Consider the following 230,686-nt stretch of genomic DNA (forward strand, 5'->3'; position numbering starts at 1 on the left):
CAGAGGGTTCCAGCCGTCGATGAACGCCCGGATCTTGGTGTTGAGGTCCTTGACGGAGGTGAAGACACCACGCCGGATCGCTTGGCGCTCGACGATGCCGAACCAGGCTTCGACGAGGTTCATCCACGAGGCGTGGGTCGGGGTGAAATGCGCGATGATCCGGGGATGCTTCGCGAGCCATGCCCGCACATCGGCGTGTTTGTGGGCGGCGTAGTTGTCCATCACCAGATGCAACTCGACCGGCTCGCCGGCGGCGTCGACGACATCCTTGTAGGTGCGGTCGATCTGTTTGAGGAACGCCAAGAACTCCTGATGCCGGTGTTTCGGTTTCAATGCGGCGGTGACCGTGCCGGTGGCGATGTCCAACGCGGCGAACAAGGTGGTGGTGGCGTGCCGGTAGTAGTCGTGGGAGCAGCGTTCGACCTGTCCGGGTTGGGTCGGAAGGATCGGCACCGTCCGGTCCAACGCCTGGATCTGGGATTTCTCGTCGACACACAGCACGATCGCGTTCTGCGGCGGGTGCAGATACAACCCGCAGATGTCGGTGACTTTCCCGACCAACTCCGGGTCGGTGGAAAACCGGAACGACTCCGCCCTGAAAGGTTTGATCCCGTACGCTCGCCACACCCGGGCGACCGAGGCGTCGGAGATCCCCAGCCTCGACGCCAACAGCCGCGTCGACCAGTGCGTCACGCCGAGACGTTTCGGGGGGTGGGGTCAAGGTCGCCACGATGATCGCATCCCGGTCGAGGCTGCGGGGACGACCCGACCGCTCCCGATCCGCGAGACCAGTCAGGCCGCGGTCGAGATATCGGTTGCGCCACGCGATCACCGTCGTCGGGGACGCATCGACCAACTCGGCGATCCGCCGGTTCGCCACTCGGAGATCTGCGCCATCCCGAACGAGCGGTGGATCGCCGAACGCGAACTGCTGCAACCACTCCCATCACTTCGATTGCAGATCGGCGCCTCGTCGGTGCTGCGCAAGGTCGACCGCCTGTCCTGTATCAGGTACGGGTCGGCCCGCTACTCGGTGCCGACTCGACTGATCGGCACCACGGTGACGGTGGTCGTCGACCACGATGCGATCATCCTGCTGGAGCCGGCGACAGGGGTGGTTGTGGCCGAACATGAACTCGTCGCCCCCGGCGGGACCTCGATCCTCGACGAGCACTACGACGGACCGCGCCCGGCGCCCAGCCGCGGGCCGCGGCCGAAGACCACGGTAGAAAAGCAGTTCTGCGACCTCGGTGCCGATGCACAGGCGTTCCTGGTCGGTGCTGCGGCGATCGGCAACACCCGCCTCGGTTCGGAGTTGGAGATCCTGCTCGCCCTGGGCGCGGCCCACGGTGAGGCGGCGTTGGTCGCCGCGTTGCACCGGGCGGTGGCGTTTCGCCGGTTCCGGGCCGCCGACGTGCGTTCCATCCTGGCCGCCGGCATCGGCACACCGCAGCCCCGCCCGGCCGGGGACGCCCTGATCTTGGATCTGCCGGTGGCCCCGACCCGGTCCCTGGACGCCTACCGGATTACCCCGGCCGTTGCCGATGGTGAGGTGATCCCGTGACCAAGACCCCACCCATCACCGACGTCGAACCTGTTGCACCACCGTCGGTTCCGCCACTGGCCGCCGATCTGGACGCTGGATTGCGGCGGTTGAAACTCGCCGCGGTGCGACGCACCGCACCCGAAGTCCTGATCACCGCCAAGACCCAACGCTGGACCCCCGAGGAAGTCCTGCGCACGCTGGTTGAGACGGAGTTGGCGGCACGGGACGCTTCCAACATCGTCAACCGCCTCAAGGCCGCCGCGTTCCCCGTGCCCAAGACACTGGAGTCCTTCGATGTGGGCGCGTCCTCGATCCCGCCGAAGACCTTCGAGTACCTGTCGAGCCTGGAATGGATACGAGCCCAACAGAATCTGGCGATCATCGGACCCGCCGGCACCGGCAAGTCCCACACCCTGATCGCGTTGGGGACAGCGGCGATCCACGCCGGGCACAAGGTCCGCTACTTCACCGCCGCCGACCTCGTGGAGACACTTTACCGAGGCTTGGCCGACAACACCGCCGGCAAGATCATCGAATCCCTGCTGCGGGTCGACCTGATCATCCTCGACGAACTCGGCTTCGCCCCCTTGGATGACACCGGCACCCAGTTGTTGTTCCGGCTCGTCGCCGGCGCCTACGAACGCCGATCGTTAGCCATCGGCTCGCACTGGCCCTTCGAGCAGTGGGGCCGCTTCCTGCCCGAGCAGACCACCGCCGTCAGCATCCTCGACCGGCTCCTGCACCACGCCACCGTCGTTATCACCGACGGTGATTCCTACCGCATGAAAGACGCCCAACACCGGAAGGAGCAGCCCACACCAACCTAGGAACTACCGCACGGGGTGGATACTTTCAGCTGGCCACCAGCGGATACTTCAACCTGGCCATTGACAGGGCTTTCGGGGTCAGAGCAGCTTTCGGGTGGGATACGAAGGCCTCCTGGTTGGTGAAGCGGTTCCTTGTACAGCTCCACTTCACAACCGGAGGCCTTCACGCCTGTCGGATCGACACACCACCCGATCGAGAACAACGTCCCTGGTCATTACAGCTAGATGGTGGCGCACCGCTCGTCCGCGATCCCGGGCGACGAGCACGTTGAAGCAGGCCGCCGTCCTCTCGTCGGGGATGCCGTCCGACGACAACATCAGTTCGTAGTCGGGCGCACCTCGCTTGCCGGACGCACCCCACGTACTGCCCTGGTCGTCGTGCCCGGTGTGGTCGATCAGAACGACGCTGCTGCCCCAGCCGCAGCCGGTCGAGCAAGACCAACACCGTGTTCGCATCGCTCGTGCCGTTGTCGTCACCTCCACCGACGACGGGCTGCACCGCCAGAAATGCGTTCGAGATCGGCTACCACGTCGCGCTCGCGGTCTGCGTCGCCGGCCTCCCGGTCGCCGTCTTGCTCTCAGCGCACGCGTTCAGGCAGCGCCCCGCACCCGCAGGAGCAGAGACCGAGAAGGAGATGATCCTGTGAGCCACTCCAAGGTAGCCCTGGCTCCACAAGCCGGACTACGTACCCACCTGGTACCCACGCAGGAGCCGCCTTCAGATACAAGAAAACCCGCAGTTCCCTGCGGGTTTTCGTTGCTCCCCCAACTGGACTTGAACCAGTAACCCTTCGATTAACAGTCGAATGCTCTGCCAATTGAGCTATGGGGGACTGCTGTGACCTCCGAGCCGGGTGGCTCGGCGACCGAGGACAGACTCTAGCGTACCGACCCACCCCGGTACCAATCGCCTCGTCGGCGACCGCATCGGGCAGTATGGGGAACCTGCGAAGCCACGCGGAAGGGAATCGTCGATGATCGGGTTTGTCGCCGGGTTGGCGGCCGGGTACGTGCTGGGCACCAAGGCCGGCCGTGCGAGGTACGAGCAGATCAGTAGGGCCACGAAGGCGGTGGCGACCAGTCCGGTCACCCGCAAGGCGGTCCATGCGGGTCGACAGAAGGTGGCGGACGTCATCAGCACCAAGCCGAAACTCGAACCGGTGCGGGTGGTCGACCGCTCCGCCGATCAGGACGAGGACACCACCGTCCTGGTGCCGCACGACAAGCTCTGATCGCGGCTCACCGGGCCCGCCCGGCCGCGCGGGCCGACCGAATCAGCGCGATTCGGCGGTGGAGCCGGTCGCGCGCTCGAGCAGGCTGCGGCGGTACTGCTCGAGGGCGACCAGATCGCCGAAGAGGGCGTGGAACTCGTCCGGGTGATCGGCCTGACTCATCCGCTGCATCCGCGACTTGAGGTCGGCGACCTGTCGGCCCACCCAGACCTCCTGCAACCGCGCCAGGACGCTGCCGACGTACCGTTCGACCCCGGCCTCGACGGTCGGTAGCGGTTCGACGGCCAGTTCGGTGAGCAACCGGTGCAGCCGCCGATCCGGCAGCGCCTTGTTGACCGCGTCGACCCATTCGGCGCCGCCGAGGCCCGCCGCGGTGCCGCCGGCCGCGGCGATCGCCGTGCGGATCGCCCCGTAGGTCGCCTCGCTGAAGCTGTCGTCGGGCAACGAATCGAAGACCGCGCCCGCGATCGCCGGATACTGCAGGGCGGCCTTGAGCGAATCGCGCTGCGGCCACAGCGCGGGGTCGGCCCGATCCGGCAGCACGACCTCCCCGTCACCGGTCTCCGGCACCGCTCCCCGCGGCTGTTCGCGTCGCCGAGTCTGCTGCTGAGGAGCGGCGGTCCCGGCACGTTCACGGGCGGCCTCCTCGCGCACCCGGCGCAGCACCATCGGCTCGTCGGCCCACCCGACCCAACCGGACAGCCGGGTCGCGTAGTTCTCCCGCAGCGCCCGGTCCCGGATGCGCGCCACCACCGGCACCGCCCGGCGCAGCGCCTCGACCTGCCCCTCCGCAGTGTCGAGATCGCAGTCGTCGACGATCGAACGAATCGCGAACTCGAACATCGGCACCCGGCGCGCCACCAGGTCGCGCACCGAGGCGTCGCCGGACTTCTGACGCAGCTCGCAGGGGTCCATACCGTCCGGCGCGATCGCGACAAACGTTTGCCCCGAGATCTTCTGGTCCCCCTCGAACGCCTTGAGGGCGGCGGCGCGTCCGGCGTCGTCACCGTCGAAGGTGTAGATGATCTCGCCGCGCCAGAACTTGTCGTCGAGCAGCAGCCGTCGCAGCATCGCCAGATGCTGCTCACCGAAGGCGGTTCCGCAGGCTGCAACGGCGGTCGGCACCCCGGCCGCCTGCATCGCCATCACGTCGGTATAACCCTCCACCACGACGGCCTGGTGCGCCTTGGCGATATCCCGCTTCGCTTGATCGAGCCCGAAGAGCACTTCGGACTTCTTGTACAACAACGTTTCCGGGGTGTTGACGTACTTGCCGGGCATCGTGTCGTCGTCGAACAGTTTGCGGGCGCCGAAGCCGATCGTGTCGCCGGATAGGTTGCGGATCGGCCAGAGCAGGCGGCGATGGAAGCGGTCGATCGGGCCGCGCCGACCCTGCCGGGCCAGGCCGGCCGCCTCGAGTTCGGCGAATTCGAAACCCTTGCCGATCAGATGCTTCGTCAGGGTGTCCCAGCCGGCGGGCGCGTACCCGCAGCCGAACTGTTCGGCGTCCTTGGCGGTGAATCCCCGCTCGGTCAGATAGTCGCGGGCGGTCGCCGCCTCCGGCGTGCCCAACCGTTCGGCGTAGAACGCGGCCGCCGCGGCATTGGCGGCCACCAGCCGGGCGCGGGTACCTCGGTCGCGCTGGACGGAGGTGCCGCCGCCCTCGTAGTTGATCGTGTAGCCGATGCGGTCGGCGAGCTGCTCGACCGCTTCGACGAAGGTCAGGTGGTCGATCTTCTGCAGGAAGGTGAAGACGTCGCCACCCTCGTGGCAGCCGAAGCAGTGGAAGGTGCCGTGGGTGGGGCGCACGTTGAACGACGGGGACTTCTCGTCGTGGAACGGGCAGAGGCCCAGCATGCCCCCGGCTCGCGGGGCGCGCAGCGCCACGTAGTCGCCGACGACCTCCTCGATGCGCACCCGTTCGCGGATCGCCGCGATATCGCGTTCGGGAATTCGACCAGGCACCGGACGAGTCTAGGTCCGATTCCGAAGCAGCATGTCTTCGAGGCGGCTCTCGGTGAGCGAGGCGATCTGGTCGACGACCACCCGGACCCGTTCGGGATCGGTCTCGGCGGCGTCGAAACGGTCCCGGAAGAACCGGTTCAACAGGTTCGGATCGGCCACCAGCAGGTTCGCCGCCTCGGCGATGCGCACCCGCTGCCGGTTCTGGTTGTCGAGGTGGTCCTGCTCACTCATCACGTATTGCAGGGCGACGGTCTTGAGGTAGATCACCTCGGCGCGCAGTTCGTCGGGTACCCGCAGGTCGGTGGTGTAGCGCCCGGCGACATAGGGGGCGGTGGCAGCGATCGCCGCAGAGGTGAATCGGCCGACCAGTTCACTGGTCAGCCGGGTCAACGAGGCGAGCATCCGCAGCGAACCGTTGTCGGTATAAAGGTCCCGCAGCGCCGGCAGCCGCATCAGCCGTTGGCCGGCCTCCTCGAGCAGATTGATGTCGAGCCCGGTCTCGTCGTTGCCCAGATAGGCAATCGCCTTCTGTTCCAACGGATCGCGCAGCTTCACGGGTTGGATGCGCCCGGCCGCGATCCCGTCCTCGACGTCGTGTACCGAGTAGGCGACATCGTCGGACCAGTCCATGATCTGCGCCTCGATGCACTGCCGACCGGCCGGCGCGTCGAGGCGCACCCAGTCGTAGACCTCCTGATCGGCCAGGTAGGCGCCGTACTTGCCGCGACGCGGATGCGCGGCCGTCCACGGATACTTCATCACCGCGTCCAGCGCGGCTCGGGTCAGATTGAGGCCGCGGCTGTGCCCGTCGGCGTCGATCACCTTCGGTTCCAGACCGGCCAGGATGCGCAGATTCTGCGCATTGCCCTCGAAGCCACCGGCATCCACCGCGAAGTCGTTGAGCGCCCGTTCGCCGTTGTGCCCATAGGGCGGATGGCCGATATCGTGCGCGAGCCCCGCCAGGTCGACCAGGTCGGCGTCGAACCCGAGGCGCTCCCCGATCGACCGGCCGATCTGCGCGACCTCCAGGGAGTGCGTCAGCCGGGTGCGCGGGGTGTCGCCGTCGCGCGGCCCGACGACCTGCGTCTTGTCCGCCAGCCTCCGCAGCGCGGCCGAGTGCAGCACTCGGGCCCGATCACGGGCAAACGGTGGCCGGTCCGGCGACTCGCCGGTCAGGCCGCCCGTCTTGGGCGGTTCGTCGAACATCCGCTCGTACTCGGCGGGCCCGTAGACGTCACCGCGAATCGACGCCGGCGGCACGATTTCGCGGTCCGCGGGCGCCGGGGTCACTGCTCCGCCGTATAGGACAGCTGGTCGGCGCTGGAATGGGTGGCCTGGTACCAGAGCAGCGCGAAGGTCTCCCGGATGATCCCGTGCAATTGCGACTCGCGGGTGTAGACGGCCGGGCCGGTGCGGGTGGGCGCGGTCCAGGCGTTCAGTCCGGCGTCGCGAGCCATCGTGCGGGCGCGCAAGCTATGCCACGGGTCGCTGACCACCACCACATCGGTCGTGCCCTGGCCGATCAGATAGTCGGCGATCGAGTCGATGCTGCCGAGCGTGTCCGAGCCGGTCTCCAGGGCGACGATCGAGTCCCCGGGGATGCCCTGGTCCATCAGATAGGCCTTGCCGGATGCGGCCTCGGTATAGAGGTCGCCCTCCTGCTTGCCGCCGACGGTGACGATCGTCGGGGCGATACCGGCGTTGTAGAGGGCGGCGGCCTGGTCGAGTCGCGCGGCGAAGACCGAGGAGGGCACGCCCGTGTACTGCGCGGCGCCGAGCACGGCGATCGCATTGGCGTGATCGAGATCGGTGATGCGAGCGACCTGCCACACCCGGAAGGCGGTACCGCCGACCAGGAGGATTGCCATCACCACTACCCCGACCAGCAACCGGGCTGTCCATCGGCCGACCACTCTCACACGTCGATTCTGCCCCGGGTATCTTTCGTGGCATGCCAGCCGCGCGCCGTTTCGCCCGCTTGTTGATCGTTCTGTCGCTGGCCGCCCTGGGCTGTCTTCTCGGGATCGGCGCGTCGACGGCCGAGGCGCCGATGCGCGTCCCGCAGCCGATCACCGATGACGCCGGGGTGCTGAGCAGCGCCGATGAGGCGCGCATCCAGGAGGCGACCGACTCCCTCTTCAATGATCACGGCCTGCAGCTGTGGGTGGTCTACGTCAACACCTTCAACGGCATCGGGTACGAGAGCTGGATCAACCAGACCGCCGACAACAGCGATTTCGGCCCCAACGACGCGCTGCTCGCCGTCGCCGTCCAGGACCGCGCCTACGGGCTGTGGGTCTCGCCGGAGAACACCTCGGTATCCGACAGCGACTTCGCGTCGATCGAGACCAACTCGGTGGAGCCGGCCTTGCGCAACGGCGACTGGGCCGGCGCCGCGGTGGCCGCCGCCGACGGGTTCTCCAACGCTTACGCCGGGATCAACCCGGCGATCCTGATCGGCGTCGGCGGCGTTGCGGTCGCCGGTGCGGGTGGCCTGGTGGTCCGATCGCGGATCAAGCGCAAGCGGGCGCTCAACCGTGGCGTCGACGACGCGCGGGAGATCGACCCGACCGACACCGCCCGCCTGGCGAAGCTGCCGATCGAGGTCCTCGACGAGCGCGCCAAGGAGATCCTGGTCGAAACCGACAACGCCATCCTCAACTCCGCGGACGAATTGCAGTTGGCGGTCGACGAATTGGGGCAGGTCGGAGCGGCCGGCTTCTCCGCCGCGATGGACCGCGCCAAGGCGGCATCGGCGCGCGCCTTCCAGATCCGCCAGCAACTGGAGGACTCGATCCCCGAGACGCCGCAGCAGCGCCGGGACATGCTGATCGACATCATCAAGTCCTGCGGCACCGCGGACCGGGAGCTCGACGCCGAGGTCGAGAAGTTCGATCAGACCCGCAACCTGCTCATCGAGGCACCGTCCCGGTTGGATGCGCTCACCCAACAGCAGATCGCGATCATCGCGCGGCTGCCCGAGTCGCAGCGGATCCTGGACAGCCTGCGTGCGAAGTACCCGGCGTCGGTCCTCGATCCGGTCGACGACAATATCGACCTCGCGCGGCACGACGCCGAGTTGGCCGAGCAGAACATCGACGCCGGCCGCAAGGCAGTCGTCCTTCCGGCCGGGCAGCAGGGGCCGGTGGTCGACGCGATCCGTACCGCGGAGGCTGCCCTGGGCCAGGCCACCGCGCTGCTCGATGCGGTCGACCACGCCGATGCGGCCATCGCCGCGGCCATCGCAAACCTCCCCAGCGCGCTGGCGGATCTGCGCACCGATATCGACAAGGTCGGCAGCGTCCGCGAGCACGCGAGCCAGGAGCTGTTGGGCGCCCAGCAGAACGCCCGCGAGGCCCTGGCCGCGGCCGAGGCGAACGGCTCGACCGACCCGTTGGGCAGCGCGCAGCGGGTGGCGCAGTCCGACGCCGAGCTGGGTCGGCTGCTCGCCGCGGCGATCGACGAGAAGGACCGCTTCGATCGCGCCTCGCAGCGGGCGATCGTCGGCATCCAGCAGGCCCAGTCGGCGATCACGGCCGCCAACGACTTCATCACCACCCGCCGCGGGGGTATCGGCGCCGAGGCCCGCACCAACCTGGCCGAGGCCCAGCGGCAGCTCGGCGTCGCCCAGCAGCAACTCCAGCAGTCCCCCGAGGCCGCCGAACAGTCCGCGGCCGCCGCGGCCCGGCTGGCGTCGAGCGCGATCGCCCGCGCCAAGTCGGACGTGGCGACCTTCGAGTCCCGCAACCGCCCGACCGGCGGCGGATCGGGCTTCAACGCGGGCGTGCTGGCCGGTGTGCTCGTCGAGGGCATGATCCGGGGCTCGGCCGGCGGCAGCCGCGGGCGCAGCGGCGGCTTCGGCGGCGGCTTCGGTGGGGGTGGCGGCGGTCATCGCGGCCCCTCCTTCGGTGGCTCCGGCAGCTCCGGCCGCGTCCGCGGCGGACGCTTCTGATCACCCGACCTGCGCGCACCCTGCTGCTGCGCCCGGCGCTGCCGGACACGCCGCGGTGGCCTCGCCACAGACCATGCGTCACCGCGCCGCCGCGACAACTATCTCCTCGGACCCCCCGATTCCGTACCTGTTGTGGCTGTCTCCTAGGAGTCGGTCCCCGATGCGTCCCACCCCAGGCGATCGCGCAGTCGCGCGGTGGCCCGCCCGAAGATCGCCCCCTTGCCGGGGATGAAGTCGGAGGGCGTGAGGCGCCGCCCGAGCCGGCCCTCCAGGCAGCCGATGCACAGATGGCCGACGCGATCGGGCACGACGCTCAACCACAGGTCGTCGTGCACCATGAAGTACTCGTCGATCTCCAACATGTTGGTGCGGCAGTCCAGGCACCGCCAGTCCGTGACCTCGAGGACCATCTCGTAGACGACGGTCGTTCCGTCCCGGTGGTGCAGCCGGCGTATCCAGGTCGACCCCGATACCCGCGCCAGGTCCCCGGCGATCTCGCGGACCCGCGCGTCGATGATCTGCTCGATCTCCAGGCGCCCGGACACCGGCCCGGCGGTGTGCTCGATGTCGTCACCGTCCGGGGAGACAACCGTGCGGTGCAGCCCCCACTGCACGGTGACCTCCGGAACCCCGATCTCGTACTCGTACTCGTCCGCGGTGATCAGCGACATACCCAGATGGTGGCACGGGCGGGCGCTCAGGTCCGCGCATCGACCGGCCGACCGATCGGCGTGAGCGGCCGACCGGTAACCGTCGAGGAGTAGGCGACGCTGGTGGTGACGCTGCCGAGCGCCCCGATGCGGCCGGAGACCTGTTCGAGGTGGCGCATCGACGTCGCGACCACCTTCATGACGAAGCAGTCGTCGCCGGTGACGTGGTGCGCCTCGATCACCTCGGGCGTCTCGTCGAGCACGCGGTGCAGGGGGCCGTAACTGCTGCTCGGATAGCGCAGGCGCAGGAACGCGGTGATCGTGTACCCGAGTTTCTCCGGGTCGATCCGGGCCCCGTAGCCGGTGATCACGCCGGTCTCCTCGAGCCGCCGGATCCGCTCGGCGGTGGCGCTGTGGGACATCGAGATGCGCCGCGCGACCTCCGCGATCGAGGCGCGGCCGTCCCGCTGCAGTTCGAGGATGATCGCGGCGTCGACCGGGTCGATTCCCGCTGGGTCACTGACGGTCATATGCCGATACTGCCGCGATGCTCCCGCCGATGGCGCATCGATGCCGGGATTTGTCGGTTCACGGGCCGCCGCACCGTCGATACCGTCGTCGCATGACTTCGCACGAGCCCCTCTCGCCCGCCGATCGGGTGCGCCACTTCCGCCATCGACTGACCATGGAGACCGACCCCTCCGACGTCTTCGCCGCGCAGCGGGCCGGCGATCGGTTCGTCCTGGTCGACTCCCGCTCGGAACAGGCGTGGCGTCAGGGGCGCATCGTCGGGGCGCTGCACCTGCCGACCGCGCAGATCGCCGACCGCGCCACCCGGGAGATCCCGACGGATGTTCCTGTAGTCACCTACTGTTGGGGTCCCGGCTGCAACGGCTCGACGCGGGCCGCGCTGGAGTTCGCTCTCCTGGGCTACACCGTGCGGGAGATGATCGGCGGCTACGAGTACTGGGTGCGGGAGGGGTTGCCCACCACCTCCGATGCGGGACGGGTACGAACGACCGTCGATCCGTTGACGGCGCCCGCCCGGACCCGCCCCGCCGCCGACGACTAGAAACCCGCACACCCCTCGACCCCGGCTTTGGGGAGCCTCCTAGCCACCGGGTGGCTGGAGAACTCCCCAAGCCGAAGAGGTGTCGGTCAGGCTCCGACGAGCCGCTCGGCGAGGTAGCCGACGACGCGGTCCAGGCCGACGCGCTCCTGCGCCATGCTGTCGCGCTCGCGGATGGTGACCGCCTGGTCCTCGAGGGTGTCGAAGTCGACGGTGATGCAGAACGGGGTGCCGACCTCGTCCTGGCGGCGGTAGCGACGGCCGATCGCGCCGGCGTCGTCGTACTCGATGTTCCACAGACCGCGCAGCTGGGCGGCGAGATCCTTGGCCTTCGGGGTGAGGTCGGCGTGCCGGCTCAGCGGCAGCACCGCGGCCTTGATCGGCGCGAGGCGCGGGTCGAGGCGCAGCACGGTGCGCTTGTCGACGCCGCCCTTGGCGTTGGGGGCCTCGTCCTCGTGGTACGAGTCGACCAGGAAGGCCATCAGCGAGCGGGTCAGACCGGCCGCCGGCTCGATGACGTACGGGGTGTACCGGGTCTCGGTGGCCTGGTCGTAGTAGCTCAGGTCGACCTTGGAGTGCTCGGCGTGGGTGCTCAGGTCGAAGTCGGTGCGGTTGGCGACGCCCTCGAGCTCACCCCACTCGCTGCCGGCGAAGAAGAAGCGGTACTCGATGTCGACGGTGCGCTTCGAGTAGTGCGACAGCTTCTCCTTCGGGTGCTCGTAGAGGCGCAGGTTGTCGCGGTCGATACCGAGGTCGACGTACCACTGCAGGCGGGTGTCGATCCAGTACTGGTGCCACTGCTCGTCGTCGCCCGGCTTGACGAAGAACTCCATCTCCATCTGCTCGAACTCGCGGGTGCGGAAGATGAAGTTGCCGGGGGTGATCTCGTTGCGGAAGCTCTTGCCGATCTGGCCGATGCCGAAGGGCGGCTTCTTGCGCGAGGTGGTCAGCACATTGGCGAAGTTGACGAAGATGCCCTGCGCGGTCTCGGGGCGCAGGTAGTGCAGCCCGTCCTCCGACTCGACCGGCCCGAGGTAGGTCTTGAGCATCATGTTGAAGTCGCGCGGCTCGGTCCACTGCCCCTTGGTGCCGCAGTCGGGGCAGACGATCTCGTCCATCGATACCGCGTCCGGATCATCGAGGCCGTGCTTCTCCGCGTACGCCTCCTGCAGGTGGTCCTGCCGGTGGCGCTTGTGACAGTTGAGGCACTCGACCAGCGGGTCGTTGAACACGCCGACGTGGCCGGACGCGACCCAGACCTGGCGGGGCAGGATCACCGACGAGTCGAGGCCGACGACGTCCTCGCGGCCGGTGACCATCGAACGCCACCACTGCCGCTTGATGTTCTCCTTGAGCTCCACACCCAGTGGCCCGTAGTCCCACGCGGAGCGGGTACCGCCGTAGATCTCGCCGCTCGGGTACACCAACCCCCTGCGCTTCGCGAGATTCGCGACGGCGTCGATCTTGGACTTCGGAGCCACGGATACCACTTTCCTTGTGCCGGACCCGGCGGCGAACCGGGGAACGTTGAGTGCAGAAGCAACCCGACGAGCCTAACGGCCCGCCCGGAGGTCCCGGCCGGCGGATGGGCCGGCGCGGCGGAACATATCGCTTGACACGCATATATCCCCGCCACATAATGGAAACGGTTTTCATTCAAGGGGTGAGCGGTGACCAAAGCGGCACGAGCGACCGATCCGGCCAAGGAGACGGCCGGCGAGCAGCCACACGGGGACGAGTCGGTCTTCCCGGCGCCGCCGGAACCGGTACCTCCCAAGGAGACCCTCGAAGCCGCCGGCGAACTGTTGCGCGCCCTCGCCGCGCCGGTCCGCATCAATATCGTTCTGCAGCTGCGTCGCTCGGAGCGGTGCGTGCACGAGCTGGTCGGCATCCTCGACATCACCCAGCCGCTGGTCAGTCAGCATCTGCGCGTACTCAAGTCCGCGGGTGTGGTGCGCGGTGAGCGGGTCGGACGCGAGGTGCTCTATCGCCTGGTGGACGACCATCTGGTACACATCGTCGTCGACGCGATCGCACATGCGGAAGAGAATGCCGCGAACCACGGTGGGGAGAATCGATGAGCGAAGGGAACGGCCTGCCCGGTCGAGCCCGACGTTCCACCAAGCAGCGCGCGGCGATCGTCGGCCTGCTCGAGGAGATCGACGAGTTTCGTTCGGCCCAGGATCTGCACGAGAAGCTGCGCTCCCGCGGTGAGGGCATCGGCCTGACCACCGTCTACCGCGCCCTGCAGGCGCTGGCCGATGAGCACGCGGTCGACGTGGTGCGCACCGACAGCGGCGAGTCGATGTACCGGCGCTGTTCCACCGGGCACCACCATCACCTGCTCTGTCGCGAATGCGGCAAGGCGATCGAGGTCGCGGGACCGGCGGTCGAGCGGTGGGCGGCGGCGATCGCCGCGGAGCACGACTTCACCGACGTCACCCACACGATCGAGATCTTCGGTACCTGTGCCGACTGTCGCTGACCGGCGACCTTCGCTCGCCGCAGATCAGGGAATCAGCCCGACCCGCGACCTCTCGACCTCGGTGAGCGCCAGCACCAGCATCGTGGTCAACGCGTCGTCGCCCAGTCCCGTGGCCGGAAACGTATAGCGCAGCACGACATCGAGCGTGCGCCCCTCACCGATCGCGGACACCGAACCGAACTGGCAGGCCGCGTTGCGCTCGGCGACCCGCCGATGCAGCGTCGCGGAGGTATTGCGATCCCAGGCCAGCACCGCGGTGAGCGTCAGCACGTCGAGCCCCTCGGCCAGGGTGGTCGCCCGCACCGAACACAGGGACCCGGCATAGGAGAAGCCGAACGAGCCATCGTCGTTGAGCGTCGTCGGCACGTACAGTTCGATCCCCTGCGCCGCCCGCCGCTGCAACTCCTCGGCCGCCGTATCGTCGCTCATCGCACTCCCCCGAATCGTCGATCGCGCTTGGCGTACTCGAGGCACGCGTCCCACAGATCCCGGCGATCGAAGTCGGGAAACAGCTTGTCCTGGAACACCATCTCCGCGTAAGCGGACTGCCAGATCAGAAAGTTCGACGTGCGCAGCTCACCGGAGGGGCGCAGGAACAGATCGACGTCCGGCATATCCGGCTCGTCGAGATACTTGGCGATCGTCGCCTCGCTGATCCGGTCCGGGTCGAGTTCGCCGCGTGCGGCACGCTGGGCGATCTGCTTTGCGGCGTCGGCGATCTCGGCACGGCCACCGTAGTTGACGCACATGGTCAGCGTCATCACGGTGTTATCCCGGGTCAACTCCTCGGCGATCTCGAGCTCGCGAATCACGCTGCGCCACAGGCGCGGTCGGCGACCGGCCCACCGCACCCGGACGCCCATCTCGTGCATCTCGTCGCGGCGGCGCCGGATGACGTCGCGGTTGAAGCCCATCAGGAAGCGCACCTCGTCGGGGCTGCGCCGCCAGTTCTCGGTGGAGAAGGCGTACGCCGAGAGCCACTTCACGCCGATCTCGATCGCGCCGCAGACCGAGTCCATCAGCACCGCTTCGCCACGCTCGTGTCCGGCGGTTCGCGGCAGTCCGCGTTCCTGCGCCCACCGACCGTTGCCGTCCATCACCAGGGCGACGTGGTTGGGAACGAACTGTGCGGGGATCGCGGGCGGGGTGGCCCCGGACGGGTGCGGGTCCGGCGGACGGACCGTGCGGCCGGTCGCGTCCACCGACGCGGCCCTACGCGGATCGGGCGCCACTGCCCGGCTCTCTCGGTGACTCACCTGCGACATCCTGCCCGATTCCGGAAGACGGCCCGCGATCGGTCGACCGGTCGATCAGCGGCAGCGTCTTGAGGCGGCGCTCCAGATGCCACTGGACGTAGGCGGAGATCAAGCCGGATGTCTCCGATCGAACGGCGGACACCGACGCGAGCGCGCCGTCCCAATCCCCGCGGTGCAGCGCCTCCATCAGGTCGAGCACGCCGATCTTCGGGGTGGCCGCGCCCGAGGGGCGGCAGTGGGTGCAGACCGAACCGCCGGCGGCGATGTGGAAGGCGCGGTGCGGACCGGGCGCGGCGCAGCGGGCGCATTCGCCGATCGACGGGGCCCACCCCGCGAAACCCATCGCCCGCAGCAGATAGGCGTCGAGGATCAGTTCGTTCGGCCGGGCCTGCTCGGCGATCGCGCGCAGCGCACCGACGGTCAGTCCGTGCAGTCGCACCGCCGGCGCCCGCTCCTCACCCGCGAGGCGCTCCGCGGTCTCGGCGATCGCGCAGGCGGTGGTGTACGCGCCGTAGTCGGCGACGATCGCGCCGGAGAGGGACTCGAGCGACTGGACCTGCATGATGATGTCGAGGCTGCGACCGGGGTGCAGTTGAACGTCGACGTGGGAGAACAGTTCGAGCTTGCCGCCGAACTTCGACCGGGTGCGCCGCACCCCCTTGGCGACCGCCCGTACCAGGCCGCCGTTGCGGGTGAGCAGGGTGACGATCAGATCGGCCTCGCCCAGCTTGTGGCGACGCAGCACCACTGCGGTATCCCGGTACGGCCTCACCGATCCAGTGTCCCACCCCGGCCCGACGCGACCGCATCGGCACGCTCGGCCCGCCTCCGGAACTCGACAGGTCACCAGGCCACTCCTGTCCTCGGTCGGCACGCCGAGCGTCACCAGGTCACGCCTTCGGCCTCGGCTTCGGCGAGGGCCGCATTCATCGTGATCCGGAAGCTGACACGGATACGGTCGACATCGACCTGCACCTGCGCGTCGCGGATGCGCGGTGCCGTGCACTCGACAAGGCCGGTGCCCCGCAGGACCGGACAGTCGTAGCCGGTCAGCGGCACCGCGTCCGAGGCGACGGACAGCCCGAGCGCCCGCTGGGTATCGCGCGCCAGCAGCGTCAGCGCGGTGTCGGCCGGGTACTCCTCGGGCGGTGTCGATGCCGGATGAGGTACCCATTCGGCGACGGCGAGCCCGGTCGAGTCGACCACCCACCCTCCGTCGACGGTGCTGTTCGTCAGGGTGGTGGTGCCGCCGCCGTGATAGCGAATTCCGGGCGGGCGATCGCGTTCCACCTCGACGCTCATGCTGTAGTGCGCGAACCCGTAGGCTCCGCCGGCGTCCCGACCGCGGCAGGTCCAGGTGCTGTTGACCTCGGGCGTCTCGCAGTGGACGACCAGTCCCGGCCGACCTTCGTCGCCCGCGAGCAGACGGGTGGCGTCCTCCTGCGCCTCGGCAACGGTCGGCGCCTGCGGTCTTCCGGCGATCGCGACCATCGCGATGATCGCCGCCGGGACGAGGAAGACCGCGAGGAAGGCGACGAGTCGCCACCGCCGCGCTCGACCGGTAGTGGCCATCTCCGCCTCCCCGCTGCGTCCCGACCTCGCATACGGTAGCCGGCGGCTGGTCCACGGATCGCGCGCCCGAAAGCGTGCACAAACCCGACGCCACAGCGACGCCGAGGAGATAATCTCCGCGGCGAGCCTGTGGGGTGCGGTTTGTGGACGCCGCCCGATCGAGCGCACCGCCGGCGGCCGGCGACTGCGTAGCGTGGAGGCGGTGAGCCTGCCGCTGCATGAACCGATCGCCGCGCGCCCCCGGCTGCGCGGGGTGATCCACCAGTACTCGGCGGTTGTCGCGGTGATCGCGGGCATCGCGCTGGTGGTGGGGGCCGCGATCCTGCGGGGTCCGATGGCCGCGGTCGCCTGCGCGGTCTACGCGATCGCCATCTTCGGGCTCTTCGCCGTCAGCGCGAGCTACCACCGCATCACCTGGCGATCGGCACAGACCCGCAAGCGCATGAAGCGCGCCGATCACTCGATGATCTTCGCCTTCATCGCCGGAACCTATACGCCGTTCTGCGCGCTGGCCCTGCCGTCACCCCAACGCTGGTGGGTGCTCGGCGTGGTGTGGGCCGGCGCGATCGCCGGGATCGTCATGAAGATGGCCTGGCCGGACGCGCCGCGGTGGCTCGGGGTGGCGCTGTACATCGCGCTCGGCTGGGTGATCGTGGTGGTGGCGCCCACCCTGGTCGCATCGGCGGGGCTGCCGGTGCTGCTCCTGCTCGCGGCGGGCGGGGTGCTCTACAGCGTCGGCGGGATCTGTTACGCGCTGCGCCGTCCCGATCCGTGGCCGTCCACCTTCGGCTATCACGAGGTCTTCCACGCGGCGACGGCCGTGGCCGCGCTGCTGCACTACATCGCCGCCTGGTTGGTGGTCACCGCCTGAACCGACACTCCCCGCGGCACCCGGACCGACCGGACCGAGCGCCGCGGGACGAGAGTCATTCGTCGAGGCGAGTCATTCGTCGAGACGATGCTCTTCCTCGCGCTCGAGGCGATCGCGCTGCTCCTGGCGATCCTTTTCCTTCTCCTCGATCTCCTGCTCGCGGGTGTTCTTGTTCGACATCGTGCGACTCCTCCCGATCGGAACCGATAACCCCATCGATACTAGAAGCCCAAGCGCCCCAATTGCTTCGGATCGCGCTGCCAATCCTTGGCCACCTTGACGCGCAGGTCGAGGTAGATGCGGGTGCCCAGCAGGCGCTCGATCTGGGCGCGGGCGTTGGTGCCGACCTCCTTGAGGCGGGCCCCCTTGCGGCCGATCACGATCGCCTTCTGGCTGTCCCGTTCGACGTAGAGGATCGCGTGGACGTCGAGGAAGTCGTCGCGGCCCTCGCGCTCCTCGACCTCCTCGATCACCACCGCCAGCGAATGGGGCAGTTCGTCGCGGACCCCTTCGAGCGCGGCCTCGCGGATCAGCTCGGCCATCAGGGTTTCCTCGGGCTCGTCCGTCAACTCCCCATCGGGGTAGAAGGCGGGCCCCTCGGGCAGCAACGAGACCAGCACCTTGGTGACGACCTCGAGCTGCTCACCGGAGGTCGCCGATACCGGCACCACCTCGCTGTCGGGCCCGAGGAAGGACGAGACCGCCAACAACTGTTGGGCGACCGCGTCGCGGCCGACCTTGTCGATCTTGGTGACCAGGCCGACGATCGGGGTGCGGCCGGCGTTCTGGCGCACCTGCTCGAGGATCCACCGGTCGCCGGGGCCGATCTTCTCGTCGGCCGGGAAGCACATGCCGATCACGTCGACCTCGGCGTAGGTATCGCGGACCAGCTCGTTGAGCCGCTGCCCGAGCAGGGTGCGCGGGCGGTGCAGACCGGGGGTGTCGACCAGGACGATCTGGTAGTCGTCGCCGTGCAGGATGCCGCGGATCGTATGCCGGGTGGTCTGCGGTCGCGACGAGGTGATCGCGATCTTCTCGCCGACCAGCGCATTGGTCAGCGTCGACTTGCCGGTATTGGGCCGCCCGACGAAGCAGACGAAACCGGAGCGGAATTCCTCGTTCCCCGAACGACCGTCACTTGCCACTGGGTACCCGCTCCTCGTCGTTTTCCGCGTCGTCGTCGACCGGTTCCTCGCGTGCCGCCCGCACCGTCGTCACCCGGATGCGGCCGCGAGGATCCCGGCCGCCCTCCGCGGTCAGCCGCAGTCCGTGCGCGTGCACGACCGCCCCCGGCAACGGGATCCGGCCGAGTTCACTGGCGAGCAGGCCGGAGACGGTGTCGACGTCCTCCTCCTCGATCTCGAGGTCGAACAGTTCACCGAGTTCGTCGAGCGGCAGCCGCGCGGAGACCCGGTAGATGCCGTCGTCGAGTTCCCGGATCGGCGCGACCTCCGCCTGGTCGTATTCGTCGGCGATCTCCCCGACGATCTCCTCGAGGACATCCTCGATGGTGACCAGGCCGGCGGTGCCGCCGTATTCGTCGACCAGGATCGCCATGTGGTTGCGGTCGCGCTGCATCTCGTCGAGCAGCTCGTCGAGCGCCTTGGAGTCCGGTACGAAGACCGCCTCGCGCATCACGGAGCCGACCGGGCCGGCGACACCTTCGCGGGAGGCGTGGTCGACCAGGTCGCGCAGGTAGACCACACCGAGCACGTCGTCGACGTTCTCGCCGATCACCGGGATGCGGGAATGCCCGCTGCGCACCGCCAGCGAGGTCGCCTGGGCGACGTTCTTGTCCGACTCGATCCACACCATCTCGGTGCGCGGCACCATCACCTCGCGCGCCTGGGTATCGCCGAGTTCGAAGACCGACTGGATCATGCGGCGTTCCTCGTCGTCGACGACACCGCGTTCACCGGCCAGGTCGACGACCTCGCGCAGTTCGATCTCCGAGGCGAAGGGGCCGTTGCGGAAGCCGCGGCCGGGGGTGATCGCGTTGCCGACCAGGATCAGCAGCTGCCCGACGGGCGCCAACAGCACGCCGACCACCCGCAGGATCGGCGCGGAGGCCAGCGCCAGCGAGTAGGCGTGCTGGCGGCCGAGGGTGCGCGGTCCGACGCCGATGACGACGTAGTCGACGATCACCATGATCACCGCCGCGATCAGCAGCGGCTGCGGGACCGGTAGATCCTTCAGGCCCGCCACCAGCAGGACGGTCGCCGAGACGGCGCACAGGATGCGCAGCAGCACCGCGAGGTTGACGTACTTGGCCCGCTCCGAGAGCACCCGCAGCAGGCTTTGGGCGCCCGGCCGCTCCGATCGCGCCATGTCCTCGACGCGGGCGATCGATGCGGTGTTGAGGGCGGCGTCCAGGGCTGCGAAGAGCCCGCCGATCGGAACGAGAACGACCGCGACGGCGATCTGGGACCAGTCGTTCACCGACTGCGGCCGGCGTCGGGACCGGAATCGTCCAGGAACCCGATGCTGCCGAGGACCCGCTCGTCCCGGGCTGCGACCGCGGCGTCGCGGCGGTGCTGCCGATCGCGTTCGTACCAGCCCTCGAGCAGCCGGGCCTGCAGCGCGAACATCTCTTTTTCCTCGTCCGGCTCGGCGTGGTCGAAGCCGAGCAGGTGCAGGACCCCGTGCACGGTGAGCAGGGCGAGTTCGTGTTCGAGCGAATGCCCGGCCTTCTGCGCCTGCTCGGCGGCAAAGGGCGGGCACAGCACGATGTCACCCAGCATCTCCGGGCCCGGTTCCGCGGAATCCGGTCGACCGCCGGGCTCGAGCTCGTCCATCGGGAAGGACATCACATCGGTCGGGCCGGGCAGGTCCATCCACTGCTGGTGCAGGTCGGCCATCGTCGGCGAGTCGACCAGCACCATCGACAGCTCGGCCGCCGGGTGCACGTCCATCGCTCCGAGCGCGAACGTCGCGACCGAGACGAGGTCCTCGAGCGAGACCTCGACGCCCGACTCGTTGGCGATATCGATACTCACCGGCCGGCCTTTCGGCGCCGGTCGGCGCGGTTGCCCGCGGTATCGGCGTCGTGCCGCGCGTAGGCGTCGACGATCTCGGTGACCAGGCGGTGGCGCACCACGTCCGACGAATCGAGCATCGAGAAGTGGATGTCGTCGATCCCGGTCAGGATCTCCGACGCCGCCCGCAGACCCGAGTTGGTATGCCCGGGCAGGTCGACCTGCGTGATGTCACCGGTGACGACGACCTTGGAGCCGAAGCCGAGTCGGGTGAGGAACATCTTCATCTGCTCGGGCGTGGTGTTCTGCGCCTCGTCGAGGATGATGAACGCGTCGTTGAGGGTGCGACCGCGCATGTACGCCAGCGGGGCGACCTCGATCACGCCCGCCTGCATCAACTTCGGGATCGCCTCGGGATCCATCATGTCGTGCAGCGCGTCGTGCAGCGGCCGCAGGTAGGGGTCGATCTTGTCGTGCAGGGTGCCGGGCAGGAAGCCCAACCGCTCGCCCGCCTCGACGGCGGGACGGGTCAGGATGATGCGGCTGACCTTCTTGCCCTGCAGCGCCTGCACCGCCTTGGCCATCGCCAGATAGGTCTTGCCGGTGCCGGCGGGACCCATCCCGAAGACGATGGTGTGCGCGTCGATCGCGTCGACGTAGCGCTTCTGGTTGAGCGTCTTCGGCCGGATCGTCTTGCCGCGCCGGGACAGGATGTCGAGGCTGAGCACCTCGGCGGGCGACTGTCCGCTGTCCTGCGTCAGCATGCCGATCGATCGGCGGACGGCGTCCGGGGTGAGCTGCTGCCCACGCCGGACCAGCGTGATCAATTCGTCGAGGACGCGTTCGGCCAGGGCCACATCGGCCGAGGATCCGGTGAGGGTGACAACGTCACCGCGGACATGGATGTCCGCGGCGAGCGCGTCCTCGAGGACGCGCAGGTTGCCATCGGTGGAACCCAGGAGGGCGGGAACGGCCGCGGAGGGCAATTCCACCACGGACCGCACCGAGGATTCTCCGGTCGCGGCGGTGCCGGACGGGCCGGATGAGCTGCGGGCGGAGGAACTGGAGCGAAACTGACTGAGGTCCGTCACGTGGCGGTCGATGCCTGCTTTCCGTACGACTGTGGGGCGCGAAGTTCTGCGTATGCCGACCGTTTCCCGGTCGTGAGCATTCTAACGTGATCGCCCCGGTCGGCATTCCCATTAATCGCGCGCCCCGCCGCCCGGTCGGCGCCCGCCCGATGGCCGCACCGTCCCGGCTAGGCTGACCGGGTGCTGACCGCCATCGTTCTCATCTCCGCCGAGGTCGACCGGATCCCCGAGGTTGCCGAAGCCGTCACCGCGATCGACGGGGTCACCGAGGTCTACTCGGTGACCGGGGATACCGACCTGATCGCCATGATCCGGGTCCGCGAATACGACCAGTTCCACGAGGTCATCGCCGGGAAGGTCAACAAGGTCGACGGCGTCCTGGACACCTACACCCACATCGCCTTCCGCGCGTATTCGAAGCACGACCTCGAATCGGCGTTCAACCTCGGCCTGGACTGACCGCCGGTAGCGACGTTCAGTCGTTCGGCCCGGGCACCGGTAGCGCCGCCGGGGTCCACCGGTCGGTGAGCACCCCGATCGCGCCGAGGGCGACCGCCGCCGCCGTCGAGGTGCGCAGCACGGTCGGCCCGAGCACGGTCGCGACCGCTCCCGCAGCGGTGAACTGCTCGATCTCCTGATCGGACAATCCACCCTCCGGCCCGATGATCAGCACGATCTTCTCGCGCTCGCGCAGGTCCAGGCCGGCAAGCGGGGTTGCGCCGGATTCGTGCAGCGCCAGGGCCGCCCCACCGCCGGCGACCACCCGCCCGATCAGCGCGCTCACCTCGGCGGTGCTGTGCAGATCGGCGACCTGCGGGACGCGCAGACGCCGGGACTGCTTCGCCGCGGCCGTCGCCACCGCCTGCCAGCGAGCCACACCCTTGGCGGCCTTGCCGGTATCCCAGCGGGACACCGACCGACCCGCCTGCCAGGGCACGATCGCGTCGGCGCCCGCCTCGGTGGCCAGGTCGACCGCCAGTTCGGAGCGTTCCGACTTCGGCAGGCCCTGTACGACGGTCACCCGCGGCAGCCGCTGCTCTTCGACGAATCGGTCGAGGACCCGGAAGTCCAGACTGCCCTTGTCGACGGCGGTCACCTCCGCCGCGACGCCGCTCCCGTGCCCGTCGGCGACGATCAGCCGCTCGCCGATGCGCAGCCGGCGCACCGTGGCGGCATGCTTGCCCTCCGGCCCCGCCAACGTGCCGATCCCGCCGACCGGCGGTAACTCATCGGCGTAGAAGACCGAATCCACGACGTCGGATCAGCGGGTGAACGCGTCACGCAGGCGCGAGAACAAGCCGCTATTGCCGGAACCGGCGGTCACGACCTCGGAGACGTCCCGACCGTTGTGCTCCCGCAACTGCTCGAGCAGCTTGTGCGATGCGGAGTCCAGCCGGGAGGGCACGACAACATCGACGTGCGCCCGCAGGTCGCCACGCGCTCCCGATCGCAGCTTGGGCATGCCCTGGCCGCGCATCAGCAGTTCGGCGCCGGGCTGGGTACCGGGCTCGATCGTGATGTCCTTGGGTCCCTCGAGGATCGACTCCACCGACAGGGTGGTACCGAGCGCGGCGTCGTACATCGGCACGCGGACGGTGCAGTGCAGATCGTCGCCGTCGCGGACGAAGACCTCGTGCGGCTTCTCGACCACCTCGGCGTAGATATCGCCGGCGGGGCCACCGCCCGGGCCGACCTCACCCTGCGCGGCGAGCCGGATGCGCATACCGCTGCCGACACCGGCCGGGATCTTGATCGCGATATCGCGACGGGCGCGCACCCGACCGTCGCCACCACACTTGCGGCAGGGATCGGTGATCACCTCGCCGACACCACTGCAGGTGGGGCACGGCCGGGAGGTCATCACCTGGCCGAGGAAGGAACGCTGGACCGACTGGATCTCGCCGGCGCCGTTACAGGTGGAGCAGCGCTGCGGCTTGGAGTCGCCGTTGGTGCCCGCGCCGGTGCACACATCGCACAGCACCGCGGTATCGACCGTGACGTGCTTGGTGACGCCGGCGGCACACTCCTCGAGGGTCAGCGCGGTGCGCAGCAACGAGTCGGAACCCGGCTGCACCCGGCTGCGCGGTCCGCGCGAACCGGCGGCCGCTCCCCCACCGAAGAAGGCTTCGAAGACGTCGCCCAGACCGCCGAAGCCGGCACCGAAGCCGGCGTCCCGGCCGCCACCGGCGCCGGAGAGCGGATCGCCACCGAGATCGACGATGCGCCGTTTCTCCGGGTCGGACAGCACCTCGTAGGCGGCCGAGACCTCCTTGAAGCGCGCCTGCGCCTCGGGGTCCGGATTGACGTCCGGATGCAATTCCCGCGCCAGCTTTCGGTAGGCGCGCTTGATCTCCGGATCGGACGCCTTCCGGTCCACGCCGAGAATGCCGTAGTAGTCCCGTGCCACCTTCGTGTCTCTCGTTCTCATTCGTCGAAATCTGTGGCGTCGAGCTTCGTGATCGCCGCACGCCAATCGGTCCCGATACGCCACGACCGGGTGGAGTGCGCAACTCCGCCGCGCGATCCGCGGCGGTACGCCGGCGCCCGCCCAGGCACGCCGTGCCGGCGGCTACCGTGCCGCCAATACCTCGCCTATGTATCGCGCAACGGCGGCAACCGAGGCAATTGTTCCCGGATAGTCCATCCGAGTCGGGCCGAGCACGCCCATCGCCCCCAGTTTGTTCCCCGAAGAACCGTACCCGGTCGATATCACCGTCGCCGCGCGCATCTGCTCGACCTCGGTTTCCCCACCGATCTTGACCGTCACCTGCCCGGTCTCGACCGAGGCGAGCAGGCGCAACATCACCACCTGCTCCTCGAGCGCTTCGAGGACCGAGCGCAGCGAGCCGGGGAAGGCCGCATGGCCGGAGAAGTCGGCGGCGTTGTTGGTCAGATTCGCCGTGCCGCCGAGCAGCAGACGCTCCTCGGGATGCTCGACGAGCGTCTCGATCAGTACCGTCGCCGAGCGGATGACCGCCTCGCGGACATCGGTCGGCGCGGCGTCCGCCAATTCGGAGACCGCGACCGAGGCCTGGGCCAACGGCTTGCCGGTCAACGCGTTGCCGAGCAGTTCGCGCAGCCGGGCGACACCGTCGTCGTCGAGAATGTCGCCGAGTTCGACGATGCGCTGATCGACGCGGCCGGTATCGGTGATCAACACCAACAGCAGCTTGGCCGGGGTCAGCGAGACCACCTCGATATGCCGCACCCGCGAGGCCGACAGCGTCGGATACTGCACGATCGCGACCTGCCGGGTCAGCTGGGCGAGCAGGCGCACCCCGCGGCGCAGCACGTCATCGAGGTCGACGCCGGACTCGAGGAATTCGAGGATCACCCGACGTTCCGCGGACGACAGCGGCTTGATCTCGTCGATGCGGTCGACGAAGAGGCGATACCCCTTGTCGGTGGGAACACGTCCCGAACTGGTGTGCGGCTGGGCGATATAGCCCTCGGCCTCGAGGACCGCCATATCGTTGCGCACCGTCGCACTCGACACACCGAGGTTGTGCCGGTCGACGAGCGACTTCGACCCCACCGGTTCCTTGGTGGCCACAAAGTCGGCGACGATGGCTCGCAGAATCGCGAAACGCCGCTCATCCGTGGTCGACATCGCAGCTGCCCTCCTTCCGGTCGTCCCCCATTCGCACCCACTGCGGGGCTAACCGAATCGCCCCATTCTAGTCCGGTGGGCCCGCGGACCGCCGCAACCGAGCGCGGGAGGTGCCCCACGCCGGCCGGCGGTGGGGGCCGGCACCGGCCGAACGGCGGTGTGGCGGTTCGCCGACCGGCCGGCTGCGGCGTGGCCTAAAGTGCCGATCGTCACGCCTTGCCGATGAGGCGCCACGCACTACCGATGACGGCGTTTACGCCCTGCCGACGTAGGCGTCACGCCCGGCCGATGAAGGGAAGTACACGATGGCGAAGGTCATCTCGACCTTGTTCATCTCCGCCGACGGTGTCGCCGAGATCGATCCGGAGTGGCACTTTCCGTTCTACGACGACAACATGGGCCGCTGCGTCGACGAGGACTACTCCGCCGCCGACGTCCTGCTGCTCGGTCGGATCACCTACGACAGTTTCGCGGGCGCCTGGCCGGATCGCGAGGAGGCCGGCGGCGAGGACGCCCCGTTCGCGAAGCGGCTGGGCGAACTGCGCAAGATCGTCGCGACCCGCGCGGCCGATCCGGAGCTCGCCTGGCGCAACTGCGAGGCGACCGACGACCTGGTCGCCACGGTGACCGCCCTGCGCGCCGACCCGAACGGCCCCGACGTCCTGGTTCCCGGCTCGATCTCCGTCGTCCAGCAGTTGCTGGCCGCCGGGCTGATCGACGAACTGCGGCTGCTGGTCCACCCGGTCGCAGCGCGCACCGGCCGGCGCCTCTTCGACGAGGGCGATACCCCGTACTTCCTGTCGTTGACCGCCTCGGAGGTCTTCCCGACCGGCGTCGTCCGCCTGATCTACGCCCCGACCGCCCCGCCGGCTCCGGTCGGCTACGCGGACGTCACCGACAAGCTCCCCGACGGCGACTGAGGACCGGCCGCGCGGGTCATGCCACGGTCGGGAACTTGCGCACCTCCGGAATCCCGGAGGCGCGTTCGGCGGCCAGATCGAAGGCCGACTGCATCGCCAACCAGGCTCGAGCGGTGCCGACCCCGGCCGCCTCGAGGCGGACAGCCAGGTTCGGGCTGATCCCGGCGTGCCCGTGCAGCACCCTGCTCAGAGTGACGCGGGAAACTCCGAGCATGTCGGCGGCGTCGGTGACGCTCAGCCGCAGATCGGCCAAAACGTCCTCCCGAAGGATCTCCCCCGGATGTACCGGATTCTTCATCGTCATATCTCCACCCAGCGCTAGTGATAATCCCGATAGTCGACGAGTTCGACATCCCCACCGGTGAACCGGAAGGTCACGCGCCAGTTGCCGTTCACCCATATCGACCAGTGCCCGGCCAGGTCCCCTTTGAGGGGGTGCATACGAAACGAGGGTATCGCCAGGTCATCCGGCACTTGGGCGACATCGAGAGCGGTCAGGATGCGCAGCAGCTTCGGAACGTGCGCCGCCTGAACTCCCTTCTTGGAACCGTCACGGTAGAGGCGCTCCAGGCCCTTGTGTCGGAATCCGACTATCACCGAACGAGCGTATAGCGTAGCGCTACGCGATACAAGCGATCGGTGTGCTGCAGATCGGATCCGGCTCGGCCGGCAGAGTTACCGCCATGCCTCTCGCACTGAGCATGATCACCGTCGACACCCGGGACGCATTGCCGCTGGCGCGGTGGTGGGCCGAGCAGATCGGCGGCACGATCGTCGCGGAGAACGACGGCTGGTACGTGGTGGTGGCGCTGACGAACGGTCTGCGACTGTCCTTTCAGAAGGTCGACGATCCGACGCCGGGGAAGAACCGGCTGCACCTCGATATGACCTCGGACGATCTGGACGCGGATATCGCGCGGCTGCTCGAGGTCGGCGCCACGAAGGTCGCCGACTACGAGATGTACGGCGGCCGGTGGGCGACGTTGGCCGACCCCGACGGCAACCAGTTCTGCGTCGCCGAAGGCTGACGCCGACTACCCCAGCACGTCCCGCACGACCCCGTCGGCGAGGTAGCGGCCGCGGTCGGTCAGGGTGAAACCGTCGTCGGTGCGCACCAACAGACCGGAGGCGACCACCTGCTCGGCGCGGTCGAGTTCGTCGGAGTCGAGCAGGTCGACGGGCAGGCCGCTGCGCAACCGGGCGGCGAGCATCACCGCCTCGATATGCCGCTCGGAGGCGGTGAGCACCTCGTGTCCGGCGATCGGCAAGTCCCCCTGCGCGAGGGTCTGCGCGTAGCGGGCGGGGTGCTTGACGTTCCACCAGCGCACCCCGTCGAGGTGGCCGTGCGCGCCGGGGCCGGCGCCCCACCAATTGCCGCCGGCCCAGTAGCCGAGGTTGTGCCGACATTCGGCGTCCGCATCGGTGGCCCAGTTGGACACTTCGTACCAGTGCAGTCCGGCCGTTTCGAGCACCTTGTCGACCCGGGCGTAGCGGTCGGCGAGGACGTCGTCGTCGGGGGCGGGCAGTTCGCCGCGCCGCACCCGGCGGGCCAGCGCCGTGCCGTCCTCGACGATCAGCGAGTACGCCGAGACGTGGTCGACCCCGGCGGCCAGCACCGCGTCGAGCGAGCGGTCGAGGTCCTCGAGCCGCTCCCCCGGCGTGCCGTAGATCAGGTCGAGATTGACATGCTCGAAGCCGGCCGCCTTGGCTTCCGCAGCCGCGGCGGCGGCGCGGCCGGGCGTATGGGTGCGGTCGAGGATCTTCAGCACGTGCTCGGCGGCGGACTGCATGCCCAGTGATACCCGGGTGTAGCCGGCCGCGCGGATGCCGTCGAAGAACGCGGCGGAGGTCGACTCGGGGTTCGCCTCGGTCGTGACCTCCGCGTCGGGCCGCAGCCCGAAGCTCTCGCGCACCGCGTCGAGCACCTCGGTCAGGCCGGTCGCGCCGAGCAGCGAGGGGGTGCCGCCGCCGATGAAGACGGTGTCCGCCGCGGGGGCCTCGCCGAGCCGCCCGGCGACCTCGTCGACCGCCAACTGCAGTTCGGAGCGCATCGCGGCCATCCACGATTCCGGTGAGGCCGAGCTGCCGAGTTCGCCGGCGGTATAGGTGTTGAAGTCGCAGTATCCGCACCGTGTCGCGCAGAACGGTACGTGGATGTAGACGCCGAACGGCGCCGTTCCGGATGGCGTGGACGGCGCGGGTTCATCGGGTACCGGAAGCCGCACGACTACCATTCTGGCGCCCCGCCCTGGCAAATCGCGCGCGGGATGGCACAATGGGGCCCATGCCTGCAGCCGGAGTTCGCTTGGTGGCGCGTCGCCACATCGATCTCCTGCGTACCTGCAGCTGTCGCTGCTGTCGGTAGTTCGGAACCAGCGCCTGCCCCGGATGGGTTCGAACGGTTCCCGAGCCCGGAGCGGCGTCCTTCACCTCAACTGCTCCAGGTCCCTCGCGGAATCGGCTCGGCTCGCCCCGGATCGGGCACCAGCCCCGAGCGGAACGGCTCTGAATCGACGAGCCGGTCGCTCACGAGTACACGGAGCGTATCTTGACCGACGACCGAACGGTGTCGCAGACCGAGGCGAATGGGACCTCTCCCGCCGCCTCCGACGCGCGCGCCGATCGCGCGCTCCGATCCGAGGCCGCCGCGGAACGCCGCCGGCACGCCAAGGCCCGTAGCGCGGCCCCCGCCGCCGGCGAGGCTCCCGCCCGTACCCGCACCGCTGCCCGCCCGCCGAAGCGCCGCGCCGAAGGACAGTGGAAGCTCGGCTACCGCGAGCCGCTGAACGCCAATGAGCAGGCCAAGAAGGACGACAACCCGCTCAACGTCAAGGCGCGCATCCTCAACATCTACTCGAAGAACGGCTTCGACTCGATCGACAAGGGCGATCTGCGCGGCCGGATGCGCTGGTACGGGCTCTACACCCAGCGCAAGCAGGAGTACGACGGCACCTACACCCACGACGACAACATCGACCTGCTCGAGGACAGCCACTTCATGATGCGGGTGCGCTGCGACGGCGGCGCCCTGAATCTGGCCCAGCTGCGCACGATCGCCGGCGTCTCGCAGGAGTTCGCCCGCGATACCGCGGACCTGTCCGATCGGGAGAACGTCCAGTACCACTGGATCCGCATCGAGGACGTGCCGGAGATCTGGCGCCGCTTCGACGAGGTGGGGCTGTACACCACCGAGGCCTGCGGCGACACCCCGCGCGTGGTGCTCGGCTCGCCGCTGGCCGGGCTGCACCCCGACGAGGTGCTCGACCCGACGTCGGCGATCGACGAGATCGTCCGCCGCTATGTCGGCGACCCGCAGTACTCGAACCTGCCGCGCAAGTTCAAGACCGCGATCTCCGGCCTGCCCGACGTGGTGCACGAGATCAACGATGTCGCGTTCATCGGCGTCGAGCATCCCGAGCACGGTCCGGGCCTGGACGTCTACGTCGGCGGCGGCCTGTCGACCAACCCGATGTTCGCGCAGCGCCTCGGCGTGTGGGTGCCGCTCGACGAGGTGCCCGACGTCTGGGAGGGCATCGTCACGATCTTCCGGGACTACGGCTACCGGCGGCTGCGGGCCAAGGCGCGGCTGAAGTTCCTGGTCAAGGACTGGGGTATCGAAAAGTTCCGCCAGGTGCTCGAGGACGAGTACCTCAAGCGCAAGCTGATCGACGGCCCGGCTGCGGCGATCCCGACGCGCCCGATCGATCACGTCGGCGTTCAGAAACTGACCAATGGGCTCAACTCCGTGGGTGTCGCGCCGATCGCCGGGCGCGTCTCCGGCACGATCCTCGCCGGGGTCGCGGACGCCGCGCAGCGCGCCGGCTCCGACCGGGTGCGGTTCACCCCCTATCAGAAGCTGATCATTCTGGACGTTCCGGACGAGGCTGTCGACGGTGTGATCGCCGACCTCGACGCTCTCGGCCTGCCCGCCCAGCCGTCGCAGTGGCGACGGAATCTCATGGCGTGCAGCGGTTTGGAGTTCTGCAAGCTCGCCTTCACCGAAACGCGCAAGCGCAGCCAGGATCTCGTCCCCGAACTCGAGGGTCGCCTGGCGGATCTCAACGCCCAGTTGGACGTTCCGATCACCGTGAACATCAACGGCTGCCCCAACTCCTGCGCGCGATCCCAGATCGCCGACATCGGGTTCAAGGGACAGTTGGTATCCGACGACGACGGGAATCAAGTCGAGGGCTTCCAGGTTCACCTGGGTGGCAGCCTCGGTCTGGACTCCGCGTTCGGTCGAAAGCTTCGTCAGCACAAGGTGACAAGCGCCGAGGTGGGTCCGTACATCGAGCGGGTCGTACGGAACTTCATCAAGCAGCGCGACGCCGGAGAACGATTCGCCCAGTGGGCGTCCCGGGCCGACGACGCAGATCTCACGTGAGAGGACGTCAACAGTGACCACCACGGAGCGTTCGGCAGGAGACTTACGACGGCTCGCCGAGCAGGGCGCCGCCGAACTGGATCAGGCGTCGGCGACCGACATCCTGCGTTGGGTCGACGACAATTTCGGTCCGGACGGCTGGGTTGTCTCGTCGAGCATGCAGGACGCCGTACTCGTCGACGTGGCGACGCGGGTGCGCGAGGACGTCAACGTGATGTTCATCGACACCGGCTACCACTTCCCCGAGACGATCGGCACCCGCGACGCGGTCGCGACCGTCTACCCGCATATCCGTCTGCTGAACGCCCAGCCGCCCACCACGGTCGCCGAGCAGGACCGCCTCGAGGGCAAGGATCTGTTCGCCCGCGACCCGAACCGCTGCTGCGCGATCCGCAAGGTCGCCCCGATGCGCGAGACCCTGGGCAAGTTCGACGCCTGGGTCACCGGGCTGCGTCGCGCCGAGGCGGCCACCCGCGCAAATGCCCCGGCGGTGGCGTTCAACGAGAAGTTCGGCGTGGTCAAGATCAACCCGTTGGTCACCTGGACCGACGAGCAGACCGACCGCTACATCGCGCAGAACGCGATCCTGATCAATCCGTTGATCGAGGACGGCTATCCCTCGATCGGCTGCCGCACCTGCACGGTCAAGCCCGCTCCCGGCGCGGATCCGCGCAGCGGGCGCTGGGCCGGCACCGGCAAGGTCGAATGCGGCCTGCACGGCTGATCTGCTTCACCACCACCTCTCACACAAGGACACTTCACCTATGACGAGCACCCTCGCCGATGGATCGTTCACGCGCGTCGACGAACTGCGCGCCCTCGAAGCGGAATCGGTCCACATCATCCGCGAGGTCGCGGCCGAGTTGGAACGCCCGGTCCTGCTGTTCTCGGCCGGCAAGGATTCGATCGTGCTGCTGCGGCTGGCGGAGAAGGCGTTCCGGCCCGCCGGCGTGCCGTTCCCGGTGATGCACGTCGACACCGGCCACAACTTCCCCGAGGTCATCGACTTCCGCGATCGTCGGCTGGCCGAGGGTGGCCACCAGCTGATCGTCGCGTCGGTGCAGGAGTCGATCGACACCGGCCGCTCGCGCGAGGACGCTCCGAACGCGTCGCGCAACCGGCTGCAGACCCGCACCCTGCTCGACGCGCTGGAGGCGGGGAAGTTCGACGCCGCGTTCGGTGGTGCGCGCCGCGACGAGGAGCGCGCCCGCGCCAAGGAGCGCGTGCTGAGCTTCCGCGACGAGTTCGGTCAGTGGGATCCGCGCGCCCAGCGCCCGGAGCCGTGGACGCTGTACAACGGCCGCATCAAGCGCGGCGAGCAGGTGCGCGTCTTCCCGCTGAGCAACTGGACCGAGCTGGACATCTGGCGGTACATCGAGCTCGAGAACCTCGAGCTGCCGTCGATCTACTTCGCGCACGAGCGGGACGTCTTCGAACGCGACGGGATCCTGCTGGCGGTCTCCGAGTACACCCAGCCGCGTGACGGTGAGGTGGTCAATCGCGAGTGGGTGCGCTACCGCACGGTCGGTGACCTGACGATCACCGGTGCGGTGCGCTCGACGGCCACCGATATCGCCGGGGTCATCACCGAGATCTCCGCGGCGACGGTCTCCGAGCGCGGCGAGACCCGCGCCGACGACCGCACCTCGGTGGCGGCGATGGAGGATCGCAAGCGCGAGGGCTACTTCTGATCGGGTCCCGAATGTCCGGCGCCGGCGATGTGATGTGATCTAGACCATGGCCACGATCACCTTCGACGATGTCACCCGACTGTTCTCGTCGTCGTCGCGACCGGCGGTCGACGCGCTGAATCTGCATATCGAGGACGGCGAGTTCCTGGTGCTGGTCGGCCCCTCGGGCTGTGGCAAGTCGACGTCGCTGCGCATGCTGGCGGGTCTCGAGCCGGTCGACTCCGGGCGCATCCTGATCGACGATCAGGACGTCACCGGGGTCGACCCGAAGGACCGCGATATCGCGATGGTCTTTCAGAACTACGCGCTCTACCCGCATATGACCGTCGCGGAGAATATGGGCTTCGCGCTGCGGCTGGCCGGTACCGACAAGGCGCAGATCGCCGAGCGGGTCGCGAAGGCCGCCGAGATCCTCGACCTGAGCCCGTACCTCGACCGCAAGCCGAAGGCGCTGTCCGGCGGTCAGCGGCAGCGCGTCGCGATGGGACGGGCGATCGTGCGGCAGCCGCGCGTGTTCCTGATGGACGAGCCGCTGAGCAACCTCGACGCGAAGCTGCGGGTGCAGACCCGCACCCAGATCGCGCAGTTGCAGCGGCGCCTGGGCACCACCACCGTCTACGTCACGCACGACCAGGTCGAGGCGATGACGATGGGCGATCGGGTCGCGGTGCTGTCCGACGGGGTGTTGCAGCAGTGCGCGTCGCCGCGCGAGCTGTACCGCAGCCCCGCGAACGCCTTTGTCGCCGGCTTCATCGGGTCGCCGTCGATGAATCTGCTGACCCTGCCGATCGAACCGGAGAACGTGATCGCCGTCGGTCCGCAGTGGCTGCGGGTGCCGGTCGATCGTCTCGCCGATCCCCCGCATGGAGACAGCCGGCGCCGCGAGGTGCAGTTGGGGATTCGCCCGGAGCACATCGAGGTCGGCGTGGCCGACGGTGTTCCGGTCGATGTCGACGTCGTCGAGGAGCTGGGCGCCGAGGCCTTTGTCTACGGCCGCGCCCACCTGGCCAATGGCGCCCACCCGATCGTGGCGCGCGTCGACTGGCGCCATCCCCCGGAAAAGGGCGCCCGCGTCCACATCGCGGTCGACATGGAGCACGCCTTCCTCTTCGACCCGACAGACGGAACCCGGCTGCGGTAGACGCGTCTTGCTATCCCGCCTCCAAGAGGCGTCGATACACGGACGGAAGCAACTCGCCGAGCAGCTTCTGTGCAAGGTCCGGGTTGTTGAGGATCTGAATGGAGAGGTCTGTCGACGATCCCATCGCGGCCATCACCGCGTCGACGAACGCGATGTCGACGTCCGGGCTGGCGGAGAACTGGGCCAGCGAGTTGTTCTTGGCCTGCTGCTGCAGGGTTGGTGACTCCTCGAGCCGGTCCCGAATGTGGGTGACGACGTTGCGGACACTCGAATCCGGGTGATCCCCGGCGAACAGGTCGTTGATCTTCTCGATGACCACGTCCAGCGCTACCAGCTCCGGATCCTGTACTGCGCCGGTACCGGCATCCTTCGACGGCTGCAGCTGCACACCAGCGGTGAGGTGACCGTGCTTCTGCGCCTGCTCGTGGTGGCCGATGTAGTCGATGGTCACCGCGGACAGATCGATGGGGATCTGCTGTTCGCCGCCGGTGAGCTGCGGTACGAGCAGCTTCAAATAGATGGCGAGCTTCTCGAGCCACGGGTTTTGGTAGTCGAACAGCTGGGAGAGGAACTCGTATTGCCGCACATACGTGCCGGCGTCCTTGCGGAACATCTGCAACTCGTCGACAGCCAGCGAATCAGAAGCCTCGACGGCAACCTTCATCCTGACGGTGTATCGCTCCGCGGCCGGCGCGATCCACTTCTCCAGGGCGCTATTGCCCTTCTTAGCGAGGTAATCGTCAACCAGTCCGTCGACTTCGGAGGCTTCGTAGATGCCGACACCTGCAAGCTTCTGCGCGGTGTCGTGGACGATGTTCGGATCGCTGATATCGGCGAGGGTGGTGGCTTCGTAGTACGGAGAGAACGCATCGACGATCTCGGTGACCTCGTTTGAGAAGTCCAATACAAACGTCTGGTCCTTGAGGGGCGGGAAGGTGCGATTCAGCCGGGAGAGAGTCTGGACTGCTTGGACGCCGCCGAGCTTCTTGTCGACGTACATCGCCACCAGCTTCGGCTGATCGAATCCGGTCTGGAACTTGTTGGCCACCAGCATCACCTGAAACTCGTTGGTGGCGAACGCGTCGCGCAGGTCACGACCCTTCAGCCCAGGGTTCATGGTGGTCTCGGTAAACGGCTCATCCGTTCCGGAATCGGGGTCCTTGACCTCCCCGGAGAAGGCGACCAGAGCAGCGATGTCGGTGTAACCACGGTCGGCGACATAGCGGTCGAAGGCAAGCTTGTACCGGGCGGCCGCCTTTCGTGAGGATGTGACCACCATCGCCTTCGCCTGCCCGTCCAGCCGCGGGGCGACGTTCACCCGGAAGTGCTCGACGATGATGGCGACCTTCTGCGCGATGTTTGTCGGGTGCAGCCGCACCCAGTTCAACACCGTCTTCACCGCCGCCGACTTGTCCACCAGATCCCCATCGACCCCGGCCATTCCGCCGGACGGGATGGAGACAGTGCCTTCGGAGGTGTCGCTGGTGGCATAGGTCGTGCCGTTGTGGGTGAGACGGAACGCGGTCTTGTACGGGGTGTAGTTGCGGAGCACGTCGAGGATGAAGCCCTCGTCGATGGCCTGCTGCATCGAATACAGGTGGAACGGCAGCGGGGTGCCGTCCGGACCGGGGCGGCCGAACAGTTGCAGGGTGGTGGCCTTCGGAGTGGCGGTGAACGCGAAGAAGGAGATATTCGTGGCCTCCGCGCGCGCCTTTGTCTCCGCCGCGAGGATGTCCTCCGAGGACACGGGGGCACCCTCGGCCACCTCGGCCAGTTCCTTCTGGGAGAGGACTTCCTTGAGTTTGTTGGACGCGCCACCGGTCTGCGAAGAATGCGCCTCGTCGGCGACGATCGCAAAACTGCGACCCTGCAACGATTCCCGATCCGCGATCGCAGTCAGCGCAAAGGGGAACGTCTGGATGGTGACGATGATGATGTGTGTGCCCGACTCCAACGCATCCGCCAATTCGGACGACTTCGAGCCGGATAGTCCGTCGATGTGGGCGACGACGCCGGTGGTGCGGTTGATCTGGTGGATCGCCTCCTGTAATTGCGCGTCGAGCACTGTGCGGTCGGTGACCACGATGACCGAGGAGAACACCTTCTCGTCCGCGTCGTTGTAGAGCGTGGCGAGGCGCTGCGCGAGCCAGGAGATCGAGTTCGTCTTCCCCGATCCGGCGGAGTGCTGGATCAAGTACTTGTGTCCGGGTCCTTCCGTACGGGCGGCGTCGACGAGTTTCGTGACGACCTCCCACTGATGGAACCGCGGGAACAGCAGAGTTTCCTTGCGGGTCTTCTTCCCCGTTTCGGGGTTCGTGGATTCGACCACCTCCAGGTGGAGGAACCGGTCAAGGATCTCGAGCCAGGTGTCGCGCTGCAGGATCGTTTCCCACAGGTACGAGGAAGCGGTCCCGTTCGGGTTGGTCGGGTTGCCGGCATGGTGATCGTTGCCGCGGTTGAACGGCAAGAACACCGTGGCAGGCCCGGCGAGCCGGGTGCTCATGTGTACTTCCTTGTTGGACAGCGCGAAGTGCACCAGGGCGCGGCCACCGAACGTAAGCAGTGGCTCGCCCTTCGGCAACCGGTCCTGTTTGTACTGCGCGATCGCGTTCTGGACAGGCTGGTTAAAGTCACTCTTGAGTTCGGCGGTGGCGACCGGGATACCGTTGACAAAGAACACCAGATCAATAGCCTTCTTGGCGTTCGTGGTCGAGTAGTGCACCTGCCGCATCACCCGCAACCGCACCGCCGAGTATCTCGCCGCCGTGGTGGCGTTGAGCCCGGAACTCGGTTTGAACTGACACATCGAGAACGTGGCGTTGAGATCGCTGAATCCGCGCCGCAGCACCGAGAGCGTGCCACCGTCGGCCTTGAGGTCAGCCGACAACCTCTTGAGGAGCCGTTGCAGCAAAGCATCTTTCGCTTTCTGCTGCACTGCCGCTGCGGCGTCGGGCCTGACGCGCTTCGCCCATTCGACTGGCTGCGTGTCTGCCAGCCATGCGAAGACGTCTTCCGGGAACAGCGCTAGTTCGCGGTCGTATCCGGTGTCGTTCGGTGAATACAGCCAGCCATGGGCGGCAAGATGCTTGCAGATCTCACCTTCGAGGACTGATTCGTGATGCTGGGTCATGATCAGGCCGCCCCTCGCACGTCAATCTTTCCCGTCACAGCATCCGTAATGAGCGTGGAACGGTACTCGCGCAGGATCGTAATTATCTCACCAGCCTTAGAAATCAAGGCGTCAATTCTGACGCAGACAACGTCGAGATGGTCCGAAATTCTCTGCTGTTCCTCTGGGGAGGGGTGAGGCCATTCGAGATTTGCCAGTTTCTCAGCGGTAAAGTGCGGAATGGTAGCTTTGCCGCATAGAATCGAAACGTGACCGCAGTTGTTCGCAGCCTGGATGAGGTAGCTGACGAACCGAATATCGTCGCGGTCCAAGGGTCTAATACGGTTCAGCGACTTCTGGAAACCCCAGCCCGGAAGGTCTCGTTGGACGACGACACAACGACCGTACGTGGCACCACCTTCGACTACCAACAGGTCACCTCGCTGCACTGAGAGAACGGAAAGCTCACTTGGAGAAAACCAACACTCCATGGGATCTGCAGTGTCAACTGTCAGATCCACCGTAAGACTTCCGGCCTTCAAGTGCGGACAAAGCACGTCAGTTGGAGAAGATCGGACACCTTGATACATCTTACCGAGCACGACGGAGAATCCGTGCTTGATCCTGCCGAGTGTCCAGGCGGTCGGGACGCTTCCGACCCAATCGACCCCCGAGTCCTTCATCTCGACATTCGGGTCGAGGCCCTTCGTGACGGCCTGGGTGATCGTGGCGGCACGGTCCTCGCGCAGGGTGGCGATGAGTTGCTCCTGCTTGGCGATCAGCGCATCGATCTTGGCGGTCTCGCGGTCGAGGAAGCGCACAATCGATCGTTGCTCATCGGCGGGCGGAACAGCGAGAGTTATCTGCTTCATTGCCGAATATCTGGTCGACCACAGGTCAGCCACGATGCCACTACCGAATCGGTAATACTCATCCTGAAATGCTCTACTCCGGAGCAAGTAATGGACGAATCCTACTTCGATATGTCTGGGCTCAAGAACCGTCGAGATCACCGAAACACTTCCATCACGGTCCGCGACTCCGGCCGACCCCTTTCGATCGGACCTGCTATTGATGACAAAGTCACCCGCCATGACAAGCTTGCGATTCTCCGGGTTATCGGTCTTCGCCGCGGTTTCTAGCTGCGGAACAATCCCAGCCATCGTCACCGACAACGGCAGATAATCGGTGTCACTAACTGTGGTCTTACGTTCGGTGAAGTGAAACCCGAGCGGACGGAGCTTCCAATGAGCCGGAGCGTTCCCGATCCATTGTGTTCCAGTGTCACGGCACAAGCCGTAAGCTGCCCAATTCATACGCCCACCTCCGCGAGCATTTCCTGAATCTCACTGACGAGGCCGCGGAGATCCTTCTGTATTTCTTCCAAGGGACGGGGCGGGGTGTAGCGATAGAAGTGACGGGTGAAAGGGATTTCGTAGCCCACTCTGGTCTTGTCGTGATCGATCCACGCATCCGGCACGTGTGGGAGGACCTCGCGAGCGAAGTAGGCTTCGATGTCCTCGGACAAGGGGACGTTCTCGGTGTCGCGTAGCGCCGAGTCGCCCTCCGGTTTGCCCTTGGTGGTGACGACGTCGGCAGCAGGATCATGCTGCCCAACCGTGCTCCAGATCGCCTTCACCACAGGGGCGGCAGGCTTTGCGATACCGGCAGTCTTGAGAGCTGCCTTGAGGTCGACAACAAACTTGTCGCGGTTGGACCACGACCGACCAACAAGATCGGACAGAGCCTTTCGGATCGAGTCCTGCTCGACCTCGGGAAGTTTGGTGAGCGCCTTGGCGCCGAGTACCTGCTCGACAGTGTCGTCATGAACGCGGAAAGCCAGTTGCAAGGGACGTTCAACGGTGATGGTGCGGTAGCCGAAGGCTTCGTTGGCGAATACCTTCGACAAGTCCTGCTCATCAGGGTTGTCGTCGTGACGGAATTCGTCGTACAACTGACAGATCAATGTGATGTCGGTCGGGCGGAGTTCTTTACGCTTGGAACCCAGGGACTTTCGCATCTTGCCGAACATGTCGACGGCGTTGATCAGTTGAACCTTGCCCTTGCGCTGCTCGGTCTTCTTGTTGTCGAGGATCCAGATGTAGGTGGAGATGCCGGTGTTGTAGAACATGTCGGTCGGCAGGGCGATGATCGCGTCGAGCAGATCGTTCTCGATGATCCACTGCCGAATGTTCGACTCGCCGGAGCCGGCCCCGCCGGTGAACAGCGGTGATCCGTTCAAGACGATCGCCAGGCGGGAGCCCTTGTCCTCGGGGCTGCGAACAGGGCGCATCTTCTTGATCAGGTGCAGCAGGAACAGCAGGGAGCCGTCGGAAACGCGGGGTAGGCCGGGGCCGAAACGGCCGGCGTGGCCCAGTTGGTCGTGCTCGTCAGTGACCTTCTTCTGCTGGGTTTTCCACTCGACGCCGAACGGCGGGTTGGACAGCAGGAAGTCGAAGTGCTCACCGGAGAAGCCGTCGTCGGCGAGGGTGTCACCGAGGTAGATGTTGTCGACATCCTGGCCCTTGATGACCATGTCCGACTTACACATCGCGTAGGAACGCGCGTTGATCTCCTGTCCGTACAACACCGGCGTCGCCTCGTGGTTCATCTCCACAAGGTGGTCGTATGCGGTCGACAACATGCCGCCGGTACCGGCGGCAGGGTCGTAGATGGTGCGCACGATCCCGGGTGCCGTCAGCTCAAGGTCTTTGTCCGCGTACAGCAAGTCGACCATCAGGGCGATGACCTCACGGGGTGTGAAGTGGTCACCGGCTTGAGCATTGTTGGATTCGGCAAACTTCCGGATGAGCTCTTCGAAGATGTAGCCCATGTCGTGCCCACTTACCCGGTCCGGGTGCAGGTCGACATTTGCGAATTCCTTGACGATCAGGAAAAGGCGGTCCTTCTTCTCCAGTTCGACGATCAGGGTCGGCAAGGCGTAGCCGTCGAAGACGTCGCGAATGTTTGCGGAGAAGCCTTCGATGTAGTCGATCAGGTTGTCGGCGAGACCGGCCGGGTCGGCGGCGAGCTTGCCGAAGTCCCACACCGAGGTGTTGAAGAATGGCAGCCGGAACTTCGACCTGAGCACCACAAACGGGTCGATCCCGAGTCCCTGCGTCTTCTTGTACTCGGCAAGAACCTCAGCCTTCCGCGGGGCGAGGATCGCATCAAGGCGCCGCAGGATCGTGAAGGGCAGGATCACATCGCCGTACTGATTCGGCTGGTAGGGGCCGCGAAGCAGGTTCGCGATGTTCCAGATCAGACTGGCGTTGGTGGTGGCCATTCGCAGAGGTCCTTTGTGCTCGATAGAGGCTATTGAAGTTACCGACCGATCCCGACCAACCCGTGGTGGGTAGTTCGGCGCGTCCGGCGGCGGGTACAAACGTTGGGTCACACCGAGGCGTTGAGCGGCGCAGCGAACCGCACCACATCCAGAAGAGCGGCCGCGACCGAGTTCGCGGCGTCGGCGACGTGCTGGGCTCGGGTTTCCAGGACCTTGACCTGGTCGAGCGCGGCGACGATGGCTTCTTGCTCAGCGACCGGTACTACCGGGATCTCGAGATCCTTGATGTCGGCGCGCGGAGCGGCCGTTCCCCGGAGGAAGCGGGTGTTCCAGTCGCCGGCCAGGCAGTGCGCGACATATTCGTGATGCAACCGGTCGGGGTCGACGCGCAGCCGATGCACCCCGGTGGCACATAGATTCCCGCCCCGGTGGTCAACCACCGCTCGAATCGTGTGCACCGTGGCGACCAGGATGTCGCCGGGATGGGTCAGGTCGGTGCCCTCGCGGGTGCTTCTGATCTCGGGGATTTCGGGCATGGGGACACGAAGATCTCCGACCGTGATGACTCGGGGAGCACTGTCGGTCCGCCCTCCCCCGGGCCGCGCCCGCCCCGGTTCGAGCGTCGCGATTCCCTGGCGCACGAGATCCTGCACCGTCAGAACGGCAGCGGTGGACACGACATCGGGTATAGCCGGGGACGACGCCCCGCCGGCAATGTCGTTCAATGCGTCCCGCAGCGCGGATTGGGAGGCGGCGAGCTTCCGGACTAGCTGCTCCGGTTCGACACCGACAGACTTCACCCATTTCCGGGGATCCAGGTCGGCATCCAGGCCGATGATGTCGGCAATCGAAACTTCCGCATGCGGTGGCTCGTCAAGCGCATCCTGCTTGCGACCCGCAAGCCAGTCGTCGACCCTATCCTCGGGATCAGGTGACGCCGATCCGTCGACAAACAACACCTTCCCCGGCCTGACCGAGGCTCCCGGCCTGCATAGCACCCACAGCACCAACGGAATCGAGGTATGCGGGAGCATCTTTCCCGGCAGTCCGACGATCGCCTCGATGCAGCCATCACGCAGCAGACCCGAACGGATGGCTGCAGCGGGGCCGGACTTGAACGCCGGACCCAGAGGCGTGATCACGTACGCCCGCCCCTCCGAGGCGAGATGGGCTACCGCGTGTTGGATCCAGGCGAACTCGGATGCCTTCGACGGAGCGATGCCATAGGCCCATCGTGGGTCGGCACGGTCGTACCGCCAACTCAGACCGAATGGCGGCTCGACAACAATGACATCGGCGAGCAACCCTGGGACGGGATCGGCTTCCAGGACGTCCACGCTGCCGATGTCAACGGACACTCCATGCAAATAGCACCGTTGCCGAGCGAATCGTGCGGCAGTCGGATCGATTTCGTGGCCAACAACTCTCACATCCCCACCGCGTCGCGACGAGAGGCCGATCAGGGCTTCCCCGATGCCACACGCGGGATCGTATAGAACACCCTGTGCGCCCGAAGCCGCCCTGACCAACAGCGCGGAAGTGCGAGACCCGACAAAACCGGAGTCGCCACCGGACCGAACCTGTGCGGACACGACCCGGGCAAGGAATCGGTCACCGACGCTCGCGAGATCCCCCGGGTCGATCCGGTCGATGATGTCGACCAGGCGTCCGAACACCCCGACACTGCGCCTGCCGGGATGCGCCCAATTCTCGAACTCATCACGGACCTCGGACCGGGACACCAGTTGAGACCAGCGCTCATCCGTATCCTCGAATTCGCCGACGACCGTATCGAACTCCTCGAAATCATCGACGGCAGCGGCGGCGCGAAGCCGGTCCCACCCTCGATAGCCGTCGGCAGTTTCCGCAGAGAGCTTCCGAACGCACAGCAGCGAGAGCAATACGGCTGCCATCCTCTCGATACGAGTGCTGCCGTCAAGGGCATTGAAGAGCCCGAAGACGTCGATATCAGCGGTGGCGCGGGCCGGCTCGTAACCGCGACCACGTAACCACGCGCTGACTTCGGCGCGGTCGAACAGCGGCTTGGCTTCGGTGCCACCGGCAGGTTCCGGAAAGCCCTGCGAGCGCTTGCGCCAGTTGCTGACCGCCGCCCGCGAGACACCTGCCAGCTCGGCGATATCGCTTGGCGCAACAAGTCCGTCACGGATGATTTCCGTAGTCACCGCCACCTCCATGCCCGTGTATCGGATTCACAGCATGCAGCAGCGATGTTCGCGAGTCAACCTGTGAATCGAATTCACATCGAGTCTGCTGCTACTCGTCTCCCGCCGCCCCGAGCAAGAGACGCCCGACAGCGACGGCAGCATCTCTCGAATCATCGGCGCCGTCGAGCCGCTCCAGGACGCTGTCGATTCGACCGGTCAGCGGACCGGCCTCGAGGTCGTCCAGGTAGCGCTGCGCGGCTCGGGTGAAGAACTCGGATCGACTTATTCCGAGTTCGCTCGCGGTCCGCGAGACACGGTCGAAAGTGTCGTCCGGACTGAAATAGCCGTCTTCATACGCCCGAGTATCACTCGGCATACCGTGCCTCGGTGGGGACGGGCAGACGCAGAACGGGGCGCGGCTGGGTAGCCGCGCCCCGTTCGATCGAATTGCCGGTCAGGCCGGAACGATCTCCGGGGTGTGCGTCGCGCGCACGTAGACGGTGTCCTCCGGGCTCAGCTGCAGAGCCGCCGCGTCGCCGCGGGTGATCTGTGCGGTGAACCGCTCGTCGCTGGCCGACGCGACCAGCTCGACCCGCACCTCGAAGCCCAGGTGCACGACCCGCTCGACGGTGGCGCGGAAGACGCCGTTGTTGTCGGCGCCGATCAGGGCCGCCTCGATGGTCGGCTCGACCGTGGTCTCGGTCAGCGTCGACACTCCGCCGTTGGACGACGGGGTGAGCGGCTCGGCGATCCGGGCGAGTTCCGGGGTGCGGCCCAGGCGCAGATCGTGCGGGCGCACCAGCACACCGTTGAGGCGCGCGACCTCACCGAGGAAGGTCATCACGAACTCGTTGGCCGGCCGATCGTAGAGGTCGTCCGGGCTGCCGACCTGCTCGATGCGTCCCTTGTTGAGCACGGCGATCCGGTCGGCGACGTCGAGCGCCTCCTGCTGGTCGTGGGTGACCAGCACCGTGGTGACGTGCACCTCCTCGTGCAGCCGGCGCAGCCAGGTACGCAGGTCCGCGCGCACCTTGGCGTCCAGGGCGCCGAAGGGCTCGTCGAGCAGCAGCACCTTCGGGTCGACGGCCAGCGCCCGGGCCAGCGCCATGCGCTGTCGCTGACCACCGGAAAGCTGGCTGGGGTAGCGGTTCTGGAAGCCCGCCAGACCGACGATCTCGAGCAGTTCGTCGACCTTCTTCGTGATCTCCGCCTTCGGCCGTTTGCGGATCGACAGACCGAAGCCGACGTTCTCGCGCACGGTCATGTGCTTGAACGCGGCGTAGTGCTGGAAGACGAAGCCGATATCGCGCTGCTGCGGCGTCAGCGAGCTGACGTCGCGACCACCGATGATCACCGTGCCCGAGTCGATCGACTCGAGGCCCGCGATCGACCGCAGCAGGGTCGACTTCCCCGAACCCGACGGCCCGAGCAGGGCGGTCAGCGAGCCGGCCGGGATCTCCAGACTGACATCGTCGAGTGCGGCGAAATCGCCGTAGTGCTTATTGGCGTTGCGGACCGTGATCTCGACACCTTCGAAGTCGAGATCGGTATTCGACAGGTCGGGGTTCGTCAGATCGGTGTTCGACAGCTCCGGTGTACTCATTCGTTTGTCCTCTTTCGATCCAGAACGGTCATCAACAGCAGCACCAGCACCGCTACCGCCATCAGGAGGGTGGACGCCGCGTAGGCTCCGGCCGCGTTGAAGTCCTCGTAGCGGCTGTGCACCAACAGCGTCAGGGTCTGCGAGATACCCGGCAGGTTCGTCGAGACCATGATCACCGCGCCGAACTCGCCGAGCGAGCGGGCGACGGTCAACACCACGCCGTAGGTCAGACCCCAGCGGATCGCCGGCAGGGTGATCCGCCAGAAGGTCTGCCAATTGGAGGCGCCGAGGGTTGCGGCCGCCTCCTCCTGTTCGGTGCCGATCTCGTGCAGCACCGGCTCGACCTCGCGCACCACGAACGGCAGCGTCACGAAGATCGTCGCGAGCACCATGCCGGGCAGGGCGAAGATGATCGGGAAACCGGCGCGATCGATGAAGCCGAACCAACCGGACGCGCCCCACAGCAGGATGAGCGAGACACCGACGATGACCGGCGAGACCGCGAACGGCAGGTCGACCACCGCTTCGAGGGCCCGCTTGCCACGGAACTTGCCGCGGGCGAGGGCGATCGCGGTGAAGATGCCGAAGACGACGTTCACCGGCACGACGATCGCCACGATCAGCAGCGACAGGTTGAGCGCCGAAATCGCCGCCGGGGTGGTGATCAGCGAGAAGAACGCGCCGATCCCGTTCTCGAACGAGCGATAGAGAATCGCGGCGAGCGGGAAGACCACCAGCACGAACAGGTAGGCCAAGGCGATGAAGCGCAGCGTCAGCCGCGCCCGAGTGGAGACGATCATTCGGCACGCTCCTCACGCCGCGCGAACCGGTTTCCGATGACCCGCAGGATCACCAGCACGACGAACGCCAAGGCCAGCAGCACCACCGACAACGCCGCGGCGTCGACCGGCTGGTCGACCTCGATCCGCTCGCGGATCAACTGCGAAGCGACCTGCGTATTGCCCGGGATGTTGCCGCCGATCAGCACGACCGAGCCGAACTCGCCGATCGCGCGAGCGAAGGCAAGACCGGCGCCGGACAGGATCGCCGGCAACAGGGCGGGCAGGACGACCCGGCGGAAGATGACTGCGTTGTTGGCGCCGAGGGAGGCCGCGGCCTCCTCGACGTCGCGTTCGAGTTCGATCAGCACGGGCTGAACGGCACGCACCACGAACGGCAGCGTCACGAAGGCGAGGGCGAGAATGACGCCCCACTTGGTGGCCGACAGGGTCAGACCGATCGGGCTGCCCGGCCCGTAGAGCGACAGCAGCACCAACGACGCGACGATGGTCGGCAGGGCGAAGGGCAGGTCGATCAGGCCGTTGACGAACGCCTTGCCGGGGAACTCGTCACGCACAAGAACCCAGGCGATGATCGTGCCGAGAATGACGTTGACGCCGGCGGCGACGAAGGAAACCAGCAGGGTGACCTCGAACGTCGCGATCGCGCGCGGGGTGGTCACGGCGGAGAAGAAGCCGCCGATGCCGTTGTCGAAGGACTTCGTCAGCACCGCCGCCAACGGCAGCAGCACGATGATCGACAACCACAGTGTCGCGGTACCGAGGGTCAGGGGGCTGACCCCGCCCCGGCGGGGCCGCTTGCGCGGCCCCGCCGGAGGTGCGGAGGTGACGGTTGCCATCGTGATCAGCCCGCGGCTTCGGTGTAAATCGCGGTGATCTCGCCGCTGTCACCGAACAACTCGGAGTCGACAGTCTCCCAACCGCCCAGGTCGTCGATGGTCCACAACTGCTCCGGCTCCGGGAACTGATCGCGGAACTTGTCGAGCACGGCGGGATCGACCGGACGGAAGCCGGCCTCGGCCCAGACCGTCTGCCCCTCCTCGGTGTAGAGGAAATCGTTCAAACGCTGCGCGGCCTCGAGATTCGAGCTGTTGTTGATCACCGCGACCGGGTTGTCGATACGGAAGGTCGACGGCGGGTTGATGAACTCGATCGGCTGGTTGTCGCGCTCGAGCAGCAGCGCCTCGTTCTCATAGCTGAGCAGCACGTCGCCCTGGCCCTGCAGGAAGGCCTCGGTGGCGGCACGTCCCGACTCCGGCTGGATCGGGAAGTGATCGACCAGATTGCGGACGTAGTCGAGGCCCGCCTGGCGGTCCTGTCCACCGTTGCTCTTGGCTGCGTAGGGAGCCAGCAGGTTCCACTTCGCGGACCCGGAGCTCAGCGGGTTCGGGCTGATGACGGTGACGTCGTCGCGCAGCAGGTCATCCCAATCGTTGATGTTCTTCGGGTTGCCCTCGCGGACGACCAGCGACACCAGCGATCCGAACGGAACACCGTTGTAGGCGTTCTGGTTCCAGTCGGCGTCGACCCGACCGGCCGTCACCAGCCGGGTGATGTCCGGCTCGACGGAGAAGTTGACCAGGTCGGCCGGCGCGCCGTCGGCGACCTTGCGGGACTGGTTGCCGGAGGCGCCGTAGTCGGCGTTGAACGACAGGTCCTCACCGTTCTCGGACGCCTCGAAGGCGGGAACGATCTGGTCCCAGCCGGGCTTCGGTACCGCGTAGGCGATCAGGGTCAGCGGCACACCGGCGCCACTCGACGAGCCGGAGCCGTCCACCGAGTCGCTCGAGCCACCGGCACATGCGGACGCCACCATGGCAGCGGTTGCCGCCATCGCCATCAGCGCCAGACGCGTCCGCTGTCGTCGTGCTCGAAATTGCATGAAGGTACCTCTCCTCGATCACCCGGGAATGGGCGCTGACGGTGCTGCCCACCGCCGCCTCGCATCGGAACGCACAAACCCGACATCGGCCGGGAACATACGGACATGGCGAAGCGAACGGCGGCGCAAAGCACCGTCCCATTGCGGGGCGTTCGAGGGAACAATTCGACGCAGCCTGCGCGAAACCTTGCGGAGCAGGCGAAAGGGGTCAGCGGGAGAAGAACCACACCACGGCGATGACCACCAGCAGCCCTACCAATATCAGTGATACACGAGAACGCGTCATCGGTGGTCCTCCACGGTCGAACCGGAGTGGACCGGGGCCGCGGCGTCATCGCGCCCGGCTCCGATCGCGAGCCCGACCAATCGGTCGAGCCCGGCCGCGGCGAGCCCGGCGAGCGGCACGAGTACCCCGAGGGTCAACGCCACCTGGGGGACGAAGGGCAGACCGGCGACCCACAACTCCACGCCGTCCCACCACTGGGCAATGCCTGACACCCGTGCCAGCCTAGACCGCCCCGCCGACGGGTCGACGATCGCGGTCCGCCCCGAATGCTGGACGCGCCCGGGCCGCCCGTCGATGATGATCGGATGACCACCGCATCGGCCGAGGGCGACGACGCCGCCGACGACACGGGTGACGACGCCGCGGACGCGCCGCTGCCGGCCGGATTCTCCGCCTTCCCCGCCATCGGCGAGTACGCCTTCCTGTCGGACTGCGAGACGACCTGCCTGATCGCCCCGGACGGCGCGGTCGAGTGGATGTGCATCCCCCGTCCGGATTCGCCGAGCATCTTCGGCGCGATCCTCGATCGATCTGCCGGCAGCTTCCGGGTGGGACCGTACGGCCAGAGCGTTCCGGTCGCCCGCCGCTATCTGCCGGGCGGATTGATCGTCGAGACGACGTGGCAGACCTCGACCGGCTGGTTGATCGTGCGCGATGCGCTGGTGATGGGGCCCTGGCACAACGTCGAGCAACGCTCGCGTACCCACCGGCGGGCGCCGTCGGATTGGGACGCCCAGCATTGCCTGCTGCGCACGATCAAATGTGTGAGCGGCGTCGTCGAATTCGAGATGACCTGCGAACCCGCCTTCGACTATGGGCGCCGCCGCACCGTCTGGGAGTACACCGGTTCGGTCTACGAGCGCGCGACCGCACGTCCGGCCGATGCGACGACCGCCCCGGAAGCCTCGGAGATCGGGGACCCGGCCGGGACCGCCGAGTTGACGGTGACGACGAACCTGCGGCTCGGGATCGACGGGCGCACCGTGCGGGCCCGCACCCGGATGAGCGAGGGTGACAACGCCTTCGTTGCGCTGTCGTGGTCGCCGCTGCCCGCGCCGAGCACCTTCGAGGAGGCCGCCGACCGGATGTGGCGGACGACCGAGTACTGGCGTGAGTGGATCACGATCGGCCAGTTCCCCGACCATCCGTGGCGTGATTATCTGCAGCGCAGCGCCCTGACGCTCAAGGGGCTGACCTACGCGCCGACCGGCGCCCTGATGGCTGCGGCGACGACGTCGCTGCCGGAGGTGATCGGCGGGGAGCGCAATTGGGACTACCGCTATGCCTGGGTGCGGGATTCGACCTTCGCGCTCTGGGCGCTGTACACCCTGGGCCTCGACCGGGAGGCCAACGACTTCTTCGCCTTCATCGCCGACGTCTGTACCGCGCCGGACGGAAGCGCGATTCCATTGCAGGTCATGTACGGAGTCGGTGGGGAACGCACCCTCGACGAGCACGAGCTGACCAATCTGACCGGCTACGAGGACTCCCAACCGGTCCGGGTGGGCAACGACGCCTATCGCCAGCAGCAGCACGATATCTGGGGCGCGATGCTCGACTCGGTCTATCTGCACGCCCGGTCGCGGCAGCAGGCGACCGAGTCGCTCTGGCCGCTGCTGGAACGGCAGGTCGAGGAGGCGATCGCACATTGGCGCGAGCCGGATCGCGGGATCTGGGAGGTGCGCGGCGAACCGAAGCACTTCGTGTCGTCGAAGGTGATGTGCTGGGTCGCTCTCGATCGCGGGACGAAGCTGGCGGTGATGCACGGGGAACCCAAGTACGCCCAGCGCTGGGAGGCGATCGCCGACGAGATCAAGGCCGACGTCCTGGCGCACGGGGTCGATTCCCGTGGGGTGTTCACCCAGTACTACGGCGGCACCACGTTGGACGCGTCGACGCTGCTGCTGCCGTTGATGCGATTCCTGCCTGCCGATGATCCGCGCATCGTCGCCACGGTGAACGCGATTCAGAACGAGTTGACCGTGGACGGGTTGGTGCTGCGGTATCGCACCGATACGACCGATGACGGGCTGACGGGGTCCGAGGGCACCTTCATGATCTGCTCGTTCTGGCTGGTATCGGCGTTGGTGGAGATCGGCGAATTCGATCGGGCCCATCGGCTGTGCGAACGGTTGTTGTCGTTCGCGAGCCCGTTGAAGCTGTACGCGGAGGAGTTCTCCCCCGAGACCGGACGCCAGTTGGGGAACTTTCCGCAGGCGTTCACCCATCTGGCGTTGATCAATGCGGTGGTGCACGTGATCCGCGCGGAGTCGGATCGTCATCACGGCACCTTCCGCCCCGCTCACCGAGCGACCTGACCGGGTCCGAATCATCCTGTGGACAACCCGGACTCTCGGGTGGATCTGTGGATAACGTGATTGACATCTTCGCGTCGATCTGAGTCGCCGTCTCGAATTGCGTTGCCGCACGCGGTTACTCGACGGAACCTGTCGGTGGTGTCGACTATCGTTCGGGTCATGGATATCGGGGAGATCGACGAGGAGTTCGACACCATCGAACGCTGCCTCGGCGTGCTCGCGTCCGGATCGCCCGACCGGACCACCGAATCCGAGTGGCTGCACATGGTCGACCGGTACGAGAAACTCACCCGCCTGGCCTTCGCCGCCCAACGCCTCCCCCTGGCCCGACTCGCCGAAGCCGGACCCGAAGCCTTCGGCGGGGAGAGACTCAAAGCGGTGATCGCCAACCGGCTACGCCTCACACCCGCCCAAGCGGGACACCGACTCGACCACACCGCCGACCTCACACCACGGCTGTCGTTCACCGGCCAGGACCTACCACCGGTGCTGGCACACACCGCCCAAGCGGAACAGCACGGCCTGATCGGGCGCGAACACATCACCGTGATCCGCGAGTTCTTCCACCATCTGCCCGCTGATGTCGACCACCGGCACCGCGACAACGCCGAGAAACGCCTCACCGACCTGTCGCTGACCATGCGCCCCGACGAGGTCAAAGCCACCGCGAAACGCATCGCCGCACACCTCAACCCCGATGGGGAGTTCACCGAACGGGACCGGGCCCGCAAGCGTTCCTTCCGGATGGGCGCGCAGGGTGTGGACAAGATGCGCACCGGATCGTTCTGCGTCACCCCCGAAGTCGGCGCCTACCTGGAAACGATCTTCGCGAAACTCGCCGCCCCCGGCATGTGCAACCCCGACGACGGTAGGGCGTCGACGATCGACGGTGTCCCCGACCCGGACGCCGCGCGGCGGGACCAACGCACACCCGCGCAACGCTGCCACGACGCCCTGGCCGCGATCTGCCGAGACGCCCTCGCCTCCGACCGGCTCGGATCACACCGCGGCCTGCCGGTCACCATCATCGCGACCGCCACCGTGCACGACCTCCAGCAGCAAGCCGGGATAGCTACCACCGCCGGCGGATCACTCCTGCCGATCCGCGACCTGATCACCATGGCCGGACGCACCCGGCACTACCTGGCGATCTTCGACGACCACGACAGTCGCCCGCTCTACCTCGGCCGAGCGAAACGACTCGCCACCACCGACCAACGACTACTCCTGTGCGCGACCGACCGCGGCTGCACCTTCCCCGGCTGCTCGATGCCCGCCTCGATGTCCGACGTCCACCACCTGCGTGAATGGGCCGACGGCGGCACCACCGACATCACCAACCTCACCCTGGTCTGCCCCACCCATCATCAACTCGCCGGGTCCGGCCCCCACCGGTGGCGAACCACGAAAAGCTCTGGCGGGCGCACCCGTTGGACACCACCGCGTCACCTCGACCCGAACTGCAAGCCCCGCACGAACAGCTACCACCACCCCGAGCAACCGCTCTCCGAATCGCCCACTCGGCCACCGTGAGTGGTCGTCATCACAGTGGGATGACGCCGCCGTGAACCGGGATCCGCCCTCCCGGCGGCTCGGCATGGGAGATGTCGCCGTACATGAAGGTGTTCTCACGTCCAGATCATCGCCGTTTCATGTTCGTGGCGGAGGGTATGGAAGAACCACCCGCGGACGCGAAAGGAATCGGCCATGCCGACGCGAATCGTCCTGTTCTCCCACGACTCGGTTGGGCTCGGGCACGTCAAGCGCAACCTGGCGATCGCACACGCGCTCGGCCGACACCTGCCGCGGCTCACCGGGAATCCGGTTGCCGGACTGTTGATCACCGGCGAATCCGATGCCACCGATTTCGACCGCCCCGCCGGGTGGGACTGGTTGGTGGTGCCGGGCATCACCCGCACCGGTGACGGCTACGCGCCGCGGCATCTGCCGATGGGGATGAGCCGCGTCGCCGCTCTGCGCGGCACGCTGGTGCGCGCCGCCCTCGAATCGTTTGCGCCCGACCTGGTGATCATCGATCGGCACGCGCTGGGGGTGCGCCGCGAATTGGAGTCGGCCCTGACCCAGCTGCGCGTCACCAACCCCGGCTGCCGGGTGGTGCTCGGACTGCGCGAGGTGCTCGACGCACCCGAGGCGGCCGAACTGGAGTGGCAGCGCATCGGCGGGGTCCGCACGATCACCTCGCTATTCGACGCGATCTGGGTCTACGGCGACCGCGGCGTGCACGACCCGGTCGCGTCCGGGGAGATCCCCGCCGAACTGTCCCATCTGGTCGAGTACACCGGCTACCTCGCGCACGGCAGGCCCGAGCGAGCCGAACCGGTCTGCTCGGAGCCGTTCGTGTTGACCATGGTCGGCGGCGGCAGCGACGGCTACGACCTCGCCCGGGCGGCGGCCGCCGCGCCGATCCCCGACGGCTACCGCCACCTGGTGGTCACCGGCCGGCAGATGCGGCAGGGTGACCAGGACAAGGTCGCGGCCGCCGCAGCGCCGGGCACCGAGGTAGTCGAGTGGGTCGATCAGGCGCTCTCGCTCGCCCGCCGTGCCGCCGCGGTCGTGTGCATGGGCGGCTACAACACGATCAGCGAAATCATGACGACCACCACCCCGGCGCTGGTCGTACCGCGCTGCGTGCGCCGCCAGGAGCAGCGCATCCGCGCGGCCACTCTCGCCCGGCGATCGGCGATCGACACCCTGCCGACCCAACAGGCCCAGCCCGCGACCATCGGCGAATGGATCGCCCGCCGGGTCGGGGATCGTGTGGCCCGCAACGGGATCGACCTCGGCGGATTGGCCCGGGTACCCGAGCTCGCCGCCGGCCTGCTCGAACGTCCGGACGACGTCACCGACACCACGATGGGAGCGGCTCATGTCGTCTGATGCGCCGATCGGCTACGTCCTGAAGATGTACCCGCGGTTCTCGGAGACCTTCATCGTCTCCGAGATCCTCGCCCGCGAACAGCGCGGCGAGCGGTTGGTGATCTTCTCGTTGCGCCCACCGATCGATCCGCGCTTCCACCGGGAGCTCGCCCGGGTGAACGCGCCGGTCATCTATGTGGAACGGCCGACGAAGCCGAGCACCTTCTGGGCGGTGATCACCGCGGCGATGCAGGTCGACGGCCTCGCCGAAGGGGTAGCCACCGCGCTGCCGGAGCTCTCCCGCGCCGCCGCCGACGACGCGATCCAGGCGGTCGCGCTGGCGCGGCTGGCCCACGAGTACGGCGTCGGACACCTGCACGCACACTTCGGGTCGCTGCCCACCACGGTCGCGCGCCTGTGCGCGCGCATCCTGGCGCTGCCCTATTCGTTCACCGCGCACGCGAAGGACATCTTCCACGAGGACGTCGACGAGCGGGATCTGGCGGTCAAGGTCGCCGACGCCCACCACGTCGTCACCGTCAGCGACTACAACTTCACCCACCTGAGCGAGCGGTTCCCCGACGCCGCACATCGGCTGCGCCGCATCTACAACGGTCTCGAACTCGACCGCTTCCCCTATCGCGGGCCACTCCCCCGGCGCGGCGCGCTGCGGATCGCCGCCGTGGGCCGACTCGTCGAGAAGAAGGGCTTCGACCTGCTGGTCGCCGCGATCGCCGCCGTACGCGATCGCGGTATCCGCGTCGAGGCCCGCATCGCCGGCGGCGGCGCTCTGGAGACGCCGCTGCGGGAACTGATTCGCAGCCTGAACCTCGACGACCGGGTGCGACTGCTCGGCCCGGTCCCCCAGCACGACATCGTCCAATTGCTCGCCGACAGCGACGCCTTCGTCGCGCCCTGCGTGGTAGGCGCGGACGGCAACGCCGACGGCCTGCCGACGGTGATCCTCGAGGCGATGGCGACCGGCACCTACTGCATCGCCTCCGATGTCACCGGCATCCCCGAGGTGATCCGCAGCGGTGAGACCGGCACCCTGGTGCGCTCGGGTGATCTCGACGATCTGATCGCCGCCCTCGTCGAGGTGGCGGACCCGGCGTTCGACCGCGAATCGCCGACGGTGCTGGCGCGGGCGCTGATCGAGGAACGCTTCGACTCCCGAACCCAGGCGGACGCGCTGCGCTCCTGCCTGCGGGATATCGGCCCGGCCGCCGCCCCGTGCGTCGAGCGGGTGTCGGCATGACCCGGGTGGCGTACTTCTGCACCGACCCGGGGATCCCCGTCTTCGGCACCAAGGGCGCGTCGGTACACGTCCAGGAGATCGTGCGGGCGATGCGCGCGCGGGGGTGGGCGGTGACGGTCTACTGCGTGCGTCGCGGCGACGAGGTCCCCGACGATCTGCGCGATCTGCCGGTGGTGACGATCCCGGTGCCGAAGGGGCCGGCCGCCGCCCGGGAGGTCGCGATCACCGACACGTCGATCGTCTTGGCGCAGCGGGCCATTCGGGACGGTTTCGATCTCGCCTACGAGAGGTACGCCCTCTTCGGTGCGGCGACACCGATCGTGGCGCGCACCGGCCGACCGGTGATGGTCGAGGTCAACTCGCCGCTGATCGACGAACAGCGCCGCTACCGGGAACTGGTCGACGACGCCCGCGCGGTCGAGACGACGATCGCCTGCCTACGGGCGGCCACCGTGGTCACCGCGGTGTCGGAACCGGTGCGCGACTGGGTGATCGGGCTGATCGGGGCGCATGCCGCGGTGCGGGTGGTGCCGAACGGGGTGAACACCGACCGCGTCGTCCCGGTCGAGCGCCGCGCGCGATCGACGGTCACGGTGGGATTTGTCGGCACCCTCAAGCCGTGGCACGGCACCGAGGTGTTGATCGACGCGTTCGGTCGGCTCGATCCGGCGATCGGCCGGCGGCGCCTGCTGATCTGCGGTGACGGCCCGCAGCGCGACGCGCTGACCGCACGCGCCGCTCGACTGCCCGCGACCGTCGAATTCACCGGAGCGGTGCCGCCGGAACGCATCCCGGGGGTGTTGGCGCGGATGGATATCGCGGTGGCGCCGTATCCGCCCGCCGCGGCCGGTGGGCACTACTTCTCCCCGTTGAAGATCTACGAGTACTTCGCCGCCGGGCTGCCGGTGGTCGCCTCGGCGATCGGGCAGATCCCGGAGGTGATCGACCCGGGCCGCACCGGCCTGCTGGTCGAACCGGGCGACCCTGACACCCTGGCCGCGGCGCTCGACCGGCTGATCGCCGACCCGGGCCTACGGGACCGGCTGGGGCGGGCGGCCCGAACCGCGGCCGAACGCGACCACACCTGGCGGCGCGCCCTCGACGCGATCGTCGACGACATCGCGATCCGAGCCTCCGAACGAGAGGTCATCCGGTGACCGCGACCACGCCGACCGCCCCGGACGGCCGGACACCGGCCGACCCCAACCCGATACCGGTCAACCCCACATCCGCCGGCCCGACACCCGACGGTCCGGCACCGGTCGGCGCCCGGGCTCCGGGCCCGACCACGCCGGCCGCTTCCCGAAAACGCAGCAACCCCAACCGGATCGAGCCGACCGCGCTGCGCCGCTCGCTGCGGATGATCCGGCCACACCTGGGCGAACACCGCTTCCTGGCTCTCGGTGGGCTCGTGGCGCTGCTGGCCGATGTGGCGCTGCGGGTGCTCGAACCGTGGCCGCTCAAGTACGTGATCGACGCGGTCACCGCGTCATTGGGCGCCCGCATCACCGCCGACACCGGCATCCCCGAGGCGACCGCCGGCTTCCTGGCGCTGTGCGCCCTGGCGTTGGTGGTGATCACCGCCGCCCGCGCGGTCACCAACTATCTGAGCACCGTCGCGTTCGCCTTCGTCGGCTCCCGGGTCGCCACCGCCCTGCGCGCGCGGGTCTTCGCACACGTCCAGCAGCTGTCCTTGCGGTACCACTCGACCGCGTCGACCGGCGATACCGTGCAACGCCTGGTCGGCGATATCGCCCGACTGCAGGAGGTCGCCGTCACCGCCGGGCTGCCGCTGGTCGGCAATGTCCTGACGCTGATCGTGCTGAGCCTGGTGATGATCTGGCTCGACCCGCTGCTGACCGTGGTGGTCGCCGCCGCCGCGATCGCCTACCAGGTGGTGTCGCGGATCAAGGCCCCGCAGATCACCACGGCCAGCCGCCGCACCCGCAAGGGCGAGGGCACCCTGGCCGGCACCGCCGCGGAATCGCTCTCGGCGATGCGCGTCGTGCAGGCCTACAACCTCGAGTCGACCCTCGCCGCCGGCTTCGCCAAGGGCAACGACGTCGCCCTCAAGGACGGCATCAAGGCCCGCCGGCTGGCCGCCGGGCTCGAGCGCAGCACCGACGTGATCGTCGGCATCGCGACCGCGGTGGTGATGGCGCTCGGCGGCTGGCGGGTCGTTCAGGGCGGCATGACGCCGGGCGACCTGGTGCTGTTCATGATGTACCTGAAGATCGCGATGAAGCCGCTGCGCGATATGGCCAAGTACACCGGCCGCATCGCCCGCGCGAGCGCCTCCGGGGAGCGGGTGGCCGACCTGCTCGACCAGCGGGTGGAGATCACCGACGCCCCCGGCGCGGTCGACCTGCCGCGGGTGACCGGTGATATCCGCATCGAGCGGTTGATCGCCCTCGACGGGCACCGCCGGCCGCTGTTCCGTCGGCTCGACCTGCACATCCCCGCCGGTCAGAACGTCTGTCTGCTCGGGCCATCCGGAGCCGGCAAGTCGACCCTGGCGAGCCATCTGCTGCGGCTGGTCGAACCGGCGTCCGGACAGATTCTGATCGACGGGCACGATCTGCGGACGGTGACGCTGGCGAGCCTGCGCGCGCAGGTGTCGATCCTGCTGCAGGAGTCGATCCTGTTCGCCACCTCGATCCGCGAGAACATTCGCTACGGAGACCTGCGCGCCGACGACGCGGCGATCGAACGGGCCGCCCGGCTGGCCGGGGCGCACGACTTCATCGCGGCGCTTCCCGACGGCTACGACACCGTGCTCGGCGCCCGCGGCGACACGGTCTCCGGCGGTCAACGGCAACGGCTGGCGATCGCCCGTGCGCTGCTGCGGGACGCACCGATCGTCGTGCTCGACGAGGCGACCACCGGCCTCGATCCGGCCACCCGCGCCGCGGTGCAGGAGTCGATCAGCCGGCTGACCCGCGGGCGCACCACCCTCACGATCACCCACGACGCGCACGCGGTCAGCGAATGCCACCGGGTCCTGTGGATCGAGGATGGCGCGATCGTCGAGGACGGCTCCCCCGGCGCGCTGCTGGCCGATCCCGGTAGCCGGCTGTCGGCCTGGATGCGCGATCAATCACCGAACGGAAAGGTCATCGGATGAGCGTCGATGCCGGGACGAGCGCCGATCGGGCGATCGTCGACACCGAACCTCGACTGCCGGGGATCGATCGGGTGCTGCTGCCCGATCGGCTGAGCGAACTGTTCGGATTCCCCGCCCGGGTGACCCGGCTGCGCTACAAGCCCGGCACCAGTCTGGTCGCCGCCTGGCGGCGCGCCGACGTCGAGCAGCACCGGTTCGGCGACGTCGGGTGGATAGGGGTCTTCGCCGATCCGGTCAAGCTCGACAAGGCCCGCCGGCATGCCGCCCGCTGCGGCGCCCGGGTCGACGGTTTCGCCGGGTTCCCCGGCATGGTGGCCGGCGACCTGTGGTCCGACCGCCCCCTCGGCACGACCCTGCACCGGCTGCGTACCGGCTACGCGCCGCTGTTCGCCGACGCCACGGTGGTGCGGCACAACCCGCTGCGCCGGCTGGTGGTGCACAGCCGCACGGCGACGGGGGCGTTGGCGATCAAGGTGTCCACCCATACCCCGCACGTGGCGTTGTCGGTGTCGCGGTCGTTGGCGGCGGCCGGTCACCCGGTGCTGCCGATCGACGAGATCCCCGGCTGCCCCGGCGCCACGTCGGCCTCCTGGTGGGGCGCCGGGACGTTGGGCGCGCAACCATCCGCGCCGGCGGCGTTCGCCGCGGGTGATGCCCTCGCCCGGGTCCATCGGCACGAGACCTACCGGGCGATGCCGGCCCCGGACGCCGATCTGCTGCGGGCCCGGCTGCGGCCCGGCGCGGAGGCGGTCGCGGCGGTACTCCCGGACCTCGGACCGGCGGCATTCGAGGTCGCCGACAGTATCGCGACGGCGGTGGCGGCGCTCGAATCGAGCGCGGCGTCCGCGCGTCTGCACGGCGACTTCTCGGCCGACCAGGTGCTGGTGAGCGGTTCGACGATCCGGTTGATCGACTTCGACCGCACCGCCGTCGGCCCGGTGGAGCGCGACCTGGGCTCCTTCGCCGCGGCCGGGCTGCTCACCGGCCGCCCGGAGACCACCGATCATCTGCTGCGCGGCTACCGCGCCGCCGGTGGCACCGTCGACGCCGACCGGTTACGCATCTGGACCGCCCGTGGCCTGTTCGATCGCGCCGTCGAACCGTTCCGCACGCACCATCCCGGCTGGTCCGCCCGGGTCGAGGAGACGATCGAGACCGCTCGCGACGTCCTGCGGGGCACCCGGTGACCGGGGACGCGCCGCCGCTGCCGGCGTCGCGGCAGGGCACGTCGGGGGCACCGGCAGTACCGAGTGCGCCGAGCGGGCCGGGTGCTCCCGCAGTGTCGGGTGCGCAGGGAGGGTCGTGGGAACCGGCGCCCGGAGCGTCGGGGGTGCCGGCCGGGATCGACCATGCCGGAACGATGTGGGAGATCACCCGCAGTTGGCCGAACGGCGATCACGACATCTTCGAGGCCCGCGGCCCACGGTCATCCGGCGTGATCGCCGGTACGTGGTCGCCGACCGCCGGCGCCCGGGTGGTGCCCGCCGAGGCGGACCACCGCCTGCCCGGTCTGGCGCGCCCGACCGGTGGCACGCTGATCTCCCATCGGCTCGGCAAGCGGGCGGTGCTGCGCTCGGCGGACGGCACCGAGTACACCAAGGTGGTGCGGCCCGGTCGCGCCCGGGCGATCCTGACCGGGATCAGCCGCTTCTCCCCCGTCGGCGATGCCCTGCGCACCCCCCGCGTGCTCGCCGCCTTCGGCGATTCGGTGGTGTTGGCGACGCTGCCCGGCCGCACCCTGCACGACCTCGCCCCCGCCACGGCCGCCCGCCCGCAGGTGTGGGCGCGGCACTGGCGGTACTGGTCGGATCAATGGTCGGGTGCGGTCCTCGAGGCCGCGGCCCGCAGCGTTTCCGCGACGGACGTGCCGGCGCACACCGGCGCCGACGAGGCGCGCATCGTCACCGAGTGGATCGACCGCGCCGCGCGCTTCCTGCCGGCCGACGAGCTGTCGGAACTGCGGCGGATCGGAGCGGCGATCGGCGACCGCCTCACCGAACCCCGCCGGCCGGTGATCCATCGGATCGGCCATCGGGATCTGCACGACAAGCAGATCCTGCTCGACGAGATCGGGGCGGTCGGCGTCCTCGACGTCGACACCGCCGCGCGGATCGAGCCGGAACTCGACCCGGCGAACCTCGCCGCTCACACGGTGCTGCGGCATGCGCAGGGGCATTACGCGCACGAGCAGGCGGCGATCGCCCGCGCCGAGATCCTCGGCTGCGCGGAGCGGATCGGCTGCGACTTCGTACGGCTGCGGCTCTACGAGCAGGCCGCGCTGCTGCGGCTGGGCTGCCTGTATCTGTTCCGGCCGCGGTGGCACACCACCGCCCGGTCGCTGCTGGCGGGTTTCACCATCGACCTGCGTTAGGTCTTCACTCCGGGCATGTTCACCGGGGCCAGGTTCGCCCCGGCTCCGTTAGACCCCTCCGTTCACCACTGCGGGGTCGGCGCCGCTCGCGCCGAGCGCTGCGCCTCGGCCTCGGCTTCGGCCGACTGCGCGAAGACCGCAGCGACCAGCAGGGCCGAGCCGACCCCCACCGCGGCGCCACCGACGGTGTCGGTCAACCAGTGCGCGCCGAGCAGCACACGGGTGAACGCCATCAACAGCACCCACCCGATGCCGATCAGCGCCACCCACAGTCGCGGCAGCAGCACGACGGCGGCGGTCGCGAGGGTCGCGGCGTTGGCGACGTGCCCGGACGGGAAGGACCCGTAGTCGGACTCGATGATCATCTGCCCCGGCCGATCCCGACCGAGCAGATGCTTGAGCAGTTGCACGGCCGTCGCGGAGAAGATCTGCGCGAGCACCACGTAGAGCGCCGCGACCGGGCGACGACGGACGAGCAGAACCGTGGCGACGATGATGCAGATCGCGACCCCGGACACCCACACCCCGCCGATCGTGTCGACGGCGAAGGACACCATCAGCATGTCGGGTTCCCGCTCCGCGGCCAGTTCGGCCACGGTGTGCACGTCGAGCGTCAGCGGATCGTTCACCCGAGCGAGGGTGATCCAGGCGCCCAGCACGGTGGCCAGCGCGATCAGCAGCGACCCCCACAGAGCGGGACGCAGCGACGGGCGCCAGGAACGTTCGACGGGCATCGTTCCATTTTGCCGCAATAGCGGCGGTTTCGAATGTCCTACTTCTTCGGTTTGTCCGATGCTGCGTCCGACGACAGCGCGGCGACGAAGGCCTCCTGCGGGACGTCGACCCGACCGATGGTCTTCATCCGCTTCTTGCCCTCCTTCTGCTTCTCGAGCAGCTTGCGCTTACGGGAGATGTCACCGCCGTAGCACTTCGCCAGCACGTCCTTGCGGATCGCGCGGATGTTCTCGCGCGCGATGATCCGCGCGCCGATCGCCGCCTGGATCGGTACCTCGAATTGCTGGCGCGGGATCAGTTCCTTGAGCTTGGTGGTCATCTTGTTGCCGTAGGTCGAGGCCGCGTCCTTGTGCACGATCGCGCTGAACGCGTCGACGGCCTCACCCTGCAACAGGATGTCCACCTTGACCAGGTCGGCTTCCTGCTCGCCGGCCTCCTCGTAATCGAGGGAGGCGTAGCCGCGGGTGCGCGATTTGAGCGAGTCGAAGAAGTCGAAGATGATCTCCGCCATCGGCAGGGTGTAACGCATCTCGACCCGGGTCTCCGAGAGGTAGTCCATGCCGCCGAGTTCGCCGCGGCGGCTCTGGCACAGCTCCATGATCGCGCCGATGTACTCGCTCGGCGAGATGATCGTGCACTTGACGATCGGCTCGAAGACCGCGCGGGACTTGCCGTCGGGCCAGTGCGACGGGTTGGTGACGATCACCTCGGAGCCGTCGTCGAGCACCACCCGGTAGACGACGTTCGGGGCCGTGGAGATCAGGTCGAGGCCGAATTCGCGTTCGAGGCGCTCGCGGGTGATCTCCATGTGCAGCAGCCCGAGGAAGCCGCAGCGGAAACCGAAGCCCAGGGCGACCGAGGTCTCGGGCTCGAAGGTCAGCGCTGCGTCGTTGAGCTGGAGCTTCTCGAGCGCGTCGCGCAGGTTCGGGTAGTCCGACCCGTCGACCGGGTACATGCCGGAGTAGACCATCGGGCGCGGTTCGCGGTAACCGGTCAGCGGCTCGATCGCCCCGTTGCGCGCGCTGGTCACCGTGTCGCCGACCTTCGACTGGCGCACGTCCTTCACGCCGGTGATCAGGTAGCCGACCTCGCCGACGCCGAGCCCGGCGGTCGGCTTGGGTTCGGGTGAGACGATGCCGACCTCGAGCAGCTCGTGGGTGGCGCCGGTCGACATCATCCGGATCTTCTCGCGCGGGACGATCCGGCCGTCGACGACGCGGACATAGGTGACGACGCCGCGGTAGGTGTCGTAGACCGAGTCGAAGATCATCGCGCGCGCCGGCGCGTCCGCCTCGCCCTTCGGCGGCGGAATCTTCTCGACGACGGCGTCGAGAAGTTCGGCGACGCCGACGCCCGTCTTGCCGGATACCCGCAGCACGTCGCTCGGCTCGCAGCCCACGATGTGCGCCAGTTCGGCGGCGTACCGTTCCGGGTCGGCGGCGGGCAGGTCGATCTTGTTGAGGACCGGGATGACCTCGAGGTTCCGGTCGAGCGCCAGGTACAGGTTCGCCAGGGTCTGCGCCTCGATGCCCTGGGCGGCGTCGACCAGCAGCACCGCACCCTCGCACGCCTCGAGCGCACGGGAGACCTCGTAGGTGAAGTCGACGTGGCCGGGCGTGTCGATCAGGTGCAGGACGATCTCCTCGCCGTTCACCTTCCACGGCAGCCGCACGTTCTGCGCCTTGATCGTGATGCCGCGCTCGCGCTCGATGTCCATCCGGTCGAGGTACTGCGCCCGCATCGAGCGGTCGTCGACAACGCCGGTCAGCTGCAGCATCCGGTCGGCCAGGGTCGATTTGCCGTGGTCGATATGCGCGATGATGCAGAAGTTCCTGATCCGTGCGGGATCGGTGAAGGTGGTGTCGGCGAAACTGCTGATGTCGGTTCTCCGTACTCGGTGTGTCCGGGCCCTGTCGGACCGGCCCTGACAGACAGGTCCTGGACAGAAAGGATATCCGGCCCGTCCACGTCGGGGCCCGGGTGCCGCCGGCAGCGACGTCCGGCCAGGGCGATCAGCCGACCGCCTGGGGGTTGCGCACCCTCAGTTGCCGGGCGGTGACCAGCTCGTGCACGAACTGCATCTTGCCGAGCACCGGCGGTGGCAGCACGAACGGATACAGATCCGAGTGGCCCATCGACCGGTTGACCATGTTGAGCGTCCAGGTCAACGGCAGCCACTGGTTGAGGATGTAGCGGAAACCCGCGGGACCGGGGATCGGCCGGTCGAGGGTGACCCCGGCGGGCGCCGTTCCGAAGGCGGCGGCGGTGTCGAGGGTGTCGCGGATGTGCAGGTAGTGCGCAAATGTCTCCGCCCAGTCCTCGGCCGGGTGCATCGTGGCGTAGGAGGACACGTAGTCGTCCTGCCAGCCCTCGGGGGCGCCGCCGGAGTAGTGCCGGTCGAGCGCATCGGAGTAGCTGGTGTCCGGGTCGCCGAAGAGCTCCTCGAACCGCTGCCGTTCGGCGCCCCGGGAGGCGAGCACCAGGTAGTAGTAGTGGCCGATCTCGTGCCGGAAGTGGCCGAGCATCGTGCGGTAGGGCTCGGCCATCGACACCCGCAACTGCTCGCGGTGGACGTCGTCGCCCTCGGCCAGGTCGATGGTGATCACCCCGTTGGCATGGCCGGTGATCACCCGGTGGTGTTCCGAGGACAGCAGGTCGAAGCACAGACCGCCGGTCGGGTCCTCGTCACGCCCGACGATCGGTAGGCCGAGTTCGTCGAGTTGGACGACCAGGCGTCGCTTGGCCGACTCGGCCTTGCCGAATTCACGCAGACCGATCAGGTCGTCGTTGTTCGGTCGGGTGCGGGTCAACCGGCAGGACAGGCAGAGTCCGCCGGGCGCGTCGATCGGCGCCAACCAATTGCAGCGGGCGATCGACAGGTTGTTGCAGACCCGCGCCGGCCGTCCACCGTCGTCGGTGGCGCCGGTCGAGTCGACGGGCCGGAATGCCCGCCGCGGCAGGTCGAACCCGATCGCGCTGCCGCAACGCAGGCAGACCGAGTTCTCGAAGGCGAGCCGGTTCCCACAGCTCGGACACAGAAAGTCCCTCATGTCGGTCCATTGTCCCCCAACCGATGACCCGTTATCGGTCGGCCCGGCGGACGTTGTGCCCGACAGCGCGAACGCGCGGCACCGCGGAGGTCGTAGGCTGAATCGGTGGCGACCGATTGGCGAGCATTGGGAAACGAGCTGGGGAGGCTGGCGCTACGCCACGGCCCGAAGGTGATCGCCGCCGTGCAAACGGCGGTTCGATCCCGGCAGGCGAGTACTGCGATCGGAAGCCCGGGCACGCCGGTCCGCCCCTCGACCACGGCCTCCGAACCGACCGCACAGCGCGCCCGGCGGGTTCTCTACAGCCCGGACCTCGACGGACGGGCGGATCCGGGCGAGGTCGTCTGGACGTGGGTGGTCTACGAGGACGATCCGAGCCAGGGCAAGGACCGACCGGTGTTGGTGGTGGGGCGCGAGGGCGTCACCCTGCTCGGCCTGATGCTGTCGAGCCAGAACCACGACAACGACACCGGCTGGATCTCGGTCGGCTCCGGCCCCTGGGACGCCAAACGCCGCCCGAGTTGGGTGCGCACCGACCGGGTGCTCGACGTACCGGAGGACGGCATTCGCCGGGAGGGCGCGATCATGCCGTCGGCGACCTTCCAACGCATCGCCGAGGTGCTGCGCAGCGACTACGGCTGGAACTGAGGTGACCGCCGATACCGGTCGGTCGGCGGCTTCCGCGCGGCACGCCCGCGGCACCGAATCGCTGCGCTCGGGTATCGCGCCGTTCCACGTGATGGACATGATGCGGGCCGCCGCGGTGCGTGCCCGCACCTACGGGGATCTGGTGTCGATGACGGCGGGTCAGCCGGGCTCCCCCGCGCCCGCGCCGGTGCTGGCGGCCGCGCACCACGCCTTGGACACCCACGTCCTCGGCTACACCGAGACCTTCGGGATCGCGCCGCTGCGCGAGGCGATCGCGACGTATCACACCGAGCGGCACGGGATCGTCGTCGACGCCGAGGATGTTGTGGTGACCACCGGCTCCTCGGGCGGCTTCCAACTGATCTTCATGGCCGCCTTCGATGTCGGGGACACGGTCGCGGTCGCCCGGCCCGGCTACCCCGCGTACCGCAATACCCTGCAGGCTTTGGGCTGCGAGGTGATCGAACTCGACTGCGGCGCCGCCGACCGGTACCAGCCGACGGTCGCGATGCTCGAGGCGCTGCCGGAGCCGCCCGCCGGGCTGATCATCGCCAGTCCCGCGAATCCGACCGGCACGATCATCGACCCGACCGTGCTGCGGGATATCGCCCGTTGGTGCGCCAAGCACGACACCCTGCTGATCTCCGACGAGATCTACCACGGCATCGAGTTCGGTACCGGCCCGGTCACCTCGAGCGCCTGGCAGACCTCCCGCGAATCGGTGGTCGTCGGCTCGGTGTCGAAGTACTTCAGCATGACCGGCTGGCGCCTGGGCTGGCTGCTCGCTCCGGAGTACCTGCGCGAGCCATTGCAGCGGCTGGCGGGCAACCTGACGATCTGTCCGCCGGCGATCTCCCAGTACGCGGCGATCCACGCCTTCGACCGGGCCTCGATCGAGGAACTCGACGGCCACGTGCACCGCTACGGGGTCAACCGCCGCATCCTCCTCGACGGGCTGGCGGCGCTGGGAATCACCGACATCGCGCCCGCCGACGGCGCCTTCTACGCCTACGCCGACATCGGTCACCTGACCGACGACACCACCGCCTGGTGTCATCACATCCTCGATCGGATCGGTGTCGCGATCGCGCCCGGCATCGACTTCGATACCGCCCGGGGGCTGCGGACGGTGCGGCTGTCGTTTGCCGGGGTCCCCGCCGATATCGACGAAGCTCTCGCCCGGTTGGGACAGTATCTGCGGGACTGACCGTCCGTTCCGGGATCGTTTTTCGGCAACCTGGTCCGTTAGTGCGGGAAAGATCACACCCATCCGCTTGGTAGGACCGCGGTCCCGGTCCATGATACCGTCCAGTCCGAATTGGCGTCGGCTATGACGCCTCGCACGGACGAATACCGGGGCGGCCGCATCTCGACCGCTTCCGGTTGGTGCGACGGGTGTATGCGGGGGGATACATGCCGGACGTCTCTATTGTTGTGCCACTGCGAAGTTCGCCACCGAATACGGAGACATCGACCGCGACGAAGCGGCCGATCGTCATCGATCCGGTCGATCGGCGGGGTCGGGCAGTGCGCATCGCCACCGGAGCCGCGATCGTCACCGTGGTTGTGCTGATCGCCTGGCTGCGGCCGGGCGCGTGGGTGGCCCTGGTGGTTCTGCTGCTCGGGGCGGCATTGGCGCGGGTCGCCGGTTGGTCGGGCCGCAACCTGCGGTTGGTGGCGATCGCGCCCGCGGTCGCGGTCGCCGCGATCGACTATCTGGCCTGGCGGACGACGGTGCTGTCCTGGGCGGGATGGTTCATCGGCATTCCGCTGCTGCTGGCCGAGGCACACGCCGCCCTGCACGCCATGGGCCTGCAGCTGACGATGTGGCCGTCGCGGATGCGTCCACCGCGCCGCGACACCGATCCGACCCGGCGGCCGATCGTCGTCTTCGTCCCGACCGTCGACGAGGGACCGGCGATCCTCGGGCAGACCCTCCGCGGCGTCCTGCTCGCCCGCGATACGTTCCTGCGCCGTTATCCGTACGCGCGGATCGAGGTGGTCGTCTGCAACGACGGCGGCGTCGCGGGCGCGGACTGCAGCGACGAGGTGATCGAGCTGACCGACCGCCTCGGCGTCACCTGCATCACCCGAACGGTCGGCGGCGGCGCGAAGGCCGGAAATATCGAGAACGCCCGGCAGTTGGTGGGGGCCACCGGCGACGCATTGGTCGTCATCTTCGACGCCGACCAGATCCCGACCGCCGACTTCCTGACCGCGACGGTGCCGTGGTTCACCGATACCTCGATCGGCTGGGTGCAGACCGGGCAGTACTACCGCAATCGTGGCAACCCGGTCACCCGATGGGCGGACGACCAGCAGTCGCTGTTCTACCGGCTGCTCTGCCCGGCCAAGGCCACCCGCAGCTCGGCGTTCATCTGCGGGACCAATGTGGTGGTCAGCGCCCGGGCTCTCGATGAGATCGGCGGCTTGCCAAGGGATTCCGTCACAGAGGATTTCGCGGCGTCCGTACTGCTGGCGCCGCGGTGGAAATGCGTCTTCCTGCGCGGCATCTATGCCGCCGGCCTCGGGCCGATGGACTTCCCCGCCTATCTCAAGCAGCAGGAACGGTGGGCGCGTGGCACATTGACGGTGCTGCGCCGCTACGGGCGACGGCTGGTCGCCCCCGGCAGCGGACTGTCCGCCGACCAGCGGGTGCAGTACGCGCTCGCGATGACCCACTACCTGTCCGGGCTGCGCGACACGATCTTCGTGATCGCTCCGATCCTGTTCATCCTCACCGGGATCAGCGGGGTCCAGGGCGCGACCACCGGGCAATTCTTCGAACACTTCGTGCCCTATTACGCGCTGACGATGTTCGCGTTCTGGCATGCCGCCGCCGGGGCCACCAGCTGGCGGTCGGTGGCGATCGGATTCGCCTCGGCGCCCGCGCTGGTCTCGGCGACCCGGGCGACCATCACCGGGCGGACCGCCCGCTTCACGATCACCCCGAAGACGCGCGGCGGCGCCGGCTCGCTGCGGGTGGCCGCGCCCTATGCGATCGGCCTGGCCCTGTGCCTGGTGGCGATCACCGTCGCGGTGGTCGAAAGCCGCGGTCCCGCGGTCTATCTGGCCGCGGCGTGGACCTGCTACCTGGCCGTTCTGTTCGGGGTGACCCTCGGTCTGATCGCCGCGGATGCCCGCGCCGGGCGGGCGTCGTCGGGCGCTCTGACCGCGATTCCGATCCTGCGCAGCGAGACCTCCGGTCGCCTGCGGCCCCGTCGCGAGATGCGTTGGGGTTCGCGCTTCTTCCTGGTGGGTATCGCGGCGGCGGCCCTGGTGTCCTGGTTCACCATCGGTACGGCGGCCGGGGACCGCTCGGCGCCGCCCGCGGCCGCCGCCTCCGCGGATGCCCTGCGCGCCATCGGTGGTGCTGTACGGGCCGGAGTCAGCGGGGCCGACGAGGCACGGGTCGCGCAGTTGGCGACCACGACGTTCCCGAATGGGGCGGTCGCGGGCCGATCCTTCGAGATCGCCGATCGCTTCGACCCCGACTGGGCGCAGCGAGTGGTCGCCGGCGGCGGTACGCCGTGGATCACCCTGCTGTTCAGCACATCCGGCCGCCCCGGTCTCGATTCCTCGCTGACCGCGATCGATAACGGTATCCACGATCAAGCGGTGCGGCGGTGGGCCGAGGAGATCGCCGCCTTCGGCGCCCCGGTGTATCTGACCGTCCTTCCGCTGGTCGACCGCGACTTCGTGGCGAGTTCGGCGGTGGCCCGCGGTGGGATCCCGGCCGACACCGCCCCCGCCTGGCGGCATATCCGGGAGATTTTCGACGCCACCGGCGCCCACAACGCGGCGTGGGTGTGGAGCCCTGCCGATCCGGTGCACGACGGTGCCTACGCCCCGGATCCCGACCTGATCGACGTGGTGGCCCTGACCTGGTACGCCTATCCCGGCACCGCTTGGGTCGACCCCGCCGCCGAGCTGTCGGCGGTCGCCGGTCGCCATCCCGACACTCCCCTGATCCTGGAGATCAGCGCGCCACCGAGCCAAATCTGCACGCCCACCGTCGATACCGGCGTCGGATGTGTGCGGATGGCATCGGCGTTCACCGATCGAGCCCAGTGGCTCGCCGCGGTGCGCCTGGCGGTCGCCGGGCGCGCCGACGTGGCGGCGGTGGTCTATCACGACGGCGGGCCGTTCATCGATCCGACCGATCCGAGGGCGCTGCCGTGGCGGATGCCCGACCCGGCGCAGTGGTTGCCGATGTCCGCCGGGCAGGTCCGATGACCGCGGCGCTGCCTGCCCCGCGCGGCACCGAACTCGCCCGCGCCTACCTGCCGGCCGAACCGGGCGGGCCGGCCGAGGGGGTGCGCCGACTGCTGGGCCGCCACGCCCCGCTGCGGGAGGTGCGTCGGCGCGGGCCCCTGCTCTGTGTGCTCGGACTGCAGGCGGTGCTGACCCTGCTCCCGCGCAATACCGCCTTCCAGGACGAGGCCCTGTATCTCTATGCGGGACATCGCCTGATCGATCTGATCCGCCACGGGACGCCGACCTACGAGGTCTACTCGGTGTACTTCTCCGGCGCCCCCGGCCTCTATCCGGTCGCCGCCGCGGCGGTCGACTCGGTCGGCGGGCTGACCGCGGCGCGCGGCCTGTCGCTGCTGTTCGCCCTGGCGACCACCGCGCTGCTGTACGGGACGACCCGGCACCTCTTCGACCGCCGGTCGGCGGTGGTCGCCGCCGCGATCTTCGCGGTGACCGAGCCGATCCTGTTCATCGGGAATCTCGCGACCTACGACGCCGCGGCGCTGATGTTCTGCGCTCTGGCGGCCTGGCTGGTGGTCCGGCGGCCGGGTGCGTTTCTGCCGGCGCTGCCGGCGGCCGGGGCATTGGCGATCGCCTTCTTCCTGAAATACGCAGCAGCGCTGTACTTCCCGCCGGTGGCGGCGATCTGCTTGCTGGTCGCGGTGCCGGTGGTCGGCCCGCTGCGTGCGTTCCTGCGCGCCGCGCTGCTGACCGCGGCCACGGCGGCGCCGATCGGGGCGATCCTGTACGGCTACTCCCCCTTGTGGACCGGGCTGCGGGTGACGACCACCGAGCGCGAACCTGGCTCCGATCCCGCCGCCGACGTGCTGGTCGGCGCGGCACAGTTGGTCGGCCTGCCGGTGCTGATCGCCGCGATCGGCGGGGTGCTGTACGCGACGGGCCGGGTGCACCTCGGCCGCCCGCTGCCCGCGGCGCCGATCCGCACCCTGCTGGCTCTAGCCCTGATCGCGACGGCCTGCGCCGCCCCGATCCAACAGGCGACGATGCACACCGCGGTCTCCCTGCACAAGCACGTCGGCTTCGGACTGTGGTTCGCCGCACCGCTGGCCGGCCTGGCGCTGTCCGGCCTGCTGCGCGCCCCGACCTTCCGCGGCCTCGCGGCGGTCCTGGCGATCTGCGTCGCGGTCGCGGGTACCGGAATCGCGCAGGCGGGTGAACGATTCCGGGATTGGCCGAACAGCACGGAGATGGTGGAGGCGCTGCGGATGCAGGCGCGGCCGATCACCGGACGTTACCTGGTCGAGGAGAGCGAGGTACCCCGCTACTACCTGCGCGACCTGGTCGAGCCGTACCAGTGGACCGGTATGTACACGTTCCTGTACACCGACGCCCGAGGCAACGATCTGAGCGGACTGCCCGCCTATCGGGCGGCGTTGTCGGAGCGATACTTCGACGTGGTGGTGCTGCGGTACGGCCCCAGCGCGCAGCTCGCCCGGCAACTCGACGACCTGCTGGCCCCCGAAGGAGGCTACGAACTGGCCGCCGAGTTCGACGCCACCAACCGCTACGGGCCGGGCACCTGGTTCGTCTGGGTGCGCCGCTGATGGATCAGATGGCGAGCAGCGCGCTGACCGGCGTCGGGGCCAGACGATCGCGGCCCTGCAATTCGGTCAACTCGATCGCGACGGTGATGCCGACGACCTCGACGTCGGCCATCTTCAGCAATTCCTTCGTCGCCCACAGGGTTCCGCCGGTCGCGAGCACGTCGTCGACCACCAGCGCCTTGCGGCCGCGCAGGTCGAGTTCGAGCGGGATCTCGAGGGTGCCGCTGCCGTATTCGAGGGTGTACGAGCAGGACCGCACCGGCGGAGGCAGCTTGCCGCTCTTGCGGACCGCGAGCACGCCGGTATCCATGACCGCCGCCGCGGCCGCACCGAACAGGAAGCCGCGCGCATCGACGCCGGCGACGAGGTCGACATCACCCGGCGCGGACTCGGCGATCGCGTCGACGATGGCCCGGAAGGTGGTGGCATCCGCCAGAGTGGGCGTCAGGTCGGCGAAACGTATTCCCGGGCTGGGGAAATCGTCGACCCAACGGGTGTGATCGGTGATGGCGGCCGCCGCCGCGGTTACCGACATGGCAGGTACGTTCCTTTCGACGGGTGGCCCGACGACGGCGTCCGGGCCGCGCCAATTCTGTCACGCGGCCCGGGGTTCGGCAGGGTGTCGGTTCTCACCGCGCTCCCCGGCGAGCGGTCAGGGAATGATGCCGGAGCCCAGCACGCGGCGCACCGCATCGGCGTCGCCGGTGATCGTCACCCGCGGGTCGTCCGGGGCGATCCGTCCCCACATCAGCGGCTGGAGCACCGACGCGGGGCCGCTGACCTCGGCCACCGATCGCTCCCCGATGAGGCGGCTGTGGTCGCCCGCGATGAAGGTCACCCCGGCGTCGATCGCCTCGATGCGGCCGAGCCGAACCTGACGGGGGTAGAAGACGTCGGCGATCTCGAGAATTCCGTCGATCGCCGCGGTCTCGTCCGGCAACGGCCACGGGTCCCCCGCGGCGGCGGCGAGGTCGATGCGGTGGATCGCGACCTCGTGGGCCTGGCGGGTGAACCAGAATCGGGCGACCCGTGGCTTGGGGCCGAAATGCCAGACGGGGGTCTCGGGGTCGGTGACTCGCAACAGGTCGGCCAAGGCCCCGGCCTGCTCGGCGTACCACCCGCTCAATGCGGCGGCGTCGGTCTTCTCGGGCGGGGTGAAGGCGCCGTCGGGGGTGCCTTCCCGGATCGCGTGGCCGACCCACTGGTGGACCTCGCCGAGATGCAGGATCAGATCGGTCACGGTCCATCCCGGGCAGGTCGGCACCGGGGCGGCGACGTCGACATCGACAAGCCGATCGGCGATCGCTGCGGTATCGCGCTCGTACCGCGCGAGCCCTTCCGGCGGGGTCAGCACGGACGGTGTGGAGGTCATGGCCCCATCCTCGGGCGTCGGCATCGCCCTGTCGACCACGTTTCCGCCCGGTTTCCGCCCGCGCTCGTGCGGCAATTCAGGGACACCATGTCCGACCTTCGAGACATCGGCGGTGGCGCTCCGGCAGACTGACGTTTATGACAGAGCCGGACGAGGGACGTCCCGCCCAGCCGCCCGCACCGCAGCGCGGCGCCGGACCCGCGTCGACGGGTCGTCCGGACACCGGGGGCCGACCCGATGTGTGGTCCGATCCGCGGACGGACGCCCGCCCGGAGTGGGACGCGGGGTCGGACGCCCTGTCGGAGGAGGAGACCCCGGCCTACGGCCGACCGGCGGTGCCCGACGACCGCCGGATCGAGCAGGCGCCCCCGTTGCCGCATCTGCCGGCGACCATCGGGCAGTGGGATCGCATCCAGCCGCCCGCACCCACCTACGAGCGGGCCCCGCTGCCGCAGGCCCCTCAGCCCGGCTACGACCCGCGCTCGACCGGCCCGTCCGCGCCGCCGCCGGACACCGGTTGGGGCGAGATCATCGACGACCCGATCGCCGAGGCGACCCGGCACGAATATGCCGCCCGGTCGGAACTGTTGCGCACCCTCGACGTGGTGCGCGGCCGGCTCTCGGCGATGCGGCTGCCGCTCGACGGCGCCCGGGTCGACGAGTTCCGTCACCTGCGCGAAGCGACGGTCAACCAACTCGACGACTATCTGCTCCCCCGCCTGCGCGCCGAGGGCGCCCCGCTGCTGGTGGTGGTCGGCGGCTCGACCGGGGCGGGCAAGTCGACCCTGGTCAACTCGATCCTCGGTGCCCCGCTGACCCGGCCGGGGGTGCTGCGCCCGACCACCCGCTCCCCAGTCCTGGTGCACAACACCGGCGACGCGCCCTGGTTCGGCCCGGAACGGGTGCTGCCGAATCTGCCGCGCATCCACGCCAAGATCGTCAACCCGGCATTCGGGACGCCCGAGCCGCCGAAGCCGGATGCACCGGAGGATGTGCGCAGCCTGCGGTTGGTGCCCTTCGCCGGGATGCCCGCCGGGCTCGCGCTGCTCGACGCCCCCGATATCGATTCGGTGGAGCGGGCGAACCGGGAGTTGGCCGCGCAGTTGTTGGCCGCGGCGGACCTGTGGCTGTTCGTCACCACCGCCGCCCGCTACGCCGACGCGGTGCCCTGGGATCTGCTGACCGCCGCGGCGAAGCGGCACGCGCAGATCGCGCTGGTCCTCGACCGGATCGACCTGGGCGCGGACGCGGTGGTCGCCGATCTGCAGCGGATGATGCACGAGAACGGCCTCGGCGACTCGCCGCTGTTCGTCGTTCCCGAATCGCCGCTCGACGCCGAGGGGATGCTGCCCGAACGGGCGGTCGCGGAGGTCTCCGGCTGGCTGACCGACCTGGGTGGCAACTCCTCGGCCCGCGACGAGCTGGCCACCGCGACCCGCGACGGGATGATCGCCGACCTGGTCGGCCGCCTCGACGCGTTGTCCGCGGCGGGCGACGAGCAGATCGCCGCCCTCGACCGGTTGAAGGCGATCGTGGCGGTCGCCTACCGCGACGCGCACCGGCAGATGGCCGAGGCGACCACCGACGGGGCGATGCTGCGCGGCGAGGTGCTCGGCCGTTGGCAGGACTTCGTCGGCGCGGGCGACCTGATGCGCTCGATCGAGGAGGGCATCGGCAAGGTCCGCGACCGGATCGGCTCCTTCCTCAAGGGCAAGCCGGCCGGTGCGGTCGAAGTGGAGACCGCGATCGCGCACGGGCTCGAGGCCGTCGCGCTCGACGCGGTCGAGACCGCCCGCGAACGGGTGATCGCCGGGTGGCGGGCCGACCCCGCGGGCTCGGCGGTCCTGGTCGACAACACGCTGCCCTTCGCCGCGACCGGCGGAACCGCCGAGCTGCGGGCGCTGATCACCGGCCAGATCCGGGGCTGGCAGCAGGACGTGCTGGCCCTGGTGCGCGAGCAGGGTGAGGACCGGCGGGGGCTCGCCCGGGCGGCGTCGTTCGGCGTCAACGGGCTGGGCGTCTCGCTGATGGTCCTGGTCTTCGCGGGCACCGGTGGCCTGTCGGGCGCGGAGATCGGCATCGCCGGTGGCACCGCGGTGATCGCGCAGAAGCTGCTGGAGGCGACCTTCGGCGACGACGCGGTGCGCCGGCTGACCAAACAGGCACAGGAACGCCTGGAACAACGCCTCGATGTGCTGCTCGATACCGACTCGCGGGTCGCGATGACCCGACTCGACGCGATGGCGATCACCCCCGGCGACGGCGAGGCGCTGCGCCGCGCGGCGGCCGATGTGGTCGGTGCGGCGCGGGCCGAACGTGCCGCCCGCCCCGCCCGGGCGATCTCCCGCGGTCCCGACCCGTTGGCGCTCGGCCAGAGCCTTCGCGGCGCGCAATTGCGCGGGGTGCCGATCGAGGCCGCCGAAGCCCGGACCGCGCTGCCCGCCGGCGAGCGGATCGCGGACGAGGCGGCTCGGGAGCAGAAGCCGGGGTTCTGGAAGCGGCTCTTCGGCGCCCGCCCGGAGCCGCAACCGCAAGACCCCGCAGCCCGCCCGCGACCGGATGCGGAGGGACGCGGATGAGTCCCCGACGTTCCGGTCCGAGCCTGGCCGAACGCGCCGAAGCCCTGCAGGAGGCGATCCGGCTCGGCGCCGGGCGGCTGCCGCAGACCGCGCTGGCACCGGCGCGGGCGATCGTCGAACGCGCCGCGCAGCGGGCCGCGCTCTCCGGCGAGCACACCGTCGTCGCGCTGGCCGGGGCGACCGGCGCGGGCAAGTCGTCGGTCTTCAACGCCATCGCCGGCAGCGAGATCACCCGCACCGGGGTGCAGCGGCCGACGACGTCGAACGCGCTGGCGGTGGTGGTCGGCGGCGGGGGCGGTGACGTGCTCGACTGGTTGTCGATCCACGAGCGGCACCGCCTCGAGCCGAACAATCGGCTGGCCGACGGGCTGATCCTGCTCGACCTGCCCGACCACGACTCGGTGGTCGCCGATCACCGCATCCGGGCCGACTACCTCACCGAACGCGCCGACCTGCTCATCTGGGTGACCAACCCGCAGAAGTACGCCGACGCGATCCTGCACGACCGCTACCTGCGCCCGCTCGCCGGGCACAACGCGGTGGTGCTGCTGGTGCTCAACCAGATCGATCGCCTGAGCCCCGCCGAGGCGCAGTCCTGCGTCGCCGACCTGCGGTCGTTGGCGGCCAAGGACGGGCTGACCGACGTCACCGTGCTCGGCGTCTCCGCGCATACCGGCGCCGGGATGGATCAGCTGCGGTCGGTGATCGCGGACGCGGTGCGCCGGCGGGAGGCGGCGACCGCCCGGCTGATCGCCGATGTGCGCCACTCCGCCCGCGATCTGCTCGACGCGACCGTGCCGTCGTCCGATGTGCCGAGCGGCAAGGTCCGCGAGGCGGCGGCCAAGGCGCAGTCGCAGTTGATCGACGCCCTGGAGACCGCCGCCGGGATCCCGCTGGTGGTCGACGCGGTGCGCGGGTCGTCCGAGCGGGACGCGATCGCCGCGACCGGCTGGCCGCCGACGCGGTGGGTCAACAAGCTGCGCGCCGACCCGCTGCGCCGGATCGGTCTGCGCGGGCTCGGGATGTCCGGCAAACGTCACAGCGAGGCGCAGGCCGAGTTGGTGCGCACCTCCCTGCCGTCGGCGTCGCCCGCGGCGCGGTCCGCGGTCGCCGGGGCCGCGCGGCGCTACGTGTCGGTGGCGACGGCCGAGTTGCCCGAGCCGTGGGGTGAGCAGGCCCGGGCGATGGCGGTGGTGCGGGCCCGCGATCTGTCGGACGACCTGGACGTGGCGATCGCAGGGACCGCGATCGAGGCGAGCCGGGTGCCGATCTGGCAGCAGCTGGTCGGGTTCCTGCAGTGGGCGCTGATCGCGCTGGTGGTCGTCGGGTTCACCTGGTTGGCGATCCTCTTCGGCTTCGCCTACCTGCAGATGCCGGAGCCGCCGACCCCGATGCTCGGCCAGTTCCCGTTGCCGACGGTGCTGCTGGCCGGCGGGGTCTTCGCCGGGTTGGTGCTCGCCCTGCTGTCGCGGCTGCTCGCGATCCTGGGCGCCTCGCGCCGCGCCTCGGCGGCGCGGACGCGGCTGCGTGAGAGCGTCGAGCGGGTGGCCCGGGAGAAGTTGACCGCCCCGATCGAGGCGGAGACCGCCGCCCTGCACACCATCCGCGAGCGCGCCGAGGTCGCCGCGTCGGAGACCAAGGGCCGCCTGAGCCTGGTCTGAGCCCGCCTACCTACGTCACCGCTCCGCCGACACCACCGCCAAGCGCGCCCCGGCACTCCGCCACCCCCCACACCGCTGGCCGCGTTGGGGAGTTCTGCATCCACCGGGTGGACGCAGAACTCCCCGAACCCGGCTGCGGCTCAGCCGGAGATGATGCGCAGGCCGGTGGCCAGCAGCGGCGCGACCGAAGCGCCGACCCGGTCGGGGGCCTCGGCGTCGGCGCTGCGCCCGGCGCCCTCGGCGGTCCGGCGGCGATGGTCGATGCCGGCGGCGATGATCGCCAGCTTGAAGTACCCCAGCGCCAGGTAGAACGGCCAGCCGACGAGGTCCCGACCGGACCGGGCCGCGTAGCGCTGAGCGATGTCGTCGGCGGACGGCAGCGCCGGGGAGGTCCACGCGGCGGCCAGGCCGAGGACGTCGTCGAAGTCCGGGTCGCGGTAGACGCACATCAACGCCACGTCGCTGAGCGGGTCGCCGAGGGTGGACAGCTCCCAGTCGACCACCGCCAGGATCGTGGTCGGCTCGTCGTGGTCGACCATGACGTTGTCGATGCGGTAGTCGCCGTGCACGATCGAGGTGCCCTGCTGCTCGGGCAGCGCCTCGACGAGGCGGTCGTGCAGGGTGGAGACGTCGTTGTCGCGGGTGTCGTCGTCGAAGCGGACGTGCTGCCACTGCGATCCCCAGCGCCGCACCTGGCGGGCGAGGTAGCCCTCGGGTCGACCGAAGTCGCCCAGGCCCACCGCGGCGGGATCGACCGCATGCAGATCCGACAGGGTGGTGACCAGCGCGTCGATCGTCGGCGACACCTGCGCGGCCGGTACCCCGGCGAGGTCGTCGGCGGTGCGGATCACCCGGCCGTCGACGTATGCCACCATCGCGAACGGAGCGCCCAGGACCGTGCCCTCGGCGTCGACCGTCACCGTCGGGGCGACCGGAACGGCCGTGGACCCCAGCGCGTCGACCACCCGGTATTCGCGGGCGACGTCGTGCGCGGACGGGGTCAGCCCGGACAGCGGCGGACGGCGCAGCACCCAGCGGGAGGCGTCGTCGGCGACCAGGAAGGTCAGGTTCGACCGTCCCCCGGACAGCAGCCGGCCGGTCAGCTCGCCGCTGCGGGCGACGCCGATCTCGCGCAGATGCGCGTCGAGCGCGGGCAGGTCGAGGCCCGCGAGATCGGTCGAGGTCGGTGGGGTCGCGGCGGTCATCGAACCATCTCCGGCTCCGGCGTCGCGACGAGGGCGGCGTTGCCGGCGCCGGACTCGGCCGCGGCCCGCCGCGACGCGCTGAGCGCCCGCTTGGCGATCGAGAAGCGGTGCACCTCGGAGGGGCCGTCGTAGATCCGGAAGGGCCGCACCTCGCGCATCAGCCGCGCCAGCGGCAGGTCGTAGGACACGCCGAGCCCGCCACACATCTGTGCCGAGCGGTCGACGATGCGGCCGATCGCCTCGGAGCCGAAGGTCTTCGCGATCGACGTCGAGGTCCCGGCGTGACCGCCGAGTTCGAGTTCGGCGCAGGCGGTCATCAGCAGCGCCCGGGTGGCGGCGATGTCGATCTCGTTGTCGGCGACCAACTGGTGCACCATGCCCAGCTCGGCCAGCGAGGAGCCGAAGGCGCTGCGGTTGTTCACGTAGTTCAGGGCGATGTCGTGGGCACGGCGGGCGGCGCCGAGCCAGCGCATCACGTGGGTCATCCGGGCCGGGCCGAGGCGCACCTGGGCGCCCGCGAAGCCGGCGTCGACACCGCCGAGCACCGCGTCCTCACCGACGATCAGGTCCTCGAAGCGCACCTCGCAGTGGCCGCCGATCATCGCGCGGTCGAGGGTCTCGATATGCCGTCCCACGGTGATGCCGGGGCTGTCGGCGGGGGCGAGGAACATCGTGGCTCCGCCGGGATCGCCGGGTTCACCCGAGGTGCGGGCCATGATGATGAAAAAGTCGGCACCGTCCGCGCCGGTGATGAAGTGCTTGTCGCCGGTGATGCGCCAGGTATCGCCCTCGCGTACGGCAGCGGTCCGCAGGGCGCGCGGGTCGGCGCCCGCGCCGGGGCTCGGTTCGGTCATCGCGAACGCCGAGCGCACGTGGCCGGTCGCGAGCGGCGCGAGGTAGTGGGCGCGCTGCTGCGGGGTGGCCAGCTTGTCGAGCATGTGGGTATTGCCCTCGTCGGGGGCGGCGATGTTCAGCGCGACCGGGCCGAACAGCGAGTAGCCGGCCTCCTCGAACAGCGGCGCGTGCTGGGTGATCGGCAGCCCGAGTCCGCCGTACTCGATCGGGGCGTGCGGCGCGAAGATGCCGGCGGCCTTCGCCTTGTCCTGCAGTTCGACGCGCAGCTTGTCGCCACCGGCGGCGACGATGTCACCCCCGGAGGCGTCCTCGACGGGCAACACCTCCTCCCGGATGAACGTGCGGGTCCGCTCGATCAGATCGGCCAGCGCGGCAGCGTCGATTGCGGTCGGTACGGACATCGGACCTCCGGGGCAAATGTGGATCCGGTAACCGGGATCGGCCACCGACCGAGCGATCGCTCGGTTCGTTCACGATGACATGATGCGGGTCGAGCGTCAATGCTGCGACGGCCATCGGGGCGGGGTTCGGGCGAGAGGTGACGCTGCGGCACCCGGCGCGGGCCGCACCGATCCGGGTCGGATCGGATGCCGCATCCGGACACCGACGGGTCATGACGGTCGGTATCCGACGAGGCGCCGGGCCAGCTCCGCGTAGCGCGGAACGAGTTCGTCGACCGACATCGCTCCGCCCGGGCGATACCAGGAGGCCACCGCGACACACATGGTGACAGCCGCTCGGGCCGCGTCGAGGGGGTACTCCGCGGCGAAGACCCCGGCGTTCGCCCCGTCGACGACGATCGTGTCGACCTGCCGCTGTTGGCGATCGCGTTGGTCGATATGGCGGGCGCGGGCCTCCGGTTCGAGACTGCGCAGCTCGCTCGACGTCACGAAGGCCTGGTTGCGCCGGTGCATATGGAAGCGCAACAACGACTCGATCACCGCGTCGTAGCGCGCGAGCGGTTCGTCGCCGGCCTCGCGTTCGGCCGCGAAGGAACGGGACAACAGCTCGTCCATCGACGCGTCGACGATGCCCGCCAGGAGCGCTTGTTTGGACGGGTAGTGGTGGTAGAGCCCGGGCACGGACAATCCCGCACGGCCGGCGACCTGTCGGATCGTGGTGCCGTGATAGCCCTGCTCGGCGAAGACCTCGAGCGCGGCCGCCAGCGACGCGGGCAGGGCGGAGCCGTCGTAGTGCCGCCACTGCCCGGTCGAAGCCGCGTGCTCGATGATGTCGACGGGATCGGCCATGCTCATCAGGCTAGACACCCGAAGGACCATCGCGCGGTCGGATCGCCCATCCCGGACACCATCGCTGCCGGGTCGTCGACTCGACCGAACGACAACGGCCGCCGCATCCGAGGATGCGGCGGCCGCGCCGTGACGAGTTCGCTCGATCAGAGCTCGATCTGCTGCCGCCCGAAAACGCCGCGGTAGACGAAGGCACCGATGATGCCGCCGATAATCGGGAAGACGATGAACACCCACACCTGCGCGAGCGCCCCGTCCTGGTACGGCGCGACGGCGAGGCTGCGCGCCGGGTTGACCGAGGTGCCGTCGACCGGGATGGCCAGGATGTGGATCGCGGCCAGCGTGAAGCCGATCGCGACACCCGCGAAGGGCACCTCCGACAGCTGATCGGTCGAGCTCAGCACGACGAACACCAGCACGGCCGTCAGGATGACCTCGATGACGATCACCGCGCCGATGCCGTAGCCGTTCTGCAGCACGGTGCCACCGGCGTCGGCTATCGCCGACGGACTGTGCGCGCCGAACCCGTTGGCTCCCAGACCGTCCACGGCCCGGTCGTAACTCGGCAGACTGCCGGCGACCGCGAACAGCACTAAGCCCGCCAGTAGGCCACCGACCACCTGGGCGATGATGTACAACACCGCCTTGGTCGCCTCGATACGGCCGATCACCAGCATCCCGACCGTGACCGCGGGATTCACGTGGCAACCCGAAATCGGCCCGATCGAATACACCAGGAACAACAGGGTCAAGCCGAATGCGAGGGCGATTCCCAGGAATCCGACTTTACCGCCGGCGATTACCGCCGTGCCTGCGCCGAAAAACACCAGAAGGAAGGTGCCCACCGCCTCGGCGATGTATTTCTTGACGTCCGATATCGCTTCCGGCTCGGTGAATTCCTGAGCGGTCGATTCGGTCATGGGCGAACTCCTCGGTCCACTTCGAGAGACGGGCAGGGTCGCCGCGGACCTTACGCCAGCCGTGTGACTTCCGCCAGCACATCCAGGTCTGTCGAACGTCCTCCCGAAATAATCCCCTTCAGGGGCGGAACGTCGGCATAGTCGCGTCCAAGCCCGACGGAAATATGCTGTTCGCCAATCTCCGTCGCGTTGGTCGGGTCGTACCCCCACCAGGTGCCGGTCCAGGCTTCGATCCAGGCGTGACTCTGCCCTTCGACGGTTTGTCCGATTTCCGCCTCTTTCGACGGGTGCAGATACCCGGAGACGTAGCGCGACGGAATACCGATGCTGCGCAACATCAGCAAGGTCAGGTGTGCATAGTCCTGGCAGACGCCCTTGCGTTCCTTCCACGCGTCGACCGCCGAGGTGTGCACACCGGTGGTGCCGGGCACATAGGACATCTCGTCGTGCACGAAGCGACTGATCGCGATCACCGCGGCCATCGGGTCCAGACCCTTGGACAGCTTCTTGGCCAACGCTCCGAGTGCACGATCCCGCGGCACATAGGTTGTCTTGCTCAGCCATTCGTCGTAGCGATCGGTGATATGCGGCCCCGCCAAATCGTCCCAGTCGAGCACATCCTCCGGATCCGGAAGCGGTAGAACGTCGGTCTCGACGATCGAGGATCCCATCACGACGAGGGAGGTATGCGGTGCGTGCAGGTCGAAAGCGGTAACCGCGGTGCCGAAATAGTCGTCGTAGCGATAGGACCGAGTGGCCGGTTCCGTTTCGACGCGATTGACGATCACATTCTGACGATGGTCACTGCGCGGACTCAGCCGAGCCTCGTTGAAGGAAGAGGTCACCGGCGCCTCGTAGGAATAGCCGGTCGTGTGCACCACACGAAGTCGCCAACTCATACGTGCTCCTCCTCGAGGTTGTAGCTATTGCCGCTACCGGTCCAACTGACGTACGCGGTGGGATGGAAATACAATTCGCCGATCGCTTCGCCGACCTGAATACAGGTCTGCTGCAGCGCATGCAGGCGGGTCTGCAAATCCTCGAGCAGGGCGGCCTGCGGCAGGAATTCCAGTTCGCTGCGCGCCCGGCCCAACATGCGGCGGACCTCCGCCCGCGCACCGGTGTGCACCTGCGAACGTTGATCGAGCTGTTCGAGGCACCGCTCCGCCTGGGACAGCGCGAAGAGGACCGAGCGCGGGAACTCCCGGTCGAGCAGCATGAAGGACACGATGCGCCGCGCGTCGAGGGCACCGCGATGACTGCGCAGGTATGTGTCGTGCGCTCCGGCCGCGCGCAGCACCGCGACCCAGGTCGGCGAGGTCGGCCGCTCCCCCGCCCGCGAGAGCAGCAACCGGATCATCATGTCGACCCGCTCGATCGACCGGCCGAGCAGCAGGAAGCGGTAGCCGTCGTCCCGGACCAGCGTCGAGTCCGCGAGCCCGGCGAAGGTCGCCGCCCGCTCCTCGACGAACTGGAGGAATTCGTGCGGACCGAGACGTCGCGCCGCACGGGTGCGTTCCGACAGCGCGTTGTAGGTGGTGTTCAGGCACTCCCACATCTCGCTGGAGGTGACCTCGCGGGCGCCGCGGGCGTTCTCGCGCGCCTCGGATACCGCATCGGAGATCGAACCGTTGCCCTCGCGCCCGAAGGCGACCAGATCGGTCAGCGACCAGACGTCCAGGGATTCCTCGGGCTGATCGAAGCCGAGGACCCGCAGCAGGATGCGCGAGGCGGCGTCCGGGTTGCGGGTGGAATCCTCGAGCAACTGGTGAACCGTGACGTCGAGGATGCGCGCCATGTCATCGGCGCGTTCGACGTAGCGGCCGATCCAGTACAACGACTCGGCGTTGCGTGCCAACATCTACAGAACCCCTTCCGTGCGTCCGGCCTGCTGCTGCTGTTGCTGCTGCTGGGTGAGCAGGGCGACGTCCGGTCCGTGCTCGGCCGGTGGCGCCTCGGCGGGCTCGCCGACGAGTTCCTCACCACCGAGTTCGCGTTCCTCGGACGAGGCACGGGTGGCGAGCACCCAGGTGTCCTTGCTGCCACCGCCCTGGCTGGAGTTGACCACGAGCGAGCCCTCGGGCAGCGCGACGCGGGTCAGCCCGCCGGGCAGCACCCAGATGTCGTCCCCGTCGTTGACCGCGAACGGGCGCAGGTCGACGTGGCGGGGGGCGAGGTCGTCGCCGACCTTGGTGGGCACGGTCGACAACTGCACCACCGGCTGGGCGATCCAGCCGCGCGGGTCGGCGCGGATCTTACGGACCAGCGCGTCGAGTTCCTTGGTGGTCGCGTCGGGTCCGAAGACGATGCCATAACCGCCGGAACCCTCGACCGGCTTGATCACCAGTTCGTCGATGCGGTCGAGGACCTCCTCGCGCTCGTCGTCCAGCCAGCAGCGCAGGGTGTCGACGTTGGCGAGCAGCGGCTTCTCACCGAGGTAGTACTCGATGATCGTCGGCACGTAGGTATAGGTCAGCTTGTCGTCGCCGACACCGTTGCCGACCGCGCTGGCGATGACGACGTGTCCGGCGCGGGCGGCGTTGAGCACGCCGGGAACGCCGAGCATCGAGTCCGGCCGGAAGTGCAGCGGATCGAGGAAGTCGTCGTCGATGCGCCGGTAGATCACATCGACCCGCTGCTCGCCCTCGGTGGTGCGCATGTAGACGACGTTGTCGCGACAGAACAGGTCGCGGGCCTCGACCAATTCGACGCCCATCATCCGGGCGAGCAGCGAATGCTCGAAGTAGGCGGAGTTGTAGACGCCGGGGGTCATCACCACGACGGTCGGGTCGGCGACGTTGACCGCGGCGGCGGCCCGCAATGCGCGCAGCAGGTAGGTGGCATAGTCGCCAACCGGCCGCACCCGATGGCTGCTGAACAGGTCGGGGAAGACCCGCGCCATGGTGCGTCGGTTCTCCATCACATAGGACACGCCGGACGGCGAGCGCAGGTTGTCCTCGAGCACGCGGAAGGTGCCCTCGCTATCGCGGATCAGGTCGATACCGGCGACGTGGATGCGCACCCCGTTCGGCGGCTGGATCCCGAAAGCGCTGCGGTGGAAATGATCACAGGAGGTGACCAGACGCTTCGGGACGACGCCGTCACGCAGGATCTGCTGGTCACCGTAGATGTCGTCGAGGAACATCTCGAGCGCCTGGACCCGCTGCCGGATGCCGCGTTCGAGCTTGGACCACTCGTTGGGCGCGATCACGCGCGGCACGAGGTCGAGCGGGAAGGGCCGCTCCTTGCCGGACAGCGAGAAGGTGATGCCGCGGTCGATGTAGGTACGGCCGAGCGCGTCCTGGCGAGCCCCCAACTCCGCGGGCGGGATGGGCGCCAACGCCTTGTACAGCGACTTGTATGCCTGCCGCACATCGCCCTCGGGCTCGAACATCTCGTCGAATGCCCCGTGATAGCTCTCGACGCCGAAGTAGTCGTCGAAGACGGTCGGCCCCTTCGCGGCCTTCGATCGCTGCGACTGCTTCTGCTTCTTGGGCTTCTTGGCCGGTTCCGGCGTCGACACGTCCTCCGACTCGGCGCGGTCTTCGCCGGCCACCGTTGTTGATCGCGCACTCATGACCGCTATCGTGCTACACCGACGGCTAGTCGGCTGGTCAACGCGAACGACGACTCGTCGGTCTCCGGCCGCCGAACGTTCACGCGGCGGTCCGGTTTGGGACCTACCCGACACCGCTGGTATCCTCAATGGTCGGCGCGTGTCCAGCCGTTATCGGGCATGCCCACCCACGACTTGGGCCGGACCCTTCCGGCCGACGGATACACAACAGAAGTTCCAGCTTCGGCCCGTCCACCGACGACGCCGGCCGGAAAACCAGCAATCGAACAGGAAACAACGCGTGGCCAACATCAAGTCCCAGGTGAAGCGGATCCGCACGAACGAGGTCGCTCGCCTGCGCAACCAGTCGGCGAAGTCGGCTCTGCGCACCGCCATCCGGTCGTTCCGTGAGGCCGCTGCCGCGGGCGACAAGGACAAGGCCGCCGAGCTGGCGAAGGTCGCCGGGCGCAAGCTCGACAAGGCCGCCGGCGCGGGCATCATCCACCCGAACCAGGCCGCCAACAAGAAGTCGGCGATCGACCTGGCGGTCAACAAGCTCTGACGTTCCCGCGATCGCGGCTTTCGAAGTCGCCGATCGCTCCGGTGCGTGGAACTTCCGTTCAACGACCCGGCTGTCACACCTTCGCAGGTGGCGACGGTCGGGTCTTTGGCGTGTCTGCGGACGGTCGGATCGGGACTGCTGGAGGTGCTCCGCCGGGCACCCCGGGACCGGGCGCCCCTGCGGTCAGCGACCGGCGGGGGCCCGTCCCGACCGCGATGCCGAGGCGAGCTCGCAGACCCGGGTGACCGCGAACTCCAGGGCGTACTCCGGGACCGCGGCCTGACCCTTGACGTCGGCGTTGAGCGCACCGACGATCGACAGCGCCTCGGCGACGGTGGTCGGATTCCAGGCCCGCGCCTGAGCCTGGGCCTTCTTGACCTTCCACGGCGGCATGCCGAGCGTCGAGGCCAGCGCGAACGGATCGCCGCGACCGGCCGACCCGACACGCGCGATCGTGTGCACCGCATCGGCGAGCGCGTCGGCGATCAGAACGTGGGGAACGCCACGCAGCAACGCCCACCGCAGCGCCTCGAGCGCGGCGGTCCGCTCCCCCGTCACCGCCGGTTCGGCGACGTCGAAGCCGGTGACTTCGGCCCGGCCGGCGTAGTACCGGCGCACCGATTCCGCGCCCACCTTGCCGCCGGTATCGGCGACGAGTTGGGAGCAGGCGGCGGCCAGTTCGCGCAGATCGGAACCGACGCTGTCGAGCACCAGGGCGGCGACCTCACCGGAGACGCGAACGCCCGCGGTGCGGAACTCGTTGCGGACGAATTCGACGCGCTCGGCGGGTTTGCTGGGCCCGATCGCCTCGAGGATCACCGCGCCGGCCTTGCGGAGGGCGGGCACCATCGCCTTGGCCCGGCCGCCGCCGTTGTGCACGATCACCAGGACGACACCTTCGGGTGGGTCCTGCGCGGCCTGCAGAATCAGGGCGACCGCGTCCTTGCCGGCCTCCGCAGCCGACTCGAGCACAACGACCCGATCCTCGGCGAACAGCGACGGGCTGACCAGTTCCGCCAGCTCTCCGGGGTCGACATCTCCGGCGCGGATCTTGGTGACCGGTAGGTCGACGTCGCCGCCGAGGTGCGCGCGCCGCGCGTTCACCACGCTGCGCACGGCCCGTTCGATCAGCAACTCCTGATCGCCGAGCACGAGCACCACCGGTTGCTGTGCGAGTTCCGGTGCCGTCACCCCCTTATCCTGTCACGACGCCGCACGGGTCGTTCCGCCCCCGACGCCCGCCTCACCCCGCGGCACGGCACGCTCCGCTCGGTCACGCTCGCACCGCCGCCCACCGCGCGACCTCGATCAGCCACCACAGCGTCGGGCCCGCCGCCCGGGCCGGCACCTCCGCCACGGCCGCGCTGATCGGTGCGACCACCGCCGCGATCGCCCCAAGGACGGTGATCGGCGGGATCACCGGCGCGACCAGCAGGTTCGCGAGCATCGCGATCGGCCCGACCGGACTGCCGAGCGCCACCAGCACCGGCATGGTCGCCAGGTGCGCGGCGACCGCCACCGCGACCGCCTCGACGACAACCTTGGGGATCGGCGGCCGGTGCAGCACGGCGACCAGCACCGGAGCGACCACGATCAACGCCGCCGTGGCCAGCACGGACAACGCGAAGCCGGGTGCGACGGCCAGCGCGGGTTGCCAGGCGAGCAGTCCGATCACCGCGACGGCCAGCGCCGGCATCGCCTGCTTGCGCCGCGACGCCACCAACGCCAGCAGCCCGACGGCGCTCATCACCGCCGCCCGCAGCACGCTCGGGCTCGGCCGACAGATCACCACGAACGCGATCAGCACCAGCGCGGCGATCGCCGTCGCGGTGCGCGGACCGATCGTCAGCGCCCGGGCGAGGGCCAGCGCCGACCCGACCACGAGGGTGAAGTTCGCCCCGCTGACGGCGGTCAGGTGCGTGAGCCCGGCGGCGGCGAAGTCGGCGACCAGGTCTTCGTCGAGCCCGGAGATATCCCCGACGACCAGCGCCGGCAGCAATCCGGCCGGGTCCTCGGGCAGCGTCTCGTCGGCGACCGCCACCAGCCCGGCCCGCAGACCGGACGCCCACTGCTGGTGGAGCGGCGGCGCCCGCACTTCGATCGGTGCGCCGGTGACGATGAGTTGCGCGGCAGTCAGGTCGTTGCGGTCCGGCAGTGCCAGCCGGGCCCGCACGATCACCTGTTGACCGGGGACGAGGCCGAGCCATCCGTCGACGGGAGTGAACGCGATCGCCGAGAATTCCGAAGTCACTTCGGTGCCCGCGATCAGCGCGCGGCTGCCGCTGAGCCGGACCAGCACGCTCGGGCGCGAACCGGTCAGCAGGCGCGGATCGTCGGTGATGGTGGCCTCGATGGTGGCGTACTGTCCGCGTTCCGCCGCCTGCCGCACCGGGTGCGAGTCGACTTCCAGGACCCGGGCGACGGCGACCGTCGCGAAGGCGCCGACGATACCGACCACCACGACGACCGTACGGACCAGCGGCGATGCCGGCGTACCTCTTCGGCGCGCCACGATCGCCGCGGCGGACAGGATCAGCAGGCTTCCCGCCGCGATCGCCGCTCCCCACCGTGCTCCTGCGAGGAGGGTGACCGCCGTGGTCAGCCAGGCGGCCGCCGCCGGCAGCGCGAGTCGCAGGTCCAGGTCCCCCGCCGATCGTCGGTCGGACTGCCGCTCGCTCACGGCACGACCAGCGGTTGCAGCTTCGCCAGCCGAGCGGGTCCGATGCCGGGGACCTCCGCCAACTGCTCGACCGATGCGAACGGGCCGTTGTCGGTGCGCCACTGCACGATGGCCGCCGCGGTGACCGGTCCGACCCCGGGCAGCGTTTCCAGTTCGGCGGGCGTGGCGGTGCTCAGCGAGAGCGGCCCGCCGCCCGGCGCTCCCCCGGCCGTACCCGCGCCGGCCCCGCCGACGGAACCCGCAGCGCCGCCTGCTCCCGGCGCGGCGATCGGTGCCGCTCCCCCCGCGCCGATGACTGCGGATTCCGGCGGCCCCGACTCGGCGCTCAGCGCTCCGACAACGATCTGTTCGCCGTCGGCCAGCGGGCGAGCGAGATTGAGTCCGAGGGTGTCGGCGTTCGGAGCGGGGCCGCCCGCCGCGATGAGCGCGTCCGCCACCCGGGCTCCGGCGCCCAAGGTCACGATGCCCGGTTGGGCCACCAGCCCGACGACCGACACCACCACGCTCGACGGGGTCGCCGCAGCCTGCTCCGACCCCACACCGACCACCGCCCCACCCGCGGCCGCACCGCCCGAGGCTTCGGCGACGCCCGCAGGGGAGCCGGTCGATTCCGGGACCGTCGACTGGGCGCCGTCGCGAGCAGACGCGACCGCGGGCAACGGGGGAACCGGGGTGCCGGACGACCGGTTCCACCACACGGCGACCACCGTCAACAGGACGATCACCGCGGCGGCCGCCCCGAGCGCTCGCGCCCCGCGGCCGTCCATACTCGCCCGTACCGTCTCCCAGACGCGCGGCGCAAGCGGTTGATCGTCGATCGAAGCGGTGTCGTAGGCGTCGAGATCCACCGGGGACCTGCCGACCGGTGCCCGGTCGAAGGCGGATCTGCCGCTCGAGCCGCGGCCAGACGCGGAGTTGTCGAACCCCGAGCTGTCGAAGGAGCCCCGGTCGAACGCGGCCCGGCCGCCGGTGTCGGCCTCGAACGAAGCACGCTCGAACGCCACCTCCTCGAACGCCGCCTCCTCGAACGCCGCCTCCTCGAGGACTGCCTCCTCGGACCCCGGGTCGAGGTCCTCGCGGCCCCGACGCGGGCGCAGGCGCGCCACCACCGCGTCGCCGGCGCCGACCCGCACCGCGTCCTGCGCGCCGACGCGTACCGAGTCATCCGCGCCGGCCCGTGCCGAATCGTCCGCGCCCGCCCGTGCCGCCCTATCGGCGCGGCGATCGCGGGCACCGTCTTCCCATTCCGTCTCAGCGGCCATGGACGCGAACCTACGAAGGCCCCGCGACGCCGACGGGCGCATCACCCGGCGAAATCGAGTGCCTGTGGACAACTCGGACCCCGGGGACAACTCGCCCTCGCGAGGCCCGCGCGACGGGCGGCGTCACCGGCCGGCGTCCTATGGTGGGCCGATGCCGACCACGAACCCCGTCATCGGATCCGCCCCGAGCCGGGACATCACACCTCTGTCCGCGCCGCGGCCGGGCGCACCCCATTTCGACACCGCCTACCGCATCCGCACGGGCGATATCGACAGTTCGTTTCGGCTGCGCCTCGACGGGGTGGCACGGCTGCTCCAGGACGTCGCCACCGACAACCTCGCGGCGACCGGCCACACGGAAACCGACCCGTTCTGGATCATCCGGCGCACGATCGTCGACGTACGCTCGCCGATCGAGTGGCCCGGCACCGTCGAACTCTCCCGTTGGTGCGGAGCGACGTCGAGCCGCTGGTCGAATATGCGGGTGCGCATGACATCCCGTTCGGAAGCCGATGCGTTCAATACCGATCCGGGGCCCGATGGGCTCATCGACACCGAGGGGTTCTGGATCAAGGTCAACGACAAGGGCCTGCCCAGCCGGATGTCCGACAGCATGGCCGAGACGGCCGCCGGCATGACCGACGAGCTCCGATTGCGTTGGGTGGCAATGAATACCGATCCCCTACCGGAGGAACCGAGCGTCCCCGATCGGCGGCATCGGCTGCGGGTGACCGACTTCGATCCGTTCGAGCATCTCAACAATGCCGCCTACTGGGCGATGGTCGAGGACGAACTGGCCGAGCACCCGGACCTGCGGGGTCGCCCGCATCGCGCGGTGATCGAGTATCTCTCGCCGATCCCGCACACGACGCGGGATCTGACGGTTCGGCGCCGGCGCGACGGCGACCGGCTGCTGATGTGGATTCTGCAGGAGGGGAATCCGAAGCCGGCCGCGACGGTGGCGGTCACCGCGCTTGCGGGTGACGTTACCGCCGCGGACCGGTTGTAGGACTCGCGATGTGGGCGGCGCGCGGACTCACATCCGCAGGGCGACCCGCACGATCACGGGTGCGGGACGATGACCGCGCGCGCCGACAGGGTGCCGTCGGACAGCGCCTGGTAGGCCTCGAGGGCTTGGTCGATCGGGTACCGCTGGACGGCGGGCACGATCTTGCCGTCACGGTAGAGGTCGGCCACCTCGTGGAGTTCCTCGATGGTTCCCCAGTAGGTATTGGTCAGCTCGGCCTCGTACGGGTTGGTGAAGAAGCTCCAGCTGACCGGCCCGCCGGCGATGCCGACCACCGAAATCCGGCCGCCGACGGCGACGGTCTTCTGGGCCAGCTCGATCGTCGGGGTGGCCCCGACGAAGTCGAAGACGGCGTCGGCACCCTTGCCGCCGGTCAGTTCGCGGATGCGGGCGACCTGGTCCTCACCACCGGGGACGGTCACCGCGCCGAACTGCTCGGCGGCGGCCATCGCCTCCGGCTTGGTGTCGGTAGCGATAATCTTTGCGCCGGTGATCGCGGCGAGGATCTGCACGCCGACCTGGCCCAGACCACCCAGACCGATGACCAGCGCCGTCTTGCCGCCGCCCTGCAGGCGGGGCAGCGACAGCTTGATCGCGTGGTACGGGGTCAGGCCCGCATCGGAGAGCGGGGCGGCGTCGATCGGATCGGCATCGCCGAGGGGCACCAGATTGCGGGCGGGCACAACCACGTACTCGGCCATGCCGCCGTCGCGTCCGAGGCCGATGCCCTTATAGGGCAGCGTGGCCTCGTTCTCGCAGAGCGTGTCCTGACCGCGAGCACATACACGACAGTGACCGCACCCGATCGGTCCGTACACGAGATGGGCTGCGCCCTTTTCGAATCCGGTGACACCGGAGCCGAGTTCCTCGATCCACCCGGAGACCTCGTGGCCGAGGGTGTATGTCGGGCCGAGCTGGTCACCCATCGACTCGTCGAAGTCCTCGAAGATGGCGACATCGGAATGGCAGGCGCCGGAACCGGCAACCTTCAACAGCACTTCGCCGGGCCCGGGTTCGGGGCGGGGAATGTCCTCGAGTGTGGGAAATGTCTTCCAGTCGGTGAATCGAACGGCCTTCATCGCGCTTCCTCTCGGCACGTCGGTGGGCGGCATCTCTACTACATCACGTCGCAGGACACGATGCAGTGGCCACGTCGCCGGACCGGTGGGCGCACCAATCAGACGGGAAACGAATCTCGCTGCACGGGAAGGGCTATCGCATCGGGGTGTGTGTTCACCACCACACCGAGGGCTCCCGGTCCGAGGTGCACTCCGAGGGTGAAGCCGAGGGCCGCGGGCGGGTGGATCACCGCGGCCGGCGTCGCCTGCCGCAGCCCGTCGACGATCAGGTCGGCGATATCGGGAGCGTCGACGTGATGGACGGCGATCGCAGCCTCGCCGCTGTCCTCCGCACCGGCCGCCGCGTCGATCAGCGCGGCGAGCGCCTTCGAGCGAGTGCGGACCCGTTCACGCAGGGTCAACACCCCGTCGACCAGATGCAGGATCGGCTTGGTCGCCAGGACGGCACCCAGGACGGCCGCAGCGGTGGACAGCCGTCCGCCGCGCCGCAACCACTCGAGCCGTTCGACCATGCACAGGCAGTAGGACTCCGCGGAGACTTCGGCCGCCTTGCGGTACACCGTGCCCAGGTCGGCGCCGTCGACGGCGGTCGCGGCGGCGGCGCGGACCGAGAAGCCCAGGCCCGAGGCGATCGACTCCGAATCGTGGACGCGCACCAGCGGACCCAACGAGTCGGCGACGGTGCGCACGACATCCCAGGTCCCCGACAGTCGACGCGAGAGGGTCACGGCGACCACGCCGGCGCCGTCGCTGCGGTCGAGCGCCTCGACCAGAACCTTCCGCACCTCCTCGGGAGAGGCGGTCGCGGTATGCGCGGCGGGATCGCCGACCACCGAATCCGGGACCGCGTCGAGGCCCTCGCGGTAGTCCTCGTCGCCGCGCAGCACGTGCAGCGGAAGCACCGAGATCGCCGTCGCGGGCGTCACGCACCAGTCGGGCAGACCGGCGGAGGAATCGGTCACCAGTTGGACGGTCACCGGTCGGCCCCCGTGCCGATCGCCGCGAGCACACCCTCGGCCACCCGGCGATGTCCTTCCCAACCCCAGTGAATGCCATCGGGATTCGCGTCGGGGGTGTCCATATGCTTGTCGACGGCGGCGCCGAGATCGACCAGCGGCAGATCGTGGGTCGCCGCCCAGGCGGTGGTCGCCCGGACCGCGGCGGGGCGACCGGCGTGGACGCGCGCATAGGCATCGCACCGATGGGTGGACGGCAGCGTCGCGATCACCGGCAACTCGGGCCGCACGTAGGCCAGGGCGGCGCGGGTGCGCTCGAGGTACTGCACGCTGATCTTCGGGGGCAGGGCGACCGGTCGACCGAGCGGGGACAGCCGCGGCTGCAACCACTGGTAGCCGCTGCGCGCGACGCGGCGCAGCGGATCGGGGCGCAGATAGCGCAGCCCTTCGCGCAGCGCGGTCGGCAGCGGCGACGGCAGCGAGTCCATGCCGCCGGTCGCCAGCACCACCGCCTGTGCCCGGGGGATCGCCGCCCAGGCGCGCGGATCGCGGGTGAGCGCCCAATAGGTGTCCCGGCAGGTCCAGCCGATGCACCCGATCAGTTCGAGATCCCAGTCAAGCTCGCGCGCAACGATATTCGGCCATATTTCGGGATGATCGGCGGGCAGGCCACCCTCCGGACCGTAGTACGCCAGCGAGTCGGCGAAGACCAGCAGTGTCGGTCGGCCGCTCACCGGCCGCGCCGCGGGCTGATCCGGCGGTTACCGCTGGTCGGCGTCGAGCGCCGCGCGATCTCGCGCGGCGGGGTCGGCCGGGGGGACGTCGATCGACCGGGGGTCGATCCGCTGGGGGTCGATCGGGTGGAGCGCACACCCGATCATTGCACGCCGGAGTCCGCGGTCTGGGCGGTGGCATTCCAGACCTGCAACTGCCACCGGACCTCCTCCGGTTCGGCGGCGTCCCAGCCGGCGAGCTGGGCCCATGCGCAGTTCCCGAGGCCGCCGAGGCAGTGCCAGTCGGCGATCGGCAGGTCCAGCAGCGCGCAGACCAGCGTCGAGATCAGGCCGCCGTGCGCGACGAGGATGATCGGCGCATTCCACTTGGTGGGGTCGGCGAGCAGCTCGTCGATCACCGGCAGGCTGCGGCGGGCGACGTCGACGCGCGACTCACCGCCGCCGGGCGGGGTGAAGGTGGGGTCTCCCATCCACGTCACGCGATGTCCGGGCCAGTCCCGGTCGACCTCGTGATGCCACAGGTCCTGCCAATCCCCGAGGTGGGTTTCGCGCAGCCGGGTGTCGTAACGCACGGGCACGCCGACGCGGTTGCCCAGTTCCTCGGCGGTGCGGGCCGCGCGGGTCAGGTCGGACGAGATGATCGTGCGCGGCTCGAGCTCGGCGAGCCGTTCGGCGACATCCTTCGCCTGCGCCACACCGGTCTCGGTCAGCTCGGTGTCGAGCTGCCCCTGCATGCGCCCCTGGTTGTTGTATTCGGTTTGGCCGTGGCGCAGCAGAATCAGCCGACGCGGCGGTACGGACCGACTCATCGATCCTGCTCGCCCTCGAGGGGGGCGTCATCTCCCGGCAGGTCCTCGACGGCGTCGTCTTCCGGCGCATCCTCGACCGGTCGCTGCGCGGCGGGATGCGCGACGATGCCGGGCACCTCGATGATCGGGCAGTCCTTCCACAGCTTCTCGAGCGCGTAGAAGTTGCGCTCCTCCTCGTGCTGCACGTGGATGACCACATCGACGTAGTCGAGCAGCGTCCAGCGCCCCTCGCGGGTGCCCTCGCGCCGCACCGGCTTGGCGCCGGCCTCGCGCAGCTGGTCCTCGATGTTGTCGACGATCGCGTTGACCTGGCGTTCGTTCGGCGCCGAGGCGATGACGAAGCAGTCGGTGATCACCAGCTGGTCGGACACGTCCAGCACGACGACATTGGTCGCGAGTTTGTCGTCGGCGGCCAGAGCGGCGATGCCGGCGAGGCGTACGGCCTCCGGTGCTGCGGTCACGAGGATGCCCTTTCGTGCGTGGAGTCGGTTTGTGGGACCGGGGGGATCTCCCGCGGCTCAACGGTGGGATCGCTCATGGTTGCCTCCCCGTTGGCTCGCGGTTCGCCCTTCGGCCGGTACAAGTTGCGCTTGGCGACATACTGAACCACACCATCGGGTACGAGGTACCAGATCGGCTGGTCGGCCTTGGCCCGCCGGCGGCAATCGGACGACGAAATCGCCAGCGCGGGGATCTCGATCAGGGTCAACGCATCGGCGGGCAGTTCGGGCAGCGACGCGGTCAGATGATCGGTGCGCAGCTCGTAGCCGGGCCGCGAGACCCCGACGAACCGGGCGAGGTCGAAGAGCTTCTCCCAGTTCTGCCAGGTCAGAATGCTCGACAGCGCGTCGGCGCCGGTGATGAAGTACAGCTCGTCGTCCGGGAAGCGTTCCCGCAGGTCGAGCAGGGTGTCATAGGTGTAGGTCGGCTTGTGCCGCTCGAGGTCGACCCGGCTGACGGAGAACCGCGGATTCGAAGCGGTGGCGATCACCGTCATCAGGTAGCGGTCCTCGGCGGGACTGACCTGGGTGTTGTCCTTCTGCCACGGATGGCCGGTCGGGACGAACATCACCTCGTCGAGATCGAACCGATGCGCCACCTCGCTGGCGGCGACGAGGTGCCCGTGGTGGATCGGGTCGAACGTTCCACCCATCACGCCCAAGCGCTTGGCCGGGCGGGCCGAGCGGGTGGAGTCGACAGTCATGATCGACAACGATACGGGCGCCCTGGTCAGGGGCGACGGGTGGCCGGTCGCACCGCCGCGAGCAAGATAGAGTCTCGTCGAATTCGGTGACTGCATGGGGGCAGTTCGACGTGTACATCTTCTTCGGAATCCTGCTCGCGCTGGCGGCGTTGATCGCGCTGTGTTTCGTGTTCAGGCCGCGGGCATACTTCGAGATGGCCCATGGCTGGAAGTTCCGCGACCTCGAGCCGACAGAGACCTATCTCATGGTTATCACGGGTATGGCCGCATTTCTGACGTTGGCATTTTCCGTCGTCAGCTTCGGAATGTTCGTGCACCACGGGCGCGAAGTGACTACCGCCAACAGTGCCGAAGCCGCGTACCAAGAAGCGCAGGAGCGCTACGACGTCCACGTCGCCACCTATCGAAAGTGCATACCTCTGGCACAGTCCCTGGTGACTGTCGTCGTGTGGGACGGTGGCGCCATCTCCAACCCGGACGCCGTCTATCAGTGGGCTCGGGAGAATGGCGTCCACGCCGCAATCCTCAACCGGGGGAACGACTTCGTTCAGGTCGACTACGACAAGGACCGTGCCGAAAGCGTGCGGTCGAAGGACAAGCCTCTACTGACGTACAGCACAAACCGATACGCGCCGCCGTGCGGGCTGCCTCCGGTCGAACCGTTTCCGCCAACCGGGAACTGAGTCACACCGGCAAGAGCCCCTCGATCACCGTGGCCAACTGGGAGGCCGATCGGCATTCGTGCATCTCGATCACCTCGCCGTAGCGGTGGGCGGCGGAGTCGCCGGTCCCCCACAGTCCGCGTTCCTCCGGATTGAGCCAATGCGCGTGGCGGGCCCGGCCGACCAGGTCGGCCATCACGTCGAGCCGGGGGTCGCGGTAGTTGCTGCGTCCGTCGCCGAGGATCAGCAGGGCGCTGCGCGGGGTGACCACGTGGGCGAAGCGGTCGGCGAAGGTGGCCAGCGCGCCGCCGTAGTCGCTGTGCCCGTCGAATTCGACCAGCCGGGAGGTGCGCAGCATGTCCGGCAGGGCGGTGACCAGGTCGGTGCCGGCGCCGAAGTAGTCGGTCACCTCGTCGGACGCGTCGACGAACGCGAAGACCCGTACCCGGGCGAACTGCTCGCGCAGCGCGTGCACGAACAGCAGCGTGAACGAGCTGAACCCGGCGACCGAGCCGGAGACGTCGCAGAGCACGACCAATTCGGGGCGGCCGGGGCGCGGCTTGCGGGTGACCAGGTCGATCGGCACACCGCCGGTGGACATCGACTTGCGCAGGGTGCGGCGGATGTCGATCGCGCCGTGGTGGGATCGGCGGCGGCGCACGGCCAGTCGCGCCGCCAGCCGGCGGGCGAGCGGCACGATGACGCGGCGCAGCTCGGTCAGCTGTTGGGCGTTGGCGCGCAGCAGGTCGACCTCCTCGACGGGGCGGCTGACCCCGTAGGAGGCGACCCGCTCGCGGCCGAGTTGTTCGGCGGACCGGCGTCGGGTTTCGCGTTCGAGGCGGCTGCGGAAGTCCGCGACCGCCTGCTGCCCGGATCGTTGCGCGACGATCTGCCGATAGTCCTCGCGGTCGCGATCCGATCCCGGTGCGGCCGCGCCCATCAGCCCGGCGACGAGGCGCTCGAGCAACGCGTCGAGGTCGAGCGCGCGCACGGCCTGGTAGGCGGAGTAGGCCGGGCCGCGGGCGCTGCCGTACCGGCCGAGCTGCTCGACCATCGCACCGATCAGCGCTTCGACCTGTTGCATCGCCTCCGGTGATCCGTCGGCGAGCAGTTCGGCGATCATCTCGCGCAACGCGGGCAGATCCACCTCGTCGGAACGCTTGCGCGGCAACGGATCGTCGACAGCGCGGTCGCCGATCGCCGCCGGGAACCACAGGTCGAAGAGGGTGTCGAAGGACGGCCGGTGGGTGGGCCGGCGGATCAGCGCACAGGCCAAGCCCTCCCGCAATGCCTCGCGGTCGAGCAGATCGAGCACGGCGATCACCTCGCCGGCGTCGACGGTCTCCGAGGTGCCCACGAGCATCCCGTGGCGGCGCAACGCCTCGACGAAGCCGATGAGATGGGCCGGCAGGTCGCTCACGTCAGGACAGTTTCAGCTCGGCGCCGGCCTTGTCGATGTCGCCGCGATGCTTGAGGACGACGCCGAGGGTCGCGCGCAGGACCTCCGCACTCGGGGTTGCGTCGGCGCCGCCAAGGGCGAGAAGGGTGCGCCCCCAGTCGATCGTCTCGGCCACCGACGGGGTCTTCTTCAGCGTCATCGACCGCAGCACCCCGACGATCCGCACCACCTGATCGGCCACCGCGGCCGGCAGCTGCGGGACCCGCTCGAGCAGGATGCGCCGCTCGAGGTCGGCGTCGGGGAAGTCGATGTACAGGAACAGGCAGCGCCGCTTGAGCGCCTCGGACAGCTCCCGCGTCGCATTGGAGGTCAGCACGACAAACGGTCGGCGGGTGGCGGTGATCGTGCCCAACTCGGGGACGGTGACCGCGAAGTCGCTGAGCACCTCGAGCAGCAGGCCCTCGATCTCGATATCGGCCTTGTCGGTCTCGTCGATCAGCAGCACCGTCGGGTCCTCGCGACGGATCGCGGTCAGCAGCGGCCGCGACAGTAGGAACTCCTCGGAGAACACCGAGTGCGCGGTCTCGTCCCAGTCCGAACCGACGCCCGCCTGAATCCGCAGGATCTGCTTGGCGTGGTTCCACTCGTAGAGCGCCCGCGATTCGTCGACACCCTCGTAGCACTGCAGGCGCACCAGCTCCGCGCCGGTCACCTGCGCGACCGCCCGCGCCAGCTCGGTCTTGCCGACCCCGGCGGGGCCCTCGACCAGCAGCGGCTTGCCGAGGCGATCGGCCAGGAAGACCGCGGTGGCCACCGACTTCGACGCCAGGTAACCCACACCGGCCAGGCGGTCGATCACGTCGGCGATATCGGCGAACTGTCCGGGCGCGTCCGTCGGTGCGGGTTCGGCCGAGCTCACGCGGGCCGAACCTGTCCGGTTCCGCGCACGATCCACTTGGTGGAGGTCAGCTCGGGCAACGCCATCGGACCGCGGGCGTGCAGCTTCTGCGTCGAGATGCCGATCTCGGCGCCGAAGCCGAACTGCTCGCCGTCGGTGAAGGCGGTCGAGGCGTTGACCATGACCGCGGCGGCATCGACCCGCGCGGCGAACTGGTCCCCCACGACCTCGTCGGCCGTGACGATCGCCTCGGTATGCCCGGTGCCGTAGCGGTCGATGTGGGCGATCGCCCCGTCGACGCCGTCGACCACCGCGAGGGCGATGTCGTTGGACAGGTACTCGGTTTCGAAGTCGAGTTCGGTGGCCGGCTGCATGCCCGGGCCGTCGCCGTGCACGGTGACGCCGGCAGCGGTGAGCGCCCCGACCAGCCGCGGCAGCGCGGTGTCGGCGATCGCGGCGTCGATCAGCAACGTCTCGGCGGCATTGCAGACGCTGGGGCGGCGGGTCTTGGCGTTGAGCACGATCGACTCGGCCATGTCGAGGTCGGCGTCGGCGTGCACGAAGACGTGGCAGTTGCCGACGCCGGTCTCGATGGTCGGCACCGTCGCGTCGCGCACCACCGAGGCGATCAGCCCGGCCCCGCCGCGCGGGATCACCACGTCGACCAGGCCGCGGGCGCGGATCAGATGGGTCACCGAGGCGCGGTCCTCGCTGGGCAGCAATTGCACCGCATCGGCCGGCAGCCCGGAGGCCTGCAGCGAGGCGCGCAGCACGTCGACCAGCACGGCGTTGGACCGAGCCGCCGACGACGAACCGCGCAGCAGCACCGCATTGCCCGACTTGAACGTCAGTCCGAAGGCGTCGACGGTCACATTGGGTCGGGCCTCGTAGACGATGCCGATCACGCCGAGCGGGACGCGCACCTGGCGCAGTTCCAGGCCGTTCGGCAGTTCGGAGGTGCGCACGACGTCGCCCACCGGGTCGGGCAGATCGGCGACCTGGCGCAGTCCGGAGGCGATGCCCTCGACCCGCTGCTCGGTCAGCCGCAGCCGGTCGAGGATCGACGGCGGCGTTCCGCCGGCCTCGGCGGCGGCGATGTCCTGCGCGTTGGCGGCAAGGATGCGGTCCGCGGCGGCGAGCAGCGCGTCGGCGGCGGCCAGCAATGCGGCGTCCTTGGTCTCCCGGGACAGCAGGGCCAGCGGGCGGGCGGCGATGCGCGCGCGCCCGGCGGCGGCGTGGACCTGCTCGCGCAGTTCCGGCGCGGCCGCGTCCGGGTCCCGTTCGGAGATGTCGGCGTCGACAGGTGCGGTGGTCACCCCACGAGGGTAGTGCACCGCCGTGATCTCCCCCACCCTCACACCCCATCCCACCAGCACAGATACAAAAAGTCCCGATTTCATGCCCGATATCGGGCACAGAAGTTGGCGAAACCGAACGGGGTTTGCCAACCTGTAGCGGTGAGCCGGACACCATCGACCGTGACACCGTCGACCGCATCGCCGTCGACCGGACAGTCATCGACCGCGGCATCCCAGGGCGTGGCCCCAACGCCGCATCGGGAGTTGGTACGGCACGTCGCCGGATCGCTCGGTGTCCCCGAGGCGACCGCGGCCCGCGTCGTGGGCGACGTCCTCGCCTACTTCGGTGAGCCGATCGACGCCTTCGTCCGCCGCCGGCATACCGAACTGCAGGAGCGCGGGCGTTCCAATGCGGAGATCTGGCCGATCCTCGACGCCGAGGTCGCCGCCCATCGTTTTCCGGTCGAGGCCAACGAGCGTCGCCTGCGCCGCCTCGTCTACGGCTGAGCCCCAGCCGCCGTCACCACCACCGGCGAACCGCTGACCCCGAAGAACAGCCGTTCGCCACAACCGAAAGGTCACCACACCGTGTGCGGAATCGTCGCCTATGCGGGTCCCGGAGATACCACCGCAATCCTGCTCGAGGGATTGCGACGACTGGAGTACCGCGGCTACGACTCCGCCGGCGTCGCGGTGGCGGCCCGACGGAAGATCAAACGTGTCCGAGTCGTCGGCCGGGTCGAGGAATTGACCGACCCGGTCGGCGCGGACCTCACCGGCAGCTATCCGGCCGGTATCGCGCATACCCGCTGGGCGAGCCACGGTCCGGCGACCACCGCGAACTGCCATCCGCATACCGACGGGTCCGGCCGAATCGCCATCGCCCACAACGGCATTCTGGACAACGCCGAGCAGCTGCGCGCCGAGATCACCGCCGCGGGCGGCGTGCTGACCTCCGATACCGACTCCGAGGTGCTCGCCCATCTGATCGCCGCCCAGCTCGAGGCGGGGGCCGAATCCCTGGTCGCGGCGACCTCCGCCGCGCTCGACCGGGTGCGCGGTACCTACGGCGTTGTCGTCCTCGACGCCCGCGAGCCGGACACGATCGTCGCCGCCCGGCACGGCAGCCCGGTGGTGATCGGCGTCGGCGACGGCGAGATGTTCATCGCCTCCGATCCGGCCGCGATCGCGCATCACACCCGCAAGGTCGTCTACCTCGACGACGGCGAATTGGCGACGGTCACCGCCGGCGACTACGCGACGATCACCCGCGACTCGCGCCGCACGATCAAGGCCCCCGTCGAGTTGACCGCCGCCGCCGAGGGCTACGAGCTCGACGGCTACCCCGACTTCATGACCCGCGAGATGCACGCCCAGCCCGAGGCGATGCGCCGCGCGCTGGCCGGCCGCCTCGACCCGCGCTGGGGTACCACTCGCCTCGACGGCATCCTGCTCGACGCCCGTGAGCTGCGGTCGCTGCGCCGGGTGACGATCTTCGGCTGCGGCTCCGCCTATTACGCGGCCGAGGCCGGCGCGCTGCTGATCGAGCAGCTCGCCCGCATCCCGGCGGAGGCCCAGCCCGCCTCGGAGTTGCGCTACCGCAATCCGGTGGTCGACTCCGACACCCTCTACATCGCCGTGAGCCAGTCCGGCGAGACTGCCGACACCCTGGTCGCAGTCGAGGAGTTGCAGCGCAAGGGCGCTCGGGTGATCGGCTGCGTCAACGTGGTCGGCTCGTCGATCGGCCGCGCCTGCGGACAGGGCATGTTCCTGCACGCCGGGCCGGAGGTGTCGGTGGCCTCGACCAAGGCGGTCACCAATATGACGCTGTCGTTCGCGATGCTCGCGGTGCTGCTCGGCCGGATTCGCGACCTCTCCCCCGCCGACGGTGCCCGCCTGGTTGCCGGGCTCGAGAAGCTGCCCGCACAGGTCGAGCAGATCCTCGCCGACGACGAGCACATCGCGCAGATCGCCCGCACCTATGCGAACGCCAGCCGGATGTTCTTCCTCGGCCAGGTGCGCGGCTGGCCCGTCGCCCGCGAGGGCGCGCAGAAGCTCAAGGAGATCTCGTACATCCACGCGGAGGCCTACCCGGGCTCGGAGCTCAAGCACGGGCCGCTGGCGCTGATCGACGAGTCGATGCCGTCGGTGGTCGTGATCCCGGATGACGATGTCCTGGAGCGCAATCTGTCGACGATCGAGCAGATCGCGGCGCGCGGCGGCCCGGTGATCGCGGTGACCTCGGCGGAGCTGCCGAAGTCCGCGCCGATCACCCACATGATCCGGGTGCCGCACAACTCCCCCGAGCTCGACCCCATCCTGCTGACGATCCCGCTGCAGATGTTCGCCTACCACACCGCCGTGGCCCTGGGCCGCGACGTCGACAAGCCCCGCAACCTGGCGAAGTCCGTCACCGTCGCCTGAGTTCCCCGCAATTGTGGAGTCCTACCCGCGCTCACCGCGGGTAGGACTCCACAATCGTGTGGGTGGCGAGGAGCGCGGCATGGGGACGGGCGCCGGGGTCGGTGCGGGTGCGGGTCTCGGTGACGGTGAAGCCGGCGGCTTCGACCGCCGCAGCGAGCCGGTCGACGGGCCAGAACCAGGCGGTGGTGACCGCGTGGTCGAAGGCTTCGAGGCGGGTGCCGGTGAAGAAGCCGATCGCCAGGCCGCCGCCGGGACGCAGGCAGCGGGCGAATTCCGCCAGGGGGACGCCGATCCGCGCGGGCTCGACGTGGATGAGCGAGTACCAGGCGAGGATGCCCGCCACGCCACCGTCGGGCACGCCGAGGTCCTCGGCGCGGGCGGCGCGAAACGACGTGCCGGGAAAGCGACGCCGCGCAGCATCGACGAACTCCGGGGTCGGGTCGACCCCCTCGATGTCCGCCCCGCCGCGGCGCAGCCAGTCGGTCCACTGACCGGGACCGCAGCCGACGTCGATGATCCGCCCCGGCATTCCGGCGGCCCAGCTGCCGACCAGCATCCGATCGGCTTCGGCGGTCGCCGTGATCGAGCCGAAGTGGTCGAGATACTCCGCGGCCCGCCGCCCGTACGCCGCCGACACGCGTTTCTCCATCGGATCACCGTACGGACGAGCGATCGGGACGCCGCTTACCCGCGCCGCGCATTCCGGGGAACGCATCGCGTCTTGCCTTGTGCGGCGGTTGTGGGGCAGCCTGCTGCGGTGGCGCGGAAGAGCAATGAAGCGGGATCACCGAAGACCTCGCGACTGGCACGCGGGCGCAAGCTCGGCACCCTGGTGGTCGGTCAGGCGGTGCGGCGTGCGTCGATCAAGGCCGGCAGCACGATCCTGCCCGCCGACCGGACCGCGCGGTTGCTCGACGACGACGCCCAGCGCGCGGCGCAGCATCTGGTCCGTGTGCTCGGCGGCATGAAGGGCGCCGCGATGAAGATCGGCCAGATGCTCTCGCTGATCGACCTCGACGCGGTGGCGCCCGAGCGCCGCGACGCCTTCCGGCAGAGTCTCGCCACCCTGCAGGCCGACGCCGAGCCGGTCGCCTTCGCCACGATGCGCCCGCAGATCGAGGGCGATCTCGGGATGACGGTCGAGGCGGCCTTCGCGACGTTCGACACCGAACCGATCGCGGCGGCGTCGATCGGCCAGGTGTACCGCGCGACGCTGCACGACGGGCGCACCGTCGCGGTCAAGGTGCAGTATCCGGGGATCGACGCCGCGGTCGAATCCGATCTGAAGATCCTGGCGATGCTGATGAAGTTCGGCAAGACGCTCGCGCCGACCATCTCGTCGCGGGAGGTGATCGACGAGATCGCCGACCAGCTCACCCGTGAACTCGACTACGCCGCCGAACAGCAGACCCAGCAGGAGCTTGCGGACTTCTACCGCGGCCACCCGTTCATCGTCATCCCGGCCACGGTTCCGGAGCGCTGCGGGCGCGTCACGCTGACCACGGAGTTCATCGACGGTGCGCCGCTGTCGAGTATCGAGGACGCCGACGCCGCCACCCGCGATCGGGTGGGCGAGATCATCTACCGCTTCTATCAAGGCGCGCTGTACCTCGACGCCGCGTTCAACGGCGATCCACATCCGGGCAATATCCGCCTGCTCGACGGCGGACGGGTCGCCTTCCTCGACTTCGGCATGTTCAAGACGATGGACCGCGATGCGGTGGACGCCGAGGTGGAACTGATCAACCTGGCCGCCGCGCGCGATGCGGAGGGCGTACTCAACCTGTTGCGCAGTTACGGTGTCGCGCGGGCCAATTCGACCGTCACCGCCGAGGAGTGTCTGTCCTATGTCGTCGACGCGGCCTGGTGGCATCTGGTCGACGACACGATCCGACTGCGCCCCTCGGATATCAGCAATGCGGTCACCTCGGCGATCTTTCCGACCTCCACCGGATTCCAGGCGTTGCGCCGCGAGAATCTGCCGCCCGAGCACATCTTCTCCCGCCGCCTGGACTTTCTGACCGCCGCCACCCTCGCCTCGATCGGCGCCTCCGGCAACTGGTTCGCGATCGATTCGGAGTGGGTGACCGGTGCGCCGCCGGCGACCGAGTTGGGTCGGCTCGACGCCGAGTGGCGGGCCGCGCGAGCGACCACCGACTGATCGCCCCTGCCAGCCCGCCCGGCCCCGACCGCACGCTCCGACCCGACGGCCCGGCCCGCCCGGATGCGGCGGGTCACTCTCCCGGGCGATGTGATCCAGAAACGTTACGACCCGATCCTGTCGACGTCCCGATTCGATCATTTCCGTTGCATTTCATGGTCGTTCCACGAACGTAAGAACTGCGTCGGCGACCTGCCCGACCTTGCGAGGACCGCTACGGTAGAAACGTATCTACTCCAGGAGGCAGACAATGACCGACTACGACCCCAGCCGCCCGGAAGCCCGTCGTTTTCCGCGCGTGATCGGCGACGAGGAGATCGCGGCGCTGCCCGTCCTGCCCTTCGCCCGCGGGATCGGCACCAATATCTTCCTGTCCCGCGAGCGCGACGACGCGCGCTTCTTCCGGCAGGGCATCCTGTACGCCGAGGCCGATCACGACCCGTACACCTGGGTCCAGCAGGACTTCGACGAGACGCACTACGTGCTGACCGGATGGATTCGCGTGCGCGCGGTCGACGCCGACGATCGGGAGGTCGTCCTGGAGGCCGGGCCCGGCGAACATATCTACTGCACAGCAGGATTCACCTACACCCTCGAGCCGCACGGCGTCCCCTACACCTTCTTCTGGACGTCGGGCCCCTCCCCCAGCGTCGGCGTCTGGGATGCCAGGGAGTACAGCGGGATGCTGACCGCCCTGCGCAACGCCTGACCCGCCGATCCCGGCCACTCCCGCAGAACTCACCCCTTCCGGAAGGCAACTCGACATGCCCAAGCCCAATCACCTCCAGGGAGAGAAGCGGTGGCGCTTCCTCGAGCGCGCGAAGACGATCCGCCTGGCCAGCCTGGACGCCGACGGCGGCGTCTACCTCTCGCCCCTGTGGTACGTGGTGCTCGACAAGAAGATCTACCTGCCGATGGACGCCGGCAGCCGACACGTCACCAATGCCCGCGACGACAAGCCGGTCTACGGGCTGGTCGACGCCGGTGACGAGTACGCCACCGTCCACGGCGCCCGGATCGAGGGCCGGTTGACCGATGTCGCCGACCCCGCGCTGATCGAATCGCTGACCGCCGAGGTGATGGACAAGTACTTCTACGGCGACACCCACCATCCCTATGCGCAGGCGTACACCGAATTCGGCGTCTTCGCCGGCCGGTCCTTCTCGGAGCTGTTGCCCACCAAGATGATCGGCTGGGATATGCGGGAGGTCAGCGTCCCGGCGATGCCCGAGGCCCGCACCTTCCCGCCCGGCACCACCGACCGGCTGCTGCCGGAATCGGTCCGCGGCTCGGCGTCGGCGGTGACCGCGTGAGCTGCCCGTCGGTCCTGGTGGTCGGCGAATCCTGGATCAAGCACACGATCCACATGAAGGGGTTCGACCAGTTCCACTCCACGGAGTACGAGGAGGGCGCGGGCGTCTTCCTCGACGGTCTGATCGCCTCGGGATTCGCGGTCGACTACATCCGCGGCCACGAGGTCTCCGCCCGGTTCCCCACCACGGCAGCCGAATTGGACGCCTACGACGTCGTGGTGATCTCCGATATCGGCTCGAATTCGTTCCTGCTCACCGACGAGGTCTTCCTGCGCTCGCAGCGGACGGTCAACCGGCTCGCACTGGTCGCCGACTACGTCGAACGCGGCGGCGGCCTGCTGATGATCGGCGGCTTCCTGTCCTTCACCGGCATCGACGGCAAGGCCCGCTACGGGTCGAGCCCGATCGCCTCGGTCCTGCCGGTGGAAATGCTGCCCTACGACGACCGGGTGGAGGCACCCGAGGGGGTCGCGGTGACCGTCGGGGCGCCCGAGCACCCGACCGTCTCGGACGCGCCCGGCACCTGGCCCGACCTGCTGGGCTACAACCGGGTGATCACCAAGCCGGGCGCGGTCGAGGTCGCATCGGTCGGCCCGGACCCGCTGATCGCGGTGGCCGAGGTCGGCGCCGGGCGCTCGGCGGTGTTCACCTCGGATGTCGCGCCGCATTGGGCTCCACCGGAGTTCATGGGGTGGGAGCACTATCACCGACTGTGGGCGGGGATCGTCGGGTGGACCGCCGGCCGCGGGGCGGGATCGCACGGTCGCGCCGACACGGTCGAGACGGCCGCTGCATTGCCGTGACCGGACCGTACGGTGTCCTCACGAGCGCCGCTGTCCCGACGGGCGCCGGTGTCCTGACGAGAGCAGCGAGCACACGCGGGCGACCGACCGGCTCCCCGCGGAGCGAGGGAGGTTCGGCGTGACCGACGAACAGCCGCGGCGGACGTGGGCGACGATGAAGGACGTCGCACGCCACGCGGGCGTCTCGTTGTCGACGGTCAGCTACGTCCTCAACGACTCCGGCCCGGTGGCCGCGCCCAGGCGCGAACGGGTGCTCGAGGCGGTCCGAGTGCTCGGCTATACCCCGAACGAGGCCGGGCGCTCGCTGAAGCGCCGCGCGATGTCGACCGTCGGCATGGTGGTCCCGGAGCTGTCCAATCCCTACTTCGCCCTCGTCGTCGAGGGTGTGGAGCGGGCGGCGTCCGGCCGGGACGCCCTGCTGGTGCTGTGCGCCCCCGAAGCCGAGGGGGCGACCGGATCGGCCGAGACCGTCGCCCGTCTGCTGCGCAGCCGACGACTGAGCGGCGTTGTCTACATCACCGGCACCACAACAGATCCCGAGGCGGTGGCGTCGCTGACCTCGCTGGGCCCGGTCGTGCTGGTCGACGAGCAGTTGCCCGCGTTGAACCTGCCGGCGGTGGTGTCCGACAACCGCAAGGGCGCGCGGGAGATGGCCGCCCACGTCCTCGCCCGCGGCCATACCCGCGTCGCGGTGATCGGTGGACCGTCCAACCTGTGGACGGCCCAGCAGCGGCTGGCCGGCTATCGAGACGCCTTCGCCGCCGCGGGCCTCGATCCGCAGCGGGTGCCGGTCCTCGAGGGCGACTACCGAGAGCGGTCGGGCTCGGTACTGGCCCGCAAACTGCTGGACGTTCCCGCCGATCGGCGTCCCACCGTGTTGATCTGCGCCAACGACCTCATGGCGATCGGCGCCCTCGACTACGCCCGCAATGTGGGCCTGACCGTCCCCGACGATCTCGGGGTGGTCGGCTTCGACGACCTGCCGTTCAGCCGGGTGCTCACCCCGCGGCTGACCACCGTCCGGCAACCGGCACACGACCTCGGCCGCCGCGCCGGCGAGCTGCTCTTTGCCGCGATCGACGGCGGATCGACCGGCAACGGAATCATGGAAACGGTTCCACCACTGGACACCGAGGTCCAGATTCGCGATTCGGTGGGCGCACCGCCTCCGGTATAAACCGCCGTCGAGATATGTAGAAATACCTGGATCTATCCGTAACAGGAGCTTAACCCCCTCAGCGGATGCGACGGCGCATTCACGAATAGAATCGTTTCTGTTCACAGTGGCACGTCGGGTGCCCTGATCGCCCGAACTCTCGGTGCACACTCCCCGAACTCATCTCCGGCCCTTGCGGGAACGACTCAATCTGGAGCGAAAGGTCGATCAATGCCAGGCTTCGACAACCTGATCATCAACACCGACAACTACAAGCACTGCCACTACCCGCTCTACCCGGCCGGAACCGAATACGTCTCGAGCTACATCGAATCCCGCGGCGGCGCCTATCCGTCGACGATGTTCGTCGGCCTGCAGGCGTTCATCCGCGAGTACCTGATGCGCCCGATCACCCTCGAGGACATCGACGAGGCCGAGTACCTGATGCGCGAGCAGGGCATGCACTTCAACCGCGAGAACTGGATGGGCGTGCTCAACGAGTACGGCGGCTACCTGCCCGTCGAGATCGAGGCGGTCCCCGAGGGCAGCATCGTCGCCCCGCACAACGTTCTGGTCCAGGTGATCAACACCGACCCGAAGTACTTCTGGGCCACCAGCTTCTTCGAAACCGCCCTACTGCGGGCGGTGTGGTATCCGGCGACCGTCGGCGCGATCAGCTGGCTGTCGAAGCAGGTCATCCGCGCCGCGCTGGAGAAGACCGCGGATTCCACCGCCGGACTGCGCTTTTCGTTGCACGACTATGGCGCCCGCGGCGTTTCCTCGCAGGAGTCCGCCGCCCTCGGCGGCCTCGCCCACCTGGTGAACTTCAACCAGTCCGATACCGTGCCGGGCATCATCGCGGCCAAGAAGTGGTACAACGCGGTCGCCCCGTCGAACTCCGGACCGAACGCCGAGCACGCCGCGTTCACCGCCTGGGGTCGCGACCACGAGGTCGACGCGATCCGCCATATGCTCGAGGTCTACAAGGACGCCGGCGTCGCGTTGGTCCTCACCGACAGCTACGACCACGAGAACTGCATCAAGAACATCCTCGGCGGCGAGCTCAAGGAGATGGTCGAGAACTTCCCCGGCCTCGTCGGCGCCCGCCCCGACTCCGGCGACGTCGTCCAGGTGACCGCCGATACGACCGAGTGGCTGATGGACATCTTCGGCTACACCGTGAATGGCAAGGGCTACAAGGTTCTTCCGCCGTTCATCCGCGTCGTCCAGGGCGATGGCGTCACCTTCGACTCGCTGCCGCTGGTCTACGCCGAACTCGAACGGCGCGGCTTCTCGGCGGAGAACGCGATCTTCGGGATGGGCGGCGGGCTGCTGCAGCACGTCAACCGGGACACGATGAACTTCGCGATGAAGGCGAACGCAGTCCGGGTCAACGGCGAATGGCGCGAGGTGCGCAAGGCGCCGACCGGGGCGGCGTTCAAGCACTCGAAGGCCGGACGGCTCGCGCTGATCAAGGTGGACGGCGAATTCCGCACGGTGCCGCTCGAATCGGTGGCACCCGAGGAGAACCTGCTCACCCCGGTCTTCCGCAACGGGCAACTGCTCAAGAAGTGGGATTTCGCCGAACTGATCGCCGCGAGCGAGTCCGAAGTACCCGAGCACTACTACCTCTCGCACCTGCAGCCGATGCTCGACTCGTTTGCCGATTCGAGTGCGGGGACCGCCGCCGCCTGATCCCCTGCCCGACGCTCCCCCGGCCCCTGCCGGCCGTCGACCGGCAGGGGCACCATCATCCCGAAAGGCCTTTCGTGGAAGCACATCACGCCCTGCACGTCTTCGATATGGACGGGACGTTGCTCACCGGTTCCGCATCCCTGGAGTTGTCCCGGCGCGCCGGGTCCCTCGATGTCGTCGAGGAGATGGAGGAACGCTGGGCGCGCGGCGAGATCGGGCATGTCGAGTTCTACGAGATGTTGCTGCCGCTGTGGGCCGATCTGACCGAGGCGGACGTGCGCGCCACCTTCGACGAGTCACCGTGGCTCGACGGGGTCGGCGAGGTCTTCCGGGATATCCGGGATCGGGGTGAGCACGCGATCGTGATCTCGCTGTCGCCGCAGTTCTTCGTCGATCTGCTGCTCGACCTCGGCCTCGGGGCCGGGCACGGGGCGCGCGTGCACCCCCGCTCGCCCCTGGACCCGGCGGATGTCCTGACCCCGCAGGCCAAGATCGAGATCGTCGACCGAACGGCGCAGCGGCACGGCATCGCCGGCGATCGGATCGTCGCCTACGGCGATTCGGCCTCGGACGTGCCGCTGTTCCGCCGACTGCCGAAGACGGTGGCCGTCAACGGCTCTCCGGCGGTGCGCGGCCTGGCCCGGTGCCACTACGACGGCGGCGATCTGCGCGGCGCCTACCGGATGGGCCGCGAACTGCTCGACGGCGTGGCGCCGGTCGCCGAGGTCGGCCTCGACCGCCCCGAATACCGGCGGTAGCGCCATGTCGATATCGACCACGATGACGACCGCGACCCTCGACGTCGCCGCCGAGAACAGCGCGCACAGCGGGCATCGGATCATGGTCTTCGCCGGCCGGGCGACCCCCGAGTTGGCGGCGGAGATCGGCCGGCAGCTCGGCACCGGGCTGAGCCCGGTCACCCTGAGGACCTTCTCCGCCGGCGAGGTCTACTGCCGCTACGACGAATCGATTCGTGGGGCGGACGTCTTTCTGGTGCAGTCGATCTGCGCAAACCCGCGCACCGGGGTCAACACCAACGACGCGCTGATGGAGCTGTTGGTGATGATCGACGCCGCCCGCGGGGCCAGCGCCCGGCACATCACCGCGGTCACCCCCTGGCTCGGCTACTCGCGCCAGGACAAGAAGAGCGCCTCGCGCGAACCGATCTCGGCGCGACTGGTCGCCCGCATCCTCGAATCCGCGGGCGCGGATCGGGTGCTGGCGATGGACCTGCACGCCGGTCAGATCCAGGGCATGTTCGCCGTTCCCCTCGATCACATGACCGCGACGATCGCCCTAGCCCAATACGTTCGGGATCTGCGCCTGACCGGGGACCTCGTCGTCGTGGCCCCGGACGTCGGTCGGGTGAAGCACTCCAAGAGCTTCGCCGGCCGGATCGGCGCGACGTTGGCGATCCTCGACAAGGAGCGACCGGTCCAACAGGTCGCCGAGATCGGGCACGTGATCGGGGATGTGGCGGGGCGCACCGCGATCATCGTCGACGACATCGTCGATACGGCGGGGACGCTGGCGGCCGCGTGCCGCGCGGTAGCGGCGGCCGGGGCCACCGGCATCTACGCCTTGGCCACGCACGGGGTGCTCTCCGGCGGCGCCTTCGCCACCCTCGCCGATGCGCCGCTGGAGCGGTTGGTGGTCACCGACACGATCCCGCTGCCCGCGGACGCGCCCGACTGGGTGCACGTCGTCTCCTGCGCCGGCGTGCTCACCGACACGATCTCCCGGATCTACACCCGCGGCTCGGTCAGCGCGGTCTTCGGCGGCAAGAACAACGCCTTCTGATCCGCTCCCCCTCCCCCGGCCCCCCGAGCCCCCGAGCCCCGGCCCCCCGGCACCGTTCGGCGCGAAAGCGGCCGACACGAAAGGAATCATGAACCACACCACGCAGTTCTTCATCGGCGGTTCCTGGGTCGACCCGCACGGTTCGCGCACCCTCGACGTCGTCGACCCGGCGACCGAGACGATCGTCGAGACCATCTCCCTCGGCGACGCGGACGATGTCGACGCCGCGGTCGCCGCCGCCCGCGCCGCCTTCGCGACCTTCTCCCGCAGCACCCGCGAGGAACGCCTCGCCCTGCTCGACGCGATCCTGGCCCGCTACGACGAGCGCAGCGAGGATCTCGCCCGCGCGGTCAGCCTCGAGATGGGCGCACCCCTGTCGGTGGCGCGCGGCGGACACGTCTGGCTGGGCCAGGCCCACCTGCAGGCGGCGCGAACCGCCCTGGCCGACTTCGCGTTCGAGGAATCGATCGGCAGCACCAGCGTCGTGCTCGAGCCGATTGGGGTCTGCGGGCTGATCACGCCGTGGAACTGGCCGCTCAACCAGATCGGCGCCAAGGTCGCGCCCGCGCTGGCGGTCGGGGCGACGGTGGTGCTCAAGCCCAGCGAGATCGCGCCGCTGTCGGCGTTGGTGTTCGCGGAGATCCTGCAGGAGGCGGGCGTCCCGGACGGGGTCTTCAACCTGGTCAACGGCGACGGGCCGGGGGTGGGCACCGCGCTGGCCGCACACCCCGATGTGGACATGATCTCGTTCACCGGCTCCACCCGCGCGGGCATCGAGGTCGCCCGCAACGCCGCCCCGACCGTCAAGCGGGTCACCCAGGAACTCGGCGGCAAGTCGGCCAATATCGTGCTCGACGACGCCGACCTGGCCGCGGTGATCCGGCGGGAGGTCGCCGGCATGTGCGTCAACTCCGGCCAGTCCTGCAATGCGCTGGCGCGCATCCTGATTCCCCGCGACCGGCTGGCCGATGCGGTCGAGATCGCCCGGGACACCATCGAGGCGCTGGTCGTCGGCGACCCGGCCGACCCGACGACCGACGTCGGCCCGGTCGCCTCGCAGGCCCAATTCGACAAGGTGCAGCGGCTGATCGCCTCCGGGATCGAGGAGGGCGCGACCGTCGTCGCCGGCGGTGTCGGTCGGCCGGACGGTCTGGACAAGGGCTACTACGTGCAGCCGACCGTCTTCGCGGACGTCACCCCGCAGATGACCGTCGCCCGCGAGGAGATCTTCGGGCCGGTGATGACGCTGCAGGCGTACGGCGACATCGACGAGGCGGTCGCGATCGCCAACGACAGCGAGTACGGCCTGGCCGGTGGGGTGTCGTCCGCCTCGCACGAGCGGGCGCTGGCGGTCGCGCGCCGGATGCGCACCGGGATGGTGCACCTCAACGGCACCGGTCTCGATCCCGATGCCCCGTTCGGCGGGTACAAGCAGTCCGGCAACGGCCGCGAATTCGGCGGCCACGGTTTTCGCGAGTACCTCGAGATCAAGTCGATCTTCGGCGCGAACGTCTGAGCCGGGCGGCGCCCGATCGGCTCGGCGACCCGATCGGGCGTCGGACCACCCGAGTAGGTTCGAACGTGTGACCGAGTCGATCGCGCCGCCCCGTGACCGTGCCGAGGAATTGCTGCGCGAGTTGGCCGGCCCCGCCGCGCGCCTGCGCGAGGATCAGTGGACGGCGATCGAGGCATTGGTGGTCGAACGGCGACGGGTGCTGGTGGTGCAGCGCACCGGCTGGGGCAAGTCGGCGGTCTACTTCATCTCCGCGATGCTGCTGCGCGAACAGGGCGCCGGGCCGACGGTGATCATCTCGCCGCTGCTGGCGTTGATGCGCAACCAGGTCGCCGCCGCCGAACGGGCCGGGGTGCGGGCGGTGACGCTGAACTCGACCAATGTCACCGAGTGGGCGTCGATCCACGCGGACATCGCCGCCGGCGTGGTCGACGTGCTGCTGGTCAGCCCGGAGCGCCTCAACAACCCGGACTTCCGCGATCAGGTGCTGCCCGAGCTCGCCCGCGACGCCGGCATGGTCGTGATCGACGAGGCGCACTGCGTCTCCGACTGGGGTCACGATTTCCGGCCGGACTATCGCCGCATCCGCACGCTGATCGCGGAGCTGAGCACCGATATCCCGGTGCTGGCCACCACCGCCACCGCCAACGACCGGGTGGTCGCCGACGTGCGCGAGCAGCTCGCCGGCAGCGACGAGCCGACCGTGCTGCGCGGCGGGCTCGATCGCGAATCGCTGCATCTGTCGGTGGTGCGGATCGTCGACCCGGTGGCCCGGATCGCCTGGCTGGCCGACTATCTCGAGCGGGTCGAGGGCTCGGGCATCGTCTACGCGCTGACGGTCGCCGCCGCCCACGACGTCGCCGAGGCCCTGCGGGAGCGCGGGCTCGACGTATTGGCCTATACCGGCCGCACCGAGGCCGCCGAACGCGAGAGCGCCGAGGCGGACCTGCTGGCCAACCGGGTCAAGGCCCTGGTGGCGACCTCCGCGCTCGGCATGGGATTCGACAAGCCGGATCTGGCGTTTGTCGTCCACCTCGGGGCGCCGTCCTCGCCGATCGCCTACTACCAGCAGATCGGCCGCGCCGGCCGCGCGACCGAGCGCGCGGAGGTCGCCCTGCTGCCCGGCGCCGAGGACGAGGCGATCTGGCGGTACTTCGCGTCGGTGGCCTTCCCCCGCGAGCAGGTGGTGCGCCGGGTGCTCGACGCGCTCGACACCGAGGCGCCGCGCTCGACGGCGGCGATCGAACCGCTGGTCGACCTGAACCGCACCCGCCTGGAGATGGTGCTCAAGGTGCTCGATGTCGACGGGGCGGTCCGCCGGGTCCGCGGCGGCTGGCTGGCGACCGGTATGCCGTGGGAGTACGACACCCGCCGCTACGAGGGGTTGGCCGACGCCCGCCGCGCCGAGGAACAGGCGATGCGGCTCTACCAGGAGCTCGGCGCCTGCCGGATGGCGTTCCTGCGCCGCCAACTCGACGACCCGACCCTGCCCGACGATGCGGCCGCGGCGGCCTGCGGGCGCTGCGATGTGTGCACCGGTACGACCACGACGATCGCGGTTTCCGACGACGCGGTGGCCCGTGCCCGCGCGATCCTCGACCGGCCCGGTGTCGAGCTGGCGCCGCGCCGGCAGTGGCCGACCGGCCTGCGCACCATCGGGGTCGACCTGGCCGGGAAGATCCCGGACGGTCCGGACGCCGGCCGCGCGATCGGCCGGTTGACCGATCCGGTGTGGGGAGCTCGGCTGCGCGCCGCCCTCGACGGCCCGGACGCGCCGCCGGACGATCAGCTCGTGCAGGCGGCGATTCGGGTGCTGGCCGCCTGGAACTGGGACACCCGGCCGACCGCGGTGCTGGCGATCGACAACCCGGATCGCCCGCTGCTGGTGCGCGGGCTCGCGGAGGCGTTGGCCCGGGTGGGGCGGTTGGAGCTGCTCGAGCCGCTGCATCGACGCTCCGGCACGATCACCGCCGCCAACTCCGCACACCGGGTCGCCGCCCTGCTCGACGATCTGATCGCCCCCGACCCGATGTCCCATGGCGGGGTGTCCTCCGCCGGCCCGATCCTGATGGTCGACGCGCTGTGGGATACCGGCTGGACCGCCACGGTCGCCGGTCGCCTCCTGCGCCGGGCCGGCGCCCCCGCGGTGCTGCCGCTGGCGATCGCCGCCGCGGGCTGAGGTCGAACGGGTGTAGACCGGAATCAGGCGCGGCAACGGTCTCGCCGCCCGCGGCCCGGGTGCACGGGCGTGAAGCACGCGATGGGAGTGACATGTCCCTGAATGCGACACAACGACGCGTAACCGGTGACCAGTTGCGCGCGAATATGGAGCTGTCCGGTATCGGGATCGACGATCTGGCCGTGCGGCTGAACCTGCCGCCCGCCGAGATCCGCTCGGCCCTGGCGGTCGCGCCGGGCACCGACCCCGCCCTGGTCTGGCGTCTGCGCGATGTGCTCGAGTCCGCGGCCCGCGCCGCCGGCGCCGAACCGGTCGCCTATACCTATCTGCCCGAATCGATGCGCGCCGCCGCCCGCGGCTGGTACGGCGTCGGCGATCACCGCTTCTGACCGGCCGAACCGTCGATAACGAGCACGACATCGACGTATAACGATCTCCCTACGCACCACCCGGGCGGTTCTAGAATCGCCGGTATGGACGTTTGGGTGTGGCCTGCGCTGCTCGGCCTCGGACTGGCCGCGGCGACCGGACTGCGCACTTTCCTGCCGCTGCTGATGCTCAGTGCCGCCGCGCACTTCGAGCTGCTCGGCACGGTTCTGAACGAATCGTTCGCCTGGGTGGGATCGACCGGCGCCCTGGTGGCGCTGTCGGTGGCCACCGTCGTGGAATTGGCCGCCGACAAGATCCCCGTCGTCGACAACTTCCTGTCGACCGCGGGCACGGTGACCAAGCCGATCGCGGCGATGGTCGCTGCCGGCTCGGTGTTCAGCTCGGTCGATCCGTCGACCGCGGCGATCGCGGGACTGGTGGTCGGCGCGCCGACCGCGCTGGCCTTCGGCGGCGCCCAGGCGGGAACCCGGGCGGTCAGTACGGCGACCACCGGCGGACTGGGCAACCCGGTGGTGTCGACCATCGAGGACATCGCCTCGTTCGTGATGACCCTGATCGCCTTCCTCGCCCCGATCCTGGTGCCGATCATCGTGGGCATCGGCGGCTGGTTCGCGTGGAAGGGCTTCCGCCGGGTGCGCGCGGCCCGCCGCGGTACACCGGCCACCCCCGCACCGATATCGGGCTATCCGCCGTCCGCGGCGGCCTGATCCGCCGGCAGGTTCGGCGTATCGCACGGCTCGGGCGGCGCGATGAGTTCGCGGCGGGAGACCACCTCGTGCGCCATCCCGCGCAACCCCGCCAATAGCGAGTCGCCCAGTACGGTCCAGATCACGGCCACCTCGATGATCCGGTCGTTCTCCGCGATATCGCGCAACCCGGCCAGATCGGCGCCCGCGACCACCTCCGCCGCGCGCGCGTAGGCGTCGAGCAGCGGCTCGGACAGACCCGGATCGGCGCCGACGGCCAGGATCCGCGCGAGCGTCGCCTCGACCAGCGACCGCGACGGATTCTGCGGGGACGCGCCCTTCCAGCCGCGCTCGGCGACCACGTCGTCGACCATCCGCCGTGCTTCGGCCCGCAGATGATCGTCGGGCGCGCTCTCGGGAACGTCGATGATCGCGGACTGCATCGTGCGCAGGGTGTCGAACAGTTCCGTCTCCGGGTTGTCCAGGCTGGCCGCGATCGCGCGGATCGACGCCAGGGGCAGACCGGCGATCTCCCGCAGAGCCCGGATCAGCGTGAGCCGCTGCAGATGATGATCGTCGTAGAACGCCTGGTTGGGGCTGGTATGTCGGCCCGCGGGCAGCACACCCTCGCGCAGATAGAGCTTGATCGACGCCACACTCACGCCGGACTTGCTGCTCAGTTCCGCCATGCGCATCGCCGCAGCCATTGCCACCACCTTCGGTCGGTCCTAACATGGATACCGGAACTATCCGATATCCATCAACCCCCCGGAGTCGCAGTATGGCACGGTTGAGATCGCTGTTCCTGCAGATGTGGCACGCCCACCGCCCGCTGGCGATCTTCGCCGTGGGAAACCTCGCCCTCGCGGTCTTCGCCCTGGTGGCGATGGCGGTCGATCCCCGGGTCCTCGGCGGCATGCCGATCTGGACCAAGCCCTTCAAGTTCGCCGTGTCGTTCCTGCTCTACACCGTGATGTGGATGTGGCTGATCTCCCGCGCCCGCGGCTGGACCCCGGCCAATCGGTGGATGGGAACGGTGGTCGCCATCGCCGGTGTCGGCGAGTTGGTGGCGATCGTGCTGCAGGTGATCCGCGGCCGGCACAGCCACTTCAACATCATGACCACGTTCGACGGCCTGGTCTGGTCGTTCATGGCGGTCATGATCATCGTGTTGTTCCTGGCCAATCTGGTGTGGTCGGTCCTGCTGTGGCGCGATCGGGGCGACGACCGGTCGATCACGCTCGCGATCCGCTTCGGCATCGTCATCTCGATCATCGGGCTCGCCCTCGGCGGCACGATGGTCTCGCCGCGCGGTGACCAGCTCGCCGCCGAGGAGCAGGGACTGCCGACGATGAGCGGCGCCCATGCGGTCGGCGTGCCCGACGGCGGACCGGGTATCCCGGTCTTCGGGTGGAGCACCGAGGGCGGCGACCTGCGTATCGGACACTTCGTCGGCATGCACGCGCTCCAACTGCTTCCGTTGTTCGCCCTCGCCCTGCTCCTGCTGGTCCCCCGCCTGCCCGTGCTGCGCGACGAGACCGCCCGGACGCGCCTGGTGGTCGTCGCCGGTTCCACCTACGCGGCGCTGCTGACCCTGGTGGTCTGGCAGGCGTTGCGCGGGCAGTCGATCGTCGCGCCGGACGCGCTCACCCTCGGCGTCCTCGGCGCGATCCTCGCGGCCACGGCGCTCGCCGCCGCCGCGATCCTGACCCGCGCCCCCGACATCAGCTCGCACGACGACGACTCCCACGATCAGAAGGCGGTGCCGACGGCATGAACGAGTTCCTCTTCCAACTGTCCTTCTACGTGGCCGTGCCGTTCTGGCTGCTGATGATCCTGACGCCGACCACCGGCATCACCCGCCGGATCATCGCCTCGCCGCTGATCGTGCTGCCGACGGTGATCGTCTGCCTGATCCTGATCGTGCCGATCCTCGGGGACTTCACCCGACTCGTGGTCAATCCGGACCTCGCCGCGCTACAGGAGTACGTCACCTCGCCGCAGGCGTTGGCGGGCCTGTGGGCGCAGATCATCGCCTGGGACCTGCTGGTCGGTCGGTGGCTCTTCCTCGATGCCCGCATGCGCGGCGTTCCGGTGTGGATCTCGAGCCCGGTACTGGTGTTGACCGTGCTGTTCTCGCCGGTGATCGTGCCGATCTATCTGCTGGCGATCCGCCCCTTCCACCAGCCGACCACACCGGCGCCCACCGAGGAGCACGTGCCGGCCGGCATGTAGTGGGCCGTCCGCGCGCACCGCGGTTAGTCTGGAAGGGAATCACTACCCATCCAAAGGGAGGGGGCGGGCGCCCGTGGCCCCCGGCTCCACGAACACCACCACCATCACCGCGTCGCCCACCACCGCCGATGGCGATGTACCCCGCAGCGATTCGATCGTCGGGCTGCGCGATGCGCTGGCCGCCGGATCGGTCGCCGTGTTGACCGGCGCGGGCATGTCCACCGAGTCCGGCATCCCCGACTATCGCGGACCGGACTCGCCGCCGCGCACACCGATGACCTATCAGCAGTTCATCTCCGATCCGGCCTTCCGGCGGCACTACTGGGCCCGCAATCACGTCGGCTGGCGGTTCCTCGATTCCGCCCGCCCGAACGACGGGCATCGCGCGGTCGCCGATCTGGAGCGAGCCGGTCGGATCACCGGCGTGATCACCCAGAACGTCGACATGCTGCACACCAAGGCGGGCAGCCGCGCGGTGATCGACCTGCACGGCGTCTACGGGCGGGTCCGCTGCCTGAGCTGCGACACCTTGATGTCGCGCCATCACCTCGACGAGATCCTCGAAGAGCTCAACCCCGGATTCGCGGAGCACTATCGCGACCCCGGGATGGTCGAGTTGGCACCCGACGCCGATGCGGTGATCACCGATACCTCGCACTTCAGCATGATCGACTGTCCGCGCTGCGGTGGCATCCTCAAACCCGACATCGTCTACTTCGGCGAGAGCGTCCCGGCCGAGCGGGTCGCCCGCTGCTTCGATCTGATCGACCGCTCGACCAGCGTCGTGGTGCTCGGGTCGTCGTTGACCGTGATGTCGGGGCTGCGCTTTGTGCGCCACGCCTTCCGGCAGGGCAAGCCGATCCACATCGTCAATCGGGGCGCGACCCGCGCGGACGATATCGCCACCACCCGGATCAACGCCGGGTGCTCGGATGTGCTGCTGACGGTGAGCACCGCATTGCGCTACGGCGCAGCCTGATCCGGCCGCGCGGGCGGCGGCGCCGTCGAGGCGGCCAAGCCGGGAGCGACATCGAAAATGCGAGTGGGCCATCCACCCGGACGGGTGAATGGCCCACTGTCACGAAAGCTCGGCGCGTCGTCGAAGGTGTCGCCACCGACGCGCCGACACCCCGATCGCCGAAATCAGGCGGGCTCGTTGCCGTCCGGGATCGTGCTGGAGCCGGTGCTGAGCAGCTGCAGCAGCTCGGTGATGTCGAACCCGCTCGACCCGCTCGAGCCGGCACCGGCGACGGCGCCGGCCACTGCGGGTGAACCGATGGCAGCGGCCGCGGCGATGATCGCGACGGCCACATAACGACGGGTACGCATGCGCATGAAGAAGCCCTCTCCAGTGATCCCCGACCCACCTGACCATGCGGATACTGCGCGGTTTGTCCGAATCTGTCAACAACGATGTTCGGAAACCCTACGACGGCCCCAGCCCGAAAGGACTGCACCTACCGTCGTCGCCATAGGCGTGTTTCGGGCGCCGATCCCGATACCGCCGGGAGTACCAACAGCCAACCGCGCCAGGGCGATACGGAATCGGGTCGCCGACTTCGCTCCTGTGAGTCTTGTCACGTCGAACCGGAGTGAACTCCCGTTGAAATGACCATGACGTCAGCCGATCAGCACAAGATCGTCGGCGTGGATCACCGGTCGATGCATATCGGCGGGTAGGTCACCGGTGCTGCGGCCGAGCATGCCCGCCACCTCCTCGTCGTCGTAGGCGACCACCCCGCGGGCGATCACCTCGCCCCCGAGGTTGCGCAGTTCGACCACGTCGCCGCTGTGAAACCCTCCCTCGGAGCCGACGACGCCGGCGGCGAGCAACGAGCGGCGCTTGCGCATGGCGCGCACCGCGCCGTCGTCGAGCACCAACGCTCCGGTGGTGTCGGCGGCGTGCCGCACCCAGAATTTCCGCGCCGACAACCGCTGCGGCCGGGCGGCGAAGGCGGTGCCGACGTCGGCGGTCGACAGGGCCCGGTCGGCTTCGGTCGCCGCGGCCAGCAGCACCGGCACCCCGCCGTCGGCGGCCAGCCGGGCGGATGACAGCTTCGAGGCCATCCCGCCGGTGCCCAGCGCGCCGCCGGAGCCGGCGATCACCCCGTCGAGGTCCTCGGGCCCACCGACGAAGTCGACCAGATGCGCCGACGGGTCCTTGCGCGGATCTCCGCTGTAGAGGCCGTCGATATCGGACAGCAGCACCAGGGCGTCCGCGCCGACGAGATGGGCGACCAGGGCGGCGAGTCGATCGTTGTCACCGAAACGCAGTTCCGCGGTCGCGACGGTGTCGTTCTCGTTGACCACCGCGACCGCGCCCATCGCGCGCAGCCGATCGAAGGTGCGCTGCGCGTTGCGGTGTTGGGAGCGCCGGGCGATGTCCTCGGCGGTCAGCAGCACCTGTCCGACGGTGCGATCGAATCGTGCGAACGACGTGCCCCAGGCGTGCGCCAGGGCGAGCTGTCCGACACTGGCGACCGCCTGCTTCGTCGCGAGGTCCTTCGGCCGCGCCTTCAGGCCGAGCGGCGCCATGCCCGCGCCGACGGCGCCGGAGGAGACCACGACCACGTCGGTTCCGGCTCGCATACGCGCCTCGATCGCGGCGGCCAGCCGGTCGAGGCGATCGATGTCGATGCCGCCGGCCAGGCTGGTCAGCCCCGACGATCCGATCTTGACGACGATCGCGCGCGCCCCCGCGATCCGGGCGCGCACCGATGCGGCGTCATCGCCGGCCGAACCGGCCGTCGGTGGACGAGACGAACCGGCCGTCGGTAGGTGGGGCGAATCGGCCGTGGACATGTGGGACGAATCGGCCGCCGGTTCGGAAGGTTCCGTGTGCCCGCGGCCGGCGGTCGCGGTCACTGCTCGGCGCCTTCCTCATCGTTCTCGCGGCGCGCCTTGCGGGCGCGCTTGCGCTGCGCCGCGCCGATCCGTTCCGACGTCTCGAGCCGGACGTCGGTACCGCGACCGGTCAGGCGCACCTGGCCGCCCGCCGGGGTCTGCGGCTCCCAGTCGAAGGTGACGTTGCCGATCGTCACCGGCGCGCCGGGTTCGGCGCCGGCCTCGAAGAGCGCGTCCTCGACCCCGAGCCGGGCGAGCCGGTCGGCGAGGTAGCCGACGGCCTCGTCGTTGTCGAACTGGGTCTGCTTGATCCACCGCTCCGGCAGCACACCGGTGACCACGAAACCGTCCTGCAGTTCCGGATCGGGCCGCACCTCGAACGACGAGGAGTCGTCGACGGTGATCGGGCGAATGACCGGGCGGCGCGGGGCCGGGGCCGGATGCGCCTCACGGTAGGCGCGCACCTCGGCGGCCAGGCCGAAGGTCAGCGCTCGCAGTCCCTCGCGGGTGGCGGCGGATACCCGGTAGACCGGCCAGCCGCGCGCCTCGACGTCCGCGGCCACCAACTCGGCGAGTTCGGCGGCTTCGGGCACGTCGATCTTGTTGAGCACGACCACGCGCGCCCGGTCGGCCAGGTCGCCCAGGCCGGTGTCGGCGTCGAGGGTCGGCCGGTAGGCGGCGAGTTCCTGTTCGAGCGCGTCGATATCGGAGAGCGGATCGCGGCCGGGCTCGAGGGTCGCGCAGTCGATCACGTGGGCCAGCACCGCGCAGCGCTCGATATGGCGCAGGAACTCGAGGCCGAGGCCGCGGCCCTCGTGGGCGCCGGGGATCAGGCCCGGCACGTCGGCGACGGTGTAGGTGGTCTCGCCGGCGGAGACGACGCCGAGGTTGGGCTGCAGGGTGGTGAACGGGTAGTCGGCGATCTTGGGCCGCGCGGCCGACATCACCGAGACCAGCGACGACTTGCCCGCGCTGGGGAAGCCGACCAGTCCGACGTCGGCGACCGACTTCAACTCCAGGACCAGAGAGCGACTGTCGCCGTCCTCGCCGAGCAGCGCGAAGCCGGGCGCTCGGCGGGCCCGGGAGGCCAACGACGCGTTGCCGAGCCCACCGCGACCACCCTGGGCGGCGATGAAGCGGGTACCGGTGCCGACCATGTCGGCGAGCATCCGACCCTTCTCGTCCAGCACGACGGTGCCGTCCGGAACCTTCAACACCAGGTCGCCGCCGACGGCGCCGTCCCGGTTGCCGCCGGATCCCTGCTTGCCGTTGGTGGCCTTCGCGTTGGGATGGAAGTGGAAGTCGAGCAGGGTGTGGACACCCGGATCGACCTCGAGGATCACGTCACCACCGCGACCACCGTTGCCGCCGTCCGGTCCGCCGAGGGGCTTGAACTTCTCTCGGTGGACCGAGGCGCAGCCGTGGCCGCCGTTGCCCGCGGACACGTTCAGGTTGACCCTGTCGATGAAGCGTGACATGGCGGTGGACTCCTCGGTACTGACGCGATACGTATCGCGCGGGGTGAATCATTGGGGCGGGGTGCTGCGGGTGATACGGGACTGCGGGGTACTACGGGACTGCGGAGTACTACGGGGGCGGCGATGCTGCCGGGTGGAGCCGGCGGGGCCGGAAACCGCCCGGGCGGGGTGGTGTGTCGGCTCGACGCGGCCGACACCCGGCAAACGCCACAGGGGCGGACCGGGATCGAATGTCCTGGTCCGCCCCTGCGGGAAGCGTGTCATCGTCTCCCGCGAGCGGGAGGAACGTCAGCGCTTCGACGTTGTGAACCTCAGGCCTCGACGGCCTCCGGAACGACAATGTTGACGGTCTTGCGGCCGCGCTTGCTGCCGAACTCGACCGCGCCGGCGGCCAAGGCGAACAGGGTGTCGTCGCCACCGCGGCCGACGTTCACGCCCGGGTGGAAGTGGGTGCCGCGCTGACGGACCAGGATCTCTCCGGCCCGAACGGTCTGGCCACCGAAACGCTTCACGCCGAGCCGCTGGGAATTCGAATCGCGCCCGTTACGAGAACTCGACGCGCCCTTCTTGTGTGCCATGTACGTGCAGCTCCTACTTGATTCCGGTGACCTTCAGCACGGTCAGCTTCTGACGATGTCCCTGCCGCTTGTGGTAGCCGGTCTTGTTCTTGAACTTGTGGATCCGGATCTTCGGACCCTTGACGTGCTCGACAACCTCACCGGTGACGGTGATGTTGGCGAGCTTGTCCGCCGTGGAGGTCAGGTCCGCGCCGTCGACGACCAGCACCGGCTGCAGCTCCACAGAGCTGCCCGGCTCGCTGTCGATCTTCTCGACACGGACAAGATCGCCAACAGCGACCTTGTACTGCTTGCCGCCGGTCTTGACGATCGCATACGTGGCCATCGGAGGGCTTCCCCTTGCTTGTCTCGCTCGTTCTGGTGCGCATCCGTTGTGATGCGCCTGGTCCATCCCACCGGCCAAATGCGAGACTCACGTGGGCCTCGTGCCGTGGCAGGAAGAAGTAGATGTCGCGCTAGGCGACCGGTCAAGGCTACTGGACGCCTGCCGGACGGGTCAAACCGCCCCCGGCTCGGCCGGTGCGTCGACCGGCGGTCCGGCCGGTCGACCCGCCGCCCGACGGCGTCGTTGCCTCGGCGGGGCCGAGGCATCCGATCGCACTGTTGCGTGTGCGTCCGGGCCGATCGTCGCCGGAGCGTGCGTCTCGACCGCCGCCGGCGCCGACGTGGCGGTATCCGGCAGCACGACGACCGCTCCGCTCGCGGAACTGGCCGCCGCGGGCCGCGAAGCCCGCCGCGCACGCCGGGTCCGCGTGGACCGACGCTCGGGTTCGACCGATCCGTTCGACTCCCCGTTGACCTCGGGCGTCTCGGCATCGACCACGTCGGTCCTCGACTCCCCCGCATCGCCCGCCCGCTCGGCCGCAGCCGGTTCGGCGGTGAGTGCCGGTGTGTCCGCCTGCGGGGATCCGCCGGTGCTCTCCGGCTCGGACCCGTTGAGGCCCGCCGGCTCGGCGATCGCGACCTCGACATCCACCGCGGCCTCGGCCGTCTCGGTGGCGCCCTCGACCGTCTCGGCGGCCTCCACGACCGCGTCCGCGGGATCTGCCACCGTGTCGGTGACGTCGGCGTCGTCGGTCTCGGCGACGATCTCGACCACCGCGACGTCGGCACCGCTCTCGTCGAGCACGGCGACATCGGCCGCGACCGCATCGATCACGACGGCCTCGCCGGCAGCGTCATCGGCCACAGCACCGTCGGCGATGACACCGTCACCGATGACGCCGTCGGCGGGAGCACCGTCCTCGTCGCCGGCGAGCACATCGCGCGAAGCCATCGCCAACGCGACCGGATGCGGACGGCGGGGCGCCGCCTCGGTCACCGGCTCGGCCGGCTCCGACGCCTGCGCGGACTTGCGTCCACGCTTGCGACGCGACGACGGGGCCTGCTCGCTGCGGGAGTTGTTGCGCTGCTCCTCCCCCGCCGCTTCGACCGGGAACGGATGCACGATGAGCCCACGGCCGTGGCAATGCTCGCAGGGCGTCGAGAACGCCTCGACCAGGCCGGTGCCCAGCCGCTTGCGGGTCATCTGCACCAGGCCGAGCGAGGTGACCTCGGAGACCTGGTGACGGGTACGGTCCCGGCCGAGCGCCTCGGTGAGCCGACGCAGCACCAGGTCGCGGTTGGACTCGAGCACCATGTCGATGAAGTCGACGACGATCATGCCGCCGACATCGCGCAGGCGCAGCTGCCGAACGATCTCCTCGGCGGCTTCGAGGTTGTTGCGGGTGACCGTCTCCTCGAGGTTGCCGCCCGACCCGGTGAACTTGCCGGTGTTGACGTCGACGACGGTCATCGCCTCGGTGCGGTCGATCACCAGGGTGCCGCCCGACGGCAGCCACACCTTGCGGTCGAGCGCCTTGGCCAGCTGCTCGTCGATGCGATAGACGTCGAAGACGTCGATATCCGGCGTGCTCGGCTCGTAGCGCTCCACCCGCGGCAGCATGTCGGGCGCCACGGCCTCGATGTACTGCTGCACGGTGGACCAGGACCGGTCACCTTCGATGACCAGCTTGGAGAAGTCCTCGTTGAACAGGTCGCGTACGACCTTGACCAGCAGGTCGGGCTCCTCGTAGAGGGAGACCGGCCCGGAGCCGTTCTCCTTCTTGTCCGCCCGGTTCTTGATGTTCTCCCAGGCGGTCTGCAGCCGGCCCACGTCGCGCGCAAGCTCTTCGGCGCTGACGCCCTCCGAGGCGGTGCGGATGATCACGCCCGCGTCGGCGGGCACGACATCGCGCAGCACCTCCTTGAGGCGCTTGCGTTCGGTATCGGGCAGCTTGCGGCTGATGCCGCTGGAGCCGCCATTGGGCACGTACACCAGGTAGCGACCGGCCAGTGAGATCTGCGTGGTCAGTCGGGCACCCTTGTGTCCGACCGGATCCTTGCTGACCTGCACCAGAACCTGATCACCCGGCTTGAGGGCCTGCTCGATGCGCCGCGAGTTGCCGCCGAGGCCGGCGGAGTCCCAGTCGACCTCACCGGCGTAGAGGACACCATTGCGGCCGCGGCCGATGTCGACGAAGGCCGCCTCCATGCCCGGCAGCACGTTCTGCACACGGCCGAGGTAGACGTTGCCGACGATCGACGCCGACGCGGTGCTGGTGACGAAGTGTTCGACCAGGACGCCGTCCTCGAGCACCGCGACCTGGGTGAGCGTCCGGTGATCGGGGTGCATCTTCTCGCGCACGACCATCGTCCGGTCGACCGCCTCGCGGCGGGCCAGGAACTCCGCCTCGCTCAGGATCGGCGGGCGGCGGCGACCGGCGTCGCGACCGTCGCGGCGCCGCTGACGCTTGGCCTCGAGTCGGGTGGAGCCGGTGATGCCCTGCACCTCGTCGCGCTTGGAGCGAGGCCGCGGCTCCCGCTCGTGCACGACGGTGTTGGGCGGATCGTCGACGGTCTCGGCGACGCCCTCGGCGGGGTCGCCGGAACCGCGACGACGCCGCCGACGACGCCGGCGGCTGGTCGAGGAGTCACCGTCCGCATCGGAGTCGTCCGCGTCGGAGGATTCCTCCGGGGCCGACTGTTCGGTCTCGGTGTCGACGGCCTCGGCGTCGGTGTCGGTAGACCCGTCGCCCTCGGCATCACTGCCCTCGGAATCGGCGGCGAGATCGGCGTCACCACCGCGGCCACGTCCGCGACCGCGGCGTCCGCGACGGCGGCGGCGATTCCCGGAGGCCTCGCCGTCACGGCCGGCCTCGTCGGAAGCGTCGAGGTCGGTGTCGCTGTCGGCATCGTCGGTCGACTCGTCGGCGACGTCCTCGGCGACCGTCTCGTCGTCGGACACCCGGCCCACGACGGGGGCAGCCGCGGCAGCGGTGTCCTCGGTGACGTCGGCGACGGTGTCCTCCGGCGCGGGCGCCCCGGCCTGGCGACGGCCGCGCCGGCGGCGGGTCCGCGAGGTGTCCTCGACCGCTTCCTCGGCCTCCGGCGCGGCGGCCGGCGCGAGGAACAGCGGCATCTCGAAGGCGGCGGCCACCGGCGGGGTGGACGCGTGCACATTGGCAGCCTCGTCGGAGAACGCGCTGACCAGCGCGCTGCCGAAGGGGGTCGCGTCATCGACGACGGGCGCCCGGTCGGCCGAAATCTCGGCGGCAACCGGCTCGGCGGCAGGTTCGACCACAGCCGTTTCGTCGGCGGCAGGTTCCACAGCCGGCTCGACGGCGGCAGGTTCGACGGCGACCGACTCGGCCTCGGCGGGTTCCGGTGCGGGCACCTCCGGGGTCTCCTCGACGGCAGCCGGCGTCTCCTCGACCGGCGGCGGGGCCAGGGCGGTGGTGACCGACTCGGCCTCGGTCCGCACGACGGAGGAGGACGCGCTGCGCGCGGAACTACCCAGGTCCTGCAGCTTCTCCAGGACCTGCTTGCTGGTCACCCCGAGCAGCTTGGCCAGGGCGTGGACGCGAATACGGTCCGGCAACTGCACGGGCGACCCTCCGGTTGGTTCGCCCGTGGTCGGGGCAGCGTCGACTACGCCGGCCGATGCGGCGGAACTGTCTGCGGTGGTGTTGTCGGTGTTTGGCGGCTCATGATCGGCCACATGCTCTCCTAGGGCCCCGGGCGCGTGCCAACCCGCCGGAGCGGATGACGCGGCCACACGAGGCGCGGTCGGTGTCCCGGCGTCCGAGGACGCGGGACCAATAAGGTCTTGCGGCTGCACCCGGCGCGTCGAGCGCCCTGGATTCTCCGCCTGGCTGGATGGCTGTCACATCCGTGGCGCGAGCAGGCACATCAAGCACGACGCCGAGTGCATACGGACGCACTACGACGCCGGCGATGGCCCACAAACGCCGCCGGATGATCATCCGATAACTCGAGTCGACCGACCCTGAGGCCGATGGTCGACGAAGTCACCGCCCACCATCATCCCACACATCGGGCGCGTCGGCCCCCAGCCGCACGACCGTGACCCAAAGGTTGTGGTCGGCGCCTCACGTTGAGACGCCGACCACAGGTGAACATGCGTTCGATTATCGGGGCCGGGTGGCCCGATCGACCGGTGTCAGCCGATCTCCGGGAACCACAGGGCGATCTCCCGCTTCGCGGACTCGACACTGTCGGAACCGTGGACGAGATTGTTCTGGGTCTCCACGGCGAGATCGCCGCGGATCGAGCCCGGGGCGGCCTTCTCGACCGGATCGGTGCCGCCGGCCAACTGCCGGAAGGCGGCGATCGCTCGGGGGCCCTCCACCACGGCCGCAACCACCGGGCCGGAGGTGATGAACGCGAGCAGGTCGGGGAAGAAAGCCTTGCCGTCGTGCTCGGCATAGTGGGTCGCCGCCAGTTCCTGCGTGACCGTCTTCAACTCCAGGGCCGCCAAGGTCAGGCCCTTGCGTTCGATCCGGCTGATCACCTCGCCCACGAGTCCGCGGGCGACGCCGTCCGGCTTTACCAATACGAGGGTGCGCTCTGTCACGCCGATGAGCCTAGGGCATGTCCGACACGCGCCGATGGAGCGGTCCCGGGGCGACCTCAGGCGTCCCGCAAACCGGGTGCCCGCCCGTCCGCGATCCGCTTTCGGAGGTTGCGACGCAGCAGCAGGATGTAGAACCACGCGGCACCGAAGGCCACGGCGACCCCGATGACCGCGGGGTGGAAGAACCCGCCGAGCAGCAGGATGATCTGCAGGGCGATGTTGTAGGTCAGCGCCCACGGGCGGCGCTGCAGGCCGGAGCCGAGCAGCATCAACACCGCGACGGTGACCAGGAATCCGACGCTGACCACCGACAATCCGGTGCCGAGCGTCGCCACCACCGGCAGCGCCAGCAGCACGACGATCGCCTCGAGGACGAGGGTGGCGGCACAGACGCCGCGGAACCCCTTCCACGGGTCGATCAACTCCGGCTGATCCGCCGCACCCGGGTCGGTCGGGTCGATCGGATCGGTCGGGTCGCCGTCGTGGTCGGCGACCTCGCCGCGGGCACGTTCTGTATCGGTCATGTGGGCTGTCCTCCCAGAAGGGTGCGCGCGTGGCCGGCGGTGACAACCGACCCGGTGATCAGGACGCCGGCGCCGGAGAGCGGTTCGCCGTCTCCGCCCGCGCCGTCCTCGGCGATCGCGATCGCGCTTTCGATCGCGTCGGCGAGGGTGGCGGCGGTGGCGACACGTTCCTCGCCGAACCGGCTCATCGCCTGATCGGCCAGTTCGTCGACCGGCATCGAGCGGGGCGATCCGTTCTCGGTGACGACGACCTCGTCCAGCACCGGTTCGAGCGCCTCGAGGATGCCGGAGACGTCCTTGTCGGCCATCACCGCGATCACGCCGATCAGGCGGCGGAAGTCGAACTCCGACTGCATCGCGGCGGCCAGGGCCTTCGCCCCGTGCGGGTTGTGCGCGGAATCGATGAAGATCGTCGGGGCCGAGCGGAGGCGTTCGAGCCGTCCGGGTACCGCGACGTCCGCGAATCCGGCGCGCACGGTGTCGACGTCGAGGCGTTTGCCGGCGCCGGCGCCGAAGAAGGCCTCGACCGCCGCCAGGGCGATCGACGCGTTGCGCGCCTGGTGCTCGCCGTGCAGCGGCAGGAAGATCTCGGTGTACTCGCCGCCGAGACCGCGCAGGTCGATCTGCTGACCGCCGACCGCGACACGCCGCTCGATGATCGCGAACTCGCCGCCCTCGCGGGCGACCGCGGCGTCGACCTCGACCGCCCGCCGCAGCAGCACGTCCATGACCTCGGGCGGCTGCTCGGCGATGATCGCGACGGTGTCGATCGGATCGAGCGATTCGACCGCGCGGTGGATGATCCCGGCCTTCTCCCCCGCGATGGTCGCCAGATCGTCGCCGAGGTAGTCCCGGTGGTCCATGCCGATCGGGGCGATCACCGCGACCGGCGCGGTCACGACGTTGGTCGCATCCCAGGTGCCACCCAGGCCGACCTCGACCACCGCGACGTCGACCGGCGCCTGCGCGAAACCGGCATAGGCCATCGCGGTGAGCACCTCGAACTTGCTCATCGCCGGCCCGCCGGCCTCGATCGACCGGGCGTCGATCATCTCGACGTACGGCTCGATCTCCCGGTACAGCTCGACGAACGTGCTCGGCGGGATCGGTTCACCGTCGATGGCGATCCGCTCGGTCACCACCTGCAGGTGCGGGCTGGTGTACCGGCCGGTGCGCCGGTGGAAGGCGCGCAGCAGGGCGTCGATCATGCGGGTGATCGAGGTCTTGCCGTTCGTGCCGGCGACGTGGATCACCGGGTACGACTGCTGCGGCGAGCCGAGCACGTCGAGCAGCGCGGTGATCCGGGTCAGGGACGGCTCGATCTTCGTCTCCGGCCACCGCTTGTCGAGCTCGGCGTCGACCAGGGTCAGTTCGGCGATGTCGACCGGCGAGTCCGTCACGCCGAGCCCACCGTCGCATCCGCTTGGCCGCCGGCCCGAAGCTGCCGCAGCCGCTTCTCGAGCCGCTCGACGTCCTGCTGGGCGGCCGCCTGCCGAGCGGCGATCTTGTCGCGCACCGGCTGTGGGGCCTTGGTCATGAACTGCTCGTTGCCGAGCTTGGCGGTGGTGCCGGCCAGCTCCTTCTCCGCGGCCGCGAGGTCCTTGCTGTAGCGGGCGATCTCGGCGGCGGTGTCGACGGTCCCCGAGGTGTCGATGCGCACGGTGATCGTCCCGGCGGTCAACGGCACCTCCAGCGAGGCCGACTCGGTGAAGCCGTCGCCGGCCTCCTCGAGGCGGGCCAGCGACCGGATCACCGGCAACTGCTCGGTCAGCCCGGCTTCGTCGATGCCCTCCAGCACGGCGGGCACCTTCTGACCCGGCCCGAGCCCCTGGTCGCTGCGGAAGCGGCGGATCTCGGTGATCACCCGCTGGGCGTCGGCGACGTGGGTCGCCGCGGTCGGGTCGGCGGCGATGCCGCTGTCGGTCGGCCAGGACGCGATCATCACCGACTCGCCGCCGGTGAGGGTGCGCCAGAGCACCTCGGTGACGAAGGGCATCGTCGGGTGCAGCAGGCGCAGCAAGGCATCGAGCACGGTTCCGAGCACGATGCCGGTACTCGCCGCATTACCTTCGCGCACCTGCACCTTGGCAAATTCGAGGTACCAGTCGCAGACCTCGTCCCAGGTGTAGTGGAACAACGCCTCGGAGGCCTTGCCGAATTCGTAGGCATCCCAGGCGTTGTCGACCTCGGCGCGCACCGACTCGAGCCGGTCGAGGATCCACCGGTCGGCGTCGGTCAGCGCGTTGCGCGGCGGCAATTCGCCGACGGTCGCACCGTTGAGCAGCGCGAAGCGGGTGGCGTTGAACAGCTTGGTGGCGAAGTTGCGCGCCGCCTGGGCCGCGTCCTCGCCGACGGAGATGTCGCCGCCCGGCTGGGCGCCGCGGGCCAGGGTGAACCGCAGCGCGTCGGCGCCGAAACGATCGACCCAGTCGAGCGGGTCGATCCCGTTGCCCTTGGACTTGCTCATCTTCGCGCCGTTTTCGTCGCGAACGAGCCCGTGCAGGAAGACATCCCGGAACGGCACCGCGGGCAGCGCGCGCTCGGTGCTCTCGGCGGCGATGAAGGTGCCGAACATCATCATCCGGGCCACCCAGAAGAACAGGATGTCGTAGCCGGTCACCAGAACGTCGGTCGAGTAGAACTTCTCGAGGTCCGGGGTCTGGTCGGGCCAGCCCATCGTCGACAGCGGCCACAGACCCGAGGAGAACCAGGTGTCGAGGACGTCGGGATCCTGCTCCCAGCCCTCCGGTGCGGTCTCGTCCGGTCCGACACAAGCGATCTCACCGTTCGGGCCGTACCAGATCGGAATCCGGTGGCCCCACCACAGCTGGCGCGAGATGCACCAGTCGTGCATATCGTCGACCCAGCCGAACCAGCGCGGCTCCTGACTTGCCGGGTGGATGGTGGTCAGCCCGGTGCGCACGGCGTCGCCCGCGAACTTCGCCAGGGTGTCGACCTTGACCCACCACTGCAGGCTCAGCCGCGGCTCGATCGGCTCGCCGCTGCGGTCCGAGTGGCCGACGCTGTGCAGATAGGGACGGATCTCCTTGACGATGCGCCCCTGCTCGGCGAGCGCCTCGCGCACCTTGACCCGCGCCTCGAAGCGGTCCAGACCGTCGAACGGCGTTCCGGTACCGGCGATTCGGCCGGACTCGTCCATGATCGTCGGCATCGGCAGGTTGTGCCGCAGGCCGAGTTCGAAGTCGTTCGGGTCGTGCGCGGGGGTGATCTTGACCGCGCCGGTACCGAACTCCGGGTCGACGTAATCGTCGGCGACGATCGGGATCTGCCGGCCGGTGAAGGGATGCTCGAGCGTGGTGCCGACCAGCGCGCGGTAGCGCTCGTCGTCCGGGTGCACGGCGACGGCGGTATCGCCGAGCATCGTCTCGACCCGGGTGGTCGCGACGATCACGTGCGGCTCGTTGTCGTCGAGCGAGCCGTAGCGCAGCGAGACCAGTTCCCCCTCGACGTCGGAGTACTTGACCTCGATATCGGAGATCGCGGTGCGCAGGACCGGCGACCAGTTGACCAAACGCTCGGCGCGGTAGATCAATCCGGCCTCGTAGAGCATCTTGAAGACGGTGGTCACCGCGCGCGAGAGACCCTCGTCCATCGTGAAGCGCTCCCGCGACCAGTCGACGCTGTCGCCGATGCGGCGCATCTGTCCGGTGATCTGCCCGCCGGACTCAGCCTTCCAGTCCCAGACACGCTCGATGAAGGCGTCGCGGCCGATCTCCTCCTTGGAGGTGCCCTCCTCGACGAGCTGCCGGGCGACGATCGACTGGGTGGCGATACCGGCGTGGTCCATACCCGGCAGCCACAACACCTCGTAGCCCTGCATGCGCCGGCGGCGACACAGGATGTCCATCAGGGTGTGGTCGAGGGCGTGGCCCATATGCAGACTGCCGGTGACGTTCGGCGGCGGCAGGACGATCGAGTAGCTGGGCTTGTTGCTCTGTGCGTCCGCGCGGAAGTAGCCCGCCTCGTCCCAGGTCCGGTATACGTCGGCCTCGACCTCGGCCGGATTCCAGGACTTGGGCAGGGCGTCGGCCCGATTCTCGGGCGCCGACGGATCGGGCACACCGTTCTCGGGCGCCACATTCTCGGGAGCTTCGGCTGAGCTGGTCACCAATCGATTCTAGGAAAGCACCCATAGCCGCGACACGCGGGCCATGCGACGCCGCACCGAAGCGGCCGGCCGCCTCGCTTCGACGGTACCGCTCACCTCGCGGGTGTGGGGCGAGGCGACCGGGCGACAGACCCCGACCGGAACCACACCACCCGGCCGCGTGACGTCGATCCGGCGATCGCCACAGCGCACGCACCGCACATAGGACAGCACGCCCTCCGAGGTGCGGTGTCGGGACTCGACGCTCCAGGCGTGCTCGCAGCCGGGTGCGGCATCCGATCCCGTGCGGGCCGGAGCCGGAGCGATGCGGGGGGCGAGGTCGGTATCGAGGGCGGGGTCGAGGTCGGAACGGTCATTCGAGGTGTGCATGACATCGAGGATGATGTAATGGCCTTATGCATCTCAACCCTTACGGAGAGTATGCGGTCCTGATGGCCGCGTCGCTGGCCAACGACTGGCCCGCCGATCGGGACGGTATCGAGGAGCGCACCCGCGAGTTCGGCATGACGATGCCCTTCCGCCGAACCCCCGACGACCACCCGCAGGTGCGCGCGGTGATCGATCGCTGGCTGGCGGTGGTCGACGCCCCGGACGACACGGTGCGCGCCACTCTGCTCAATATCCTGATGCGGGACGCGGCGGCCTACCCGCGGCTGACCGATCACGACGGGGAGGGCTGGCATCTGCACTACCGCGACAACGACCAGACCCTGCCGCGCGTGCTGTTGGCGGTGATCGGTGTGGGCACCGCCCTGCATCTGACCACCCGCGGGATGCACCGCCTCGGCCGCTGCCACGCCGGCCGCACCGAGGGCGACCCCTGTCGGCAGGTCGTCGTCGACGTCACCCGCAACGGCCGGCAGCGGTACTGCTCGGTGCGCTGCGCGAACCGGGACGCGGTGCGACGACACCGGGCCCGCCGCCCCGCATAAGGGCTCTCCCCCGCTCGACCCGTCGGCGTGACCGCGGCCGCCGGAGCCGCTACCCGGCGGGGTGCAGGCGGACCTGCTGGGCCTTGATCGCGACGTCGACCGCATCGCCGGGGGCCGGCTTCAGTTCGGCCGCCGCGGCGAGGGTGATGTCGGCGCGGATCGCGTGACCGCGATGCTCGACGGTGACCCGGACCGCCGACCCGCGGGGTTCGACGCCGGTGATGATGCCGGGAAAGACGTTGCGCTCGCTGCCGGCGCCGGCCTGCAGGTGCAGGGCGACCGCGGAGGCGTCGAAGATCGCCAGGGCCGGCGATCCGACCGGCAGGGTGCCGGTGCCGGCGATCCGCACACCTTCGGCGGCCAGCAGGATGCCGGGCTCCTCGATGGCGCCCTCCACCAGGTTGCCGCCGACCATCCGTGCGATGAAGGGGCTGCGCGGGGAATCGAAAACCTCCCGCACGGTGCCCTGCTGTCGAATATCGCCGCCCTCGACCACGATCACCCGATCGGCCAGCACGAGCGCGTCGAGGGGGTCGTGGGTGACGACCACGGCGGTTCGCGGCGCGGCCGGATCCCGCAGCACGGTGCGCAGCAGTCCGCGGATCTGCGGGGCGGTATCGATGTCGAGGGCGCTGAGCGGCTCGTCGAGCAGCAGCAACCGCGGGTCGGCGGCGAGCGCCCGGGCGATCGCGACGCGCTGGGCCTGCCCACCGGAGAGGGTGTCGGGGCGCCGTCCGGCGAAGTCGGACATGCCGACGACGCCGAGCCAGCGCTCGGCCTGCTCGCGGGCGCGGGACCGGCCCGCGCCGGTGCTGCGCGGACCGAAGGCGACGTTGTCGCGGACGGTCAGATGCGGAAAGAGCAGTGCCCGTTGGGCCAACAGCACGATCCGGCGACGGTGCGGTGGGACGAACCGTCGCCGCTCGCCGGCATCGGCGAGCACCCGGCCGCCCAGGGTGATCGTGCCGTCGGTCGGGGCGAGCACCCCGGCGATCAGGTCGAGCAGCGTCGATTTGCCTGCCCCGTTCGGTCCGAGCACCGCGAGCACGGTCCCGGCGGGAACGGCAAGGTCGTAGCGCACCTTTCGGCCGGCCAGCTCCGCCCGCAGCACCAGTCCGGACGCCTCGTCGCCGGCGACAACGCCCTCGGGGGCGTCCGGCGCCGCCTCAGGCGACATCGACCCGTCCCCGCATGCTCGGCAGTCGGGTCAACCCGACGACGGCGATCGCCACCGCGATCAGCACCAGCGACAGCGCGATCGCCGCGTCGGGGTCGGTCTCGCGCTGCAGGTAGATCTCCAACGGCATGGTGCGGGTGGTGCCCTGCAGCGATCCGGCGAAGGTCAGCGTGGCGCCGAACTCGCCGAGGGCCCGGGCGAAGGCCAGGACCGCCCCGGACAGTAGTCCCGGCATAACCAGCGGCAGGGTGATCCGGCGCAGCACCGTGGTCGGCCCGGCGCCGAGGGTCGCCGCGATCGTCTCGTAGCGCTGTTCGCTACTGCGCAGTACCCCTTCGAGGCTGATCACCAGGAAGGGCAGGGATACGAAGGTCTGCGCCAACACCACCGCGGTCGTCGAGAAGGCGATCCGGATGCCGATCGCGTCGAGGTGGCTGCCGATCAGCCCCATCCGCCCGAAGGTGTAGAGCAGGGCGAGGCCGCCGACCACCGGCGGCACCACGAGCGGTACCAGGACCAGCGCCCGCCAGAAACCCTGGAACGGCAACGATCCGCGCGCCAGCACCACCGCCAGCGGTACCCCGAAGATCACGCACAGCACCGTGCTGATCGCCGCGGTCCGCAGGCTCAACAGCGCTGCGGTGCGCGAGGATTCGCTGGTGACCAGGCTCGGGAACTGCGCCCAGTCGACGACCCCGATCATCCCGGCCAGGGGCAACACCACGACCAGGATGCCGAGCGTGGCGGGCAGGTAGACCCACCACGGCAGATCGATCCGCGACAGCCTCACGGCTGGGCGAAACCGGCCTCCGCCAGCACATCCTGGCCCACCGAACCGGTCACCAGGTCGACGAACGCCTGCGCGGCAGCCTGGTTGGACGAGTCGGCGAGGGTACCGATCGGGTAGACGTTGACCGCCTCCGACGACTCGGGGAACGACACCACGTCGACCGCGTCGCCGGCGCCGGTGGCATCGGTGACGTAGACCAGCCCGGCGTCCGCCTGACCGGAGGTGATCTTGCCGAGCACGTCGGTCACCGAGGACTCCTCGCTGACCGGGGTGATGTCGACCCCGGTGGACTCCTCGATACGGTTGGTCGCCGCGCCGCAGGGCACCGGCGGGGCGCAGATGACCACGGATACATCGGGATTCGCCAGGTCGGCGAAGGACTGCACGTTGCCGGGGTTACCGGGCGGGGTGACGATGGTCAGCGTATTGGAGGCGAAGTCGACCGGGGTGCCCTCGATCAGACCGGCGTCGACCGCCTTGGTCATGTTGTTCTCGTCGGCGGAGGCGAAGACATCGCCGGGGGCTCCGGAGGTCAACTGCGCGACCAGGTCCGACGAGCCACCGAAGCTGAAGCGCACCGTGGCGTCCGGGTACTGCTCGGTGAAGTCCTGACCGATCTCCTCGAACGTCGACCGCAGCGAGGCCGCCGCGAAAACGGTCAGCTCGCCGGTCACATCGCTCGCCGCCGACGAGGTCTCCGCCGACGAGGAGGTATCGGACGAGCTGTCCGAGGACGAACACGCGACCGGGATCACCAGCGCGGCGGTGGCGATCATCAGCAGCGGAAAACGGCGCAGATTCATGAGGGTGCTCCCGGGGTTTCGACGATGACGGTGGTTGCCTTGATAACCGCGACCGCCACGGCCCCGGGTTCGAGCGCACGAGCGGATTCACTGCTCATGAGGGAAACGACGGTATAAGGGCCACACTGCATTTCGACCTCCGCCATCACGGTATCGGCGGTGACCTTGGTGACCAGCCCCACCAGACGGTTACGCGCGGAACTCGTTCCGGGCACGTGATCGACCGGCGGATGAGCGGCCGCCGCCGCGTGCCGAGCCAGCGAGGCGCCGTCGACGACGGTGCGGCCGCTCGCATCGCGCTCCGCGAGGACCCGACCGGAGTCGATCCACCGGCGCACCGTGTCGTCGCTGACGCCGAGGACGTCGGCGGCCTCGCGGATTCTCAGTTGCGGCACGGAGCGGACTATACACACGCAGATGCGGAATTTCGGCCCAACTCTAGAGCGAACCGACGGCGTCGACCAGCAGAGATATTAGGTGAGGCTAAGATAGTATCGGCCGACCGACACCTACGGGCGTTCACCCGCCGGGCCGACAGGTATACCGACACTCTCCAGGAAGAGGACCCGACGGATGGCTGCTTCGACCGACGTCGACAACACCGCGGTATCCGCACCCGGCGGCGTACCGGCGACCGGCGGAACGTCGGAGCCGGCCTCCCGGCTGGCGGCGCACAACGCGACCATCGGCTACGACGACCGGGTGATCTCCGACGCGCTGACCGTCGACATCCCCGCCAATTCCTTCACCGTGATCCTCGGACCGAATGCCTGCGGCAAGTCGACGCTGCTGCGCGCTCTGTCGCGGGCCCTGAAGCCGCGCACCGGCGAGATCATCCTCGACGGCAAGGAGATCACCAGCTACAAGTCCAAGGAGGTCGCCCGGCGGATGGGCCTGCTTCCGCAGAGCCCGCTGGCGCCCGAGGGTATCCGCGTCGCCGACCTGGTCTCGCGCGGGCGCCACCCCTACCAGTCGCTCTTCCAGCAATGGCGGACCTCCGACGAGCAGGCGGTCGCCGACGCGCTCGCCGCCACGCGCGTGACCGAGCTGTCCGGCCGGTTGGTCGACGAGCTGTCCGGCGGTCAGCGCCAGCGGGTGTGGTTGTCGATGCTGCTCGCTCAGCAGACGCCGATCATGCTGCTCGACGAGCCGACCACCTTCCTGGACATCGCCCACCAGTACGAGCTGCTCGAGTTGCTGCGCTCGCTGCACGGCCAGGGCAAGACGCTGGTGGCCGTTCTGCACGACCTCAACCAAGCCGCGCGGTATGCCTCGCATCTGATCGTCATGAAGGACGGCCGCATCGTCACCACCGGCGCGCCGGCCGAGGTGATCACCACCGACCTGGTCCGGGACGTCTTCGACCTGCGGTGCGTCGTGGCCCCCGACCCGGTGACCGGGACGCCGGCGGTCTTCCCGCTGCCGCCCGATCACCCGGATATCACGTCGGCGGAGCCCACCGCCTGACCTCCGTCCGGTTACCGAATCGGGTCGGTAACCGGACGGGTTTTCCGTCAGGCGCCGCTGCGGTTGAGTGCCGACTGCTCCAACTGCGGCACCACCTGGTCGAGCCACCAGGTGTAACTGGCGGGGGTACCGCCGTTGACGGCGAGCCACTGGGCGGAAGTCAGGTAGAGCAGGGCCCCGTTGCGCTCGGCGGGCAGGTCGGCCAGTCTTGGATCGGCCCGCAGCGCGGCGAACGACTCGTCGATGACGTCGTCGCCGAGAGAGCCTGCGGCCGCGACGAAGACGACATCCGCGTCGAGCTGTTCGATGTTCTCGAGCGAGATCGGCGCCACCTCGAGCCCACCGTCGCCGTCGGTGGGCTGGCCGTTACCCGGCACGAGCCCGAGACGCGCGATGGCCTCGTTCCCGTATTCGGACAGGTACAGCTGCGGCGGTGTCCCGTTGAAGACCGGGACCTGGAAGGTCTTGTCCCGCAGGCCCGGCAGTCGATCGGCGGCGGCCGCGAAGGTGTCGTCGAGCTTCGCCTCGGTATCGGCGACGATCGACGGGTCGTGACCGGTCAGCAGCGCCAACGCGTTCAGATTGTCCTGCCACGAGGTCTGGGTATCGGTGTCGATGCCCACATAGGTCGGGGCGATCTGCGAGAGCTGCTGGTAGAGCGGCTCATCGACGTTCCACACGTCGGTCAGGATCAAGTCCGGATCCAGGGCCGCGACCGCCTCGGCCGACGGCGCGTACTCCGCGGTCAGCAGATTCGGATCGCCCGGCTCGTCGTAGGTACCCGCCAACCACGGGTTCCACTCCAGGAAGGCCGCCTCGCCGCCGTAACCGTCGGCCCACGCGGTCGGACGCTCGCCGAGGATGTCCAGCAGATCGAGGTAGGAATCGGTGAATACCACGATCCGCTCGGGCTTCTCGTCGACGGTGACCTCGCCGTAGGCGGTGTCGATCGTGGCCGGGAAGGCGCCGTCCGCGGCCGCCGAGGCGGTGGTGGAGGCGTCGCTGCCGGCCGAGTCGCTCGCACATCCGGCAAGCGCCATCGCGGCACCGAGTACACCGACCAGAGCCGCGTGAATCGGCCGGCCCACGGTGGGCAGTCTCATGGGAATCCCTTTCGCGTCGTGCCACACGAGCGCTCCCGAGCCGAGCGGAATCACGAGACCGCCACCGCGTTGTGGCCGTGTGCATCACCGGACGTCCGGTGCAGCGGTCCGAAGGTATCACCACGAATTAGGTAAGGCTACGATTTCCTGACGACTCGGGTAAGACTCAGGAGCCACTTTCCGTGACGGTTACGGGCACGACACCGCAGCCACGATCCGTGGATTCGTCCGGGCCTGCACCGGGCACCACATCCGGGCTGCGCCGCGCCACGGGACTGACGGTCGCCGCGGCGGTACTGGTGACGCTGCTGCTGGCGAGTGTGGCGATCGGATCGAAGGCCATCTCGCCGGCGACCGTGCTCGACGCGTTGCTGCACAACACCGGACAGGGCGACGCCTACGTCGTCTGGGCGATGCGCATCCCGCGGACCGCGGTCGCCCTCGCGGTGGGGATCGCCCTCGGCGTCTCCGGCGCGTTGATCCAGGCGCTGACGCGCAATCCGCTCGCCGACCCCGGCATCCTCGGCGTCAACGCCGGCGCCGCCTTCTTCGTCACCCTCGGGGTGGGGGTCTTCGGCGTCACCACGATCGACGGGTACGCCTGGTTCGCCTTTGCCGGCGCCCTGGTGGTCACCGTCGCGGTCTACCTGATCGGCTCCGCCGGCCGGGCCGGCGCCGACCCCCTGCACCTGACGCTCGCCGGGGTCGCGCTCGGGGCGGTCCTGGACGGGATCGTGACAGCGATGATCCTCATGGACCCGCGGACGTTCGACCAACTTCGGGGCTGGAACGCCGGCAGCGTCGTCGGCCGCGGCTGGGACGTACTGCTGCCCGTCCTGCCGTTCCTGGTGATCGGTGTGCTGCTGGCGGTCGCCGCCGCCGGGGCGCTCAATACGATCGCGCTGGGCGACGACCTCGCCCGTGCGCTCGGCACCAACATCACCCGCACCCGGATCCTGGTCGTCGTCGCGGTCACCCTGCTCGCCGGTGGAGCGACCGCGATCGCCGGGCCGATCGGCTTTGTGGGGCTGATGGTTCCGCATGTCGCACGGTGGATCGTCGGACCGGACCAACGGTGGATCCTCGCCTACACGATCGTGCTCGCACCGTCGCTGGTTCTCGCGGCGGACATCGTCGGACGCATCGTGATCCGGCCGGGCGAGTTCCCGGTGGGCATCGTGACCGCCTTCGTGGGGGCTCCGGTGCTGATCCTGTTGGTGCGCAGGCGACGGGCGAGCGGCCTGTGAGCGCGGACGTTCGCTTCGGATATCGCACGATCGTCACCCGGCGGGGGGTGGCGCTGCGCTGGTCGCTGCGCACCGTCGTCGTCTGCACCGCCCTGGCGGCCCTGACGGTCGCGGTGACTGCCTGGGCACTGGTCTCGGGCGCCTATCCGCTGTCGCTCCCGCAGGTCTGGGCGGCGCTGATCGACGACCCGGAGGCCGGCTTCGCGCGGACGGTGGTCGTCGATTGGCGGCTGCCCCGCGCGCTGGCCGCGGTGATCTTCGGTGCCGCGCTGGGGGCTTCGGGTGCGGTCTTCCAGTCGCTGACCCGCAATCCGCTCGCGTCACCGGACATCATCGGCTTCTCCGCCGGGTCATACACCGGTGCACTGATCGTTATCATCGTCGTGAACGGCTCGTATCCGATGCTGGTCGGCGGCGCCCTCGCCGGCGGGATCGCCACCGCCGTCGTGGTCTACCTGCTGGCCTGGCGACAACGCGGTGTCCAGGGATTTCAACTGATCATCGTCGGCATCGCGATCTCCGCGATGTTGGCCTCGGTCAACACCTGGCTCACCCTGACCGCCGACCTGGAGGTCGCGATGAGCGCCGCGGCCTGGGGAGCCGGCTCGCTCAACGCCACCGGCTGGAGCCAGACGGTCGTCGGCGGCATCACCATCGCGATCCTGCTGACGGCGCTGGTGGCGCTGGGCCCGGGCATTCGTCAGCTCGAACTCGGCGACGACGCCGCCCGCGCGACGGGCATTCGCACCGAACGACTGCGCCTGGCGGCCATGGCGATCGGCATCGCCCTGATCGCCGCGGTGACCGCCGCCGCCGGGCCGATCGCCTTCGTCGCCCTCGCCGCCCCGCAGATCGCCCGCCGACTCGCGCGCACCGCCGGCGTCACCGTGGCACCCGCCGCGTTCACCGGCGCCCTGATCCTCGCCGCGAGCGATGTCACCGCCCAGCACCTGCTGCCGGTCACCCTGCCGGTCGGCGTGGTCACCGTCGTCGCCGGTGGGGCCTACCTCGTGTGGCTGATCGTGCGGGAGGTTCGCCGGCGCTGACGCCGACCTACCGGAACGCCGATCGACGATCGGGGCGGCTGCGCGCGAGCGGCACGACCATCGGGGTCGCGGTTTCGGGATCCTCGATGATGCGGCAGGGCAACCCGAAGACCTCCTCGACCAAGTCGGCGGTGATCACCTCCGCCGGCCGGCCGCGCGTCACGATGCGGCCCTCCTTCATCGCGATGATGTTGTCGGCGTATCGGCACGCGTGATTGAGGTCGTGCAGAACGGCGACCAGAGTGCGCCCGTCGAACCGATTGAGATCGGCGAACAGCTCGAGGAGCTCGATCTGGTAGGCGATGTCGAGAAAGGTGGTCGGCTCGTCCAGCAGGATCAGCGGGGTCTCCTGCGCGAGTACCATCGCCACCCACACCCGCTGCCTCTGACCGCCGGACAGCTCATCGACCAGCCTCCCCGACAACTCGGCGACACCGGTCGCCTCCATCGCATGCGCGACGGCGGTCTCGTCGGCCACCGACCAGTGCGTGAAGATCTTCTGGTGCGGAAACCGGCCGCGGGCGACGAGGTCGGCCACCCGGATGCCGTCGGGCGCGATCGAGGACTGCGGCAGCAAGCCCAATCGCTGCGCCACCTCCTTCGACCGATAGGACCCGATCGCCTTGCCGTCGAGCAGAACCGTGCCGGCGCTCGGCGCCAGCAAGCGGCACAGCGCGCGCAGAAGTGTGGACTTGCCACAGGCGTTCGGTCCGACGATCACGGTGAATTCGCCGTCCGGGATATCGACGCTGAGCGCCTCACAGATGACCTGCTTGTCGTAGCCGATGGTGATGTCGTCCGCCCGCAACCGTGCGCGTGGTGCCGCGATCGGTATCCGGGCCACGTCGTCGCGACTGCACACATCGCCGGAATCGGTCATCTCTTCCCTCACTAACGAAAACCTATTGCCGACGCGCTTCGTGGGCGAGCAGCCAGATCAGGTACATCCCACCGATCGAGACGGTCATCACCCCGACCGGCAGCCGACCCGAGAACGCCGTTTGAGCGAGCAGGTCGCTGCCCGCCAGCAGGAACGCCCCCATCGCCGCCGACGGCAGCAACGCCACGCCTGCCGTTCGGGTCAGCCGTCGGGCGAGTTGCGGAGCGGCCAGCGAGATGAAGGCGATCGGCCCGGCCGCTGCGGTACCGACCGCCGTCAGCGCCACGCCGCCGACGATCATCGCCAATCTGGTCGGCTCGGCTCGGACGCCGAGGGCCTTTGCCGCGTCGTCGCCCATTTCGAGAATCGGCATGAACCGGGCGATCAGCGCCACCGGAATCACCAGTGCGCCGAGGATGATCACCACCGGAGTTGTTTGCGCCCAGCCGATCCCGTTCAACGTCCCGGCACCCCAGGCCGCCGCATACATCGCGCTGTCGAGATCAGCCTTCAGTAGCAGCCAGGTGTTGACCCCGGTGAGGATGGCGCTGACCGCGATCCCGACGATGATCAATCGGAAGCCCTGAACGCCACGCTTGAACGCGAGAAAATACACCAGCAGCGCCGTCGCCACGCCGCCGCCGAGCGCCCCGATCGCCACCGGGTAGGCCCCGCCGGTACCCAGCACCAACATGACGACCAGGGCGCCGGTATATGCGCCGGTATTGAATCCGATGATGTCGGGGCTGCCGAGCGGGTTGCGGGTCAGGGACTGGAAAATCGCTCCGCTCAGGCCGAAGGCCGCACCGAGCAGCAGGGCCATCAGGATGCGCGGCATCCGCCAATCGAGGACGACCATTCGCTCATTGCGGGATCCCTCACCGAACAGGACACCCACAACCCGAGCGGGTGAAATCGAGAACCCGCCGGTCCCCAGCGCAACCAATGAGACGGCCACCGCAGCGACCAGCAGTAGCGCGATGACGATGACGGCACGGATGTCAACCCGGCCGGATGGCACCCCGGAACCGACGCGCAGGATCGCCAGCCGTCGGCCGAAATCGATCGAACCGCCCGATCGGCGCCGGACGATGCCGCCGGGGTCGGTCCCGGCCGGTGGCCGGGCGCTCACAGTCCGCTTGCCTTTTCGCGGCGCACCATCGCGATCAGCACCGGCGCTCCGACCATGGCGCTGATGATCCCGACCTGCAGCTCGCCGGGCCGAACGACGACTCGGCCCAGGATGTCGGACAGCAGGAAGATGCTCGGGGCCAGCACGACGGTGTAGACGAGAATCCACCGCTGATCGGGACCGATCAGCCATCGCGCGATATGCGGAACCATCAGCCCGAGGAACATGATCGGTCCGGCCGCCGCCGTCACCGCGCCGCAAAGAAGGGTAATCGCGATCACCCCGATGATCCGGGTTCTGGTGATGTTGGCACCGAGCGACCTGGCGAGGTCGTCACCCAATGCCACCGCATTGAGCGAATTGACGATCACCGCCGCCAGCACCAATCCGATGGCGATGAAAACGCCGACCGCCGCGGAGATATCCAGTCCGCGGCCCGCGATCGAGCCGGCGGTCCAGAATCGCATCTTGTCGAAGGCATCCGGGTTGAGCAGTGTCATTCCGAAGGTCACGCCGCTGAGAACGGCGCCGAGGGCAACGCCGGCGAGCGTCAGTCGGATCGGCGTCGCCCCTCCGCGCCCCAGCGACCCGAGGCAGTACACCGCGACCGTCGCCAGAACCGCGCCGAGAAAGGCGAACCAGATATAGGTCCAGATACCGCCGAGGCCGAGAAAGCCGACCGCGATGGCAACGGCGAACGCCGCACCCGAGTTGACCCCCAGAATTCCGGCATCGGCAAGCGGATTGCGCGTCAACGCCATGATCAGCGCTCCGGCTACCCCGAGCGCGGCGCCTGCGATGACACCGAGCACGGTGCGCGGAATACGCATGTCCCACAGAATGATCCGCTCATCGGGATACGCATCGGAGAACAGCGCATCCCAGATGGTTGCGAACGGAATATCCTTGGCGCCGACCACCAGGCTCAGGATGCACACGCCCACCAGGACCGCCAGTGCCACCAGCCAGCCGACAACCCGCCGCCCATTGGTCGCCGCCACACCATTGCGGGCGGACCTATCGGCATGCCGCAGCCCGCCCGCTGCACGCTCCTGCGCCGACGTGGCCGTCATCGCCGACCGCGATCGCCGGGTGCGCGGTTCATCGCCCGCGGGGGTGCGGCCGGGCGCCGGAACCACAACGGCGCCGGTCCGTGGGCGGATCGACCACCGATTCCGCTACCTGCGCAGTTCATCCTCCAGCGCCTTTCGCAATTGTGTCTTGCTGATCTTGCCGACGCCCGTCACGGGAAACTCGTCGACGAAGACCACGGCATCCGGAACCTTGTAGGCGGCCACCCCCCGCCCGCGCACGAACCTCTTGAGTTCGACCGCAGTCGGGATCTCACCGTCATCCGTCCGGCGGGGTATGACGAAGGCGCACGTCCGCTCACCCAGGTACTCGTCGGGTTGCGACACCACGGCCACGTCGACGACGGCATGGTGCGCGAGCAGGTGGTTCTCGACCTCCTCGGCCGCCACCTTCTCGCCACCGCGATTGATCTGATCCTTCGCTCGGCCTTCGACCACGATGTAGCCGTCCTCGGTGACCCGCACGATATCCCCGGTTCGATAGAACCCGTTCGCGTCGAAGGACGCCGAGTTGTGTTCCGGGGCATCGTAGTAGCCACGAATGGTGTAGGGACCGCGTGTGAGAAGATGACCGGCCGAGCCCACCGGAACCGGCTGCCCGTCGTCGTCGACCACCAGCACCTCGTCGGCCTCACTGATCGGGCGCCCCTGCGTCGAGACAATCGTCGACTCGGCATCGTCGAGCCGCGTGTAGTTGACCAACCCCTCCGCCATGCCGAAGACCTGCTGCAGGGTGCATCCGAGTTCCTCTCGGACTCGGCGAGCCGCTTCGGCGGAGAATTTTGCACCCCCGACCTGCAGCACCTCCAGTGAGCTCAGATCGTGGCGCTCCCGATTCGGCGCGTTGAGCCAGCCGATCGCCAAAGGCGGGACGAGGGACGCCATCGTGATCCGCTCACGTTCGATGAGCTCGAAGGCTGTCGACGCCAACGGATCGGGCGCCATGACGATGGTCCCACCGGTATGCAGGACTCCCAGAACTCCCGGTGAGCTCATCGGAAAGTTGTGCGCCGCCGGGAGAACGACCAGCATGCGCGTGGACCTGCCAACCCCGCAGATCTCGGCGGACGCACGGACCGAGTAGAGGTAGTCGGCGTGGGTACGGGGTATCAGTTTCGACACCCCGGTTGTCCCGCCGGAGAGTTGTAGGAAGGCAACGTCCTCCGGTGCGGCCCGTGGGGACTCGACGGCCGCCAGTTCGTCCGGATCGCCGTCCACCGAGGTGTGCGCGACGAACTCGGCGGCTTCACCGACCACGACAACCAGCGGCGGATGATCGACAGATCGGGTCACCTCGCGAGCGAGGCCCCGGTAGTCGAATCCACCGAAGGTTTCGGGTACGAGATATCCCGCCGCACCTGACTTTTCCACGAAGTGTGTAATCTCCCGGTGACGGTGCGCCGGAAGCGAGAACACCGGAATGGCGCCGATCCGGAAGACGCCGAACAGCATCCACACGTACTCGGCGATATTGGGCAACTGCACCACCACGCGGTCACCCGGCCGTATCCCCTGCCCGAGCAACCCCGCCGCGAAGCGGTCGGCGCGGTCGGCGACCTCCCGATAGCTGAATCGCCGATCCCCGTCGACGACGGCCTGGTGATCCGGATAACGAGCCGCTCGGGTCGACAGGAACGTTCGAAACGTCTCATCCGTCCAGTAGCCCGCGGCTCGGTAGCGCGTGGCGAACTCCTCGGGAACGCGGGGCACGTTCTTCAGCGGTGATCGCGGGGGCGACATTCGCATCATCGTCGTTCTCCTCGTCGAATTCGGAGCCGGTCAGGACCGCAACGTCGCGCCACCGTCGACGTACAGCGATTGCATGGTGATGTGACGGGCGTGATCGGACAGTAGAAACTCGACCGCGTCGGCGATATCCTCTGCAGCGGCCAGCCGACCCAAGGGAATTCCGGACTTGAAGGTTGCCAGGTCCCCGCGGATGACCGGTTCGGCGTGGCGGTCGTCGTCAGGATCGGCCCACATCGATCGCTGCATATCGGTATCGGTCGATCCGGGAGCGACGATATTCGTGCGAATGCCGTATCGCGCCAACTCCAGTCCGAGAGTCCTGGTGATCATGGTCGCCGCCGCCTTCGATGAACCATAGGCACCCATCGACATGCGCGGAATGCCCGCAGCATTGGACCCCACGACGACGATCGACCCGCGGCGACGTTCCCGCATGGCTCTCCCGATAGATTTCAGGACGTTGACCAATCCGAAAACGTTGACATCATATGTTTTTCGCCAATCCGAGTCGTCCGAGTCGAGTATGGCGTCGGTGCTCAGAATGCCGGCGACGTGCGCCAGCGCGTCGATGGGCCCCATACCGCTCTCGACGCCATCGACAGCGTCCGCCACCGCAGCGGCATCCCGAATGTCGACGACGTGAGTCTCGCATCTGCTCGCGACCAGCTTCGCGGTCTCCGCCAACCGGTCCCGGTCGATATCGAGGAGAGCAAGCGACGCGCCGGATCGGGCCAGTGTGGTGGCCACCGCCCGACCGATCCCCTTCCCCGCCCCGACGACCACCGTCACTCCGTCACTCCCGGTCCTGTCGTTCATGGCGATGTCGATCACGACCGACGGACCCCCAGCGCCTCCAACACGGTGCCGAACTTGGTGTCGGTTTCGCGCAGTTCGCTTTCCGGATCGGATTCGGCGACGATGCCCCCGCCGGCATAGGCGGTCACCCGACGTCCGTCGGCGCCGATCTGCGCGCACCGGATCGACACCATCCAGTCACCGTCACCGTGGGCGTCGCACCATCCGACGGCTCCGCCGTAGAAGGCTCGATCGCCCTCCAGGCGGTCGATGACCTCGTACGCCAGGTCGGTGGGTGTGCCGCAGACGGCTGGGGTCGGGTGCAGTGCGACGGCGAGTTCGAGCGATGTCGTCGACGAATGCCGAAGGACGCCTTCCATCGGAGTGCCGAGGTGCCAGAGCTGCGGAGTATGGGTAAGACTGGGCGCATCCGGCACGGTCAGGGAGGAACAGAACGGCTCGAGGGCAGTTCGAATCGCGTCGACCACGAAGGCGTGCTCACGCAGGTCCTTTGTCGACTCGAGGAGGTCCCCGCCGTTCCGGCGATCCGTCCGAGGGTCGGCGTGCCGGGGAGCCGAGCCGGCGAGCGGATGACAGGTCACCCTGGAGCCCCGTCTGCGAATAAGGACCTCAGGACTGGAACCCACCAGAGATGTCCCGACGAATGCTCCTCCGGCAGCGCTCAAATCGACATAATAGCCGTCCCCCGTCGGAGTTCTCTCCACGAGAGCAGACAGCAGATCGAGTGGTGCCAGCGCCACCTCCGAGCGCAGCGTCATGCGGCGAGCCAGCACGACCTTCATCAGCGGACCGGTCTGTTGTCGAAGCAGGCGCACCACGGTTGCGACCCGCTCGAGGTGTTCGGATGCATCGCTGCCCGAGATCGCCCACTCGGGCATCCGTTTGGGGGAAACGGTCGGCGCCCATCCAGCCGCAGTCATCGTCAGCGACTCCGGGACGGACAGTGCGCTCGGATGTTCACGGGCGAAGGGGATCGCGCCGACCATTGCGGGCGCTGCGCCGGAACGCAGGGCCTCGACGGCGGAAGCCACCGCGTCGAAGGTCCGTCGCATCCGCCGCGCGACAACCGTTCCGTACGGCCGGGACAGAACGAAGCCGATGGTGTCCACCGAAGCGTGCTCGGCGGTGGGATCCCCGGGATCGGTCAGCACCCTCGTCCGTTCGCTCATTCGCCCTCGCTCCCCATTCGATCCGATTAGTTAGCCTATACTTGCCGCAGGCCCGCCGGGAAGCTCCCATGCGCCCGCACCTTTCCCGCCACAACCTTCGACGACGAAAGGCAGCGATGAACTCCTCGGACGCCCGCCGGGACGACGCTCGACCCGCGGACCTGCCTCCGGGCACCCTGCCGAGCACCATCGTGGTGACTCGGGTCGTCGATGTGACACCTCGCATGCGGCGGGTCACGTTCGGCGGACAGGGGGTTGCGACCTACGCCGCGGACCCCTCGCGCGTACCGAACATCAAATTGGTGTTCCCCGATCCCGAGACCGGCGAGCTCGAACTGCCCGTCGGCAGTGCCACCGGCCGACTGACCTGGCCGCACCCCGGCATACGTCGCCGCGTCCGCACCTACACGATCCGTCACCTCGATGCCGCCAACTCCACGATGGACATCGACTTCGTCCGACACGGCGACGAGGGTCTCGCCGGCGCCTGGGTCGAACGGGCGGTACCCGGTTCGGCCATCGGCGCGGCCGGCGGCGGGGGCATCACCGCCCCGCGGTCGGACTGGTATCTGATCGTCGGCGACGAAACGGCACTGCCGGCGATCGGCCGCATGCTCGAACAGTTGCATCCCCGGGCGCGTGGTGTCGCGCTCGTCGAGATCGACAATCCCGCCGAACGGCAGGCCCTGACCAAGCCGGACGGGGTGCTGATCGATTGGCTCTCCCGCGACGGCGCCCCTGCCGGTACCACCGACCTGCTGGTCGACGCCGCTGCGGCGGTGGCCCTTCCCGACGACGACTCGTCGGTATTCGCATGGGTGGCGGCAGAGTCGAAGCCCGTGCTGGCCATGCGCCGATACCTGCGACAGGACGCAGGTATCGATCGCAAGGCCACCCTGGTCATCGGGTACTGGCGCAAGGACGCGACCGAAACCGAGTACGGGCAGGCGTCGGATCACGACCGGGACTTCGACGAGCACTACGAGTAGGAGTGGCCGTCGGGCGTGGCGACGGGTTCGGAAAACCGTCGGAGAGTCGGCAACGCCAGGGTGAGGATCGTCGTCGCGACCAGCCCGGTCAGGCCGTAGATCAGCAGCGCATAGTCGACCGGAACCAGGAAGGCGACCACGCCCGCGATCATGGATCCCACCGAGGCACCGGCGGTCACCTGGGCCGACCACACGCCGGCCACCCGGCCGCGCATCTCGTCGGGGGTGTGCTTCTGTACGGTCGCGTACCGCACGATGTCCGCCACCGCGTCGCCGAATCCGTGTGCGGCCAAACATATCAGCGCCAGGGTCAGCACCGATCCGGCACCGGCGCCGACTAGGCCCGCCGCGGAGACGAACATCGCGATGAAGATCGCGAGCCCCACCCGTCGGAGGGACGAGGTCCACCCACTCGACAGTGAACCGAGGGCGGCACCGACCGCGGGGGCGGCGTACAGCAGGCCTACGGCGGTCGATCCCACCCCCAGCACCGTCGTCGCGTACTCCGGTATCAGCACCGCCCAACCGGCGAGGATCATCGTGACGAAACCGGCGACGAGAACGCCGCCGATGATCGTGTTGCCGAAGGCGTATCGAATACCCGAGGCGATCGACCGCAGCGGTGAATCCGTGGCGGCGTGGGTCGGCGGCAGTGCGGGAAGGCGGGTGATGCAGAACGTGGTGACGAAGGTTGTGATCGCCGCACATCCATAGGCCGTCGCGAAATTCCCTGCGGCGATCACGATCCCGCCGAGCGCCGGGCCGACCATCGATCCCACATCGGCGGTCAGCGCCATCAACGCGCCGGCCGCGGGAAGCTTGTCGCGGGGAACGAGGGTCGGGGTCACCGCCATCAGCGCGGTGGCCGAAACCCCACCGCAGAATCCGTCGACGGCGGCGCAGAGGTAGATCACCCACAGTTGCGGTTCGGGCAGCATCGCGTTGACCGCCAGCAGCGTGAACATCACGCCCACCGTTCCGCGGGCGAGCGCGATGACCACCCGGCGATCGAACCGATCCGCCAGCACACCTCCGGCGAACGTGCCGAGGAAGGTCGCGAGGCCGAGGATCGTCGCGACCAGTGCCACATGCGTCGTCGAACCGGTCAGCCGAAAGGTCTGCAGCGGCACGGTGACCGCAAGGATGCCGAGGCCGAGGATCGAGACCACCCGGGCGATGAACAGGTACCGAAAGTCTCGGCTCGTCCGAAGCGGCGACACATCGAGAACGAACCGTCGGACATCGATCACCGGTCGTCGCCGGCGGAGCTGACCAGTGAACTGATCCAACGCTCGAGGATCGGAGCGCTCGCCAGGGAGACGAAATCGACATCGAATCCGTCGGCCTGCCACTTCTCGACAAGCGCCATCAGGCGAAGGGAGTCGAGTCCGTGGTCGGTGAGGTCGGCCGCGGCGTCCAACTCACGGACATCGATGTCGAGAATGCGAGCGATGTCCGCCACGATCTGCTCGGCGGACGCTGCCCTGGCTGCTTCGGTCATATGCGTTCCTTCGCTTCGGGATGTGTCAGTTCGATCAGTACGTCGACGAAAGTGCTCGAAATGCGCCGAGTCCCCTCGGCGGCGAGAACCCCCGTCACGCCGGCCCACTCGCAGACCAGCAGCGGACCGTCCGCGGAATCCTCGATCAGGGCATCGAATTGCAGCACATGGTCGGCCGGGGTGGCGGGGTCGATCGTCCCGCCGAGAGCACCGACCTCAGGCGCTCCGCTCCACGACTCGCCGTGGTTCTCGCCGAGCGTCGATCGCCCGAGATAGTTGAACAAGATCTCGGGACCTCGGACGCGGGCGAGGGCGCCGACGTTTCGGAGTACCCCGTGCCCGACGCCGCCATCCGGAATCGCTCGCATCTGTTCGGCGACGCCGGCGACGATGCAAGCGGCTGCTCGGCCACCGGTGACGTCCAGTAGCACCGGGGCGATCGCGGTGAACCACCCGACGGTCCGCGACAGATCGACACCGTCGACGAGATGCTCGACGCGGCCGTGCGATTCGATGTCGATCCGCAACGGACGATTTCGACCGGTGATACGAACAACCGTTACCGCCAGCGCAGCCGCGAGTACGTGGTCGACACCGACCCCGGTACTCGATGCATAGTCCAGGACCGCGATGGATGTTTCGATCGTCACCGGTGACACCGCGCGGCTGACGTCACCGACGCGATCGCGCGCCGGATCGAGGGCCCGACCGCCGAGTCGCGGCTCCAGATCCGCGCCCGCGTCGATCGCGGCCCACAGTGGTTTCTGCGCGCGCAGTCGTTCGGAGGCCGCCGCCCGCCGCAATCCGATCGCCCACTCCCGGAACGAGGTACCCGCGGACAATAGTTCCGGCCTGTGACCGCGACGGACAGCCGACCACGCGGCGGCCAGGTCGGGTACGAGGATTCGCCAGGAGACGCCGTCGATCGCCAGGTGGTGGACGATCACCAGCAGTCGGCCGGCCTGTCCGGCCCCGCGATCGAACCACACCATCCGCACGATCCGCCCCGCCGCCGGATCGATCGCCCGAAACGTCAGCTCGCGCTCGCGCTCCAGGACGCCCATGAACTCGGCTGCCGACAAGCCGCACACATCGACCCGGCGAACCACCTGCGCGCCGTGCGCGGGGTCCGATTCCGGGACGGTCCATCGCACCTCGTCACCGGTACCGGAGAGGACCGACCGCAGAATGGGGTGCGTGTCGAGCAGGCACCGGGCGGCTGCCACCAGATCGGCCTCGGTCGTCGACTCGGGGGTGATCAACAGCCGGGCCTGGCAGAACCGCCGGAACGCGCCGCCGCGACGAATGGTTGTGACCACCACCGGGGTCGGCGGAATGTCACCAACGGCCTCGACCGCGGACGCCCGAACGCCCGGTTCCGGTCCGGCTGCGGTTCGGGCACGCACCCGTGCCGCGATACCGGCCACGGTGCGACCCTCGAATACATCGCGAGCGGTGACGTTCAGCCTACGTGCGCGCACCAGGGAGACCAACTGAATCGACACGATGCTGTCGCCACCGAGCGCGAAGAAGTCGTCGTCGATCCCCACCTGATCGAGACCGAGCGCCGCGGCGACAACCGATGCGACAGAGGACTCGATCTCGTCGCGCGGAGCGGTGGCCGATACCAGGGCGGCGAAGTCGGGATTCGGCAATGCCGCCTTGTCGATCTTGCCGTTCGTCGTGGTGGCGAATCGCTCCACGGTGACGATGGCGGCCGGAATCATGTAATCGGGCAGTGTTGCTGCCAGGACCCGCCGAAGGGTCGGACCGTCGACGGGAGCACCGAAGCCGCGTACGTAGCCGACCAGCCGGGCGGCGCCTCGATCATCGACGTGCACGGTGACCACCGATTCCGCTATGGCGTCGATCGCCTGCAGAGCCGACTCGATCTCGCCGAGTTCGACGCGATGCCCACGAATCTTGACCTGATCGTCGGCTCGTCCGAAGAATCGCAGGAGGTCGTCCCGCTCGACAGTGACGACATCGCCGGTACGGTACATCCGGGTGCCGGGGGCGCCGAAGGGGTCTGCGACGAAGCGGGTCGCGGTCACCCCCGCGGCACCGACGTACCCGCGGGCCAGACCGGCTCCGCTGACGTACAACTCGCCGGCCGCTCCGTACGGCACCGGCCGCAACCAGGTGTCGAGGACTCGCGCACCGCTGCCGTCCACCGGCGAGCCCACCGCCGGGCGCGGAGTGTCCCCGACATGCGCGACCAGCGCGTCCACCGTCGATTCGGTGGGTCCGTACAGATTGACGGCCGTCATCCGCGCCCCGCGAAGCGTCGACCACAGGGAGTCGCCGGCCGCTTCGCCGCCGAACCCGACCGCTGCGGGCCTGTGCGCGGGGTCCGACAGCATTCCGGCAGCGATCGCTCCGTCCAGGACCGACGGCGTCACTTCGACGAAATCGAGGCGATCGTCGATCATCATCCGTGCCAGCAGGACCGGGTCGCGCATGGTCTCCCGGTCGGCGATATGCACCTTGTGCCCACTGAACATCCACAACAGCGGCTGCCACGATGCGTCGAAGCCGAGCGACCATGCATGCGCCACACCGATTCGCTCGCGGCCGGCTTTCGCGGCGATCGGATCGTGGAGCGCGCGGCGATGACTGCTCAGCAGTGCGGACAGCCCGCGGTGGGTGACGGTCACGCCTTTCGGCCGTCCGGTGGAGCCGGACGTGAATATCACGTAGACAGCCGAATCGGGCAGAACCGGTCCCCGCCGGTCGAGGTCGGTGACCCGGTCCGAGGACTGCGCGTCCGGATCGACATCGCCGGGTCGCTCCAGCACCAGAACCGGGCAGATCGACCGGGCCGCGTCCGCACCGACGTCGGCGGTTGCCGACGACGCCAGCACCAGCATCGGCCGGACATCCGCGACGATGCCCCGCGATCTGGTACTCGGGGACGCCGGATCGAGGGGAACGTACACACCTCCGGCCTTGATGACCGCCCAGAGCGCAACGATCGCGTCCACGGTCCGTGCGGTGACGACGACCACGGGCACCTCGGGCCCGACACCCCTGTCGATGAGACACCGCGCCAGTTGATTCGAGCGGCGATCGAGATCGTCGAAGGTGATCGACTGACCGCCGCCGACCACCGCTGGGTGAGGCCCATGGTTGTCGACGCATTCGGATACCGCTGTCAGCATCGTGCTCGGGGCCACGGGCCTCCACATCTCCCGCACCGGGGGCAGAACCGCCTTCCGGATCGGGTATGCGCCGAGTTGGTCGGTCGTCGAGGCGGTGGACAGCCAGACGATGATGTCCACCAAGCGATCGCCGTACTCCTCGATGTCGGCGGCAGCGAACAACGATGGTTGGTATTCGATCGCCACGTCGAGGGTGGTATCCATCTGCACGACCAGTGCCAGCGGAAAGTTTGTCGCGTCCCGTCCCTCGACCGCCTCGACGGTGAGACCACCCGCGCGCTGGGCACGCGCCAGCGCCGCACTGTCCACCGGATAGCTTTCGAAGACGACCACCGTGTCGAACAGGTCGCTCATCCCGGTACGTCGCGCGATCTCGGTGAGACCGACATGTTGGTGGTCCATGACGGAGACCGATTCCGTGCGTACCCGATCCAACAGTCGGCGACCGGCCTCATTCGGGTCCAGCCGAATACGGACGGGCACCGTGTTGATGAACAGGCCTATCATCGCCTCGATATCCGCAACCTCGGGAACGCGCCCCGACACCACAGCGCCGAAGGTGATGTCCGTTCGCCCGGTCAGCGAACCCAGCAGGATCGCCCACGCCGTCTGCACCACCGTATTGGGCGTGATACCAGCACTCCGGGCGAGGTTCACCATCCCCGTTCCGACCTCATGGGTAACCGCTATGCGTTGCACAGCAGGCATTTCCGGTGAACGAGCCGCCCCGCTCGGAGCGATACTCGTCGGCCCGTCCAGGCCCTCCAGGTACGCCGCCCACGCCCTCGCCCCCTCCTCGGGGTCCCGGGTCGCCAGCCAGGTCAGATAGCGCTTGAAGGGTCGAACCGGCGGGAGCACCGCGGCGTCGCCGCCGGCGGCGTACACCTCGAGCAGTTCCCGGATCAGCAAGGGGATCGACCACCCGTCGAGCAGCAGGTGGTGCGAGGTGAAGATCAACCGCCACCGGTTGCTGCGCAGCCGCACGAGGGTAAACCGCAGCAGTGGCGCCACCGCGGGATCGAACCGTTGCGCCGCGTCGGCGGCCCGAACGGACGGATAGGACGCGTCCTCTGCGTCCTCCCGATCCTCGCGCAGATCGACAGTGCGCCAAGGTACCTCGACGGTGCGCAGCACGACACCGATCGGATCGCCGTTCCTGCGCAGCCGGAAGCAGGTGCGGAGGGTGGCGTGGCGGTCGAGCAGCGCTTGCGCACTGCGGCGCAGTGTCCCCTCGTCCAACTCGCGACCGGGAACACTCGTCAGCTCGAGGACCTGCTGCACCACGTACACATCGTCGGCATCCTCGGCGAGGGCGGAATGGAAGTAGATGCCTTGCTGCAGCGGTGTCAGCGGAACGACGTCCTCGAGGAGCTTCCGGGACGCGCTGGGCCGCGTTCGCTCCGACGGTGCAGTGCCGGTCATAGGAGATCCACTTCCGCTTCGAGTTCAGCCAATTCGTCGAGTCCGAGGCCGACATAGGTCAGGTCCGACGACGACCGGCCGCCCGCTTCGGGACTGCGGGCGTGCACCACCAGCGCACCGAGCGCCTCGACGAAGGCATGCGCGAGCCGCACCACCGTCGAGTCATCGACGGCATCGGCCGCATAGCTGAACTCGGCGCGCAGGTGTGGACCATCGGGACCGTCGAGGGTGGCCGCGTTGATCTCCAGCAGATGATCGAGTGCCATTCGCGGGTCGAGCGCTCCGCCGAAGGGCCCCTCGTCCGAGGCGGCCGACCATGCGGCGCCGGAGGTCTCCCCCAGAGTGGTCCGCCCGAGGTAGTTGAACACCACCTCCGGAGCCGTGTACGTCGAGAACTGCTGCCGAAGGGTCTCATGGACATAGCGCAGCAACCCGAACCCGATGCGTTCCTCCGGAACCGAACGGAGCGAGTCCTTCACGCCCTTCAGCGCGGTACCGGCGGATGGTCCACCCGCGAACGCATCGTCGAGATCGATAGTGGACAGGTCGAGGGATACCGGAAACATCGAGGTGAACCACCCGACGGTGCGCGACAGATCGGTGCCCGGCACAAGATGGTCGCTGCGACCATGCCCTTCGAGATCGACCGCAACCGGTCCGGTTCCTGTGGTCCGCCGCACCGCCAGCGCCAGCGCGGTCAGCAGAACGTCGTCGACCCCAGCATGGAACAGCGCCGGGATATCGGTCAGCGCTACGGCCATCACGTCCGGTGCAGCCGTGACGAGATGCGTACGCGTGGAGCCGATCGTGTCGATCGCCGGATCGAGTGGACGCGAACCGATCCCGCTTCTCGTCGTGCCGGACAACCACTGCGGCAGGTGACGCACGATCGAATCGTCGGTCGCCAATGTCGTGATCGCCAGGGCCCAGTCCCGAAACGGGGTGTTCTCGTCACGCACCCGGACCGGGGCACCGGCCTGCGCGGCTTCGAGCGCGGCGCGAAGATCGTCGACGAGTATTCGCCAGGACACCCCGTCGATCGCCAGATGGTGCACGACGATCAGTAGACGGCCGAGCGCCGCCGGGCCGGCATCGAAGTGCACGACGGCGATCAGCCGGCCCGCATCGAGGTCCAGCGACTCGTAGGCGTCCTCGGCGGCGCCGGCCATCGCCGCCTCGCGATCGGTCCGGTCGGCGAGATCGATGGTGCGTACGACGGTCTCGGCGCGAAGCGAGCCCGGCTCCGCAACCAGCCAGCGCGGTCCGGCCGCGGTACGGGTGAACCGGGCCCTCAACAGATGGTGCACATCGAGGACGGCCTGGACGGCCGAGAGGAGGTCCGACCCGGTCAGCGCGGGAGCGATCAGCAGCCGCGCCTGACCGTATCGGTTGGGCAGCGCACCGCGCTCGAGCGCATCACAAACGATCGGCGTCAACGGCACCTCGCCGGTACCCGATCCGCGCTCGATCGCCACCGCAACCTCACCCGCCGACGCGACCTGCGCCAACGCCCCGGGGGTCCGATACTCGAACACCTGACGGGCGCTGACCACCACACCCGCCTCGCGCAGCCTCGAGACCACCTGGATCGACAGGATGCTGTCGCCGCCGAGGGCGAAGAAGTCGTCGTCGACACCGACCGACGGCAGGCCCAGCGCACGCGCAAAGACGTCGCAGAGGGCCGCTTCCGTTGCCGTTGTCGGCGGCGTCCCCGTGACCGTCGACGCAATGTCCGGTTCCGGTAACGCTGCCCGGTCGATCTTTCCGTTCGCTGTCGTGTCGAAAGCCGGCAGGATCTCGATATGCGCGGGCACCATCGGCCCCGGCAGACGTTCGGCCACCTCGGCACGAACTCGATGAGCGTCGAGGTCGGCGCCGACGACGTAGCCGACCAAACGCACCGCTCCATCCGCCCCCGGCCGGATCACCGCCGCGGACTCCCGCACGCCGGAGCACCGCGCCAATGCGGACTCGACCTCACCCAGTTCGATGCGGTAGCCACGAATCTTGACCTGGTGATCGACGCGACCGACGAACTCGACCGCTCCACCGCGTCGCCTGCGCACCATGTCGCCGGTGCGGTACATCCGGGTGCCGTCGCCTGCGGGGTCGGCGACGAATCGCACGGCGGTCTGCGCGGGCAGGCCGATGTATCCGCGGGCCAATCCGGTGCCGGATACGTACAACTCACCGACCGTGCCGTCGGCGACCGGTGCCATCCATTCGTCGAGGATTGCGATCCCTCGTCCGGGTAACGGTTCGCCGATGTTCACCTCGGTCCCGGCGATGATCTCCGCCCAGGTCGAGTCGACGGTGTTCTCGGTGGGGCCGTAGCAGTTCCGGGCGAGCAGCTCCGATTCGGCGAGGCGATTCCACAACGATGCCCGGATCGCGTCCCCGCCGACGGTCACCGACCGCGGTGTGTGGGATGCCGTATCGATCAGGCCCTCGTCGAGCAGCGCTTCGAGCATCATCGGCACGGTGTCGACGTGATCGATGCGGTGGGTGCGCACGTACTCGATGAGGGCCACCGGATCGGACGCGACCTCCTCGGGGGCCAGGTGCAGGGTGTGCCCATCGAACATCCACAGCATCGGTGCCAGCGACGAATCGAACGCGCTCGAGTACATCGACAGCACCCGGCTGTTTGCTTTCGCCCGCCGCAGGATTCCGGCGCGGTACGCCCCCAACAGCCCCAACACCGCGCCGTGCGAGACGACGACGCCCTTCGGCCGACCGGTCGATCCCGATGTGAAGGTCGCATAGAGCCCCTGCTGTGCCGTCGGTGCCGCGACCTCCACCGATGTTCGGTGGGCCGAATCGGCTGTTACCTCGAAGTTCTCGTCGATCACCAGGCTCACACCCGCATCGGCCACCATGGCGGCGATCCGATCGGCCGGGTAGGTCGGATCGAGCGGCACGACCAATCCCCCGGCCTTCGCGATCCCCCAGAATGCGACGACGGTGTCGATCGAGCGCGGGAGGAGGACCCCGACGGCGTCCTCGGGGCCGACTCCTCGGGAGATCAGGGCTCGGGCCATCCGATCAGCTGCGGAATCGAGCTCGGCGAAGGTCAGGGATCGATCCGCGGCGACGACGGCGGTCCGGTCGGGGTACGCCCGGACGGACTCACGCATAACGGTGACCAGCGAGGCGTCGGCCGGAACATCGATCGGCTCGCCGTACCGGGGAGCTCCGGCGCCGAGGGTGACGTCGATATCGCGGAGCCGAGCACTCGGCCTGGCGATCACCTGACGGATGACCGCCAGGAGTTGTTCCACCATCGTCACCACGGTGTCGTGGTCGAACAGGTCTACCGAGTAGTCGATGACCAGTTGCGCGGTCGATGCCCCGGGATCTTCCTCGAGCGCGACTGCCAAGTCGAATTTCGCTGCACCGGAGCCGTACTCGACCCGCTGGCCCGTACCGCCGAATAGGTCGCCGAAGTCTCGACCGGCGGCTCGGCGGTAATCGATCAGAACCTGGAAGAGCGGATGGCGCCCGTACACGCGAGGAGGGTCGAGGACGTCCACGAGCATGTCGAACGGCACGTCCTGATGCGACAGGGCGGCCAGGTCGGTCTCCTTGACCCGAGCCAGCAGGGTGCCGACATCGGGGTTGCCGGACAGGTCGGTGCGTAGCACGATCGTGTTGACGAACATCCCGACCATGCTGTCCAGCGCCGGATCCCCACGGCCCGATACCGGGGTTCCGATCGGAATATCGGTACCCGCGCCGAGCTTGGCCAACGTCAGCGCGGTGACGGCCTGGAGGAACATGAATGGGGTGACACGTTGGGCTCGTGTGAGGGCAATGATCGCCGTCATCGTCTCGCGGTCGAGATCGGCGGTGACGCTGCCGCCTTCGGCTCGGCCGGCGCTCGGTCGCGGACGATCGGTCGGCAGCGACAACTCCGCCGGCAGCTCGGCCAGCGTCTCGGTCCAGAATTGCAGTTGCCGGGCGAGCGGTCCGATCTCCGAATCGCCGGACATCAATCGACGCTGCCACACCGCGTAGTCCCGATAGCCGATCGAATGGTTGGACAACGATCGAACCGCGCGCGGGACGGCACCGGCAAGCCGACTGCGGTACGCGTCGGCCAGGTCTTCGAGAATCAGCGGCCCGGACCAGTCGTCGGTGGCGATGTGGTGGAGCACCAGTACGAAGACCGAGTCGCCGTTCGGCAACGACAGAATGGTGGCGCGCATCGGCGCCTCGGTGCGCAGGTCGAATGGATGGTTGGCGGCCGCCCGCACAGCGTCCGGCAGATCGTCCTCGTCGACGCCGATGGCGGTCAACGCCGTCGGGCCGCCGCGCGGCAGGACCCTGGCCGTCGGAACCCCGTCGATCTCGTCGACGACGGTACGCAACACGTCGTGAACGTCGGCGACGTCGATCAGCGCGCGCCGCAGCACCTCGACGTCGACGATCACCGACGTCCGAACGGCGAACGGCACGTTGTACATCCCGCTCGCACCCTGCAGATGGAACAGGAACCACAGGCGCTGCTGACCGTAGGACAGCGGACCGAGGTCGTCGGGGTGCGATCGCGCGACCGGTGGCAGGGTCGTGCTTTCCGACGACAGTCTCCGGGCGAGGTCGACGACCGTCGGGTGTTCGAAGACGGTCCGAACCGGTAGTTGGATGCCGAACTGCGCGGTGATACGGCTGATCAGCCGCGTCACCGACAGCGAGTGTCCGCCGAGATCGAAAAAGTCGTCGTCGATACCGACTGACCTGGTGTCGGCGATGTCGAGGACCTCGGCGAACAATGTCAGGAGGGCGCCCTCGCGGTCGTCGCGCGCTGGACGGATCGAGCGACCGCCGAAGTCCGGAGCCGGTAGCGACTTCCGGTCGATCTTGCCGTTTCCGGTTCGTGGCACCACATCGATCGGGATGACGAGCGAGGGCACCATGTAGGCCGGCAGCGATTGTTGGAGAGCATATTTCACCGTCGCGGGAGCCGCCTCGCCGACGATGTATGCGACGAGCCGATCGGCCCCGGAGGAATCCTTGCGGGCGACGACCACGGCTGCCGACACCCCGACGTGGCGTTCGAGCGCCGCTTCGATCTCGGCCGGCTCGATGCGATACCCACGAATCTTGACCTGATTGTCACCGCGTGCGACGTACACCAGTTCACCCGAGTCGAGTGCCTCGACCACGTCACCGGTGCAATACATCCGGCCGCCCGAGCCACCCGGATCGGCCACGAATCGCGTTGCCGTCAGGGCCGGCTTGCCGTGATAGCCGCGGGCGAGGCCGGCGCCGGCGATGTACAGGTCACCCGGTGCGGCAGGCAGCGTCGGGGTCAGATAGGCATCGAACACACGCAGGGACGTCGCGGCGATCGGGCCGCCGATGCTCACCGGCGCATTCGCGGCCACCTCGGCGGTGGTCGACCAGACCGTCGTCTCGGTCGGGCCGTACATGTTGGTCACCGACGCAGCCCGCGCGATCAGGTCGGCGGCGAGTCGGCTCGGCAATGCCTCACCACCTACCAGCACCGACACACCGCGGGGAAACTCGGTTCGGTCGGTCGCGGCGATGATCGACGACCACCAGGACGGAGTCGCCTGAGCGATGTTCACCCCGTGGCGGGCGGCGAGGGCGGCGATCGCACGCGGATCGCGGACCTCCTCGTCGGTTGCGATCACGACCGTCGCACCGCGAGTGAACGGCGTGATCAACTCGAGCACGGCGATGTCGAACGAGACCGTCGTGACCGCCAGCATCACCCGGTCGCCGTCGATAGCCAGTCGGGCCACCATGTCCTCGACGAAGTTGGACAGGGCGCCCGTCGGTACGACCACCCCCTTAGGATTGCCCGTGGTACCCGAGGTATAGATCAAATAGGCGGCGTCGTCGCGGTGCCGGTTGCCCAACGAGCGCGCGGGCAGGTGACCGGTGGACGGACCAGCCACGCCGACCGGGATGACGTCGCAGGCAACGTCCGGGTCGACGTCGTCGCCGACGACCAGAAAACGCACGCGCGCGTCACCGAGGATGTAGCCCAATCGGTCCCGCGGGTGTGTCGGATCGATCGGCAGATAAGCAGCGCCCACGCGGATCGTCGCGAACAGCGCGACAACGATATCCACCGACCTCCGCACCGCCACGGCGACGATGCCGCCGCGACCGGCCCCGGCTGTATGGAGCCGGTGGGCCAAGGCACCGACCCGACGTTCGAGTTCGCCGTAGCCGAGCGCGGTACCGTCGCAAACGACGGCGAGCCGGTCGGGCTCGGCGGCTGCGACGTCGGCCATCGCCGCATCCGGATCGACCCGGTCGGTCCCGTGACGGTGATCGCTGCGCGGTTCGGCAGCGACGGACCGCTCATCGTCGGCGGACAGGGAGATCAAACGCAGACGGCGATCGCCTGCCGTGCAGAACGCGGTGAGGGACCGGGAAAGCCTGTCGGCCAAAGCATCTGCCATCTCCGAAGTCACGACATCGGGGGAATACGCGAGCGTTGCCGACAGCCGGCCGGCGTCGAGCCCGGCGAAGATCGTCACCGGGAAGTTCGTGGTGTCGGCACCGGTGGCGCCGGTCAGGACGAGACCGGACCGAGCGAAGACCTGCCGCATTGCATCGCTGTCGACCGGGTAGCTCTCGAAGACGACCAAAGAGTCGAACAGTTCGGTGACGGGGGCCCGGGACGCTGTCTCCCACAGCGGGAGGTACTGCCCGTTCATCACCGCCGTCTGTGAGCTCTGGGCACGGGCAAGCACCTCGGCGATCCCGTCGCCCGCCTCGAAACAGATGCGCACCGGGATCGTGTTGATGAACAGGCCGACCATCGACTCGACACCGGGCAGATCCGGTGTCCGACCGGATACGATCGCGCCGAAGACCACGTCGTGACGGCCCAGCGTCCGGGCCAACACGAGGGCCCACGCGCATCGCAGTACCGTGCTGGGGGTCACTCCGTGGGATCGGGCGACCTCGACGATCCCCCCGTGCACCTCGGCGCCGAGGTCGACAACGCGGCGGGCGGTGCCACGCGACGTGCGGGTCGAACCGGCGGGGCCGAGCAGCGTGGGCTCGGCGACGTCCTGCAGGTGCCGGCGCCAGATATCGGCAGCCTCGGCGTGATCCTGCCGCGCGATCCACTGCAGATAGCTCTTGTAGGGAATCGCCGGCGGCAGCCTGTCGCCGGCGTAGATCGCAAACAGTTCGCGCACCACGATAGGCGTGGACCATCCGTCGATGATCGCGTGATGGAAGACCAGAACCAGCTTCCACCGATCGACCCCCCAGCGACACAAAAGGAACCGAACGAGCGGCGGCTTCGAGACGTCCATGCGGGTGTCGGTCGCTTCCCGCAGTTCCTCCTGCCAAACGTTTTCGCGGTCGTCGGCGTCGAGCGCCGATACATCGAGATCGCGCCACACAACTTCCACGCCGCGGACCACCAGGGCGGCGAGGCGCCCATCCCGGCGTGGGCGGAAACACACCCGCAGACTGCTATGGCGGACGATCAATTCCTGTGCGGCCGAACGCAGTTTGCGTGGGTCGAGGTCGCCACCGATATCGAGAACGGAATGAACGACGTAGATGTCGGAACCTTCCGGGTCGGCTGCACCCGAAAAGAGCAAGCCCTCCTGCAGCGGTGAGAGCGGGAGTATGTCCTCCAGTGACGGCCTGTGTGCCATGAGTGTGCTTCGTGTCCCTTCTTTCGCGTACGAGCCCGGCCACGAACGATCAGTGGGCCTCACCCGAGCGGGGTGAGGCCCACCGGACGACTACTGGTTCGCGGGCAGCGCAGCCAGGCCCTGGTCGATCGAATCCAGTGCCAGCAATGCCGTTTCGAAGGTTGCGGCGTTTCCGTGCTTGACCTCGACGATGCGACCGGCGGCCACAGCCGGCAATGCCTGCCATGCGGGCGAATCGATCAATGCAGTCAACTCGTCCGATGTCCGACCATCGGCGTCGACCCCGTAGACGATCACATCGATCGAGCCGAGCGATTCGGACAGGTTCTCCACCGAGAGGATCTCGCCGTGCTCGTCCTCCGGATCCGCCGGCGTGCCGGGGAAGTCGAGGCCGAGGTCATCGAAGAGATTCGTGGTGTAGGACGAGCGGTACTCGCGGAAGAAGGTACCGGGATCGGTCCCACACAGGTCACAGACACCGCCGAAGGTCAGCGAGCCGAGCGTGTCTGCGTACTGGGTCCTGATCTCCTCGGCGCGCGCGGTGTACTCGTCTTGAAAGGCACCGTATTCGTCGGCCACATTGGCTATCTCGGCGTACTGCACGCCGAGGGTCCGCCACTGCGACGGCGCGGTCGGCCCCAGGAATACGACGGGGGCGATCGCTTCGAGCTGGTCGAGGTTGACCATCTCTCGCGCCCGGGCGGGCACCCCCATGATGATCAGGTCGGGGTCGACCTCGATCACGGCCTCGTAGTCGAGGGTGGAGACGTCACCGTCGGTGGCGAGCTTCGGCAGGCTCTCGTACGTCGCGAGGTCCTCATCGTTCATATTGTCGAGTTCACGGGACCACTCGCAGATGCCGGACAGATTGGCACCCGACTGGATCAGCGGCAGCACCGCGTAGCCGCAGGCGACGATCCGTTGCGGGTCGGCGGGAATCTCGACGATCTCGTCACCGGTGTCGAACGTGCGGGTAGCGCTCGCCTCCGCGGAGGTGCTCGTGTCGGTGGTGTCCGAGGTGGAACTGCAGGCTGCAGAAAACACCGTGATTCCGGTGAGCGCGAGGGCGCTCAGCACGGTCGCCCGCTTACGCGTGCGCAGAACTGTTGTCATCAGGTTTCTCCTGGTGGTGGGTGTGGTGTCCGGTGGCTTTCGGGCACAGGCTTCGATGTGCGGCTCAGAGATCCAGCTCGAACTCCTCGATCTCGTCTTGGTCGAGGTCATCTGCGGTCAACTCGGACGGTGTCAGACCCGCCGAGGGGGCCCCGCCACTGTGGGCGTGCTCGACAAGCAGCCCGAGGTAGCGGACCCAAGACCGGGCCAGCTCGGACACGACCGGTTCCGGCACCAGCGCCGCGACGTATCCGAAGGTCGCACGAAGCACCGGCCTGCCGTCGTGTTCCTCGGTCACGGCGCCGATCTCGAGGGCATGACTCACCGGCATGTCCTCATCGACGGCACCACCGAGAACGTCGGATTCCGGAGCGGCGGACCATGCCGCTCCGGCGTTCTCGCCGAGAGTCAGGCGACCGAGGTAGTTGAACCCGATGTCGACCGGTGGGCCCGCAGCCAGTACCGCCGACGCTCGCGGGTCGAGATGACGCAGGATGCCGTAGCCGATCCCGTTGTCGACCAGTGCGAGCCGAGATTCCTTGACAATCTTGACCGCGCGGGTCAGAGCCGTCGATCCCGGCGCCGCGTCCACCGGATCGATATGTCGGAAATCGATCGAGACGGGATACAGCGAGGTAAACCAGCCAATGGTTGCCGAGAGGTCGGAGCCCGGTACCGCGGCCTCCTCGCGCCCGTGTCCCTCCAGATCGAATCGGACGGTTCCGCCGCGTCGATGATGCGCGATGACGGCGAGCGCCAAGGCCGTGACCAGAACATCGGATACGTTCGTCCCCAGGCGTTCCGGTACAGCGGTGAGTATCGCCTCCGTTACCACCGAGTCGGCGACCACCGAAACGGTTCGCGCGTTCGCAATAGTGTCCCGGCGCCCGGGTATGGCGGCGGCCGTGTGCAGGATGTCATCCGCGGCGCCGGTGGCCATCCACCTCGGTAACTCGGCCGCTCGGGCAGCGGCACCGTTCATCAGGCCCTCCGCCCAGGTGCGGAAGGACGTTCCCACGGGGGGAGATTCGGGCCTTGTGTCCCGGCCGAACGCCTCCCATACGTCCGCGAGATCGGAGACCAGGATGCGCCACGAGACACCGTCGATGACGAGGTGATGTACGACGATCAGCACCCGACCGGCCGTGCGGTCCTCGGGGGCGAAGAAGACCACGCGGACCATGCGCCCGGACACCGGGTCGAGGTCGTCGTACGCACATGTCGTGCCGGCTCGGATCACTTCCTCGCCGGGGATGGTCGGCGTTCGGACGTATCGCACGACATCCCGGGCCGACACGGATCCCACCGATGACACGACCAGCGAACCGTGATCGTCGGCGAGGCGAGCCCGCAGCATCGGGTGCTTGTCCAGAATCACCTGCCACAACCGCTCGAACGTCGACGCGTCGGCGGCGGCCGGAGTGATCAGCAGTCGCGACTGGGCGAATCGGGCGAAGGAGCCACCGCGTGCGACCATGTCGCGCATGATCGGGGTGAACGGGACGTCACCGGTCCCCCAGTCCGGCTCGCCCCGGACGGGACGCTCGGTCACCGTGGCATTCGCCGCGAGCGCCGCAGCGGTACGCCGCTCGAAGATGTCCCGAGCAGTGATCGAGATCCCCTCGGCCCGGGCCGCGGAGACCACCTGTATCGAGACGATGCTGTCGCCGCCGAGCACGAAGAAGTCGTCGTCCGGGCCGGCCGCGATACCGCCGAGCACACGGGAAATCACCGAACACAGCACCGCCTCGGTGCGCGTTGCAGGCGAACGATGGCTCGGCTCGGGCGAATCGGTCGGGTCCGGCAGCTCCGCACGGTCGATCTTTCCGTTCGATGTGACCGGAAGCGCGTCCAATACGACCAACGTCGAGGGAACCATGTAGTCCGGTAGCAGCCTTCGCAGCCAGGCCTCCACGTCTCGGATGTCGATCCCCGCCGACGGGTTCCGCGGGACGAGATAGCCGACCAGCCGATTCCGACCGCGACTGTCCTCCCGCGCGACGACGGCGACTGCGCCGACGCCCGGATGCGCACCGAGCGTCGCCTCGATCTCGCCGGTCTCGATACGGAATCCGCGGATCTTGACCTGGTTGTCGCTGCGCCCCAGATACTCCAGAGTGCCATCCCGATTCCAGCGCACCATGTCGCCCGTCCGGTAGAGCCGACCACCATCGGACCGCGGGTCGGCGACAAACCGTGTCGCGGTCAGATCGGAGCGGCCGAGGTAGCCACGCGCGAGGCCGGGGCCGCAAACGTAGAGCTCACCCGGTACCGCAACGGGGACGGGGCGCAAGCGGTCGTCGAGCACGTCGAGGCGGGTGCCGGCGACCGGGGTGCCGAGGTGTGGACGAGGGCCGGCGATCGCTGCTATCGCAGTATCGACAGTGCACTCACTGGGGCCGTACATGTTTCGTGCGCGAATACTGGGGCGGTCGGCGAGCGCTGCCCAGAGATCCGCGCCGACCGCCTCTCCGCCCACCGCAATGACGCCCGGCGCATGCCTGCCGTCGAGGAGCCCGTCGGCCAGCATCGCCGACATCAGCAGGGGGACGCTATCGACGACATCGATACGTTCTCTACGGACGTACTCGACGATGGCGAGGCTGTCGGCCATCAGGTCCTCGCCGAGAATGTGCAATGTGTGGCCTCCCACCATCGCGATCAGCTGTTCAACCGAGGAGTCGAAGGCAAACGAATAGCCCCCGAGAACTGCTTGGGCACGGTCGTCTTCGGGGGCCGCGAGCACTGCGTCGCGCTGGGATTCCAGAAGGGCGAGCAGCCCCCGATGCGGGACAACCACACCCTTCGGTCGGCCGGTCGAACCCGACGTGTAGACGACGTACGCGGCAGCGTCGAGTCGGCTGCGCCGGGGTTCGATATGCCCGGTGCGCGGGTTGTCGATCAGCAGGGTCGGGATCGGCAGGTCGATACGGTTCGGGAGGGTACCGGAGGTCACGAGGACGGCCGCCGAGCTGTCGGCGAGCAAGAAGGCGACGCGCTCGGCGGGGTGGTCGGGTTCGATGATCAGGTAGGCGCCGCCGGCGATCCAGGCGGCCACGATCCCGACTACCAGGTCCGTCGTGCGCGACAGCCGCAGCGCCACGACCACATCGGGTCCGACGCCGGAGTCCGAGAGATCCGCCGCGAGAGACGACGCGCGCGCGAACAAGCGCTCGTACGAAAGCCTGCCGTCTGGAGCGACCACCGCGATCGCCCCCGGCGTACGGTGCACGCGTTCGACGAGGATGTCGGTCAGCGACGTGCATTCGCGGCTCGCGAGGGCCGATCCGACCGACGCCCGCGCGATCAGCGCACATTCGTCGGCGGTACGTACCTCGAAGGATCCGACGGACCTGCCAGGCTGCGTCGCGAAGTGTCCCAGCACCATACGTAGACGTTCGGCGAGCCGCTCGGCCGTGGAGCGGTCGTAGAGATCCTCGGCGTATTCGACGCGCACGGTCCACCCGGCGGCACCGCGGTCGACGACGTCGAAGGTCAGGTCGAACTGCGTCGCTCCCGTGTCGACGACCGAGATTTCCGGCGCGAGGCCGCCGAACGGCGCCACCGCAGGCAGCGCTCGGTACTGCAGCAGGATCTGAAAGAGGGGGTGGCGCGCGGCGTGGCGATCCGGATGCAGAGCCAGGGCGACGCGATCGAACGGCGCGTCCTGGTTGGCGTAGGCGTCGAGGTCTAGATCGCGTACCCGAACGAGTAATTCCTCGACGGTGGGATCACCGGACAGGTCGGTACGCAGGGTCACCATGTTGACGAAGAAGCCGACCAGCTCCTCGAACTCCTCGGCCGGCCGGCCCGCGGTCGGGGTTCCGATCACGACATCGTCACCGGCGCCGCTGGACCCGAGCGTCCAGGCGACGGCGGCGTGGACGAACATGAACATGGACACACCGTTGGCGGCCGCCACTGCCCGCGCCGCCGCAGCCACGTCCGCCGGCATCCGCACCTCGACGACCGCACCACGCCCCGAGGGCATCTCGCGCCGCGGTCGATCGGTCGGGATCGTCGACTCGGCCCGGATTCCGCCGAGCCGATCCCGCCAAAACGCGATCTGCCGACCGATAATGCTCCGCGGATCGTCCTCGGAACCCAGCATCTCGCGCTGCCAGAGCGTGTAGTCGACGTACTGCACCAGCGCCGACGGACCGAAGGGGACCGCCGTCACTCCCGCGAGGCGCTGCTCGTACGCTACAGACCAGTCGCGCAACAAGATCGGTGTCGACACTTCGTCGCTCGCGATGTGATGAACCACCAGCAGGACGGTCACGCGCTCATCCGGACCGATCAGGACGTGTACGCGGATCGGTCGTTCACCGGACAGATCGAACGGGTACCCCGCGAGGTCGCGCAGTCGGTGATCGACCTCGCGGTCGGGCACCATCTCGACGAACATCGGAATAGAGCCGACACCGACGATCTGCTGCGAAGCGACGCCGTTGTTCTCCGGGAACACCGTGCGCAGCGATTCGTGCCGTTCCATCACGTCGCCCAATGCCGCGCGCAGCGCTGCTACATCGACGTGTCCGCGCAGACCGAGGACAACCGGAACGTTGAACGTCGATGCGGGGCCATGCAATCGGAACTGAAACCACAGACGCTGTTGCGCATACGACAGCGGCAGCATCTCCGGCCGCACCATGGTGATGACCGGAGGCAGGCACCGGTTCGATCGTGGGGCTACCAGCGCCGCCAATGCGACCACCGTGGGATTGTCGAACAGCTCTCGCAGGGTGCCGTCCCAGCCGAACTCGGCCCGCAATCGGGTCAACAGTCGGGAGGCGAGCAACGAATGCCCACCGAGAACGAAGAAGTCGTCGTCGATGCCGACGTTCGGAACGTTCAATATCGACGAAAACTGTCGGCAGAGCTCTGCTTCCATCGCCGAACGGGGGGCCCGGAATCGCGTGGTCGAGATGAAGGACGGCACCGGCAGGGCCCGGCGGTCGATCTTTCCGTTGGCGGTGAGAGGAATCCGTTCGAGCACGGCGATTCCGGATGGGACCATGTATTCCGGAAGCCTGTGCGACAGTTGGGCTCGGATGGTGTCTATGTCGATATCGTCACCTGCAGCGGATACGATGTACCCGGCCAGCCGGTGGCCGCCGGCGGCCGGGACGACTGCACAGATCGCTGATTCGACGCCCGGTATTGCCAGCAGGGCCGCCTCGACCTCTCCCAGTTCGATGCGGAATCCACGAATCTTGACCTGATCGTCGGCACGGCCGCAGTGCACGAGGGTGCCCCGCGGCGACCACCGCGCCAGATCGCCGGTCCGGTACATCCGGCCGCCGGCGGCGAATGGATCGGCAACGAAGCGCGTTGCCGTGCGCGCGGGGTCGGACAGGTACCCCTGTGCGACCCCGGGTCCCGAGACGTACAGCTCGGACGTGACACCGACCGGCAGCGGCTGAAGGGTGGAGCCGAGCACGTACATCGCCGAACCGTCCACGGGTGTACCGATCTCGGGTTCGGCGGCCAGGTCGACGTCCGCCATCGACGCATCCACGGTGCATTCGGTCGGCCCGTAGAAGTTGAACGCGACCGAGCCGGCGGCCTTATTGCGGGTGCGCAGTCGACGCCACAGGGTCGGCGTCACCGCGTCCCCACCGAACCCGATGGCGGGAAGCGATCGATCGGAGAGTGCGCCCGTGTCGAGGATCTGTTCGAGTTGTGCCGGCGACAACTCGACGAAGTCCAAGCCGTCCTCGTCGAGACGACGCGCGAGCGCATCGGTATCGCGATAGACGTCCTCGCCGACCAGATGCAGGCAATGCCCGCCCAGCAACCACAACTGCGGTTGCCACGACGCGTCGAAGGCAAACGACCATGCGTGCCCTATGCGCAGGCGATCACGACCGGTGATCTGACGTACCCGATCGTGCACGCGACGACGATGGCTGTCGTACAGCGCGATCAGGCCGCGATGGGAGATCTCGACCCCTTTGGGTCGACCGGTGGAGCCCGAGGTGAAGATCAGGTATGCAACGGCCCGGTTGTCCGTAAGGGTGCGCAACACCGACCGGGGATGCTTCACCGCATCGCCGACCCGGAGCCGCCGCGCACCGTCAGCGTCCGCAGGGCCATCATGCCCCGAATCGGTAATCACCAGCGTCGGTGCGCAATCCTCGAGGATCGCCGCAATGCGTGCGGATGGCTGGCCCGGGTCGATCGACACGTACGCCGCACCGGCGGCCATCACCCCGAAGAACGCCGCCAGGGTCGTCGCCGCGCGGGGCAGCAGAATCGCAACCCGGTCGCCGGGCCGCACTCCGGCGGCGTCGATCGCTCCGGCGATCCGCAGGGTCAAATCGGCGAACTCGCCGAACGTGAGGACTCCGCTCGCGGAAACCACCGCCGGAGCCTCCGGCGAGACCGACGCGCGATGCAGCAGCACGGACACGACCGTTCTCGAGGACACGTTCGCGCGCGACGGCCGCAGGCCGCCGATCAGCGAGGCTCGCTCGTCCGGCAGCATCGCCTCGATGCCGGCGAGAGGCGTGTGCGGTGCCGAAGCGCAGCGAGCGACGAATCGTTCGAGCCGAGCCGCATGCCGGGCGAGCTCCTCCGCGGAGTAGCTGTCCGCGTCGCCGTCGACCCACATCTCCAGTTCGCCCGTGTCGTCGAGTGGCCGAACGGTAACCATGAAGTCCTGTAGCGGTCCACGCACCACCGAGTGGACAAGCGCCTTCACCGTTCCGAAACGCAGGCGGTCGCCGAACGGTTTGACGTTGATCGACGGTCCCATCACCCCACGAGAGCCGCCGGGGAGACGGAGATCCCGGGCGACGTCCTCGCCCCGGTACCGGCTGTGCCCCTTGGTGTCCGCGGCACTCGTCCGCACGAGGGCGGCGAACTCGGCCAGCGGGGTGGCCGGCCGCGGAGACAGGCGCAGCGGAAGGACGTTGACCGCAGTGATCGGGACGTCGACCGCGGCGGTTCCGAGCCGGTTCATCACCGGGTAGGCGACGGTGAGATCGGTCGCTCCCGTGATCGCGTACAGATACGCGGCCACGGCGGCGGTAAGCATATCCGTCCACATCACCGATACGGTCGACGCCGCAGCCTTGAGCGCAGCGAAGCAATCACACGGCAGCACGACGCGATGCGCGTGCACGCGGTGCGCGATTCCCCCACGGGGCGCCGCCAGGGATACCGCCTCTGGTGCGTCCGCCAGGTATCCGGTCCAGAATGCCGCGTCCTCGGCGAAAGCCGTCGAGGACCGGTAGTCCATTTCGTCCGTCACTACCGTGCGAAGGGAACCGAACGGCGCGACATCGGCGGCGCGTCCCGCCGAAGCAGCGGTGTAGCGCTCGGCCAGACGTTTGGTCACCATGCCGAACGCGAATGCGTCCAGCGCGACATGGTGCGCACCGACGTAAACAATCGTCCGATCCGGCCCGAGAAGGAGGACAGCCGTGCGTATCGGCGCCTCGCGATCGAGAGCAAATACGCGCTGGGTGTCGGCTGCCATCCACGACTGTGCCGCCTGCCAGGGATCGGACCGATCCCCCATATCGACGATCATCGGGGCGCCGGGGTGGTGGCCCAACGTCTGCTCCCCACCACCGTCAACCGACTCGACGAATCGTGCACCGGCTATGGCGATGTCACATAGCGTGTTCCGGATCGACTCCACGAGAACACCGCGATCGACGGAACCGATCAGTTCGATGCACTCCGCCGTGTTGAACCGAGGATTGCTGGGAGCCAATCGCTGGGCGAACCAGACGCCCGATTGAGCCGCCGTCAAGGGAAGCCGCGTCGATCCGTGCGCGCGCGTATCCACCGACATCACCGTCCTTGCGATTGACTTAGCCTATACTAGCAATCGAAGACCGTGGGAAGGGCACGCCTCTGGTAACCGTTCTTAGCCTAAGCTACCGCATATGGCTATTCCAGACATCGCACCCTACGAATTGCCGTCGCCGGCCACGGTCTGCCCCAATCGAGTGTCGTGGGACGCCGATCCGGCCCGCGCCGCCCTGTTGATCCACGACATGCAGAACTACTTCATCGACGCGTATACGCTTGCGGCCGAGCCGATGCGGACCGTCCTATCCAATATTGTCGCCATAAGGGATCTGTGCAACCAACGTGGAGTCCCGGTCATATTCACCATGCAACCCGGCGATCAGCATCCGTCTCGGCGCGGCATCCTGGCGGATTTCTGGGGGCCCGGTTTGACGAACGGTCGCGACACCGAAGTGGTCGAGGCCCTACACCCCGGCAGTTCGGATATTCAGGTCACGAAGTGGCGGTACTCGGCTTTCCAGCGCACCGATCTGCGCCAGCTTCTCAGCCACCACGGCCGCGACCAGTTGATCATCACAGGGGTGTACGCCCACATGGGATGCCTGCTCAGCGCCGCCGAGGCATTCATGAGCGATGTGCAACCGTTCTTTGTCGCCGATGCCACCGCGGACTTCACCCGCGACGAGCATGCGATGGCGCTCGACTACGCCGCCAAGCGGTGTTCGTCGGTGGTGACCACCGCCTCGCTCACCGCCTCGCTCACCCGCGCCCGAGTTGCCTGACCCCGAACGGACCAGCGCATCGGTGACCGGATCCGGCAGTCCACCCGGATCCGGTCACACGCGTTACTCGGCGGTCACCAGGCCATCCGACGCCTCGTCGTTGAAACCTGCCGGCCGAGGAGGGCGGCCGCACAACGCGTCCGATCTACCCCGAACTCGGAGTGGAACGTACTGCTGCACTGAGAATCTCGGACGCTCGAACCGATAGGTTCGACAGGAGTGAGGAACTCAGCCCGTGGCTGTGTTCCACGCCACCGTTCAGGAAGAACCGCCCTTCCAGTCCGGGAAGACGAAGGCTGTAGTCGCGGGCGACGATCGGATTATCGTCCTCGTACGCGCCGGTCAAGTCGAAGTCCATACCGAGCAAGTCCCGCGGATCCGCGGCTCGGAATCCAGTGGAGAAGACGACGGCGTCGACAGTAAGGGATGTCGTGCCTCCATCGCCGAGACTCCGCAACACGACCGCAACACCGTCGGATTCCTCGCGCACGTCGGCGACCTCGGTCATGCGGTGTACGAACAGACGGCGGCTGCCGCTGAGCGACTCCTCGTATTCCCGCCGGTACAGCTCTTCGATCAAGTCCGCGTCGACGGCTGAATAGTTCGTCGACGAGTGAAACAGAAGAAGCCTTTTCTTGATGTCGGTGGGCGCCGCGTAATATTCGTCCACCGCCTGTGGATCGAATATGCGGTTGGCATAGGGCGTGTTGTCGGAGGGAATGTACCCGTACCGACGAATCGAGCCGTGCACTTCGGCATTCGGATATGTTTCGTGCAGATAGGCCGCGACCTCCGCAGCACTCTGACCGGCGCCGACAACCAGGAATCGATTGCGCGAATCGGCTGGGAGCTGATCCAGATTTCCCAGCAATCGATGGTTGTGGAAGACCCGACGGCCGGCGACGACCCCCTCGGGGAGCACCGGTCGGATCCCCGTCCCGAGCACCACCGAATCGGCGACGATCCGCGTCATGGCACCGTGAGGGTCCGACATGTCGGCGACGAACTTCCCATCCTCACAACCGATACGGGTGGCGGTCACTCCATAGTCCACCGGGAGACCGATTCGAGCGGCCGCCCAACTGAGGTAGTCGTGAAACTCGCGCCGCATGGGAAAGAAGGTCTTGAGGTTGACAAAATCGATCAACCGCCCCCGCTCGTGCAGATAGTTCAAGAAGGTGAACGAGCTGGTGGGCGCCCGCAGTGAGACCAGATCCTTCAGGAAGCTGACCTGCATGGTCGCTCCGGGAAGGAGCATTCCGTCGTGCCAGCCGAATCTCGACTGCTGCTCGACGAAGCGCGCACGCACCCGCTCGGCGGGAGCGAGCGCCGCATTCCATTCCTCGATGGCTATCGCGAGGCTCAGGTTGGCGGGACCGAAGCCGATACCCAATATGTTGACCGCCTGGTCGCACACCGATTCCGATGTGCGGGCGCCGCTGCGACTCGCCTCGGTTGCATCCGCTGTGAGCATCGTTGGTATCCCCTTCTCCGCGACCGCTTCGACGCATCCGAGAACTCCAGTAGGCCGCGTTCTAGCCTATACCACTGTTGCCGTATTGAGGTGAGGCGATTCGAGGCCGACGCACCCCCACCCGATGGGCATCATCCGGGCGCTGCCGACACCGGAGGGACGACTAACGGCAGCCGCAACATCGATACGCCCGATTTGTTTGCTAGCCCATTAGGTTAGCCTATGTTATGTTGCAGTCCGGTTACGGCGACGCGCGATTGAGGAGGCTCCATGACGCCCGGTTCGGCAACCGTGCTGTCCCCGGATTCCGATATCGACGCAGGCCGGGGCGACCGAACGCCGGTTCGGCCGGCGGGTCTGGGCGACAGCCACATCCAATTGGAATCCAACGATGTGGCGGATGCGGTCGACCATCTGCTCGCCGGCCTCGAGGCCGCCGGGGTGCCGAGGGGCAGCAGGGTCGGCGTCTACCTGCGCGGGGGCGTGGAATACGTCGTTGCGCTGTACGCGCTGCACGAGTTGGCGGCCACCCTGGTCCCGATCGACGTACTCGACTGGCCCGCGATCTCCGCGATTCCGGCTGCGGGACTGGACATTCTGCTGACGCACTGCTGCGAGAGCGAGACGATCGACGATGTACTCGAGGTGATGTCGGATTCAATGACCGGCATCGAGGCCATCGACGCCGGCTACGAGCTGATCTCGATTCGTACGGATCGCAGCGCCCCGGTCCTGCACGGCGGCCGTACGCCGCTGACCGTTCAGGCCCTCACGCTGTTGATGGATCAGACGGCGGCGGCCCTCCAATTGGGCCCGCACGACCGGATAGCGATGTGGGACGGGTTCTGTACGCCGATCGGTATCGCGACCGCACTCGCCGCTCGACGCTGCGGGGCAGAGGTGCGGCTGGGAGATCACTGCGACTCGGCGACGGTTCTGATGATCGAGCCGGACCGGCTACTCGGTCACGCCGTCACCGGGTCGATCGCGGAATCGATCGCAGCATCGACCCGGGTGGTCGTACCGGGCGGTCGGTTGCCGGCGGCGGCCGCCGCGGTCTGGGGGCTCGTGGAGGTTGCCGGTATGACAACCGGTGCGATCTACCGCTGCTCGCGAGCGGCCTGACCGGCGCGCTGTTCGTCGCCGAACAACTCCGCCAGATCGTCGTCGCCGCGGTGGCGCAGGGCGGCCAGAATCGCATCGTCCGAGGATTCGACCAGGCCCAAAGCCGAGGAGAGCACCTTCGACAGGGACGGCGGCTCGCCTGCGGGGTTGCGACCGATCAGTTGGAGGAGCCGAGCCCGCCGGCGCGGCGCCGGTTCACGGAGCGAGACGACGTCGAAGCGGCCGTCGGCGATGCTCAGGCCGACCGGGTCGCCGATCGCCAGATCGAGATCGGCAACAAACCGGCGGATGGTGCCACACCGGGCCTGCACCGAAACCCACAGGAAGGACTGCGGCCCCAGCCGGGACGGCATGATCACCGGATGGTCGGGACCGACGCCGACGATGGCCGCCAACGCCGCCGGAATGTTGAATGCGGAGCCTCGCAGGTGGGCATCGGTGATGGTGGTCCGCCAGAAGGCCCCATCCTCGGTCAGGTACAGCGCCCGGGTCTTCGCCACCGATTTGCGCCGCCCGGATGACCGCGGCCGACGCCGGACCACGCCGTCGACGATCTCGAACTCGCCCGAGCCGGCGTACATGCGCACGCTGGAAGCCGCTACGTCGTAACGCGAGGTGATCCTCTCGACGACATCGGTCAGGGCCAGGCGGCCGGCGTTCTCGTCGAGCAACGCGGCGATCTGTCGATGGACGGGCCGATAGGGCGCCAGGCCCCACTGCCGAAGACCCCAGGCGGTGCGGTCGGTCTTGACGAAACGACCATCGGTGACCAGGGCGTTGCGGACGCTCGATTGCGATCGGGCCGCACCGATGCGATCGACGATCGCATCGATCGTCATCGACCGCCCGGCGAGGGTGATGGCGGCCGCGATGATGGCGGCTGTATTCCGGCCGACGACCACCCGATCGTCGATGACGATGTAGCCGCTCTCGGTCAACCACCGCGCGGCGTCCGCCTCGTCGAGCGCGAGCATCCGGGCGACGTCCGCCCTCGGCACGGTGGGATCCGCGCCGGCCTGCTCGCGCAGGCTATCGTCGATGCGGCCGCGCACCACCTCGGGCACGTCCGCATAGAGCCAGCCGTCGGCCGCCGTCAGCGGGCCGGCGACCAGCAGCACCCGCCATAGTGGCACCGAGACCGGTGCGACCACGGTCTCGAGTTCGGGATGGCGTCGAGCCGGCCCCTCGACCGGGGCGATCGGTTGGGCGGCGTCGACGAGGGCATTCCGCAGCCGCACCAGCGACGGCGCCGCTGCCACGGCCGCCGCGACAGCGTCGCGGGCGAGGCTCTCCAGAACGGTGACCGCCTGCGGCGCTATGCCGAGGTCGCGGGCGAGATCGGCGGCGGGTGTGGGTACCTCGGCGAGGATCCTGCCGCGCAGGACGGCGATCGTCGGCGCACCGAGGGCGGCGATCGATGCGGTCAGGTCCCGCACCGATTGATCGACGCCGCCTGCCGGGGCGGCGCGGGCGGAGCGGGCGATCAGGGCGGCGATCATGTCCTGAACCGAGGCCGGTCCGATGCCCGGAAGGTCGCGCAGTTCGTCGAGCGTCAGCAGATCGAGCCCGCCGACCGTATCGATCCCGGCCCGCACGACCGCGGTTCCGGCGCGCGAGGCGATGACGTCCGTGATGGGCGTCGCGTCGGGTACATGCGGAAAGTCGGCGCGCAGCGGTCGGTCGGATCGATCGGAGACATAGCGTGCAGCCAGGAGACCACAGAACGCCTCGAGGTTGCCGTCGTCCAGAGTCCGGTTCGGGGACAGCACGATCCACGCGTTGGGCACGATCTCGTCGGCGGCGAGAATCGCCGGCCCCCGCCGATAATCGGACAACCACGGCAGCAGGTCGCCCCAGGGAAGTTGCGTCAGGGGCACTGTCGTGCCGCAGTTCACCGTCGTTCCTCCCTGCCGGCCGTGCCACTGAAGGTCCAGCTTAGAGGGTGGGGCGCATACCGCGACCCGAGTTGCCCCGCGACCCGAGTGGCCCGGCGACGCCGGCCGGCCCGATCGGCCCGACGCGTGCACCGGAGCCCATCGCCTCACGCCGAGTAGCGCTGTACCAGTGCTTCCTTCACCGGAACGCGGCTGGCGGCCACCAGGGTGAACATCGCCCATCGCACCAGCAGTTGAGCCGGGTCGTCGCGCAGCAGGGCGGCACCGCCGCGTGCGGCGACCAGGCAATTGGCGGCCCGCACCGCGAGATCGGCGCCGTCGACGCGGGCGGCGATCAGCGCCTCCGGGTCGCCCAGTCCCGCGTCCAGCCGACCGCGGACGGCGTCGGCGCGATCGGCCAGGCGCTGCGCTTCCTCCACCCGCCCGGCGTCGGCCAGCAGTCGGGTGCAGCGCCCGACCACACCGATCGGGAAGGTGCCGTTGAGCCGGACGCCGAAGGCTTGCCCGGCCAGGAAGCTCGACCGCGGCACCCGCATCAGGATCCGGTCGTCGGCGAGGAAGAGGTCCTCGAGCCGCAGCGAAACGGTCCGGGTCGCGTCGGCGGCGACCAGGTCGTGGGCGTGGACCTCGACGATCCCCGGCCCGGGCTGCGGGGTGATCAGGCCGGTGACGATGTCGCCGGTCTCGACGTCGCCGGCCGAGACCGACAGCACCCCGATGCTGCCCCACCCACTGACGAAGGGCGCCCGGCCGCCGAGCAGCCAACCGCCGTCCACCCGGCGCGCGGTCATCCGCGGCGGATCGGGGATCACCCCGGCGAACGCCACTCCCCCGCGCACCCGCCCGGACGCCAGATCCGGCAACATCTGCTCGCGCAGGGCGGCGTTGCCGGACATCACCAGTTGGCCGACCGCGCCGTTGTGCTGGGCCCAGGTGAACGCGGTCGCCAGGCAGCCACCGGCCAACTCCTCGATGACCGCGACGATCTGCGGCAATCCCCAACCGGGGCCGCCGAGTTCCACCGGGACGGCCAGTCCGAACAGGCCCGCGTCCACGAGCGCCGCCCAATGCGACTCGGGGATCACCCCGGTCCGGTCGACCTCGAGCGCGGCGGGGAAGAGCACCTCATCGGCGAGCGATCGCGCTACCCGCACCGGATCCGTCATGGTCCCCGACGCTACCTGCTCCCGGCCGTCGACCGGGGTCCTCGCCGGTCGGCGAAACGGCCCGACGGCGGGAATCCGTCACGGGATCAGTTGCGGCCGTAGTTGATCGCGGCCTGCGGTGCATAGCCGAAACGCTCGGCCAGGCGGTCCGCGGCGGCGGCGACCACCGCACCGACCCGGGCGGCGTCGTTCGGGTCGAGCCGATAGCGCGGTCCGGAGACGCACAGCGCCGCGACCACCGCACCGGTGTAGTCGCGCACCGGCGCACCGATCGCCACCAACCCGACCTCGTACTCCTCGTCGGCCAACGACCAGCCGAGCCGGTTGACCTCGGCCAGGTCGGCCCGCAGCTCGGCGATCGAGGTGATCGTCCGGTCGGTATACCGCTGCAGCCGCGACCCGAGGACCGCGGTCAGCTGTTTGGGCGCCAGGTCGGCCAACAACGCCTTGCCGGAGGACGTCGCATGGGCGGGCGAGGACTGCCCGACCCAACTGCGCAGCGCGACGCTCGACGGGCTCTGCGCCTCCACGACATTGACCGCCGAGCCGGTGTCGGAATCCAGCACCGCCAGGTTGGCGGTCTCGCCCACCTCGAGGGCGAGCATGTCGCAGATGTCCTGCCCCTGACGGCCCAGGTCGAAGGGGGTCTCGGCGGCGCCGGCCAGCCGGACCACCGTGAAACCGATCCGATACTTGCCGCGATCGGAGACCTGTTCGACGAAGCCGCGGGCCTCCATCGAGGCGATCAGGCGCGAGACCGTCGACTTGTGAACGCCCAGTTCGAGCGCCAATTCGCTGACGCCCGCGCTACCGGAGCGGCCGATCGATTCCAGGATCTGCAGGGCCCGGTCCACGGACTTCACCGCGGACCCGGCCTTTTCGGTCTGCTCATCACCGGACATATCGCCGACGACTGTATCGGACGGACCCTGCATGGCGGGGATGCTGCTCATATGGAAGCCTGGGGTGGTTGTGTGCTGAATACCGATTGTGTAGGGAATGTCTACGCGTCGTTCCGAATCAGATCGGCGCACTTCTCGGCCATGGTCATCACCGTGATATTCGGGTTGATCACCGGCAATTTCGGCATCGCCGAGGCGTCGACCACCCGAAGTCCGGTGACGCCCTTGACGCGCAACTGGGGATCGAGCACCGCCATCGGATCGTCGGCGGCGCCCATCCTCGCGGTCGCCGCCGGGTGGTAGACGGTGTTGTGGGTCTTGTGGATGTAGTCGATCAGATCCTCATCGGTCACCACATCGGGGCCGGGCGCCAATTCGCGACCCACCCACTGCCGCAACGGTTCCTCCTCCGCGATCCGCCGGGCGAGCTTGATGCCGGCGAGCATGACCCGCTCGTCGTGCCCGTCCGGATCGGTGAAGTAGCGGGGGTCGACCTTCGGGCGATCCCGGAAGTCCCGCGAGGCCAGACGCACCGTGCCCCGGGACAAACCCTGAGTCACATTGGGCGTCAGACAGAATCCGTTCTCGGTGGTCGGGTAGCCCCAGCGCAGCGTATTCATGTCGAACGGCACGCTGCCGTAGTGCATCATCAGGTCCGAATGGTCGAGGCCCTCCTCGGTGGTGGCGAACAGGCCGATCTCCCACCATTGGGTCGAGGTGGTGACCATCGGCCGGGAGGCCTCCCAGAAGACCAATCCCTCGACGTGATCATCGAGATTCGAACCGACCCCGGGGGAATCGACACGGACGGGGATGCCCATCTCGGTGAGGTGATCGGCGGGGCCGATTCCGGAGAGCATCAGCAGCTTCGGGGTATCGATCGCACCGGCGGTGACGATGACCTCACGGGCGGCCTCCACGACGTCGTAACCGGTCAGGTCCGGGCGCTGGAAACGCACCCCGGTGGCCCGGTTGGTGTCGTCGAAGAGGATTTCGCTGATCCAGCTGTCGGTCAGCACGATCAGGTTCTGCCGCGAGTCGAGGATCGGATGCAGGTAGGCATGCGAGCTCGACATCCGCTCGCCGATCTCGTTGGCATTGATCTGCAACCAGCCGGCGGCGTTGAGGGTCCAGTCGCCGCGATTGAACGCGACGGTCTCGAGGCCGACCTTCGCGGCGGCGTCGAGAACCGCCTGGCCGCACGGATCGTTCGGCGGGACGTCGCGCAGGATCACCGGCCCGGAGGTGCCGTGCGGGAATCCCTGGTACGTCGCGTCCGGCTCCGATTCCCCGTCCGATTCCACGGCTCGATTGGTCTCCACCCGCGCGACATAGGGCAATACGTCCTCGGGGCCCCACCCGGTCGCCCCGGCGGCCTCCCAGTCCCGCAGGCCCTGAGCCAACGGCCAGAACGCGATACAGGAGTTGTGGGACGAACAGCCGCCGAGCACCTTGGCGCGGGCGTGTCGCAGAAAGCTGTTGCCCTTCTCCTGCGGCTGCACCGGGTAGTCCCAGTCGTAGCCGGAGTCGAGCAGGTGCATCCATTCGGAGAGCACCAGGATGTTCGGATCGTCGACATCGGACGGCCCCGCCTCGATCAGGCAGACGGTGACGTTGGGGTCCTCACTCAGACGGGCGGCCAGCACACAGCCGGCGGTACCGCCACCGGCGATGACGTAATCGACCTTCATGGCACTCCTCGAGCTCGTGGCGGTGTCAGGCGGTTGCGTCGTCGTCCCCGGGTACGGGGAACCATCCGGCCGGGGCCGGCGACGTGTTCTTCCAGATATGTTTGGCTTCTTGGTATTCGGCCAGACCGGTGGGGCCGAGCTCGCGGCCGTTGCCGGACTTGCCGAAACCGCCCCATTCGGCGGCGGGCGTGTAGTAGCCGAAGTCGTTGAGCCACACCGTGCCGTGCCGCAGGCCGCGGGTGAGCCGCTCGCCGCGGGCATCGTCCGAGGTCCACACCCCGGCGGCGAGGCCGTATTCGGTGTCGTTGCCGAGCGCGAGCGCTTCGCTCTCGGTGCCGAACCGTTCGACGGTCAGGATCGGGCCGAAGGTCTCGTCGCTGACGATCCGCATGCTGCGGTCGCAGCGATCGAAGATCGTCGGCGCGAACCAGTACCCGCCGGGCGACAGGTCGTCGCGGTCCGGCCGGCCGCCGCCGGTGCGCAGCACCGCGCCCTCGTCGACGCCGAGTTTCACGTACTCGTGCATCTTGGTCAGTTGCGCCTCGGAGACCAGCGGCCCGGTGCGGCTCGACGGATCGAGACCGTCGCCCATCCGGATCGATCCGGCCCGCTCGATCAGCGCGTCGACGACCTCGTCGGCGATCGACTCCTCGACGATCAGCCGGGTACCGGCGGAGCAGACCTGCCCGGAGTGCAGGAAGACACCGGTGAGGACCTGGTCGATCGCGGCGGGCAGATCGGCGTCCGCGAAGACGATATGCGGGTTCTTGCCGCCCAGTTCGAGGGCGACGCGGCTGACGTGCGGGGCCGCTGCTTTCGCGATGCGGGTGCCGGTGGTCAGACCGCCGGTGAAGGAGATCAGGTCGACGTCCGGATTGTCGGTCAGCGCATCGCCGATCGCCGAACCGGCGCCCTGCACCAGGTTGAGCACGCCCGCCGGCACCCCGGCCTCCTCGCACAGATGCACGAAGGCGATCGTGCTGAGCGGGGTGACCTCGCTGGGCTTGGCGACCATCGTGCACCCGGCCGCGAGGGCCGGCGCGATCTTCCACGAGATCTGCAGCAGCGGATAGTTCCACGGGGCGATCAGCACGCAGACACCGATCGGCTCGTGCACGATCCGGCTGACCACCGCCGGGTTGCCCACGTCGACCAGGCGGTCGGCGGAGACCTCGACCAGGCTCGCGTAGTAGCGCAGCACCGATTCGACATCGGCGAGGTCGATCTTGCTCTCCTCGAGGGTCTTTCCGGTGTCGACGGTCTCGATCCGGGCCAGTTCCTCGCGGTCGCGGACCAGCAGGTCGGCGATGCGCCGCAGGATCGCCGCGCGCTCGGCGACCGGCGTCGCCGACCACTCGCCGGCGTCGAAGGCCGCGCGGGCGGCCGCCACCGCGGCGAGGGCGTCGTCGGCGGTCGCCTCGTCCACCGTGGTGAACACCGCGCCGGTGGCCGGGTTGATCAGATCGCGCGTCCCCCCGTCGGAGGAGTGTTGCCACCGCCCGTCGATGTAGAGGTGCGGGCCCGCGGTGAGGCGCTCCGAAAGCTCCACTCCCACAGCAGGTGTACCGGTTTCCGTTGCAATTTCGGTCATTCGTCCAGTCCCGTCGCCGATGGGTCGTTCCGGCGCTAGCGCCGAATCCTGGCCATGTCCGGATCAACGACCGGATCGGCCACGACCACCGCGGTTTCCGGCACGCCCAGATACTGCACGCTGACCGCGGTACCGTCCGCGTACTCGGTCGGCAGCCACGCGTAGGCAAGTGTACGTTCGACCGTCGGCGAGTACCCGGCACTCGTCACGTAGCCGACGACCGCGCCGTCGATCGAGACCGGCTCCTTGCCCAGCAGCACCGCGTCGGGGTTGTCGAGCATGATCGTGCGCAGCGTCTGCTTCGGCGCCGGGGCGTTCTCCAGCGCCGCCCTGCCGATGAAGTCGTCCTTCTTCATCCGCACCGCGAAGCCCAATCCCGCGGCGGCGGGGGTGTGTTCGATCGTCATATCGGTACCCGCCGAACGGTAACCCTTTTCGATGCGCAGGCTGTTGAAGGCGATCCGCCCGGCCGCGATCAGCCCGTACGGCTCACCGGCGGCGAAGAGGGTCTTCCACAGCTTGTAGCCGTACTCGGCGCTCGCGTAGATCTCCCACCCGAGTTCGCCGACGTAGGACACCCGCATCAGGGTGACCGGCACCGACCCGATCGAGGTCTCGATCGCCCGGAAGTACTTCAGCCCGGTATTCGACAGGTCGGCCGGCGTCAGCGGGGCGAGCAGGTCGCGCGCGAGCGGACCCCACAGGCCGATACAGCAGGTGCCGCCGGTGATGTCGCGGACGGTGACCGATCCGTCTTCCGGCAGATGCCGGGTCATCCAGTCCATGTCGAGCGGGCCGTTCGCGCCGACCTGGAAGCGGTCGGGCGCCAGGCGGGCGACGGTCAGGTCGCTGCGCACCCCGCCGGTGGGTTCGAGCATCAGGGTGTAGATGACCGAGCCGACCGACTTGTCGACGTTGTTGGTGGTCAGGTGCTGCAGGAAGGCGACGGCGCCGGGACCCGAGACCTCGTAGCGGGTCAGCGGGGTCATGTCGTAGGCGGCGACGGCCGCGCGCGTCCAGGCGGCCTCGGCCACCGCGATCGGCGACCAATGCCGCGCACCCCAGCCCTCGCGTTCGGGGATGCGCAGGCCCTCGTCGACCAACCGCTCGAGCAGGCCGGCGTTCGCCTCGAACCACGCGGGCCGCTCCCACATGCCGGCTTCGAAGAAGTAGGCGCCGAGGTCGATGTGCTCGCGGTGGAAGGGGCTGGTGCGCACCTCGCGCGGCTCACCGCGCTGATCGTGCGGGTGGATGACGTCGTAGACCTCGGCGAACTGCTGCGAGGCGGTCGGCAGGATGACGTCGTCGATCAGGGCGGCGTCCTCGAACCGGTACAGATCGCATTCGTGCACATCGTGTTCGGGGGTGCCGTCGACCAGCCACTGCGCCAGCGCGCGGGCGACGCCCGCGGAATGGGTGACCCACACCGCCTCGGCGACCCAGAAACCGGCCAGGTCGCGGTGCTCACCCATGATCGAGTGACCGTCGACGGTGAACGAGAAGATGCCGTTGAACGCCGAGTCGATCTTGTTGTCCGCCAACGTCGGTAGCAGCGCGACGCTCTCGCGCCAGGCAGGCGCGAAGTCGTCCTCGGTGAACAGCAGCTTCGAGGGCATCTCCTCGGCGCTGATGCGGCTGGTGTCCCCGGCGGGCAGGGTCGACAGGTCGGTCACCGGCATCGGGCGGTGGTCGTAGTAGCCGATGCCGAGGCGGTCGCCGTGCTCGCGGTAGTACAGGTCGCCGTCCTGGTGCCGCAGGATCGGCAGCCCGGCCTCGGCGAGTGGGGTATTGCGTCCGACCAGCGGCGCCACCTGATCGGTGATCGCGTACTGGTGGGCCATCGGCACCAACGGGATCGTCAGGCCGACGCGGCGGCCGAACTCGGCGCCCCAGAAGCCGGCGCAGCAGACGACCACGTCGGCGTCGACGATCCCCTCGGCGGTGCGCACCCCGGTGACCCGGCCGCTCGCCTGGATCACCTCGACCACTTCCTGGTGGCCGCGGAATTCGACGCCGCGCTCCATCGCCCGACGCGCCTGCGCCTCGACCGCACGCATCGCCTTGGCCAGGCCGTCCTTCGGGGTGAACAGGCCGCCGCGGATCCGGTCGCGGTCGAGCAGCGGGTAGAGCTCGAGCACCTCGTCGGGTGACAGCAGGCTGAACTCGACGTCGCGCGACGCCGCCCACCCGGCCTTGCGGTGCAGGTCGGTCCACCGCTCGTCGGTGGTGGCGACCTCGAGGCCGCCGACGGAGTTGAAGCACCAGCCGTCGGGGTGTTCGAGCGAGCGGTACTTGTCGATCGTATAGCCGGCAAAGGCGGTCATCGTCTTCGACGGGTTGGTCTGGAAAACCAATCCCGGTGCGTGCGAGCTCGATCCGCCGGTGAGGAAGAGCGGGCCGCGATCGAGCACGGTGATATTGGTCCACCCGCGTTCGCTCAGTTCGTCCGCCAGCGCGGAGCCGACGATGCCGGCTCCGATGATGACGACCTTCGGGTCCGATGTGGTCACGTCGTGATGTCCTTCCGGGGACGTTCGAGCGATGGGGGGGTTGGGAGTGGGGCCTACCCGAAGACGACGGTGCTGCTGCCGTTCAACAGGACTCGGTGTTGGCAATGCCAGCGCACCGCGCGGGAGAGGGCCAGGGCCTCGGCGTCGCTGCCGGTGGTCGCCAGTCGGCGCGGGTCGTGGGTGTGGTCGATGCGGATGACCTCCTGCTCGATGATCGGCCCCTCATCGAGGTCGGGGGTCACGTAGTGGGCGGTGGCTCCGACGTACTTGACGCCGCGTTCGAACGCCTGGTGGTACGGCTTGGCGCCCTTGAAACCCGGCAGGAACGAGTGGTGAATGTTGATCGCCCGGCCGCGCAACTTCGCGCAGGTGCCGTCGGAGAGCACCTGCATATAGCGGGCCAACACCACCAGATCGGCGTTGTAGTCGTCGATCAGCTCGAGCAGGGCCTGCTCGGCCTGCGCCTTGGTGTCCGAAGTGACGGGGATCCGGTGGTACGGCAGGCCGACCGCCTCGGCCATCGGCCGCAGGTCCTCGTGGTTGGACACCACCGCGACCAGTTCACCGCCGAGAGTGCCGGAGCGCCACCGGAAGATCAGGTCGTTGAGGCAGTGCCCGAGCTTCGAGACCATGACCACCACGCGGGTGGGCCGATCGTCGCTGAGGGTGTGGTGCCCGTCGAGATCGGCGACCAGACGGTCGAAGGCCTCCTCGATCTCGGCGATGTCGATATCGCCGGTCGCGAAAAACTCGGTGCGCAGGAAGAACATCCCGCCGTGCACGTCGTCGAACTGGCGCTGATCGACCACCGTGCACCGGTAGTCGTGCAGCAGCGATCCGATCGCGTGCATGATGCCGCCGCGCGACGGGCACTGCAGCGTCAGCACGTACCGGCGCGCGGTCTGCGCGTCGGGACGGACGATCTCCTCGAGGACGGTCATCCCCGGGCCCCTTCCGGTTCGAGGTACTCGACTGCCGCGTCGGCGAGCCAGTCGGCGAGGTAGCGGGCGAAGGAGGCGCGCACCAACACCCGGAAGGTGTCGGGGTCGGCTGTGCGGTACAGGATCACGTTCGCTCGGGCCAGGTCGGTCTGCACGACGCGGTCCGACCCGAAGACGTCCGGGTGCAGGTCGATCGACGATCCCATCATCAGCACGGTCCGGGCGGCCGGACCGGAGATCTCGAGGATCGTCCGCTGCCCGGAGGTATCGACGACCGCACCGGCGTCACCGATCGCGGCGACGAGCTCGGCTTCGGCGATCCACGGCGCGATGTCCTCCCGCACGACCAACCATTCCTGCGGTCCGAGCCAGGCGACCAGGGTGTCGCCGTCGCGGCGGACCTCGCCGACGCCCGGTACGGGCAGGCCGGCGATGTCGTCGAAGGCCTGCACGGTCAGTTGGGCGGCGAAGGGGACCTCGACGATCGAGATCCGCTCCGACCGCACGATCGGGGCGCGGCCATCGAGCGGGCTGCGCCGCTGCGCGGTAGGGGTGCTGCTAGCCATCGCGACGTTCTCCTTCCGGATCGACAAAGACCGTTCCGGTGACTTCCACTTCGAGCAATCGACCGCCGATCGGCACGTCGAGACGTTCGCCGATGCGCTCGCGCCCGCCGGAGATCAGCGCCAGGGCGAACGGATGGCCCAGTTCGGCGCTGCGGTAGCTCGAGGTGACGTGTCCGAGCATCGGCACCGGCGGCGGGGGCAGGACGCGGTCCGGGCGGTGATCGATCACCTGCGACCCCTCCGGCAGCACGGTGCTGCGGTCGACCGGCACCAGTCCGACCAATTGCTTGCGGTCGGGTGCGGTGGCCAACGGCCGCTGCAACGAGCGTTTGCCGACGAAGTCGGGCTTCTTCTTCGACACCACCCACGCCATCCCGAGGTCCTGCGGGGTGACGGTGCCGTCGGTGTCCTGCCCGATGATCGGGTAGCCCTTCTCGGCGCGCAGCACGTGCATCGTCTCGGTGCCGTACGGGGTGATCCCGTACGGCTCGCCGGCGGCGATGATCGCCTCCCAGACGGCGCGGCCGTAGGTCGCCGGGACGTTGACCTCGTAGGCCAGTTCGCCGGAGAAGGAGATCCGCGCGATCCGGGCCGGCACGCCCAGGATCGAGGTGTTCTGCCAGGTCATGAACCCGAAGGCGTCGTTGGAGACGTCGAGGTCGTCGGCGATCGCGCCGATCACCTCGCGCGAGCGCGGCCCGACGACCGGGAAGGTGCACCAGTGCTCGGTCTGCGAGGTCAACCGCACCCGAAGCTCGGGCCATTCGGTCTGGAGCCACTCCTCCATCCACTCGAGGATCGCCGCGGCGCCGCCGGTGGTGGTGAAGACCAGGTAGCGGTCGGGCGCCAGGCGCATGACGGTGCCGTCGTCGATCACCATGCCGTCGGCGCCGCACATGACGCCGTAGCGCACCTTGCCGACGCCGAGGCTGCTCATCATGTTGGTGTAGAGCCGGTCGAGCAGGATCGGCGCGTCCGGCCCGGCGACGTCGATCTTGCCGAGCGTCGACCCGTCGAGGATGCCGACACCGCTGCGGACGGCGGCACATTCGCGCAGCACCGCGGCGTTCATGTCCTCGCCGCTGCGCGGGTAGTAGCGCGGCCGCTTCCACTGGCCGACGTCCTCGAAGACCGCGCCGCGCGCGACATGCCAGTCGTGCACGGCGGTGATCCGCACCGGGTCGAAGAGGTCGCCGCGGTAGCTGCCGGCGAGGGTCGCGAACGACACCGGGGTATACGGCGGGCGGAAGGTGGTCACCCCGACCGCGCCGATCGGCGAACCGAGCAACTCGGCGACGATCCCGGCGGTGACCACACCGGAGGTCTTGCCCTGGTCGTGCGCGGTCCCGATCGTGGTGTAGCGCTTGACGTGTTCCACCGAGCGCATGCCGGCGCCGATCGCCCGCACGATGTCGGCGACCGTCGCATCGCGTTGCAGATCGACGAACGACAGCGCCTCGTCGGCCGGGTCGGTCGAGGCGCGCCACAGCGATGTGGGCGCGGCGGCGGGGCGGTCGGTGACTGTCGGCAGGGCGGGTCCGTCGACCGGGTCGATCCCCAGCTCGGTCAGCAGATCGGCTGCGGCGGCGGCGCCGTCAGTGATACCGGGACCGACGCCGGGGTGTCCGGCGGCCGCGCCGACCACCCGGGTGGCGGCCGGGAGCGTGTCGGGGACGAAGGCGTGCAGGTCGTCGTCCCAGCGCAGGGTCGCGCGCAGCTGGCTCGCCAGGTGCACCGCGGGGTTCCAGCCGCCGGAGACCAGCACGTGGTCGCAGGAGATCTCGTCGCCGGTGTCGAGGGTGACCGCCTCGACTCGATCGGTGCCGGCGGCGCGCAGTACCCGGGCGTTCGGGTACAGCGGGATCGACCGGTCCGCCGCGGCGGCGGCCAGATCCGCGGACACCTCCGGGCGCGGATCGACGAGGGCGGCGATCGTGACGCCCGCGTCGGCCAGGGCGAAGGCGGCGGCGTAGGCGCTGTCGTCGCCGGCGAAGACCACCCCGCGCGCACCGGGCAGGACCCCGTAACGCTCCAGGTACTCCCCGGCCGCGCCGGCGAGCAGGATGCCGGGCAGGTCGTTGTTCGCGAAGACGATCGGGCGCTCGTGCGCGCCGGTCGCGAGGATCAGGCCGCGGGCCCGGATGCGGTGGACGCGTTGCCGGGAGATCTGCTGGGGTGCCGCGGTTCCGAGGTGATCGGTGCGGTTTTCCACCGCGAGGACCAGGCCGTCGTCGTAGGCGCCGAAGGCGACGGTGCGCTGCAGGCGCAGGGCATTGGGCTGCGCGTCGAACTGCGCGACCAAATCCGTCACGACCGCCGAGTCGACCTGCGCGCCGCCCGGTTGGGGGCGGTCGTCGACCAGGATGACGCGCACCCCGGTGCGGGCGGCGGTCACCGCGGCGGCCAGGCCGGCGGGCCCGGCTCCGACCACCAGGATCTCGGCGTGGTGGTGGAGCGCGTCGTAGCGGGCGCGGTCGGGTTCGTCGCTCAGCCGTCCCCAGCCCGGCACGCCGTGTGCGACGAGGCCGGGGCACAGCTCGATCGTGGTGGCGGGGACCATCGGCTCGATGAACGGGGCGTCGATGCCGACCTGTGCGGTGGCGTCCTCCGCCCCGGAGCCGGTGATGCCGCGCGGGCGACCGAGGTTGACACTGGTGGTAATGCGGTGAATCCCGTTGGCCAGCAAGGCCGACGCCAGGGTGTCCCCGCGGTAGCCGGTATAGGTCTGCCCGTCGAAGACGAACTCGATCGGCGCCGTGCGGTCGACGGTGCCGCCGCTGGGCGTCCGCAGCTCGGTCATCGGGCGCCTTCCTTGGCATCGGAGGTGTCGGACGTGTCGGAGGAAACCGGGGTGAAGGCGTAGGTCACCGTGTCGCGCTCGGCGGTGAACCAGCGGCGGCAACCGGACGAGTGGTACCAGCGTTCGGTGAAGCGGCCCATCGGATTCGGGCGGAAGAACAAGTAATGCGCCCAGTCGACGTCGTCGAGTGCGGCCGGGTTCTCGGGATAGGCGATACCGGCCGCTCCCCCGTAGTGGAATTCGGTCTCTTCGCGCGGCCCGCAGTTCGGGCAGCCGATCAGTTGCATGGCCGATCCTTCTAGTGGGCGACGGCGGCGGCGCCGTGCTCGTCGATCAGGGCGCCGGAGATGAAGCGGTCCAGCGTGAACGGGGCGTTGACCTCGTGCGGCTCGCCGGTGGCGACCATATGCGCCATGCACCAGCCGACACCGGGGGTCGCCTTGAATCCGCCGGTCCCCCACCCGCAGTTGAGGTACAGGTTCTCGAACGGGGTCGCACCGACGATCGGCGACGCGTCCGGGGTGACGTCGACGATGCCGGCCCAGGTGCGCAGCAGCCGGGCCCGCCCGAAGATCGGGAACAGCTCCACCGCCGCGGCCATCTGCCGTTCGATGATGTGGAAGGCGCCGCGCCGGCCGTAGCCGTTGTAGGAATCGACGCCGGCGCCCATCACCAGTTCACCCTTGTGCGCCTGCGAGACGTAGACGTGTACCGCGTTGGACATCACCACGGTCGGATGGACCGGCTCGAGCAGTTCGGAGACCAACGCCTGCAGCGGGTGGCTCTGCAGCGGCGCGGGGATCCCCAGCTGGTCGAGCAGGGTCGAGGTATGCCCGGCCGCGCACAACGCGACCGTGCCGCAGCCGATCTCACCGCGGGTGGTGGTCACGCCGGTCACCCGATCACCGTCGGTCCGGAATCCGGTGACCTCGCAGTTCTGGATGATGTCGACCCCGGCCGCGCTCGCCTTGCGGGCGAAGCCCCAGGCGACGTAGTCGTGCTTGGCGATACCGCCGCGCGGCTGGAAGGTCGCGCCGAGCACCGGGTAGCGGATGTCCGCGGAGGTGTTGACGATCGGGCAGACGGTGCCGACCTCCTTCGGGTCGAGCCACTCGGCGTCGATCCCGTTGAGCCGGTTGGCCTCGATGCGCCGGACGCTGTCGCGCACGTCCTGCTCGGTATGCGCCAGGTTCATCACCCCGCGCTGGCTGAACAGGATCGGATAGCCGAGGTCCTCCTCGAGCCCCTCCCAGAGCTTCAGGGCGTGCTCGTAGATGCCGGCGCTCTCGTCCCACAGATAGTTCGAGCGGATCAGCGTGGTGTTGCGCGCCATATTCCCGCCGGCGAGCCAACCGCGTTCGAGTACGGCGACATTGGTGATCCCGTGGTTGCGCACCAGGTAGTGGGCGGTCGCCAGACCGTGCCCGCCGCCACCGACGATCACCACGTCGTAGTGGCGCTTGGGTTCCGGGTTGTCCCACAGGAAATCCGGGTGCTCGGGGAGATCCGCGCCGGGCGGCGTCGTACCGGCCATCTACCTGTCCTTCACGAGTTGGGCGAACATGGCTGTCAGTTGTCGAGGACGACCGACGAGGTGGGCACCGAGCAGCAGAGCAATACCTTGCCCTGCTTGACCTCCCGCGGACGGATGCCGCCGTTGTGGTTCATCTCGACATCGCCCGAGATCTTGGTGACCTTGCAGGTGCCGCACATGCCCTGGCCGCACGACGAGGGCAGCATGATGCCCGCGGCCGCGGCGGCGTCGAGGATCGGGGTGTCCGGCGGGCACAGGATGCTGCGGCCGCGGCGGGAGAACTCGATGGTGAATCCCTCGGTCGCCGGCTCGGCCATCGCCACCGGCGGCGGGACCGCCAGGACGTAGCTCTCCTCGTGGATGCGTTCCGGTGAGATCCCCTGGGCGATCAGCACTTCGCGAATATCGCGACGGAAGGAATCCGGACCGCAGAGGTAGATCTCCCGGTCCGCGTGGTCCGGGCAGATCGCCAGCAGCAGGTCGCCGGTCAGCCGGCCGCGGTGACCGTCCCAGGCGTCGAGCGAATCGCGGGTGCAGGTATGCCCGACCAGGATCGTGTTGTCGATCTCCTCGGCGGCCAGATGGTCGAGTTCCGCCCGGAAGGCGATATCCGACGGGGTGCGGGCGCTGTGCACGAAGGCGATATCGCAGCCGGTGGTCAGATCAGCCGCCGTGCGCACCATCGACAGCATCGGGGTGATCCCGCTGCCGGCGGAGACCAACAGGTACCGGCCGCCGGGCTCCGGCAGGCAGGTGAACTGGCCGAGCGGGCCCGCGGCGTGCACGGTGCCGCCGGGCTGCAGATTGTCGTGCAGCCAGGTCGACACCGCGCCGGTCGCGATGCGCTTGACGGTGATCGAGACCGTGTACGGGCGGGTCGGCGGCGAGGAGATGCTGTAGCACCGCTCGACGCGCTCACCGTCGATGTCGACGCCGATCGTCATGTACTGGCCGGGCAGGAACTCGAACCGACGAGGCTCCGGGGCGGCGAAGGTGAACGTGACGATGTCGTGTGTGGTGTCGCGGCGGGCGACACAGACCAGGGTGGAGTCGACCGAGTCGTCCCAGGCGGGGACGTCGACCAGGCTCATCGGCCGCCGTACCGGGGCGGCCGGCGGCGCGGGGATCGGCGCCGCGGTCATCCGGCTTCCTGCACGACCGACAGGTGATCGTCGGGGATGCCGCGGTGGAAGCGCAGGCGCCCGATGTACCAGTTGATGAACGCCTCGACCTGGAACTCGGACGGCGCATAGGGGCCCGGCACGTAGGCGGGGCTCGAGATGCCCTCCTGCGCGAGTCCGACGAAGTTGGCGTCCTGCTGGTTGGTGATCTCCCAGACGTTGGTCATCCGGTCGAGGTCGTAATCGACCCCTTCCTCGGCGTCCTCGTGGACCAGCCAGGTGGTGCGCACCCGGCACGTGTCGGGGCCGATCGGCAGCACCGAGAAGGTGATCGCGTGGTCGGAGGTGATGTGCAGCCACAGATTGGGCTGGGCGTGCATCGACAGTCGACCCAACCGGGTGACCGGCATATCGGTCAGCAGCTTGGTCGAGGCGACCGTGCCGTCGAGGGTGAACGATTCGCCGGCCAGGTCCATCGGCTCGCGCTCGATGTGGAATCCCGTGGGGCGGGTGTCGAGTTCGGCGACGCGCTCGTGCGGCAGGCCGTAGTGGTCCCAGACCGCCTTGTGCTCGACCATCGCGGCGTTGAAGCGGTCGAAGATCGGGCGCAGCCGCGTCGGGATCGCCTCGCTGTCGCTGTAGCCCCACGTCGGGAAGAAGGTGTTCAACAGTTCGGGATGCCCGACGCTGCAGTGGTAACACTCCCGGTTGTTCTCCATGGTCAGCTTCCAGTTGCCATGCTCGACCAGGTCAACCTGCTTGGCCACCTTCGCCTTTCGCAGATCGTGCGGCTCCAGGTAGGGAGCGACGATCGCGGCGACGTCGTCGATGTCGGCGGGCGGCTCGTCGGCGAGACAGATGAAGATCAGGCCGGCGATGCTGCGCACGTTCACGCTGCGCAGCGAGAAGCAGCTCTTGTCGAAGGTCGGCGACTGCCCCTCGGCGTACAGCAATTTGCCGTCCATACCGTAGGTCCACTGGTGGTAGCTGCAGACGATGTTGCCGACGCTGCCGCTCTCCTCGGCCAGAATGCGCGCGCCGCGATGCCGGCAGACGTTGTGGTACGCCTGCACCTGCTCGTCGTCGTCGCGGGCGATGATCACCGAATACCGGCCCAGGGTGACGGTGACGAAGTCGCCCGGCTCGGCGATCTCGGGCTCGGTCGCCACGAAGATCCACTGCTTGGAAAAGATCTCGGCGATATCGAGATCGAAGACTTCCGGACTGGTGTAGAACGGCGCCGCCAAGCTCATACCGCGGGGGCGGCTCCGAATCAGATCATCGAGCCACGATTCGAGCTGTGGGTCGGCAGTTCCATCGACAGGTGTGTTCACGGTCGGATCTCCGAGGCGCCGGGGGCGGATGATTTGTTGCGTAATGCGCATCGATGCGCGTCTACCGCAACAATGGTGCGGCGTCCGCCGAACGCTGTCAAGCCGGGGAAATGTCGGTCTTCGTGCACAGACACGAGGGATCGGGGTGTGTATCGTCGGTGACAGCCCACCCGGTCGCCGCCGCGGACGACCGGTTGTCCGCCCGCGACTCGGTCCGGCGGAAGGACCGCCTCGCTCGGCACACGCATGCCTCTCGCGCTTCGCATACATACGCTGACGCCACCGCCGGCCGTCATCCACATCCCCCGGCACGCCACCGGCCCGCCGCACGGAGAACCCCATGCCCATCAGTGTTTTCGACCTGTTCTCGGTAGGCATCGGCCCGTCGAGTTCCCATACCGTCGGACCGATGCGCGCGGCCGCCGACGTCGCCGACCGGCTGACCTCCGCCGATCTGCTCGGGGCGGTCGATACCGTCGACATCCATCTCTACGGGTCCCTGGCGGCCACCGGCGACGGCCACGGCACCCTGTCCGCGATCCTGCTGGGGCTCGAGGGGTTTCACCCGGAATCGATCGACACCGAGACCAAGGACACCCGGATCGCGCGCATGCGCGCGACCGGCACGGTCGACATAGCGGGCAAGATCGCCATCGGGCTCCGGGAATCCGACCTGGTGTTGCATCCGGAGACCTTCCTCGACCGCCACGCCAACGGGATGACGATCACCGTGCGCGCTGCCGACGGCGACGTGCTGTTCGACCGCACCTACTTCTCGGTGGGCGGCGGCTTCGTCGTCACCGAGGAGGGCGAGCCGGTCGGTGCCGGCGCCGGGCCGTCGGCGCCTCCCGCGTACCCCTATCGCAGCGGCTCCGAGCTGCTCGAGATGTGCACCCGGGAGAACCTCTCGATCTCCGACCTGGCGCTGTGCAACGAAGCCGGCCACGGCAGCGCGGACGACATACGTGCGCGCATCCTGCACCTGCGCGATGTGATGGCCGCCTGCGCGCAGTCCGGCATCGGCCGCGACGGCGTCCTGCCCGGCTCCCTCGGTGTGCGTCGGCGGGCCAAGAACTGGTTCGAACGGCTCGACGCCGAGGACCCCGACCGCTCGGCCGAGTTCGCCGAGGACTGGGTCAACCTGATCGCCCTGGCGGTCAATGAGGAGAACGCCTCCGGGGGGCGGGTCGTCACCGCGCCCACCAACGGCGCGGCCGGGATCATCCCCGCCGTCCTGCACTACGCCGCCTCCTATACCCGTCCCGGCCGCGCCGATCCGGACGGGACGGCCGTGCGATTCCTGTTGACCGCCGCCGCGATCGGCTCGCTGTTCAAGGAGCGCGCCTCGATCTCCGGCGCCGAGGTCGGCTGCCAGGGCGAGGTCGGCTCGGCGGCGGCGATGGCGGCCGCCGGACTGGCCGAGGTCCTCGGCGGCAGCCCGGCCCAGGTGGAGAACGCCGCCGAAATCGCCATGGAGCACAGCCTCGGACTGACCTGCGATCCGATCGGCGGACTGGTGCAGATCCCCTGCATCGAGCGCAACGCGATCTCCGCCGGCAAGGCGATCAACGCCGCCCGCATGGCGATGCGCGGCGACGGTACCCACCGCGTCAGCCTCGACCAGGTGATCGACACGATGCGCGAAACCGGCCGCGATATGCACACCAAATACAAGGAGACCGCAACCGGCGGACTGGCGCTGCACGTGCCGCTCAATATCGTCGAGTGCTGAATCACAGCGGCATTTCATCCGCTATTTCTTATTTGTCCGAATTCTGACATACCTTCCGCCGCTGCGAACATGCGCCGAGCACGTCGATCAAGGACAATTCCGGCAACTCCACCCGCCCGAAGGGGGTCGCCCATGTCGACGGTCGTGATCTATCTGGTCGTCACGTTCGGACTCGGCGGTTTGGCGATGGCCCTGCGCCTGCCGCCGTTGGTCGGATTCCTCGCCGCCGGATTTGTCATCAACGCGCTCAACGTCGAGGACATCCCGCTTCTCGAAACGATGGCCGATCTCGGCGTGACCCTGTTGCTCTTCGCGATCGGCCTCAAGCTCGATGTGCGGATCCTGCTCCGGCGGGAGGTCTGGCTGACCACGACGGTGCACATGGTGATCAGCATCGTGGCGGTCAGTGTCGTGCTGTGGCTGGCGGCGGTCGCCGGAATCGCGATGCTGGCGGGCCAAAGTATGCAGACGATCGCCCTGCTGGCGTTCGCGCTGTCGTTCTCCAGCACCGTATTTGTGGTCAAGGTGCTCGAGGAACGCGGCGAGACACATGCCCTCTACGGCCGGATCGCGATCGGCATCCTGGTGATGCAGGACATCGTCGCGGTGGTGTTCCTGACCGCGACCAGTGGACACCTGCCGAGTATCTGGGCGTTGACCCTGGTCGGCCTCTGGCCGTTGACGCGGGTGCTGAGACGCATCTGGGCGCGGCTCGGGCACGGCGAGATGCAGTCGCTGTTCGGCATCGTCATGGCGTTGGTGCCCGGCTACGCGCTGTTCTCCGCGGTGGGTCTCAAGGGTGACCTCGGCGCGCTGATCATGGGCGTGCTGCTCGCCTCGCATCCCGCGTCGTCCGAGTTGGCGCGCTCGCTCTTCCACATCAAGGAATTGCTGCTGGTCGGCTTCTTCGTATCGATCGGCCTGACCGGGCTGCCCGACCTGCCCACGATCGGCGTCGCACTGCTGATGGTGGTCCTGCTGCCGTTCAAGGGTGCGCTGTATATGGTGCTGCTCGCGGCGATGAAGCTGCGCTATCGCACCTCGATCCTCGCCGGCCTGAGTTTGATGAACTACTCCGAATTCGGGTTGATCGTGGTCTCGGTCGGCGTCTCGGCCGGCATCCTCGCCCCCGCCTGGCTGGTGGAGATCTCGATCGCGGTCGCCTTGAGCTTCGTGGTGTCCGCGTTGGTCAACGGCCGCGGCCACATGATGGTCGAGAAGATTGCCGCGCGACTGCCCAAGCGGGACGAGCTGAGCCTGCACCCGGAGGAACGCCCCGGCGACGCCGGCGACGCCGAGGTGGTGGTGATCGGCATGGGCCGCGTGGGTCTGGCCGCCTACCAACGGTTGACCGACCATTACGGGCTGCGCGTCGTGGGCGTCGACTACGACGGGCCGCGCATTCACCGCCTCGAGGAGGCGGGGCTGCACGTCATCGAAGGCGACGCGACCGACCTCGACTTCTGGAATCGGATGCGCCGCTCGGATTCGGTGCGCATCGCCGTGCTGGCGATGCCGCGCCACGGCGCGAATGTCACCGCCCTGGAATGCCTGCGCGAGTCCGGGTTCGGGGGCAAGACCGCGGCGGTGGCCCGCTACGAGGACGAGGTCCAGTGGGCGAAGGACCACGGTGTCGACACCGCCTTCAACGTCTACGCCGGCGCCGGCCTCGAACTGGCGGACCAGGTCGCCGGTGACGTCGAGGCGCCCCGCCCGAAGCCGGCACCCGTCGAAACCGCAGGCATCGAGCCGGCGGAAGGCTGAGGAGACCGATGGATCTGACCGGCTACGGCAGCTATCACGACCGGATCGTCCCGGCGGCCACCTACCCGCAACTGCCGCCGGGCCCCTACCCCGACACCTTTCCGGTGCGCCTGCCCGACGGGGACTGGGCCGAGCTGCCGTTCCTGGCGTTGCCGGACGGCTTCGACACCGCGATCGCCTACCTGTGCATCACCGAGAACTCCTTCGACCTCGAGGACCGGCTGTCGACGGCGATGGCGGAACTGGTCGCCGACCTCGACGCGGAGGTGGTGATCGGAATGCCGACGCTCGGCATGGTGCTCGCGGCATCGGTCGCCCGCAAGCTCGGCCATCCCTGGTATGTGCCGCTGAGCTATTCGCGGAAGTTCTGGTTCACCGACGAATGCTCGGTGCCGGTCCGGTCGATCACCAGCCCCACCGTGCCCAAGACGGTCTACATCGATCCGCGACTGCTCGAACGCCTCGACGGGCGGCGGGTGCTGCTGGTCGAGGACGTCATCTCCACCGGCGGCACCGTGAGCGCGGAGTTGACGCTGATGCGGCGGCTCGGGGTGAACGTCGTCGGCGTGGTGACCGCGATCAAGGAGACCAATGTCTGGGAGGGGGCGCTCGCCGCGATCGATCCGACCTGGCCGGACCTGGTGCGCGCCCCGATCTCGCTGCCACTGTTCCGCCGCACCCCCGGCGGCTGGCAGCCCGATCCCACCACCGCCCCCACCCCCTGAACCCGCCCCGCTCCTCCGGTAGCCCGATCCCCCTGACCCGCCCGCTCTTTGGGGAGCCCGAAAGCCATGGGGTGGGTACGAAACTCCCCACAGGCGGTCACAGCACGCAGCCGGGGCCGCAGGGGCGGGGGCGGCCGGACCACCCCGCCCGTTGGAGCAGGGCGGCCAGCCGCCGCGCGGTCTCGCAGGGGCGGTGGAAGACCTGCCCGTAGCCCAGCCGCACCGCCTTTTCGTTGCGCACCCATGCGTCGAGGTCGCGGTCGAGGTCCCGATCTCGTTGGGCGGCGGTGTCGTGGTGGAGCCGGCCGTCGAGTTCGATGACGAGGTCGTGACTGACCACGTCGCGCCGGGTCAACCCCATGGTCGCGCGAACCTCCGATTGTCCGGCCGCCCGCGGCAGGCCGTGCGCCCGCTCGACGCCCTGCAGGTAGCCCTGCTCGAGCACCGAACACGACCCCCGGCGACATCGACCAACAGATCGAGCAGCCACGCCCGGTCCGGCACCCGACGATTCTCGAGCGCCGTCCGAATCCGGTACGGCGACGTGCGTCGACCGCGGCAGGCGCGGGCGATGATGTCGACACGATCCCAACGGTTTTCCTCGTCGAGGCATGTGTCGATCACCGCGTGCTCGTAGCGCACCCGCGACGGCGCCGACCACGGATCGAGGCGATCGTGGAAGCTACGACTGCGGTGGACCACCACGCCCGCCGGGGCGCGCAGTCGTCGGGAATGGGAGACCAGGACGTGGATGGGCACCCGCTCGGGTCCGGCCGTGCGCGGCCCTTCGATCGCCCGGATCGCCGAGAGGTGGGTCAGGGCGGCGGGGTGGGCCCAGAGCACCGCGGCGCCGGCGCGCTGTTCCCAACTCGGCGGGCCGGTATGCGCGACGTAGACGCTCGGCAGGATCGGCGCCCAGATGCGCCGGCGCAGGAGTCGCCGGATGTCGTGGGGACGATAACCATGGTCGATCGCCTGGCGGTGGCTGATCACGCCCGCCGGCAGGTCGAGCAGGTCCTCGATAACGGCACCCGGATCCGGCTCGGGCCCGGCCGGCGCGAGTGATCGTTCGGATGGCGGCACCCCCTCACGGTGCCCGCCCGGGAAGCCGATCCGCTACAGGGTTCCCGGACCTGTGGATGACGCTTCGCGCCCGGGGATAGTCCACGCCCGCCGGGCCGATCCTGTGCTAGTGGCGCAGCCATCCCCCGCTGAACCGGATGTGGCCGCGCCGAATCGGATACCGACAGGCGCCCTCACACGTCCAGGCGTATGCCGGTCACCCCGTCGAACCAGTAGAGCTCGTCGGCGATCGGGGTCAGGCCGACCTCGTCACCGACGGCGTACCGCACCCGATGGTCGGCCCGCACGACCACCCGTCCACCGCGGAGGTCGAGATCCGCTGCGCAGTAGACGAATTGTTCGGACCCCAGCTCCTCGACCAGCTCGACCCGCGCGCGCAGCGAGCCGGGGGTGCCGGCGGTACCGACCACCCACGACTCGGGGCGGAACCCGATCGTCACGGTCGGACCCACCGACCGCGGCACATCGATCACCGCCTCGCCGATGCGGGCGGTCGCGTCGGTGACCGCCGCATCCACCAGGCACATCTGCGGCGAGCCCATGAAGCCGGCGACAAAGACATTGGCCGGACGGGTGTAGATCTCCCGCGGCCCGTCGACCTGTTGGAGCACCCCGTCGCGCAGGACCGCCACCCGGTGCCCCATCGTCATCGCCTCGACCTGGTCGTGCGTGACGTACAGGGTGGTGACCCCGAGATCCTTCTGCAGCGTGGCGATCTGGGCTCGGGTGTTGACCCGCAGCTTCGCGTCCAGATTCGACAGCGGCTCGTCCATGCAGAACACCTTGGGGCGCCGGACGATCGCCCGGCCCATCGCCACCCGCTGGCGCTGGCCGCCGGACAGCTTGGCCGGCTTGCGGTCGAGCAGGTTTTCCAACTCCAACATCCGCGCGACCTGTTCGACCCGCGCGTCGGTATCCGCCTTGCCGACACCGGCATTGCGCAGCGCGAAGCCCATATTCCCGGCCACGGTCATATTCGGGTAGAGCGCGTAGTTCTGGAAGACCATCGCGACATCGCGGGCCTTCGGCGCCATCCCGCCGACATCGCGGCCGTCGATCCGGATCGCCCCGGACTGCACCGGTTCGAGTCCCGCGACCATCCGCAGGCTCGTCGACTTGCCGCACCCGGATGGGCCGACGAGGACCATGAATTCCCCGTCGGCGATCTCGAGGTCCAGCGCGTCGACCGCGGGCGGCCCGTCGTCGGAGAAACGACGGGTCGCCCGATCGAAGGTGACCGTCGCCATATCAGGGCAGCTTCGGTTGGATCTGGCTGGTGTAGATCTGCTCGATCTGGTTCGCCATATCGGCCAGAGCGCCTTCCACCTCGGCGTTCTGGAGGCCGATGCGCTCGTAGCCGGTGCCGATGATCTTGTCGCCACCCGGGATGAAGACCCGTGCGTAGTCCTGCGGCTTGGTCTCCGGCAACTGGTCGATCGCGGTGCGGAAGTTCGGGTTCTGATCGAGGAAGCCGGTCATCGCCGCATCGTCGCGCGCCGCCTTGCGCACCGGCACGTATCCGACGTTCTGGGAGAAGTACACCGTGTTGTCGGTATTGGTGATGAAGTCGATGAACTTGAGCGCGTTGACCTTGCGCTCATCGGAGATTCGCGCCGGGATCGCGAGACCCGCCCCGCCGGTGGGGCATCCGGCGATTCCGTTCGGCGCCGGCAGGAAGGCGGTACCGAAGTCGAAGGTCGAGTTGCGGGTGATGCCGGACAGGTCGCCGGTCGAGGCGATCGTCGAGCCGATGATCCCCGCACTGAACTCCGCGGCGATGTCGTTGGAGATCTTGGCGTATCGCTTGTCGTGGATCGACTGCGAAAGGTAGCGGGCGGCCTCGACGGTATTAGGATCGGTGAACTTCAGGTCCCACTGGTCGGAGTAGGCGCCACCGAAGGTCCAGTTCGGTCCCTGGAAGGTCCAGCCGAGGTAGCTCGTGCCGTTGCCCCAGCCGTGGGCCTGACGCCCGTCGCCGACGACGCCCTGCAGGCGCGGACCCCACTCGTCGAATTCCTGCCAGGACTGCGGACCACGATCGGGCAGTCCGGCCTGCGACCAGACCTGCTTGTTGTAGTAGAACAGCGGGGTCGACCGCGCATAGGGCAGCGCCCAGGTCTGACCATTCCACCCGTAGTCGCCGATCAGCGAGTCGACGTAGGTCGAGCTGTCGACGCCGGCCTGCCCGAAGAGGTCGTCGAGCGGGGTGATCGCGCCGGTGAGCGCGAAGTTGAACCACCAGACGTCGCTGAGGATCATGATGTCGGGCAGATCGCCGCCGGACAGCGCGGCGTTGAACTTCTGCGCCGCCTCCTCGTAGTTCTTGCCCGCGTCGACCAGCTGCACCGTGATGTCCGGGTTGGCCGCCTGGAAGCGGGAGATCAGTTCGCGTTCCACGTCGGCCGACTGACCGGGGTGATTCGACCAGAAGGACAGCTGGTTGGGATCGCCGCCCTGTGCGGCGCCGCCGGACCCGGATTCGGATCCCGCGCAGGCCGCCACGGTCAGGCCCGCGGCCACAACACCTGCGGCGGCGAGGAAGCTGCGACGTGAAAGGTTGGTCATGACACCTACTCCTGGTGGTTGAAACAACGGTGCGCGGACACGGTCAACCCTTGACCGCGCCGGAGGTCAGGCCCTTGATCATTTGGCGTTGCAGCAACAGGAAGACGATCAACATCGGGAGCATCGTCAGCAGCGTCGCCGCCATCACCGGCCCCCAATTGGTCAGGCCGTCACTGTTCTGCAGCTGGGTCAGCCCGATCGGCAGGGTGGCGACCCGGTAGTCGTCGGCCATCAGGAACGGCCAGAGGTATTCGTTCCATTCGTTGACCAGCGTGATGATGGCGAAGGCGACCATCGTCGGCACCGACATCGGCAGCACGACGCGGGTCAGCAGTCGGAAGTGGCCGGCGCCGTCCATCCGCGCGGCCTCGATGATCTCCGGCGGCAGCGACAGAAAGTGGTTGCGCATCAGGAACGTTCCGAAGGCCACCCCCGCCAGCGGCAGGATGATGCCCAGAAAGGTGTTGCGCAGCCCGAGGGAGGCGATCAGCGAGTAGTTGGTGATCACGGTGATCTGATTCGGCACCATCAGCGCCGCGATGATCGCCAGGAAGACGACGTTCTTGAACGGGAAGCGTAGGAACACCAGCCCGTAGGCGCTCAGCACGCCGAGGCAGAACTTGATGGCGCCGAGGATGCCGGTGACGATGATCGAGTTGCGCAGGAAGGTCCAGAACGGCACGGAGCCGGTCGCTTCGGCGTAGTTCTCCGGTCGCCAGATGCCGGGCCACCACACCGCCGGCTGCACGTAGATCTCCGAACGGTCCTTGAACGAGGCGACCAGGATCCAGAACAGCGGGACCGCGATGATCGCGACAACCACCGCCATGGCGAGGTAGCCGAACAGGTCGGCCAGGAATCTCCTGCGCTGCATGCTCATCGGCGGCCGCGTTTCGCGCGGCTTCGGCGCGGCGGAGGTCGCCGCCGGGGCGCTCGTGCCCGCCGCGGTCGGTGTCCGACGATCGGTATCGCTCACGACTGCGACCGATCCATCATCCGCACCTGCAGCACGGTCACGATCAGCAGCGCGAGGAACATGATCGTCGCAACCGTGGCCCCGTAGCCGGCGCGGAAGTTGCCGAACGTCTCGTCGTAGACCTGGTAGACCATCGTGGTGGTGCCGATGCCGAGCGGGCCGCCGCGGGTCATCACGTTGATGATGTCGAAGACCTGAAGGGAGTTGAGCAACACGGTGATCGACAGGAAGAACGTCGTCGGTCTCAGCTGCGGGAGCAGCACCCTGCGGAAGTAGGTCCACCGGGAGGCGCCGTCGATGGCGGCCGCCTCGTCGAGATCGATCCGCCGGCCCTGCAGCGCCGCCAGGTAGATCACGAAGGCGTAGCCGAGGTTCTTCCACACGTAGGTCACGGTGATCATGAACAGCGCCCAGCCGGGGCGTTGATAGAAGTCCGGCGCGACGATGCCGACGCGGGACAGCAGATCGTTGATCAGACCGAAGTTCGGGTCGAAGACGAACTGGAAGGCCACGCCGACGGCCGCGCCGGACAGGACGAAGGGGGCGAAGACGATCGATCGGACCAGATTGCGCCCGCGCAGTTGCCGATCGAGCAGCAGGGCGAGCATCAGCCCGAGAACCATACTGCCGCAGACGGATACAACCGTGAAGATCAGCGTATTGGAGACGATGGTCCAGGAGTCCGGCCGCGTCAGCCATTCCCGGTAGTTGTTGAATCCGATGAAGGACGCGCCCGGTGCGGCGAGATTCCAGTCGAAGAACGACATCCGGACGTTCTCGATCAACGGCCGGTAGGTGAATACGCCCAGCAGAATCAGATTGGGGCCCACGAGCAGCAGGAACAACCCGTAGCTACGCCACGGCCGCACCCCCGCCGTGGCGGGTTCGACCCGCTCGTTGACCACCGACACGCGGGGAAGTGTTCCCCGCCCGGCGGGCCGCGGTCTGAACGTGCGGTGCAGCCGATGTGAACCGATGTCGACCCGTTGGGTTTTAGACCCCTATCGGGGACCCGGTTCGGGCGGCCTGCGGCTGTCGGGCGCCGCGCCGGGCGATCGGCGCGCGGTCGGCACGCCGATCACCCGGGGCAGGTCGCCGCCCGGGTGGACGGGGGTCAGCCGCGCCGCAGCAGGAAGACCGGGATGGTGCGGTCGCCGGCCTTGACCTGGTAGTCGGCAAAGGCCGGAGAACGGTCGACGAACTGCTGCCAGCCGGCGTCGCGATCCGCGCCGGTGAGCTCGACCGCCGTGACCGGGGTCGAATCGATGGAATCGGCCGTCGGGTAATCCAGCGAGATGTCGGGGTGGGCGAGCAGGTTGTGGTACCAGGCGGGGTTGCTCGGGGCGCCGGCCGCGGAGGCGGCGATCAGCCAGCCGTCGTCGACCGGAATACCGGCAAGCGGGATGGTGCGCTGCGCGCCGCTCTTGGCGCCGATGCTGTGCACCAACACGAGGGAACGGCCGAAGCCCATGGTCTGCACGGTGCCGTTGTTGGCCCGAAACTCGTCGACGATCGTCGTATTGAAGTCACTCATGTGCTCAGCCTGCCCCGGGCGGAGTGCGAATGGGGAGAGGCAAATTCGGACAGAAAACGAGGATGGGGAGCCTCGACGTCGGGTGATGACGCCGAGACTCCCCGGATCGTGACGAACGGGATCGACAGGGGCGGTCAGCTCTGGTCGAGCACCACCAGGAAGTCGACGGTGCCGGCGTTCTCGACGGTGACGAATCCGAGCGACGGCGGCTCGATGCCGTAGTCGGCGAAGGTGATGGGGATCGCCCCGGAGACCACCAGCTCCGATCCGCTGCGCAGGGCATCGGCCTGGACGGTGACCGGTTGGGTCTGCCCGGCCAATTCGAGCGTGCCGGTCAGCGCGACCGTTCCGGAGGTCCCGTCGGTGGGCAGCGCGGACAGGTCGGCGGGCTCGGTGACGGTGAACGTCGCGGTCGGGTTGGCCGCCACGTCGAAGATGTTGTTCCGGAACTGGTTGTCCCGGCGGTCGGAGTCGGTGGTGATCGTCGCGGTCTGCACGACGATCGATCCGGCGGTGACCTGGTCGTCCGCGACGGTGACCGAGCCGGTCACGTCCGGGGTGGTGCCCACGACGGTGACGTCCGCACCGTTGAGCACCTCGTCGACGGTATAGCCGGCCGCGGTCGTATTCGCCCCGCCGCCCGGCACCACGGCCCAGTCACCGTTGATGTCCCCCTCGGCGGCGACGGCGCCCGAGGTATCCACGGTCGCAGCGGGAGCGGAGTCTTCGGCGATGTACTCGGCGTAGACCCGCGGCCCGAACCAGGCCAACAGTCCCACGACCACGACAACCGCCAGGCCTACGATCCATTTAGTTCGCATGTCAACTAATAGTAGTGGACCTTCCCCGGGAGAACCCCGGGAGCAGGCTCCGAATCGGCCGAACGAATCCCGACGAATCGCCCAACCCTACGAGCCCGCTCCCGGCGGCGCCACCCGAACGATCGGCCGCACTCCCCTCCCTCGCGGCGGACGTTCCCGGCGCGGACGTTCCCCTCCGCCCGGGGCGGATCTTCCACGGTCCGCGGGCGGACGTTCCTAGTGCGCCGGCGTGTACTGCTCGCGCAGGAGCCGCTTGAGCAGCTTGCCGGTGGGGGTGCGCGGCAGTTGCTCGGCGAAGTCGATCCCGCGCGGGCACTTGTAGCCGGAGAGATTCTCGCGGCAGTACTCCAACAGGAGCTCTGCGCGCTCGGCGGTCGGCTCGAGTCCGGGCCGCAACTGCACGACGGCGTGCACCACCTGCCCGAGTTCCGGATGCGGGATGCCGAAGACCGCGGCGTCGAGCACGTCGGGCGAGCCGACCAGCACGTTCTCCGCCTCCTGCGGGTAGATATTGACCCCGCCGCTCAGCACGAGATCCGACCGCCGGTCGGACAGGTAGAGGTAGCCGTCAGCGTCGACGTAACCGAGGTCGCCGACCGTGGTCCAGCCCACGGAATTGTGGGCCTGCGCGGTCTTGTCCGGATCGTTGAGGTACTCGAACGCCGGTCCGTTCTGCGACCAGATCGTCCCGGTGGTCCCGACCGGCAGTTCGACACCCTCGTCGTCGAGGATGCGCGGGGTGCCCGCGACCGGCCTGCCCACCGAACCCGGATGCGCGAGCCATTCGTTCGCATCGAGCTCGGTGAACAGGTAGTTCTCGGTGGCCGAGTAGTACTCGCGCACGATCGGGCCCAGCCAGTCGATCAGCTCGCGCTTGACCTCGGCCGGACAGGGCGCCGCCGCGTGCACCAGGGTGCGCAGCGAGGAGAGGTCGTAGCCGCTTCGCTGCGCGGCGGGCAGCTTGAGGATGCGGATCATCATCGTCGGCACCATCTGGGTGAAGGTGATCCGATGGCGCTCGATCAGCCGCAGGGCCTGCGTCGCGTCGAAGGACTCCATCACCACCACCGTGCCGCCGTGCCGGTGAACCGTCATCGACACCCGCAGCGGAGCGGCGTGATAGAGCGGCGCCGGCGAGAGGTAGACGGTGTCGCGGTCGACTCCCCAGAGCTGATGGAACAGCGTCGTGAAGCCCGGGCCGGTGCCCAGCGGCGGGAGCGGCAGCGCGGCGACCACCCCCTTGGGGCGGCCGGTGGTGCCCGAGGAGTAGAGCAGGTCGGCGCCCTCGCACTCGACCGGCTCGACCTCGGGCGCCGTGCGCACCGCCTCCCCCAGCGATTCGAATCCACCGTCCGCGGCGGCCACCCCGGGCTCGGTGCCGGTGACCAGACGCACCGGCAGCCCGGACAGCCCCTCGACGGCGGCGACGGCCTGCGGCAGCATCGTCGGGCTGGTCACGAGGGCCGAGGCCCCGGAATCGCCCAGGATGTAGGCGATCTCGGCGGGGGTCAGGCGGGTGGACAGGGCGACGTAGCGCAGCCCGATCCGCTGGAAGGCCCAGGCGATCTGCAGGAAGTCGGCGCTGTTCTCCATCAGCAGCGCGGCGGTATCCCCGTGGCGCAGTCCGCGCGACCACAGCAGCCGGGCGATCCCCCGGGAGGTCTCGACCAGCTTGCCGTAGCCGATGGTCTCCCCGCTGCCGGCCATGACGATCGCGGGCCGGTCCGGGTCGGTCGCGGCGTGGGTATCCGGAAACAGCAGGGGCGCGTCGGGCCCGGTCACCGCTGCTCCCCGACCACCACGGCGTCGGTGTCCACCGGGCCGACTTCGGGCTCGTCTCGGCCGGTGACGAAGTGGTCGACCGAGGAGTAGCGGCGGCGGATGATCCCCAGGCAGATCAGTCCGACGACGGTGGTCGCGGCCAGGGCCACGCCGACGCGCCACGCGTTGTCGGGATTGCCGTTGATCAGCGCGACCATCACCATCGGGGCGAAGCCGCCGATGATCGCCGAGATCTGGTAGCCGAGCGAGGCCCCGGAGAACCGCACCTCCGGCGGGAACAGCTCGGCGAACAGCTGCCCCTGGGTGCCGGTTTGCATCGACATCGCGATCACGCCGACGATGACGGCCAGCGCGAAGGGCCACACATTGTCCGGGCCGGAGCTGCGGATCAGCAGCCACATCGGGATCGCCCAGAGTCCCATCGCGATCGTGCCGATGCCGAAGATCACCGTGCGTCCGTAGGTATCGGAGAGCCGGCCGAACAGCGGCACCAATGGGAGCATCAGTAGACAGCCGAGCAGGATGAACCCGAGGACCGCCGAGCGGGAAATGCCGAGGTAGGAGGTCACGAAGAGCACCGATCCGGTGATCATTGTGTAGAAGAAGACGATGCCGGGAGCGTTTGCGGCGGCGGCGAGCAGGATCACGCCGGGGTTCTTGCGGATCACCTGCAGGATCGGCGACCGCGGGACGCTCTTGCTCGCCTCGAGCTTCGCGTTGACCGCCTTGAACTCCGGGGTCTCCTCGAGGAAGCGGTGGATCACGAAGGCGATCGGCAGCATGACCAGGCTGATCCAGAACGGCACCCGCCAGCCCCAGGACAGGAACGTCTCCGAGGAGGCGATGCCGGTGGCGATCAGGAAGGCGACGTTGCCCAGCACGACGCCGATCGGCACGCCGAGCTGCGCGAAGCTGCCGTAGAAGCCGCGCCGGTGGGCGGGCGCCGACTCGGTCGCGATCAGGACCGCGCCACCCCACTGCGCGCCGACCGCCAGGCCCTGCATCAGCCGCAGGACGACCAGCGCGGCGGGCGCGAGCCAGACGACCTGGGTATTGGGAACCAGGCCGATCAACGTGGTGGCGACGGCCATCAGCACGACCGCGCCGACCAGGACCGGCTTGCGGCCGTACCGGTCGCCGAGCTGTCCGGCGAGCACGCCGCCGACCGGGCGGGCGATGAAGCCGACCGCGACGGTGGCGAACGAGTTGAGGGCCGAGACGACCTCGTTGCCGGTGTTGAAGAAGGTCACGTTGAACACCAGCGCCGCGGCGGTGGCGTAGATGAAGAAGTCGTACCACTCGAGCGAGGTGGCTACGGCGGCGGCGATCGACGCACGCATCGGGCCGGAGCGACCCCCCGGCCGGGGTGTCGAGTCCGTGGTGCTGGTCATCGGGTCTCCTTCGACGCCCGGTCGGGGCGCGTGACGGCGCTCACCCAACCCCTGTGTCACGGAGCAACGGTGCAACGCATTGAGATGTTGAACACACCGTAAAGGCTCACTCCACAAACAGTCAATGCTGACTCTTTCGAATTCCTTCCCGTCGACTCCGAGGACCGGTTGGTTCCATTTACGCAGGCAGATGCGCTGCGTGCGCTACAGTGCGAAACAAGAGGTGACTGTTACAGCCGAGGAGGTGGCCTCGTGGAGGGTTCACGCCCCGAGCAGACACGGCGCGAGCAGCGCACCGCGGACTCGCGGGCGCGCATCCTCGACGCCGCCACCCGCTGCCTGGTCGAGGACGGTTACGCCCGGACGACCACCCTGCGGATCCAGCAGGAGGCCGGGGTCTCCCGCGGCCGGTTGTTGCACCACTTCCCGTCCCGTGAGGCGCTGCTGGTGGCCGCCGCCGAGCACGTCGCGCTGCAGCGCATCCACTCGACGGTCGACCGCATCGAGCGGCCCGGCGCGGCCGGGGCGAGCCGGTCCGAGCAGATCCGGCACGTCATCCACGTGATGTGGCAGACCTTCCACGAACCGCACTTCTCCGCGGCCCTCGAGCTGTGGACGGCGGCGCGCACCAACACCGAGATCGCCGGAACCCTGCTGCCCGGCGAGCGGCTGCTCGGCGAGATCATCGACGCGACGATCACCCGGATGTGGGGGCCGGAGCTGTCCGCGCATCCGCGCTTCCCGATGCTGCGCGAACTGCTGATGACCAGCATGCGCGGCGCCGCCCTCGTCTACACCTTCCGGCCGCGCGATCCGGCGACCGATCCGCATCTGTCGATGTGGGTGGAGTTGACCCACACGCTGCTCGGCCTGGAACCCGACGCGGAGCCCGTCGCGGCGACGGCGGGAGCGGACGGCCACGCCGGCTGACGCGTAGGTTGCCTCGGTGGCCACCATCGTCGCGACGCTCGCGCTGCTCGCCCTCCTGGCGACCGCCTATCGGCATCCGCGGGGGCGGGTCGAGGCGGCGGTGTCGATCGCCGCGGCCGGGGCGGTGCTCTCCACCGGCGTTCCGGGCGGCGACGAGATCGCCGAGGAACTGCGCCGGCTCGGCCCGGTGGTCCTCTTCCTGGTGACGATCCTCGTGGTCGCCGACGTCTGCGCCCGCGCCGGATTGTTCACGGCGGCAGCATATCTGGTGCGCCGCTGGGGGCGCGGTCGGCCGATCCCGATCTTCACCGGTGTCTTCGCGCTGGCGGTGCTGGTGACCACGGTGCTGTCGCTGGACGCCACGGTGGTGTTGTTGACCCCGGTGGTGCTGGTGGCCGCGGGCGCGACGGCGCTGGCCCGACCGGGCGCCTTCGCCTGCCTGCGGATGGCGAACTCGGCCTCGCTGCTGCTGCCGGTGTCGAACCTGACGAACCTGCTGGCGATGCGCGGTCTCGACCTGTCCTTCGGCCAGTTCGCGGCCCGGATGGCGCCGGTCCTGGTGGCGGTGCTGGTGGTCGAGTACGTCGGGCTGCGCCTGCTGTTCCGGCGCGATCTGTGCGGCGGGGCCGCACCGGTCGAGCGGGAGGCGCCGCCGCTGCCGATGGTGCCGCTGGTCGTGGTGACGGTGATGTTGGCCGGTTTCGGGGTTCTGTCGACCCGCGGGGTGGAGCCGTTCTGGATGTCCGGGGCCGCCGCGATCGTGCTGACCGGCTGGGCGTTGCGACGCCGGCTCGCCCGACCGATCCACCTGGTGCACGCCGCGCATCCGACGTTCGCACTGTTCGTCCTGGCCCTGGGGGTGGTGGTCGCCGCCCTCGCCGCCGGACCGGGCGGGCGGCTCGTCGCCGACCTGATCCCCGGCGATACGACCTTCGGGTCGCTGCTGGCGATCGCGGTGCTCGCGACCGCGCTGGCAAATCTGCTGACCAACCTGTCGGCCACACTGCTGCTGGTGCCCCTGCTGATCCCGCTGGGGCCCACCGCGATCCTGGCCGCCCTGGTGGGACTGAACGTCGGCTCCGGGCTGAGCTATACGGGATCGCTGGCGAACCTGTTGTGGCGGCGCACCTTACAGCGGTCGGGTACGTCCATCGGCCTCGGCGACTTCCACCGCGTCTCGCTGACGCTGACCCCGGTCGCGCTACTCGCCGGGGTGGCCGCCCTGGCTCTGACCGGCTGACCGGGCCCGCCACCAGCGATCGATCGCCGGTCGCAGCGGCAGGAAGCCCTTGTAGTCGGCGATATCGTCGGGCAGCGTCTCGACCACCGCGACGAACCGCCGGGCCCATTCGGGTACCAGGAGCAGTCGATCGAGCGGCAGCTGCCGATAGTCGATGGTGAACAGGATCGTTCCGGACGGCGCCAGGCGCAGCAGATGCTGGATCTCCACCCGCAGGTTGAACCGCGCGCCGAGCTCGTCGGGGTCGGCGTCGACCAGCGCCGCACGCGCCGGTTTCCATTCGTCGTGGTTCTCCACCGACAGATCGAGCAGCCCGTCGACGCCGAGGGAGAAGTTGATCCGGCGCACCCACTCCCCCGGCGACAGGCGCAGCAAGAAGTCGAGCGCCCGCGGGATCACCCCGTTCTCGATCACCCGGGGCACCGGCCGGTGGAAGTTCTCGAAGCTCGCGCCCACCAGGGCGGGGAACGACCAGTGGGTGGCGAAGGTGACCACGCCGGCGCCGATGCGCAGGTCGTCGCCGTATTGGTCGAGCAGGACGACATCCTCCCCGATCTGGCGTGCGGCGAAGACCAGGGGCGGCTCGTCGAGGGTGTCGGGATCTCCGATGGTGAAGCCGCGGTCGATGCCGGACAGCCGGTTGGTCAGGTGGGCCCGCCGGCCGTCGAGGGTGAAGGTGACCGCGTCGGGACGGCAGGCCGCCAACTCCCGCAACAGCACGACCGCGGCGTCCCACTGGGCGGGCGCGAGATGCTCGAGCGAGCGGTAGCGGGTCGGATCGGTCGCCAGGATGCGGGCGCGCTGGGCGATGCGGTCGGCGTGGTCGGGTTCGACGTTCAGGATCGTTTCGCCCCAGCCGCCGCCGAGGGTCGAGATCGGCACCCGCGCGGTCTCGATATTGGTCCGGTAGGCGAAGGTATCCGCCTCGAACGGGTACGGGAAGCGGGCGACATCGCGAGGTAGATCGGTGGTGGTGTCCGACGGCAGGGCATGTGTTTCGGTCACAGGGCCACCTCCAGGGCGGGTCCGAGGGCACGCGAGACGCAGGGCATCATCTCGGTCCCGGCGGCGCGTTCGCGGGCGGACAGGTACAGGTCGCGGTGATCGATCGATCCGCCACTGACGGGGATACAACAGCGCCCGCATACCCCTCGCCGACATTGGCTGTCGACGTCGACTCCGGCCGCTTCCAATGCTTCGAGCAGCGACTGGTCGGCGGCCACCTCGATCGACCGGCCACTGTTGCGCAGGTCGACGGTGAACGGTTCGGAGGGCCGCTCCGGGGTGGTGAACAGTTCGCTGTGCACCCGATCGGCGGTGACGCCGAGCCGCTCCGCGACCTCTTCGACGGTGCGCACCAATCCGTCCGGGCCGCAGGTGTAGAGGTGCGCGGCCGGGTCCGCCTCGCCGATGAGCCGTTCGAGCTCCTCGACGACCCCGCCCCGCCCGACCAGGTGGGTCACCCGGCCGGCGGTCAGCATGCGCAGATCGTCACGATAGGCGTCGCGTCCGGGTTGGTGGACGTGCAGGGCGGTGATGCGGCCGCCGGTCTCGTGATGCCACCGGGCGTGCGCGAGGATCGGCGTCACCCCGATACCCCCGGCGATCAGCAGATGCTCCGGAGCGGCGAGCACCGGCGCGAACCCCGACCGCGGCAGCGAGACGGTCAGCGACCGCCCGACCGTCAGTCGGTGGATGCGGCGCGATCCGGCACCGATCTCGCGGACCGCGATCGCGTAGGCGTCCGGCTCGAAGGCGGGGCCGATCAACGTATAGGCGCGCACCACCTCGACCTCGTCGGGATGCTCCGGCGGCACGGTCACCAGGATCGAACTGCCCGGCACGAACGACGGCAGCGGTCGCCGATCCGGGGCGGCCAGCCGCAGCTGGCGAATGCCGTCGGCCGGACGTTCGATGCCGATCACCTCGACCGTCAACGACCCCGGGCCGGGCGCGGAGGCGGGCGAAGCGGTCACCGATCCAGCGTACGGCCGAGCGCCGCACGACGCGGCCCGTGCGCGCAGGTGCGACTGCGCGACCGCGGCCCGGCCCGCCGATCGACCGTTCCCGGGCGCCGGCTGTCGCGAGGGTGGAAAATGGACACCATGCCCACTCATCCGCCCCGCGAGGACATCGACGAATCCGACCTGCACACCGGTGCGGCGAAGCATTACGCCGCCGGCCCGCGGGCGGTCCTGGTCGCTCTGGAGCGCGGCTTCGAGCAGATGGGGCCGAAGCGCACGGCCGAGACGCTGGTCCGGCTCAACCATCGGCACGGCTTCGACTGCCCGGGCTGCGCCTGGCCGGATCCGGACGGCCGTCGTCGGCCCGCGGAGTTCTGCGAGAACGGCGCGAAGGCGGTCGCCGAGGAGGCGACCACCCGGGTGGTCGACCCGGCCTTCTTCGCCCGGCACAGCGTCGCCGACCTCGCCGGCTATACCGACTACTGGCTCGGCCAGCAGGGCCGGTTGACCCATCCGATGGTTCTCGATCCGGGCGCCACGCACTACCGGCCGATCTCCTGGGAGGACGCCTACACCCGGATCGCCGGGGTGATGCGCGGGCTCGACTCGCCCCATCAGGCGGCGTTCTACACCTCCGGCCGCGCCAGCAACGAGGCCGCCTTCCTCTACCAGCTGTTCGCCCGCAGCTTCGGCACCAACAACCTGCCGGACTGCTCGAATATGTGCCACGAGTCGTCCGGGTCCGCGCTGACCGAGTCGATCGGCATCGGGAAAGGATCGGTCACCCTCGAGGACGTCGAGCATGCCGACCTGATCCTGGTGATCGGGCAGAATCCCGGGACCAACCATCCCCGGATGCTCACCGCGCTCGAGCATGCGAAGAAGCGTGGCGGCACGGTGATCGCGATCAATCCGCTGATCGAGGCGGGGCTGCTGCGGTTCAAGGATCCGCAGTCGGTCTCCGGGGTGGTCGGCCACGGCACCGCCATCTCCGACGAATACCTGCAGATCCGGATCGGCGGTGACCAGGCGCTCTTCCAGGGCCTCGGCAAGCTGCTGCTCGAGCGGGAGGCCGCCGCGCCGGGGACGGTCGTCGACCACGACTTCATCGAGCGGCATTGCGCCTACTTCGACAAGTACACCGACCTGATGGCGCAGGTGTCGCTGGACGACGTCGTCGAGGCGTCCGGGTTGACGATCGAACAGATCGAGCAGACCGCGGATGCGCTGGCGAACTCGCAGCGCACCGTCATCTGCTGGGCGATGGGCCTGACCCAGCATCGGCACGGGGTCGCCACCATCCGCGATGCGACCAACCTGCTGCTGATGCGCGGCATGATCGGCAAGCCGGGCGCCGGGGTCTGCCCGGTCCGTGGACATTCGAACGTCCAGGGCGACCGCACGATGGGCATCTGGGAGAAGATGCCGGACCGCTTCCTCGACGCGCTCGACGCGCACTTCTCGATCACCTCGCCGCGCGAGCACGGCCACGACACCGTCGACACGATCCGCGCGATGCGCGACGGGCAGGTGCGTTTCTTCCTGGGGCTGGGCGGCAACTTCGCCCGCGCGACCCCGGATACCGAGGTGACCGAGGCGGCGCTGCGCTCCTGCGAGATGACGGTGCACGTGTCGACCAAGCTCAACCGCAGCCACGTCACCCACGGCCGCACCGCGCTGATTCTACCGACCCTGGGCCGCACCGATCGGGATATCCAGAACGGGACCAAGCAGATGGTGTCGGTCGAGGATTCGATGTCGATGGTGCACCTGTCGCGCGGCCGGCTCGACCCGGTCAGCGAGCATCTGCGCAGCGAGGTCGCCATCGTCTGCGAGGTCGCCGAGGCGGTCCTCGGGTCGGGACACCCGGTCCGTTGGGACTGGTTGCGCGGCGACTACGACCGGGTGCGCGATGCGATCGCCGCCGTCGTGCCCGGCTGCACCGACTACAACACCCGGGTGCGGGAGAAGAACGGTTTCGAACTGCCGCATCCGCCGCGCGACAATCGCGAGTTCCCCACCTCGACGGGTCGGGCGAACTTCTCGGCGCAGCCCTTCGACTACGAGCCGGTGCCGCCGGGTCGGGTCATCCTGCAGACGCTGCGCAGCCACGATCAGTTCAATACGACGATCTACGGTCTGGACGACCGGTACCGCGGGATCAAGAACGCCCGGCGGGTGGTGATGATGAACCCGAAGGACATCGAGATGTTCGGACTGCTCGACGGCGATCGGGTCGACGTCGTCTCCGAGTGGACCTCCCCCGACGGGGTTGTCGAGGAGCGGCGGGTGACCGACTTCGCGGTCGTCGCCTACGACACCCCGGTCGGCAACGCCGCGGCGTACTACCCGGAGACCAATCCGTTGATCCCGCTGGACAACGTCGCGTTGGTGTCGAATACACCCGTGTCCAAAGCGGTGACGATCCGGGTGGAGCGAGCAGCAACATGAGTCGTGTGGTCGCGCGACGGCCGGTGCTGCGGGTGCGTGACGCCCACCGGATCGACCGCCCGGACGCTCTGGTCGTCGAGGAACCGTTGGAGATCCGGATCTCCGGAGCGCCGTTGACGGTCACCATGCGCACGCCCGGCCACGACGTGGAACTCGCTCACGGTTTCCTGCACGGCGAGGGGATGATCCACGCGCGCACCGATCTGGTGACCGCGCGCTATTGCGACAGCTTCGACGACAGCGGGCAGAACACCTACAACGTGCTCGATCTGGAGATGGCCGCCGGCGTTCCGATCCCGGAGCCGAATCGGAACTTCTTCGCGACCTCGTCCTGCGGGGTATGCGGCAAATCGTCGCTCGATGCGATCGAGGCGATCGGCCGCTACGACCTGCGCGACGACGAGGTCGGCATCGACGCGGCGGTGCTGCGGACGTTGCCGGACAAGTTGCGCGGCGCCCAGAAGGTCTTCGATTCGACCGGCGGGGTCCATGCGGCCGGGCTGTTCACCGTCGACGGCGAGCCGATCGTCGTGCGGGAGGACGTCGGCCGGCACAACGCGGTCGACAAGGTGATCGGCCGCGCCCTGATGGACGATCGGCTGCCCGCGCGTCGCACCGTCCTGATGGTCAGCGGGCGGGCGTCGTTCGAGCTGGTGCAGAAGGCGGTGCTGGCCGGGATTCCGATCCTCGCCGCGGTGTCGGCGCCCTCGTCGCTGGCGGTCGACCTCGCCGAACACAGCGGACTGACGATCGTCGGCTTCCTGCGCGGCACCTCGATGAACATCTACACCGGCCGCGAACGCGTGCTGCTCTCGGACGACTGAGCCGCCGGCGCGCGGGCCTACCGATCGTCGGCGCGGGGCCTACCGCTGGTCGGGCGCGGCGGGGGTCGGGCCGGGATCATCCGCGTCCGCCGGGTCGGGGTCGGGCCGGTCGTCGGGGTTGGGCCGGTCGTCATCCGCGGGTCCGCCGGACTTTCGTCGGCGCGCCCGGGTCGCGGTGGAGCGGGCGGAGGCGTCTATCTCCGGCGAGATCTCGTAGCGGGTCTTGTAGATCTCGAAGACGGTGGTGAGCGTGGCGGCGACCGGTACCGCCAGCAGGCCGCCGACCAGGCCGAACAACTCGGCACCCAGCAGCACCGACGCGAAGACGACGCCGGGGTGCACGTCGACCGCGCGGGAACTGATCCGCGGATCGAGGATCAGGTTCTCGAACTGCTGGTAGGCCACGGAGAAGGCGATGATCAGGATGCCGAGGATCGGGCGGTCGCTGGTGAAGCCGACCACCGCCGGCAGCGCCACCGCGATGTAGGTGCCGATCGTGGGCACGAACTGGGAAACCAACCCGAACCACAGGCCGAGCGCGATCCAGTAGGGCATCCCGACGGCGAGCATGAAGATGCCGTGGGCGGTCGCCGAGAAGATCGCCAGGATCACCCGGGCGGTGACGTACCCGCCGACCTTGGTGACGAAGACCTCCCAGACCGTCAGCACCACCTCCTGCCGGGCGGGTGGGAAGAGCCCGGCGAACCAGCCGCGCAGGGCGGGCATCGAGGCGGAGATGTAGAGGGTGAACAGCAGGATCGCGAAGGCGTGGAAGACGCCGCCGACGATGTCGCCGAGCACCTGGAACGCTCCCCCGGACAGCTGCGCGGCGTAGCTCGCGACGCGGTCCGGGGTGACGTTGAGGTTGGTGAACAGGTTGTTGACGTCGTAGCTGGTGTGGAAGACGTTGTTGACCCACGCCACGGCGGAATTGACGGCGGACGGCACCGATTGGCTGAGGGTCGCCACCTCGCTGACGAGCAGTCCACCGAAGGCGGTCAGGAAGCCGCTGAGCACCGCGAGGATCGTCACGAAGACGATGGCCGTCGCCAATACGCGCCGGCGTACCCAGCGGCTCACCCAGACGACGGCCGGTTCCATCGCCACCGCCAGGAAGGCGGAGACGATCAGGACGAAGATCGTGCCCCCGCCCTGCATGAGCAGAAACCACAGCCCCAGAACGCAGGCCACCACGGCGGCGAGGACCCAGCCGGCCCGCCAGATCGTGCGAGCGCCGAGGTCGATGCGTTCGACGGGGTGCGCGGGCCCGAAATGATGCGGGGCGAGCGGATCCACGCCGGGTCCGGCGCCGGTTCGATCGGGCATCGGCTCGGCGTCGGATGGTTCCGGCTGCGGATCGGCCACGGGATCCTCCCGGCTCGGGCCCGCCGGGTGCGGGCGCGTGAACGGTAGGTAGCGAGCCTATGCCGCTGCGCTACCCACCGTTCGTGCGATCCGTGGGCGCGTCGTCAGACGATCAGCGCCGGTTGGGGTTTGGTGTCCGGTTTGTCGTCTACGGTCCGCTCCGGGCGCGCGCTCGGCAGCGCGGCTTCCGGGCGCGCAGCGACGGCGGCGGTGCGCTCCGCGACCCGCGACTCGCCGACTCGAGCCAATGCGACACCGGCCAACAGCACCAGACCGCCGATCATGCGCACCGGGGTCAGCGCCTCGCCGAGCAGCAACCAGGCGGCCAGCACCGCGAAGATCACTTCGGTCAGTGCGATCAGCGACGCGAGCGTCGGCTGCAGCTTGCGGACGGCGGCGATGCCGGTGCCGTAGGAGATGGCGGCGGTGATGATCGCCAGGACGCCGACGGCCACCACGACCGAGACCTGCGTGCCGGCGATCGTGACGTCGGCGGTCGCGAAGCGCAGCTGCAGGACACCGACCGCGCCGAGCGCGAAGATCGCGGCGCCGCCGACCACCAGACCACCGGCGGTCAGTGCCCACGGGCCGAGGCCCTCGCGCTCCTGCCCGGCGGCGATGAAGTAGAAGGCCAGGCAGACCGCGGCGCCGAGCGCCCACAGCACGCCGACCGGATGGATCGAGGAGATGTCACCGAAGACGTCGAGCACGATCAGCGCGCCGAGCACGGCCAGCACCCCACCGAGCAGCGTGGCGGCGGCGGGGCGGTTGCGCGTGGTCAACCAGACCCAGCCGATCACCAGGATCGGGCCGAGGTATTCGAGCAGCAGCGCGACGCCGACCGGCAGATAGGACACGGCGTTGAAGTAGCAGAGCTGGGCGCCGGCGACGGCGATCAGGCCGTAGGCGAGGACCACCCCGCGATGCCGCCAGGCGCTGCGCACCCAGGTGCGGTCGATGATCGTCACCAGGACCACCGCGATCAGGGCGCCGATGCCGAGCCGGATGCCGACGGCCGCGGCCGGGGTCCACCCGGTGGCGATCAGCGACTTGGCGAACGGGCCGGACAGGCCGAAGCAGAGCGCGGAGAAGACGGCGAGGCTCAGCCCCACACGCATACGATTGTCACCCACGACTGAACCCCCTCGGTTCATGAGCCCGGCGGTGCCGGGCGGCGAACTCATGACCGGCGGGATCGGGAAATCGCGACGACGATGTCATGAGTAAAATCAATTACACTCGTGACGGTATCCGAAGGGGGCGTCAGTAGTCAAAGTGATTTTTGCACATGACACACGATGGGCACTGCTGTCCGCGGTGGCGTTGATCAATACCCACCGCGACGGCGAGGAGTACCTGACCACCACGGCCGATCTGACCGACTATCTCGACGAGTGGAAGACCACCGGCCGCCGGGACGGCACCGGGGCCGAACTCGCGGCGGTGCGGGCGGTCCGGCCGCTGTTGCGGGCGGTCTGGGAGGCCGACGACGGGTCGCCGCGCGCCGCGCGGATCAATGCCCTGCTCGACGGGGCGGCCTGGCGTCCCTATCTGACCAGCCACGCCGAGATGGCGGAGTGGCATCTGCATCCCAACTCCCCCGAGGCGCCGGTCGCCGATCGGTTGATGGCCGAATGCGGCCTCGCCTTTGTCGACGTGATGCGGATGGACGAGGAGCAGCGGCTGCGCATCTGCGCGGCGCAGGACTGCACCGCGGTGCTGGTCGACTTCTCCCGCAACCGGTCGAAACGCTTCTGCGATACCGGCAACTGCGGCAACCGGGAACACGTCGCCGCCTATCGCGCCCGCAAACGCGCCTAACCGCGCCGAGACGGGGAGTCGGGTCCGCCGAGGCGGGGTACGGCGCCGCCGCCTCCCCGACGTTGTGCAGAATCGAGGGGCAGGCCGTGCGCCGGATCGATGGCCACCCGATCGATGGCCCGAAGCGACAACGAGGAGCATGTGATGTCCGACTTCACCGACAAGATCAAGGCCGAGGCCAAGGTCGTGTCCGCCGTGATCGACCAGGAACTGACGGTGCTGGAAGGTGTCGACGGGGTGGATCCGCTGGCCCCGGCCGACGAGTCGACCGACGAGGACTCCGCCGATTCCGCGGACACCGCCGGGGACGACGCCCCGTCCTCCTAACGACATCCGTCCGGAAGCCGGACGGCACCGCGGCCCGGATACGCACCTCGGTTCGGGCGTGACGGATAGCCCCGGGCATCCATGACAAATGGCCCACGGGCCCGCCGCTTCACGGGGCGACGCTGGTGTCATGACCACCTCGACGCCCCGGACCTCCCCGACGGCCGGGCGGACCCCGGCTTACCGTCCGGCGGGACCGACCCCGGCCGGCCCGTCGGCCGCCGATCCGACCAACCCGCCTCGGACCGCTTCGGCGGGCGGTTCACGTGCCGCCGCGCTTCGCCCGATCGTCCTGATGATCGCCGAGGTCGGCGGTTCGCTGGCGGCCTTCTACATCGCCCGCGCCCTCGGCGCCGATGACCTCGCCGCCTACCTGTGGGCCTGCCTGCCGCCGCTGATCGCCGCGCTCCTCGGCGTCGTGCGCGCCCGCCGCCTCGACGCCGCGTCGATGACGATCGTGGCGTTCAACCTGCTGTCGGCGGCCTTCGTCGGCATCGGCAGCCACAGCCCGGACGCGCTGCTCTACAAGGACTGCGTGGTAACCGCGGTCGTCGGCCTGACCTTCCTGGCGACAACCCGCATCGGCAAGCCGCTCACGCACCTGTTCGCCCTGCGGTTTCGCGAGAACGAGAGCGAGCGTTTCGAACAGCTCTGGGCCCGGGAGCCGCGCTACCGGACGCTGCAACGCCGCATCTGCGTGGTCTGGGGCGTGGCGTTCCTGGTGGAGGCGGCCGCCAAAACCGTTGTGGTGGCGAATATGTCCTTCGACGCCGCCTACGGGGTGACGCAGGTGCTGCCGTTCCTCGCGATCGCCGTCGCCGCCGCGTACACGGTCCGCACCGCCCGATCGGCGCGGCGGGCCGGATCAGCCGCGCGGATCTCGTAGCCGGTCGATATGGCCGAGGGAGCGTTCGGGGTTGACCACGTCACGCACCCGACGCTTCAGTTCGGTGATCTCCGGGAAGCCGCCGTCCGTGCGCCGATCCCAGATCGGCCGGCCGTCGGCCTCGATGACGAAAACTCCCCCGGTGCCGGGCACCAGCGCGACCTCGCCGACCTCGGCGCCGAACGTCGAGAGCAACTCCTGCGCCATCCAGGCCGCGCGCAGCAGCCAGTTGCATTGCGTGCAATACGTGATCGCCACCCGATGCGCGGAGGCTTCGGGTGGCGATGTCACGTCTGCGGTCGACTCGGTGATGTCAGGCCGACTTCTCGCGGCGGTCCGGCCGCTCGCGCTTGCGCGGAACGATCGTCGGCAGCACATTGTCGTTGACGGTCTCGCCGGTGACGACCACCTTGGCGACATCGTCGCGGCTGGGGATGTCATACATGACCGGCAGGAGGACCTCCTCCATGATCGCCCGCAGACCGCGAGCGCCGGTGCCGCGCAGGATGGCCTGATCGGCGATCGCCTCGAGCGCGTCGTCGGTGAATTCCAGTGCGACGCCGTCCATCTCGAACAGGCGCACGTACTGCTTGACCAACGCGTTCTTCGGCTTCGACAGGATCTCGACCAGCGATTCCTTGTCCAGGTTGGTCACCGACGCGACGATCGGCAGGCGGCCGATGAACTCGGGGATCAGACCGAACTTGATCAGATCCTCGGGCATCACCTCGGAGAAGTGATCGCGGGTGTCGATCTCCGCCTTGGACCGCACCTCGGCACCGAAGCCCAGGCCGCGCTTGCCGATGCGGTCGGAGACGATCTTCTCCAGACCGGCGAAGGCGCCCGCGACGATGAACAGCACGTTGGTGGTGTCGATCTGGATGAACTCCTGGTGCGGGTGCTTGCGACCGCCCTGCGGGGGCACACTCGCCTGCGTGCCCTCGAGGATCTTCAGCAGCGCCTGCTGGACGCCCTCACCGGAGACATCGCGGGTGATCGACGGGTTCTCGCTCTTGCGGGCGATCTTGTCGACCTCGTCGATGTAGATGATGCCGGTCTCGGCGCGCTTGACGTCGTAATCGGCGGCCTGGATCAGCTTGAGCAGAATGTTCTCGACGTCCTCGCCGACGTAGCCGGCCTCGGTCAACGCGGTGGCATCCGCGATCGCGAACGGGACGTTGAGCATCTTCGCCAGCGTCTGGGCCAGGTACGTCTTGCCGCAGCCGGTCGGGCCGAGCATCAGGATGTTCGACTTGGCGAGCTCGACGGTCTCACCGCGCGAATCACGGGCCTTGTCGCCGGCCTGGATGCGCTTGTAGTGGTTGTAGACCGCGACGGCCAGGGTGCGCTTGGCGGTGTCCTGTCCGATGACGTAGTTCTCGAGGAAGTCGCGGATCTCGGCCGGCTTCGGCAGCTCGTCGAGCTTGACCTCATTCGACTCGGCGAGCTCTTCCTCGATGATCTCGTTGCACAGGTCGATGCACTCGTCGCAGATGTACACGCCGGGGCCGGCGATCAGCTTCTTGACCTGTTTCTGGCTTTTGCCGCAGAACGAGCACTTCAGCAGGTCCCCACCATCGCCGATGCGCGCCATTAGTCCTACTTCCTGGTTGCGTACGGATGGAGAGTCGAGACCGGATGCGATTTCCCTCGACGGCCCGGAGGTGTCGGTGATGGCATCGAACCCATCACTTGACGGTACCCGTCCGGGCCGATCGCGGTCGACTTCTCACGCGCGAATTTCGAGGGATTTCGAGGAACATCCGGCCTCGAACCTACGATTTGGCCGACAGCTTCCGGTACTCAAACACCTGATCGATGATCCCGTACTCCTTGGCCTCGTCGGCCGTGAAGATCTTGTCGCGGTCGGTATCGCGACGGATGGTCGCGGCGTCCTGACCGGTGTGCAGGGCGAGGGTGGTCTCCTGCAGCTTGCGCATGCGCTCGATCTCCGCGGCCTGAACCTCGAGATCGGACACCTGGCCCTGGATGACGCCACCGGCCGAGGGCTGGTGGATCAGGATCCGCGCGTTCGGCAGCGCCGCGCGCTTGCCGGGCGTGCCCGCTGCGAGCAGCACCGCGGCGGCCGAGGCGGCCTGGCCGAGGCAGACGGTCGCGACGTCGGCGCGCACGTACTGCATCGTGTCGTAGATCGCCATCAACGAGGTGAACGATCCACCGGGCGAGTTGATGTACATGGTGATGTCGCGGTCGGGATCGAGACCCTCGAGCACCAGCAGCTGCGCCATGATGTCGTTCGCCGAGGCGTCGTCCACCTGCACGCCGAGGAAGATGATGCGCTCCTCGAACAGCTTGTTGTACGGGTTCGATTCCTTGACGCCGTAGCTCGAATGCTCGATGAACGACGGCAGGATGTAGCGCGAGGACGGAAGCAAACGGGGATCGATCGACGAGCTCATGGAAGTCTCCAAGTCGGGAAAGTCAGTCGGCGGACGGAAATCGTCAGTTGTTGACCGCAGTTGCCTGCGTCGCACGACTGATCACGTGATCGACCAGGCCGTACTCCTTGGCCTGCTCCGCGGTGAACCACCGGTCGCGGTCGGAGTCCTCGGTGATCTGCTCGAAGGTCTGGCCGGTGTGCTCGGCGATCAACCGCGCCATCTGATGCTTGGTGAAGATCATCTGCTCGGCCATGATCGCGATGTCGGCGGCGCTGCCACCGAGACCACCCAGCGGCTGGTGCATCATGATCCGCGCGTGCGGCAGCGCGTAGCGCTTGCCCTTGGCGCCGGCGGTCAACAGGAACTGGCCCATCGAGGCGGCCAGGCCCATCCCGTAGGTGGCGACATCGCATTCGGAGAAGACCATCGTGTCGTAGATGGCCATACCGGCCGACACCGAACCACCGGGCGAGTTGATGTAGAGGGAGATGTCGCGCGTCGGGTCCTCCGCCGAGAGCAGCAGAATCTGCGCGCACAGCTTGTTGGCGATGTCGTCGTCCACCTGGGTACCGAGGAAGATGATGCGTTCCCGCAGCAGCCGCTCGAAAACCGAGTCGCTCAGATTGAGGCCGGCGCTGGCCGACGTCATGACCGGTCCGACGCCGGCGGAATTCGGGTGAGTCACGGTACCTACCTTCTCTTGAATCGAAAAGATTGCCGACGACAACCGGCGGCAGTTCTCTCATCAACCTTCGATGCCGACAGTAACCAACGACGGCGGCCCCGGATCACCGGAACCGCCGTCGTTCGCTGACAGCGTTACAGCCCTCAGGGCCGTTCGCCGACAGCGTTACGCGTTCTGCTTCTCGTCCGTGTCCGAAGCGTCCGAAACCTCGACGGTCTCGTCACCGGCGGTCTCGTCGACGATCTCGACCGAATCGTCGGCCTCGTCGAAGATCGGCTCGTCCTCGGGGTCGCCGAACATCTCCTTGGTGTCGACGACAACACCGTTGGTGTCGGTGACGCTCACCCGATCGACGATCGAGGCCAGCGCCTTGCTGCGGCGCACATCGGCGAACAGCGCGGGCAGCTGGTTGGCCTGCTGGATCTGCTGGATGAACTGCTCCGGAGCCATGCCGTAGCGCTGCGCCTGGAAGATGATGTTCTGCGTCAGCTCGTCCTGGCTGACCGACACCTCCTCGGCCTCGGCGACGGCGTCGAGCAGCAGCTGGGTGCGGATCGCCTTCTCGGCCTCGGCGCGGGTATTCGCGTCGAACTCCTCGCGCGAGCTACCGGCCGCCTCGAGCTGCTCGGCCAGCTTCTCCTCGTCGTGGTCGAGACCGTGGATCGCGTTGTGCACCGCGGCGTCGACCTCGGCCTGAACCAGGCCCTCCGGCACGGCGACCTCGACCCGCTCGAGCAGATCGTCGAGGACCTTGTCGCGGATCTGTCCGGCCTGCTCGATCTTGCGGGTGCTCTCGACCTGCTTGCGCAGCGAGTCCTTGAGCTCCTCGATCGTGTCGAATTCGCTGGCCAGCTGGGCGAATTCGTCGTCCGCCTCCGGCAGCTCGCGATGCTTGACCGACTGCACCGTCACGGTGACAACCGCCTCGTCACCGGCGTGCTCGCCGGCGACCAGCTTGGTCGGGAAGTCCTTCGACTCGCCGGCGGTCAGGCCGACCAGAGTCTCGTCGAGGCCCTCGATCAGCCGGCCGGAACCGACCTCGTGGGAGAGGCCCTCGGTGGACGCCTCGGGCACCGGGGTGCCGTCGACCGCGGCCGACAGGTCGATCGACACGAAGTCGCCGTTCTCGACCGGACGGTCGACACCGACCAGGGTGCCGAAGCGCTGCTGCAGGCTCTCGAGCTCGGCGTCGACCGCCTCGTCCTCGACGACGATCGGATCGACCGTGACCGCGATCTGGCTGTAGTCCGGCAGCGTGATCTCGGGGCGCACGTCGACCTCGGCGGTGAACTCGAGGGTCTCGCCGTCCTCGATCTTGGTCACCTCGATGTCGGGCTGACCGATCGGGTTGAGGTCGGCGGCGCCGACGGCCTCGCTGTAGCGGGCGGGCAGCGCGTCGTTGACGACCTGCTGGAGCACGTTTCCGCGACCGACGCGGGCCTCGATCAGCCGCGACGGCGCCTTGCCCGGCCGGAAGCCCGGCAGACGAACCTGCTGGGCCAGGCTCTTGTAGGCGCGATCGAAATCAGGCTTGAGTTCCTCGAAGGGCACCTCAACATTGATCCGTACTCGCGTCGGGCTCAACTGCTCGACGGTGCTCTTCACGAAGCTGACTCCTTTTCCGACTGGAAGATGTTTCCGGTGGTCGGGCACGGCAAAGCCGCCGACCCGTTAACTGTGACAGCCTACCGACCGCCACCACGGCAAAAACCGCCAGGTGCGGCGAACGTCCGACCGACCGACGACGCCCGCTCCCGCGTGGAGACCAGACAACGTCGGGGTGACAGGATTTGAACCTGCGACCCTCCGCTCCCAAAGCGGATGCGCTACCAAGCTGCGCCACACCCCGCGAGCCCTCCAACCGTGTGGTTCGAGGGCCCGAAAAGCCATCGTACGGGTACCGGTTGGAGTTTTGGGCGGGAGGTTCGGTACAGTCTCACACCGCAGGTAATTCTGCGCGCGGGCGTAGCTCAATGGTAGAGCCTCAGTCTTCCAAACTGATTACGCGGGTTCGATTCCCGTCGCCCGCTCCACAATTCACCGATGTAGGCCCCGGCGAGCGGGCTTCTGTGCGTACATCTTCCTCGGCGCGAGGCCGCGACAACTATCTCCTCGACACCCCGCAGGCGCGGAAGGTTGCACACGCCGGCCGGTCGCACTACCTCATCAATGTCCGATATGACCGCCTTTTGGCGATCCGCGTAGGCTCGGTGGCATCGAGAACGAGGCCCCCGGACTCCTGAGGACATCATGGAAGTACTGCTCCTGTTCGCCATCGTCATCATCGGCGCGGTGTTCGTCGTCAACCGCGCCCAGCGACGCAGCCTCAACGCGTCGTCGACCACGCGACTCGACGACGCCAAGGCCGATGCGCGGCAGGTGATCGAGCGGCTCGGCGGGCAGGTGTTCAATCTGGTCGGCACCGACGAGGCCTCCAAGCAGGCTCTCGCCGACGCCTCCGAGCGGTTCACCGCCGCCGGCGGCGCGATCGAGCAGGCCAAGACCCCGGCCCAGGCGGCGCTGGCCAAGAAGACCGCGATCGAAGGCCTTTACTACGTGCGCGCCGCGCGCACCGCGATGGGCATCGACCCCGGCCCACCGATCCCCGAGCTCGAGGGACAGAAGAGTTCCGGCTCGGTCACCGAGGACCGCACCGTCGACTTCGAGGGCCGGCAGATCGAGGCCTCCCCCAACCCGTCGGCGAATACCCCGAACTACTACCCGGGTGGTCGCGTCGCGGGCCGTCCGGTCCCGGCCGGCTGGTACTCCGAGCCGTGGTGGCGCCCCGCGCTGATCGCAGGCGTCTGGGGCGTCGGCTCGATGCTGCTGTTCTCGTCGCTGTTCGCGGGCATGGCGGGCGTCGGCTACGGAGCCGAGGAGTTCGAGAGCGGCGCCGGCGACGGCACCGAGCCCGCCGACGCGGGTGACGCCGGTGGCGACTACGGCGACACCGGCGATGCGGGCGGCGACTACGGCGACACCGGTGGCGACTACGGCGGCGGTGATTACGGCGGCGGCGACTTCGGTGGTGGCGGTGACTTCGGCGGGGGCGACTTCGGCGGAGGCTTCGACTTCTGACCCGCTCCCCCGAGAGCCGGCATGCCGGCCCCGAACGGACGAATCGCGCCGATCCCCCACCCGGGGATCGGCGCGATTGTTGTGTGTCTGTTGACTATTCGGCCGGGGCGGCAGGCACCGCGGGGGCGATCCCGGTCGTCTCGTACTCCTCGAGGATCGCGATCCGGCGGGCGTGCCGCTCCTCGCCGGAGAACGGCGTCGACAGGAAGGCGTCGACGATCGCGAACGCCTCCTCCAGGGTGTGCATGCGGCCGCCGATGCCGATCAACTGCGCGTTGTTGTGCTCGCGGGCGAGCTTGGCGGTCTCGACGCTCCAGGCCAGCGCACATCGGGCGCCGGGCACCTTGTTCGCGGCGATCTGCTCGCCGTTGCCGGAACCGCCGAGCACCAGGCCAAGCGATTCGGGGTCCGCGACGGTGCGCAGAGCGGCGTCGATGCAGAACGCCGGGTAATCGTCGATCGGGTCGTAGTGGAAGGCACCACAGTCGATCGGCTCGTGCCCGGTCTCGAGCAGGTGGTCGATGATCTGCTGCTTGAACTCGAATCCGGCGTGATCGGCACCGATGTAGACGCGCATGGGCTCAGTCTCGCATGTACGCCTCCGAGCCGATGCCCCACGGCGGGTGGGCGTCCCGGCGAGCGTCGAACGTGATGGGATGGAGGGATCGCGTGCCGACGGCCCCCGGGCGGCGACGCGACCGACATCATGCCCGGCCTACCACGACCGGACACCATCACGATGACACCCACGAAAGGCTGTGGAAGTGGTAGCTCCCAATCTGACCCGCGAACAGGCGCAGGGCCGCGCGGACGTGCTGAACGTGCAGTCCTACGTCATCGATCTGGACCTCACCAACGGCGAAGGCGCGCCGGGCACGAAGACCTTCCGGTCGACCACGACCGTCGAGTTCGATGCTGTTCCCGGCTCGTCGACGTTCATCGATCTGATCGCCGCCTCGATCACCGAGGCCACGCTCAACGGCTCCCCGCTCGACACCTCCGGGTACACCGAGGAGACCGGGCTCGCGCTGACCGACCTGGCCGAGCACAACACCCTGGTCATCGACGCCGACTGCCTCTACACCAATACCGGTGAAGGGCTGCACCGCTTCGTCGATCCGACCGACAACGAGGTCTACCTCTACTCGCAGTTCGAGACCGCGGACGCCAAGCGCATGTTCGCCTGCTTCGACCAGCCGGATCTCAAGGCGACCTACGACATCACCGTCACCGCCCCGGAGCACTGGAAGGTGATCTCCAACGGCGCCGGCACCGTCGAGAGCCCCGGCTTCCACCGCTTCGCGCAGACCCCGCGGATGAGCACCTACCTGGTCGCGCTGATCGCCGGCCCGTACGCGCAGTGGACCGACGAGTACTCCGACGAGCACGGCACGATCCCGCTCGGCATCTTCTGCCGCTCCTCGCTCGCCGAGTTCATGGACGCCGACCGACTGTTCACCGAGACCAAGCAGGGCTTCGGCTTCTACCACGACAACTTCGGGGTGCCGTACGCGTTCGGCAAGTACGACCAGTTGTTCGTCCCGGAGTTCAACGCCGGCGCGATGGAGAACGCCGGCGCGGTCACCTTCCTGGAGGACTACGTCTTCCGCAGCAAGGTCACCCGCTACGCCTACGAGCGGCGCGCCGAGACGGTGCTGCACGAGATGGCGCATATGTGGTTCGGCGACCTGGTCACCATGAAGTGGTGGGACGACCTGTGGCTCAACGAGTCGTTCGCGACCTTCGCGTCGGTGCTGAGCCAGTCGCAGGCCACCGAGTACACCAACGCCTGGACGACGTTCGCCAACGTCGAGAAGTCCTGGGCCTACCGCCAGGACCAGCTGCCCTCGACCCACCCGGTCGCCGCGGATATCCCCGACCTGGCCGCGGTCGAGGTCAACTTCGACGGCATCACCTACGCCAAGGGCGCCAGCGTCCTCAAGCAACTGGTGGCCTACGTCGGCCTCGAACCCTTCCTGACCGGTCTGCGCGCCTACTTCGCCGACCATGCCTACGGCAACGCGACCTTCGCCGACCTGCTCTCGGCGCTCGAGGCCGCGTCCGGTCGCGACCTCTCGGACTGGGGCAACCAGTGGCTGCGCACCACCGGCCTCAACACCCTCGCCCCGCAATTCGACGTCGACGACAACGGCGCGTTCACCTCGTTCGCCATCGTGCAGGGTCCCGCGGCCCCCGGCGCCGGTGAGCGGCGGGTGCACCGGGTGGCGGTCGGCGTCTACGACGACGATCCGGCCACCGGCAAGCTGGTGCGGGTGCACCGCGTCGAGGTCGACGTGCAGGCGGCGGAACTGACCGAGGTACCGGCGCTGGTCGGCGTCGATCGCGGCAAGTTCGTGCTGGTCAACGACGACGACCTGACCTACTGCTCGCTGGTGCTCGACCCGGAGTCGCTCGCGACAGTGCTCGACCGCGTCGGTGACATCGCCGAGCCGCTGCCGCGCACCCTGGTGTGGTCGGCGAGCTGGGAGATGACCCGGCAGGCGCAGATGCGCGCCCGCGACTTCGTCGCCCTGGTGGCGCAGGGCATCGCCGCCGAGACCGAGGTCGGCGTGGTGCAGCGACTGTTGCTGCAGGCGCAGACCGCGCTCGGCGCGTACGCCGATCCGAAGTGGGCGGAGCAAGAGGGCGCCCCGGCGTTCGCCGATCGGCTGCTCGAGCTGGCCCGCGCCGCGGAAGCGGGCTCCGACCACCAGCTGGCGTTCGTCAACTCGCTGAGCTCGAGCGTGCTCGAGGAGCGCCACCTGGACGTGCTGCGAACCCTGCTCGACGAGGGGGCCGACGCCGCGGCCCTGCCCGGCCTGACCGTCGACACCGACCTGCGCTGGCGGCTGGTGACCGCGCTGGCCCGCTCCGGTGCGATCGACTCCGAGGACCCGGACGCCACCCCGGTCATCGACGCCGAGGCGCAGCGCGATCCGACCGCGGCGGGTGCCCGCAATGCCGCCGCGGCCCGGGTATCCCGGCCGATCGCCGCGGTCAAGGAGAAGGCCTGGGATCAGGTCCTCAACGACGACGCGATCTCCAACATCACCGTGCGCTCGATCGTCACCGGCTTCGCGGCGCCCGGACAGGACGAGGTGCTCGAGCCGTTTGTGGCCCGGTACTTCGCGGAGATCCCCGGGGTGTGGGCGCGCCGGTCGAGCGAGGTCGCGCAGACCGTGGTGATCGGGCTGTACCCGAGCTGGTCGGTCAGCGAGGAGTCGGTGGCCGCCGCCGACGCCTTCCTGTCGGCCGAGCATCCGCCCGCCCTGCGCCGGCTGATCTCGGAGGGGCGCGCCGGCATCGTGCGGTCCCTGGCCGCCCGCGCGGCCGACGCCGTCTGACACCGGACAACGAAACGCCCCGCCCGGGATCCGGGCGGGGCGTTTCGTATGTGGGCTGAAAGCTGTGGGGTCCTACGGCGACTGGATCGCGGCCGACATCACGCGGATCGCGCTGACGATGCCGTCGACCAGGTTGCCCGCGCGGAACTCGGAGACCGCGGCGGTCACGCCGAGCTTGCAGACCTCCTCGGTCGCGCGATCGGAGACCGCGGAGCCGGCGACGACGTCGACGGTGTGCGCATTCGGCGACACCGCGATCAGGACCGACTCGTCGGCGGACGGGGCCGCCGCGAAAATGTCCTTCAGGCCGCGGGCGCCCTCGGTACCGATATCGCCGACATAGGCGGTGAAGCGAATATTGGTCGACCGGATGGCCGCGCTGAGGGTCTCGTCGAGCCGGATCAGCTCGTCGCGACCGAACGGGGGCAGGTCGGTGTTGGCGTCACCGGTCAGGTGCACCCGCGAGACGCGACCACTGGACGTGAGCGCCGCGCCGTACGGCAGGTCGGCCGGCGCCGTGTGGACTACTTCACCATGTGCCATGCGCGGAAGCTCCTATCGAGGGGGTCGAGTGACGGCCGTGGCTGCCGTGATCCCCGTGCAGGACATCATCGGTGGCCGTCCACAGGATCGGATCGCCGGTCCATTCCTGGCCCAGGCGGTACTCGGCCACCTGCTTGTTGCCGACCCGCGGGATGTTCGCCCCGACAAGCGCGATGACGGCGTAGGCCACAACCGGAATACCGACGAAGATCGCGATGGTCTCCAGAATGCTCACGACCGCACCCTATAACGACGCCGGACTACGCCGCGCCCTCACCCAGATATTGCAACCAGGTCGGGTCCAATTCCTTGGTCGACGCCAACAGTCGCCAGTGCGGCCCGGTCGGCGGCACCAGAGTCGTCCGCAGGGTCCACCCCAATTCGGACAGCATCTTGTCCGCCTTGCGGTGGTTGCAGGGCGCGCAGCAGGCCACGCAGTTCTCCCAGGAATGGGTGCCGCCGCGGCTGCGGGGGATCACGTGATCGATCGTCTCGGCGCGGCCGCCGCAATAGGCGCACCGGAAGCCGTCGCGGTGCATCAGCGCCGCTCGGGTCATCGGGATGCGGGCCCGATAGGGCACGCGTACATAGGTGCGCAGGCGGATGACCGACGGAACCTCCACGGCCAGATCGACCGAACGGACGCGGGCCAGATCGTCACCCTCGTGAACCACGTCGGCCTTGTCGCAGACCAGCAGCACCACCGCGCGGCGGACGGTCAACGCGGTCAACGGCTCGTACGTGGCGTTCAACAACAACACCCGGCGGCGTGACCACACCGGTGTCGTGGGCGTGGACTCCCGGGGGCGCCGCTCGGCGTCATCGGCACCCCGTGAACGGTGCTCGGTGGCGTCGGTACAGCTGTCGGGAACCACATGAAGCGGGGAAGGTGCCCCCGAAGCCCGTGCTCGGGCGTCGGTGGGCGGAAGTTGTCGGTGCTTGGCTCGTCCCTTGCTCATGGCAGTCTCCCGTCCGCCGCAGACCGACGCCAGGTGGACCCCGTCCGGTGATGGACTCGGACGGCAAACCCGACATGGCGCCGGTGCTTCCTCGAGAAAGTGCACCACGAAATGGCCACTTCCGCACGCGATAAATGCTGTACGACTGAGTACCGACCGATGAACAGCCGGTGCACCTCGGCCATTACCGCAGCTCGCGGGAGGGTCCGATCGGGGTGAATCGGGCCGATTCGCCCAAGCCGGACGGGTTCGATTCACAGCGGTAGAGTCGGTGGGGTGAGCGCACCGGAGATCAGTTACTACGACGCCGTCGGTGGCGCCGAGACGTTCCGGCTGCTGGTCGGGCGGTTCTACGAAGAGGTCGCCAAGGACGAGGTCATCCGTCCGCTCTACCCCGAGGAGGACCTGGGGCCGGCGGAGCGACGGATGCGGATGTTCTTCGAGCAGTACTGGGGCGGTCCGCGCACCTACTCGGACGAACGCGGCCACCCGCGCCTGCGGATGCGGCATTCACCGTTCCGCATCGGCCCGCTCGAGCGCGACGCCTGGCTGCGCTGCATGCACACCGCGATCGCCTCGATCGGCCCGGACCGCATGGACGACGCGCACCGCAAGCTGCTGGTCGACTACGTCGAGATGGCCGCGCAGTCGATGGTCAACTCCACCTTCTGAGCGCTTTCGAGGCCCGGCCCACCTGCCGGGGCCGCGGCGGGCGGACGGCTCAGCCGAGTCCGCCGCCGGTCTCCTCGCGGCGCAGCTTCCCGCTCAGCTTGGTGTAGGCGCGCAGGGCGAAGGCGATCGGCTTGGGGACGTGGGTGCGCAGCACCGCATGCTTGCGCACGTACTCCGGCACCTCCCAGACCGCCCAGGTGCCCGCATGGAAGAGGGCGGCATCGCCGACGCCGAGGGTGACCGGTTCCTGCCCGTCGACGGCCACCGTCACCGACCCGTCGATGACGTGCACGGTCTCGTCCACCGGGAAGTACCACCGGAAACGGCCCGCGGTGCAATCCCAGACGTGGCTGGAGGTGGTCGCGTCGAGACTTCGGGTCCACATCGCCGAGCGCGCCTTGGGATCACCGGAAAGGATCCACGAGGGCTCGATCGGATCGTCGCCGAGTTCGATCCGATCCGCGATCACCGTTGCGAGGCCTGTTGCCGCCATATTTGTATCCCTTTGCCCCGTTTGTCCGTTCGCCGGATACTACAACACGCCGCAGTCCCCCACCTGCGGGGCGAACGTCGGCGTCGAAACGGCTCGACGTCGGCTTGCGAGTCCGCACCACCGGGGTCGCCGATATTTGGCACCATTTCGGATATGAGCGATCTCCCCGCGCCCGAAGCCCCCGCTCCCGATCCCCGCCCGACGCCGACCGAGCCGGTCGCCGATCCCGGCGCCGCCGCCGAACTCGACGTTGCCGAACTCGACGTCACCGCGCCGGACGTCGCCGTCGCCCCCGCACCGGTGGAGGCTGCGGTGGCGGCGCTGCCCTGGTGGGACTCGGCGGTCTTCTACCAGATCTATCCGCGCTCGTTCGCGGACTCGAACGGCGATGGTGTCGGCGATCTCGGCGGCGTTCGCGAACATCTCGACTACCTGCGTGACCTGGGAATCGACGCGCTGTGGATCTCGCCGGTGACCCGCTCCCCCATGGCCGATCACGGCTACGACGTCTCCGACCCGCGCGATATCGACCCGCTCTTCGGCGACCTGGCCGCGATGGACGCCCTGCTGGCCGCGGCCCACGAACGCGGCATCAAGGTGACGATGGACCTGGTGCCCAACCACACCAGCGAGGAGCACCCGTGGTTTCGCGCGGCGCTCACCGCCCGGCCCGGCAGCGCCGAGCGGGCGCGCTATGTCTTCCGCGACGGCCGCGGACCGGGCGGTGACGAGCCGCCCAACAACTGGCCGAGCATCTTCGGCGGGCCCGCCTGGTCGCGGGTGGTCGAACCGGACGGCACCAAGGGGCAGTGGTACCTGCACCTCTTCGCGCCGGAGCAGCCGGACCTGAACTTCGACAACCCCGAGGTGGTCGACGACCTGGAGAAGACGCTGCGGTTCTGGTTGGACCGGGGCATCGACGGCTTCCGCATCGACGTCGCCCACGGCCTGGCCAAGCCGGACGGGCTGCCGGACCTGGAGATCCCGGCGACCCAGCTGATGGTCGGCAGCGTCGAGGACAGCCGCTTCGACAACCCGGGGGTGCACGAGATCCACCGCCGCATCCGACGGGTCACCGACGAGTACCGAGCGGTCACCGTCGGCGAGATCTGGGTGGACGACAACGAGCGTTTCGGCAAGTATCTGCGCTCCGACGAGCTGACCCTGGGCTTCAACTTCCGGCTCGCCCGCGCCCAGTTCACCGCCGACGACATCCGCGACGCGATCACCAATTCGTTGGCCGCCGTCGACGCGGTCGACGCCGTCGCGACGTGGACGCTGTCGAATCACGACATCTCCCGCGAGGTCACCCGCTACGGCGGAGGCCGGATCGGCACCGCCCGCGCCCGCGCGATGGCGCTGGTGGTGCTGGCCCTCCCGGGTGTGCCGTTCCTCTACAACGGCAGCGAGTTGGGCCTCGCCGACGTCGACCTGCCCGACGCGGCGCTGCAGGACCCGATGTTCTTCCGCTCCGGCGGCCTGATGCGCGGGCGCGACGGCTGCCGGGTGCCGCTGCCGTGGGATGGGGTCGCTCCCCCCTACGGCTTCACCACCGGTTCGAGCACCTGGCTGCCGATGCCGGACGACTGGGCGAAGCTGACCGTCGCCGCCGAACTCGACGATCCGACGTCGATGCTCGAGCTGTACCGGGCGGCGATCGCGCTGCGCCGCAGCCGTCCGGAGTTCGCCGCGGGCAGCGCCTTCGCGTTGCTGCCGGCGGCGGACGGCTGTGTCGTCTTCCAGCGCGGCCAGGGTCTGGTCTGTGTGGTCAACACGACCGACGAGCCGATGCAGTTGCCGCCGGGCGAGGTGCTGCTGTCGAGCGCCCCGATGGACGGCGATCGCCTCGCCGGCGACGCAGCCGCCTGGGTCGCTCTCTGACGCCGCCCCGGTGAGCGCTCCGCCGGTCCCACCGCGGGACCGGCGGAGTTCGGGTGGTTTCCAGGTGCCGGCGGAGTCTCAGGTGCCGATGATCAGCGGTGTGGCCGACGCCCGCCGACGGTAGACCGACCCGTAGCGGGCGTCGACCCGCAGCCACGCCGGATGCGCGCGCACCCGCACGAATTCGCCGCTGCGATGTTCGGGGACGAAGCGCATCGCCGTCAGGGCCAGCATCACCCGCGCCGGGATGCCGATGCTCTCGCGACCGTGGTCGTCGACGGTCATCAGATGCTGATCCAGCAACGACTGCGGCGGCCCGGTCTTGTACTCGCGCGACAGGTCACCGGCGCTGCGTGCGAGTTCGAGGACCAGTTCGGCCGGGACGTCGTCGACATGCCGGAAACCGTCGACCGGCGGCAGGGCGCCGCGCCACGACGAGTCCATCGGGAAGCCGAGGTCGATCTGCGCGCCGGGCAGCGCCGCGTCGGCGGCCGCCGCCACCTGGTCGACGGCGGCGACCGCGTCCGCATCGCTCAATTCGGCCGGCAGCGCCCGGCAGGCGAGCACGTCGAAGCCGGTCTGTACCCAGGCGACCACCTGCTCCGGGGTGCGTCGGTGCATCCGGACGACCGCCGCCTCGTCCAGGC

General features: G+C 68.8%; 192 protein-coding genes, 3 tRNA genes and 2 pseudogenes (1 of these 197 cut by a window edge). 71 read left to right on the top strand and 126 right to left on the bottom strand.

Annotated features, from left to right (window positions below; translation table 11 throughout):
* On the bottom strand, positions 1 to 693 hold a 693-nt coding region (locus MB1_RS04850; RefSeq protein ID WP_439646921.1), incomplete at its 3' end, for an IS630 family transposase.
* 112 nt (positions 694 to 805) lie between these two features.
* A pseudogene (locus tag MB1_RS27025) lies at positions 806 to 880 on the bottom strand (hypothetical protein); the annotation flags it as partial.
* Here MB1_RS27025 and MB1_RS04855 point away from each other — a divergent pair.
* Positions 878 to 1,564, top strand: a pseudogene (locus MB1_RS04855) (Mu transposase domain-containing protein); the annotation flags it as partial. The pseudogenes MB1_RS27025 and MB1_RS04855 sit on opposite strands and share 3 nt — an antisense overlap.
* Positions 1,561 to 2,373, top strand: a complete 813-nt coding sequence (istB, locus tag MB1_RS04860; RefSeq protein ID WP_174531934.1) for an IS21-like element helper ATPase IstB — start codon at positions 1,561 to 1,563, stop codon at positions 2,371 to 2,373. The pseudogene MB1_RS04855 and the gene istB, both read left to right, overlap by 4 nt.
* A 760-nt stretch (positions 2,374 to 3,133) precedes the next feature.
* Here istB and MB1_RS04870 read toward each other — a convergent pair.
* Positions 3,134 to 3,206, bottom strand: a tRNA-Asn gene (locus tag MB1_RS04870).
* 141 nt (positions 3,207 to 3,347) lie between these two features.
* Here MB1_RS04870 and MB1_RS04875 point away from each other — a divergent pair.
* The gene (locus MB1_RS04875; RefSeq protein ID WP_066904346.1) at positions 3,348 to 3,605 is read left to right on the top strand and encodes a hypothetical protein; all 258 of its coding nucleotides are present in this window, start codon (positions 3,348 to 3,350) and stop codon (positions 3,603 to 3,605) included.
* Positions 3,606 to 3,647: 42 nt separating this feature from the next.
* Here the strand turns inward: MB1_RS04875 and dnaG are convergent, their stop codons facing one another.
* The 3 genes from dnaG to MB1_RS04890 are packed head-to-tail and all read right to left on the bottom strand — an operon-like array spanning position 3,648 to position 7,438.
* The gene (gene dnaG / locus MB1_RS04880; protein WP_066904349.1) at positions 3,648 to 5,570 is read right to left on the bottom strand and encodes a DNA primase; all 1,923 of its coding nucleotides are present in this window, start codon (positions 5,568 to 5,570) and stop codon (positions 3,648 to 3,650) included.
* A gap of 9 nt (positions 5,571 to 5,579) precedes the next feature.
* Positions 5,580 to 6,860 carry a deoxyguanosinetriphosphate triphosphohydrolase gene (locus MB1_RS04885; RefSeq protein ID WP_281189812.1) on the bottom strand — a complete coding sequence of 427 codons (1,281 nt, stop codon included), beginning with the start codon at positions 6,858 to 6,860 and terminating at the stop codon, positions 5,580 to 5,582.
* Positions 6,857 to 7,438, bottom strand: a complete 582-nt coding sequence (locus MB1_RS04890) for a YdcF family protein (protein WP_084351035.1) — start codon at positions 7,436 to 7,438, stop codon at positions 6,857 to 6,859. Before MB1_RS04890 ends, MB1_RS04885 begins: the two co-directional genes overlap by 4 nt.
* A gap of 83 nt (positions 7,439 to 7,521) precedes the next feature.
* Between MB1_RS04890 and MB1_RS04895 the strand changes: the two genes are divergently transcribed.
* Positions 7,522 to 9,522, top strand: coding sequence for a TPM domain-containing protein (locus MB1_RS04895; RefSeq protein ID WP_066904354.1), 2,001 nt, complete (start codon positions 7,522 to 7,524; stop codon positions 9,520 to 9,522).
* A 143-nt stretch (positions 9,523 to 9,665) separates the two neighbouring features.
* Here the strand turns inward: MB1_RS04895 and MB1_RS25555 are convergent, their stop codons facing one another.
* Both MB1_RS25555 and MB1_RS04905 read right to left on the bottom strand, forming a co-directional pair.
* On the bottom strand, positions 9,666 to 10,193 hold the full coding sequence (locus tag MB1_RS25555; RefSeq protein WP_157083916.1) for a hypothetical protein: 528 nt from the start codon (positions 10,191 to 10,193) through the stop codon (positions 9,666 to 9,668).
* A 26-nt stretch (positions 10,194 to 10,219) separates the two neighbouring features.
* A complete protein-coding gene (locus tag MB1_RS04905; protein ID WP_066904356.1) occupies positions 10,220 to 10,702 on the bottom strand; it encodes an Lrp/AsnC family transcriptional regulator in 483 nt (160 codons plus the stop codon).
* Positions 10,703 to 10,794: 92 nt separating this feature from the next.
* Here MB1_RS04905 and MB1_RS04910 point away from each other — a divergent pair, with 92 nt between their 5' ends.
* Complete coding sequence (locus MB1_RS04910) at positions 10,795 to 11,244, top strand: rhodanese-like domain-containing protein (RefSeq protein WP_066904359.1); 450 nt, start codon at positions 10,795 to 10,797, stop codon at positions 11,242 to 11,244.
* Between the two features lie 86 nt (positions 11,245 to 11,330).
* On the opposite strand, the gene MB1_RS04915 is transcribed toward MB1_RS04910, so the two are convergent.
* The gene (locus tag MB1_RS04915) at positions 11,331 to 12,722 is read right to left on the bottom strand and encodes a glycine--tRNA ligase (RefSeq protein ID WP_066904362.1); all 1,392 of its coding nucleotides are present in this window, start codon (positions 12,720 to 12,722) and stop codon (positions 11,331 to 11,333) included.
* A 189-nt stretch (positions 12,723 to 12,911) separates the two neighbouring features.
* Here MB1_RS04915 and MB1_RS04920 point away from each other — a divergent pair, with 189 nt between their 5' ends.
* Together MB1_RS04920 and MB1_RS04925 are read left to right on the top strand one after the other, a co-directional pair.
* Positions 12,912 to 13,322, top strand: coding sequence for an ArsR/SmtB family transcription factor (locus MB1_RS04920; RefSeq protein ID WP_066904365.1), 411 nt, complete (start codon positions 12,912 to 12,914; stop codon positions 13,320 to 13,322).
* Positions 13,319 to 13,726: a Fur family transcriptional regulator gene (locus tag MB1_RS04925; RefSeq protein WP_066904368.1), complete on the top strand. Its 408-nt coding sequence runs from the start codon at positions 13,319 to 13,321 to the stop codon at positions 13,724 to 13,726. The genes MB1_RS04920 and MB1_RS04925 overlap by 4 nt, the downstream gene beginning before the upstream one ends.
* A 24-nt stretch (positions 13,727 to 13,750) precedes the next feature.
* Here the strand turns inward: MB1_RS04925 and MB1_RS04930 are convergent, their stop codons facing one another.
* From MB1_RS04930 to MB1_RS25965, 4 genes are all read right to left on the bottom strand, one after another.
* The gene (locus tag MB1_RS04930) at positions 13,751 to 14,155 is read right to left on the bottom strand and encodes a YbjN domain-containing protein (protein WP_066904371.1); all 405 of its coding nucleotides are present in this window, start codon (positions 14,153 to 14,155) and stop codon (positions 13,751 to 13,753) included.
* Positions 14,152 to 14,991 (bottom strand): isoprenyl transferase, encoded by an 840-nt coding sequence (locus tag MB1_RS04935; protein ID WP_084350918.1) that lies wholly within the window; start codon positions 14,989 to 14,991, stop codon positions 14,152 to 14,154. The genes MB1_RS04930 and MB1_RS04935 overlap by 4 nt, the downstream gene beginning before the upstream one ends.
* A complete protein-coding gene (gene recO / locus MB1_RS24890; RefSeq protein WP_169801600.1) occupies positions 14,939 to 15,754 on the bottom strand; it encodes a DNA repair protein RecO in 816 nt (271 codons plus the stop codon). The genes MB1_RS04935 and recO overlap by 53 nt, the downstream gene beginning before the upstream one ends.
* A 110-nt stretch (positions 15,755 to 15,864) precedes the next feature.
* Complete coding sequence (locus MB1_RS25965) at positions 15,865 to 16,554, bottom strand: hypothetical protein (protein ID WP_066904377.1); 690 nt, start codon at positions 16,552 to 16,554, stop codon at positions 15,865 to 15,867.
* A gap of 202 nt (positions 16,555 to 16,756) precedes the next feature.
* Here MB1_RS25965 and trhA point away from each other — a divergent pair, with 202 nt between their 5' ends.
* Positions 16,757 to 17,425 carry a PAQR family membrane homeostasis protein TrhA gene (gene trhA / locus MB1_RS04950; protein ID WP_066904934.1) on the top strand — a complete coding sequence of 223 codons (669 nt, stop codon included), beginning with the start codon at positions 16,757 to 16,759 and terminating at the stop codon, positions 17,423 to 17,425.
* 221 nt (positions 17,426 to 17,646) lie between these two features.
* On the opposite strand, the gene era is transcribed toward trhA, so the two are convergent.
* From era to MB1_RS04970, 4 genes are read right to left on the bottom strand one after another with little or no spacing between them, the layout of a single operon-like run.
* Entirely contained in the window at positions 17,647 to 18,570 is a 924-nt protein-coding gene (gene era, locus MB1_RS04955; protein ID WP_066904380.1) for a GTPase Era, read from the bottom strand.
* Entirely contained in the window at positions 18,560 to 19,864 is a 1,305-nt protein-coding gene (locus tag MB1_RS04960) for a hemolysin family protein (RefSeq protein ID WP_066904383.1), read from the bottom strand. Before MB1_RS04960 ends, era begins: the two co-directional genes overlap by 11 nt.
* The gene (ybeY, locus tag MB1_RS04965) at positions 19,861 to 20,421 is read right to left on the bottom strand and encodes an rRNA maturation RNase YbeY (protein WP_066904386.1); all 561 of its coding nucleotides are present in this window, start codon (positions 20,419 to 20,421) and stop codon (positions 19,861 to 19,863) included. Before ybeY ends, MB1_RS04960 begins: the two co-directional genes overlap by 4 nt.
* On the bottom strand, positions 20,418 to 21,404 hold the full coding sequence (locus tag MB1_RS04970; protein ID WP_066904936.1) for a PhoH family protein: 987 nt from the start codon (positions 21,402 to 21,404) through the stop codon (positions 20,418 to 20,420). Before MB1_RS04970 ends, ybeY begins: the two co-directional genes overlap by 4 nt.
* Before the next feature lie 267 nt (positions 21,405 to 21,671).
* Here MB1_RS04970 and MB1_RS04975 point away from each other — a divergent pair, with 267 nt between their 5' ends.
* Complete coding sequence (locus MB1_RS04975; protein ID WP_066904389.1) at positions 21,672 to 21,950, top strand: Lrp/AsnC family transcriptional regulator; 279 nt, start codon at positions 21,672 to 21,674, stop codon at positions 21,948 to 21,950.
* 16 nt (positions 21,951 to 21,966) lie between these two features.
* On the opposite strand, the gene MB1_RS04980 is transcribed toward MB1_RS04975, so the two are convergent.
* The 3 genes from MB1_RS04980 to hrcA all read right to left on the bottom strand — a co-directional run bounded on the left by MB1_RS04980 (position 21,967) and on the right by hrcA (position 25,101).
* Entirely contained in the window at positions 21,967 to 22,743 is a 777-nt protein-coding gene (locus MB1_RS04980) for a 16S rRNA (uracil(1498)-N(3))-methyltransferase (protein ID WP_066904392.1), read from the bottom strand.
* 9 nt (positions 22,744 to 22,752) lie between these two features.
* Positions 22,753 to 23,898 (bottom strand): molecular chaperone DnaJ, encoded by a 1,146-nt coding sequence (dnaJ, locus tag MB1_RS04985; protein WP_066904394.1) that lies wholly within the window; start codon positions 23,896 to 23,898, stop codon positions 22,753 to 22,755.
* A 162-nt stretch (positions 23,899 to 24,060) separates the two neighbouring features.
* The gene (gene hrcA / locus MB1_RS04990; RefSeq protein WP_066904397.1) at positions 24,061 to 25,101 is read right to left on the bottom strand and encodes a heat-inducible transcriptional repressor HrcA; all 1,041 of its coding nucleotides are present in this window, start codon (positions 25,099 to 25,101) and stop codon (positions 24,061 to 24,063) included.
* Between the two features lie 305 nt (positions 25,102 to 25,406).
* On the opposite strand from hrcA, the gene MB1_RS04995 reads away from it, so the two are divergent.
* Positions 25,407 to 26,021, top strand: a complete 615-nt coding sequence (locus MB1_RS04995) for a dihydrofolate reductase family protein (protein WP_066904399.1) — start codon at positions 25,407 to 25,409, stop codon at positions 26,019 to 26,021.
* A 16-nt stretch (positions 26,022 to 26,037) separates the two neighbouring features.
* Here MB1_RS04995 and MB1_RS05000 read toward each other — a convergent pair whose 3' ends face one another.
* Both MB1_RS05000 and MB1_RS05005 read right to left on the bottom strand, forming a co-directional pair.
* Positions 26,038 to 26,319 (bottom strand): HigA family addiction module antitoxin, encoded by a 282-nt coding sequence (locus MB1_RS05000; RefSeq protein ID WP_066904938.1) that lies wholly within the window; start codon positions 26,317 to 26,319, stop codon positions 26,038 to 26,040.
* A 20-nt stretch (positions 26,320 to 26,339) separates the two neighbouring features.
* Entirely contained in the window at positions 26,340 to 26,618 is a 279-nt protein-coding gene (locus MB1_RS05005) for a type II toxin-antitoxin system RelE/ParE family toxin (RefSeq protein ID WP_066904402.1), read from the bottom strand.
* 86 nt (positions 26,619 to 26,704) lie between these two features.
* On the opposite strand from MB1_RS05005, the gene MB1_RS05010 reads away from it, so the two are divergent.
* Positions 26,705 to 27,049, top strand: coding sequence for a VOC family protein (locus tag MB1_RS05010; RefSeq protein WP_066904940.1), 345 nt, complete (start codon positions 26,705 to 26,707; stop codon positions 27,047 to 27,049).
* Between the two features lie 6 nt (positions 27,050 to 27,055).
* On the opposite strand, the gene hemW is transcribed toward MB1_RS05010, so the two are convergent.
* On the bottom strand, positions 27,056 to 28,255 hold the full coding sequence (gene hemW / locus MB1_RS05015; RefSeq protein ID WP_066904405.1) for a radical SAM family heme chaperone HemW: 1,200 nt from the start codon (positions 28,253 to 28,255) through the stop codon (positions 27,056 to 27,058).
* 314 nt (positions 28,256 to 28,569) lie between these two features.
* Here hemW and MB1_RS05020 point away from each other — a divergent pair, with 314 nt between their 5' ends.
* Genes MB1_RS05020 through MB1_RS05035 form a run of 4 tightly spaced genes read left to right on the top strand, consistent with a single transcriptional unit; the run spans position 28,570 to position 33,237 of the window.
* The gene (locus MB1_RS05020) at positions 28,570 to 30,405 is read left to right on the top strand and encodes a nitrite/sulfite reductase (protein WP_245650033.1); all 1,836 of its coding nucleotides are present in this window, start codon (positions 28,570 to 28,572) and stop codon (positions 30,403 to 30,405) included.
* A gap of 13 nt (positions 30,406 to 30,418) precedes the next feature.
* Positions 30,419 to 31,129 (top strand): phosphoadenylyl-sulfate reductase, encoded by a 711-nt coding sequence (locus MB1_RS05025; RefSeq protein WP_157083917.1) that lies wholly within the window; start codon positions 30,419 to 30,421, stop codon positions 31,127 to 31,129.
* Positions 31,130 to 31,169: 40 nt separating this feature from the next.
* A complete protein-coding gene (cysD, locus tag MB1_RS05030; protein WP_066904411.1) occupies positions 31,170 to 32,096 on the top strand; it encodes a sulfate adenylyltransferase subunit CysD in 927 nt (308 codons plus the stop codon).
* A 46-nt stretch (positions 32,097 to 32,142) separates the two neighbouring features.
* Complete coding sequence (locus MB1_RS05035) at positions 32,143 to 33,237, top strand: ABC transporter ATP-binding protein (protein ID WP_066904413.1); 1,095 nt, start codon at positions 32,143 to 32,145, stop codon at positions 33,235 to 33,237.
* A gap of 10 nt (positions 33,238 to 33,247) precedes the next feature.
* On the opposite strand, the gene MB1_RS05040 is transcribed toward MB1_RS05035, so the two are convergent.
* From MB1_RS05040 to MB1_RS05085, 9 genes are all read right to left on the bottom strand, one after another.
* The gene (locus MB1_RS05040; protein WP_066904416.1) at positions 33,248 to 36,367 is read right to left on the bottom strand and encodes a type I restriction endonuclease subunit R; all 3,120 of its coding nucleotides are present in this window, start codon (positions 36,365 to 36,367) and stop codon (positions 33,248 to 33,250) included.
* Positions 36,368 to 36,369: 2 nt separating this feature from the next.
* Positions 36,370 to 37,662 carry a restriction endonuclease subunit S gene (locus tag MB1_RS24895; RefSeq protein ID WP_084350924.1) on the bottom strand — a complete coding sequence of 431 codons (1,293 nt, stop codon included), beginning with the start codon at positions 37,660 to 37,662 and terminating at the stop codon, positions 36,370 to 36,372.
* Positions 37,659 to 39,632: a type I restriction-modification system subunit M gene (locus tag MB1_RS05050; RefSeq protein WP_066904422.1), complete on the bottom strand. Its 1,974-nt coding sequence runs from the start codon at positions 39,630 to 39,632 to the stop codon at positions 37,659 to 37,661. Before MB1_RS05050 ends, MB1_RS24895 begins: the two co-directional genes overlap by 4 nt.
* A gap of 107 nt (positions 39,633 to 39,739) precedes the next feature.
* Positions 39,740 to 41,827, bottom strand: a complete 2,088-nt coding sequence (locus tag MB1_RS05055) for a type I restriction-modification system subunit M/S (RefSeq protein ID WP_066904425.1) — start codon at positions 41,825 to 41,827, stop codon at positions 39,740 to 39,742.
* A 424-nt stretch (positions 41,828 to 42,251) separates the two neighbouring features.
* On the bottom strand, positions 42,252 to 43,400 hold the full coding sequence (locus MB1_RS05065; protein WP_084350926.1) for a sulfate/molybdate ABC transporter ATP-binding protein: 1,149 nt from the start codon (positions 43,398 to 43,400) through the stop codon (positions 42,252 to 42,254).
* Entirely contained in the window at positions 43,397 to 44,200 is an 804-nt protein-coding gene (gene cysW, locus MB1_RS05070; RefSeq protein WP_066904429.1) for a sulfate ABC transporter permease subunit CysW, read from the bottom strand. Before cysW ends, MB1_RS05065 begins: the two co-directional genes overlap by 4 nt.
* Positions 44,197 to 45,039 (bottom strand): sulfate ABC transporter permease subunit CysT, encoded by an 843-nt coding sequence (gene cysT, locus MB1_RS05075; RefSeq protein WP_066904432.1) that lies wholly within the window; start codon positions 45,037 to 45,039, stop codon positions 44,197 to 44,199. Before cysT ends, cysW begins: the two co-directional genes overlap by 4 nt.
* Before the next feature lie 5 nt (positions 45,040 to 45,044).
* Positions 45,045 to 46,082: a sulfate ABC transporter substrate-binding protein gene (locus MB1_RS05080; RefSeq protein ID WP_066904435.1), complete on the bottom strand. Its 1,038-nt coding sequence runs from the start codon at positions 46,080 to 46,082 to the stop codon at positions 45,045 to 45,047.
* 282 nt (positions 46,083 to 46,364) lie between these two features.
* Complete coding sequence (locus MB1_RS05085) at positions 46,365 to 46,580, bottom strand: hypothetical protein (protein WP_066904438.1); 216 nt, start codon at positions 46,578 to 46,580, stop codon at positions 46,365 to 46,367.
* 93 nt (positions 46,581 to 46,673) lie between these two features.
* On the opposite strand from MB1_RS05085, the gene MB1_RS05090 reads away from it, so the two are divergent.
* The 8 genes from MB1_RS05090 (at position 46,674) to MB1_RS05125 (ending at position 58,316) form a co-directional block, all read left to right on the top strand.
* On the top strand, positions 46,674 to 48,686 hold the full coding sequence (locus MB1_RS05090) for a glycoside hydrolase family 15 protein (RefSeq protein ID WP_066904948.1): 2,013 nt from the start codon (positions 46,674 to 46,676) through the stop codon (positions 48,684 to 48,686).
* A 159-nt stretch (positions 48,687 to 48,845) separates the two neighbouring features.
* Positions 48,846 to 50,219 (top strand): HNH endonuclease signature motif containing protein, encoded by a 1,374-nt coding sequence (locus MB1_RS05095; RefSeq protein ID WP_066904441.1) that lies wholly within the window; start codon positions 48,846 to 48,848, stop codon positions 50,217 to 50,219.
* Positions 50,220 to 50,393: 174 nt separating this feature from the next.
* Positions 50,394 to 51,584 (top strand): glycosyltransferase family protein, encoded by a 1,191-nt coding sequence (locus MB1_RS05100; protein ID WP_066904444.1) that lies wholly within the window; start codon positions 50,394 to 50,396, stop codon positions 51,582 to 51,584.
* Positions 51,574 to 52,821 (top strand): glycosyltransferase, encoded by a 1,248-nt coding sequence (locus MB1_RS05105; protein WP_066904447.1) that lies wholly within the window; start codon positions 51,574 to 51,576, stop codon positions 52,819 to 52,821. The genes MB1_RS05100 and MB1_RS05105 overlap by 11 nt, the downstream gene beginning before the upstream one ends.
* A complete protein-coding gene (locus MB1_RS05110; RefSeq protein ID WP_066904950.1) occupies positions 52,818 to 53,978 on the top strand; it encodes a glycosyltransferase family 4 protein in 1,161 nt (386 codons plus the stop codon). The genes MB1_RS05105 and MB1_RS05110 overlap by 4 nt, the downstream gene beginning before the upstream one ends.
* Complete coding sequence (locus MB1_RS05115; RefSeq protein WP_218000188.1) at positions 53,975 to 55,945, top strand: ABC transporter ATP-binding protein; 1,971 nt, start codon at positions 53,975 to 53,977, stop codon at positions 55,943 to 55,945. The genes MB1_RS05110 and MB1_RS05115 overlap by 4 nt, the downstream gene beginning before the upstream one ends.
* Entirely contained in the window at positions 55,942 to 57,132 is a 1,191-nt protein-coding gene (locus MB1_RS05120; protein WP_066904450.1) for a phosphotransferase family protein, read from the top strand. Before MB1_RS05115 ends, MB1_RS05120 begins: the two co-directional genes overlap by 4 nt.
* A 143-nt stretch (positions 57,133 to 57,275) precedes the next feature.
* Positions 57,276 to 58,316: a hypothetical protein gene (locus MB1_RS05125; RefSeq protein WP_066904452.1), complete on the top strand. Its 1,041-nt coding sequence runs from the start codon at positions 57,276 to 57,278 to the stop codon at positions 58,314 to 58,316.
* 62 nt (positions 58,317 to 58,378) lie between these two features.
* Here the strand turns inward: MB1_RS05125 and MB1_RS05130 are convergent, their stop codons facing one another.
* The 3 genes from MB1_RS05130 to MB1_RS05140 all read right to left on the bottom strand — a co-directional run bounded on the left by MB1_RS05130 (position 58,379) and on the right by MB1_RS05140 (position 62,101).
* The gene (locus MB1_RS05130; protein WP_066904455.1) at positions 58,379 to 59,050 is read right to left on the bottom strand and encodes a phosphatase PAP2 family protein; all 672 of its coding nucleotides are present in this window, start codon (positions 59,048 to 59,050) and stop codon (positions 58,379 to 58,381) included.
* A gap of 38 nt (positions 59,051 to 59,088) precedes the next feature.
* A complete protein-coding gene (lepA, locus tag MB1_RS05135) occupies positions 59,089 to 60,930 on the bottom strand; it encodes a translation elongation factor 4 (RefSeq protein ID WP_245650051.1) in 1,842 nt (613 codons plus the stop codon).
* A 133-nt stretch (positions 60,931 to 61,063) separates the two neighbouring features.
* The gene (locus MB1_RS05140) at positions 61,064 to 62,101 is read right to left on the bottom strand and encodes a zinc-binding metallopeptidase family protein (RefSeq protein ID WP_066904460.1); all 1,038 of its coding nucleotides are present in this window, start codon (positions 62,099 to 62,101) and stop codon (positions 61,064 to 61,066) included.
* A 105-nt stretch (positions 62,102 to 62,206) separates the two neighbouring features.
* Here MB1_RS05140 and MB1_RS05145 point away from each other — a divergent pair, with 105 nt between their 5' ends.
* The 4 genes from MB1_RS05145 (at position 62,207) to MB1_RS05160 (ending at position 68,568) form a co-directional block, all read left to right on the top strand.
* Positions 62,207 to 62,749, top strand: a complete 543-nt coding sequence (locus MB1_RS05145; protein ID WP_066904463.1) for a type II toxin-antitoxin system PemK/MazF family toxin — start codon at positions 62,207 to 62,209, stop codon at positions 62,747 to 62,749.
* 91 nt (positions 62,750 to 62,840) lie between these two features.
* Positions 62,841 to 63,956 carry an aminotransferase class I/II-fold pyridoxal phosphate-dependent enzyme gene (locus tag MB1_RS05150; protein ID WP_066904954.1) on the top strand — a complete coding sequence of 372 codons (1,116 nt, stop codon included), beginning with the start codon at positions 62,841 to 62,843 and terminating at the stop codon, positions 63,954 to 63,956.
* A gap of 320 nt (positions 63,957 to 64,276) precedes the next feature.
* Complete coding sequence (locus MB1_RS05155; protein WP_157083918.1) at positions 64,277 to 66,985, top strand: glycosyltransferase family 2 protein; 2,709 nt, start codon at positions 64,277 to 64,279, stop codon at positions 66,983 to 66,985.
* Positions 66,982 to 68,568: an ArnT family glycosyltransferase gene (locus tag MB1_RS05160; RefSeq protein WP_169801601.1), complete on the top strand. Its 1,587-nt coding sequence runs from the start codon at positions 66,982 to 66,984 to the stop codon at positions 68,566 to 68,568. Before MB1_RS05155 ends, MB1_RS05160 begins: the two co-directional genes overlap by 4 nt.
* Positions 68,569 to 68,572: 4 nt before the next feature.
* Here MB1_RS05160 and MB1_RS05165 read toward each other — a convergent pair whose 3' ends face one another.
* Positions 68,573 to 69,103, bottom strand: a complete 531-nt coding sequence (locus tag MB1_RS05165) for an adenine phosphoribosyltransferase (protein WP_066904471.1) — start codon at positions 69,101 to 69,103, stop codon at positions 68,573 to 68,575.
* Between the two features lie 117 nt (positions 69,104 to 69,220).
* Positions 69,221 to 69,940, bottom strand: a complete 720-nt coding sequence (locus MB1_RS05170; protein WP_066904474.1) for a maleylpyruvate isomerase family mycothiol-dependent enzyme — start codon at positions 69,938 to 69,940, stop codon at positions 69,221 to 69,223.
* 137 nt (positions 69,941 to 70,077) lie between these two features.
* On the opposite strand from MB1_RS05170, the gene MB1_RS05175 reads away from it, so the two are divergent.
* Complete coding sequence (locus MB1_RS05175) at positions 70,078 to 72,519, top strand: dynamin family protein (protein ID WP_218000189.1); 2,442 nt, start codon at positions 70,078 to 70,080, stop codon at positions 72,517 to 72,519.
* Positions 72,516 to 74,180 carry a GTPase family protein gene (locus MB1_RS05180; protein ID WP_066904477.1) on the top strand — a complete coding sequence of 555 codons (1,665 nt, stop codon included), beginning with the start codon at positions 72,516 to 72,518 and terminating at the stop codon, positions 74,178 to 74,180. The genes MB1_RS05175 and MB1_RS05180 overlap by 4 nt, the downstream gene beginning before the upstream one ends.
* Before the next feature lie 140 nt (positions 74,181 to 74,320).
* Here MB1_RS05180 and MB1_RS05185 read toward each other — a convergent pair whose 3' ends face one another.
* The 7 genes from MB1_RS05185 to MB1_RS05215 form a co-directional block, all read right to left on the bottom strand.
* Positions 74,321 to 75,385, bottom strand: coding sequence for a phosphotransferase family protein (locus tag MB1_RS05185; RefSeq protein WP_066904480.1), 1,065 nt, complete (start codon positions 75,383 to 75,385; stop codon positions 74,321 to 74,323).
* Complete coding sequence (locus MB1_RS05190; RefSeq protein ID WP_066904483.1) at positions 75,382 to 76,641, bottom strand: acyl-CoA dehydrogenase family protein; 1,260 nt, start codon at positions 76,639 to 76,641, stop codon at positions 75,382 to 75,384. The genes MB1_RS05185 and MB1_RS05190 overlap by 4 nt, the downstream gene beginning before the upstream one ends.
* A gap of 210 nt (positions 76,642 to 76,851) precedes the next feature.
* Entirely contained in the window at positions 76,852 to 77,496 is a 645-nt protein-coding gene (locus tag MB1_RS05195; RefSeq protein WP_174531937.1) for a TetR/AcrR family transcriptional regulator, read from the bottom strand.
* A gap of 140 nt (positions 77,497 to 77,636) precedes the next feature.
* Entirely contained in the window at positions 77,637 to 78,410 is a 774-nt protein-coding gene (locus tag MB1_RS05200) for an aquaporin (RefSeq protein WP_066904487.1), read from the bottom strand.
* Positions 78,411 to 78,460: 50 nt separating this feature from the next.
* On the bottom strand, positions 78,461 to 79,309 hold the full coding sequence (locus tag MB1_RS05205) for a transglutaminase family protein (RefSeq protein WP_066904489.1): 849 nt from the start codon (positions 79,307 to 79,309) through the stop codon (positions 78,461 to 78,463).
* Complete coding sequence (locus MB1_RS05210) at positions 79,306 to 80,271, bottom strand: alpha-E domain-containing protein (protein ID WP_066904492.1); 966 nt, start codon at positions 80,269 to 80,271, stop codon at positions 79,306 to 79,308. The genes MB1_RS05205 and MB1_RS05210 overlap by 4 nt, the downstream gene beginning before the upstream one ends.
* Entirely contained in the window at positions 80,272 to 81,804 is a 1,533-nt protein-coding gene (locus tag MB1_RS05215) for a circularly permuted type 2 ATP-grasp protein (protein WP_245650052.1), read from the bottom strand.
* A gap of 463 nt (positions 81,805 to 82,267) precedes the next feature.
* Here MB1_RS05215 and rpsT point away from each other — a divergent pair, with 463 nt between their 5' ends.
* Positions 82,268 to 82,528: a 30S ribosomal protein S20 gene (rpsT, locus tag MB1_RS05220; protein WP_066904495.1), complete on the top strand. Its 261-nt coding sequence runs from the start codon at positions 82,268 to 82,270 to the stop codon at positions 82,526 to 82,528.
* Between the two features lie 183 nt (positions 82,529 to 82,711).
* Here the strand turns inward: rpsT and holA are convergent, their stop codons facing one another.
* From holA to MB1_RS26485, 3 genes are all read right to left on the bottom strand, one after another.
* Positions 82,712 to 83,719, bottom strand: coding sequence for a DNA polymerase III subunit delta (gene holA, locus MB1_RS05225; protein WP_066904498.1), 1,008 nt, complete (start codon positions 83,717 to 83,719; stop codon positions 82,712 to 82,714).
* A gap of 82 nt (positions 83,720 to 83,801) precedes the next feature.
* Positions 83,802 to 85,208 carry a ComEC/Rec2 family competence protein gene (locus MB1_RS05230; RefSeq protein ID WP_066904501.1) on the bottom strand — a complete coding sequence of 469 codons (1,407 nt, stop codon included), beginning with the start codon at positions 85,206 to 85,208 and terminating at the stop codon, positions 83,802 to 83,804.
* The gene (locus tag MB1_RS26485) at positions 85,205 to 86,470 is read right to left on the bottom strand and encodes a ComEA family DNA-binding protein (RefSeq protein ID WP_066904504.1); all 1,266 of its coding nucleotides are present in this window, start codon (positions 86,468 to 86,470) and stop codon (positions 85,205 to 85,207) included. The genes MB1_RS05230 and MB1_RS26485 overlap by 4 nt, the downstream gene beginning before the upstream one ends.
* A 151-nt stretch (positions 86,471 to 86,621) precedes the next feature.
* On the opposite strand from MB1_RS26485, the gene MB1_RS05240 reads away from it, so the two are divergent.
* On the top strand, positions 86,622 to 87,479 hold the full coding sequence (locus MB1_RS05240) for an acyl-[acyl-carrier-protein] thioesterase (RefSeq protein WP_066904507.1): 858 nt from the start codon (positions 86,622 to 86,624) through the stop codon (positions 87,477 to 87,479).
* 53 nt (positions 87,480 to 87,532) lie between these two features.
* Here the strand turns inward: MB1_RS05240 and MB1_RS05245 are convergent, their stop codons facing one another.
* From MB1_RS05245 to nadD, 6 genes are all read right to left on the bottom strand, one after another.
* A complete protein-coding gene (locus tag MB1_RS05245; RefSeq protein WP_066904510.1) occupies positions 87,533 to 88,576 on the bottom strand; it encodes an NAD(P)-dependent alcohol dehydrogenase in 1,044 nt (347 codons plus the stop codon).
* Between the two features lie 98 nt (positions 88,577 to 88,674).
* Positions 88,675 to 89,538 carry a DegV family protein gene (locus MB1_RS05250; RefSeq protein WP_169801602.1) on the bottom strand — a complete coding sequence of 288 codons (864 nt, stop codon included), beginning with the start codon at positions 89,536 to 89,538 and terminating at the stop codon, positions 88,675 to 88,677.
* 11 nt (positions 89,539 to 89,549) lie between these two features.
* Positions 89,550 to 90,266, bottom strand: a complete 717-nt coding sequence (octT, locus tag MB1_RS05255) for a diglucosylglycerate octanoyltransferase (RefSeq protein WP_066904514.1) — start codon at positions 90,264 to 90,266, stop codon at positions 89,550 to 89,552.
* 143 nt (positions 90,267 to 90,409) lie between these two features.
* Positions 90,410 to 91,075, bottom strand: coding sequence for a histidine phosphatase family protein (locus MB1_RS05260; RefSeq protein ID WP_066904517.1), 666 nt, complete (start codon positions 91,073 to 91,075; stop codon positions 90,410 to 90,412).
* Positions 91,072 to 91,536 carry a ribosome silencing factor gene (rsfS, locus tag MB1_RS05265; protein ID WP_066904520.1) on the bottom strand — a complete coding sequence of 155 codons (465 nt, stop codon included), beginning with the start codon at positions 91,534 to 91,536 and terminating at the stop codon, positions 91,072 to 91,074. Before rsfS ends, MB1_RS05260 begins: the two co-directional genes overlap by 4 nt.
* A complete protein-coding gene (gene nadD / locus MB1_RS05270) occupies positions 91,533 to 92,279 on the bottom strand; it encodes a nicotinate-nucleotide adenylyltransferase (RefSeq protein ID WP_084350944.1) in 747 nt (248 codons plus the stop codon). Before nadD ends, rsfS begins: the two co-directional genes overlap by 4 nt.
* An 86-nt stretch (positions 92,280 to 92,365) precedes the next feature.
* Here nadD and MB1_RS05275 point away from each other — a divergent pair, with 86 nt between their 5' ends.
* Complete coding sequence (locus MB1_RS05275; RefSeq protein ID WP_066904523.1) at positions 92,366 to 92,962, top strand: DUF6199 family natural product biosynthesis protein; 597 nt, start codon at positions 92,366 to 92,368, stop codon at positions 92,960 to 92,962.
* Position 92,963: 1 nt separating this feature from the next.
* Here the strand turns inward: MB1_RS05275 and MB1_RS05280 are convergent, their stop codons facing one another.
* From MB1_RS05280 to MB1_RS05290, 3 genes are read right to left on the bottom strand one after another with little or no spacing between them, the layout of a single operon-like run.
* Positions 92,964 to 94,361, bottom strand: a complete 1,398-nt coding sequence (locus tag MB1_RS05280; RefSeq protein WP_066904526.1) for a VWA domain-containing protein — start codon at positions 94,359 to 94,361, stop codon at positions 92,964 to 92,966.
* A 1-nt stretch (position 94,362) separates the two neighbouring features.
* Positions 94,363 to 95,259 carry an AAA family ATPase gene (locus MB1_RS05285; protein ID WP_066904529.1) on the bottom strand — a complete coding sequence of 299 codons (897 nt, stop codon included), beginning with the start codon at positions 95,257 to 95,259 and terminating at the stop codon, positions 94,363 to 94,365.
* Positions 95,256 to 96,527, bottom strand: a complete 1,272-nt coding sequence (locus MB1_RS05290; protein WP_066904964.1) for a glutamate-5-semialdehyde dehydrogenase — start codon at positions 96,525 to 96,527, stop codon at positions 95,256 to 95,258. The genes MB1_RS05285 and MB1_RS05290 overlap by 4 nt, the downstream gene beginning before the upstream one ends.
* A 168-nt stretch (positions 96,528 to 96,695) precedes the next feature.
* Between MB1_RS05290 and MB1_RS05295 the strand changes: the two genes are divergently transcribed.
* Together MB1_RS05295 and glmS are read left to right on the top strand one after the other, a co-directional pair.
* Positions 96,696 to 97,043, top strand: a complete 348-nt coding sequence (locus tag MB1_RS05295) for a hypothetical protein (RefSeq protein WP_245650034.1) — start codon at positions 96,696 to 96,698, stop codon at positions 97,041 to 97,043.
* 81 nt (positions 97,044 to 97,124) lie between these two features.
* Entirely contained in the window at positions 97,125 to 98,960 is a 1,836-nt protein-coding gene (gene glmS, locus MB1_RS05300; RefSeq protein WP_066904533.1) for a glutamine--fructose-6-phosphate transaminase (isomerizing), read from the top strand.
* Positions 98,961 to 98,991: 31 nt separating this feature from the next.
* Here glmS and MB1_RS05305 read toward each other — a convergent pair whose 3' ends face one another.
* Positions 98,992 to 99,609, bottom strand: a complete 618-nt coding sequence (locus MB1_RS05305; RefSeq protein WP_066904536.1) for a class I SAM-dependent methyltransferase — start codon at positions 99,607 to 99,609, stop codon at positions 98,992 to 98,994.
* 108 nt (positions 99,610 to 99,717) lie between these two features.
* On the opposite strand from MB1_RS05305, the gene MB1_RS05310 reads away from it, so the two are divergent.
* The 12 genes from MB1_RS05310 to MB1_RS05365 all read left to right on the top strand — a co-directional run bounded on the left by MB1_RS05310 (position 99,718) and on the right by MB1_RS05365 (position 112,677).
* Positions 99,718 to 101,121, top strand: a complete 1,404-nt coding sequence (locus MB1_RS05310) for an ABC1 kinase family protein (RefSeq protein ID WP_066904539.1) — start codon at positions 99,718 to 99,720, stop codon at positions 101,119 to 101,121.
* A 250-nt stretch (positions 101,122 to 101,371) separates the two neighbouring features.
* Positions 101,372 to 101,830: a hypothetical protein gene (locus MB1_RS05315; RefSeq protein ID WP_066904542.1), complete on the top strand. Its 459-nt coding sequence runs from the start codon at positions 101,372 to 101,374 to the stop codon at positions 101,828 to 101,830.
* Positions 101,831 to 101,885: 55 nt separating this feature from the next.
* Positions 101,886 to 102,434 (top strand): pyridoxamine 5'-phosphate oxidase family protein, encoded by a 549-nt coding sequence (locus MB1_RS05320; protein WP_066904545.1) that lies wholly within the window; start codon positions 101,886 to 101,888, stop codon positions 102,432 to 102,434.
* Positions 102,431 to 103,237 (top strand): glutamine amidotransferase, encoded by an 807-nt coding sequence (locus tag MB1_RS05325; RefSeq protein WP_245650035.1) that lies wholly within the window; start codon positions 102,431 to 102,433, stop codon positions 103,235 to 103,237. The genes MB1_RS05320 and MB1_RS05325 overlap by 4 nt, the downstream gene beginning before the upstream one ends.
* A 118-nt stretch (positions 103,238 to 103,355) precedes the next feature.
* Complete coding sequence (locus MB1_RS05330) at positions 103,356 to 104,414, top strand: LacI family DNA-binding transcriptional regulator (RefSeq protein ID WP_245650036.1); 1,059 nt, start codon at positions 103,356 to 103,358, stop codon at positions 104,412 to 104,414.
* Positions 104,415 to 104,624: 210 nt separating this feature from the next.
* Complete coding sequence (locus MB1_RS05335; RefSeq protein ID WP_066904548.1) at positions 104,625 to 106,088, top strand: nicotinate phosphoribosyltransferase; 1,464 nt, start codon at positions 104,625 to 104,627, stop codon at positions 106,086 to 106,088.
* A gap of 74 nt (positions 106,089 to 106,162) precedes the next feature.
* On the top strand, positions 106,163 to 106,846 hold the full coding sequence (locus MB1_RS05340; protein WP_245650037.1) for an HAD family hydrolase: 684 nt from the start codon (positions 106,163 to 106,165) through the stop codon (positions 106,844 to 106,846).
* A gap of 4 nt (positions 106,847 to 106,850) precedes the next feature.
* The gene (locus tag MB1_RS05345; protein WP_245650038.1) at positions 106,851 to 107,888 is read left to right on the top strand and encodes a ribose-phosphate diphosphokinase; all 1,038 of its coding nucleotides are present in this window, start codon (positions 106,851 to 106,853) and stop codon (positions 107,886 to 107,888) included.
* An 88-nt stretch (positions 107,889 to 107,976) separates the two neighbouring features.
* Positions 107,977 to 109,404: an aldehyde dehydrogenase family protein gene (locus MB1_RS05350; protein ID WP_066904551.1), complete on the top strand. Its 1,428-nt coding sequence runs from the start codon at positions 107,977 to 107,979 to the stop codon at positions 109,402 to 109,404.
* 67 nt (positions 109,405 to 109,471) lie between these two features.
* On the top strand, positions 109,472 to 111,580 hold the full coding sequence (locus MB1_RS05355) for a RecQ family ATP-dependent DNA helicase (RefSeq protein ID WP_066904554.1): 2,109 nt from the start codon (positions 109,472 to 109,474) through the stop codon (positions 111,578 to 111,580).
* Between the two features lie 92 nt (positions 111,581 to 111,672).
* The gene (locus tag MB1_RS05360; protein WP_084350950.1) at positions 111,673 to 111,969 is read left to right on the top strand and encodes a DUF2316 family protein; all 297 of its coding nucleotides are present in this window, start codon (positions 111,673 to 111,675) and stop codon (positions 111,967 to 111,969) included.
* A gap of 84 nt (positions 111,970 to 112,053) precedes the next feature.
* Positions 112,054 to 112,677, top strand: a complete 624-nt coding sequence (locus MB1_RS05365; protein ID WP_066904560.1) for a DUF4126 domain-containing protein — start codon at positions 112,054 to 112,056, stop codon at positions 112,675 to 112,677.
* Here the strand turns inward: MB1_RS05365 and MB1_RS05370 are convergent.
* Complete coding sequence (locus tag MB1_RS05370) at positions 112,653 to 113,363, bottom strand: MerR family transcriptional regulator (protein ID WP_066904563.1); 711 nt, start codon at positions 113,361 to 113,363, stop codon at positions 112,653 to 112,655. The two genes, MB1_RS05365 and MB1_RS05370, sit on opposite strands and share 25 nt — an antisense overlap.
* A gap of 74 nt (positions 113,364 to 113,437) precedes the next feature.
* Here MB1_RS05370 and MB1_RS05375 point away from each other — a divergent pair, with 74 nt between their 5' ends.
* From MB1_RS05375 to MB1_RS05385, 3 genes are all read left to right on the top strand, one after another.
* Entirely contained in the window at positions 113,438 to 114,433 is a 996-nt protein-coding gene (locus MB1_RS05375; protein WP_218000190.1) for a hypothetical protein, read from the top strand.
* On the top strand, positions 114,430 to 114,891 hold the full coding sequence (locus MB1_RS05380; RefSeq protein ID WP_066904566.1) for an ABA4-like family protein: 462 nt from the start codon (positions 114,430 to 114,432) through the stop codon (positions 114,889 to 114,891). Before MB1_RS05375 ends, MB1_RS05380 begins: the two co-directional genes overlap by 4 nt.
* A gap of 103 nt (positions 114,892 to 114,994) precedes the next feature.
* Positions 114,995 to 115,870, top strand: a complete 876-nt coding sequence (locus tag MB1_RS05385) for a Sir2 family NAD-dependent protein deacetylase (protein ID WP_066904980.1) — start codon at positions 114,995 to 114,997, stop codon at positions 115,868 to 115,870.
* 164 nt (positions 115,871 to 116,034) lie between these two features.
* Here MB1_RS05385 and MB1_RS25560 read toward each other — a convergent pair whose 3' ends face one another.
* From MB1_RS25560 to MB1_RS05435, 11 genes are all read right to left on the bottom strand, one after another.
* On the bottom strand, positions 116,035 to 116,226 hold the full coding sequence (locus MB1_RS25560) for a hypothetical protein (protein ID WP_157083919.1): 192 nt from the start codon (positions 116,224 to 116,226) through the stop codon (positions 116,035 to 116,037).
* A gap of 285 nt (positions 116,227 to 116,511) precedes the next feature.
* The gene (gene proB / locus MB1_RS05390) at positions 116,512 to 117,606 is read right to left on the bottom strand and encodes a glutamate 5-kinase (protein WP_066904982.1); all 1,095 of its coding nucleotides are present in this window, start codon (positions 117,604 to 117,606) and stop codon (positions 116,512 to 116,514) included.
* 146 nt (positions 117,607 to 117,752) lie between these two features.
* Positions 117,753 to 119,213, bottom strand: coding sequence for a GTPase ObgE (gene obgE / locus MB1_RS05395; protein ID WP_066904568.1), 1,461 nt, complete (start codon positions 119,211 to 119,213; stop codon positions 117,753 to 117,755).
* A 311-nt stretch (positions 119,214 to 119,524) separates the two neighbouring features.
* Positions 119,525 to 119,791, bottom strand: a complete 267-nt coding sequence (gene rpmA / locus MB1_RS05400; RefSeq protein WP_066904571.1) for a 50S ribosomal protein L27 — start codon at positions 119,789 to 119,791, stop codon at positions 119,525 to 119,527.
* Positions 119,792 to 119,804: 13 nt separating this feature from the next.
* Entirely contained in the window at positions 119,805 to 120,116 is a 312-nt protein-coding gene (rplU, locus tag MB1_RS05405; RefSeq protein WP_066904574.1) for a 50S ribosomal protein L21, read from the bottom strand.
* Positions 120,117 to 120,287: 171 nt separating this feature from the next.
* Entirely contained in the window at positions 120,288 to 123,716 is a 3,429-nt protein-coding gene (locus tag MB1_RS05410; protein WP_066904577.1) for a translation initiation factor IF-2 N-terminal domain-containing protein, read from the bottom strand.
* Positions 123,717 to 124,292: 576 nt separating this feature from the next.
* Positions 124,293 to 124,706 carry a nucleoside-diphosphate kinase gene (gene ndk, locus MB1_RS05415; RefSeq protein WP_066904580.1) on the bottom strand — a complete coding sequence of 138 codons (414 nt, stop codon included), beginning with the start codon at positions 124,704 to 124,706 and terminating at the stop codon, positions 124,293 to 124,295.
* 56 nt (positions 124,707 to 124,762) lie between these two features.
* Positions 124,763 to 125,230, bottom strand: coding sequence for a DUF4233 domain-containing protein (locus MB1_RS05420; RefSeq protein ID WP_084350954.1), 468 nt, complete (start codon positions 125,228 to 125,230; stop codon positions 124,763 to 124,765).
* Positions 125,227 to 126,630 (bottom strand): bifunctional tetrahydrofolate synthase/dihydrofolate synthase, encoded by a 1,404-nt coding sequence (gene folC / locus MB1_RS05425; protein ID WP_066904582.1) that lies wholly within the window; start codon positions 126,628 to 126,630, stop codon positions 125,227 to 125,229. The genes MB1_RS05420 and folC overlap by 4 nt, the downstream gene beginning before the upstream one ends.
* Positions 126,627 to 129,311 (bottom strand): valine--tRNA ligase, encoded by a 2,685-nt coding sequence (locus tag MB1_RS05430; protein ID WP_066904986.1) that lies wholly within the window; start codon positions 129,309 to 129,311, stop codon positions 126,627 to 126,629. The genes folC and MB1_RS05430 overlap by 4 nt, the downstream gene beginning before the upstream one ends.
* A gap of 57 nt (positions 129,312 to 129,368) precedes the next feature.
* Positions 129,369 to 129,728: a hypothetical protein gene (locus MB1_RS05435; protein WP_066904584.1), complete on the bottom strand. Its 360-nt coding sequence runs from the start codon at positions 129,726 to 129,728 to the stop codon at positions 129,369 to 129,371.
* Between the two features lie 26 nt (positions 129,729 to 129,754).
* Between MB1_RS05435 and MB1_RS05440 the strand changes: the two genes are divergently transcribed.
* Complete coding sequence (locus MB1_RS05440) at positions 129,755 to 130,291, top strand: CGNR zinc finger domain-containing protein (RefSeq protein ID WP_066904586.1); 537 nt, start codon at positions 129,755 to 129,757, stop codon at positions 130,289 to 130,291.
* Between the two features lie 49 nt (positions 130,292 to 130,340).
* Here the strand turns inward: MB1_RS05440 and MB1_RS05445 are convergent, their stop codons facing one another.
* From MB1_RS05445 to MB1_RS05460, 4 genes are read right to left on the bottom strand one after another with little or no spacing between them, the layout of a single operon-like run.
* Positions 130,341 to 131,468, bottom strand: a complete 1,128-nt coding sequence (locus MB1_RS05445; protein WP_066904588.1) for an ABC transporter ATP-binding protein — start codon at positions 131,466 to 131,468, stop codon at positions 130,341 to 130,343.
* A complete protein-coding gene (locus MB1_RS05450) occupies positions 131,458 to 132,258 on the bottom strand; it encodes an ABC transporter permease (protein WP_439646922.1) in 801 nt (266 codons plus the stop codon). The genes MB1_RS05445 and MB1_RS05450 overlap by 11 nt, the downstream gene beginning before the upstream one ends.
* Positions 132,255 to 133,061, bottom strand: a complete 807-nt coding sequence (gene modA / locus MB1_RS05455) for a molybdate ABC transporter substrate-binding protein (RefSeq protein WP_066904591.1) — start codon at positions 133,059 to 133,061, stop codon at positions 132,255 to 132,257. The genes MB1_RS05450 and modA overlap by 4 nt, the downstream gene beginning before the upstream one ends.
* Positions 133,058 to 133,456: a TOBE domain-containing protein gene (locus tag MB1_RS05460; RefSeq protein WP_066904594.1), complete on the bottom strand. Its 399-nt coding sequence runs from the start codon at positions 133,454 to 133,456 to the stop codon at positions 133,058 to 133,060. Before MB1_RS05460 ends, modA begins: the two co-directional genes overlap by 4 nt.
* 178 nt (positions 133,457 to 133,634) lie before the next feature.
* Here MB1_RS05460 and MB1_RS05465 point away from each other — a divergent pair, with 178 nt between their 5' ends.
* Positions 133,635 to 134,528 carry an ABC transporter ATP-binding protein gene (locus MB1_RS05465; protein ID WP_084350956.1) on the top strand — a complete coding sequence of 298 codons (894 nt, stop codon included), beginning with the start codon at positions 133,635 to 133,637 and terminating at the stop codon, positions 134,526 to 134,528.
* Between the two features lie 47 nt (positions 134,529 to 134,575).
* Here MB1_RS05465 and MB1_RS05470 read toward each other — a convergent pair whose 3' ends face one another.
* Positions 134,576 to 135,631, bottom strand: coding sequence for an ABC transporter substrate-binding protein (locus MB1_RS05470; RefSeq protein ID WP_066904597.1), 1,056 nt, complete (start codon positions 135,629 to 135,631; stop codon positions 134,576 to 134,578).
* Between the two features lie 182 nt (positions 135,632 to 135,813).
* On the opposite strand from MB1_RS05470, the gene MB1_RS05475 reads away from it, so the two are divergent.
* Entirely contained in the window at positions 135,814 to 136,878 is a 1,065-nt protein-coding gene (locus MB1_RS05475; RefSeq protein ID WP_439646923.1) for a FecCD family ABC transporter permease, read from the top strand.
* On the top strand, positions 136,875 to 137,924 hold the full coding sequence (locus MB1_RS05480) for a FecCD family ABC transporter permease (RefSeq protein ID WP_066904600.1): 1,050 nt from the start codon (positions 136,875 to 136,877) through the stop codon (positions 137,922 to 137,924). The genes MB1_RS05475 and MB1_RS05480 overlap by 4 nt, the downstream gene beginning before the upstream one ends.
* 7 nt (positions 137,925 to 137,931) lie before the next feature.
* Here MB1_RS05480 and MB1_RS05485 read toward each other — a convergent pair whose 3' ends face one another.
* The 6 genes from MB1_RS05485 to MB1_RS05510 form a co-directional block, all read right to left on the bottom strand.
* Positions 137,932 to 138,804: an ABC transporter ATP-binding protein gene (locus MB1_RS05485; protein WP_066904603.1), complete on the bottom strand. Its 873-nt coding sequence runs from the start codon at positions 138,802 to 138,804 to the stop codon at positions 137,932 to 137,934.
* 22 nt (positions 138,805 to 138,826) lie between these two features.
* Entirely contained in the window at positions 138,827 to 139,897 is a 1,071-nt protein-coding gene (locus MB1_RS05490) for a FecCD family ABC transporter permease (protein WP_066904994.1), read from the bottom strand.
* 35 nt (positions 139,898 to 139,932) lie between these two features.
* On the bottom strand, positions 139,933 to 141,009 hold the full coding sequence (locus MB1_RS26185) for an iron chelate uptake ABC transporter family permease subunit (protein ID WP_066904996.1): 1,077 nt from the start codon (positions 141,007 to 141,009) through the stop codon (positions 139,933 to 139,935).
* Positions 141,010 to 141,114: 105 nt separating this feature from the next.
* Positions 141,115 to 142,773, bottom strand: coding sequence for a (2,3-dihydroxybenzoyl)adenylate synthase (locus MB1_RS05500; RefSeq protein ID WP_066904997.1), 1,659 nt, complete (start codon positions 142,771 to 142,773; stop codon positions 141,115 to 141,117).
* Positions 142,774 to 142,806: 33 nt separating this feature from the next.
* Positions 142,807 to 143,592 (bottom strand): 2,3-dihydro-2,3-dihydroxybenzoate dehydrogenase, encoded by a 786-nt coding sequence (locus MB1_RS05505; protein ID WP_066904999.1) that lies wholly within the window; start codon positions 143,590 to 143,592, stop codon positions 142,807 to 142,809.
* An 11-nt stretch (positions 143,593 to 143,603) separates the two neighbouring features.
* On the bottom strand, positions 143,604 to 144,761 hold the full coding sequence (locus MB1_RS05510) for an isochorismate synthase (RefSeq protein ID WP_084350961.1): 1,158 nt from the start codon (positions 144,759 to 144,761) through the stop codon (positions 143,604 to 143,606).
* 116 nt (positions 144,762 to 144,877) lie between these two features.
* Between MB1_RS05510 and MB1_RS05515 the strand changes: the two genes are divergently transcribed.
* Positions 144,878 to 145,750 (top strand): siderophore-interacting protein, encoded by an 873-nt coding sequence (locus MB1_RS05515; protein WP_066904609.1) that lies wholly within the window; start codon positions 144,878 to 144,880, stop codon positions 145,748 to 145,750.
* Here the strand turns inward: MB1_RS05515 and entS are convergent.
* The 6 genes from entS to MB1_RS05545 all read right to left on the bottom strand — a co-directional run bounded on the left by entS (position 145,741) and on the right by MB1_RS05545 (position 168,409).
* Entirely contained in the window at positions 145,741 to 147,000 is a 1,260-nt protein-coding gene (gene entS, locus MB1_RS05520; RefSeq protein ID WP_066904612.1) for an enterobactin transporter EntS, read from the bottom strand. The two genes, MB1_RS05515 and entS, sit on opposite strands and share 10 nt — an antisense overlap.
* Positions 146,997 to 147,251 (bottom strand): phosphopantetheine-binding protein, encoded by a 255-nt coding sequence (locus MB1_RS05525; RefSeq protein ID WP_066904615.1) that lies wholly within the window; start codon positions 147,249 to 147,251, stop codon positions 146,997 to 146,999. Before MB1_RS05525 ends, entS begins: the two co-directional genes overlap by 4 nt.
* Positions 147,248 to 151,834 (bottom strand): non-ribosomal peptide synthetase, encoded by a 4,587-nt coding sequence (locus MB1_RS05530; RefSeq protein WP_066904618.1) that lies wholly within the window; start codon positions 151,832 to 151,834, stop codon positions 147,248 to 147,250. The genes MB1_RS05525 and MB1_RS05530 overlap by 4 nt, the downstream gene beginning before the upstream one ends.
* Positions 151,831 to 159,489, bottom strand: coding sequence for a non-ribosomal peptide synthetase (locus tag MB1_RS05535; RefSeq protein WP_084350963.1), 7,659 nt, complete (start codon positions 159,487 to 159,489; stop codon positions 151,831 to 151,833). Before MB1_RS05535 ends, MB1_RS05530 begins: the two co-directional genes overlap by 4 nt.
* A 90-nt stretch (positions 159,490 to 159,579) precedes the next feature.
* On the bottom strand, positions 159,580 to 160,602 hold the full coding sequence (locus MB1_RS05540; RefSeq protein ID WP_066904622.1) for an ABC transporter substrate-binding protein: 1,023 nt from the start codon (positions 160,600 to 160,602) through the stop codon (positions 159,580 to 159,582).
* Between the two features lie 64 nt (positions 160,603 to 160,666).
* Complete coding sequence (locus tag MB1_RS05545) at positions 160,667 to 168,409, bottom strand: non-ribosomal peptide synthetase (RefSeq protein WP_084351054.1); 7,743 nt, start codon at positions 168,407 to 168,409, stop codon at positions 160,667 to 160,669.
* A gap of 94 nt (positions 168,410 to 168,503) precedes the next feature.
* Between MB1_RS05545 and MB1_RS05550 the strand changes: the two genes are divergently transcribed.
* Positions 168,504 to 169,151 (top strand): isochorismatase family protein, encoded by a 648-nt coding sequence (locus tag MB1_RS05550; protein WP_066904625.1) that lies wholly within the window; start codon positions 168,504 to 168,506, stop codon positions 169,149 to 169,151.
* A gap of 145 nt (positions 169,152 to 169,296) precedes the next feature.
* Here MB1_RS05550 and MB1_RS05555 read toward each other — a convergent pair whose 3' ends face one another.
* Positions 169,297 to 170,625: a lysine N(6)-hydroxylase/L-ornithine N(5)-oxygenase family protein gene (locus tag MB1_RS05555; RefSeq protein ID WP_084350965.1), complete on the bottom strand. Its 1,329-nt coding sequence runs from the start codon at positions 170,623 to 170,625 to the stop codon at positions 169,297 to 169,299.
* A gap of 270 nt (positions 170,626 to 170,895) precedes the next feature.
* Here MB1_RS05555 and MB1_RS05560 point away from each other — a divergent pair, with 270 nt between their 5' ends.
* Entirely contained in the window at positions 170,896 to 171,750 is an 855-nt protein-coding gene (locus MB1_RS05560) for an AMP-binding protein (protein WP_066904629.1), read from the top strand.
* Here MB1_RS05560 and MB1_RS05565 read toward each other — a convergent pair.
* From MB1_RS05565 to MB1_RS05625, 13 genes are all read right to left on the bottom strand, one after another.
* On the bottom strand, positions 171,726 to 173,645 hold the full coding sequence (locus tag MB1_RS05565; protein WP_157083920.1) for a DNA-directed RNA polymerase subunit alpha C-terminal domain-containing protein: 1,920 nt from the start codon (positions 173,643 to 173,645) through the stop codon (positions 171,726 to 171,728). The two genes, MB1_RS05560 and MB1_RS05565, sit on opposite strands and share 25 nt — an antisense overlap.
* A 146-nt stretch (positions 173,646 to 173,791) precedes the next feature.
* Positions 173,792 to 174,811, bottom strand: coding sequence for an acyl-CoA dehydrogenase family protein (locus MB1_RS05570; RefSeq protein WP_066904633.1), 1,020 nt, complete (start codon positions 174,809 to 174,811; stop codon positions 173,792 to 173,794).
* 86 nt (positions 174,812 to 174,897) lie between these two features.
* Positions 174,898 to 175,713, bottom strand: a complete 816-nt coding sequence (locus MB1_RS05575) for an IclR family transcriptional regulator (RefSeq protein WP_066905004.1) — start codon at positions 175,711 to 175,713, stop codon at positions 174,898 to 174,900.
* A gap of 101 nt (positions 175,714 to 175,814) precedes the next feature.
* Entirely contained in the window at positions 175,815 to 177,404 is a 1,590-nt protein-coding gene (locus tag MB1_RS05580; protein WP_066904634.1) for a GMC family oxidoreductase, read from the bottom strand.
* A gap of 25 nt (positions 177,405 to 177,429) precedes the next feature.
* The gene (locus tag MB1_RS05585) at positions 177,430 to 178,995 is read right to left on the bottom strand and encodes an aldehyde dehydrogenase family protein (RefSeq protein WP_084350966.1); all 1,566 of its coding nucleotides are present in this window, start codon (positions 178,993 to 178,995) and stop codon (positions 177,430 to 177,432) included.
* Between the two features lie 35 nt (positions 178,996 to 179,030).
* On the bottom strand, positions 179,031 to 181,505 hold the full coding sequence (locus tag MB1_RS05590; protein WP_066904637.1) for a GcvT family protein: 2,475 nt from the start codon (positions 181,503 to 181,505) through the stop codon (positions 179,031 to 179,033).
* Between the two features lie 53 nt (positions 181,506 to 181,558).
* Entirely contained in the window at positions 181,559 to 182,446 is an 888-nt protein-coding gene (gene purU / locus MB1_RS05595; RefSeq protein ID WP_066904639.1) for a formyltetrahydrofolate deformylase, read from the bottom strand.
* A complete protein-coding gene (locus MB1_RS05600) occupies positions 182,443 to 183,012 on the bottom strand; it encodes a sarcosine oxidase subunit gamma (RefSeq protein ID WP_084350968.1) in 570 nt (189 codons plus the stop codon). The genes purU and MB1_RS05600 overlap by 4 nt, the downstream gene beginning before the upstream one ends.
* The gene (locus tag MB1_RS05605) at positions 183,005 to 185,812 is read right to left on the bottom strand and encodes a 2Fe-2S iron-sulfur cluster-binding protein (protein WP_066904642.1); all 2,808 of its coding nucleotides are present in this window, start codon (positions 185,810 to 185,812) and stop codon (positions 183,005 to 183,007) included. The genes MB1_RS05600 and MB1_RS05605 overlap by 8 nt, the downstream gene beginning before the upstream one ends.
* Complete coding sequence (locus MB1_RS05610) at positions 185,809 to 186,099, bottom strand: sarcosine oxidase subunit delta (protein ID WP_066904644.1); 291 nt, start codon at positions 186,097 to 186,099, stop codon at positions 185,809 to 185,811. Before MB1_RS05610 ends, MB1_RS05605 begins: the two co-directional genes overlap by 4 nt.
* Positions 186,100 to 186,110: 11 nt before the next feature.
* Entirely contained in the window at positions 186,111 to 187,346 is a 1,236-nt protein-coding gene (locus MB1_RS05615) for a sarcosine oxidase subunit beta family protein (protein ID WP_066904647.1), read from the bottom strand.
* A 35-nt stretch (positions 187,347 to 187,381) separates the two neighbouring features.
* Positions 187,382 to 188,488 (bottom strand): FAD-binding oxidoreductase, encoded by a 1,107-nt coding sequence (locus MB1_RS05620; RefSeq protein ID WP_245650039.1) that lies wholly within the window; start codon positions 188,486 to 188,488, stop codon positions 187,382 to 187,384.
* Positions 188,485 to 189,720, bottom strand: a complete 1,236-nt coding sequence (locus tag MB1_RS05625) for an aromatic ring-hydroxylating oxygenase subunit alpha (protein WP_245650040.1) — start codon at positions 189,718 to 189,720, stop codon at positions 188,485 to 188,487. Before MB1_RS05625 ends, MB1_RS05620 begins: the two co-directional genes overlap by 4 nt.
* A gap of 421 nt (positions 189,721 to 190,141) precedes the next feature.
* On the opposite strand from MB1_RS05625, the gene MB1_RS05630 reads away from it, so the two are divergent.
* From MB1_RS05630 to MB1_RS05640, 3 genes are all read left to right on the top strand, one after another.
* Entirely contained in the window at positions 190,142 to 191,533 is a 1,392-nt protein-coding gene (locus MB1_RS05630) for an L-serine ammonia-lyase (protein ID WP_066904651.1), read from the top strand.
* Positions 191,534 to 191,665: 132 nt separating this feature from the next.
* On the top strand, positions 191,666 to 193,297 hold the full coding sequence (locus MB1_RS05635; RefSeq protein WP_066904652.1) for a cation:proton antiporter domain-containing protein: 1,632 nt from the start codon (positions 191,666 to 191,668) through the stop codon (positions 193,295 to 193,297).
* An 8-nt stretch (positions 193,298 to 193,305) separates the two neighbouring features.
* Positions 193,306 to 194,022 (top strand): phosphoribosyltransferase, encoded by a 717-nt coding sequence (locus MB1_RS05640; protein ID WP_066904654.1) that lies wholly within the window; start codon positions 193,306 to 193,308, stop codon positions 194,020 to 194,022.
* Between the two features lie 97 nt (positions 194,023 to 194,119).
* Here MB1_RS05640 and MB1_RS26285 read toward each other — a convergent pair whose 3' ends face one another.
* The 10 genes from MB1_RS26285 to MB1_RS05690 all read right to left on the bottom strand — a co-directional run bounded on the left by MB1_RS26285 (position 194,120) and on the right by MB1_RS05690 (position 204,174).
* The gene (locus MB1_RS26285) at positions 194,120 to 194,383 is read right to left on the bottom strand and encodes a hypothetical protein (RefSeq protein ID WP_066904656.1); all 264 of its coding nucleotides are present in this window, start codon (positions 194,381 to 194,383) and stop codon (positions 194,120 to 194,122) included.
* Positions 194,374 to 195,105: a hypothetical protein gene (locus MB1_RS05650; RefSeq protein ID WP_066904657.1), complete on the bottom strand. Its 732-nt coding sequence runs from the start codon at positions 195,103 to 195,105 to the stop codon at positions 194,374 to 194,376. The genes MB1_RS26285 and MB1_RS05650 overlap by 10 nt, the downstream gene beginning before the upstream one ends.
* A gap of 173 nt (positions 195,106 to 195,278) precedes the next feature.
* The gene (locus tag MB1_RS05655; protein ID WP_066904659.1) at positions 195,279 to 196,352 is read right to left on the bottom strand and encodes an ABC transporter ATP-binding protein; all 1,074 of its coding nucleotides are present in this window, start codon (positions 196,350 to 196,352) and stop codon (positions 195,279 to 195,281) included.
* A gap of 1 nt (position 196,353) precedes the next feature.
* Positions 196,354 to 197,670 (bottom strand): ABC transporter substrate-binding protein, encoded by a 1,317-nt coding sequence (locus MB1_RS05660; protein WP_066904661.1) that lies wholly within the window; start codon positions 197,668 to 197,670, stop codon positions 196,354 to 196,356.
* Between the two features lie 43 nt (positions 197,671 to 197,713).
* The gene (locus tag MB1_RS05665) at positions 197,714 to 198,550 is read right to left on the bottom strand and encodes a carbohydrate ABC transporter permease (RefSeq protein WP_084351058.1); all 837 of its coding nucleotides are present in this window, start codon (positions 198,548 to 198,550) and stop codon (positions 197,714 to 197,716) included.
* A 92-nt stretch (positions 198,551 to 198,642) separates the two neighbouring features.
* Entirely contained in the window at positions 198,643 to 199,557 is a 915-nt protein-coding gene (locus MB1_RS05670) for a carbohydrate ABC transporter permease (RefSeq protein WP_066904665.1), read from the bottom strand.
* 203 nt (positions 199,558 to 199,760) lie between these two features.
* A complete protein-coding gene (locus tag MB1_RS05675; RefSeq protein WP_066904667.1) occupies positions 199,761 to 200,180 on the bottom strand; it encodes a nitroreductase/quinone reductase family protein in 420 nt (139 codons plus the stop codon).
* Between the two features lie 134 nt (positions 200,181 to 200,314).
* Entirely contained in the window at positions 200,315 to 201,001 is a 687-nt protein-coding gene (locus MB1_RS05680) for a YceI family protein (RefSeq protein ID WP_066904669.1), read from the bottom strand.
* 216 nt (positions 201,002 to 201,217) lie between these two features.
* The gene (locus MB1_RS05685) at positions 201,218 to 202,783 is read right to left on the bottom strand and encodes an AMP-binding protein (protein WP_281189840.1); all 1,566 of its coding nucleotides are present in this window, start codon (positions 202,781 to 202,783) and stop codon (positions 201,218 to 201,220) included.
* On the bottom strand, positions 202,780 to 204,174 hold the full coding sequence (locus MB1_RS05690; protein WP_066904671.1) for an MFS transporter: 1,395 nt from the start codon (positions 204,172 to 204,174) through the stop codon (positions 202,780 to 202,782). The genes MB1_RS05685 and MB1_RS05690 overlap by 4 nt, the downstream gene beginning before the upstream one ends.
* A 252-nt stretch (positions 204,175 to 204,426) precedes the next feature.
* Here MB1_RS05690 and MB1_RS05695 point away from each other — a divergent pair, with 252 nt between their 5' ends.
* Positions 204,427 to 205,104, top strand: coding sequence for a TetR/AcrR family transcriptional regulator (locus MB1_RS05695; protein ID WP_066904673.1), 678 nt, complete (start codon positions 204,427 to 204,429; stop codon positions 205,102 to 205,104).
* A gap of 16 nt (positions 205,105 to 205,120) precedes the next feature.
* Positions 205,121 to 206,344 (top strand): SLC13 family permease, encoded by a 1,224-nt coding sequence (locus tag MB1_RS05700; protein WP_066904675.1) that lies wholly within the window; start codon positions 205,121 to 205,123, stop codon positions 206,342 to 206,344.
* Here MB1_RS05700 and MB1_RS05705 read toward each other — a convergent pair.
* On the bottom strand, positions 206,306 to 207,349 hold the full coding sequence (locus tag MB1_RS05705; protein ID WP_066904676.1) for a heme-dependent oxidative N-demethylase subunit alpha family protein: 1,044 nt from the start codon (positions 207,347 to 207,349) through the stop codon (positions 206,306 to 206,308). The two genes, MB1_RS05700 and MB1_RS05705, sit on opposite strands and share 39 nt — an antisense overlap.
* Positions 207,346 to 208,320, bottom strand: a complete 975-nt coding sequence (locus MB1_RS05710; RefSeq protein ID WP_066904678.1) for a PDR/VanB family oxidoreductase — start codon at positions 208,318 to 208,320, stop codon at positions 207,346 to 207,348. The genes MB1_RS05705 and MB1_RS05710 overlap by 4 nt, the downstream gene beginning before the upstream one ends.
* A 129-nt stretch (positions 208,321 to 208,449) precedes the next feature.
* Between MB1_RS05710 and MB1_RS05715 the strand changes: the two genes are divergently transcribed.
* Both MB1_RS05715 and fdhD read left to right on the top strand, forming a co-directional pair.
* Positions 208,450 to 210,759: an FdhF/YdeP family oxidoreductase gene (locus MB1_RS05715; protein WP_066905012.1), complete on the top strand. Its 2,310-nt coding sequence runs from the start codon at positions 208,450 to 208,452 to the stop codon at positions 210,757 to 210,759.
* Positions 210,756 to 211,583, top strand: coding sequence for a formate dehydrogenase accessory sulfurtransferase FdhD (fdhD, locus tag MB1_RS05720; RefSeq protein ID WP_066904680.1), 828 nt, complete (start codon positions 210,756 to 210,758; stop codon positions 211,581 to 211,583). Before MB1_RS05715 ends, fdhD begins: the two co-directional genes overlap by 4 nt.
* 39 nt (positions 211,584 to 211,622) lie before the next feature.
* Here the strand turns inward: fdhD and MB1_RS05725 are convergent, their stop codons facing one another.
* Both MB1_RS05725 and MB1_RS05730 read right to left on the bottom strand, forming a co-directional pair.
* A complete protein-coding gene (locus MB1_RS05725) occupies positions 211,623 to 212,948 on the bottom strand; it encodes an AI-2E family transporter (RefSeq protein WP_084350972.1) in 1,326 nt (441 codons plus the stop codon).
* Between the two features lie 104 nt (positions 212,949 to 213,052).
* The gene (locus MB1_RS05730) at positions 213,053 to 214,081 is read right to left on the bottom strand and encodes an EamA family transporter (RefSeq protein WP_245650041.1); all 1,029 of its coding nucleotides are present in this window, start codon (positions 214,079 to 214,081) and stop codon (positions 213,053 to 213,055) included.
* Between the two features lie 142 nt (positions 214,082 to 214,223).
* Between MB1_RS05730 and MB1_RS05735 the strand changes: the two genes are divergently transcribed.
* The 3 genes from MB1_RS05735 to MB1_RS05745 all read left to right on the top strand — a co-directional run bounded on the left by MB1_RS05735 (position 214,224) and on the right by MB1_RS05745 (position 215,982).
* Positions 214,224 to 214,769, top strand: a complete 546-nt coding sequence (locus MB1_RS05735) for a CGNR zinc finger domain-containing protein (protein ID WP_066904684.1) — start codon at positions 214,224 to 214,226, stop codon at positions 214,767 to 214,769.
* A 144-nt stretch (positions 214,770 to 214,913) separates the two neighbouring features.
* On the top strand, positions 214,914 to 215,096 hold the full coding sequence (locus tag MB1_RS05740; protein ID WP_066905013.1) for a hypothetical protein: 183 nt from the start codon (positions 214,914 to 214,916) through the stop codon (positions 215,094 to 215,096).
* 130 nt (positions 215,097 to 215,226) lie between these two features.
* Positions 215,227 to 215,982: a VC0807 family protein gene (locus MB1_RS05745; protein WP_066904686.1), complete on the top strand. Its 756-nt coding sequence runs from the start codon at positions 215,227 to 215,229 to the stop codon at positions 215,980 to 215,982.
* Here the strand turns inward: MB1_RS05745 and MB1_RS26490 are convergent.
* The 6 genes from MB1_RS26490 to MB1_RS05775 all read right to left on the bottom strand — a co-directional run bounded on the left by MB1_RS26490 (position 215,962) and on the right by MB1_RS05775 (position 220,918).
* Positions 215,962 to 216,273, bottom strand: a complete 312-nt coding sequence (locus MB1_RS26490; protein WP_066904688.1) for an Rdx family protein — start codon at positions 216,271 to 216,273, stop codon at positions 215,962 to 215,964. The two genes, MB1_RS05745 and MB1_RS26490, sit on opposite strands and share 21 nt — an antisense overlap.
* Positions 216,274 to 216,295: 22 nt before the next feature.
* Complete coding sequence (gene clpX, locus MB1_RS05755; protein WP_066904690.1) at positions 216,296 to 217,576, bottom strand: ATP-dependent Clp protease ATP-binding subunit ClpX; 1,281 nt, start codon at positions 217,574 to 217,576, stop codon at positions 216,296 to 216,298.
* 181 nt (positions 217,577 to 217,757) lie between these two features.
* Complete coding sequence (locus tag MB1_RS05760; RefSeq protein ID WP_066904692.1) at positions 217,758 to 218,402, bottom strand: ATP-dependent Clp protease proteolytic subunit; 645 nt, start codon at positions 218,400 to 218,402, stop codon at positions 217,758 to 217,760.
* Positions 218,403 to 218,445: 43 nt separating this feature from the next.
* Positions 218,446 to 219,033: an ATP-dependent Clp protease proteolytic subunit gene (locus MB1_RS05765; RefSeq protein ID WP_066905014.1), complete on the bottom strand. Its 588-nt coding sequence runs from the start codon at positions 219,031 to 219,033 to the stop codon at positions 218,446 to 218,448.
* Between the two features lie 201 nt (positions 219,034 to 219,234).
* Positions 219,235 to 220,674: a trigger factor gene (gene tig, locus MB1_RS05770; protein ID WP_066904694.1), complete on the bottom strand. Its 1,440-nt coding sequence runs from the start codon at positions 220,672 to 220,674 to the stop codon at positions 219,235 to 219,237.
* A 170-nt stretch (positions 220,675 to 220,844) separates the two neighbouring features.
* Positions 220,845 to 220,918 (bottom strand) — tRNA-Pro (locus tag MB1_RS05775).
* A gap of 110 nt (positions 220,919 to 221,028) precedes the next feature.
* On the opposite strand from MB1_RS05775, the gene MB1_RS05780 reads away from it, so the two are divergent.
* Positions 221,029 to 221,102 (top strand) — tRNA-Gly (locus tag MB1_RS05780).
* Between the two features lie 217 nt (positions 221,103 to 221,319).
* Positions 221,320 to 222,147: a hypothetical protein gene (locus MB1_RS05785; RefSeq protein WP_066904696.1), complete on the top strand. Its 828-nt coding sequence runs from the start codon at positions 221,320 to 221,322 to the stop codon at positions 222,145 to 222,147.
* Positions 222,148 to 222,241: 94 nt separating this feature from the next.
* Here the strand turns inward: MB1_RS05785 and MB1_RS05790 are convergent, their stop codons facing one another.
* Positions 222,242 to 222,724 (bottom strand): ribose-5-phosphate isomerase, encoded by a 483-nt coding sequence (locus MB1_RS05790; protein ID WP_066904698.1) that lies wholly within the window; start codon positions 222,722 to 222,724, stop codon positions 222,242 to 222,244.
* Positions 222,725 to 222,911: 187 nt separating this feature from the next.
* Here MB1_RS05790 and pepN point away from each other — a divergent pair, with 187 nt between their 5' ends.
* Positions 222,912 to 225,491: an aminopeptidase N gene (pepN, locus tag MB1_RS05795; RefSeq protein WP_066905015.1), complete on the top strand. Its 2,580-nt coding sequence runs from the start codon at positions 222,912 to 222,914 to the stop codon at positions 225,489 to 225,491.
* A 72-nt stretch (positions 225,492 to 225,563) separates the two neighbouring features.
* Here the strand turns inward: pepN and MB1_RS05800 are convergent, their stop codons facing one another.
* From MB1_RS05800 to MB1_RS05810, 3 genes are read right to left on the bottom strand one after another with little or no spacing between them, the layout of a single operon-like run.
* Entirely contained in the window at positions 225,564 to 226,034 is a 471-nt protein-coding gene (locus MB1_RS05800) for a DUF5130 family protein (protein WP_066904700.1), read from the bottom strand.
* Complete coding sequence (gene ctaJ / locus MB1_RS05805; protein ID WP_066904702.1) at positions 226,021 to 226,269, bottom strand: aa3-type cytochrome oxidase subunit CtaJ; 249 nt, start codon at positions 226,267 to 226,269, stop codon at positions 226,021 to 226,023. The genes MB1_RS05800 and ctaJ overlap by 14 nt, the downstream gene beginning before the upstream one ends.
* Before the next feature lie 25 nt (positions 226,270 to 226,294).
* A complete protein-coding gene (locus MB1_RS05810) occupies positions 226,295 to 226,993 on the bottom strand; it encodes an HNH endonuclease (protein ID WP_084350974.1) in 699 nt (232 codons plus the stop codon).
* Between the two features lie 276 nt (positions 226,994 to 227,269).
* Here MB1_RS05810 and MB1_RS05815 point away from each other — a divergent pair, with 276 nt between their 5' ends.
* Entirely contained in the window at positions 227,270 to 227,665 is a 396-nt protein-coding gene (locus tag MB1_RS05815) for a globin (protein ID WP_066904705.1), read from the top strand.
* 49 nt (positions 227,666 to 227,714) lie between these two features.
* Here the strand turns inward: MB1_RS05815 and MB1_RS05820 are convergent, their stop codons facing one another.
* Positions 227,715 to 228,158, bottom strand: a complete 444-nt coding sequence (locus tag MB1_RS05820; RefSeq protein ID WP_066904707.1) for a cupin domain-containing protein — start codon at positions 228,156 to 228,158, stop codon at positions 227,715 to 227,717.
* Positions 228,159 to 228,311: 153 nt separating this feature from the next.
* Here MB1_RS05820 and MB1_RS05825 point away from each other — a divergent pair, with 153 nt between their 5' ends.
* Positions 228,312 to 230,039 (top strand): glycoside hydrolase family 13 protein, encoded by a 1,728-nt coding sequence (locus MB1_RS05825; RefSeq protein WP_084350976.1) that lies wholly within the window; start codon positions 228,312 to 228,314, stop codon positions 230,037 to 230,039.
* 78 nt (positions 230,040 to 230,117) lie between these two features.
* On the opposite strand, the gene MB1_RS05830 is transcribed toward MB1_RS05825, so the two are convergent.
* Positions 230,118 to 230,686, bottom strand: the 3' portion of a protein-coding gene (locus MB1_RS05830) for a DUF8010 domain-containing protein (protein WP_157083922.1). 70 nt of this gene lie beyond the right edge of the window; the window shows 569 of its 639 coding nt (coding positions 71-639); its start codon lies off the right edge, out of view; the stop codon is at positions 230,118 to 230,120.

This window comes from Millisia brevis NBRC 105863, from assembly GCF_001552615.1.
GTDB classification, from domain to species: Bacteria; Actinomycetota; Actinomycetes; order Mycobacteriales; family Mycobacteriaceae; genus Millisia; species Millisia brevis.

What these genes read in the sequence shown, in the direction of transcription:
- MB1_RS05035 (WP_066904413.1), top strand. Translation starts at nt 32,143, where the DNA reads ATGGCCACGATCACCTTCGACGATGTCACCCGACTGTTCTCGTCGTCG.
- MB1_RS05190 (WP_066904483.1), bottom strand. Translation starts at nt 76,641, where the DNA reads ATGTCCGTACCGACCGCAATCGACGCTGCCGCGCTGGCCGATCTGATC.
- MB1_RS05790 (WP_066904698.1), bottom strand. Translation starts at nt 222,724, where the DNA reads ATGCGCGTCTACATCGGTGCCGATCACGCCGGATTCGAGTTCAAGCAG.
- MB1_RS05350 (WP_066904551.1), top strand. Translation starts at nt 107,977, where the DNA reads ATGAACCACACCACGCAGTTCTTCATCGGCGGTTCCTGGGTCGACCCG.
- MB1_RS05175 (WP_218000189.1), top strand. Translation starts at nt 70,078, where the DNA reads ATGACAGAGCCGGACGAGGGACGTCCCGCCCAGCCGCCCGCACCGCAG.
- MB1_RS05765 (WP_066905014.1), bottom strand. Translation starts at nt 219,033, where the DNA reads ATGACGTCGGCCAGCGCCGGCCTCAATCTGAGCGACTCGGTTTTCGAG.
- MB1_RS05105 (WP_066904447.1), top strand. Translation starts at nt 51,574, where the DNA reads ATGTCGTCTGATGCGCCGATCGGCTACGTCCTGAAGATGTACCCGCGG.
- MB1_RS05435 (WP_066904584.1), bottom strand. Translation starts at nt 129,728, where the DNA reads ATGCACACCTCGAATGACCGTTCCGACCTCGACCCCGCCCTCGATACC.
- MB1_RS05345 (WP_245650038.1), top strand. Translation starts at nt 106,851, where the DNA reads ATGTCGATATCGACCACGATGACGACCGCGACCCTCGACGTCGCCGCC.
- MB1_RS05140 (WP_066904460.1), bottom strand. Translation starts at nt 62,101, where the DNA reads ATGAGGGACTTTCTGTGTCCGAGCTGTGGGAACCGGCTCGCCTTCGAG.
- MB1_RS05470 (WP_066904597.1), bottom strand. Translation starts at nt 135,631, where the DNA reads ATGAGACTGCCCACCGTGGGCCGGCCGATTCACGCGGCTCTGGTCGGT.
- MB1_RS05525 (WP_066904615.1), bottom strand. Translation starts at nt 147,251, where the DNA reads ATGACCGAAGCAGCCAGGGCAGCGTCCGCCGAGCAGATCGTGGCGGAC.
- MB1_RS05820 (WP_066904707.1), bottom strand. Translation starts at nt 228,158, where the DNA reads ATGGCGGCAACAGGCCTCGCAACGGTGATCGCGGATCGGATCGAACTC.
- MB1_RS05500 (WP_066904997.1), bottom strand. Translation starts at nt 142,773, where the DNA reads ATGCGAATGTCGCCCCCGCGATCACCGCTGAAGAACGTGCCCCGCGTT.
- MB1_RS04930 (WP_066904371.1), bottom strand. Translation starts at nt 14,155, where the DNA reads ATGAGCGACGATACGGCGGCCGAGGAGTTGCAGCGGCGGGCGGCGCAG.
- hemW (WP_066904405.1), bottom strand. Translation starts at nt 28,255, where the DNA reads ATGGTAGTCGTGCGGCTTCCGGTACCCGATGAACCCGCGCCGTCCACG.
- MB1_RS05090 (WP_066904948.1), top strand. Translation starts at nt 46,674, where the DNA reads ATGACCACCGCATCGGCCGAGGGCGACGACGCCGCCGACGACACGGGT.
- MB1_RS05260 (WP_066904517.1), bottom strand. Translation starts at nt 91,075, where the DNA reads ATGAGTCGGTCCGTACCGCCGCGTCGGCTGATTCTGCTGCGCCACGGC.
- MB1_RS25965 (WP_066904377.1), bottom strand. Translation starts at nt 16,554, where the DNA reads ATGGCCACTACCGGTCGAGCGCGGCGGTGGCGACTCGTCGCCTTCCTC.
- MB1_RS04890 (WP_084351035.1), bottom strand. Translation starts at nt 7,438, where the DNA reads ATGGCAATCCTCCTGGTCGGCGGTACCGCCTTCCGGGTGTGGCAGGTC.
- MB1_RS05210 (WP_066904492.1), bottom strand. Translation starts at nt 80,271, where the DNA reads ATGTTGGCACGCAACGCCGAGTCGTTGTACTGGATCGGCCGCTACGTC.
- rplU (WP_066904574.1), bottom strand. Translation starts at nt 120,116, where the DNA reads ATGGCCACGTATGCGATCGTCAAGACCGGCGGCAAGCAGTACAAGGTC.
- MB1_RS24895 (WP_084350924.1), bottom strand. Translation starts at nt 37,662, where the DNA reads ATGAATTGGGCAGCTTACGGCTTGTGCCGTGACACTGGAACACAATGG.
- MB1_RS05660 (WP_066904661.1), bottom strand. Translation starts at nt 197,670, where the DNA reads ATGACCAACCTTTCACGTCGCAGCTTCCTCGCCGCCGCAGGTGTTGTG.
- MB1_RS05170 (WP_066904474.1), bottom strand. Translation starts at nt 69,940, where the DNA reads ATGACCTCCACACCGTCCGTGCTGACCCCGCCGGAAGGGCTCGCGCGG.
- MB1_RS05445 (WP_066904588.1), bottom strand. Translation starts at nt 131,468, where the DNA reads ATGTCGCCTGAGGCGGCGCCGGACGCCCCCGAGGGCGTTGTCGCCGGC.
- MB1_RS05605 (WP_066904642.1), bottom strand. Translation starts at nt 185,812, where the DNA reads ATGACCGAGCTGCGGACGCCCAGCGGCGGCACCGTCGACCGCACGGCG.
- MB1_RS05640 (WP_066904654.1), top strand. Translation starts at nt 193,306, where the DNA reads ATGGATCTGACCGGCTACGGCAGCTATCACGACCGGATCGTCCCGGCG.
- MB1_RS05185 (WP_066904480.1), bottom strand. Translation starts at nt 75,385, where the DNA reads ATGACCGCCGCGACCCCACCGACCTCGACCGATCTCGCGGGCCTCGAC.
- MB1_RS05365 (WP_066904560.1), top strand. Translation starts at nt 112,054, where the DNA reads ATGGACGTTTGGGTGTGGCCTGCGCTGCTCGGCCTCGGACTGGCCGCG.
- MB1_RS05810 (WP_084350974.1), bottom strand. Translation starts at nt 226,993, where the DNA reads ATGAGCAAGGGACGAGCCAAGCACCGACAACTTCCGCCCACCGACGCC.
- MB1_RS05095 (WP_066904441.1), top strand. Translation starts at nt 48,846, where the DNA reads ATGGATATCGGGGAGATCGACGAGGAGTTCGACACCATCGAACGCTGC.
- MB1_RS05080 (WP_066904435.1), bottom strand. Translation starts at nt 46,082, where the DNA reads ATGCAATTTCGAGCACGACGACAGCGGACGCGTCTGGCGCTGATGGCG.
- MB1_RS05745 (WP_066904686.1), top strand. Translation starts at nt 215,227, where the DNA reads ATGACCACCTCGACGCCCCGGACCTCCCCGACGGCCGGGCGGACCCCG.
- MB1_RS05200 (WP_066904487.1), bottom strand. Translation starts at nt 78,410, where the DNA reads ATGACCGAATCGACCGCTCAGGAATTCACCGAGCCGGAAGCGATATCG.
- MB1_RS05040 (WP_066904416.1), bottom strand. Translation starts at nt 36,367, where the DNA reads ATGACCCAGCATCACGAATCAGTCCTCGAAGGTGAGATCTGCAAGCAT.
- MB1_RS05305 (WP_066904536.1), bottom strand. Translation starts at nt 99,609, where the DNA reads ATGGAGAAACGCGTGTCGGCGGCGTACGGGCGGCGGGCCGCGGAGTAT.
- MB1_RS05110 (WP_066904950.1), top strand. Translation starts at nt 52,818, where the DNA reads ATGACCCGGGTGGCGTACTTCTGCACCGACCCGGGGATCCCCGTCTTC.
- MB1_RS05320 (WP_066904545.1), top strand. Translation starts at nt 101,886, where the DNA reads ATGCCCAAGCCCAATCACCTCCAGGGAGAGAAGCGGTGGCGCTTCCTC.
- MB1_RS05440 (WP_066904586.1), top strand. Translation starts at nt 129,755, where the DNA reads ATGCATCTCAACCCTTACGGAGAGTATGCGGTCCTGATGGCCGCGTCG.
- obgE (WP_066904568.1), bottom strand. Translation starts at nt 119,213, where the DNA reads ATGTCACGCTTCATCGACAGGGTCAACCTGAACGTGTCCGCGGGCAAC.
- MB1_RS05545 (WP_084351054.1), bottom strand. Translation starts at nt 168,409, where the DNA reads ATGTCGGTGGATACGCGCGCGCACGGATCGACGCGGCTTCCCTTGACG.
- MB1_RS05160 (WP_169801601.1), top strand. Translation starts at nt 66,982, where the DNA reads ATGACCGCGGCGCTGCCTGCCCCGCGCGGCACCGAACTCGCCCGCGCC.
- MB1_RS05050 (WP_066904422.1), bottom strand. Translation starts at nt 39,632, where the DNA reads ATGGCCACCACCAACGCCAGTCTGATCTGGAACATCGCGAACCTGCTT.
- MB1_RS05335 (WP_066904548.1), top strand. Translation starts at nt 104,625, where the DNA reads ATGCCAGGCTTCGACAACCTGATCATCAACACCGACAACTACAAGCAC.
- MB1_RS05370 (WP_066904563.1), bottom strand. Translation starts at nt 113,363, where the DNA reads ATGGCTGCGGCGATGCGCATGGCGGAACTGAGCAGCAAGTCCGGCGTG.
- fdhD (WP_066904680.1), top strand. Translation starts at nt 210,756, where the DNA reads ATGAGTCGTGTGGTCGCGCGACGGCCGGTGCTGCGGGTGCGTGACGCC.
- MB1_RS05120 (WP_066904450.1), top strand. Translation starts at nt 55,942, where the DNA reads ATGAGCGTCGATGCCGGGACGAGCGCCGATCGGGCGATCGTCGACACC.
- MB1_RS04910 (WP_066904359.1), top strand. Translation starts at nt 10,795, where the DNA reads ATGACTTCGCACGAGCCCCTCTCGCCCGCCGATCGGGTGCGCCACTTC.
- MB1_RS05065 (WP_084350926.1), bottom strand. Translation starts at nt 43,400, where the DNA reads ATGAGTACACCGGAGCTGTCGAACACCGATCTGACGAACCCCGACCTG.
- MB1_RS05625 (WP_245650040.1), bottom strand. Translation starts at nt 189,720, where the DNA reads ATGAGCTTGGCGGCGCCGTTCTACACCAGTCCGGAAGTCTTCGATCTC.
- MB1_RS05785 (WP_066904696.1), top strand. Translation starts at nt 221,320, where the DNA reads ATGGAAGTACTGCTCCTGTTCGCCATCGTCATCATCGGCGCGGTGTTC.
- MB1_RS05825 (WP_084350976.1), top strand. Translation starts at nt 228,312, where the DNA reads ATGAGCGATCTCCCCGCGCCCGAAGCCCCCGCTCCCGATCCCCGCCCG.
- MB1_RS05620 (WP_245650039.1), bottom strand. Translation starts at nt 188,488, where the DNA reads ATGACCGCGGCGCCGATCCCCGCGCCGCCGGCCGCCCCGGTACGGCGG.
- MB1_RS05010 (WP_066904940.1), top strand. Translation starts at nt 26,705, where the DNA reads ATGCCTCTCGCACTGAGCATGATCACCGTCGACACCCGGGACGCATTG.
- MB1_RS05205 (WP_066904489.1), bottom strand. Translation starts at nt 79,309, where the DNA reads ATGAGTTGGCGACTTCGTGTGGTGCACACGACCGGCTATTCCTACGAG.
- MB1_RS05215 (WP_245650052.1), bottom strand. Translation starts at nt 81,804, where the DNA reads ATGTTCGAGCCCGAGGGCGATGTGCGGCAGGCATACAAGTCGCTGTAC.
- MB1_RS05800 (WP_066904700.1), bottom strand. Translation starts at nt 226,034, where the DNA reads ATGGCACATGGTGAAGTAGTCCACACGGCGCCGGCCGACCTGCCGTAC.
- MB1_RS05055 (WP_066904425.1), bottom strand. Translation starts at nt 41,827, where the DNA reads ATGGAGGTGGCGGTGACTACGGAAATCATCCGTGACGGACTTGTTGCG.
- cysT (WP_066904432.1), bottom strand. Translation starts at nt 45,039, where the DNA reads ATGGCAACCGTCACCTCCGCACCTCCGGCGGGGCCGCGCAAGCGGCCC.
- MB1_RS05510 (WP_084350961.1), bottom strand. Translation starts at nt 144,761, where the DNA reads ATGAGCGAACGGACGAGGGTGCTGACCGATCCCGGGGATCCCACCGCC.
- modA (WP_066904591.1), bottom strand. Translation starts at nt 133,061, where the DNA reads ATGAATCTGCGCCGTTTTCCGCTGCTGATGATCGCCACCGCCGCGCTG.
- MB1_RS04905 (WP_066904356.1), bottom strand. Translation starts at nt 10,702, where the DNA reads ATGACCGTCAGTGACCCAGCGGGAATCGACCCGGTCGACGCCGCGATC.
- MB1_RS05515 (WP_066904609.1), top strand. Translation starts at nt 144,878, where the DNA reads ATGAACTCCTCGGACGCCCGCCGGGACGACGCTCGACCCGCGGACCTG.
- MB1_RS05180 (WP_066904477.1), top strand. Translation starts at nt 72,516, where the DNA reads ATGAGTCCCCGACGTTCCGGTCCGAGCCTGGCCGAACGCGCCGAAGCC.
- MB1_RS05580 (WP_066904634.1), bottom strand. Translation starts at nt 177,404, where the DNA reads ATGAAGGTCGATTACGTCATCGCCGGTGGCGGTACCGCCGGCTGTGTG.
- MB1_RS05585 (WP_084350966.1), bottom strand. Translation starts at nt 178,995, where the DNA reads ATGACCGAAATTGCAACGGAAACCGGTACACCTGCTGTGGGAGTGGAG.
- MB1_RS05150 (WP_066904954.1), top strand. Translation starts at nt 62,841, where the DNA reads ATGGACATGATGCGGGCCGCCGCGGTGCGTGCCCGCACCTACGGGGAT.
- MB1_RS04925 (WP_066904368.1), top strand. Translation starts at nt 13,319, where the DNA reads ATGAGCGAAGGGAACGGCCTGCCCGGTCGAGCCCGACGTTCCACCAAG.
- MB1_RS05630 (WP_066904651.1), top strand. Translation starts at nt 190,142, where the DNA reads ATGCCCATCAGTGTTTTCGACCTGTTCTCGGTAGGCATCGGCCCGTCG.
- MB1_RS05465 (WP_084350956.1), top strand. Translation starts at nt 133,635, where the DNA reads ATGGCTGCTTCGACCGACGTCGACAACACCGCGGTATCCGCACCCGGC.
- MB1_RS05240 (WP_066904507.1), top strand. Translation starts at nt 86,622, where the DNA reads ATGCCGACCACGAACCCCGTCATCGGATCCGCCCCGAGCCGGGACATC.
- MB1_RS04995 (WP_066904399.1), top strand. Translation starts at nt 25,407, where the DNA reads ATGGCGAAGGTCATCTCGACCTTGTTCATCTCCGCCGACGGTGTCGCC.
- MB1_RS05535 (WP_084350963.1), bottom strand. Translation starts at nt 159,489, where the DNA reads ATGGCACACAGGCCGTCACTGGAGGACATACTCCCGCTCTCACCGCTG.
- clpX (WP_066904690.1), bottom strand. Translation starts at nt 217,576, where the DNA reads ATGGCGCGCATCGGCGATGGTGGGGACCTGCTGAAGTGCTCGTTCTGC.
- MB1_RS05740 (WP_066905013.1), top strand. Translation starts at nt 214,914, where the DNA reads ATGTCCGACTTCACCGACAAGATCAAGGCCGAGGCCAAGGTCGTGTCC.
- MB1_RS05000 (WP_066904938.1), bottom strand. Translation starts at nt 26,319, where the DNA reads ATGAAGAATCCGGTACATCCGGGGGAGATCCTTCGGGAGGACGTTTTG.
- MB1_RS26285 (WP_066904656.1), bottom strand. Translation starts at nt 194,383, where the DNA reads ATGGGGTTGACCCGGCGCGACGTGGTCAGTCACGACCTCGTCATCGAA.
- MB1_RS26185 (WP_066904996.1), bottom strand. Translation starts at nt 141,009, where the DNA reads ATGACGGCCACGTCGGCGCAGGAGCGTGCAGCGGGCGGGCTGCGGCAT.
- MB1_RS26485 (WP_066904504.1), bottom strand. Translation starts at nt 86,470, where the DNA reads ATGGCCGCTGAGACGGAATGGGAAGACGGTGCCCGCGATCGCCGCGCC.
- MB1_RS05245 (WP_066904510.1), bottom strand. Translation starts at nt 88,576, where the DNA reads ATGAAGGCCGTTCGATTCACCGACTGGAAGACATTTCCCACACTCGAG.
- MB1_RS04875 (WP_066904346.1), top strand. Translation starts at nt 3,348, where the DNA reads ATGATCGGGTTTGTCGCCGGGTTGGCGGCCGGGTACGTGCTGGGCACC.
- MB1_RS05100 (WP_066904444.1), top strand. Translation starts at nt 50,394, where the DNA reads ATGCCGACGCGAATCGTCCTGTTCTCCCACGACTCGGTTGGGCTCGGG.
- MB1_RS05715 (WP_066905012.1), top strand. Translation starts at nt 208,450, where the DNA reads ATGCCCACTCATCCGCCCCGCGAGGACATCGACGAATCCGACCTGCAC.
- MB1_RS05380 (WP_066904566.1), top strand. Translation starts at nt 114,430, where the DNA reads ATGAACGAGTTCCTCTTCCAACTGTCCTTCTACGTGGCCGTGCCGTTC.
- MB1_RS05555 (WP_084350965.1), bottom strand. Translation starts at nt 170,625, where the DNA reads ATGCTCACAGCGGATGCAACCGAGGCGAGTCGCAGCGGCGCCCGCACA.
- MB1_RS05530 (WP_066904618.1), bottom strand. Translation starts at nt 151,834, where the DNA reads ATGACCGGCACTGCACCGTCGGAGCGAACGCGGCCCAGCGCGTCCCGG.
- MB1_RS04935 (WP_084350918.1), bottom strand. Translation starts at nt 14,991, where the DNA reads ATGTCGCAGGTGAGTCACCGAGAGAGCCGGGCAGTGGCGCCCGATCCG.
- MB1_RS05315 (WP_066904542.1), top strand. Translation starts at nt 101,372, where the DNA reads ATGACCGACTACGACCCCAGCCGCCCGGAAGCCCGTCGTTTTCCGCGC.
- MB1_RS05610 (WP_066904644.1), bottom strand. Translation starts at nt 186,099, where the DNA reads ATGCAACTGATCGGCTGCCCGAACTGCGGGCCGCGCGAAGAGACCGAA.
- MB1_RS05195 (WP_174531937.1), bottom strand. Translation starts at nt 77,496, where the DNA reads ATGAGCATGGCCGATCCCGTCGACATCATCGAGCACGCGGCTTCGACC.
- MB1_RS05130 (WP_066904455.1), bottom strand. Translation starts at nt 59,050, where the DNA reads ATGCCCGTCGAACGTTCCTGGCGCCCGTCGCTGCGTCCCGCTCTGTGG.
- MB1_RS25560 (WP_157083919.1), bottom strand. Translation starts at nt 116,226, where the DNA reads ATGCGCATGCGTACCCGTCGTTATGTGGCCGTCGCGATCATCGCCGCG.
- hrcA (WP_066904397.1), bottom strand. Translation starts at nt 25,101, where the DNA reads ATGTCGACCACGGATGAGCGGCGTTTCGCGATTCTGCGAGCCATCGTC.
- MB1_RS05540 (WP_066904622.1), bottom strand. Translation starts at nt 160,602, where the DNA reads ATGACAACAGTTCTGCGCACGCGTAAGCGGGCGACCGTGCTGAGCGCC.
- MB1_RS05680 (WP_066904669.1), bottom strand. Translation starts at nt 201,001, where the DNA reads ATGCGAACTAAATGGATCGTAGGCCTGGCGGTTGTCGTGGTCGTGGGA.
- MB1_RS05675 (WP_066904667.1), bottom strand. Translation starts at nt 200,180, where the DNA reads ATGAGTGACTTCAATACGACGATCGTCGACGAGTTTCGGGCCAACAAC.
- MB1_RS05505 (WP_066904999.1), bottom strand. Translation starts at nt 143,592, where the DNA reads ATGAACGACAGGACCGGGAGTGACGGAGTGACGGTGGTCGTCGGGGCG.
- MB1_RS05375 (WP_218000190.1), top strand. Translation starts at nt 113,438, where the DNA reads ATGGCACGGTTGAGATCGCTGTTCCTGCAGATGTGGCACGCCCACCGC.
- MB1_RS05575 (WP_066905004.1), bottom strand. Translation starts at nt 175,713, where the DNA reads ATGTCCGGTGATGAGCAGACCGAAAAGGCCGGGTCCGCGGTGAAGTCC.
- MB1_RS25555 (WP_157083916.1), bottom strand. Translation starts at nt 10,193, where the DNA reads ATGTCGCTGATCACCGCGGACGAGTACGAGTACGAGATCGGGGTTCCG.
- cysD (WP_066904411.1), top strand. Translation starts at nt 31,170, where the DNA reads ATGACGAGCACCCTCGCCGATGGATCGTTCACGCGCGTCGACGAACTG.
- MB1_RS05615 (WP_066904647.1), bottom strand. Translation starts at nt 187,346, where the DNA reads ATGGCCGGTACGACGCCGCCCGGCGCGGATCTCCCCGAGCACCCGGAT.
- MB1_RS05600 (WP_084350968.1), bottom strand. Translation starts at nt 183,012, where the DNA reads ATGGCTAGCAGCACCCCTACCGCGCAGCGGCGCAGCCCGCTCGATGGC.
- MB1_RS05165 (WP_066904471.1), bottom strand. Translation starts at nt 69,103, where the DNA reads ATGTCGGTAACCGCGGCGGCGGCCGCCATCACCGATCACACCCGTTGG.
- MB1_RS04895 (WP_066904354.1), top strand. Translation starts at nt 7,522, where the DNA reads ATGCCAGCCGCGCGCCGTTTCGCCCGCTTGTTGATCGTTCTGTCGCTG.
- nadD (WP_084350944.1), bottom strand. Translation starts at nt 92,279, where the DNA reads ATGACTGTCGACTCCACCCGCTCGGCCCGCCCGGCCAAGCGCTTGGGC.
- MB1_RS05570 (WP_066904633.1), bottom strand. Translation starts at nt 174,811, where the DNA reads ATGACGGATCCGGTGCGGGTAGCGCGATCGCTCGCCGATGAGGTGCTC.
- rpmA (WP_066904571.1), bottom strand. Translation starts at nt 119,791, where the DNA reads ATGGCACACAAGAAGGGCGCGTCGAGTTCTCGTAACGGGCGCGATTCG.
- purU (WP_066904639.1), bottom strand. Translation starts at nt 182,446, where the DNA reads ATGACCGTCCTCGAGGAGATCGTCCGTCCCGACGCGCAGACCGCGCGC.
- MB1_RS05690 (WP_066904671.1), bottom strand. Translation starts at nt 204,174, where the DNA reads ATGACCAGCACCACGGACTCGACACCCCGGCCGGGGGGTCGCTCCGGC.
- MB1_RS05420 (WP_084350954.1), bottom strand. Translation starts at nt 125,230, where the DNA reads ATGACCGATACAGAACGTGCCCGCGGCGAGGTCGCCGACCACGACGGC.
- MB1_RS05655 (WP_066904659.1), bottom strand. Translation starts at nt 196,352, where the DNA reads ATGGCGACGGTCACCTTCGATCGGGCGACCCGTCGTTTCTCCGACGAC.
- MB1_RS05485 (WP_066904603.1), bottom strand. Translation starts at nt 138,804, where the DNA reads ATGACCGATTCCGGCGATGTGTGCAGTCGCGACGACGTGGCCCGGATA.
- MB1_RS05360 (WP_084350950.1), top strand. Translation starts at nt 111,673, where the DNA reads ATGTCCCTGAATGCGACACAACGACGCGTAACCGGTGACCAGTTGCGC.
- MB1_RS05560 (WP_066904629.1), top strand. Translation starts at nt 170,896, where the DNA reads ATGACGCCCGGTTCGGCAACCGTGCTGTCCCCGGATTCCGATATCGAC.
- MB1_RS05635 (WP_066904652.1), top strand. Translation starts at nt 191,666, where the DNA reads ATGTCGACGGTCGTGATCTATCTGGTCGTCACGTTCGGACTCGGCGGT.
- MB1_RS05550 (WP_066904625.1), top strand. Translation starts at nt 168,504, where the DNA reads ATGGCTATTCCAGACATCGCACCCTACGAATTGCCGTCGCCGGCCACG.
- MB1_RS05760 (WP_066904692.1), bottom strand. Translation starts at nt 218,402, where the DNA reads ATGAGCTCGTCGATCGATCCCCGTTTGCTTCCGTCCTCGCGCTACATC.
- MB1_RS05665 (WP_084351058.1), bottom strand. Translation starts at nt 198,550, where the DNA reads ATGAGCATGCAGCGCAGGAGATTCCTGGCCGACCTGTTCGGCTACCTC.
- cysW (WP_066904429.1), bottom strand. Translation starts at nt 44,200, where the DNA reads ATGATCGTCTCCACTCGGGCGCGGCTGACGCTGCGCTTCATCGCCTTG.